The sequence below is a fragment of the Pseudomonas sp. GL_093 genome, from assembly GCF_057837605.1.
This window is the reverse complement of sequence record NZ_CM174448.1, coordinates 6677118-6902435: the sequence shown is the minus strand read 5'-3', so window position 1 is coordinate 6902435 and position 225318 is coordinate 6677118. Positions and strand designations below refer to the sequence as shown.

The following is a 225318-nucleotide window of genomic DNA, read 5'->3' as shown; positions in this document are numbered from 1 at the left end:
TCTGCAGTTGCTGGTCGACCGCACCAACTTCCGCGAAAACATCAAGATCGAAATCCTCAACGTCTCCAAGGACGACCTGCTGGACGACTTCGAAGATTCGCCGGAAGTGATGCAGTCGGGCCTGTACAAGCACATCTACACCGCTGAATACGGTCAGTTCGGTGGTCAGCCGGTTGGCGCGATCATCGCTAACTACTTCATGTCCCCAAGCTCGCCGGACGTGAAACTGATGCAGTACGTGTCCAGCGTTGCCTGCATGTCCCACGCGCCGTTCATTGCCGCGGCCGGCCCGAAATTCTTCGGCCTGGAAAGCTTCACCGGTCTGCCGGACCTGAAGGATCTGAAAGATCACTTCGAAGGCCCGCAATTCGCCAAATGGCAGAGCTTCCGCCAGTCGGAAGACTCCCGTTACGTTGGCCTGACCGTGCCGCGTTTCCTGCTGCGTAACCCGTACGATCCGGAAGAAAACCCGGTCAAATCGTTCGTGTACAAAGAAACCGTCGCCAACAGCCACGAGCACTACCTGTGGGGCAACACCGCCTACGCGTTCGGCACCAAGCTGACCGACAGCTTCGCCAAATTCCGCTGGTGCCCGAACATTATCGGCCCACAGAGCGGTGGCGCGGTTGAAGACCTGCCGTTGCACCATTTCGAAAGCATGGGCGAAATCGAAACCAAGATTCCTACCGAGGTTCTGGTTAGCGACCGTCGTGAATACGAACTGGCCGAGGAAGGCTTCATCTCCCTGACCATGCGCAAAGGCTCCGACAACGCGGCGTTCTTCTCCGCCAGCTCGGTGCAGAAGCCGAAGTTCTTCGGCATCAGCGCAGAAGGCAAGGCAGCAGAGCTGAACTACAAGCTCGGCACCCAACTGCCGTACATGATGATCGTCAACCGCCTGGCTCACTACTTGAAAGTGCTGCAGCGCGAGCAACTCGGTTCGTGGAAAGAGCGCACCGACCTCGAGCTGGAACTGAACAAGTGGATCCGCCAGTACGTGGCCGACCAGGAAAACCCAAGTGCCGAAGTCCGTGGCCGTCGTCCACTGCGCGCTGCCCAGATCATCGTCAGCGATGTTGAAGGCGAGCCTGGCTGGTACCGCGTCAGCCTGAACGTGCGCCCGCACTTCAAGTACATGGGTGCCGATTTCACCCTGTCGCTGGTTGGCAAGCTGGACAAAGAGTAAGCGGAGCTAACTCATGACTGGATACGGCAGCCTTTTCGAACGCCTGGGTGGCGACGCGGACAAACGCGTCGGCTGGAGCCGCGAGGTCTCCGCCATGGCGTCCGTGGCTGCCCATCTGGCCAAGATGCTCAGCACCCGTGCGGGCAGCGTGCAAACGCTGTCCGATTACGGGCTACCCGATCTCAATGACATGCGTCTGAGCCTGCACGACTCCCTGAGTCAGGCCCGTCTGGCCATCGAAAATTTCATCGAAGCCTACGAGCCACGCCTGAGCAATGTGCGTGTCATTTCCCTGCCGCGTGATCACGATCAGCTTCGCCTGTCCTTCAGCATCGAAGGCTTGCTGGAAGTTGATGGTTTCAAGCGTCAGGTCAGTTTCGCCGCGCGCCTGGATGGCAGCGGTCAAGTGAAGGTCAACTAAGGAGACTCCGATGTCCGGCAAACCCGCAGCCCGCGTATCCGACCCCACCGCTTGCCCGCTTCCCGGTCACGGCACCAACCCGATCGCCGCCGGTTCCGGCGACGTCTTCTTCGACGGCCTCGCGGCCGCCCGCCAAGGCGATGCCTCGGCGTGTGGTGGTGCGATGTCGGGCGGGTTGGCGACGACCGTTTTGATTAACGGTAAACCGGCGGCGACTGTGGATTCTGTCGGGACCCATGGCAACAAGGTTACGGCGGGTTCCGGGACGGTGATTATCGGGAATTCGCATTCGCCGGTGCCGTTTGTGGCGCCGTTGCCTCTGAACATTTTTGGGTTCGACGTTCGAGTTCAATTGATGGATCAAGCATCTGGAACGCCGCTCAAGAATGTCTCGTACATCGCCACGCTTGAAGATGGCACAGAGGTTCACGGTAAGACCGATGCGGCCGGATTTTCGAAAGCACTCGGCAAAAAAGCTCAATCACAAAACGTCCAGTTCTCGGTTAAACCGAACTGGCTGCTAAAAGGGGAGTGAGATGCCGCAAGCCGTCCAGGTGGCAACTGTTGCCACTACACCTGCCGCCGATGTTTCACCTATTCAGGTTTACTTGGCTGCGGATAACGACTTTCTCATTCCTTTGGTTTTCCCCCAATTCCAAATCCATGTACTGGATGACTATAAGGACACTTGGTTTGGTCAAAAAATCAAAATCGAGTTTCCCAAAGCTCCCTTGCTGGGGCATGCCGGTGTTTTGCTGATTAATGGCAAGACGGGTGAATCCAAATACTATGAGTACGGTCGATATAAAGGGCCCGGTCCGGCTGGGCGAGTACAAAAAGGTAGCATCCCCAACGTAAAAATTGTGGCCGGGCATATTACTGAATCATCATTGAAAAAAACACTTAGGCAGATCTCCATAGGTCACGGCCAATCAGGAAATATTAAAGGTGTCGTGCTGAGAGGAGCCGTTTATGCGAACGCTCTAGTATGGCTAGACGGAAAGTTCGCTGAAAACAGTGACAAGACTCGGAAAGCGTACGATCTAGGAAATCATAATTGCGTAACTTTCGCCGCGGAGTTGGCGGAGAGCGTGGGGTTTTCTGCTCCTTTTCGTTCTCGAACAGTGGCGCCAACTCTATACATGACACAGTTTCAATTGTCTGAAATTGACCTTGAATACAGTTTCGCCGATGACAAATTGGAAATAGACGAATGAAGACTCTGAAGAGACTGGCCATTTCACTCGCTATTATTTTTTTTCTGCTCGTAGTGGCGGTGTTTGCTCTGCTGGAGCGCGATGACGGAAAGGGGCCTGTATTGAAAGATCATCCAAATGCTTTTTGGAGCGGGGCGGAAGACGGTGGCTCTTTCTTTGAGATTACCAAATCGAGTCCACCAAACTACTACGTCGAAATACGCCATGAAAGCGGAGATATCTGGTCCAAAGGCTGGGTGACACATGTGAAAAAGGAAGGAGGACAGCTTTCTAACGAAGATTTTATGGGTTACGACGGAGGTGATGAAGTTTACTTGCAAGACGAAACTGCATTGAAGTTGAACCCCGTGTTGGTGAAGTAACATGACAGCATGTGCTTTCCTTGGTCTAACGAAAAAGGGGACTACCCCGAATATTCTTTATTTTTTAATGTCGGCTATTTTATTGCTTTTTTCGTTCACCGACCCCAAAAGCAAATGGACGGTTGGTTTCGGTTTTTTTGGCTCTTCAAAAACAATCGATATGTATGGCTATTTGTTTGTTTTTTGCACGACGCTTTATGTTCCGATGATGGTGTTCGCATTTTATTATTTGGTAAAGGCGATTGTGGCTTTTGTCAGATCAAAAAGTTTTCAGCGTGGGATGTCTCCTTTAGTTATTTCGGTTGTGGGTGTCGTTGCGCTTTATAGCTTCAATCACTGGGTGTTTAGTGAGATTTTTTAATGATGTGGCACAGGACTTCCAAAAAGTATGAGGCGAGTTTCCGGTCTGGCGGCCGCGCTCTACAGGACGTTTTATTCATGAGATTCAATACCAGGCAGGTAACCCGTGTCGTTTAACCACTACTACCAAAGCGAACTCACCGCACTTCGCCAGTTAGGTCGTCGATTCGCCGAGCGTAGCCCGGCGTTGGCGCCTTTCCTGGGTCAGGCCGGGCGGGATCCGGACGTGGAGCGGTTGCTGGAAGGCTTTGCGTTCCTGACCGGCCGCCTGCGCCAAAAGCTCGACGACGAGTTGCCGGAGCTCAGCCACTCGCTGATGCACCTGCTGTGGCCCAACTACATGCGCCCGCTGCCGGCATTCAGCATTTTGCAGTTCGATCCGTTGAAGCGATCGGGACCTGCGTTGATGGTCGAGCGCGACACGCCGGTCGAGAGTGTGCCGATCGATGACGTGCGTTGCCGTTTCCGTACCTGCTACCCGACCGAAGTTTTGCCGCTGGATCTGGCCGCGCTGAATTACTCGGTGAAGGGCGACGGTTCGCTGTTGAGCCTGCGTCTGGAGATGAGCGCTGACGGTCACCTCGGTGAACTGGAACTGAGCCGTCTGCGTCTGCACTTCGCCGGTGAGCGCTACATCAGCCAGATGCTTTACCTGAGCCTGTTGCGCAACCTGGAAGGCATCGAACTGATCCCGCTGGACGGCGCCGGCAAGCCCATCAACGGCGTCAACGGGACGCCAATGGCCTTCAAGATGCCCGGCGACCGTGTGCAACCGGTGGGTTTTGCCGAAGAAGAGGCGTTGATCCCGTATCCGCTGAACACCTTCCGTGGCTACCGCTACCTGCAGGAATATTTCGCCTTCCAGGACAAATTCCTGTTCGTCGATATCAACGGTCTGGACCTGCTCAAGGCCCTGCCGGAAGACACGCTCAAGCAGATGCGCGGGCTGGAATTGCGCTTCGACATTCGCAAGAGCGGCATCATGCGGATGCGTCCGACGCTGGACAACGTGAAGCTCTATTGCACGCCGATCGTCAACCTGTTCAAGCACGACGCACTGCCGATCCGCCTCGACGGCAAACAAGATGAATACCTGCTGCTGCCGGCCGAATACGACCTGGAAAACTGCGGTGTGTTCTCGGTGGAAACCGTGACCGGCTGGAAGCCCGGCGGCCTCGGTTATCAGGAGTACGTGCCGTTCGAATCGTTCGAGCACGACCCGAGTTTTGACGTGCCCAACAGCCGTCCGCACTACAGCATCCGTCAGCGTTCGTCCTCGTTGCACGACGGCCTCGACACGTATCTGAGCTTCGGCATTCGCCACACCGAAGCCCACGAAACCCTGTCTATCGAGCTGATGTGCACCAACCAGAACCTGCCGCGCAAGCTCAAGCTCGGCGACATCTGCATGGCCTGCGAAGAGACGCCGGAGTTCCTCAGTTTCCGCAACATCACCCCGGCCACGCCCAGTTATGCGCCGCCGCTGAACCGTGACTTCCTCTGGAAGCTGATCAGCAATATGTCGCTTAACTATCTGTCGCTGGCCGACGTCAATGCGTTGAAGGTGATTCTCGAAACCTACGACCTGCCGCGCTACTACGACCAGCACGCTGAAAAAGTCAGCAAGCGTCTGCTGGGCGGGCTCAAGTCGATCAAGCACCAACACGTCGACCGCTTGCACCGAGGGTTGCCGGTACGCGGGTTGCGCACCGAGCTGACCATCGACCCGGAAGGGTATATCGGCGAGGGCGACCTCTTCGTTTTCGCTTCGGTTCTTAACGAGTTTTTCGCGCTTTACGCCAGTCTCAATTCGTACCACGAGCTGCGGGTAAAAAGCACACAGGGAGAGGTGTACCAATGGACACCACGTATGGGCCTTCAGCCGCTTCTTTAAGCGGACTGACCCGAGGAATACGCGAGTACTCGCTGTTTCAGGCCGTGCTGCTGGTGGTTGACCGGCTGCGTGAGGCCCACCCGCACCTGAGCCAGGACGATTTGTACGATCAACTGGAATTCCAGGCCAACCCGAGCCTGGGTTTTCCCGGCAGTGACGTTGATCGCGTGGAGTTTTTCACCGAGCACGGCCACCTGCGCGCGCGCCTTCGTTTCAACCTGATCGGCCTGGTCGGTTCCGGTTCGCCACTGCCGGCGTTCTACGGCGAACAGGCCCTGGGCGATAGCGAAGACGGCAACCCGACCCGCAACTTTCTCGACCTGTTCCACCATCGCCTGCAACGGCTGATGCTGCCGATCTGGAAAAAATACCGCTACCGCGCAAGCTTCGAGAGCGGCGCGCTCGACCCGTTCTCTTCGCAATTGTTTGCGTTGATTGGCCTGGGTGGCGAAGAGATTCGCAAGGCCGGCGAACTGAACTGGAAACGCCTGCTGCCGTACCTCGGCTTGCTCAGCTTGCGGGCGCACTCGGCGGCGCTGATCGAAGCGGTGCTGCGTTACTACTTCAAGCACGCCGAACTGACTATCGAGCAGTGCATCGAGCGTCGTGTCGAAATCCTCGACGAGCAGCGCAATCGCTTGGGCCGCGCCAACAGCCTGCTCGGCGAAGACCTGGTGCTGGGCGAACACGTGCGCGATCGCAGCGGCAAATTCCGCATTCACATCCGCGAACTCGACTGGCAACGCTTCCATGAATTCCTGCCGATCGGTTTCGGCTACCAGCCGCTCTGCGCGCTGGTGCGGTTCACCCTGCGTGACCCGCTCGATTACGACATTCGCCTGGTGCTGCGCCAGGAAGAAATCCGCGAACTGCGCATCGGTGAGCAGAACGCCTGTCGCCTGGGATGGACCAGTTGGCTCGGCCGCGAAAAAGCGGACGGCGTGGTGACCCTGGGCAGCAAAATTCATTAAGGACAGATGACCAATGATCAACGTAGACCTGCAACAACTTATCCAGGCGCTGGACGCCGAAACCCGTCGTGACCTGGAAAGTTCAGCCGAACGCTGCGTCGCCCGTGGCGGCAGCAAGATCCTCGTCGAAGACTTGCTGCTGGGCTTGCTGGAGCGCCCGCAAGGCTTGCTCGCACGCGCGCTGCAAGACGCCGAAGTGGATGCCGGTGAGCTGAGCGCCGCGTTGCAATCGCGGGTCGAGCACAGCGCTTCGCGCAACCCGGTGTTCGCCCCGGAACTGGTGCAGTGGCTGCAAGACGCGTTGCTGGTGGCCAACCTTGAATTGGGCCAAAGCCAGGTCGAGCAAGCCGCGTTGATCCTCGCGCTGTTGCGCAACCCGATGCGCTACGCGGGCAGCCGCTACCAATCATTGCTGGCCAAACTGAACATCGAGCGTCTGAAAGAATTCGCCCTGTCGCAGAAAGAACAACCGGCCACCGGCAAACCTGCCGTGCCGGGCGAATCGCTGCTGCAGCGCTTCACCCACAACCTGACTCAACAGGCCCGCGACGGCAAACTCGACCCGGTGTTGTGCCGCGATGGCGCGATCCGGCAGATGGTCGACATCCTCGCCCGTCGCCGCAAGAACAACCCGATCGTGGTCGGTGAAGCCGGCGTCGGCAAAACCGCCATCGTCGAAGGCCTGGCCTCACGCATCGCCGCCGGTGAAGTGCCGCAAGTCTTGAAAGGCGTTGAGTTGCTGTCGCTGGACATGGGCCTGTTGCAGGCAGGCGCCAGCGTCAAAGGTGAATTCGAGCGTCGCCTCAAAGGCGTGATCGACGAAGTCAAAGCCTCGCCGAAACCAATCATCCTGTTCATCGACGAAGCTCACACGCTGATCGGCGCGGGCGGCAATGCCGGTGGCTCCGACGCGGCCAACCTGCTCAAGCCAGCATTGGCCCGTGGCGAGTTGCGCACCATCGCCGCCACCACTTGGGCGGAGTACAAGAAGTACTTCGAAAAAGACCCGGCGCTGGCCCGTCGTTTCCAGCCGGTGCAACTGCACGAACCGACCGTCAGCGAAGCGGTGACTATCCTGCGTGGCCTGGCTCAGGTTTACGAGAAGAGCCACGGTATCTACCTGCGCGATGACGCCGTAGTTGCGGCGGCTGAGTTGTCTGCTCGCTATCTCGCGGGTCGTCAGCTGCCGGACAAAGCCGTCGACGTACTCGACACTGCGTGCGCCCGCGTACGCATCAGCCTCGCCGCCGCGCCGGAAAGCCTCGAACGCTTGCGTGGCGAACTGGCTGAAGGCGGTCGTCAGCGTCAGGCCCTGCGCCGTGATGCCGAGGCCGGTCTGCTGATCGATCACGAAGCGCTGGACGCTTTGGAAGATCGCCTGGCCGAAGCCGAAGATGAAAGGGTCGCCCTCGAAGCGCTGTGGACCGAACAGAAGGAACTGGCCGAGCGCCTGCTGGACCTGCGTCAGCAACTGGCCAAGGCCCGCGAAGCTGCCGCCGTCGAGCCTACTGTCACGGTTGAAGAAGACGCCGAAGGCACCGTGATCGAAACGCTGCCGGTGGACGAAGCGCAAAGCGTTGAAACCCTGGAAGCCGCGCTCAACGAAACCCACAAAGCACTGACCGAGCTTCAGGTCAAAGAACGTCTGGTGAGCTTCGAAGTCTGCCCGCGTCTGGTGGCCGAAGTGATCAGCGCCTGGACCGGCGTGCCATTGGCCCAACTGGCCCGCGAGCACAACGCCAAGGTCGCGAGCTTCGCCACCGATTTGCGCACGCGCATCCGTGGTCAGGAACAAGCCGTTCACGCACTGGACCGCTCGATGCGCGCCACCGCTGCCGGCCTGAACAAACCCGATGCACCGGTCGGCGTGTTTCTGCTGGTCGGCCCGAGCGGCGTCGGCAAGACCGAAACCGCGCTGGCCCTGGCGGACTTGCTGTACGGCGGTGATCGTTTCATCACCACCATCAACATGTCCGAGTTCCAGGAGAAACACACCGTCTCGCGCCTGATCGGCGCGCCGCCGGGCTACGTCGGTTACGGCGAGGGCGGCATGCTCACCGAAGCCGTGCGCCAGAAGCCGTACTCGGTGGTGCTGCTCGACGAAGTCGAAAAGGCTGATCCGGACGTGCTGAACCTGTTCTACCAAATCTTCGACAAAGGCGTGGCCAACGATGGCGAAGGGCGCGAGATCGATTTTCGCAACACGCTGATCCTGATGACTTCGAACCTGGGCAGCGACCGCATCGCCGAGCTCTGTGAAAACGGCGCACGACCGTCGGCCGAAGTCCTTGAAGAAACCATCCGCCCGGTGCTGAGCAAACACTTCAAACCGGCGTTGCTGGCGCGCATGCGTGTGGTGCCTTACTACCCGGTCGGTGGCCCGGTGCTGCGCGAGCTGATCGAAATCAAACTCGGTCGTTTGGGCGAGCGCCTGAACCGTCGTCAGTTGGATTTCACTTACTCGCAAGACCTCGTCGATCACCTGGCCGAACGTTGCACCCAAAGCGACAGCGGCGCACGTCTGATCGACCATCTGCTGGACCTGCACGTGCTGCCGCTGGTGGCTGACCGCTTGCTCGATGCGATGGCCACGGGCGAAAGCCTCAAGCGTGTCCACGCGACGCTAGACGGCAACGCCAGCGTGACGTGCGAGTTCGCCTGAGGTGGGTGTGATGTTCACTCTAGTGCCGCAACCGCTGGTCTATGCCGAAGCCTTGCTGGCGCAGTTCGCCAGCCTGTCGCGCGCGGCGGACGGTGCTGCGCTGCTGGGTGACTTCGTGCGCGGGTTGGCCGAGCTCAGCGGTTGTGAGTTGACGCAGCTGTACCTGCTGGACGCGACTCACACGTGTCTGGGGATGAACGCCGAATGCCTCAACGGCATCCTGCAACCCCGGGAAGCGGCGAGCCTGCCGGCGGATTACAACGGTGAACAACTGCTGCAATTCGCCCTGTGCCAGAACCGCGTGGTGTGCCTCAGCGAGTTGAGCGGCAGCCTGCACGAAACCAGTTTCCTACCGCCTCAGGTCATGCCTTGGCAGTCGCTGTTGTGTGTGCCGCTGGTCAATCAGCAGAAAGCCGTCGAAGGCTTGCTGCTGTGCGCCAGTCGCCGGCATGTCGACCTGCAAGGCTTTGCCGATTCCCTCGGTCAACTCGGTTCGTTCGTGCTCGGCCAACTGCATTTGCTGCAACGTCTGCGTCAGCCAACCGGTGATGCACGACCGGCGAAGGTCAGCGTCCCGAGCGCCAGCGGTTACGGTTTGATCGGCAAGAGTTCGGCCATGCGCCAGACCTATTCGCTGATCAGCAAAGTCCTGCACAGCCCGTATACCGTGCTGTTGCGCGGCGAAACCGGCACCGGCAAGGAAGTGGTGGCGCGGGCGATTCACGATTGCGGCCCGCGCCGTTCCCAGGCGTTCATCGTGCAGAACTGCGCGGCGTTCCCCGAGAACCTGCTGGAAAGCGAATTGTTCGGCTATCGCAAAGGTGCCTTCACCGGTGCTGATCGCGACCGTGCCGGGCTGTTCGATGCAGCCAACGGCGGCACCTTGCTGCTCGATGAAATCGGCGACATGCCGTTGTCCCTGCAAGCCAAGTTGTTGCGGGTTCTGCAGGAAGGCGAGATCCGCCCGTTGGGCTCCAACGACACCCACAAGATCGACGTACGCATCATCGCCGCGACTCACCGGGATTTGTCGGTGCTGGTCAGCGAAGGCAAATTCCGCGAGGACTTGTACTACCGCCTCGCGCAATTCCCGATCGAGTTGCCGGCCCTGCGTCAGCGCGAAGGCGACATCCTCGACCTGGCCCGGCACTTCGCCGACAAGGCGTGCTCGTTCTTGCAACGGGACGCCGTGAGTTGGTCCGATGCGGCGCTGGATCACCTGTCCGGTTATGCCTTCCCCGGCAACGTGCGTGAACTCAAAGGCCTTGTCGAACGCGCGGTGCTGCTGTGCGAGGGCGGCGAGTTACTGGCCGAACATTTCTCTCTGCGCATGGAAGCCATGCCGGAAGACAGCAGCGGGCTGAACTTGCGCGAACGCCTGGAGCAGGTCGAACGCACTCTGTTGCTCGATTGCCTGCGCAAAAACGACGGCAACCAGACCCTCGCCGCCCGCGAACTCGGGCTGCCGCGCCGCACGCTGCTGTACCGCCTTGGGCGCCTGAATATCAATTTGGGTGATTTCGATGGGTAGGCAAACGACCGTCGATTTCACCTCATCCGCTTCTAACAGCGCCGCCCAAACGGGTCGGCGCTTTGTACTTTGTCTACCCCTGGAGACCCTCTGATGCCTGTTCGTCACTGGCAAGCCGTCCTGCTGACCCTCGTCGTTCTATGCGGCCTCGGCGGCTGTAGCGGCAATTACAAATACAACGACAACACCTATCGCCCATTGGGTGATCCGCAGGCGGTCAATCGCGGCAAGTGACCGCAAGGAGTATCACCATGGAACTGGTTTTCGAAATGCTCAACACCAAGCAGTTCGTGCCCACGGATTTGTGCCAGAAGACCTTCAAACAGGCCGGTGGCGTGATCGGTCGGGGCGAGGATTGCGACTGGATCATCCCGGACCGCAAGCGTCACCTGTCCAATCACCACGCGGTGATCAGCTACCGCGAAGGCACGTTTTTCCTGACCGATACCAGCAGCAACGGTATCCAGGACAGCGAAAGCGGCGCGCGCCTGCGCAAGGGCGAAGCGATGCGCATCGAGCACGGTAGTGTCTACGTGCTGGGTGACTTCGAGATCCGTGCGCGGCTGGTGCGCGACCCGGCGACCTTCGACGTCGAAGTAGGCCGTCCGCAAGCAGCGGGCAGCATCATTCCGGACGATGCGTTTCTCGATCTCGACCCGCTCAATGCCCTCGATCAGCAAGAGCGTGTGTACTCGGAAATCGACGAGCTGATCTCCCCGAGCACCACCCTCTCAGACACCCGTCAGCGCGCCGACTATGCGCGTATCGACATGGAAAGCCTGATGGTGCCGGAGCTGATCAACGCCCCGGCAGAGCCCGCCCCCGCGCCACCGCCCAAAGCGGTCGAGCGTCAGAGTGAAGGTTTCTGGGAGCATTTCGGTGCCGCGTTGGGCGTGGACCTCAAAGGCCTCGACCACGATGCTCGCGAAGCCCTGGCGTTGAACGCTGCACGCCTGCTCAAGCAAAGCGTTGGCGGTTTGCAGCAGAGCCTGCGCACCCGCAGCGAACTGAAAAACGAACTGCGTCTGGCCCAGACCACCGTGCAAGGCACCCAAAAGAACCCGCTGAAATTTGCCGTCGATGCCGGCGAAGCGTTGGGCATTTTGTTGCAGCCGAACAAGCCGGGTCAGTTGCCGCCCGAGCAAGCAATCTCCCGTGCGTTCCGCGATTTGCAGGCGCATCAGGTGGCCTTGCTGACCGCCAGCCGCGCCGCTGTTCGCGGCACGCTGGAACACTTCTCGCCACAGCAGTTGACCCTGCGTTTCGAGCGCGACAACAAGCCGTTGCTCGCCACCTCCGGCAGTCGCTGGAGAGCCTACGGTCGTTATCACCAGGCCCTGCGTCAGGACGATGACTGGAGCGAGCGCCTGCTGGCCCGCGACTTCGCTCAAGCCTACGAAGAACAGATCCGCCTGATTTCCACCCTTCACACCGACCACCAAGGATGATGCGCATGTCTCGCTGCTCGACCGCTTTTTTCAAGACGCTGACGGCATTCGCGGCCCTGGTGTTGCTGGCCGGCTGCTCGTCGCTGTCGCCGTATTCCCACGTCACCAAGCTCAACCTGAAGCTGACCGCCAGCGATCAGCTGAACCCGGACCTCAACGGGCGTCCGTCGCCGATCGTTGTGCGTCTGTTCGAGCTCAAGCATCCGGTGACGTTCGAGAACGCTGACTTCTTCAGCCTGTACGAGCGCGCCAAGGAATCCCTGGCCCCGGACCTGGTGGCCAGCGAAGAAATTGAACTGCGTCCAGGTGAAACCGTGGAGATGAAACTCAGCGTGGAGGAGGGCAGTCGCTACGTCGGCATCCTCGCCGCCTACCGCGATCTGCCGGAAACCAAATGGCGCTACACGGTGCAAGTCACCCCGGTGGAAGTCACCGACGCTGATCTGACCCTCGACCAGGCCGGTATTCGCAACAGCAACGAAACGCTCGCCAAGGCGGATGACTGATCATGAATTCCCATAAAGTGATTTGGCAGGAAGGCATGCTGCTGCGTCCGCAGCACTTCCAGCACAACGATCGCTACTACGACCACCAGATGAAGACCCGCACGCAGTTGCTGGGCAGCTACACCTGGGGCTTCCTGAACCTGGACATCGACTTGCAGTTCCTCAACATGGGCAAACTGGTGATCAGCCAGGCCTCGGGGATTCTGCCGGACGGCAGCCTGTTCGAACTCGGCGGCAACACCGAACCGCTGGCGCTCGACGTACCGCCGAACACCGGTAATACGCCGATCTACCTGGCGCTGCCACTGGTCACCGGCAACCACATCGAGTCGCGCCGACCGGAGCAATCCGACGTGCTGGCGCGCTACACCGCGTACGAAGCGGAAGTCGCCGACTCCAACGCCGGCGACGATTCCGCCAGCCAGGTCAGCTGTGGTCGCCCGGACTTCAAACTGTTGCTCGGCGAGCAGCAGAGCGACCAGGCCTACGTGAAACTGAAGATCTGTGAAGTGCTCGACACCACGCCCGACGGCGTGATCAGCCTCGACCCGGACTTCGTGCCGACCTACATTCAGGCGCACTCGTCCAGCTACCTGCTGTCGTGTCTGAAAGAAGTGATCAGCATGCTCGGCCACCGGGGCGACACCATCGCCGAGCGGATCCGCTCGAACGGCAAAGTCGGTGGCGCGGAAGTCGGCGACTTCATGATGCTGCAACTGATCAACCGCACCGAACTGCTGCTGCGTCACTACCTCGGCCTGGAGCAGGTTCACCCGGAAGAGTTGTACCGCACGCTGCTGACCATGCTCGGCGATCTGGCGACCTTCTCCAGCGACAGTAAACGCCCGCGTCTGGACAGCCGTTACCAGCACAGCGACCAGGGCGCGAGCTTCCGCAAACTGATGGAAGCGATTCGTCAGGTGCTGTCGATGGTGCTCGAACAGCACGCCATCGAACTGGTCCTGCAAGCGCGTCAGTACGGGATCATCGTCTCGCCGTTGCACGACCACAAACTGCTGGGCTCGGCCTCGTTCGTGCTCGCCGCCAGCGCCAACTGCGACTCCGAAGAACTGCGCCATCGCTTGCCGGCGCACCTCAAGGTCGGCCCGGTGGAGCGTATCCGCCAACTGGTCAACCTGCATCTGCCTGGGATCAAGGTCAAACCGTTGCCGGTGGCCCCGCGGCAGATCGCGTTCCACTCCAACAAAACCTATTTCATTCTCGAACTCAGTTCCGAAGACCTGGCACAACTCGAGCGCTCCGGCGGCTTCGCGTTCCACGTGTCCGGCGAATTCGCCGAGCTTGAACTGAAATTCTGGGCCATCAGGAACTGACCGACATGATCAAGGACATGGAACATACCCAGGACGATAAAACCGTCCTGCTCGACCGTCAGGGCCACGGCCCTGCTTCGAGCCCGCTGACAGATTTCGCCGCACCGCCGCGTTTTGAACAGCTCGAAGAACGGATGATCTACGCCGCGCGTTTGCGCCCGGCCGAAGCGTTCAACATCAGCCTCAATTCGCTGGTCGCAGCGGCGTCTGACTTGTTGTCGGAAGTGGTGCGACTCAAGCACAGCGACACCCGCGAAGACATGTACGCGCTCAACGAGCGGCTGACCGCCGGGCTGAAACTGTTTGAAGTGCGGGCGCTGCACAACGGCGCCGAAAGCAGCCAGGTGATGGCCGCCCGTTACGTGCTGTGCACCGTGGTCGACGAAGCCGTCGTGACCACGCCGTGGGGCAACGAAAGCGAGTGGTCGCAGATGAGCCTGCTCAGCAGCTTCCACAACGAAACCTTCGGCGGCGAGAAGTTTTTCCAGCTGCTGGATCGCCTGTCGAAAAACCCGGTCAAGCACCTGCCGATGCTGGAGCTGATGTACCTGTGCCTGTCGCTGGGCTTCGAAGGCAAGTACCGCGTGCAAGCCCGCGGCATGCTCGAGCTCGAAGGCATCCGCGACGCCTTGTATCGCCAGATTCGTCAGTTGCGCGGCGACGTGCCACGTGAGCTGTCGCCGCATTGGGAAGGCTTGAACGATCAGCGCCGCAGCCTGGTGCGCATCGTGCCGGCGTGGATGGTGGTGCTGTTTACCGTGGTTTGCCTGGTGGTGATGTATTCGGGCTTCGCCTGGGTACTGGGCGAGCAACGCGAAACCGTTCTGCAACCTTATCAGCAGCTAGATCCGGCCGCGGTCCAGCCGCAGTCGCAGCCGTAAACAGGGACGTGTGATGAAAAAGTTTTTCAAGAAAGTCGGCGCATTCTTGCGTCAGACCTGGGTCTGGACCTTGCTGCTGGTGCTGTTCGTCGCGCTGCTGGTGTGGTTCGTCGGGCCGCTGCTGGCGGTCAATGACTACAAGTTCTGGGAAGGTTCGACCTCCCGCCTGCTGACCATCAGTGTGCTGTTCCTGATCTGGGGCCTGACCATGGTCTTCGTCAGCTGGCGCGCTGGCGTACGCAAGAAAGCCATCGAAGACACCGAAGACGGCCAGGATCGTATCCGCCGTGAAGAGCTGATCGACGAAGAGCAGAAAGAGCTTCGCGTGCGCTTCAAGGATGCGTTGAAAACCCTGAAGACTTCGAGTCTCTATCGCGGTCGCAGCGAGCGCTGGCGCAGTGATTTGCCTTGGTACTTGCTGATCGGCCCTCAGGGCAGCGGCAAGACCAGCCTGCTGGACTTCTCGGGCCTTGAGTTTCCGATCAACAAGATCGACCGCAAACTGACCCGCGACACCCTCGGCACCCGTCATTGCGACTGGTATTTCGCCGACCACGGTGTGTTAATCGACACCGCTGGGCGTTACCTGACCCAGCCGGATGCCGAAGTCGATGGCAGCGCCTGGAGCACCTTGCTCGACCTGCTGCGCAAGCGTCGCCGTAACCGTCCGTTGAACGGCGTGCTGGTGACCATTCCGGTGGAAATGCTGCTGGGCAACACCGAGCAAGACCTCGACACCCTGGCTCGCCAGGTGCGTGCCCGTCTGCAAGACGTGCATCAGAAACTGCACGTCGATGTGCCGGTTTATCTGGTGCTGAGCAAGGCTGACAAGCTGCTCGGTTTCGACGAGTTCTTCGATCAACTGACCCGCGAAGAAAGCGATCAGGTGCTCGGCACCAGCTTCCGCAAAGAGCAGAGCGGCACCGACGTCGCCGTGCTGCGCGCCGAGTTCGAAGAACTGCTGCGTCGCCTGAACAGCCAAGTGATCATGCGCATGCACCAGGAGCGCGACACCCAGCGCCGTGGCCGCATTCTCGACTTCCCGCATCAACTGGGGCAGATCGGCGAGCGCCTGTGCCTGTTCGTCGACATGGCGTTCACCGGCAACCGCTACCAGCGTGTCAGCCAGTTGCGTGGTTTCTACCTGACCAGCGCACCGCACCTGACTCAAGAGATGGACCAGACCACCGCCGGCATCGGCGCCAATCTGGGGATGAACGCTGGCATGCTGCCGACTTTGCGCAGCGGTCGTTCGCGCTTCATTCACCATTTGCTGAGCCGCGTTATCTTCCCGGAAGCCGATCTGGCCGGTCTGGACAAGCGCGAACGCAGCCGTATCCATTGGGGCCAACGTGCCCTGTACGTGGGCGCTTTGGCGGCACTGGCACTGTTCGGCATGCTGTGGGCGGGCGGATTCTCGGCCAACTACGAGCGCCTGGAAAACCTGCGTAACCTGGCTCAAAACTGGACTCAACAGCGCTCGGTCCTGACCGCGCGTGATGATTCCATGGCAGTGCTCAAGACCCTCGACACCCGCTACGCGGCGACTCAGGTCTTCCCGAAAAAAGGTGACGTGTCGTACCACGAACGTGGCGGCCTGTACCAAGGCGAAGAGGTCAACCCGGTGGTCAAGGAGGCCTACGAGCGTGAGCTTGAAGCGCAACTGCTGCCGAAGGTTGCGACCCTGCTGGAAGGGCAGATCCGCGCCAACATGAAGGACCGCGAACGCTTGCTCAACAGCCTGCGTGCGTACCTGATGTTGAACATGAAAGACCGTCGCGACGGCCCGTGGCTCAAGGATTGGGTGGCCACCGAATGGTCCCAGCGTTACGCCGGCAACACTGCCGTGCAGAACGGTTTGAACACCCACTTCGAGCGTTTGCTCAAGCAGCCGTTTATCTACCCGCTGAACGATCAACTGGTGGCCCAGGCGCGTCAGGTGTTGCGCAGCGAGTCGCTGGCCAACGTGGTTTACCGGATGCTGCGCGAGCAGGCCCGCAACCTGCCCGAATATCGCCTCAGCCAACACTTGGGCCCACAAGGTGCGCTGTTTGTCGGCACCGAATACGTGATCCCGGGTTTCTACACCCAACAGGGTTATCAGCAGTACTTCTCGGTTCAGGGCTCTGCGCTGGTCACCGATATCCTGCGCGACAACTGGGTGCTGGGCGAAGGCTCGGGCATCAGCGGCATGGACTTGCGTCGCCTGATGGTCGAACTGGAGCAACTGTACTTCCGCGACTACGCCAACTTCTGGAGCGAAGCGGTTGGCCAGGTTGCACTGCCTCCAATCAGCGACTTCAGTGAGGGCGCCGAGCAACTGGCGGGCCTGACGTCCGCCAACTCCCCGGTGTTGCAACTGCTGGTGGAAGTACGCGAGAACACCCGTTTCCCGGTGATCGCCGACAGCGCTGATGCAGCTGCCGAGGCGGCGGACAAACTGGGCGAGAAGGGCGGCAAGCTCGGCAAACTCGCGGCGGCCGCGGCTGACAAAGCCGCAGACATGACCAAGAACCTGCCCGACACCGCGAAGAAATCCCTGCAACGCCGCTTCGAACCGCTGCACCGTTTGCTGGATGACAACAACGGCCCGGCCGCTGATTTGACCCCGGCCCTGACGGCGCTCAACGACCTGCAACTGCAACTGGCGAGCCTGGCGCGTGCCAGTGCGCCGGAACAGGCCGCGTTCGAAATGGCCAAGACCCGCATGAGCGGCCAGCGTGATGCGCTGAGCAACTTGCGCAATGCCTCCAACCGTCTGCCGCGTCCGGTCAGCGTGTGGTTCAACGTCCTGGCTGAAGACACCTGGCGTCTGGTGCTGAACGATTCCTACCAGTACCTGAACCAGCGTTATCAGACCGAGCTGTACAGCTTCTACGGCAAGGCGATCAACAAGCGTTACCCGTTCAGCGCCCACAGCACCAGCGACGTTGCGATCAGCGACTTCCGCGAGTTCTTCAAGGCGCAGGGCATCAACGATCGCTTCTTTGAAACCTACATGCGTCCGTTCGTGAGTGGCGATCCAGGCAACTACCGTCTGCGCAGCATCGACGGGCACAGCATGCCGATCTCCAAGGTCTACCTCGACCAGATGGCCGCGGCACAAGTGATTCGCCAGAGCTTCTTTTCGATCAACCCGGCCGAGCCACAAGTGCAGTTCAAACTGGAGCCGTACACCCTCGACCCGGCCGTCAGCCGTTCCGAGTTCAAGTTTGGCGACAAGACCATCGAATACCGCCACGGCCCGATCGTGCCGGTGTCGTTCAAATGGCCGACCGATGCTGAAGACGGTCGCACCAGCCTGGTCCTCGACAAAATGGCCGGCCGCCCGATTGGCATCGAGAAGAACACCGGCCCATGGTCGCTGTTCCGTCTGTTCGACTTGATGCAGACCGAGTACCTGAGCGGTCGCGATGTGCTGGTGCTCAAAGCTGACGTAGGCGGTCTGCGCGCCAACTACCTGCTTAGCAGCCAGCGCACACCGAACCCGTTCGACATGGGCGTGCTGCGTACCTTCCGTATGCCGGTGCAGCTCTGATGCTGGTTGCCAGTCCCTGGCGCAGCGCTGCGCGTACCGATCCTGGCAAGGTTCGGGCGCGCAACGAAGATGCTTTCCTGGACTGCCCACAGCAGGGGCTGTGGGTGGTCGCGGACGGCATGGGCGGTCATCAGGGTGGCGACATTGCCAGCCAGCTGATCGTCGCCAGCCTGGCGGAATTGCCGGTGCAGGACGACTTCGACGAACGACTCAAAGGCATCCGCCAGTGCCTGCACTGGCTTAACCGCCGCTTGGGTCAGGAGTTGACCGTCACGGCCGGGCGCCACGACAGCATCATGGGCAGCACCGTGGTGGCGCTGCTGGTGGAAGGTAATCGCGCGGCCTGCATCTGGGCTGGCGACAGCCGTTGCTACCTGTGGCGTGGCCAGCGGTTGTATCAGCTGTCCAAGGACCATTCGCTGCAACAGCAACTCATCGACGAGCAGAACATGAGCGTCGAGGACGCCCGTGCACATCCTTCCGCTCATGCCCTGACCCGTGCGGTCGGGGCAGCCGATGTGCTGACGCTGGACGTGCTCGAACTCGAGGTTTACCCCGGCGATACGTTTCTGTTGTGCAGCGACGGTTTGTACCAGGGGCTGAGCACCGATGCCTTGGGCAACGCCCTGAGCCTGACCGCGCCGCACGTTGCGTTGGAGCGTCTGTTCGACGGTGCTTTGCGAGGCTCGGCCCGGGACAATCTGACTGCCGTGGTGATCCGAAAATGACTCAACTCATGCCGCCGCTCGACGACCTGCTGGTGACCGACGAGGAAGCCAATAACCTGACTTACTTTGCGTTCGCCAAATCGCACAAAGCAGAGCCCGCACTGGCGCCAACTAAGGCTAGCGTTGGCGAAATGCCCGACGTGCTGGCAGGCCGTTACCGCATCGAGCGCCTGCTCGGTGCCGGTGGCATGGGCGCGGTTTACCGTGCACGGGACTTGCTGAGCGAACAGTTCGGCGATCCCGACCCTTACATCGCGCTGAAAATCCTCAGCGAAGAATTTGCCGAATCGCCGGACGCCAGTGCCTTGCTCTACAGCGAGTTCGCCCTGACCCGACGCCTGCGCCACGACAACGTGCTGCGATTGCACAGCTTTGAAGTGGACACCGATTGCCAGCGCGCCTTCATCACCATGGAACTCATGCGTGGGCTGACCCTGGACAAATTACTCTGCGAGCGGCCGCTGGGCCTGCCGTGGAAAGAACTGCGCGACATCGCGCTGCCGCTGCTCGACGCGCTGGCCTTCGCCCACGCTCGCGGCGTGCTGCACGGTGACATGAAACCGAGCAACGTCATGCTCAGCGAAGAAGGCGTGCGCCTGTTCGACTTCGGTCTGGGCCAGGCCGAGGAGGGCATCCTGCCCGGCCTGCCACACCTGAGCCGCAACCGCTTCAACGCCTGGACCCCCGGCTACGCCGCGCCCGAACTGCTCGAAGGCCAACCGCTGTCGGCCACTGCAGATGTCTACGGCGTGGCCTGCGTGCTCTACGAATTGGCCGGCGGCAAACACCCGTTCCGCCGCTTGCCCTCGACCGAAGCCCGCGACGGCCACCTCGAACGCGAGCTGCACGCCCCCAGGAATCTCCCGAAACACTGCTGGCCAGCCCTGCGAACGGCGCTGGCATTCAATGCGGCAGATCGAACGATCACAGCCGCCCAACTGCGTGACGCTATGGGCGCCACATCGACTTGGCTGCAACGTCTGCGACGTCGGGCGTAACGGATGACTACCGAACAGGGAGCAAACAATGTTTAACCCTTCCAACGAAACGCATTTCAGCCTGACCGTCGAAGACTACGTCGGCGACCTGCAAGTGCTGTCGTTCACCGGCACCGAAGGCATCAGCCAGCCGTATCGCTTCGACCTGGAACTGGTCAGCGAAAACCCCGATCTGGACCTGGAAAAGCTCCTGCACAAGCAGGCCTTTTTGGCGTTCGATCCGCAGGGCAGCGGCATCCACGGCCAGATCTACCGCGTAGCCCAAGGCGATGCCGGCAAACGCCTGACCCGCTACAAAATCTCCCTGGTGCCGCAACTGCAATACCTGCACCACCGCACCAACCAGCGCATCTACCAGCAGATGTCCGCACCGAAAATCATCGCGCTGATCCTCGACGAACACGGGATCAAGGGCAACGCCTACAAATTCCAGTTAAGCCAGCCCTGCCCGGATCGCGACTACTGCGTGCAGTACGACGAAACCGACCTGCATTTCGTCCAGCGCCTGTGCGAAGAAGAAGGCATTCACTACCACTTCCAGCACAGTTCCAAAGGTCATCTGTTGGTGTTCGGCGACGATCAGACCGTGTTCCCTAAACTCGGGCAGCCCACGGCGTATGTGCAAGGCAGCGGCATGGTCGCCGACGAGCCGGTAATCAAAGGCTTCAAACTGCGCCTGGAAACCCGCACCGGCCGCGTCACCCGCCGCGACTACGACTTCGAAAAACCGCGTCTGCAACTCGAATCCGCCTACAAACCCGAGGCGCAAAGCGATGAACCGGACCTCGAAGACTACGACTACCCCGGCCACTTCATCGACCGCGCACGCGGTAAATTCCTCAGCCAACGCGCCCTCGAACGCCACCGCGCCGACTACCGCCAGGCCGAAGGCAAAAGCGATCAGACCACCCTGGTCAGCGGCCACTTCCTGGAAATGTCCGACCACCCGCGCACCGAGTGGAACGACCTGTGGCTGCTCACCGAAATCTTCCACGAAGGCAAACAGCCGCAAGTCCTCGAAGAGTCGGTGACCAGCGACACCACCGACAACAAGGACGACTTCCACCAGGGCTACCGCAACCGCTTCCTCGCCACCCCGTGGGACGTGTTCTATCGCCCGGCGCTGGAACACCCGAAACCGCGTGTGCTCGGCAGCCAGACCGCCATGGTCACCGGGCCTAAAGGCGAAGAGATTCACTGCGACCAATACGGCCGAATCAAGGTGCAATTCCACTGGGACCGCGAAGGGTTGGCTGATGACAAAACCAGCTGCTGGATGCGTGTCTCTTCGAGTTGGGCCGGCGATCGTTATGGCGCCATTGTCATTCCACGGATTGGTATGGAAGTGCTCGTCACCTTTCTTGAAGGTGATCCCGATCAGCCGCTGGTGACCGGTTGCCTGTACCACAAGGAAAACCAGGTTCCTTACGACCTGCCGGCGAACAAAACCCGAACCGTGTTCAAAACCCTCAGCTCACCGGGGGGCGGTGGGTTTAATGAACTGCGGATTGAAGACAAGAAAGGCGCAGAGCAGATCTTCATTCATGCCCAGCGGGATTGGGATGAAAACATTGAGCATGATCAGAAGATTCGTGTGGGGAATGAGCGACACGACACCGTCGAGAAGAACACTTACACCGAGCTCAAAGCTGAAGAACATCGCACCACGATTGCGGATCGCAAGACAGAAGCGCGGCTGGATGACCACCTGACTATTGGGCAGAACCAGCATGTGAAGCTAGGGACTGCGCAGCTGACCAGTGTTGGGAAAGAGATTCATCTGAAGGCTGGGGACAAGATTGTCATCGAAGCCGGGATGGAGCTGACAGTAAAAGCAGGTGGCAGCTTCATCAAGCTCGATGCCGGCGGCATCACAGTTGTTGGGCCGGTGGTGAAAATTAATGCCGGTGGATCTGCTGGGAGCGGGACAGGGATTGGGATCAAACCGCCGGTGCTGCCGGGGGCTGCGGATGCGGATAAGGCGGGGAGTTTGATGGATCAGGCGTTATCCAATCCGATGAAGGAAACGCTCCCCGGACAGCTACGTCTGCGCATTGCGCCTTTGCCGAACATGCCCGGTTATGCCGATGAGCCCTATCAGCTCTATGCGGATGGCGCGCCGATCAGCAAAGGCTTCAGTGATGAGCAGGGCAACGTGGTGTTTCAGCACATTCCCGGTACCCGCAACTATGTCGTGGAAACCGTCAACGGCCATCGTTTCAGCATGGACATGAGTGAAGAGTCTACTGACCAGACACGTCACCGCACTGAACGGCTGGGGCGCGAAGGCTACCGTGATTTTCCTGAGGGCGCGGCGTCATTGGAATCCGCGAATATCGGCGATGTATTCCGCCAACTGTGGGCAGATCAAAGTGAGCCGAAGGCGTAAATGGAGTTACATGAATGACCTACCTCGATCAGAAATTATCGCTTTCGGTTGAAGAAAGCGCAGCGACCCTGAGTGCTGACTGGTTCGCGCACAAAAATAATCCGCTGAGCCCGCCACGCCCGGCGGGCAACATCGTCACCCCGCTGGTGTGTGGGGAGGAAGCGTTCGGCAAAGTGTATGAGTGCATACAGAAGGCCAAGCGCAGTATCGACCTCATCAGCTGGGGGTTTGACCCAGGTTTACGCCTCAATCGCGGCTCAGCCGACAGTCTTAGTCTCGGCGAATTGCTCAAGAAAAAGGCTAATCAGGGTGTGGAAGTCCGCGTACTGATCTGGAACAACCGACTGGCCCAGCTCGGGGAAAACTCGGTCATCGGTGAGGGCTGGAACGGATCCGGCGGAACGTCAATGGGCTCGGGCATGACTCAGGGCCAGCCTGCGGACACTAGCGGACGAGATGCCAAACGCCAGAAGCTCCTGCAAAAGCAGCAGGAAGAGCAGGCAAAGTTGGCCAAGCTTTCACCCAGCGACGAGAGTGGCAGACGCGCCGCGCGTGACAAGTTGATCAAGATCCAGATTGACCTGGATGCGCTGGACAGCGGCTACACCAAGGGCAGCGATTCGGGCGGAACAGTGCAAGACCCGAACGAACAGATCAACACGCGTGACTGGCACCGCTGGGTGCACAGCAGTGAGGCACGCAACATCGAATTTCGCACGCGCGACTTCAACTGGGCGGGCGAACTGACCTACGACGACCAAAACGGCTTGCGGGTCCATTACGGGCGTCTTGCCATTCTGTGGCGGTTGATGAAAAGCGAGTCCCCGGATGTGCCTTTTATTCAGATGCTTGCCCTCGGCCTGTTCCCCAGCCATCACCAGAAAACCCTGGTGATCGACTACATGGACCCGCAAACGGCCGAAGGCTTCGTCATGGGGCACAACCTGCAACGCAACTACTGGGACACCACCGAGCATGCCTTCGACGACCAGACCGGCAAGCGCGACCAAGGCTTCGGACCCTGGCAGGACCTCTCCCTGCATGTGCGTGGCCCGGTACTGTTCGACCTGAATCACAACTTTTGCAATGCCTGGGACAAGGGCACCCACTGGATAAAACGTGTCTTCAGCGGCACGTTGATCGACCAGCGAAAAGTGATCAAGCCATTGAGCCTCATCTGCAATGGCGGTGAACCTGCGCAAATCTGCAGAACCCAGCCAGAAGAAGGGCCGGAAACCACCATTCTCGAAGTGTATGAAAAGGCCCTGGGCAACGTGCACCAGTACGCCTACATCGAGAACCAGTATTTCCGCTACAAACCCTTGGCCGAACGCCTGAAAAAGACCGCGGCCGACTACACCGCCGCGGGCAAGCTTCAAGACCTGTACCTGTTTGTGGTGACCAACAACCCGGAAAGCGGGCATTTCTCAAGCACCACTCACGAGACGCTGGATACCCTCGGGCAGGGAGAGCTGATGCCCTTGGCTCACCGCGATCTCAAATACGACCAGCGCCAACTCGCCCTCCGCGAACGTGAATTGACGGCCCGCCCCAGCTCGCCTCAGCGCGATCGGGACCTGGCAGACGTGAAAGCGCAGATGGCCAAGGAGAACATCGACTCCAGCCGCGCCGATGACCTGATCGAAACGGACCCCAACAAGCACTACAAACAGGCCGCGGCGCGTGAGCTGGAGCCCGAACTGATCCCGCCGAAGGGGCTCAAAATCATCGTTGCCACTTTGGTCAGCTGCAAGGACAGTGGTGCCCCGATAGCCGCGAAAACCAGTGCAGAGCGGCAAACGGATAAGGCCATCGAAGAACACCTCGGCCCTGAACAGGGCACGGCGCAGTACAAGTCGATTTATGTGCACAGCAAATTGCTGCTGGTTGATGATCTGTTTTTCACCTTGGGCTCGGCCAATATCAACTTACGCAGCTTGCAGACCGACTCTGAATTGAACATCGCCATGCCTAGCCCGAAAACGACGCGGACTTGGAGAGAGCGGTTGTGGGCGATGCATTCGGGGGTGCCGGTAGTAACAAATTCCCCCTCGTCACAACAGAATATTATGAAAGACTACAATAACTGGGAGTCAGTTATTGATAAGAATTGGAAGAATCAGCAAAGCAATCTTCCGTTAGATGGAAACTTAGTCAGATTTTGGGATGTGGTGACGCCTTATGCTAAAGCTGTTGATTAACTATTTGCTGGTTGTATTTTTTTATCTATTTGGGGCTATTGCCATGGCTGATGAGTTTAAATGTGTTCATGAGAAAGATACGGCGCCACCTCTGGATCAGCAGGCGGACCAATGGTTTAAACAAGCTAGAGTCATAAGTAAAGAACGGTTGCCCGACTGGGCTGAAGTAGCCAGTCTATATCAACGATCGGTTGATAAAGACCATTGGAAAGCAATGCATAATTTGGCTGAGTTATATCTTAGGGGGGATGGTGTTAGTAAAGATACTAATAAGGCTATCGATATTTATATGAAAATGGTAAGCCTGAATGCCCCGCTGGGCTATTACGACATGAGTGTGATGACCCAACGAGGTGTAGGCGTTGTGCAGTCCGATAAAGATGCCATGTTGTTTCTGCTGAAAGCTGGCGATATGGGAAACCCATTGGCTCAGACTGTGTTGGGGAATACATATATTTATAAGCTGAAAAAAGTTAGTTTGGGTGCGGCTTATTTGCGCTGTGCAGCTCATCAAGATGATGCGAAGGCTAACTATGAGCTGGCTGAGTATTACGAAGTTACTGATAGGAACTATCCAGTCGCCATGCACTTCTACCAGCGTGCGGCTGCATTAGGATATCCGAAAGGTTTCTTGGCAATTGAAAATACTTTTAATTTTGGAAAGTTCGGATATAAGAAAGATGAAAGGCTAGCTAGCAATTACAGTGCGGTGTCTAGCAAACTTTATAGTAATCCCGAACTGTTATTTCCAAATCTCGCTAAAGATTATCCACTGCCGCCACACCCTGTTCAGGGCTATCACGGCGATAAAGATATCAATTGGAAACCTACTGGGCGTGATGACGATTATTAAAGCATGGCTGGCGGCAGGCTTATTATGTGCCAATGGACTTGTTCTGGCTGACGAATTCAAGTGTGTCCAAGAACAAGATACTGCCCCGCCTTTGAATCAACAGGCGGAGCAGCGGTTTCAACAGGGACGCTCTATCAGTAAAGAGCGCCCCGCAAACTGGACGGAAGTCGCTCGGTTCTATCAACAAGCGGTAGAAAAAAATCATTGGAAGTCCATGCACAATCTCGCCGAGCTTTATTTGCGCGGCGACGGGGTTGTCAAGGATACAAATAAAGCTATCGACCTATACATGGAAATGGTGAAGTTAAAGGTACCCTTGGGTTATTACGATATGAGTGTGATGACCCAGCGCGGCGTTGGGGTAGTGCAGTCTGAAAAAGACGCCATGATGTTTTTGCTTAAGGCTGGGGATATGGGGAGCCCGCTAGCACAGATCAGGCTGGGCACTATCTATATTTACGACCTTAAAAAATATCAACTAGGGGTGTCTTATTTGCGATGCGCAGCGCATCAAGATGATGCGAAGGCAAATTATGAATTAGCCGCATACTACAAAATAGTTGACAGAAATTACCCTGTTGCATTGCATTATTACCAACAGGCTGCTGCCCTAGGCGAGCGTAAAGGGGCTATGCAAATCGAAAGTGTATTTCGAGATGGGCTATTTTCTTATCAGAAAAATAAAAAAGTTGAAGATGCCTATTATGGAATATCAAGTCAGCTGTCTAATAATCCAGAGCTTCGTTTTCCAGATTTAGCGAAAAGTCACCCATTACCTCCCAACCCGGTTCAGGGTTATCACGGCGATAAAGATATAAACTGGAAACCTACTGGGCGTGATGACGATTATTAAAGCATGGCTGGCGGCAGGCTTATTATGTGCCAATGGACTTGTTCTGGCCGACGAATTTAAGTGTGTCCATGAACAAGATACTGCCCCGCCTTTGAATCAACAGGCGGAGCAGTGGTTTCAACAGGGACGCTCTATCAGTAAAGAGCGCCCTGCAAACTGGACGGAAGCCGCTCGGCTCTATCAGCAAGCGGCAGAAAAAAATCATTGGAAGGCCATGCACAATCTCGCTGAGCTTTATTTGCGTGGCGACGGGGTTGTCAAGTATAAAAATAGAGCTATCGACCTATATATGGAGATGGTGAGGTTACAGGTGCCCTTGGGTTATTACGATATGGGTGTGATGACCCAGCGAGGCGTTGGCGTTGTGCAGTCCGATAAGAATGCCATGCTCTTCCTGATCAAGGCGGCTGATCTAGGAAGTCCACAGGCACAAACAAGAATCGGATACATATATGTATATGATAAGAATAAAGATGCTACCGGCCTGAACTATATAAAGTGCGCCGCTAAACAAGGGTATGCCGATGCTAATTATAAGTTGGGTACGTACTATCAGGGAATAGATAAAAATTATCCGGTAGCCATGCACTATTATCAGCGCGCTGCTGCCTTAGGGGAGGATAAAGGAGCTATGGAAGTTAGGGATGTTTTTCAAGAGGGACTGAACGGTTATCCGAAGAATGCCAAATTAGCGAAAGTCTATGATGATATATCGAGTCGCTTCTACCGTGATTCTGACCTACGTTTACCTAATTTAGCAAAAGACTACCCACTCCCACCGCACCCTATTCAGGGCTATCACGCCGATAAAGACATCAACTGGAAACCCACGGGACGTGATGACGACTACTAGTCCTGCGACGAAATGAGAGACTCTGCGTCAGAAAAAAGCATCCCGCTCAAACTCGCGGTGCACAGGTTTTCGACTCAAGCATGTCCATGAAGGACTCGACGAATGAAGGAGCACTGTAATGCGTAAAACCTTGGGGATTTTGGCGGCTGTGTTGTTAGCCCTTTCGATATTCAGCGCAGTGCTGGGGCTGGGGGGGATCGCTGCCGGAGCGACTGGCAGCGGAAGCCTATCCAGTGGCCTTGATGTTGCCTTCACCGTGGCGTGGGTGCTGTTTGTCTTGAGCTTGTTAAGCGGCGTAGTCGCTATTTTTTGGCCGAAAGACAGTCGTCCGTAGAGCGGGGAAAGGATGGGTTTTCAGGCTGAACCCATCGCTCCCCCCTGTTTGCTATTTCGCGTTGGCGCGATGCTCCGCCGGATCCGGCGAATCAATATGGTCCAGCGCTCGCTCCACTAACAGATGCACACCGACTGCCATTCTGCTGAGTGCCAGTGCGACGGAGCGGCGTGAGCCTTCTACGCTGTCGGCCAGGTCGGCGGCGATGGCGCTGATGGACAGCAGGTCTTCCGAGGCGTTGGCCAGGAGGGTTTCGGTGTGGAGGTCGGGAGCGACGATGAAGAGGTCGCCATTGCGACGTTTAGGTCTTTTATCCGCAGGGGTGCCGAGGTGAAGATCTAGGGCGCGCTCGGCGGCTTCGTGGAGTTTTTTGGAATCGAAGGATTCGTAGGGGGATGTGTCTTCGTGTTCTGGAGGATTGGGTGTTGGCTTGATCATTGGTATGTCCCGATATGTGTTTTGGATGTGGCTGTGTCCTCTTCGCTTGCATTCGAATGAGGGTGGCAGCCGTGCGCAGGTGTGCAAGACCGGGCATATCGGACCCCGGCAGACCCCAAAGGGACCTCCCACGCACAGCCGCCATAAATCGTTTACAGCGAGCATGAAAACGCTCGATGTTCGGATTGGCGATTGTGCGGCGATATGTACCGGACTTGCACGTCCGTGTCACCGTTTTTGCGGTAACGAACAAAGACTATCGGTGAAACCTAAGGCTGCCTAGTTCACGAACAGCACCGCGTGTTGAAGGAAATATCCGATGGACTCGAGCGTAGAAAGATCAAAATATCCTCGCTTTTAAACAGTTGGTTTCGTCAATGACTTGGTAGTCATCAGCGTCAAAAAGACCTGCATCTTCTTCTAACGCAACCAGATAGTGGCGTTCTCGCTTGAAGCCGCTACACTGCGCCGGCCGTTCATTTTCCTTTTGAGGCTGTGCGCATGAAATTTCGTTTTCTTCTGTGGATGCTGGGGTTGTTGATGGGTAAGGCCAGTCGGACTAATCCTGCGTTTCAGCAGCAGTTGGGTGACAAGGAGCTTGTATTCCAATTACAGACCCTGGACGGGAACGTGGCGCGGCATTTCTTTGTGAAGGATCAGCGCATCACCAGTAAGTCCGGCGTGTATGCCGAGCCGGCGTTTGCCATTGCCTTTAAAGACGCGGCGTATGGCTTTGCCACGATGCAGGCGAAGAACAAGCAGCTGGCGTTTATGACGGGGATTCAGGACAAGTCGATTCAGATCAAGGGCAACCCGGCGCTGGTGATCTGGTTCCAGGGGTTGACCAAGTATTTGAAGCCTAGGAAGGCGAAGGCTACCGCTAAGGTTTGAGTGGGGCAGTTAGACTGAGGTGGATTCATCGCGAGCAGGCTCACTCCCACAGGGATTTAGGTGATCCCCTGTGGGAGCGAGCCTGCTCGCGATTGGTTTTAGGCCTGGGTGAATTGCGAAGCCAGTTCGCGCAGCAGCACTTCGGCTTCGAGGACTTTGCTGACGACGTCGTTGGCTTTGTCGCGAGTCAGGCCGACGCGTTCGAGCAGGGCGTCGGGGATGTCTTCATCCGGGCCGGAGCCGATGCCGCGACCGCGTAGCAGGCGCACGGCCAGGCAGACGAGATTGGGGTACTCGGCGTAATCGCCGTCGTAGCCCGGGTCGTGCTGGAAGCGCAGCGCGGTGGCCAGTTCTTCGGGCATGTCCCAGTAGCGCATCAGCCACGAGCCGATCTGTTCACGGCTGATGCCCAGCAAGTGTTGCTCGACGTAGCTGTGGCACAAGTGCGGGTTGACCTCCAGGTGGCGGCAGATCAGCGAGAAGTGCGGCGGAAACACGTGCGCCAGCAGCAAGTAGCCGAAGTTGTGCAGCAGGCCGGCGAGGTAGGTCAGGCCGGCTTCCGGGCGCTGGGCGCGGGGCATGGCGCGGGTCAGGCCTTCGATGACGGCGGCGGTGTAGATCGATTGCTGCCAGTACGGCGTGGTGTGTTGTGGGTGGTCTTTTGGCAGGCTCAGGGTTTTGCCCAGGGCCAGGCCCAGCGCCAGGTTGATCACCAGGTCGAAGCCCAGCACCCGCACGATGGCGTCTTCCACTGAACGAATCTTGCCCGGCGAGGCGTAGTACGGCGACGCCGCCCAGCTCACGACTTGTGCGGCCAGGGCCGGGTCGGTTTCGACGACGCCGGTGATGTCGTCGATGGTGGCGTTGGGGTCGACGCGCAGTTTGATGATTTTCTGCGCGGTCTCGGCCAGCGGCGGAATCTCGATGGTCTCTTCCAGGCGTTGCTGGATGCGCCGTGCGGTAAACGCTTGAACAGCCTGGGTGATTTCCTCGCGGTCATCGTGAGGGCGGTCGAGGTTCGGGCGAATGCTGATCAGCGCTTCGCCGAAGTTGGCGGCGCTGGCCTTGGTCAGCATGGTCTTGAAGTCTTCGCTGGTGATCTCCAGCAACACGCCCGGCTCGCCCGAGTTGATCAGCAACTTCGGCTCGCGCAGCAGGCTTTCTTCATACAGGCACGGTGAGCTGGTGAGCGCCGGCATGCCGGGCAGCAGGCTCAGGTTGTGTTTGCCGAGCATTTTTACCAGGCGTTCGGTGGACACGGCGGTGAGGCGGCGGCCGGTCAGTTCGGCGAGGCGATTGAGGTCCAGCAATTGGCTCTGCGGGAACAGCACCATGAGCGTGCCCACGGCGTCATCAAGCAGAACAGCCTGCACTTTGCGTGCGGCGTTCAGGCCGTGATGGTCGAGGACTTCTTCGTAGGCAATACCCAATTTGCCCAGCATCAGCCGAATAACCGACGGAGCGTGCGGGGTGGCGGGTGCGAGGGCAACTTCGGTCATGGTCTGTATCCGTTTTAAAACAATGGCAGGAGTATAACCAGCTTGCTCAGAACGGTGGTTCAGAAACTGCGACGGTGCTCACACTTGGCCGTATTGCTGCCCATGACGTAGCCAGCGGTCGAGCAGCGGGCTGACGTGATCCGGCCAGCGTTCCAGCAGCGCCTGGGCGGCGTCGCGCACGGCGGGCAGCAGATCGGCGTCGCGCATCAGGTCGGCGACCTTGAATTGCAGCAGGCCGGTCTGGCGCGTGCCGAGCATTTCGCCGGGGCCGCGCAGCTCAAGGTCTTTTTCGGCGATGACAAACCCGTCGTTGGTTTCGCGCATGATGCCCAAACGCTGGCGACCGATCTGTGACAGCGGTGGATGGTAGAGCAGCACGCAGTGGCTGGCGGCGCTGCCCCGACCCACTCGACCGCGCAACTGGTGCAATTGCGCAAGCCCGAGGCGTTCTGGGTTTTCGATGATCATCAGGCTGGCGTTCGGTACGTCGACGCCGACTTCAATCACCGTGGTGGCGACCAGCAGTTGCAGGTTGCCGGCCTTGAATTCGGCCATGACCGCGGCTTTCTCGACGGGCTTCATGCGGCCGTGGATCAGTCCGACCTTCAACTCGCCGAGGGCGGCGGTGAGGTCTTCGTAAGTGGTTTCGGCAGCCTGGCAGGTCAGCTCTTCCGACTCTTCAATCAGCGTGCACACCCAATAGGCCTGACGCCCTTCGGCACAGGCGCCGCGCACCCGCTCGATGACTTCGACGCGCCGGGTATCGGTGATCAGCACGGTGTTCACCGGGGTTCGGCCGGGCGGCAGTTCGTCGAGGATCGAGGTGTCGAGGTCGGCGTAGGCGCTCATGGCCAGCGTCCGGGGAATCGGTGTGGCGGTCATGATCAGCTGATGCGGACACATCCGCCCGCCGACACCTTTCTGCCGCAACGCCAGCCGTTGCTGCACGCCGAAGCGGTGCTGTTCGTCGATGATCGCCAGTGCGAGGTTTTTGAACTGCACTTCGTCCTGAAACAGCGCGTGGGTGCCGACCACCATCGGTGTGCCGTTGGCGATCTGCTCCAGTGCGGCCACGCGGTTCTTGCCTTTGAGCTTGCCGGCCAGCCACGCGACTTCAATGCCCAGCGGTTCGAGCCAGCGCTTGAAGGTGATGAAGTGCTGCTCGGCGAGGATTTCGGTGGGCGCCATCAGCGCGACTTGATATCCGGCCTCCAGCGCCTGCAACGCGGCGAGGGCGGCGACCACGGTTTTCCCCGCGCCGACGTCGCCCTGAATCAGCCGCAACATGGGCTCGTGCTGACTGAGGTCGTAGGCGATTTCGTTGCCGACCCGTTGCTGAGCACCGGTCGGAGTGAAACCGAGGTTGGCCAGATACTGGGCCGGCAGCTTGCTGGCTTTCGGCATCGCTGGCGCGCGCAGGGAACGCATGCTCTCGCGCAGGCGCTGCTGGGACAGTTGATGCGTCAGCAGTTCTTCAAAGGCCAGACGGTGCTGCGCCCAGTGATGACCGAGGGCGAGTTCGTCGACATCGGCATCGGCCGGCGGGTGGTGCAGGTAGCGGATTGCATCGGCCAGCGGCGCCAGTTGATAGTCCCGCGCCAGTTCGTTCGGCAGCCAATCGGGCAGGCTGGTGGGGCCGAGCATCGTCAGGGTTTGCATGCACAGTTGGCGCAGACGCTGTTGGGTCAGGCCTTCGGTGAGCGGGTAAACCGGGGTCAGGGTTTCATCCACCGGCGGCGGCTCGTCGCCGGTGATGGCGCGGTATTCCGGGTGATAGATCTCCAGCCCCGACGCGCCGGGCCGTGCTTCGCCGTAGCAGCGAATCCGCGTACCGCGTTTGAGGCCTTCTTTCTGGGCGTTGCTGAAATGGTAGAAACGCAGGCTGAGCCCGCCGGTGCCGTCCTGCAGGCGCACCACCAGGCTGCGGCGGCGGCCCATGACCACATCGGCGCCGCTGACGGTGCCTTCGATCACGGCATCTTGCCCGGGTCGCAAATGGCCGATCGGGACCACGCGAGTGCGGTCCTGATAGCGCAACGGCAGGTGAAAAAGCACGTCCTGGAGATTCTCCAGGCCGACCTTGGCCAATTTCTCGGCCATGGCTTCGCCGACACCCTTGAGTGCCGTCACCGACACTTGCGACAACTCGGTCATGGCAGCGACTTAGGCCGCAACCACCGGTGCCTGTGGCTTGGCCACCGAGCACAGGCGAATGGAGTCAGCGAGGATTTCAATCGCTTTCGGCCGCGGGAAGCTCGCGCGCCAGGCGATGGCCACGGTGCGGAACGGCACCGGAGGCGTCAGTGGACGCACTTCGATCACGCCGGGGGCGTAGTGATGGCTGTCGACCGCCGACAGCGGCAGGATCGAGATACCCAGGCCGGACGCAACCATGTGGCGGATGGTTTCCAGGGAGCTGGATTCCACCGTGGTGTGCTTGGCGCCGTCGTTGCCTTTGGCCAGGGTCGGGCAGGCTTCCAGCACTTGATCGCGGAAGCAGTGGCCTTCGCCGAGCAGCAGCAGGCTCTTGTCGTTGAGCAGGGCGGCGTCGATGGATTCTTTTTGGGTCCACGGGTGCTGGGCCGGCATCAGGACGTAGAACGGCTCGTCGTAGAGCTGGAGGGTCAACACGTCGGCTTCGTTGAACGGCAGGGCGATGATGATCGCGTCGAGCTCGCCGTTGCGCAGTTTGTCGCGCAGCACGTGGGTGAAGTTTTCTTCGATGTACAACGGCATCTGCGGGGCGACCCGGTGCAGTTGTGGAATCAGGTGCGGAAACAGGTACGGGCCGACGGTGTAGATGGCGCCGACTTTCAGCGGCGCGGTCAGTTGGTTCTTGCCGGCCTGGGCCAGTTCGCGGATGCCTTGGGCCTGCTCCAGGACTTTCTGCGCCTGGGCGACAATGCCTTCACCGACCGGGGTCAGGCGCACGGCACTCTTGCTGCGCTCGAAAATCAGCACACCGAGTTCGTCTTCAAGCTTTTTCACGCCCACCGACAGGGTCGGCTGGCTGACATGGCAACGCTCGGCCGCGTGGCCGAAGTGCTGCTCTTGGGCGAGGGTAACGATGTAGCGTAATTCTGTAAGAGTCATAGCAAGCGTCCATGAAGTTGCGGGCCAAGCATACCGGCTGCAATCGATAGACGCACGTTATCAGACTGAGTGCGTTGAGTGACACAGGGCAAAGCAGGTTTGCCGCTGGCGGATAGGCAAAAGGCACCTTTCGGTGCCTGATCGCGGTCTTTTCTGCTGGAAGAGATCCCTGTAGGAGTGAGCCTGCTCGCGATAGCGGTATCCCATTCACCGAAAAGGTTGAATGTGATGGCCTCATCGCGAGCAGGCTCACTCCTACAATGGTTCAGCGGCGCTTTAGCGCCGGCGTTTTTCCAGCGAGTAAACAAACGGTGCAACGATTTCGATGGCGCCATTGGTCAACATGTCAGCCGGTGGCTTTGGCAGCGGTTGGGCGCGGCGGATTATTTCCAGGGTGGCCCTGTCCAGATCGGCATTGCCGGAGCCGCCCACCAGTTCGAACGACAACACGTTACCTTCAGCATCCACCACGAAGCGCAGGCGGTTCATGCCTTCCTTGTTCCGCATCTGTGCACTGGCGTACTTTTTGTACTTGGCCAGGTGCGCAAGCAATTCGCCTTGCCAACTGGCCTTGGCGGCTTGTTGCGCGGCAGATGGCCCGGGTGCCGGTTGTGCGGATTTCTCCGTTGGCGCCTGAGTCGGTTGCGCGTCGCTCGGTTTTTCCTCGGACGGCTTCTCTTTAGGCGGTTCCGGCTTTTTCTCCACAGGCTTGGGCGGTTGAGGCTTGGGCTTGGGTTTGACCGGTTTCGGCACCGCAATCTCTGCCTTCGGTACTTCAGCCAGTTTCGGTATCGGCAGTTCTTCCACCGGGGCGGGTGGCTGTGGCGGCGTTATGACCTTCGGCGGTGCCGGCGGTGGCGGGGCCGGAACCGGCGCCAATTCGACCATCATCGCCTGTGGCGGCAGCTCGATCGGTGGGCGCGACGTCCAGTTTAGCGCCAGCGCAATGGCCAGCGCATGGACGCCCAGCACCACGGCCAGGCTCGCGCTGTAACGCGTCAGCTTTTGGCGCGTCGTGATCATTTCTTGACTGCCGTCTCGAGTCCGACCAGACCCACCTTCAGGTAACCGGCGGAACGCAGGTTGTCCATCACGCTCATCAGGTCGCCGTAATCCACGCCTTTATCGGCCTGGAAGAAGATCGTCGTGTCTTTCTTGCCTTTGGTCCTGGCGTCGAGGGTGGCGCCGAGTGCTTCGGCTTTCACTTCGTCTTCGCCGAGGAACAGGCGTTGGTCAGCCTTGACGCTGAGGAACACCGGTTTCTCCGGCCGCGGCGCCGGTTTGGCGCTGGAAGCGGGCAGGTCGACCTTGATGTCCACGGTGGCGAGCGGGGCCGCCACCATGAAGATGATCAACAGCACCAGCATCACGTCGATGAACGGCGTGACGTTGATTTCGTGGTTCTCGGCCAGATCGTCGTCTGCGCCTTCTTTCAAATGCAAGCCCATGGCTGATTACCCTACTTTGACCATGTGGGGTTGCGCGGAGCGCTCGGTGGTCGGCAGGTGATCGAGGTCACGGCTGACCAGCAGCAGGACTTCAGCCGAGGCATCGGATACTTGCGCCTTGTAACCGGCAATGGAGCGGGCAAATACGTTGTAGATCACTACGGCTGGAATCGCTGCAACCAAACCCAGTGCAGTCGCCAGCAGGGCTTCGGCGATGCCGGGAGCCACGACGGCGAGGTTGGTGGTCTGGGTTTTGGCGATGCCGATAAAGCTGTTCATGATGCCCCACACGGTGCCGAACAAACCTACGAACGGCGCAGTGGAACCGATGGTGGCGAGGACGCCGGTGCCGCTGCTCATGTTGCGACCGCAGGCTGCAACCAGACGCTCGAGGCGGAAGGCGACGCGTTCCTTGATGCCTTCTTTCTCGCGGCTGTTGACCGACAAGCGCATCTCTTCCAGGGCGTCATGCACCAGCAAATTGGCGAGGGTGCCTTGCTTGGTGGCTGTCACACTGGCTTCTTTAAGGGTGGTGGCTTTTTTCAGGTGGACGATTTCGGTGCGCAGTCGACGCTTGGCGCCCATCAGCTCGAAGCCTTTGGCGATCCAGATGGTCCAGGTGATGATCGAGGCGATGGCCAGACCGATCATCACGATTTTCACGATGATGTCGGCGTTCTGGTACATGCCCCACGGCGACAGGTCGTGGGCCATGCCGAGGGTGTTGTCGGCTTCGAGGACTTCCGGAACGTCTTCGGCGGTGGTGTCTACGGCTTGGGCCGGGTCGGTCGCAGCCGGGGTAACATGATCAGCTGGAGTTGGAGCTGGAGCAGCAGTGGCTGCCGGAGCGGCTGGCGCTTGTGCGTCAGCGAAAGCGGCGGTCGGCGCCAGCATCAGGCTGAGCAGCAGGGCGGCCACCGCGCTCCAGGCGCGAGGTCGTTTGGTTGGCGAAGCGGGGAATTGATTGCGTGTCATGCTGGCCGGACCTGAGAGAAAAAGACGGTAAATGTTCTTCCAGGCCTCGTGAGGCCGAGAACAAAAGTGGCAGGCATTATTGCAAGTAATTCTTGTTAACAAAAGTAATAGAGTATCTTTTTTTCCTTCATTGCTAGCCGCTCGTCCATTGCCAGCGCTAGTCTGTGCCTTTCTGATGGGAGTTTTCTGATGTCCGCGCCTTCTGTTTTGATCGCCGGCTGTGGTGATGTTGGTAGTCGTCTGGCCACGCAATTGTTGGCTGGCGGATGGGAGGTTCACGGCTTGCGGCGTGATGTCTCGCGTCTGCCAAAGGGCGTGATCGGCGTTGCCGGTGACTTGTTCAATGAAGACTGTCCAGCGACCTGGCCAGTCGGTGCGGTGGATTACCTGGTGTATTGCGCGGCTGCCACCGATCACGATGAAGCCGGTTATCGCGCCGCTTATGTGCAGGGCTTGCAGCATGTTCTGGAATGGCTGAACGACTACGGGCAGGTGCCAAATCGCCTGCTGTTTGTTTCCAGCAGCAGTGTCTATGGCCAGCAGGATGGCGAGTGGGTCGATGAGACTTCGCCGACCATTGCAACAGGCTATTCGGGTCGATTGATGCTAGAGGCGGAGCAAGTGGCGCTCGATAGCGGCATCCCGGCCAGCATCGTACGTTTGACCGGCATTTACGGCCCCGGTCGCGAAAGGCTGCTGACTCAGGTCCGCCGGGGGTATCGCGTGGCCGTCGATCCACCGTTGTACGGCAATCGTATTCACGCCGACGATGCTGCGGGGTTGATGGCGTGTCTGCTTGAAGCGGATCGTCGCGGCGTGGCGCTGGATGACGTCTACATCGGTGTGGATGATGCGCCTGCGCCACTGGCCGAAGTGGTGGGCTGGTTGCGTGAGTATCTGGGCGTAACCGAATGGGCCGAAGACGCGAGCGTGCGTCGCACTGGCAGTAAGCAATGCAGCAATGCTCGGGCGAAAGCCTTGGGCTGGACACCGAAGTACCCAAGCTATCGCGAAGGATACGCCGCGATTCTTGAAGGCCGCGGCTAACTTCCGGTCACCACAAACCAAATGTGGGAGCGAGCTTGCTCGCGATGGCGGCATAACAGTCAACGATGATGTTGAATGTTACGGCCTCATCGCGAGCAAGCTCGCTCCCACATTGGTTATGCGTTGGCCTTATGGCCGGGTTATTGCTTCTCGAGCAACCACTTGCGATCACCCGACGTGAACGATGGCATCTCGTCCGCCTGAGCGGTGTTCATGGTCTGGAAGATCTCCAGCTCTTTGCCCTTGCGCGCAAAGATCCAGGTATTGCCCTGGCCGTTGAGTTGCAGCCACATGTTGTCGTTGCCGCCGCTCATCGACGCGCAATCGCCCGCCAGACACAGGGCATAGCGATCCGCCCCCGGCAGGCCGGCAACCTGGCCGTCAGCCTGGAATTGCACGGTATTGCCTTCACCGGGACCGCTGACGACTTTCCAGCTGCCGCCCATGTAGGCCGAATACAGTGCGCGTTCGAAACTGGCACCCACCGGTGCGCCGTCCGGCACCGTAACCTGCGCGCGGTCGAAGACTTGCTCCGGCTCATTGTCGCTGGCGATTTGGCTCAGTTGCTTGCCGTCACGCTTCAGCTCACTGGCGGAGCTGCCATAAAAGTCGACCTTCCAGGCGCCGGACGCTTCGCCCAGCAACTTGCCGTCGACATTTTCAAAACCATTGGTGTAGCGGGCCTGGCCGGCCTTGGTGTTCACGTCCCATTCCAGGTTCGGACCATAGGCCTGGAGCGCTTCGCGCAGGGGGCCGCCTTTGGCTGCAGCATCGATCGCCACCTGATTGATCCAGGTGCCGCTGATGTCACGGTCGGCAGGGTTGCTGGCACAACCGCCCAAGAGTAGGGCGACCAGCGAGAGAGCTAGCGCATGGCGCATGGTGGAATCCTTTCAGAACCCTTTCTTTACAAGATCGGTCAGCGCAGCCCTTTAAAGGCTGCGCCGTACGCATTTACTCGATGACCAGAATGGCATCCATCTCAACCTGCGAACCCTTTGGCAGGGCCGCTACGCCGATGGCGGCGCGGGCAGGGTAAGGCTGGTCAAAGTACTTGCCCATGATCTCGTTGACCTTGGCGAAGTGGCTCAGGTCGGTGAGGAAGATGTTCAGTTTGACGATGTCCTTGAACGAACCGCCAGCGGCTTCAGCCACGGCTTTGAGGTTCTCGAACACCTGGACGGTCTGGGCTTCGAAGCCTTCAACCAGTTCCATGGTTTTTGGGTCCAGAGGAATCTGGCCCGACATGTAAACGGTGTTGCCAGCCTTGATCGCCTGGGAGTAAGTACCGATGGCGGCCGGGGCCTTGTCGCTGGTGATAACTGTTTTGGTCATGAATGACTCCTTGTAATGAGTGGCTTACGCACGCATGCGAGTGATGCGAATCACCCCGGTCAGGGCGCGCAGTTTCTTGATCACGCGAGCCAGGTGCACGCGGTCGTGCACGCTGACCACCAGTTGGACCACGCTGATGCGACCATCGCGTTCGTCCATGCTGATTTTTTCGATATTGCCGTCGGCCGCGTTGACGCTGCTGGCCAGCAGAGCAATCAGGCCGCGCTGGTGTTCCAGTTCGACGCGCAGCTCGACATTGAATTCGCCGGTGACATCCTTGGCCCACGAGAGCTGGATGCATTTTTCCGGGTTGTGGCGGATTTCGCTGATGTTGCGGCAATTGTCCAGGTGCACGACCATGCCTTTGCCCGCGGACAGGTGGCCGACAATCGGGTCACCCGGGATCGGCGTGCAGCACTTGGCGTAACTGAGTACCAGGCCCTCGGTGCCGCGAATCGCCAGCGGGCCTTCCGCGCTCGGCAGCTGTTCGCCTTCACCAAGCAGTCGGCGGGCGACCACATAAGCCATGCGATTGCCCAGGCCGATGTCTTCGAGCAGGTCTTCGATCAGTTCCAGGCGGTACTCGGTGAGCATCGCCTTGACGCGCTCGGCTGCGACTTTCTCCAGCGAGCTGTCGAAACCGTTGAGAACCTTGTTCAGCAGGCGTTCGCCGAGGCTGATGGATTCGGAGCGGCGTTGCAGTTTCAGCGCATGGCGGATGTGAGTCCGCGCCTTGCCGGTGACCACGAAGTTGAGCCACGCCGGATTCGGTCGTGCCCCGGGGGCGCTGACGATCTCGACCGTGGAGCCGCTTTGCAGCGGTTCGGACAGCGGTGCGAGACGACGATTGATCCGACAGGCAATGCAGCTGTTGCCCACGTCGGTGTGCACCGCGTAAGCGAAGTCGACCGCCGTGGAGCCTTTGGGCAGCTCCATGATCCGGCCTTTGGGCGTGAACACGTAGACCTCGTCCGGGAACAGGTCGATCTTCACGCTCTCGATGAACTCCAGCGAGTTGCCGGCCCGTTGCTGCATCTCCAGCACGCCTTTGACCCACTGGCGGGCGCGGGCATGAGTGCCTTTTGGCTGCTCGTCGCCGCTGGATTTGTACAGCCAATGGGCGGCGATGCCGTTGTTGGCCATCTCTTCCATTTCACGGGTGCGGATCTGAATCTCGATCGGAACACCGTGCATGCCGAACAATGTGGTGTGCAGCGACTGGTAGCCGTTGGCCTTGGGGATCGCGATGTAATCCTTGAAGCGACCTGGCAACGGTTTGTACAAATTATGCACAGCACCCAGCACGCGGTAGCAGGTATCGACCTTGTCGACGATGATCCGGAACGCATAGACGTCCATGATCTCGTTGAAGGCCCGACGCTTGCCGCGCATTTTCTTGTAGATGCCGTAGAGGTGTTTCTGACGGCCGCTGACTTCGCCCTGGATTTCGTCGATGGCCAGGCAGTGGCTGAGGGACTCTTCGATCTTGTTGACGATTTCCTTGCGATTACCCCGGGCGCGTTTGACCGCCTGGTTGATCCGTGCGGAACGCATCGGGTGCATCGCCTTGAAGCCGAGGTCTTCGAATTCTATGCGGATGGCGTGCATGCCCAGCCGGTTGGCGATGGGCGCATAGATTTCCAGGGTTTCCTTGGCGATCCGTCGGCGTTTTTCGCCGGACAAGACTTCCAGGGTCCGCATGTTGTGCAGGCGGTCAGCCAGTTTGACCAGGATCACGCGAATGTCGCGGGCCATGGCCATGGCCATTTTCTGGAAGTTTTCAGCCTGGGCTTCGGCCTTGGTCTCGAAGTTCATCTGGGTCAGTTTGCTGACCCCGTCGACCAGTTCGGCCACGGTTTCACCGAATTGCGCTTGCAGCGCTTCCTTGGCAATACCGGTGTCTTCGATCACGTCATGCAGCATCGCAGCCATCAGGCTCTGATGGTCCATGTGCATGTCGGCAAGAATATTCGCAACCGCGAGTGGGTGCGTGACGTACGCCTCGCCGCTACGGCGGCGTTGGCCGTCGTGGGCTTGTTCGGCGTAGAAGTACGCTCGGCGGACCAGGTTGACCTGGTCCTTGCCGAGGTAGGTCGATAAGCGATCGGCGAGGGCGTCTATGCTCGGCATGATAATTCCTGCCGTTCGCTGTGACCCCGCGCCGTGCTACGTCGACCAGGCATGGCTTAGACTGCCTCGTTGGACTCGTCCTCGAACGCTGCGAACAGCGGTTCGTCTTCGACGATTTCAGCGTTGGCGATGAACTCGTAGCTCATCAGGCCTTCAGCGATTTCACGCAAGGCTACAACGGTAGGCTTGTCGTTTTCCCACTGAACCAGTGGCTCTTTGCCGCCGGTGGCCAGTTGACGGGCACGCTTGGTAGACAGCATGACCAGCTCAAAGCGGTTTTCCACGTGGTTTAGGCAATCTTCAACGGTTACGCGGGCCATGGTATTCCTCGGAGCGAATGCAATATGCGCGCTGCCCGGTTGGGCGAGCGGACTCAACAGTTTAAAAAATCACCAGCGATTAGGGAAGCGCTGATTTTTTGACCAAGCCCTTCAACGCGCTGCAAGTGCCAATGTAAAGCCCTTGCAGCAGTTTTGGGAAGAGCTGTTTAGCCGAGCAATTCAGCCAAAAGTTTTCCGTTACGCTGCTGCTGACGTTTCTGATGCAGCTGATTGGCACGGAAAATTGCCTGCAAATCGCGCAGTGCGTGGGCGAAATCGTCGTTGATGATCAGGTAATCGTAGTCGACGTAGTGGCTCATTTCGCTGACGGCTTCGCGCATCCGGCCATCGATGATCTCGTCGCTGTCCTGGCCGCGATTGGTCAGGCGCTGGTGCAAGGCTTGCAGAGACGGCGGCAGAATGAAGATCGAACGCGCCTGGGGCATCAACTTGCGCACTTGCTCGGCGCCTTGCCAGTCGATTTCCAGAATCAGGTCGTGGCCTTCATCCAGGGTCTGCTGCAAATGGCTTTGCGAGGTCCCGTAGAGATTGCCGAACACTTCGGCGCGCTCGAGGAAATCCCCATGCTCGATCATCTTCACGAACTCGCTGCGTTCGACGAAGTGATAGTTCACGCCGTTCACTTCACCGGGGCGCATGGCGCGGGTGGTGTGGGAGACGGAGACGCGGATCTCCTGATCAGCGTCGGTCAGGGCCTTGACCAGGCTGCTCTTGCCCGCGCCCGAAGGTGCGGAAATGATGTACAGGGTGCCGGTGCTGTGGGTCATGTCAGGGTTGCCTTACTCAATATTCTGCACTTGTTCGCGCATCTGCTCGATCAACACTTTGAGGTTGACCGCCGCCTGGGTGCTGCGCGGGTCGAAGGCTTTGGAGCCCAGTGTGTTGGCTTCGCGGTTGAGCTCTTGCATCAGGAAGTCCAGGCGTCGACCGGCAGCGCCACCGGATTTGAGCACCCGGCGAACTTCGATGATGTGAGTGCTCAGGCGATCCAGTTCTTCGGCGACGTCGCTCTTTTGCGCGAGCATGACCATTTCCTGCTCCAACCGCTGCGGGTCCATCTCGGCCTTCATGTCGGCGAAGCGGTCGAGCACTTTCTGGCGCTGGGTGGCAAGCATCTGCGGGACCAGTTCACGCAGGGTCACCACATCTTCTTCAATAGAGGTCAGGCGATCATTGATCAACCGTGCCAGCTCCGCGCCTTCGCGCTCGCGGCCGGCCTTGAGTTCTTTCAGGCCTTCGTTGAACAGCGCCAGTGCTTCTGCATTCAAGGCTTGCGGGTCGGTCGCATCGCCCACCAGCACGCCGGGCCAGGCCAGGACTTCCAGCGGGTTCAGCGCGGCCGGATTTTTGATCAGGCCGGCGATGGTCTCGGCGGCGGCGACCAATTGCGCGGCGCGCTCGCGGTCCACTTGCAGTGGTTTGTCGGTATTTTCTTCGGTGAAGCGCAGGGTGCATTCGAGCTTGCCGCGCGAGATTCCCTGGCGCAGTGCTTCGCGGACCGCGCCTTCGAGGTCGCGAAAGGACTCAGGCAGGCGCAAATGCGGCTCCAGGTAGCGGCTGTTGACCGAGCGCAGTTCCCAGCTCAGGGTGCCTTGGGCGCCGGCTTTTTCGACGCGGGCAAAGGCGGTCATGCTGTGCACCATGGAGGTACCTCGCAATGCAGGTTCATACGTTACCAAAGGTTTCGCAGGCCTGATCTATATGAATTTAAGCCCAGAGGCAGCAAAGGCGCAGGATTGTAGCGCAGTGGGGCGAATGCGCCCAAACACACGGTGTGACAAAGGGCAGCAGGTCGTCGGCAAAGCGCTGTGCAGGGCCTTCAGTCGTCGGGGGATTTTTTAGAAGTGCCCACTCGTGGCCCTGCGGCTCTATAATGCTCCGCAGTTTTCCGTCCCCCGTACAGGTATTCCCTATGAAACGTCCAAGTGGTCGCGCTGCCGATCAGCTCCGCTCGATCCGCATTACCCGCAACTACACCAAACACGCCGAGGGATCTGTACTGGTCGAGTTCGGTGATACCAAAGTCATCTGCACCGTCAGCGTCGAAAACGGCGTGCCGCGTTTCCTCAAAGGTCAGGGCCAAGGCTGGTTGACCGCTGAATACGGCATGCTGCCGCGCGCCACTGGCGAGCGTAACCAGCGTGAAGCGAGCCGCGGCAAACAAGGCGGCCGCACCCTGGAGATCCAGCGTCTGATCGGTCGTTCCCTGCGCGCTTCGCTGGACATGTCCAAGCTGGGCGACGTCACCCTGTACGTCGACTGCGACGTGATCCAGGCTGACGGCGGCACCCGTACCGCGTCCATCACCGGCGCCATGGTTGCACTGGTCGATGCCTTGAAAGTGATCAAGAAGCGCGGCGGCCTGAAAGGCGGCGACCCGCTGAAGCAAATGATCGCTGCCGTATCGGTGGGCATGTACCAGGGTGAGCCGGTACTCGACCTTGACTACCTGGAAGACTCGGCCGCCGAGACTGACCTGAACGTAGTAATGACCAGCACTGGCGGCTTCATCGAAGTCCAGGGCACTGCCGAAGGCGCTCCGTTCCAGCCGGAAGAACTGAACGCTATGCTTGAGTTGGCGAAGAAAGGCATGTCCGAAATCTTCGAACTGCAAAAGGCTGCACTGGCCGACTGATCGGATCTGCTCCAACCAAGGAGGACGCCATGAGTGACGAGCAACAGCTACTTCCCACCCCGAGCAAAGAGGTTCGGCAGTGGGCAATGTTTTGTCACCTGTCCGCCTTGCTGGGGATCTGGGTTCCGTTCGGTACGCTGATCGGCCCGCTGATTCTCTGGCAGATGAAGCGCGAGATGGACCCGTTTGTTGATGCTCAAGGCAAGGAGGCGCTGAACTTTCAGATCACCGTCGCCATTGCCTCCGCCATCTGCTTGCTGCTGATGGTGGTGATCGTCGGGTTCTTCCTGTTCGGTCTGTTGGCGATCGGTGCGCTGGTGCTGACGATCATCGCCGGCGTGAAGGCCAATGAAGGGGTGCCTTACCGGTATCCATTCACCTGGCGGTTGATCAAATAACGACCAGCGCTGACTCTCCCCTGTGGGAGCGAGCCTGCTCGCGATTGCGGTCTGACATCCAGAGTTGATGTCGCCTGACACACCGCTATCGCGAGCAGGCTCACTCCTACAAAAAGCCAAGAATCAGCGCGCACAAAAAAGCCGACAGCGATGTCGGCTTTTTTGTGTGTGCGAAAAGACGCTTAGATGGTCAGCGTCCAGTCGTAGTCCACGATCAGCGGTGCGTGCTGCGAGAACCGTGGCTGACGTGGCAAGCGTGCGCTACGTACGAAGCGACGCAGGCCCGGAGTCAGCAACTGATAGTCGAAACGCCAACCGAGGTTGAGCATTTCAGCCTGTTCGTTATCCGGCCACCAGCTGTACTGGTCACCTTCACGGCTGACTTCACGCAGGGCATCGACATAGCCCATGTTGCCGACAATCTCGTCCATCCAGGCACGTTCAGGTGCCAGGAAGCCCGGGGATTGCTGGCTGTCACGCCAGTTCTTGATATCCAGCTTCTGTTGCGCCACGTACAGCGAGCCACAGTAAATGTACTCGCGACGTTTGCGTCGCTGTTTATCCAGATAACGGGCGAAATCGTCCATTAGCTTGAACTTCTGGTTCAAGTCTTCATCGCCGTTCTGCCCCGAAGGGAGCAGTAAGGTCGCGATGCTGACCTTGTCGAAATCTGCTTGCAGGTAGCGCCCGTAGCGGTCGGCCGTCTCGAAGCCGAGACCGCTGATGACTGCCTTCGGTTGCAGCCGCGAATACAAAGCCACGCCACCTTGGGCGGGAACTTCGGCTTCGCAGGCATAAAGGAAGTAGCCATCCAGTTGGAAAGCTGGATCGTCCAGTTCAAAGGCGGAGGCGCGGGTGTCCTGCAGGCAGATGACGTCGGCATTCTGTGCTTGCAGCCAACTGAGCAAACCTCGCTCCACTGCAGCCTGAATACCATTGACGTTCACACTGATGATCCGCATAAATGGCCCCAAAAATCGCGTGCGTGTATGATACACGGCGTCAACCTAATTAGCTAAATCCGTGGTATTTGGGGTTTTTTTCATGCAAGCGTATCAGCGCGATTTCATTCGTTTTGCCATCGATCGCGGCGTTTTGCGCTTCGGCGAGTTCACCCTGAAGTCCGGGCGCACCAGTCCTTACTTCTTTAATGCTGGCCTTTTCAACTCGGGGTCGGCCCTTGCGCAGCTGGGTCGTTTCTACGCGGCGGCCATCGTCGAGAGCGGTATTTCGTTCGACGTGTTGTTCGGTCCGGCCTACAAAGGCATCCCTTTGGCGGCGACCACCGCAGTGGCCCTGGCCGAACATCATGGCCGCGACCTGCCGTGGTGCTTCAACCGCAAGGAAGCCAAGGCTCACGGCGAAGGTGGCAGCCTGGTCGGCGCACCGTTGACCGGCGACGTGCTGATCATCGACGACGTGATCACCGCTGGCACTGCCATCCGTGAAGTGATGCAGATCATCGCTTCCCAGGACGGCGCCAAGGCTGCGGGCGTGCTCATCGCCCTGAACCGTCAGGAGCGTGGCAACGGCGAGTTGTCGGCCATCCAGGAAGTGGAGCGTGACTTCGGCATCCCGGTGATCAGCATTGTTTCGCTGAATCAGGTGCTCGAATTCCTGGCTGACGATCCACAGCTCAAGCAACACCTGCCGGCGGTTGAAGCCTACCGCGCGCAGTTCGGCGTCTAAAGAAAAGGCCCTGTGAGAACAGGGTCTTTTTTTGAGTGCTGGTATCAGGGTGGCTGTTACTCCCGTAGCCTTAAGGCGCGCAATAAGGCATCAATCTGCCCGAAAGCGTCCTGTTGCCACTGATCCGGTGTGCGATCTCCCAGGATTTGGCTGTCTTCGACGAAACGCCTTACTGAGGTCGGGCCGTAGCCCTCGGCGATATCAAACTTTTCGCAAATGAACTGAAAACCCTGTTCGCCACTTCCCGTTTCAAGTACTGGTCGACACTCTTCTGCAAGTGCTTCTATGCCTCCGGGATAATTGCGAACGCAGTAGTAGATGTCGTATGCGTCCTTCTGTTTATGCCTTCCGTTCAGGGCATATCCCTTCATCGCCAGTAGTGCGGGGACCGAACACACAGCGATCTCCACTCGATTTTTGCCGCCCGTAGGCATGGGGCCTTCAATTGCAACCATCTGATAGAAACGCATGGCCAAGTCAGCGCCGTCGGCGCGTTGAACTGCAAAGTCGTTGAGAATGGGTGGCTTGTTTTGGATGATTTCGGCGTCGCGCGGCATCAAGAAATCCACGATCACATCTATCGCAGCTCCACCGTCCTGCACGGGAACCTCGCGGACTAGTTGGAATCGCCGAAGTTCTCCTCTTTGCTCGTATCCATTGCCCATCAGTGCTTCGATCAATGTTGCGTACTCGCCATCACCGAGAGCCTCTGCGTTCAGGCTTAAATCGACATCAAGGGTACCAACATGTTGCATATCGTCATTCGCAAGCAGAAGCCACGGCACTGCTCCACCGATCACTGCAAACTTGCCTCTGAAGGAACCAAGAATTTGACCCATTTCGACTAATACCGCCTTCACTGCAGTCGTCGTTCTGTCGTCATAATCTGAAGCGGATTGGGGTTCTTGAGGTACTAACGGGGCCATGTCAATTTTTCCTGTCGTAGATACTCGGCAGCTTCCTTTCCTCGCTCTCCTGCTACCGATAGATCCAGATAGGTCTGAACTGGACTGGTGCATATGGCTCCCGGCGCGGCTTCAACGGTGTCCAGTAGAAGTCCTTCGTCCCTGGGTAAAGTGATCACTACGTTTTCTCCCTTTGATGTGGGAACCAACTGTAATGCTTTGACCAATTTCTCTAGACCTTGAATGTCCGCATAAAAGTAATTCGTGCTGACTCGAGCATAGGGCGCGAGCCATTGAGCGGCAGAAAATGAGGAAAAAAGCGCGTGTCCGTTGCTCCTTTCTCCGATAGCGTTCCGCGCCGCATTTTCCAATGCGCTGCCATGTAAGGTGGTATAGAACTTTTTACGGTCCCCTGATGGAAGCTCGTATGTTTCGACCCATGTATCCAAAAGGGCTTTAGGATCGGATAGACATACGCCCTCGTTTGTTGTTCTTGCCCATTCTCGATTCAGCAGCGCGGTGCGGACATTGCTGACTTGACCCAGACTCGCTCCGGAAGCTTCGGAAAGCTCCATCACCCGCCAGGCTCGGTCCGGTTCCCGAAGCATCATACGAATGATCTGAGCTGATTTTGGTTTGAAGAGAGACTTCAGCTCCCTGTTCTCCGAGGGCGGCCTGTCAGCGACTTGGTGGTCAATGAATACACCATCGAATGAAATCCAGGAATTGCCCTCCAGGTCCAGATATCCCACACCTTTTTCCCGACACGTTTGTCTGGCAGCGGGTGAAAGATAAGGTGCGACCACGATAGGCGTAGCCTTTGTGTTCCGCTCGTTCACGTAGTCGCGAAGCTGAAGTATGGCTACGTTTATGAATCTGGGCTGGCCACTTGCTTTCACCTCGCAGACCAGAGAGTGCGATTTCCCTGATGTGTTTACCTCGACAACGAAGTCGGGAGTCCAGGCTTTTGAAAGCGGGACAGATTTCAGGCTTTTAATCTCGAGGATCGGTATTTTACTCAGGAGGTTTCGCAGCGCGTCTCTTGAGTGCATTTCGAGCTCTTTCATTGATTTAACCCTTTTCAACGAATGCTGAAAATAGCCATTCTGGTGAAATCTGTCGATAATTTTCATCCAATATGACGATTTCAGCGAATGTTGAAAATAGGGTTAACAGTGAAATATGGAAAGCGGACGTGCTGTTAGCCCAGCTTCCGCCATTTATCGATAAGCCGCACAGCGAGCCATACATTGAGCAGCGCAAACACCAGCAACGCCAGGACGACGAACACATAAAGCGTGCGATCCACGTCAAAGTCCCAAAGATTCAGCGTGCTGCTGCCCATGATTCTCACAGCAGCAGGAAGGTTGACGTAAAACAGCGCCAGGAAGGCGCTGGTCAGGGGGAGGGCGCAGGCGAACAAAACGTTCGTTACCTTTTTTCGGCTACGTTTTCTGGCGAGCGGGCCAGATTGGCTTTCATCCAGCTCCAGTGCTTCATGCAGCCTCGGCCACGCCAGGTTGAACATGAAGGTGGTCAAGGTCAGCAGCAATCCACTGACCGCCACGATGTCACTGAACGGCATTGATCCCCAGCGTTGCGCAGAGCAGGTCGTGGGAATCCTCGCTGATCTCGAACTGCCCGGCGCTGCCTTTACGTTTTGTGATGGGTTTGAAGGTCGGTTCGTTCTGTGTGATCAGCATGTTCAGCTCATCACGAATGACGTCCGAACTGATCACCACCAGGTACACCGTCTGCGCATGTTCCGCAGACTCGATCACGGCTCGCATGCTGTGCTGCAGAATATCGTCCAGCTGATTGCGAAAGCGCGAAACCGTGTTTTTCAGCAGGGTTTTGCTTTGGCTCTGGGTCAGCTGAAAAATCGTCGATATCTGGGATTCGGTCGGCAATGTCTGCCCGAAGTAGCTTTGAATCAGATACAGCAAGCGGTCCTGTTTCGCTTCATCGGCCCGACTCGGCATGCCGCCTTCTACCAGCATTTTCAAGTATTCGGTCAGGCTCGCCTTGGCGATTCGCTGCAGGGCGTGGGCGATTTCGTGGTCGGAGATCCTCAAGGTCTTTTTGACCGGCTCCCTTTGCTCGAGGTCGAATACCTGGGCGTCGATCGTGAACGAGATCTGCATGGTTCAGACCCCCGTGATTACTTGGAAGGCTTGTTTGGATACGGATCTGCCACGGCGTCACCTTGGCCGGTCAGGATATTCCAGCCATTAAGTACGTGGGTGCTTGGTTTGAAGTCTGGACACGGCGGAAGCGAAGTCTTTGACTGATTGGTGTATTCGCGCCCGCAGTCTGCGCACTCGTAAGTGCCTGCTGAAACATCACTGCCGTAGGGAACGTGGTCTTTTTGCATGGGGAAGATCTCCTGTGGATACAGGGAAGATCCTATGCGGACTTGTGCTGGCTGGATGTCGGACGTTTCGCTTAATCAGGTCAGGCATTTCCTGCGCGCATAAAAAAGATCGCAGGCTTCGTCAGCTCCTACGGAATATTCGTACATCCATAGGTGCTGCTGAAGGCTGCGATCTTTTGCGTTCTTGAATCAGTGACGCTTGCGATTGCTGATCAAGGTACCCACACCGGTGTCGGTGAAGATTTCCAGAAGAATCGCATTTGGCACCCGGCCATCGATGATCAACGAGCTACCCACGCCACCTTGCACGGCTTCCAGCGCGCAACGGATCTTCGGCAGCATGCCGCCGTAGATGGTGCCGTCGGCGATCAAGTCGTCGACTTGTTGAGTGGTCAGGCCGGTCAGGACCGTGCCCGACTTGTCCATCAGGCCGGCGATGTTGGTCAGCAGCATCAGCTTTTCAGCTTTCAGTGCTTCGGCAACTTTACCGGCCACCAGGTCGGCGTTGATGTTGTATGACTCGCCGTTGGCGCCGACACCGATTGGCGCGATCACCGGGATGAAGTCACCTTTGACCAGCAGGTTCAGCAAGTCGGTGTTGATCCCGACCACTTCGCCCACCTGGCCGATGTCGATGATTTCCGGTTGGGTCATCTCTGGCGTCTGGCGGGTGACGGTGAGTTTCTTCGCACGAATCAGCTCGGCGTCTTTACCGGTCAGGCCGATGGCGCTGCCGCCATGACGGTTGATCAGGTTGACGATGTCCTTGTTCACCTGGCCGCCGAGGACCATTTCCACCACGTCCATGGTTTGCGCGTCAGTCACGCGCATGCCATCGATGAAATGGCTCTCGATCGACAGACGCTTGAGCAGGTCGCCGATTTGCGGGCCGCCGCCGTGAACCACCACCGGGTTGATGCCGACGGCTTTCATCAGCACGATGTCGCGGGCGAAGCCGGTTTTCAGCTCCTCGCTTTCCATCGCGTTGCCGCCGTATTTGATCACCAGCGTCTTGCCGACATAGCGGCGAATGTAAGGCAGCGCTTCGGACAGGACCTTGGCGGTGTTGGCGGCGGCTTCGCGTTCGAGGGTCATTCAGGGCTCCGGGTACTTCAGAAGATCAAAACGGTAATTGGAGATCAGGTGCAACACGCTTCAACTGGACTTTGAATACGTCCTTGATGCGCTGCAGTTCAGCCTCGTCATCGGCCTCGAAGCGCAACACCAGCACCGGTGTGGTGTTGGACGCGCGAACCAGGCCCCAGCCTTTGGCGTAGTCGACTCGCACGCCGTCAATGGTGGTCAGGTCGGCGCCTTCGCCCCACTTCGCGTCGTGCAGAGCATCAATGATGCTGAATTTGCTCTCTTCGGTCACATGGATATTGATTTCCGGCGTAGAAATATCGTTCGGGAAGGTCGCAAACAGCTCTTCCGCGTTGGATTTTTCTTTGCTGAGGATCTCCAGCAGACGAGCGGCGCTGTAAATGCCGTCGTCGAAACCGAACCAGCGCTCCTTGAAGAAGATGTGCCCACTCATTTCGCCGGCCAACAGGGCGCCGGTTTGTTTCATTTTCTTTTTGATCAACGAGTGACCGGTCTTCCACATTAGCGGACGGCCGCCGTATTCCTTGATCAGCGGCGTCAGGCGGCGGGTGCATTTGACGTCGAAGATGATCTCCGCGTCAGCGTTGCGCGCCAGCACGTCACGGGCGAACAGCATCAGCAGGCGGTCCGGGTAAACGATGCTGCCGGTGTTGGTCACCACGCCGACGCGGTCGCCGTCGCCGTCGAAAGCCAGGCCCAGGTCAGCGTTGGTTTCCTTGACCTTGGCGATCAGGTCCACGAGGTTTTCAGGCTTGCCCGGGTCCGGGTGGTGATTCGGGAAGTTGCCGTCGACGTCGCAGAACAGCGGGATGACTTCGCAGTTCAGGGCTTCGATCAGTTGCGGGGCAATCACGCCGGCCGCGCCGTTGCCGCAGTCGACCACGACTTTGAGGCGGCGAGCCAGTTTGATGTCCTGGACGATTTCGGTGTTGTAGCGGTCGAGGATCTCGACCTGGGTGATGCTGCCCTTGCCGCTGCTCAGGTTGTTGGTCTTGAGGCGTTCGTGCAGGGCCTGGATCTGTTCATTGGCCAAAGTGTCGCCAGCGATGACGATCTTGAAGCCGTTGTAGTTCGACGGGTTGTGGCTGCCGGTGAGCATCACGCCGGATTTGCCGGCCAAGACGTTGGCGGCGTAGTACAACGCAGGCGTTGGCACCAGGCCGACGTCGCTGACGTGGCAACCGCTGTCGGCGAGGCCTTTGATCAGTTGTTCGACCAGTTCTGGACCGGACAGGCGACCGTCACGGCCGACGGACACATTGGGTTCGTCCTGGGCCAGGCTCTGGGAGCCGATGGCGCGACCGAGCCAATAAGCGGTTTCAGCGTTCAAGAATTCCGGGACGGTGCCGCGAATATCGTAGGCGCGGAAGATGCTGTCGGGGAACTTGGGTGCGACTTGGGCTGGGGTGCTCATCTGTAGAAATGCTCCATCTCGAAAGTGGCTGGACCTGCCGCGAAGAACTCGTCGGCCGGCTCAAACTGAAGGGTATGACGGCGTTTTTCACTGAGAGTTCGTGGTGCGTAAAGGCCATGACCCCGACATCAGCGTGTAATGGAACCGCCAATACCTTGATTTTCAGTGATAAACCTTCCAGATGACGTCTGTGCAATTCAGTGCAAAACCTGTGGGAGCGAGCAATCGAGCGTCGACCGGCTGCTCCCACAAAGTCATCAATGGCTGCCGGAGTGGCCGAACCCGCCAGTGCCGCGCTGGGTTTCGACGAACTCTTCGACCATCTCGAAATGCGCTTGAACCACCGGTACCAGCACCAACTGGGCCAAACGTTCGCCAACGACCATGGTGAATTCGGTCTGGCCACGGTTCCAGCACGACACCATCAACGGTCCTTGATAATCGGAGTCGATCAGGCCGACCAGGTTGCCCAGCACGATGCCGTGCTTATGGCCCAGGCCGGAGCGCGGGAGAATCAGCGCTGCCAAACCCGGATCGCCAATGTAGACAGACAGGCCTGTCGGGATCAGCAGGGTTTCGCCCGGCTTGATGACGGTGTCTTTTTCCAGCATGGCGCGCAGGTCGAGGCCGGCGGAGCCTGGCGTGGCGTACTGCGGCAGCGGGAATTCGGTACCGATGCGAGGGTCGAGGATCTTGGCTTGCAAAGCGTGCATGTAAATTAAACCTGGTTCAGACGTTCGGCGATAAAAGTGATCAGCTGGCGAGCAATCTTGCTCTTGCTGGTCTGGGCGAAAAGTGTGGCGTGTAGCTGGCGGTCGATCACGCTGCAGGCGTTTTCTTCGCTGTTGAAGCCAATGCTCGGGTTGGCGACGTCGTTGGCGACGATCAAATCGAGGTTCTTGTCTTTCAACTTGCGGGCAGCGTAGTCGAGCAGGTGTTCGGTTTCGGCAGCGAAACCGACACTGAACGGACGGTCGGGGCGTGTGGCAATGGTGGCCAGGATGTCCGGGTTACGCACCATCTGTAGCAACAAGCCGTCGCCGTTCGTAGGGTCTTTCTTGAGTTTCTGTGGGGCGACGACTTCCGGGCGGTAATCCGCGACCGCTGCTGAGGCGATGAACAGGTCGCAAGGGATCGCGGCTTCACAAGCGGCGAGCATGTCGCGGGCACTGACCACGTCGATGCGCGTGACGCGATCCGGGGTTGGCAGGTGCACCGGGCCGGTGATCAGCGTTACGCGGGCGCCGGCTTCCACCGCGGCTTCGGCCAGGGCAAAGCCCATTTTTCCGGAGCTGTGGTTGGTGATGTAGCGCACCGGGTCGATGTTTTCCTGGGTCGGGCCGGCGGTGATCAGCACGTGTTTACCGGTCAGTGCCTGACGCTGGAAGCAGTCCGCCGCGAGCTGGGCGAGGTCGGTGGCTTCGAGCATGCGGCCCATGCCGACGTCGCCACAGGCCTGGCTGCCGGAGGCTGGGCCAAAGGTTTTCAGGCCACGGCTTTCGAGGGTTTGCAGGTTGGCCTGGGTCGCCGGGTCGCGCCACATGGCCTGGTTCATCGCCGGGGCAACGGCGACCACGGCGTCGGTGGCCAGCACCAGCGTGGTCAGCAGGTCGTCGGCAATGCCTTGGGCCAGGCGGGCAATGAGGTCCGCGGTGGCGGGAGCGATCAGCACCAGGTCGGCCCATTTGGCCAGTTCGATGTGGCCCATGGCGGCTTCGGCCGCGGGGTCCAGCAGGTCGAGGTGGACCGGGTGGCCGGATAAGGCCTGCATGGTTAACGGCGTGATGAACTCGCTGCCGCCACGGGTCATGACCACGCGCACTTCGGCGCCCTGGTCGATCAGTCGGCGAACCAGGTCGGCGCTCTTGTAGGCAGCAATGCCGCCGCCGACGCCCAGAACGATGCGTTTCCGATACAGCCGCTGCATAGGTCTGCCTTTCATTTCGTTGATGACTGCATGGCGATACCCCCTCCCCAGGAGTGAAATCGCCCGCAAAAAAGATGGGCTACGATATCACAGCGACCGCTACGGAACAGCGGCGCCCACAGACCAGGGAGGTGCTATGAGTATTCGTGATTGGCCGGCGGCGGAACGGCCGCGGGAGAGGTTGCTTGAGTTGGGCTCGGGGAGCCTTTCAGACGCCGAACTGCTGGCGATTTTTTTACGAACGGGCGTGTCGGGTAAAAGCGCGGTAGATCTGGCGCGACACCTGTTGAGTCAGTTTGGCAGCCTGCGCTCACTGCTCGAGGCCGATCAAGCAGCATTCAGCCGGCAGTTGGGGCTCGGGCCGGCGAAATTCGCTCAGTTGCAAGCAGTCCAGGAAATGAGCCGGCGGCATTTGGCCGAACGTGCGCGCCAAAAATCGGCGCTGGAAAATCCGCAGGCGGTTCGTGATTACCTGAAGTCAATGCTGCGCCATGAGCCTCACGAGGTGTTCGGCTGTCTGTTTTTGGATTCCAGGCATCAAGTGCTGACCTTTGAAGTGCTGTTTCGCGGCTCCATCGACAGCACCAGTGTCTATCCGAGACAAGTGGTTAAGCGCGCATTGGCCCACAACGCCGCAGCGTTGATCCTCTGCCATAACCATCCGTCGGGTAATACCAACCCCAGTCAAGCCGACCGAATGCTGACCAAGCGCCTGCAAGAGGCGCTGGACCTGATCGATGTGCGGGTGCTCGACCATTTCATCATCGGTGACGGCGATCCGCTGTCCATGGCTGAGTACGGGTGGATGTAGCTCTGGAGGGAGAATACAAACCCACTGTAGGAGCGAGCCTGCTCGCGATGGCGTCGTGTCAGTCACCTTGTCCGGTAACTGAAAGATTGCAATCGCGAGCAGGCTCACTCCTACAGGTTTTGTGTATGGCGGGTTATTTGAGGTTGACCTTCGAGTAATCCTGACGACCAAACGGGCTGACCGAGTAGCCCTCAACGTCCTTGCGCGTCAGCGCGAAGGCGGTCGGGTGGGCCAGCGGCAGCCACAGCGCCTGCTGCTGGATCTGTGCCTGGGCCTGTTCGTAGAGCTTGGTACGCACACCTTGCTCGCCGGTGGTCTTGCCGGCGCTGATCAGCTTGTCCAGGTCCTGGTTGCAGTAGCGGGCGAAGTTGGTGCCGGACTTGACCGCGGCGCAGGAAAACTGCGGCGTGAGGAAGTTGTCCGGGTCTCCGTTGTCGCCGGCCCAGCCCATGAACAACAGATCGTGTTCACCGGCCTTGGCGCGGCGAATCAGTTCGCCCCATTCGATCACCCGAATCTCGGCCTGAATGCCGATTTCCGCGAGGTCCGATTGCAGCATTTGAGCGCTGAGGCTCGGGTTCGGGTTGAGCAGACTGCCAGAAGGTCGGGTCCAGATGGTGGTCTGGAAACCGTCCTTGAGCCCGGCCTTCGCCATGAGTGCTTTGGCTTTTTCGATGTCATGCGGATAACCCGGCAGGCCTTTGGCATAGCTCCAGGTGTTCGGCGGGTATGGACCATTGGCAGGTTCGGCGGTGTCTTCGAACACGGCTTTGATGTAGCTGGCCTTGTCGAACGCGAGGTTGATCGCCTGGCGCACTTCAGGCTTGTCCAGCGGTGGATGCTGGCTGTTGATGCCGACGAACGCGGTCATGAAGGCGTCAGTCTTTTCCACTTTCAGGGTCGGTTCTTTCAGCGCTGCCTGTACGTCCAGAGGCTTGGGTGACAGGGCGATCTGGCACTCGTTGCGGCGCAATTTCTGCAAACGCACGTTGGCGTCAGGGGTAATGGCGAAAATCAGCGGATCCACTGAAGGCTTGCCGCGGAAGTAATCCGGGTTGGCCTTGTAGCGAATCGAGGCATCTTTCTGGAAGCGCGTGAAGATGAACGGCCCGCTGCCGATTGGCTGGCTATTGAGCTTCTCCGGGGTGCCGGCCTTCATCAGTTTGTCGGCATATTCGGCGGAGTAGATCGAGGCGAAACCCATGCTCAGCGTCGCGAGGAAGGTCGAGTCCGGGTGATCGAGGGTGAAGCGCACGGTGAGCGGGTCCAATGCGTCGATCTTCTTGATCAATGCTGGCAACTGCATCGACTGGGCGTGCGGGAAGCCGCTTTGGGCGACTTTGTGCCACGGGTTGGCCGGGTCGAGCATGCGGTCGAAGCTGAACTTCACGTCTTCGGCGGTCAGGTCACGCGTCGGACTGAAGTATTCGGTGCGGTGAAACTTCACCTGCGGGTGCAATTTGAAAACATAGGTCAGGCCGTCGGGCGTGACTTCCCAGCTGTCCGCGAGGCTGGCGACCACTTTGCCGCTGGCGGTATCGAAGTCCACCAGACGGTTCATCAGCACGTCGGCCGAGGCGTTGGTGGTGGTCAGCGAGTTGTACTGCACCACGTCGAACCCTTCCGGGCTTGCCTCTGTGCAGACGCTCAGAGCGGCGGCATGGGCCAATGGGCTCAGCAGAAGCGGGGCGAGCAACAGCGGTAGGGCAGCGAGGCGCATGGTCGGATTCCTTTACAGATCGAAGGCCCATCTGCAAGTGCAGTCTGGAAAAGGCTTACCCTAGTGGGCTCTTTTGTAAATGACTATCCCCTTTTTCATTTTAAGGGGACTATAGGCGATTGTTTTCGGTGAGTACCGGTTGAGCAAAACCCTGGATTGGCCTGTTGGCCGATTCTCTGCGACGAGCGGTCTTCATCGACGATAGCCTTTATCCAAGGCGCTCGGAGCCAGAAAAACGGGGTTTTTATTAAGTCTGTGCACACGGAATGTTGTTGCTCTCCAGTCTTTCTGGTATAAAGCAGCGCTCTTTTCTAGGGGCCCGGTTCCTTCACTGTAGGTGTAGCCGGTAAGACCTCTAAAGAAACGCGGCGCCTGGCGCCAAATGACTGAGAGATTAAGCGGCCAACCCATGCCGGGTTGGGCATGTGGTTTTAGAGGGCTGAGGCATGTCGAGAGTATGTCAAGTTACCGGTAAGGGTCCGGTGACTGGGAATAACATTTCCCACGCAAACAACAAAACCCGTCGTCGTTTCCTGCCGAACCTGCAGCATCACCGCTTCTGGGTTGAAGAAGAGAAACGTTTCGTGCGTCTGCGCGTATCTGCCAAAGGCATGCGTATCATCGACAAGCGTGGCATCACTGTCGTGCTGGCCGAAATCCGCAAAGCTGGCAAGATCTAAGGGAGCTAATCATGCGTGAATTGATTCGTTTGATTTCGAGCGCCGGTACTGGTCACTTCTACACTACCGACAAGAACAAGCGCACTACTCCGGACAAAATCGAGATCAAGAAATTTGATCCGGTTGTTCGCAAGCACGTGATCTACAAAGAAGGCAAAATCAAGTAATTGATTTTTCCCTCTTACGAAAAAGGCCCGTATCTCGCGATACGGGCCTTTTTTGTTGCCTGGGGTTTTGTGTTGCCCTTCAGGGCCTCATCGCGAGCAAGCTCGCTCCCACAGGTTTTGTGATCGGCACAGATCCCCTGTGGGAGCGAGCTTGCTCGCGATGAGGCCGGCTGGGACAACCCAAATCCTCAAGCCTTCTGTTCAAACGCCACATAGATCTTGCGGCAAGGCTCCAGCACTTCCCAGGTGCCCCTGAACCCCGCAGGAATCACGAAGCGGTCACCCGCGCGCAGGGTTTTGCTGTTGCCGTCGTTGTCGCGTAGTACCGAAACCCCTTGAACGATTTCGCAGTATTCATGTTCGGTGAAGTTCACCGTCCATTGCCCGACGTCGCCTTCCCATACGCCGGCGTTCAGCTGGCCGCACGGACTGTTGTAGTGGTTGTACACCGCTTGCTCGGGATCGCCCTTGAGGACTTTCGTCGGGTCTGGTCGATAGCGCTCGGGCGCGGTCGTGGCCTGGCTGAAGTCGACGACATCCTGGATATTCATTGTTGTAATTTCCCGTGATTGCCTGAAAAGCCCAAAGTCTATGTTTATTAAAATGAACACCGCAAGGCCGTTTGCCGACCTTGTGTCAAATATATTGAAACAACCCCGGCCACTGGTTTAGGGTGGCAGTTGCCTTGGGCCGAAAAAGCAGGCTGGCCGGGCAGAATTCCTGACAGCGCCCGCGAAGACCGTGGAGCGTTCGTATTCAATAAGAGGAGGACACTCGTATGACCACCCTGACTCGTGCCGATTGGGAACAACGGGCTCGCGATCTGAAGATCGAAGGCCGCGCCTACATCAATGGCGAATACACCGATGCTGTCTCCGCCGAGACCTTCGAGTGCATCAGCCCGGTCGATGGCCGTCTGCTGGGCAAGATTGCCAGCTGTGACGCCGCCGACGCCCAGCGCGCTGTTGAAAACGCCCGCGCCACCTTCAATTCCGGCGTCTGGTCGCGCCTGGCCCCGACCAAACGCAAAGCCACCATGATCCGTTTCGCCGGCCTGCTGAAACAGCACGCCGAAGAGCTGGCCCTGCTTGAAACCCTGGACATGGGCAAGCCAATCAGCGATTCCCTGTACATCGACGTTCCAGGCGCGGCGCAAGCCCTGAGCTGGAGCGGTGAGGCCATCGACAAGATCTACGACGAAGTGGCCGCGACTCCCCATGACCAGCTGGGTCTGGTGACCCGCGAACCGGTCGGCGTTGTCGGCGCCATCGTGCCGTGGAACTTCCCGCTGATGATGGCGTGCTGGAAACTCGGCCCGGCGCTGTCCACCGGTAACTCGGTGATCCTCAAGCCATCCGAAAAATCGCCGCTGACCGCCATCCGCATCGCTGCGCTGGCCGTTGAAGCCGGTATCCCGAAAGGCGTGTTGAACGTCCTGCCAGGTTACGGTCACACCGTCGGCAAGGCCCTGGCCCTGCACAACGATGTCGACACGCTGGTGTTCACCGGTTCGACCAAAATCGCCAAGCAACTGCTGATCTACTCCGGCGAATCGAACATGAAACGCGTCTGGCTCGAAGCCGGCGGTAAAAGCCCGAACATCGTGTTCGCCGATGCGCCGGACCTGCAAGCTGCCGCTGAATCGGCGGCCGGCGCCATCGCCTTCAACCAGGGCGAAGTCTGCACCGCTGGCTCGCGCCTGCTGGTGGAGCGTTCGATCAAGGATAAATTCCTGCCGCTGGTGATCGAGGCCCTGAAAACCTGGAAGCCGGGCAACCCGCTGGATCCGGCAACCAACGTCGGCGCGCTGGTGGATACCCAGCAGATGAACACCGTGCTGTCCTATATCGAATCCGGCCACACCGACGGCGCCAAACTGGTGGCGGGCGGCAAGCGCATTCTTCAGGAAACCGGTGGCACTTACGTTGAGCCGACGATTTTCGACGGCGTCAGCAATGCGATGAAAATCGCTCAGGAAGAAATCTTCGGCCCAGTGCTGTCGGTGATCACTTTCGATACCGCCGAAGAAGCCATTGCGATTGCCAACGACACCCCTTACGGCCTGGCCGCGGCGGTGTGGACCAAGGATATTTCCAAGGCCCACCTGACTGCCAAGGCACTGCGCGCTGGTAGCGTGTGGGTCAACCAGTATGACGGCGGCGACATGACGGCGCCGTTCGGTGGCTTCAAGCAGTCCGGCAACGGTCGCGACAAGTCGCTGCACGCGTTCGACAAGTACACCGAGCTGAAGGCGACCTGGATCAAGTTGTAAGCACCACACAACGAAGATCCCCTGTGGGAGCGAGCTTGCTCGCGATAGCGGTCTGACAGTCGACGTCAATGTTGAATGTGAAACTGCCATCGCGAGCAAGCTCGCTCCCACATTTGTTTTGTGTTGTCTGTGAAAAATAATATCCACAGGAGCGTGGGAAATGCGTTGGGCGACTTATTTCGCCGTGTTGGCGTCTGTCTTGAGTGTCGGCCTGGCGCTGGGCGTCAGCATGCCGTTGGTGTCGTTTCGCCTGGAAGGCTGGGGTTACGGCTCGTTCGCCATCGGTGTGATGGCAGCGATGCCCGCCATTGGCGTATTGCTGGGGGCAAAGATCTCCAGCCATCTGGCCGCGCGTCTGGGCACGGCCAATCTGATGCGTTTGTGTCTGTGGGCCGGGGCGTTGTCCATCGGTTTGCTGGCGCTGTTGCCAAGCTATCCGATCTGGCTGGTATTGCGGCTGATGATCGGGGTAATCCTGACCCTCGTCTTCATCCTTGGCGAAAGCTGGATCAACCAGCTTGTGGTTGAAGAGTGGCGCGGTCGATTGGTTGCGCTGTATGGCAGCAGTTATGCGCTGAGTCAGCTGGCCGGGCCGTTGCTGCTTGGCGTTGTGGGCACCGAACACGATTACGGGTTCTGGGTCGGCGTCGGTTTGCTGACGGCGGCACCGTTCCTGTTGCTGGGCCGCAGCGGCGCACCGGCCAGTGAAGCCAGCAGCGTGACCTTCAGCGACTTGCTGGGTTTCTGCCGTGGCCTGCCGGCGATTGCCTGGGCGGTGTCGCTGTTCGCTGCGTTCGAAGCGATGATCCTGACTTTGTTGCCGGTTTATTGCCTGCGTCAGGGCTTTACGACGGACATTGCGCTGGCGATGGTCAGCACGGTGGTGGTGGGTGATGCCTTGCTGCAATTGCCGATTGGCGCACTGGCTGATCGCTTGTCGCGACGTACGTTGTTCACCGGGTGTGCGGTGGTTCTGCTGATATCGAGCCTGGCCATCCCGTTGTTGATCGACACGTTGCTGATCTGGCCGTTGTGGGTGTTGTTCGGTGCCAGTGCCGGCGGCTTGTTCACCTTGTCACTGATCCTGATCGGCGAGCGTTATCGCGACGATGCGCTGGTGCGCGCCAATGCGCATATCGCGCAGCTGTGGGGTATCGGTTGCCTGATCGGACCGCTGGCGGCCGGTGCCGGCAGTCAGTGGATCAGCGGGCATGCGTTGCCGTTGCTGATGGCGGCCGGTGCGCTGGGGTTGGTGATTCTGCTGAGGCGCCAAGGCGCGTTTGGCGCGGTGGCGGAGCCGGCTTAAACCTGTGGGAGCGAGCTTGCTCGCGATGCGGCCTTAACATTCAATATTGATGTGGGCTGATACACCGCAATCGCGAGCAAGCTCGCTCCCACAGGGTTACAACATCCGCTCAAGGCCGACGGTGGTGCTCATCCACGCATTGAAGCGACGCCACCAAGTCCCCGGCTCCTTGGTCAGCGTGTGCATTTTGCCGTCGTCCTCGGTGACCCAGACGACCTGGCCATTTTCCAGTTTCGCCTGATAACTCAAGGGCGGCGCCATGCCTTGAAACGCCAGTTCACGCACGCGCGCGGCGAGTTCCGGGCTGTCCACCAGTACCCCGACTTCGGTATTCCACAGCACTGAGCGTGGGTCGAAGTTGAAAGATCCGATGAACGACTTCTGCTGGTCAAAGATCATCGCCTTGCTGTGCAGGCTGGAGTCGTAGCCGCGGTAGGACTTGCTGTAGAACAGATGGGGGCCGCTGCCGCCGCCTCCGGGCTGGCGACGCAATTCGAACAGCTGCACGCCATGCTCCAGCAGCGCCTTGCGATACGGCGCGTAACCGCCATGCACCGCCGGGACGTCAGTAGCTTCCAGTGAGTTGGTCAGCAGGCTTACCGACACCCCGGCATCGGCGCGCCCGGTCAGGTACACCAGCCCCGGTTGGCCGGGTACGAAGTAGGCCGAAATCATGATCAGCTCTTTGCTGACGCCATTGAGCTCGGGCGCCAACTGCGTGGTCAGCAGCAACTGGGGGTCGGGCTCACCGTCGGCCAGCACCTTGCTCGGTGCGTCCCACAGCGCCTGATTCCAGGCCCAGATCAACTCCCGACGCCAGATTGCCAGGCGCGGGTGAGTGCTGTAGGTCATCAACTGCTGGTAGAGCGCGTGATTCTGTTTGCGCGTTTCCTCAAGCGATTCTTCCAGTCGGGTCCGGGTGTTTTCCAGGTCCCTGGCCGTCGGTTTGCTCGAGAGGAACTCGTCGATCGGCTTGCTCAGCGCACTGTTCCAGTATTGGTCGAAACTGTGCCCCAGCTGTTCGGCGACCGGGCCGACGCTGAGCATGTCGATGTCAGTGAAATTCAGGTTGGGTTCGGCATCGAAGTACTCATCCCCCAGATTGCGTCCACCGACGATGGCCATGCTGTTGTCGGCCAGCCACAGCTTGTTGTGCATGCGCCGGTGTTGCTGCGACAGGTTGAGCAACCGTCCCACTGTTCGTGTCACGCCGGTGCTGCGACCCAAGTGCAATGGGTTGAACACACGGATCTGGATCTGCGGATGTGCCGCCAGCGTGGCGATGATCCGGTCCAGGCCATCGCTGGTGGTGTCGTCGAGCAGAATGCGCACGCGTACGCCGCGGTCGGCAGCCTTGAGCAGTTCATCCACCAGCATCCGTGTGCTGATGCCGTCATGCACGATGTAGTACTGCAAATCCAGGCTGCTTTGGGCGTTGCGGATCAGCTCGGCGCGGGCGGTGAAGGCTTCGGTGCTGTCGGAGAGCAGGCGAAAGCCGGATTGTCCCTGATGGGGGGCCGCCTGAGCCTGAATCGAGCGACCGAACGCCGAGTCGCTGGCGGGCAGCGCTTGGCTCGGTTCGCGCGGAACGTTGAGCGTCGCACAGCCGCCGAGGAACGAGGCGAGTAACAGAAGAGCGAGCAGGGGCTGTCTGACTCTCACGTGGGATCGTTCCGATTGGCGGCAGGTGTCGGCATATGGACGCTGGATTCCCGAGAAAGGTCAGTCGGTGAAGCAGTCGGTTTCCGCGAGCAGTTTGATCGCTGCGGCGCCGACCTTGCGCACCGCTTCTTCAATTTGCGGCGTTGGCTTGGCAGCGTAGTTCATCCGCAGGCAATTGCGGTACTTGCCCGAGGCGGAAAAGATACTGCCGACGGCAATCTGTACGCCTTGATCATGCAGCGCACGATTCAGTTTCAGGGTGTCGAAACCCTCCGGCAGCTCGACCCAGAGCATGAAGCTGCCCTGGGGGCGACTGGCTCGGGTACCGGCCGGAAAATAGCGGCTGACCCAATCGATCATCACGTCGCGATTGCGCTGGTATTGCGTACGCATCCTTCGCAAATGCGGCTCGAAGTGCCCCGCTTTGAGGAATTCGGCGATGGCAATCTGCGGCTGCGGCGCCGTGGAGCCGGTGCTGATGTATTTCATGTGCAGCACCCGTTCCAGATACCGTCCCGGCGCCACCCAGCCAATACGCAGCCCCGGCGCCAGGGTCTTGGAAAAGGAACTGCACAGCAGGACGCGGCCATCTTCGTCGAAGGATTTGATCGTGCGCGGGCGCGGGTAGGTGTAAGCCAGTTCGCCATACACATCATCCTCGATGATCGCTACGTCGAAACGCTGTGCGAGCGTCAATAACGCGCGTTTTCGTGACTCCGGCATGATGTAGCCCAGCGGGTTGTTGCAGTTGGGGGTCAACTGTATGGCCTTGATCGGCCATTGTTCCAAGGCCAGTTCGAGGGCATCGAGGCTGATCCCGGTGAGCGGGTCGGTAGGGATTTCCAGGGCTTTCATGCCCAGGCCCTTGAGGGTCTGCATGGCGCCGTGAAAGCTTGGCGAGTCCACGGCTACGATGTCGCCCGGCTCGCAGATGGCGCGGATGCTGGTGGACAGCGCTTCGTGGCAACCGGTAGTGATCACCAGGTCGTGGGCCGTCAATTGGCAACCTGAATCGAGCAGCAGACGGGCAATCTGTTCGCGCAGTTCGAGGGTGCCGTAGATGTTGTCGTAATACAGACCGGGCATGTCCTGCCGCCGGCTGATTCGCGCCAGGTTGCGCAGCAGCGGTTTCATGGTCGGCGTGGTGATGTCCGGCATGCCGCGACCCAGTTGCACCACATCCTTGCGTGGCACTGCGCGGATCAGTTCCAGCACTTGATCCCACTGGGAAATATCCACCGGACGCTGGGCCGGGCGTCCAATGGCCGGAAGCTCCGGCAGTTCGCGACCCACCGGTACGAAGTAACCCGACTTGGGTTTCGGTGTCGCCAACCCGCTGTCTTCCAGCACGCGATAGGCCTGCTGCACCGTGCTCAGGCTGACGCCGTGTTCAACACTCAACGCCCGCACTGACGGCAGCCGGTCACCGGGGCGATAGAAGCCCTGTTCGATCCGCGTGCCGAGTAGTTCGGCGAGGTTGACGTAAAGGGTCATGGCGCAGTCTCGGTGTGGGTGATTCGGTTAACCAGTACAGATGGGGCGGAAATATAGGATTCAGACGCTGAAACGCAAAATCTGTATGGAGTTAATACAGTCTCGTTGAATCTGTAATGCTTTTCGCCTCCCGCGCATCATGAAAGCTCTGGCTACCCAAGTAAACAGGAGCAATCAAAATGAACGGCTTGAGCGATGTGCGGCTGACGTTACACAGTCAGGAACTGGCGGCAGGGCAAATCAACGGCGCACGTGAGGCGGTCATGCGCAACGCACCGTCCGGCCTGGGTCGCTGGAGTCTGTTCTGGCATCGTCTGCACACGCGCAAGGCATTGCTGGAGCTCACGACTGAGCAGCTAAGGGATGTCGGGTTGAGTCGGGAGCAGGCGCGGGAGGAGGGGCTTAAACCCTTCTGGCGGATCTGACTTCTTTGGCGCCCTCAAGGCCCAATCGCGAGCAAGCTCGCTCCCACAGTTGATCTGTGTCGTTCACAAATCCCCTGTGGGAGCGAGCTTGCTCGCGATGGCGCCGGAACAGACACCAAAAACTGATCAGACCAACTCTTTAAGCCGATGCCACAACATCCCCAGCGCAAGCAGTGGCGAGCGCAAATGCCTGCCCCCCGGAAAGGTGATATGCGGCACCTTGGCAAACAGATCAAACCCGCCACCCTGCTGACCACTGATAGCTTCAGCCAACAACTTTCCCGCGAGGTGCGTGGCATTCACGCCATGACCGGAATAAGCCTGGGCGTAATACACATTCGGCTGATCCTTTAACCGCCCGATCTGCGGCAGGCGATTAGCGCCAATGCCGATCATCCCGCCCCATTGATAGTCGATCTTCACCCCGGCCAGTTGCGGGAAAACCTCCAGCATCTTCGGCAGCATGTACGCGGCGATGTCCTTCGGGTCGCGACCTGAATAATGGCAGGCGCCACCAAACAGCAAGCGTCGGTCCGCCGAGAGCCGGTAGTAATCCAGTGCCACCCGTTGATCACACACCGCCATGTTCTGCGGCAGCAGCGAGTGAGCCAGTTCTTCGCTCAAGGGCTCGGTGGCGATGATGTAGCTGCCGGCGGGCAGCACCTTGCCGCCGAGTTCGGGATTGAGTTCATTGAGGTAGGCGTTGCAGCCCAGCACCAGCGTCTTGGCGCGAACCGAGCCCTGGGCGGTATGGACCTTGACCTCGGGGCCATAATCGATGCGGGTGACCGCGGATTGTTCGAACAGCTTCACCCCCAACTGCTGGGCGGCTGCCGCTTCGCCCAGTGCCAGGTTCAGCGGGTGCAGATGCCCCGAGCCCATGTCGATCAAACCGCCGACGTAGCGGTCGGAACCCACGACAGAATGCATTTCACTGGCTTGCAGCAGACGGGTTTCGTAACGGTAACCGAGACTGCGCAGCTCTTCGGCGTCTTCGGCAAAACCTTCGAGGTCGCGAGGCTTGTTAGCGAGGTCGCAATAACCCCAGGTCAGGTCGCAAGGGATCTGAAAACGCTCGACGCGCTGTCGGACGATTTCCACCGCTTCCAGGCCCATGAGTTTCATCTGACGCACGCCGTCCGCACCGACCACGTTAGCGAACTGATCGAGGCCATGGCCGATGCCTCGAATCAACTGCCCGCCATTGCGTCCGCTGGCGCCCCAACCAATTTTGTGGGCTTCGAGCAGGATCACACTGAAGCCGCGTTCGGCCAGTTCGAGCGCCGTGTTCAACCCGGAGAATCCACCACCGACCACGCACACGTCAGCCACCAGGTCAGCTGTGAGCACCGGATGATCGGGCTGCGGCAGGCTGCTGGCGGCGTAGTAAGAAGCAGGGTGCTGGTGGTTCGGGGCCGGTTGCTGAGCACGGGCATTCATGTGCGTGTTCCTGATTCTTGTGTTTAGAAAATTTGACGGAGCATAAGCCGGACCTTCGGACACGGGCAACACTGGTCGGTTGGTGCTGTCTGGATCGGGGCTTTTACGTCAGAATCCCGCTCTATTCCGCTTTTGGTTACCGCTTCGATGAGCTGCAACAGTCAGAAAATTCGCACGCTTCGGCAGCAGATTCCCTCGTTCGAGTGCGTGCCCGGCTGCCATGACTGCTGTGGGCCGGTGACCACTTCACCAGAAGAAATGTCCCGCCTGCCGCGCAAGACCCGGGCCGAGCAGGACGCTGCGATGGATGAGCTCAATTGCGTTCACCTCGGACCCAACGGCTGCACCGTGTATGACGAGCGGCCGCTGATCTGTCGACTGTTCGGCACCACCAAGACCTTGCCATGCCCGAATGGGCGGGGGCCGGTGGAGCTGATTCATCCGCGGGTCGAGAAGCAGATTCACGAGTACATGGCTTCGACGCGGCAGGTCCTGGTCTAAGGGAAGACCGAGTCGCCTGCCTTCGCGAGCAGGCTCGCTCCCACAATGGATCTGTGTAAGACACAGATTTGTGGCCAGTGAAGATCACTGTGGGAGCGAGCCTGCTCGCGAAGGCGGCCGAACAGACGCCGCATACTTCAATCCGGAATCGGCAGGTTCAAGCTCTCTTTCACCTCTTCCATCACGATGTAGCTCTTGGATTCGCGCACATGCGGCAGTTTGAGCAGGATGTCGCCCAGCAGTTTGCGGTACGAGGCCATCTCGGAAATCCGCGCCTTCACCAGATAGTCGAAATCCCCTGACACCAAATGGCACTCCAGCACGTGGGGCAGTTTCAGCACCGCGCGTCGGAACTCTTCGAAAGTATCGCCGGATTTATAGTCGAGACTGATCTCGACGAACACCAGAAGACTGCCCTTGAGGTGCTGCGGATTCAGCCGGGCGTTGTAGCCCATGATGATCCCTTCGCGCTCCAGCCGCCGGACCCGCTCGGTACACGGCGTGGTCGAGAGCCCGACCTTTTCCCCCAGCTCGGTGAAGGAGATACGCCCGTCCGCTTGCAGGATCCGCAGGATGTTGCGGTCGATCTTGTCCAGCTCACGTTTGGTCTGAGTGTTGGTACGCATAGGGGATGCGCCTCCGTGAAAAGCGTTTTTGCCGAGAATTCTCGCCAAATATAGGCACTTATATAGTGAAAAGCACTGCCTAATCTTTTTTACACTGCGCACATCAATGCTCGACAACTACGAACGTCAGCGGCAAGCCGCGATGAGGGATATGAAAATGCGCGTTATGGTCTTGGGTAGCGGCGTCATCGGTACCACCAGTGCTTACTATCTGGCGCGTGCCGGGTTTGAAGTGGTGGTCGTGGACCGTCAGCCGGCCGCTGCCATGGAGACCAGTTTCGCCAACGCCGGGCAGGTTTCGCCGGGTTATGCCTCGCCGTGGGCTGCGCCGGGTGTTCCACTTAAAGCCATCAAGTGGCTGTTGCAGCGCCACGCACCGCTGGCGATCAAGGCCACCGCCGACATCGACCAGTACCTGTGGATGGCGCAGATGCTGCGCAACTGCACCGCCAGCCGTTATGCGGTGAACAAGGAGCGCATGGTCCGCCTGTCCGAGTACAGCCGTGACTGCCTCGACGAATTGCGCGCCGAAACCGGCATTGCCTACGAAGGCCGTAGCCTCGGTACTACGCAATTGTTCCGCACCCAGGCTCAACTCGACGGCGCCTGGAAAGACATCGCCGTGCTGAAAGAGTCCGGCGTGCCGTTCGAACTGCTCGATCGCGCCGGCATTGCCCGCGTTGAGCCGGCGCTGGCCAGCGTCACCAACATCCTCGCCGGTGCCCTGCGCCTGCCGAATGACCAGACTGGCGACTGCCAGATGTTCACCACCCGCCTGGTCGAAATGGCGACCAAACTGGGTGTGGAATTCCGCTTCGACCAGGACATTCAACGCCTCGACTACGCCGGCGACCGCGTCAATGGCGTATGGATCGACGGCAAGCTGGAAACCGCTGATCGCTACGTGCTGGCCTTGGGCAGCTACTCGCCGCAACTGCTCAAGCCGCTGGGCATCAAGGCGCCGGTGTATCCGCTCAAGGGTTATTCCTTGACTGTGCCGATCACCAATCCGGCGATGGCCCCGACTTCGACTATTCTCGACGAGACCTACAAGGTCGCGATCACCCGTTTCGACAACCGCATTCGCGTCGGTGGCATGGCTGAAATAGCCGGTTTTGACCTGTCGCTGAACCCGCGTCGGCGCGAAACCCTGGAGATGATCGTCAACGACCTCTATCCTCAGGGCGGCGATCTGGCCCAGGCGAGTTTCTGGACCGGTCTGCGTCCGACCACCCCGGACGGCACGCCGATCGTGGGTGCTACGCCGTTCAGTAATCTGTTTTTGAACACGGGTCACGGCACGCTTGGTTGGACCATGGCGTGCGGTTCCGGTCGCTTGCTGGCCGATCTGATGGCGAAGAAAACGCCGCAAATCAGCGCCGAAGGCCTCGATATTTCCCGTTATGGAAAAAAACTTCAGGAGTCTGCAAAACATGTCAATCCAGCGCCAGCTCACCAATGAGCGCATGAGCCAGATCGTAGTCCACAGCGGTACCGTGTATCTGGCAGGGCAGGTCGGCGACGATATGAACGCCGGGATTGAACAGCAGACCCGTGAAACGCTTGCCAACATCGAGCGTTTGCTGGATCTGGCCGGGACCGACAAGAGCCGTTTGCTGTCGGTGACGATTTACTTGAAAGACATTGATGCACACTTTGAAGGCATGAACGCGGTCTGGGACAAGTGGCTGCCAAAAGGCGTCGCACCGGCCCGTGCCACCGTTGAATCGAAGCTGTGCGAACCGGAAATCCTGGTTGAGCTGTCGGTTGTCGCCGCTCTGCCATAAGCCAGTCTGAAAAATCCCTCTCCCGGTGCTACTGGCGGTTCACGCCGTCAGCCAGCGCCGGTTTTTCTTCCCATGACCGCCTAGAAGTCTGCCGCCATGCGTCCAGCCCGTGCCCTGATCGATCTTCAAGCCCTGCGTCACAACTACCAAATCGCCCGTGAAGTCACGGGGGCCAAGGCCCTCGCGGTGATCAAGGCCGATGCCTACGGTCATGGCGCAGTGCGTTGTGCCCAAGCGCTGGAAGCCGAAGCAGATGGTTTCGCCGTGGCTTGTATCGAAGAAGCGTTGGAGCTGCGAGCCGCGGGTATTCGTGCGCCGGTGTTGTTGCTGGAAGGCTTTTTCGAGGCCGATGAGCTGTCGCTGATCGTCGAACATGATTTCTGGTGCGTGGTGCATTCGCTGTGGCAGCTCGAAGCGATCGAGAACGCTGCACTGAGCAAGCCGATCACGGTCTGGCTCAAGCTCGATTCGGGCATGCATCGGGTGGGCTTGCATCCAAAGGATTATCAGGCGGCCTATCAACGGCTGCTGGCCAGCGGCAAGGTGGCGAAGATTGTTCTGATGAGCCACTTCGCCCGGGCCGATGAGCTGCACAGTCAGGCCAGTGTCGAGCAAGTCGCGGTGTTCGAAGCGGCGCGTCAAGGTTTGTCCGCCGAAGTCAGCCTGCGCAACTCGCCGGCTGTGCTTGGCTGGCCGCAGATTCCAAGTGATTGGGTTCGCCCGGGCATCATGCTCTACGGTGCGACTCCGTTTGAAGAAGCCAACGCCGTGGCGTCCCGCCTGCAACCGGTGATGACCCTCGAATCGAAAGTGATTTGCGTGCGTGAACTGCCAGCCGGCGAGCCGATCGGTTACGGCGCCACATTCATCACTCAGAAACCGATGCGCGTGGGCGTGGTGGCCATGGGTTACGCCGACGGCTACCCACGTCAGGCGCCGACCGGTACGCCCGTGATGGTTGCCGGGCAGCGCAGCCAGTTGATTGGCCGGGTGTCGATGGACATGCTCTGCATCGACCTGACCGATGTGCCGCAAGCCGGCCTCGGTTCGACCGTTGAATTGTGGGGCAAAAACATTCTCGCCAGCGACGTGGCGGCGGCCGCGGGCACGATTCCTTACCAGATCTTCTGCAACCTGCGCCGGGTGCCGATGCTCTATTCCGGGGCTTAGGTCAAAGCGGCCTAACCGAAAGTCGCTTCACCGAACAGGATTCAGGTCCAAGTGTTGTAAATACTGAACGCTGTCGCCATGATAACGCTCAATATCCTTACAACCTGAATCCCTGGAGGCTCCAGCATTGGACGTCGGTGAACGACTGCAATCCATCCGTAAGCTCAAAGGTCTTTCCCAGCGTGAACTCGCCAAACGCGCGGGCGTCACCAACAGCACCATTTCGATGATCGAGAAGAACAGCGTCAGCCCCTCGATCAGTTCGCTGAGGAAAGTACTGGGCGGGATTCCCATGTCCATGGTCGAGTTCTTTTCCGAAGAGATCCTGCAGGAAAAACCGACTCAGATCGTCTACAAAGCCAACGAGCTGATCGATATTTCCGATGGCGCAGTGACCATGAAACTGGTCGGCAGGGCTCATCCGAGCCGGGCCATCGCGTTCCTCAACGAAATTTACCCGCCAGGCGCCGACACCGGTGACGAGATGCTCACCCATGAGGGCGAAGAAACCGGGATTTTGCTCGAAGGTCGACTTGAACTGGTGGTGGGGCTTGAAACTTTTGTGCTCGAAGCCGGCGACAGCTACTACTTTGAGAGTACTAAACCGCACCGTTTCCGTAATCCGTTCGATGCGCCAGCGCGACTAATCAGCGCAGCGACTCCAGCGAATTTCTAAGAAAAGAGGCGTCCCGCGAGCATTGCGCAGGTGCCCGAGTTGTTTTTCCGCCACGCATAAGACCCCTTCGACTTTAGGGTTGTTTCAGTGTGGCGGGCTTACCGTTATACTTGCGCCCGCCTGCGAACCGTGGCCGTGGGCGTGACTAGCCACCATTGAGGGTGAACGCGTGAATCTAATTATGAAAATGCTGGCCGTACCAGCAACCGTATTGGCCCTTTGGGCAGTCAGCGCACAAGCTGCGACCAACGACGATATTGCTAAACGCCTTGAGCCAGTCGGCCAGGTTTGCGTTCAGGGTAAAGAGTGCAAGGGGATGGAAGTCGCTGCTTCTGCTGGCGGCGGTGGTGGTGCCAAAACTCCTGACGAAGTGATTGCCAAACATTGCAACGCTTGCCACGGCACCGGCCTGTTGGGCGCGCCGAAAATTGGTGATGCCGCAGCCTGGGGCGAGCGCGCCAAGAAGGAAGGCGGTGTTGACGGTTTGCTGGCGAAAGCAATCTCCGGCCTCAATGCAATGCCTCCAAAAGGCACCTGCGCCGATTGCGCAGACGCCGAACTCAAAGGCGCCATCCAGAAGATGTCCGGCCTGAAATAAGCCTTCATCTTCATCAAAAAGCCGCTTTCGAGCGGTTTTTTTGTGCCTGCGATTTGCGGCTTTGACTGTTCATTGCAGCAAAGACCCGGCAAGCTCGGTCCAACCCCAATTCACGGAATGTAAGGGAGGATCAGATGGTGCAGCTGTGTTCTATCGAGCAAGCGGTCGATGAGGTCCTGGCACGGTTGCCGGCGCATATCCACATGGGCCTGCCCCTCGGTCTGGGCAAACCCAACCATTTCGTCAACGCGCTGTTTCAACGCATCGCGCAGTTGCCCGAGCGGCAGCTGACGATCTACACCGCCCTGTGCCTGGGCCGTCCTTCTTTGGGCGACGGTTTGCAAAAGCGTTTTCTAGAGCCCTTCATCGAGCGGGTTTTCGGCGACTATCCGGAACTGGATTTCCTGGCCGACCTGCATCGCGACAGCCTGCCGTCCAACATCCATGTTCAGCAGTTTTTCATGCAGCCCGGCAGCCTGCTCCACAGCGCACAGGCCCAGCAGGATTACATCAGCAGCAATTACAGCCACGCCGCTCGAGACATCAACGCCGCCGGGTTGAACCTGGTGGCGCAATTGGTGGCGAGCCACAGCGAACATCCCGACCGCCTGAGCCTGAGCTGCAACCCGGACATCACCCTCGACCTGTTCCCGATGATCGCGAAACGCCGGGCGGCGGGGGAGACGATCCTGCTGGTGGGCCAGGTGCACAACGATTTGCCGTACATGCCCGGCGACGCCGAAATCGGTATCGACACGTTCGACCTGCTGATCGACGAGAAGGACAGCACCACGCTGTTCTCCACACCGAACATGCCGGTGGGTTTCCAGGATCACTTCATCGGGCTGCATGCCAGCACGTTGGTGCGCGACGGCGGTACCTTGCAGATCGGCATCGGCGCCGTGGGCGACGCGCTGACTGCTGCGCTGCTGGCGCGGCAGGCCGACAATGACGGTTACAAGGCGTTGCTGACGGACGTGAATCTCAGCCAGTGGGCGCAACTCATCGACCGCGAAGGCGGCGTCGAACCTTTCGCCAAAGGCCTTTACGGTTGCAGTGAAATGTTCGTCAACGGCTTGCTGGTGCTGGCCGACGCCGGGATCGTGCGGCGCAAGGTCTATCCGGATGTGCCGACCCAGCAACAGGCGAATGCCGGCACGCTGGACGAAGCCGCGCAGACTGACGGCATCTCGGTGCATGGCGGTTTCTTCCTTGGGCCGCGCAGTTTCTATGAGCGCCTGAGCGAGCTGCCGCACAGCAAGCGGCTCGAGTTCAACATGACCCGCATCAGCTACATCAACGAGCTCTACGGACAGGAAGAACTCAAACGCTTGCAGCGCCTCGATGCGCGCTTCATCAACACCGCCTTCACAATGACCCTGCTTGGCGCAGCCGTATCGGATCAGCTCGAAGACGGGCGAGTACTCAGCGGTGTCGGCGGGCAATACAACTTCGTTGCGCAAGGACATGCACTGGAAGGCGCGCGTTCGGTGTTGCTCCTGCGCAGCTGGCGCGAGTCGGGCGGTGAGGTCAGTTCGAACATCGTCTGGGAGTACGGCCATTGCACGATCCCGCGACATCTGCGAGACATTGTGGTCACCGAGTACGGCATCGCCGATCTGCGGGGCAAGACCGATGCGGCGGTGATCGAGGCGTTGCTGAACATCAGCGACTCACGTTTCCAGCCGGGGTTGATCGAACAGGCTCAGGCGGTCGGCAAGTTACCGAAGAGTTTCCGTATTGATCCACGGTTCGCCGACAACAGTCCGCAGCGCTTGCAGGCCATCCAGGCGCGGCATCCGCAGTTGTTTCCGGAGTATCCGTTGGGCTGTGATTTCACCGCCGAGGAGAAGGATCTGCTGCGGGCGCTGAACTGGTTGAAGAGCAAGTTCAAGCTCACGGAGATTCTGGAACTGGGCAAGGCCGCGCTGGATGCGCCAGAACCTTCATCGTTTCCCGAACATCTGGAACGAATGCAGCTGACCAACCCGGAAGGGCTGAAAGAGGACTTGTTTCAGCGGTTGCTGCTCACCGGCCTCAAAGCCACCACGCAGTAACAGCCAGCCGAAAACAACTGTAGGAGTGAGCCTGCTCGCGATTGCGGTGTATCAGCCAACGAAAATGTCGACTGATACACCGCAATCGCGAGCAGGCTCACTCCTACAGGGGGGGTTGCGGTGTGGCGTTATTCGATGAAGGTTACGACGCCGCCAGCCAGCGACTGAACGCGAGCCAGGGATTCAACGCGATAACCCTGGGCATCCAGTTCCGCACGGCCGCCCTGGAACGACTTCTCGATCACGATACCCAGGCCCGCGACGGTGGCGCCGGCCTGTTTGATGATCGAGATCAGCGCTTGCGACGCCTTACCGTTGGCCAAAAAGTCATCGATGATCAGCACGCGGTCGCTGCTGGTCAGGTGGCGCGGGGAGATCGCCACGGTGCTTTCGGTCTGTTTGGTGAACGAGTAAACGGTCGCCGACAGCAGGTTTTCGGTCAGGGTCAGGGACTGATGCTTGCGCGCAAAAATCACCGGCACGCCGAGGTTCAGACCGGTCATGATCGCCGGCGCGATGCCCGAGGCTTCGATGGTGACGATCTTGGTGATGCCCGAATCCTTGAACAGCGTGGCGAATTCGTCGCCGATCAGCTTCATCAGGGCCGGGTCGATCTGGTGGTTCAGAAAGGCGTCGACTTTCAGGACCTGGTCGGAAAGCACGATGCCTTCTTCGCGAATTTTCTTGTGCAGTGCTTCCATGAAGCTTTCCTCTTCGGGCGGCTTGTGCGCCTAAGGCTGGTTAAAAAGTAGTCGATTCTAGCGCTTTAACATCGCGCGTATATCCGCCAATGCGGTATTGCCGCGAACAGCTTTGACTTCAACGGGTGTGTCGTCGGTGCCTTCCCAGGCCAGGTCGTCCGGCGGCAGTTCATCAAGAAAGCGGCTCGGCGCGCAGTCGATGATCTCGCCGTATTGCTTACGCTTGGCGGCGAAGGTGAAGGCCAGGGTCTGACGCGCCCGGGTAATTCCGACGTAGGCCAGCCGACGTTCTTCTTCGATGGTGTCGGCTTCGATACTGGAGCGGTGCGGGAGGATTTCCTCTTCCATGCCCATGATGAACACGTAAGGGAATTCCAGGCCCTTGGAGGCGTGCAGGGTCATCATCTGCACACCTTCGGCACCGTCTTCCTCTTCCTGCTGACGCTCCAGCATGTCGCGCAGGACGAGTTTGCCGATGGCGTCTTCGACGGTCATCTCGCCTTCTTCGTCTTTTTCGAGGGTGTTCTTCAACGCCTCGATCAGGAACCAGACGTTACCCATGCGGTAATCGGCGGCCTTGTCACTGGAACTGTTGGTGCGCAGCCAGTTCTCGTAGTCGATGTCCATGACCATGCTGCGCAGCGCCGAGATCGGGTCTTCGCCGGCGCACTGCTCGCGGACCTTGTCCATGAAGCGCTTGAAGCGCGACAGTCGATCGGTGAAGCGCGTATCCAGATGCTCGCCCAGACCGATTTCGTCGGTGGCGGCGTACATCGAGATTTTGCGTTCGGTGGCGTAGTTGCCGAGCTTTTCCAGCGTGGTCGAACCGATCTCCCGGCGTGGGACGTTGATCACCCGCAGGAAGGCGTTGTCGTCGTCCGGGTTCACGATCAGGCGGAAGTAGGCCATCAGGTCTTTCACTTCCTGACGTCCGAAAAAGCTGTTGCCGCCGGACAGGCGATACGGAATCTGGTGGTGTTGCAGCTTCAGCTCGATCAGCTTGGCCTGGTAGTTACCGCGATACAGGATTGCAAAATCGCTGTAGGGCCGATCCGTGCGCAAGTGCAGGGTCAGCAGTTCCACGGCCACGCGTTCGGCTTCGGCGTCTTCGTTGCGACAACGGATCACGCGGATCTCGTCGCCATGACCCATCTCGCTCCACAGCTGCTTTTCGAATTCGTGCGGGTTGTTCGAGATCAGCACGTTGGCGCAACGCAGGATGCGGCTGGTGGAGCGATAGTTTTGCTCCAGCATCACCACTTTCAGGGACGGGTAATCGTCCTTGAGCAGCATCAGGTTTTCCGGCCGGGCGCCGCGCCAGGCGTAGATCGACTGATCGTCATCGCCCACCACGGTGAACTGGTTGCGTATGCCGATCAGCAGCTTCACCAGCAAATACTGGCTGGCGTTGGTGTCCTGGTATTCGTCCACCAGCAGGTAGCGGACTTTGTTCTGCCATTTTTCGAGGATGTCGGCGTGTTCCTGGAACAGCTTCACCGGCAGCAGGATCAGGTCGTCGAAGTCCACCGCGTTGAACGCCTTGAGCGTGCGCTGATAGTGGGTGTAGACGATGGCGGCGGTCTGTTCCTTGGGGTTGCGCGCGTTTTCCAGGGCTTCGGGCGGCAGGATCAGGTCGTTTTTCCACGAGCCGATCATGTTCTTGATCTCGTCGACGCCGTCGTCGCCCGAGTATTCCTTCTGCATGATGTCGGTCATCAAGGCTTTGACATCGGTTTCGTCGAAGATCGAGAAACCCGGCTTGTAGCCCAACCGCACGTGTTCCTTGCGGATGATGTTCAGGCCCAGATTGTGGAAGGTGCAGACGGTCAGGCCGCGGCCTTCGCCGCCCTTGAGCAGGGTGCCGACCCGTTCCTTCATCTCGCGCGCGGCCTTGTTGGTAAAGGTCATCGCGACGATGTACTGGGCGCGAATGCCGCAGTTCTGGATCAGATGCGCAATTTTGCGCGTGATCACGCTGGTCTTGCCGGAGCCTGCACCGGCGAGCACCAATAGAGGGCCGCCGACGTAGTTCACGGCTTCTTGCTGCCGGGGATTGAGTCGGGACATACGGAATCAGGGAGTCGTTTGCGAAATGGGCCGGCATTTTAACAGGCTCAGCGAATTGTGCTGCTCTCTCCGACTTGTGACGCAGCACGCTATCTATATTTGCCGGTTTTGATACTTTCACGCAGGATGCGCGGTGAGTTTGCGTCTAATGTTCGTAATTCCGGATACAAAGCCGCGTTTGTTAACCGGTGTCATTTGGTCATTGGTTATCGGCGCTGCATAATGCCGCCGCCTACATCTTTGCAGAGTCTAGGGAGCTAGCTTGTCTACGCCTGTCGAACCCTTGCGTTTGCTGCTACTGGCCGAAGAGCCAGCGTGGGCAGCGTTGTTGCGCGAGTGTCTGGCTCCGATGGGGAGCTCGACCGTGCTGATCAGCGCGCCGAGCTGGGAGTCGGTCAGCAGTCTGTTCGATGACAACCGCAGCGCGGTGTTGTTGACGATTCCAGCGCTTCAACCTCTACCTGGCCGTTGCAGCCTGCCGACGGTATTGCTGCTCGAACATGAGCCGCTGTCGCCGCCCGATGGTGTGAGTGACTGGCTGGTACGCGATCACCTCGATCCCGGCATGTTGCGCCGGTGCCTGCGGCATGTGCGCGAGCGGGGCGTGCTGGAAAACACCCTGCAGCGCCTGGCCGAGCAAGACCCGCTGACCGGCATCGCCAATCGCCAGGGTTTCCAGACCTTGCTGGCGGCACGCCTGGCGGAAAACGACGGCCGCGGCCTGGCCCTCGGTCACCTCGACCTCGATAACTTCCGTCACGCCAACGATGCCCTCGGCCACCAGGCCGGTGACCGGTTGATCCTGCAAGTGGTCGCGCGGCTGAAAAGCCAGCTTGAGGCCGGTGATCAACTGGCGCGACTGGGCAGTGATGAGTTCGCCCTGCTGATTGACACCCGCCGCGCGCCTCAGCGCGCCGAATGGATGGCCGAGCGCATTACCGAAGCGTTGGCCGAGCCTTACTGGGTCGACGGCGAAAGCCTGTTGATCGGTTCCAGCCTGGGCATCGCCCACGCCCGGGCCCAGGCCGGTGCCGACCCGCTGATGTGGCACGCACACATCGCCATGCAACAAGCCAAGAGCACGCAGGGCTGTACCTTCCACATCTTCAACGAACGCATCAATCGCAATGCCCGCAGCATGGCCGATCTCGAAAGCGAGCTGCGCCGGGCGTTGCGCCGGGATGAACTGGAACTGCATTACCAGCCACGCCTGAACCTTGAGGACGGGCAGATCGTCGGCCTCGAAGCCTTGGTACGCTGGCGTCATGGCGAGCGCGGCTTGTTGCCACCGAGCGAATTCGTGCCGCTGGCCGAGCAAAGCGGCTTGATTGTGCCACTCGGTTACTGGGTGATTTCCCGCGCCCTGCGTGACATGCAAGCGTTGCGCGAACGGGGTTTGCCGGCGTTGCACATGGCGATCAACCTGTCGTTCCGGCAGTTTCAGGACAGCCAGTTGCTTTCGACACTGAGTCGTTTGATTGCCGAGCGCGGCGTCGAAGCGCAATGGCTGGAGTTCGAGCTGACTGAAACCGCGGTGATGCGCCGCAGCGATCTGGTGAAACAGACCATGGATGCGTTGGGGCGTCTGGGTGTGCGCTTCTCCCTCGACGACTTCGGCACCGGTTTCTCTTCGTTTGTGCACCTCAACAGCCTGCCGATTACCTTGCTGAAGATTGATAAGAGCTTTGTCGGCGGCATGGAACAGCGCGAAGAGAATCGAAAACTGGTGCACGCGATGATCAATCTGGCGCACAACCTCAATCTTGAAGTGGTCGCCGAAGGCGTAGAAACGCCGGAGCAACTGGATCTGTTGCGCGGGTTTGGCTGCGATCAGGTGCAGGGATATTTGATCAGCAAGCCGTTGCCGTTGGCGGAGCTGGTTGAGTATTTGACCTTCGGCAGCAATCAGCAGCCCGCACTGGAAGTCGTGAGTTAACGCCGAACCAATGTGGGAGCGAGCTTGCTCGCGATAGCGGTGTGTCAGTCGACATCAATGTTAACTGACACACCCTCATCGCGAGCAAGCTCGCTCCCACAAGGGATCTCAGTCAGGCTGGGCGACCGGGAAACTATTCTGCGGCGCAGGCTCCTGCCGAATCATCCGCTTCATCTTCCACTCAAACGCCCACGTCAAACTCACCGCGGCGCACGCCAGCCCCAGCGCCAACCCCCACCAGACACCCGTCGGCCCCCAATTCAAATGGAAGGCCATCCACCAGGCGGCAGGCGCGCCAATCAGCCAATAACATCCCAACCCCACCAGGAACGTGGTCTTGGCATCCTTGAGCCCGCGAATGCAGCCCATGGCGATGGTTTGCGTGCCGTCGAACAGCTCGAACCACGCGGCGACCGCCAACAGGCTCACGGCCAGGTTGATGACGTCGCGAAACGCCGGGTCGTTGTGGTCCAGGAACAAACCGATCAACTGATTCGGCAGCAACCAGAAGACCATGGCGAAGGCAAGCATCGCCGCCGCGCCAAAAGCGATGCCGACCCGTCCGGCCAGCCGTGCATTCAGCAGCTGCCCGGCGCCGTAGTGCTGCCCGATGCGCATGGTGATCGCATAGGAAATCCCCGCCGGAACCATGAACGCCACCGAGACGATTTGCAGGGCAATCTGGTGTGCGCCCATTTGCGTACTGCCCATGGTGCCCATGCACAGCGCGGCGAACGCAAACAGTCCGACTTCCACCGCGTAGGTGCCACCAATCGGCAGGCCCAGGCGCCACAGTTCCTTGAGGTATTGACGGTTAGGTCGCGACAAGCCCTGACGCAAGGGATAAGCGTCGTAGGCCGGATGCCGACGGATGTGCCAGGCCAGCGCCAGCGCCATGCAGTTGGCGACAACAGCGGTAACCAGCCCGATGCCCATCAACCCCAGTTTCGGCAGACCGAACATGCCGGTAATCAAGGCGTAATTGAGCAGGAAGTTGGCCACGGTGCCACCGAGGCTGATGACCATCACCGGCGTCGCGCGGCCGATGGCACTGGTGAAGCCGCGCAAGGCCATGAAACTCAGGTAGCCGGGCAGGGCGAACGGCAGGATCAGCAGGAACTGCCCGGCTGCGTGGACGTTGGTTTCGGTCTGGCCGAACAGCAGCAACACCGGTTTGAGGTTCCACAGCAGCAGCCCGGCCACCAACGCCATCAACCACGCCAGCCATAACCCCGCCTGGGTCAGCCTGGTGGCGCCGACGATGTCGCCGGCACCCTGACGAATAGCCACGAGGGTGCCGACCGCGGCGATCACGCCAATGCAAAAAATCGACACGAACGAGTATGTCGCTGCGCCCAGGCCGCCACCGGCCAGCGCCTCTGGACTCAGGCGCGCCATCATCAAGGTGTCGGTGAGGACCATCAGCATGTGCGCCAACTGCGAGGCAATCAACGGCCCCGCCAGCCGCAGGATGGCCCAGAGTTCGGTACGTGCTGGATGCTGCATGGTCATCACGCTCGATAATTAAAGAGGGACAGGAAAGCGTCGATTCTCGGCGCTCTACGGGGTTTGCACAAAGGGATAAAAAGGATGGGTTGCATGATTCAAACTCATGCTGGAGAGTTTCTGCTAGGGTGGCCGAATCCCGCTATAGGAGCTTTCCGAATGTCCCGTCGTCTTCCTCCCTTGTATGCCCTGCGCGCATTCGAAGCGGCGGCGCGGCACAGTTCGTTTACCCGTGCGGCCGAAGAATTATCGATCACCCAAAGCGCGGTCAGTCGGCACATTCGTACACTCGAAGAGCATTTTGCCTGCCGGCTGTTTCACCGCAGTGGGCGCAATCTGCAATTGACCGAGTCGGCGCGGTTGATCCTGCCCGGCATTCGCGAAGGCTTCACCGCCCTGGAGCGGGCCTGCAATACCTTGCGTGCCGAAGATGACATCCTGCGCATGAAAGCGCCGTCGACCCTGACCATGCGCTGGCTGCTGGCTCGGCTCAGCCGCTTTCGGCACCTGCAACCAGGCAATGAGGTGCAATTGACCAGCGCCTGGATGGACGTCGACTCGGTGGACTTCAACCATGAACCATTCGACTGTGCCGTCATCCTCAGCAACGGGCATTTCCCGCCGGACTGGGAGGCGAGTTTCCTGTTCCCGGAAGAACTGATTCCAGTCGGTGCACCGAATCTTCTGCAGGATCAACCGTGGGATGTCGCACGGCTGGCCAATGCCGAACTGCTGCACCCGACACCGGATCGGCGCGACTGGCGCAGTTGGCTGGAACGCATGGGGCTGGCGGATCAGGTGTCGCTCAAGGGCGGGCAGGTGTTCGACACGCTGGAGCTGGGCATGATCGCCGCCGCCCGAGGTTATGGCGTGTCCATGGGCGATCTGCTGATGGTGGCGGAAGATGTGGCTCAGGGACGTCTGAGTCTGCCGTGGCCGACGGCCGTCGCCAGCGGTGAGAAATATTACCTGGTCTGGCCGAAAACCCGCCCCGGTGGTGAACGTTTGCGCAGGCTCAGCGACTTCCTGCAAAGCGAAGCCCGCGCAATGGAATTGCCCGACGTTCAACACTTGGGCTGAATCGATAGAGCCGCCGCAATGGCGGCCTTGAGCCATATCCCGGTTAATTACTCAAGTATTCAGATTTTCCGCCGAAAATGCAGGTGGAACCTTCGTGCAGGTTCGACGTAATTCCCATTAGAAATTTTGCTGAGCGTGCGTCGTGATCAGGATGATCCGGTCGCTCGGCCAGGAGCTGTCATGTCTCAACCTCGTGCCCGGATCGCCTCACAGCTTGGTCTTGCGCTTGCCGTGATACTGGCGATTGTCATCAGCGGCAGTACCGTGTTCGCCCTGCGTTCGCTGGACACCGCCAACCTCGCCACCCGCGAAGAGCACCTGGCCAGTGAAGCCCGGTTGCTGGCCGATCAGTTGAGTACCTTTCACGGCACGTTGCGTGAAAGCACCCAGCGCCTGAGCGGCTTGTTCGAGAAGCGCTTCAGCGCCGGTTTGAGCGTGCACCCGGATGAACCGGTGGCGGTAGCGGGCGCGCAGACGCCGGGGCTGCACCTGGGTAGCGAAGTGTTGAACAACAATTTCAAGGAAGTGGACGAGTTCAAGCAAATGACCGCCGGCGTTGCGACGGTGTTTGTGCGCAGCGGCGAAGACTTCATCCGGGTCAGCACGTCCCTGAGCAAACAGGACGGCAGCCGGGCCATCGGTACGCTGCTCGATCACGCGAACCCGGCCTATGCCCGCTTGATGGCGGGGCAGGCCTACGTCGGTCGCGCCTTGTTGTTCGAACGCTCCTACATGACTCAGTACACCCCCGTACGTGACAGCGGCGGTAAGGTGATTGCCGTGCTGTTCGTAGGATTTGATTACACCGACGCGCAGAACGCGCAGTTCGCCAACCTCAAGCGCTTCCGTATCGGCCAGACCGGTTCCCTGGCGCTGCTGGATGAACAGAGCAAATGGCTGGTGCCGATCGCGGGCGTACAAGCGCTGGATCAGGCGACTCCGACCATCGTTGGCTTGGCGAAAACGCCGGGCAAGGGCGAGTTCTGGAGCGACAAGTCCGAAGATTTCTACAGCATTGCCGTACCGTTTGAAGGCGGCCCATGGTCGGTCGTGGCGAGCATGCCGAAAACCGAAATCCGTGCCGTGACCTGGAGTGTCGGCATTCAATTGGCGATTGGCAGTCTGCTGGCGATGTTGATCGCTGTGGCGGCGGCGGTCTGGTTGCTGCGCAGCAAACTGGCGCCGCTGGGTGATCTGGTGCGTCAGGCCGAAGCTTTGGGCGCCGGTGATTTGAGCGTGCGTCTGAACGTATCGAGCAACGACGAGATCGGTCAGCTGGCTCGCGCGTTCAACCAGATGAGCCAAGCGCTGTCGACCATGGTCGAGCACATCCGCAAGGCCTCGCAAGAGGTCAACAGCCGCGCCCAGGCCCTGTCCGGTCTGTCCGGTGGCGCCTATGAAGGGATGGAGCAGCAGTCGGGCGAAATCACCAGCATGGCCGGCGCCGTGGAAGAGTTCAGCGCAACATCCCTGAACATTGCCGACAACATGGGCAGCACTCAGCGTCTGGCCCAGGAAAACGCACAGCAAACCCAGATCGGTCGAACGTCGATGGACGAAGCGTCCTCGTCTCTGGAGCAAATCGCTGGCGCGCTGAACAGCACGGCGACGGTGATCAATACCTTGGGTCAGCGCTCCCAGGAAATCGGTGGCATTGTCGGTGTGATTACCTCGATTGCCGATCAAACCAACCTGCTGGCGCTCAACGCCGCCATCGAAGCCGCTCGTGCCGGTGAGCAGGGGCGTGGTTTTGCCGTGGTAGCCGATGAGGTTCGCAACCTGGCTTCGCGTACCCGCCAGGCGACAGATGAAATTTCCGGAATGATTCAAAGCATCCAGCAGGAAACCGGCAACGCCATCAGCACCATGGAGCAGGGCAACGTATTGATGCAGGAAGGCCTGGCGCGCAACGCCAATGTCGCCAGTGCCCTGGCACGGATCGATGAGCAAAGCCGTTCTGCCGGTCAGCAATTCGCGGCGATCACCACCGCGACTCAGGAGCAGAGCAGTACCGCCACCTTGCTCAGCAGCAACCTGCAAAGCATTGCCCTGGCGAACAGTGAGCAGCGTGAGGTGGTGTCGAACCTTGCGGTGACGGCCAAAGAGCTGGAGAAGCTCGCGGCGGACTTGCGCCAAGAGGTTGACCGGTTTCGTTGAGGCGCCGCTGAAATAGCTATCGCGAGCAGGCTCACTCCTACAGTTGATCTTTGGTGTTCACAAGTTCTGTGTTCACAACAAATCCAGTGTAGGAGTGAGCCTGCTCGCGATGGGGTCACCTCAATTTAGGATAGGCCCACAGCTAGTTGCACTTGGCATTGCTGGACACTTCCTTGGTCGCCTGTTTCAACTGGCTACCCAGCTCAGCCGCATTGGTGCTGTTGTAAACCCGGCCACCGGTGTTTTCGGCGATGCAGCGCGACGGGCCACCGGCGCCGATTTTCACCACGTTGACCCGCAGGCGCGGTTGTTCCCTGGCGATTCGGCGGGACACGGCGCAGGCGTCTTTATCGCAACCGTCCTCGCCGTCGACGAACATCACGATCACTGCATCGTTATTGCGCCCGTCGACCTTGCTGGCGGCGTAGGCCAGGCTGTCGGCCAGTGGTGTGCCATCGTTGGGAACCAGACCGCGAATCCCGTTGATCAGCCGCGGGCGGTCGCCAAACTTGAACACGCCCTGGTCCGGTGTTCTTTCGCAACCGGCGAAGGTGATCAGGCGCGTGTCGATCTTCGGGTCCAGCCCATTGATCATGCCGGCCAGCGAGTCCTTGGCGACGTCCATGCGGCTGGGCTTGGCGAAGATCTGCATGGTGCGGTTCGGGTCCAGGTACTTGTTCATCTCATTGCCGAAGAACCAGTCCTCATCGGATTTCACCGACTTGATGTTCAAGTCCATCGAGCCCGAGGTGTCGAGTACCACCACAAATTGCGGGGGCACGGCATCAGGCGCTTTTTTACGGCACGCGTAGTTGTCCAGCGTCGGGGCTGGAGGTGGCGGCGGTGGCGGTGGCGGCGCGGCCACGACCGGTTTTGGTGGTGGGACGGGCTTGGGTGGCGGCACTGGTTTTGGTTCGGGCACCGGTTCTGGTTCCGGAACAGGTTCCGGTTCCACAGCAGGCTCGGGAACTGGCTCGGGAACAGGCTCAACCGGTTTCTCGACGGGCGTCACCACTGGCGCTACCGGCGCTACAGGCGGAACCACAACAACCGGTTCACGGTGCAGGAACCACCAGAGCCACAGCGCCAGAAGCAGCAACAGCAGCGCAAGCAAGGCCGCCGCGATCCACCAGCCACGGCGCGACGGCGGAACAACCGGCACCACTGGAACCACCGGCGGCACGATCGGTTTGGGCGGACGCAGGTTCCAGCGCACCACCAAAGGCTCCCCGTTGAGGCTGTAGAGTTTGTCCAGCTCCGGCGTGCCGAGCAGGCTGCGCAGGTCTTGCGCTTCCGTCGGTTGACCGCGTTTTTGCAGTTCGTCCGCCAGCTGTCCGAGGGACGTCTGACGCACTTCATAGGTTTCCAGCAAACGTCGTTGCGCGTCCTCGTTGAGGTCGGCGTAGGGCGTGGGTTGGCCACCCAGTTCGGTCCACCATTCCAGTACGTCGCCGCTGCCCATCCGCGGGATGGCAAACAGGCTGGCGACGGTCGGCGGAAAGTGTTTCTGGATGAGGGCGACTTTGGCTTGCAGCGCACTCATCCCCTCCGGTGTGGCTTGCGCATCCCTGATGACCCGCTGCATGACGACGATTCCTGAAAAAGTGCAGGCCTCCATCGGGAGGCCAGCGGGGTGAAAAGTTACTCTTCGTAGCCGAGGCTGAATTGCAGCTGATTGACCTTCTTCTGCAATGCCTTCAGCTCTTCCTGCTTGGCCGCCAGCGTCGCTGGCGTTGACTTGGCCGTTGGCGCTTTTGAAGCCTTGAGCTGCTGCTCGAGACCGGCAATCTGCTTCTGCACACCGCTTTCGTTGCCACGCCGAGCCTTGAGCGAGCTTAGCAACTGGCTCAACGACTGATTCAACGCCGCCTGGGCTTTCTGCTGGCTGGCCAGGTCGGTTTTGGTGCTGAGCTGCTGGGCCTGAATGTTCTCGTACACCTGACGGAACATTGCGTTTTGCTGACGGGACTCGCTCAGGGCCAGTTCCTTCTGCTTGACCTGATCGCTGTAACCACCGGAGTAGTCGCAGTTCATTTTGGTCAGCATGCTGCTGTCGCGATTGGTCGCATCGCATTCGCCCGGCTTGGTCGCACAACCGCTCAAGGCCAGGACGGCGGAGAGGACCGCCAGTTGTCGTAGCGTCATGTGCTTAGCCCAAGGTGATTGCGGAGCGTTGGCTGTACAGACCGTCGACTTCCTTCTGCAGGGCAGCGACTTTCTGGTTCATTTTCATAATGTTCTTGTCCACTTGCTTGATCTCGGCGCCGGCGGCGCCTTGTGCACGCTCGGCGTCTGCCACTTTGGTGTACTCGGTGACTTTGATGCGCATGTTGCCGAGGTCTTTACGCAGGCGCGCGATGTTCGAATCGATCTCGGCGATTTGCTCCTGGGCCTGGGACTTGTCGACTTTCTTGTTGGCAATGTCCTTTTTGATCCGGGCGATTTTTGCCTGATCATCATTGATCACTTGCTGAGCGGTCGCGGTACGGGCGATCACGTTCTGGGTGTCTTGTTCGACGTCGCTGTTCATTTTAGCCAAGCGGGTGGAGGTGTCGGCGTATTCGCTGCGACGCTGATCCAGGTAGTAGTTCGCACCCATGGCCACGCCGCACGCGGTAATACCGGCGGCGACGGCGCACACGGCTTTGTTGTTGCTGTTGGACAGCGCGCAAGCGAGGATGCCGACACCTGCGCCCATGGCGCAGGCCTGATAGCCGGACTTGCTGAAGAACTCTGCGTCTTGACCTTGGGTCAGGCGCGGGTCGGTCCCGTCGCTGTCGCCGAGCATGGAGCTACCGGTGTTGGCGCAACCGGTCAGCAGCAGGCTGCCGGCGAGTACGAAAGCGATCTGTAGCTTGAAGCGAGTCCAAAGGCTGCGCGACATGGTGAAACTCCTCGGTGACGGTGTTGACATGTTGTTATTGAGTAACGGTTTTGCAGCTGTTCAGCCAGGCTTCAGTGTCGATTTTCTGCTTTTGCAGGAACGCCTTTTGATTGGCCCAGTGGGTGCGCAAGTAAGGTTTGAGGTCTTGCAGCTGTTTGTTGCGGGTGATGATTTCTTCCATTACCGGGACCTGCGTTTCAAGCAATGGCTGGCCGTACAAGGTCGCCGATTCCACCAGGCTGCTGGCGTAGTAACGGCTGAGTTTGTGCAGGCGATCCTTCTGCTCGTCGAGCTTGCCTTTGCGCATGTCGCAACTGGCGTCTTTGTCCGCGCTTTCGCAGTTAAGCTTGTAGTTCTTTTGCAGGAAGTCCAAGTACTGGCCGTCGTCTAGCATCTTGGTGCACAAGAATGCGCCCAGATTGAGGCTGGCGCGAATCGCCTGGTCGCGGGTTTCTTCCTGCTGCTGGTTGCTGGCGCGCAGTTGGTTTTCCAAGGCCTGAAGCTTTTCCTTGAGCGCTTTGTCTTCGACGCCCGAGGCCAGGCTGTTCAGGGATTGCACGGTGCCTTTGTCGGCGGATTCGGTTTCCTTGCTGCCGGTGCCGAGTTTCTTCCAGCTGCTTTCGATGCTGGCGACCCGTTCGCGAGAGGTGAGGGTCGGTGAGACCATGACCAGGCGCAGGCCGGTGGTTTTGTTTTTCACCTGACCGTCAGCGTTGTAATACGGCTCTTCCTTACGCAACGCAGTTCGCAGGTCGGCCTGAGCGGTCAAGTAGTTGCCGCCACGCACGACGTAGCCGCCGGCCTGGCCGTGCTGGCGGTCGAGTTTGTTCAGGCGAAACGGCTCGAACATCATTTCGTCGACGTTGCCGAGCATGTCATGCAGACCCAGCGGATTGGGCTTCTGCAGACCGGACAACTGCACTTTGCCGTTGGACGATTGCGCCCCGGCGAACCACTCGTAGGCATTGATGCCGTCCGGCATCGGGTAGTGCGTGTCGCGAAACTCTGCAGCACCGACTTCCAGCCCGCCGCGTGCGGCGAATTCCCACTCGACTTCAGTCGGCAGGCGCAGGAAGCCCTGTGCGCCGTCCTCCTTGGGCAACTTGTCGGCGGCGTTTTTGCGCAGCCACAGGTTGTACTTGTCGGCGGCTTCGATGGCTTGCACCCAACTCACCGCCGTTTGCGGTATGCGCATTTTGGTGGCGGCGGTGGGGCAGGTTGCTTCGGTCAGCGCAGCGTATTGCAACTGACTCATTTCGTACTTGGCCATCAGGTAGTAGCGGGATTTGTCGTTCTTCGCACCCGTGAAACTGCCGGCGATGAACGTCGGTCGGGTCTGTTCGACGTAGCCGTATTCCGCGCCGTCCTGACCGATGTTGATCGGGTAATCGTCGAGCGGGCCGGCCACCGGAATGAACACCTTGCGAAATACCATGGAGCCTTCGCAGGGCATCGGCAGCACCACGTCGGCGGCGTCCGGCATCGGGTTGTAAAACTTCTCTTCCCAGCCCGCCGCCGAGGCGTCGAGCACATAGCCGAGGCTCAGGGGCAACAGCAAGCCAAAACGTTTATAGCTCACGCAGACTCTCCGCAGGTTGGATGTTGATGGCTCGCAGGGCGCCGATCACGGCCACCAGTGCAGCGACCAGAAAGGTCAGGAGCAGGGCGGCGAGGCCATGCCAGACAGTGATGTGGCAAACGAAGGTGCCGGTGGCCTGACTGCTGCCGAGCAAGTAGTCGAACAAATGGCTGCCGACGGCATAAAACCCCAGCCCGCCGATGTAACCGGCAAGGCTCAATACCAGCGCCTGCAAGACCACGAAACCGCCGACGGCCCGGCGCTTGAAACCCAGCAGACGCAGGACCGCGAGGCTTTTGCGTTTGCGGTCGATGTTGGCCAGGAACGCGCCGACCATCGACGCCACGCAGCCGATCAGCGCCGCCACGGCGATCACGCCGAAGATCAGCCCCAGCACATGGTTGATGGCTTTGACGTTATCGATATCGGCCAGCCGGCTCGACGTTTCGATGTGTTGTTCATTGAGCCAGTGCTCCAGCGGCGCGACTTGATCGATGTCGCGCGCATACACGCGGGCGCGGGCATACAGCGGTTGCAGATTGCCCAGAGGCTTGCCGGTGATAACGCCAAACGCACTGACCTGATAACCGTCGCGAAAGCGCTCCAGATCCAGCAACAGCGGCGGGGCGACAAACCCGGCAGCGCGGCCGAAGCGGGCGCCGTCGAGCACCGCCAGCACCGTCAGCGTCATCTCGCCGCGTTCATTGACACCTTCCAGACGGCGCAAGGCCCGCAGCTGCACGCTGTCGCCGGCCTTGGCCTGCAAGCGTTGCGCTGCGCTGGCGCTGAGGATCACTTGATTGCCGACCGGGGTAAGCGACGCCAGGTCCAGTTGTGGGTCGCCCGGCTCGGTGGCGATGATTTCTGCACCTTCGACAAACCGTTGCATGCCGATCAGCAGGTCTGCCTGAGTATTCAGCGAGCGCGTCTGGCCGAGGGCAAAACCGGTTTCGGGGCGCAGGCGCAAACGCTCGATCCAGGCACTGTCGTAGTTGCCGTTGCTGAGCATCTTCACTTCAAGGTTGCGCGGGTCGCGCAGCAGTTCGTCCTGCAACTGACTGACCACCCCGTGCTTGAGCCCGAACAGCAGCAGCAACGGCGCGATCACCGCCACCAGGGAGGCGGCGATGCACAGCGAGACCTTGCGGTCGTGCCACAGGTCTTGCAGCGCCAGTGAGCCCAGCAGGCGCAAGCGATCAGTCCATCGGTTCAAACAGTGTCTCTCCCTGGCGGCTGATAGCGCCGAGGCGCGGCAAGCCGAAATCCTTCAGCAGGGCCCAGTCATGGGACACGACGAGCGCACTCAGGCCCATGTTCGACACCAGGCTCAGCAGCAACTCGAACAAACGCCGGGCGCTGTGAGGGTCGAGCGCGGCGGTCGGCTCGTCGGCCAACAGCAGCAGCGGTTCATGGGCAATGGCGCGCACACAGGCAACGCGCTGGCGTTCGCCGATCGACAAGGCCTGAGGTTGTTTATCCAGCAACCCTTGCAGGCGTAACACGTCAACGGCGTGGTCGATGTGCTCGCTCTTCACCGACATCCCGAGCAAGCGGCGCGGCAGGCTGATGTTGTCGCGCACGCTCAGAAACGGCAGCAAGCCGCCACTCTGCAAAATGAAGCCCAAATGCCGGGAGCGCACCGCCGCCAAGGCTGGCTGGTCATCGCTGGCAAGCAGTTGGGCGATGTCCTGATCGTGGGTTGCGCCCAGCCGAAAGCGCTCGAGTTCCACCGGCGCGAGCAACAGGCCGATGGCTTCGAGCAAGGTGCTTTTGCCGCTGCCGCTCTCGCCGGTGATGGCGAGGATTTCTCCGGCACCGACCTGCAAATGCGGCAGGCGCACGTGATGGGCCAGCGCGCCTTCACCACGGCGCACCAGCAAGTTCTTGATATCGAGCATCAGCGTCTCGTTAAGGCATCATTTCGAGTGGCACGGGGTACACGTTGTCCCGTGCATCGCTGTCCTTGGCTAAAGCAACCCAGCGGTCGACGTCAGCGTTGTAACGTTGGTAGTGCCGCAGCTTGGTATTGAGCGTGCGGATGAATTTCTCCTGCGCCAGGCCATCCCAGCTTTTCCAGGTTTCTTCGTCCAGGTTCAATACTTCGCTCTGATACGGCAGGTCTTCGAGGTACTCGCCGAGCACACCCATGTCCGCCAGTTTGGCGTTGCTGTTCTGCTTGAGCTGATTCGGGTCGGCGCCCATGGTCGCAGCGACCGAACGCAGGCGATCGAACATTTCCGTCGGCGAAATCAGGCCTTCGTTGGCGGCGTCGAGGATCTGCTTCATCACGTCGCTCAAGTCACTGAGCTGGGATTTGGTCAGCAGCACCCGTACATCGGTGGTCGGGATGTTCTGCTTGATCAGGTCGCGGTCGGTGATCCACGCCTTGAACACCGGCGGGGCCTTGCTGTTGGTCTTCTCGCCGAGATAGGCGAGTTGCATGGCGTGGCCGATCAGCGCCGCGTCTTCGAGCATTTTCTTCTCGGCCGGGTCCTGCTTGGCGTTCGCCGCACTGCCGATGGCGTCTTCACCCATGTAGGCGGCTTTCACCTGAGAGGTGATCGCGGCGGCCAGTGCGTCGACCTTGCGCCCGAATTCATGAATATCGCCAGCGTTCACCGGGTAGTACAGCGAGGTGTTGGTGCCCGGGTAGGTCGACAGGTTCTGGTACTGCGCCTCGGCCTTGGCGTGGTCCTTGGCCCCGGCCGGGGTTTTCAAGTGCAGGGTGTAAATCGCCACGCCCGGGTTGGCGGCTTCCATACGCACCTGCGCGGCGCTCAAGCCGGTCTTCGACAATTTGTCGTCACCTTCGATGGCGCCCGCGTCAGTGATCAGTACCACGTAGCGCGCGCCGAACTGGCTCCAGTCGACCTTGTCGATGCTGTCCATGACGCCGGCAAAGGCGTCCTCATCGAAGCTGCTGCTCGACACGGTGGCCTGTTTGAGGTCGGCGATCTTGGCGAAAAAGTCGGCGCTGTCTTTCACCTTGGTAGGGTCGGCGTACATCTTGGTGGTGTATTCCAGCCCCGGCACCGCCTGGGTGTTGGAGCGGAAAGCCACGAGGCCGAACTTGACCTGCTTGCCGAGGTTCTGCGCTTCGATCCGCTGATAAACCTTGCGGATCGCCTCGCGGGTGCGGTCGATGTACGGGTCCATCGATATCGTCGAGTCGATGACAAACACCACCGCCGCACTGAATTCCTTCAGTTGGTTGGACGTTTTGTCCTCGGCTGCCTTGCCGCCGGCAGCGCTGTTCGCAGCACCGCCCTTGGCATTCTTGTCATCCGGTTTGCTGACCGACGCGACGTTGAGCAGGCGCGTGCGGAAACCGCTTTCGGTCATGACTTCTTCGCCACTGAGCACCGGCAGCAGGTAGAACTGCTTTTGCAGGTCGACGAAGTATTCAGGTTCTTCAGCCAGTACGCCCGGTGCTTGTTGGCCCTTTTTCAGCGTGGCCCGCAGCGGCGCGACTTTGCTGACCGGGTCCGGCGCATCGAGGATGCCTTCGACGGTGGCGCGGTCCTTGAAGAATAGCAACCGGTCGCGGTTGGCCGGGTTGGTGAAGGCAAGTGTCAGCTGCATCTTCCAGTCGGTGGTGCAGCTGGCAGGCAGCCAGCCAATGGTTTTGCCGTAACTGTCGGGGCCGACTTTCAGCCACTCGGCGTTTGCCGCTTGAGCGCGTTCGTACACATAGAAACGGCTGAAGACCGGTTGCGCATCGCCTGCTGCACCGCCCGCTGTCGGGCTGATCTTGCAGCCCGGCGTGGTCAGCACGCGTTGGAACAGGGTCTTTTTACCGGCCTGGATCAGCGGTTTGTCATCGGCCTGGGACAACGGGCTAATGCACAGCGCCAACAGGGCGGCGCCGCTCAACAGGAATCGACTCAGGGGAGAGCGCATCACTTCTGCAACTCCTCGAAACGCTGCTTGGCTTCGGCGTTGTTCGGGTCCTGGGTGAGGATCGTTTCGTACCAATAGGCGGCGGTGGCGTTGTCCGCGACCGGGAAGCATTCGCTGGCTTTCAGGTATTTAGGGTCGTATTCGCGGGCATAAGCGTTGGCGATCAGCGCGTCACCGGCCTGGGCACGGTTGGCGTACAAGCGCTGGGCGACACCGCAGTGTTTGCCGGCCTTGGCCTGGTTGATGATCTCCAGCAACTTGGCACTGTCGGGCGCAGCCTTGATGCAGGTCTGGACGAAGGTCAATTCGGGCAGGCTGTTCATGCTCTCGAGGGTGCAGGCTTGTGCGTCAGCGCCGGCAGGCGCTGTGGCCACCGGGGCAGGCGCCGGGATGCGTTTGTAGAACCAGAATCCGCCGCCCGCTGCCAGCAGCAACAAGACGACAATCAACAGGCCGATCAGGCCTTTGTTGCTTTTCTTCACCGGTGCGGGAGGCGGCGTGTAGTCGCGCTCGGTGAGTACCGACTCCAATTCCACTTCGGGCTCGGCGGTGGACAGGACCAGTTCAGGCAGCTCCGGGATCTCCGGGATTTCCGGTGCCGGTGCACTCGGCGCCGTCAGATCGGCGCCGCCGTAGGTCGAGCGCGTCTGGCCGCCGGCGGTAGACGGCAGCACGCCAACGCCGGGCCGAACCACGCCTTTGTCTGCATGCCCTTGGCTCTGTTCGCGTAGTTCAATCTGGAATTGCGAGTTGGCGCCGCCTTCCAGCAGCGGGTCGACCACGTCCGGGCCGACCTGCGCTTCCAGGCCTTCGCCGCTGGCCGTGACGTTGAAACGCGAGACCTTGAACCAGAATGGATTGTTGCTCCAGGCCTTGTGGTCCTGGAGGTAAAAACCGTCCTGGTTACGCTGAATGGAAAACTCCAGCTGTTCCTCGCTACCCTGCCATTTCTTCACAGTGAGGCGGGCCTGGCCAGGCACATTGGGCTCTAACGCGAGCAGGTCGACACGAATTGGCATTGCTTATCTCGCTGTGAAGGCTGTGAGCACTTGGCCCAGCCGTTCGTTCTGTTCAGGGGTGATTTCGCGCCCGGCACCATGGCCGGCGTTGTCCTGCGTGATGTAGGCCAGGCCCGAGAGCCAGTCGCCGAGATACCGCTGCGCCTGATTCGCCGGTTGCGCCGGCAGCACGGGCACTTGTCCGGGACTGATGTCGGTGTAGAACGAGAACAGCGGCGCCTTGGTTCCGGCGCGACTGTTCGGACGCTCGCTCACCGGCTTCTGCAGGTAGCCGAACCAGGACACGAAATCGCGCAGCACCCGTTGCACTTCCAGGACCTGGCGCTCGACCAATTGATCGCGCCGCGCGCCACTTTGTGCACGTTTGAGGACTGCGCGGCTCAGTTGCCCCGGCAAGTCCTGGCGATAGCCGGCGGTGATCAATTCGTCGACCACCGCTTCCAGCAATGCTTTTTCCAACCCCAGGAGGTTGAGCAGGCTTTGGCGGGTGGTCAGTTCACGCAGGTGCGCGATCCAGGCCTTGAACGCCGCTTTGGCGAAACGGTGCTCGTTGCTTTGCAGTTCGGGCGCCGGGGTGCCGGTGTTGCTGCTGACCGGCGTGTCAGGGCTCGTGTCGTCACCAAAATCGAAATCGAAACCGGCGTCGTTGCCATACAGGCTCTGGCTCGGTGTCGGGGCGACCGGTTCATCGTTCGCGGTCGGCTCGTCATCCGTTTCGTACACGCCACTGAGGTACAGATCGCGGACCTCTTCGCTCGGCATGTCGAGTTGATCGATCAGCTCGCCGAGCACTGCCGGGCGACGGCCCAGGCCGGTCAGAATCATCTGTGCCTGGGCTTTCTTGGCGGCAGCGGCACCGTCGCCGTCGGCGTGGTACCAGGTACTCAGACCATGAGTGGTCAGGCCTTCGAGGCATTCGCTCAATTGCTCGCGGATGCGCTGCAATTTGAATTCGATATTGGCCACGCCTTTGAAACTGCCGCTGAAGTGGCTGATGCCACCGTCATCGTTGCGCAGCATTTCTTTCCAGGCGTTGGCAGGATCGTGGATGTGTTTGCACACCAGGTCGTTGCCGGCAAAGCTTGTACCCAAGGCGTCGACTCGCTCCTGGTAGCTGGCATTGAGACCGGTTTCCGCACCGGTCGCGTCTTGCTCGATGAACGCCGCGTCCATGCGTGGTTTGCGCACCAGGAAGGTATTTTGGAACGGCGTGCCGGCCCAGTCGCTCATCCAGCTCAGGCTGCCGAAGCGCTCCAGCATGGTCAGCTTGACCATGCCGTTCCAGCTCTCATCGTACTGATCAGGCGTCAGGCTCAGGGAGTTGGTGATGCGCAGGTCGAGCATGGTCAGCGCCCAGATCAGACCGGTGTCGCGCTTGCTGCGAGCGGCCGAGTCGGCGCCTTGGGTCTTTTCGATCCAGCGGGTCAGCACCGGGCCTACGTCGTTGACGTCGCTCTGCTTGGTTGAACCGGTGCAGACCACCAGCGCGTTCATTTCCTGGTTATCGGTGTAGCGTTCGAACAGGTAGGCGACCTTGCCACGCAGGATCAGCTGCGAAACGGAGTTGTCCTTGGTGGCGGATTGCGGGTCGTTGGAATCGGCGATCTCGTGCAGTTTCTTGCGCCCGCGATAACCGGGGAAGTCCAGCAAGTCGACTTGATTGACGATGTCGTCCGCCGGGGCTTCGATCAGGCCGAAGGTCATCTCGGCAGTCAGTGCCGCCAGTTGCGCAACCGGAATGCCCTGACTGTTTTGCAGGCGTCCGTCGACCTGGGGCCGCACGTCGATCGGCAAGTCCAGCGGGCTGCCGAAGCGCTCGAGGATGTCGACGTTCATGATGCTGTCGCGCTGGCTGTAGGTGTCGTTTTCGAAACTCACCAAGGCATGCAGTGGGGCGAACACGGTCTCGGGCAGGCCCAGCTTGTGCAGCGCGCCGGCCAGCTGCTGATACACGCGTGTCAGCTCGCTTTGCTCACCCCACAGGATTGAAAACAGCTCGGCCCGTTCCTGGAAATTCAGCCGTGGTGCCAGTTGCAACGCCGTGGGCCAATACAGGTGTTCGAGTTTCTTCACCGAATTGCGGAAGTTGTCCCGCAGGTAATCCCACAGCGACACCAAATCGTCGGCGTTGACGCCCGGTTGCAGCGGCCCGGTTTCCCGACCTTCGAACGGTTTGAGCACGCGCTGGATGCGTTCTTCGTCGATCTCGTAGGAAATGCGCTCAAGGTCGAAATCCTTGAACCAGGAGTTGGCGAGAATCTTCGCCAGCTCGATTTCCTTGAACAGGGTCAGCTCGACCGGGAACTGCGGATCCTGGCTCTGCGTGGCGTGGCGGCTGAAGCGCGTCACCAGGCCGGTGGCTTCCTTGCCGCCACCCACCGGGTTGATGTGCTTGATGAAGTCCAGGCGCTGGCCACCGAAGTCGGTTTCCAGTTTGCCGTTCTGACCCGCAGCGAGGGCTGAAATCAGGTAGGACTTGCCGGCCTGGGACAAGCCGAAAAAGCCGATGGTCATTGGCGTGCAGGCCACGCGACCGAGGCTTTGAGCCAGGTTGCGGGCACGGTGCAGGCGGATGTTCAGGTTGTCGGCTTCGCTGTCCAGGCGCGGCGCGTTGCCGCGCGTCTGGCCAATCCAGTCCAGCGCCTGACCGGCACCTTTATAAACAGCGGCCCAACTGGCAGAGAGCTGAGTTTGATCGGGGGTCAGATCATTCATTTGCGTTTCACACTTCCACTGTCGAGCCAGTACTTGGTCTCGCTCAGGCCGGCGTCGAGCATGGTGTTGAGTTCCAGCTCGAGGTCGCTGCGCGGGTTGAAGTTGACGTTGTTACTGTTGGATTCGATGTCGCGAACCGAGAGGCGGTCGCTGACCAGATCCTGCTTGCGTGTGTACTTGTCCGCCGGTTTGACCTCGAACCGCACCTTGAGCAGCGGCGCGCTGCCGTTTTCACCGATCGCCCGGGAAAACTTCTCCCGACCGGCCTTGGTGAACCGCAAGGTATAAAGCGGCGAGGCGGCCCAGCGGTCGGCGGCCAACTGACGGAAACCGAGGCGCAGATCGCCGCGCATTTCCAGCTGTGGCGTGTCGGCGGCATCGCCAACGCCGATTTCCGGCAGCTTGATTTTGTAGTCTTCGGACTGGATGTCGCGGTACAGCACGTCGGCATCCTTGATCACGTTGTTCAGGTCGATGACGCCGATGTGCTTGACGGTCGAATACGGCTTGAGCGCCGACGCACGGAAGTAGAAGTTCGGCACGCTGTGGTTGGCGCACAACAGGCAGAGCATGGCGCCCACCGACGCGGTGCTTTTCGGGTCGTCGATCCGGCCGTTCTTGTGGAACGGGTACCAGCCGCCAGTGCGGTAGTTTTGCAGCGCCAGAATGCGCCCCGGTGGCAGCGGCAGCACCTTGCGAATGAACGCCTGGATGCCGGGCAAGCGCGAAGGGCGGCCGGTCAGCAGCAGAACGTCGCACGGGTAATGCGCGACCACTTCACACAGCGCACCGAGAATCTTGGTGATGTTGATCTGGTCGTTGAGGAACGCGGCGTGGAGCTTCTGCAGGTCGAAACTGATCGGCGCGTCATACAGGTCGAAACCGCTCTGACCGCCGACATCGCGGCGCACGGCGGCGTTGACGTAGTCGAGCACGGTCTGGCTGATCGCGTTGTCACCGAGCAATTGGCGGTAGCTTTGCGGGGTGACTTCTTGCGGCACTTGCGGATCGTAATGCTCATACGCCTTGAGCAGCGCCAGACCCAGCGGTGCGAACACTTGCAGGTTCAATTGCTGGCGCAGGATCATGTCCTGGGCGCTGACCGACTCATCGCCGCACAACCGAGACATCAGCGAATCCGGGGCTTTCACGCCGGCGTTCTGCAAGGCTTTTTCGAAGCTCGGCAGGATGAAGTCCTGAATCACGTCCAGCAGGATGTCATCGCCAGCCACTTTGAAGCCATCGCGAAAACGCTGCTCGGGCACGATGTGCACGTTGCTGCCGCTGCCGGTGTTGCCGGCACGGTCGAGGCGATAGTCAGTGATCACCAGGTCCGTGGTACCGCCACCGATGTCGATGGTCGCCAGGGTGATGCGTTCGCGGTCGGTCTTGTCTGGCCGGGCGATGGTGTCGAAAAACTCTTCCGGGTGACCGGCGAAATTCTCGTTGACCTCGGTGTACAGGTACACCAACTGGCCACAGGAGGCTTCGTCCCATTCCACGCGGATGCTCGGGATCGGCGTACGCGGGCTGACGGCCTGATCCTGATGTGGGTCTTCCTCGCCGGCGTGCCAGCCGAGGCTCTTCCACACCAGGCCGATGGCTTGCAACATGCGTTCGTTGAGAATGCTGCGCTCGGCCTGCGGCATGCCCGGCGGCACGGTCAGGGTGATGCTGTTGAGCTGGCGCGGCACGCGGGTGTGACCCTGGCGTGAACGCTGGGCCGGGCTGTTGATTTGCGACAGCGCCTGGGCCAGTACTTCAGCGAGCATGAAAGTCATCAGCGAGCTGCGCGAATAACGCGGCATGAACACCGGCAGACGATCATCTTCTTCGAGGCTGTAAAGCGCTTCGCCGGTTTCATTGATCAGGTGCGAAAACGGCGCGGCGGTGGCGTACGGCTCGCTGTCGGTCTTGATGTACGAGCAGTTGAAACGCCAGCCGTGGCCGTAAGCGTTTTCGTCCCACAGATAACGTTTCGGGCTGGACAGGCCAGTGGACCCTTCGGTGCCGCGACGACGGCTGGCCAGACGGCTGGCCTCATTGCCGACGCGGGCAATCGTCGCCCATTGGAACGCATCGTGCCGGCCGCTCTTGACCGAGCAGTGGTCCTTGCCGAAATACGCCTGGGCGAATTCCACACGGCTTTCGAACGGCAGGTTGTAAGTGTGTTCGGGGGTGATCAGGTCGCGCAGTTCCAGCACGTAGTTCTGTTTCAACCCGGAACCGGCCTGACCGTGGTTTTCGATCAGGATGCCGCAGGTGCGCGAGTTGCCGACGTCCAGCACCAGGTCCACCGGAATCGGTTTGACCAGGCCATTGCTGTCGTTGGCGACTACTTTCAGCTCGGGGATTTCAACTTTCGCCCGGGCTGTCGACTGCTGGGCGGCAGACGGCTTGCTCAACAGACTGAGCAAGTTGAGGTAGTGCGCCAAGTGATAGTTGGCGCGGATGTCGGTGTCCAGCTCTGCGCGCGAGCGGTGGGCATTGCCCTCGTTGAACACTTCCAGCAGCCACTCGTTGACCCACGGCTGCGCCAGGAACCAGCGGGTTTCGCTGGCCTTCGTCGCCAGTTTGAAGGACACGCCGGAGCTGATGTCTTCTTCATTTGGCGCCAGGTACGCGGTGCCGTCACGCTTGGGCATGACGCGGCTGTCGAAGGCCATCGTCAGTCGGTGGGTGTTGCCGTCGATGTCGGGTGTCGCCAGTTTGACCAGGCGCATGCGCGACCAGTTGGTCGGACCTTCATCGAAGCGGTGCGGCGGCATGAAGCGGAAAAACGGGGTCGGCAGCCAGATACCGTCAAGCAGCTCGAGGCTGCTTTTCATGTCGACGCTGAACGCAGGTTTGGCTTTCTCGACCTTTTCCGGTTCAGGTTCGTAGAAAAAGAAGTCTTTCTCTTCGTTGTACGACAGGCGGCAGATCAGCCCGCTGATCATCGGCGCGAATTCGCCCGCCGGTTCCTTGCGGGGATCCAGGCGCAGGGCGAAATCCATGAACTGGATGCCGGTGTCGCTGACCAGCGTGACGGTGTCTTCGAATTGGGTGACTTCAGGCAACATGTCGGGTTATTCCGTTTTTATTCGGCCACGTGCCGCATGGACATGGGGAATTGTTCTTTTCCGTAACCGCCGGTGCAGTCTGCGACTGTGGTCGCCCCTTTGCGGCAGTTGACCTTGGGCATGTCGTAAGTGCTGCCGTCGGCGCACACGGCCTGACCCTGACTGTCGATGGCCAGGCTGCCACCCTTCATAGTAGCGCTCACCGGCCCGCTGCATTGGGTGCCGTCGGCCTGGTGTACGGTGACTTCGCCCTTACCGTCCTTGAGCTGGTATTCCAGACGCAGGGGTTTGCCGGTTCGGCGATCCTGAATACCGGCACCGGCGCGGAACTGACCGTCGAGGAACTTGGCGGCACCGTCGGCGGCGTCTGGCGGAATGCTCAGGGGCGGGCCGGGTTTTGCGGCGGCGGATTTTTCTGCTTCGGGCGATGTGACATCCGGCGGCGCGGTTTTGTTTTCGGGTGGCGCGGTTGGGGATTCGGTGGCTGGGTCTGCTGCCGGGTCTTTGGCCGGGTCTTGGGTCACGCCGGCGGGCGCTGCGTCAGCCTCGTTGCCCTCGACGGCCGGCGCTTCCACGCCATTCGCTCCGGTCACAGCGGTGCCGGTTCCCGTGGTAGAGCCTACAACGGTGCCCGTCACCGGAACGCCATTCAACGTCGTGACATTGCCAGTCAGTTTCGGCTCTTCCAGTTGTTTTTCCACCGGCACGATGCCCTCAGGCAACAGATCGACCGCCACCAACGGAATCGGAACGCAACCACGCAGACCCAGCAACAGCCACAAAAGCAGCAGCAGGAACGGCAGCAGCAACAGCCACCACCAGCGACGCCACCACGGACGAGCAACCACTGGCACGACGGGCGCAACTACAGGCGCGGCTTCGACCACAGGGGGCAGCGTAAACGCGGGCGGAACCTGATAGAGGCAGTGCAGGGGATCGCGATTGCCGGTACCGGCATGCTCGAAACCCCAAAAGGTCAGCACCGGTTTGCCTTGCACCAGGTACACGAAGTTTTCGTCGGGGAAATGAATCACGCGCTTGAGCAGCTTGCCGAACACAGCTTTGTCGCCTTGCTGCTGTTCGCCGGATTCAGTGCCCAGGAAACGCTGGCTCAATTCCTCGAGTGCGGTCTTCAGCGCTTCAAGTTGACGGCGGGCAGGGGCGCGTTCTTCTTCGGTCGCGCTGCTCCACGGGATCACATCGCCGTCGAGGCCGCTGTACCAGTCGATCTGGTTACCGAGCTCATCGCTTTGAGGGATGGCCAGGTGATCGACCATTTCAGGATTCTTGCGGCGAATGGCTTCGCGCAATTGCAGGGCCGCCCGGTAGACCGGTTGACCTGTTTCGCCCAGGGCAGTGAATGACCCGCTCTTACCGCTGCGTAATAGTGCCCCGCGCATTCAAACTCCATATGTTCTGTTGCGCAAAAATGACAGACAAAGATGCCTGTTCTTGCTCCTGCAATTAGCGGGCGACCTTAATGTCATAATGATGTCGCCGTCAATCAGCCGGAGGTCCAAAACCGTATGAGACTAGCGTAAGCGTGCGGAGGTTGCATGGGGTCAATTTAAATTCGCTTGGGATGGCTCGGGTGTACGCTTTTTAAGCTTGCTGAATCGTTTCATCAGCGCTATAAAAATTACACAACTCCAAGAAAGGCTTACCCATGAATCCGCTCAAACTCATTGTTGCCTTTGGCGCGCTGTCCGCTGCTTCCCATGCCATGGCCTGGGATTACGTCCTGCTCGACAGCGACAAAGCTTCCCAAAACTGGCAGATCACCAGCCAACAACTGGGGGTAAAAACCGGCAAACCCTTCTCCGTGACCCTGCGCACCTTGCACGGCGGTCGGCAAGAGGGCGTCAGCATCGTCGACATCGATAACGGCACGATGAAACTCTCGGTAGTCCCCACCCGCGGGATGAACGTCCTGCAGGCGTCGGTCGGCAATGTGCGCATGGGCTGGGATTCGCCGGTCAAGGACGTGGTCAATCCGTCCTTCATCGAACTCAACGGTCGCGGCGGGTTGGGCTGGCTTGAGGGTTTTAACGAGCTGGTCGCCCGCTGCGGCTACGAGTGGGTTGGTCACCCCGGCATGGATAACGGTGAACTGCTGACCCTCCATGGCCGTGCCGCCAACATCCCGGCCAGCAAAGTCACTTTGCACATCGATGAAAAAGCGCCTTACGCCATCAGCCTGCGTGGCGAACTGAACGAGCAGGCGTTCAAGAAAGTCGACTTCTCCGTCGCGACCGAACTGGTCACCGAGCCCGGCAGCGTAGCGTTTGCCCTCAACGACACCCTGACCAACAACGGCGATTATCCGAAGGAATACCAGGCGCTGTACCACAGCAACTTCAGCACCCCATTCCTGGAACAAGGCGCACGTTTTGTTGCACCGGTGAAACAGGTCTCGCCGTTCAATGACAAGGCAAAAGGGGATCTGCCGGACTGGCAAACCTACCGCGCGCCGACCAAGGACTATGACGAGACGGTCTACAACGTTGTGCCTTATGGCGATGCCAAGGGTGACACGTTGACCGTGCTGCATAACAAGGCGGGGAGCCTTGGGGTTTCGGTGGGTTTCAATACTCAGCAGTTGCCGGTGTTTTCCTTGTGGAAAAACACGGACACACAAGGGCAGGGCTATGTCACGGGTCTTGAGCCAGGAACGAGTTTTTCTTACAACCGCCGGTATCAGCGGCCACTGAATCTGGTGCCGACGATTGGAGCTAAAGAACAGAAGGAGTTTCAGATCAGGTACAGCTTGCTCGCTGATAAAGGGGCTGTGGATAAGGCGTTGAAGACGGTGAGTGATATTCAAGGTGGGCGGGAAACTGAGGTTCGGCAGGCGCCGTTGGTGGATCTCACCAAGGAGTAAACCGATCAATTGGCGCTCGGCCGATACTGCAGCGCTTCCTCCAGATGTTCACGGCTGATGCCATCGACTTGCTCAAGGTCCGCCAGGGTGCGCGCCACTTTGAGCAGTCGATGGGCTGACCTCAGCGACAAAGTCAGTCGTTCACACGCAGTTTCCAGCCAGGTTTCGTCGACTGTGGATAAGTTGCAGTGGCGGCGCAGGCCTGGCAGATCGAGAAAGGCGTTGGCGCAGCCTTGGCGTTTGTGTTGCCGCTCTCGTGCATCGGCGACCAGAACAGCCGCAGTGGCCGTGTCGTCGCCGGGTTTCAATGCAGGATTCAACGCCGTGGCTTCCCGAGCGACGGTCAGGTGCAGGTCGATCCGATCCAGCAGCGGTCCCGACAGCTTGTTGCGGTAGCGTTGGACCATGTCAGGTGTACAACTGCATTTGCCGCTGGGTTCGCCAAGATACCCACAGGGGCACGGGTTCATCGCCGCCACTAATTGAAAGCGAGCCGGAAATCTCACGCGATCCTTGGCACGGGAAATCACGATGTGACCGGATTCTAAGGGCTCCCTTAAGACTTCCAACACCTTGCGATCGAATTCCGGAAGTTCGTCGAGGAACAGCACTCCATGGTGGGCGAGAGTTATTTCGCCGGGTTGCGGTTTCGAACCACCGCCCACCAACGCGGGGCCCGAGGCGGAGTGGTGGGGCTGGCGGAATGGTCTTTGCGGCCAGTGGCTCAAGGGCACGCAACTGGTGACGGATTGAATGGCTGCGACTTCCAGCGCCTCGTTTTCGGCCAAAGGAGGAAGCAGCCCCGGCAAACGACTCGCCAACAGCGTTTTCCCGGTCCCGGGTGGTCCGCTGAACAGAAGGTTATGAGCGCCCGCCGCCGCAATCAGCAATGCGCGTTTGGCCGAAAGTTGTCCCTGCACTTCATTCAAGTCCGGATAGGGTTTGCTGGCGTAGAGCAAGCCATTGGAAACGTAGGGCTCGACCGGCGTATGTCCATTGAAGTGTGCAACGGCTTCCAGCAGGTGATCCACGGCAAACACCTTCAACCCGGACGCCAGGCACGCCTCCTCGGCGTTCGCCCGCGGCACCATCAACGAGCGTCCGGCCTTGCGTGCAGCCAGCGCCGCCGGCAACACGCCTCTCACAGCACGTACCGCGCCTGACAACGCCAACTCTCCCAGGCATTCAATGTCATCCAGCGTCAACGTCGGCACCTGCACGCTGGCGGACAGAATCCCCAGCGCAATCGCCAGATCAAACCGTCCGCCATCCTTAGGTAAGTCCGCAGGCGCGAGATTCAGCGTGATGCGCCGCGCCGGAAATTGCAGGCCTGAATTGATGATCGCGCTGCGTACCCGGTCCTTGCTTTCCTTCACCGCCGCTTCGGGCAAACCGACCATGGTCAGCGATGGCAACCCGTTGGCCAAATGGACTTCGACGGTAACGGCGGGCGCATCCACGCCAATCTGGGCACGGCTGTGAACGATGGAGAGAGACATGGTCGTTCCTTGAGCTGACAGAGAACCGCTTCCTGCGGTTTTTTGAAGAGTAGTCGGGTCGCGTGACGGCACAGGCACCAAACTTTCGCAGGATGTTGCGAGTGTCTTTCTGGTAGGTGGAGCGTAAGCGAGTGTGGAGTACCGACGTAACCAGTCGCGGGATGAGGTTTTTGTAGGACGTTGCCTGGAACAATGAAGGACGTCGGCGAAATCTAAATTGAAGGCGAAAAAAAACCGCCTTGAGGAGGCGGTTTTTTATTTGCAGGCTTCGGTGAGGCCGAAGCCCGTGCTTCCTCAACAGATACACCCACGATGGGAAGCCTATTCAAATTTGATCATCCGGGCAAGCGTCAATAATGATCTGCTGATGACCGGCGTTAACAACAGCAAGGAACTGGAAAGAGTATTTGCCACTTCATGATTTGATACAACTCGTTAGAATATTTGGAAGGTTAGTATTGAAAGAACTGCGATAGCATTCGCCGCGATGAGGCTCGATGAGTGGGTGATTCGCGAAGTGTGGCCGGGGGCGTAAAGATTTTCATGTTCCTCGACACGGTGTGAGAATCGTGCCGGTGCTAGTTTTGAGGAGCCCACACCCGGCCGCCTCAACACATACACCCACATGTATGCCCCAAGGTGCGCGTACGCCGGAAAGCGCACTGGAGGTTTGGCCTCACGCAAGGAGGGCCAAAGTATGTCTAAGTTTCTTAAACATATGTGGAGCCTCGTTAGAAACGCGCTATGGGCTTTTCGCCTGTACGAGTTTCTGCGGGACCGCTGGAATGATCCGCTGTAAGGATTGACCCGGCGGAAACCGCCCCGGTTTCGGCTGGGGCGGTTTTTTGATCTGTACGAAATTTAAGAACTCCGCGTTTAGAGTAGGCACCGCTGCTCAACGCTGAATATTCATTATCGGGGCAGGAGGCAAGGGGGCGTAATGACTAAGAATGGTATGCGCCCGGTGCACCCTGGCGAGATCCTCAAAGAGGAATACCTGGAGCCTCTGAGCCTTACGGCTGCTGCTCTGGCCAGAGCGTTGCGCGTTTCGACACCCACGGTGAACGACATCGTGCTTCAGCGTCGGGGCGTCAGTGCTGATATGGCTCTCAGGCTTTCTATTTGTCTGGATACGACCCCTGAATTTTGGTTGAACTTGCAATCGACTTACGATTTGCGCAAAGCCGAGATTGAACGAGGGGCTGCGATCCGGGATCAGGTTGAGCGTCTTTCGCACTGCGCCTGATCCTCTGCTCCTGAACGAACCCCACGTTACAAGCGTGGGGTTTTTTTGTCGTTCAGATTGCCAGGAGTATTCGGGAAGCACGCTTCCACCACGGTGCATTGACTGCACGCTGTGGCCGTTCACCCTCTGGAAGCATGTGCGGAACATCCTGCAACCGAATCCACGGCTGGTCGTTCCAGTGCAGCAAACTCAATGACATCTCTGGCCAGTTCAGCAGGCTCAGTATTGGGCGTTCGGTTGAGGTGGGTTGTTGGGCGTCTCTGAGGGCTGGGACGACGTCGTGGGTTAGCCATTCGCGCAGCGCCCGGTATTCGGGGCAGTAGTGGTAGACGAGTAGGGCGTAGACGCCGGACTCGCTGATTAGCAGGGTGTTTTCGATGGTGCCGTGGATGAGCATTCGTAAAGTTTGGTGTTGGTCGGGATCGAGTTTTCGGACGGCGCGTTCGTCGAGGTAGAGGCGTAGCAGGCGGCCGAGGTCACGGGCGCTGAACCAGGGTTGGTTTTCTATTAGAAGGGCGTGGAGGTGGAGTTTGTGGCGAGTGAAGATGTGTGGAGTCAGATAGTTTTCGTCCATGGTGCAGTACCCAAATTCGCTTGATAGATGACTGCCACTTATCGTCGCCAAACAATAAGGGTGGCAGCTGCGTGCGGGTTGGCGAACCGGCCAAGCGAATACCGGCAGACCCGAAGGTCTCCCACACACAGCCGCCATATAACGAATCGAGGGAAATACCCGATATCGAATGAGGTTGCGTGCATAGCTTGGTTCCAGGTCGCCAAACCTAGTGCTGAACATTCAGCAGAAGGTGAGCTTAGGAACCGGGGCTGTGCGGCGCAATCGGACGGCGGTGGTTTTGTTGTAGGAAGGTGCTTGGAATTTTGAGCGCTAAAAGATCAAAAGATCGCAGCCTTCGGCAGCTCCTACAGTTGAATCTGAAGGTCGTTCCGACCTTATCGCGAGCAGGCTCGCTCCCACAGTGGATTGGGTTTCACCGTGGGATCTGCGGTGTTACTCGACTGGTGGATTCAGCTTCGCTTCAAGTTCCGCCACTTTCGCCTCAAGACTCTCCAACCGTGCCCGGGTCCGTGCCAGCACGACCATCTGGCTATCAAACTCTTCCCGGCTCACAAGATCCAGCTTGCTGAAGCCGCTCTGCAACAGAGCCTTGAACTGGCTTTCGATTTCGCTTTTCGGCAGTGGGGTGTCGCCGCTGAAGAGGCGGGAGGCGGTGCCGCTCAGGGCATCGAGGAAGTCTTTGGGCGCGAGCATGGGAAATGTCCTGTCAACAATGGCGGGCAGTGTATCACGCAGTGTCTATAGTCAATCTCGCCGTCAGGGGTGCACGCTTTTCGCGCATGGTGACGGGCGGCCGCGCACTGTTGTTGTGCGTATCCGTCGGACCATTTGCGCGAAGCCGCTTGCGGCAGCGGCCAAAGGCTTGAAATCAGTGGGTTTTGGCGAGATGGCAAGCTTTCTGCTTAGTCGGTAGTGACCCATGCACTGATGCAGTCGCTGTGACGAATGCAGTGCGCCAAGCGGAACGGGGGAAGTGTTTCGTGCGGAGTGGTTAGCAGGCGTCGGACGGGCAGGTAAGGCCGACGATGCGTTACAAAGCCAGGCACTGCGCTTAGACTTGAGTCGGGTTTGTTTTCCTGGGGCAAGTCCACCAATTCGGGAGAGAGTTTTCATGAAGCTAGTCACTGCCATCATCAAGCCGTTCAAACTGGACGACGTACGCGAGTCGCTGTCCGAGATCGGCGTGCAGGGCATTACCGTTACTGAAGTCAAAGGCTTCGGTCGGCAGAAGGGTCACACCGAGCTGTACCGCGGCGCGGAGTACGTGGTCGATTTCCTGCCAAAGGTGAAGATCGATGTCGCCATTGACGACAAGGATCTTGACCGGGTTATCGAGGCGATAACCAAGGCTGCCAATACCGGCAAGATCGGTGACGGCAAGATCTTCGTGGTCAATCTGGAACAGGCGATTCGCATCCGTACCGGCGAAACCGATACCGACGCAATCTAAGCCGCCACAAACCCAACGCCCCAGGAGAAAACAATATGACTCTGCGTAAATTCGCAGGGCTAGGAGCCCTGTTGTCCCTCGTAATGCCCAGCCTGGCTATGGCGGCAGACGAAGTGGCGGCCCCAGTCCTTAATTCCGGCGACACTGCCTGGATGATGACCTCGACAGCCCTCGTGCTGTTCATGACCATTCCCGGCCTCGCGCTGTTCTACGGCGGCATGGTTCGCTCCAAAAACATTCTTTCCGTGATGATGCAGTGCTTCGCCATTACCGGTCTGATCAGCATCCTGTGGGTCATTTATGGCTACAGCATCGCGTTCGACACCACGGGCATGGAACAGGGCGTCATCAACTTCAACTCGTTCTTCGGTGGCATGGGCAAGGCGTTCCTCGCCGGTGTCACGCCAGCGAGCCTGACCGGCCCTGCGGCGCTGTTCCCTGAAGCGGTGTTTGTCACCTTCCAGATGACGTTCGCCATCATCACCCCTGCGCTGATCGTCGGTGCCTTCGCCGAGCGGATGAAGTTCTCCGCCATGCTGATCTTCATGGGCGTCTGGTTCACCCTGGTTTATGCACCGATCGCGCACATGGTCTGGTCCGGTAACGGCGGCCTGTTGTGGGACTGGGGCGTGCTGGACTTCGCTGGCGGCACCGTGGTGCACATCAACGCCGGTGTGGCCGGTCTGATTGCCTGCCTGGTACTGGGCAAGCGCAAAGGTTTCCCGACCACCCCGATGGCGCCGCACAACCTCGGTTACACCCTGATGGGCGCCGCGATGCTGTGGGTAGGCTGGTTCGGCTTCAACGCCGGTTCCGCCGCTGCGGCCAACGGCACTGCCGGTATGGCGATGCTGGTGACCCAGATCGCAACCGCCGCCGCTGCACTGGGCTGGATGTTCGCCGAGTGGATCACTCACGGCAAACCAAGTGCCCTGGGTATCGCTTCGGGTGTTGTGGCCGGTCTGGTTGCAATCACCCCAGCCGCTGGCACCGTGGGCCCGATGGGCGCTCTGGTCATCGGTCTGGCAGCCGGCGTGGTGTGCTTCTTCTGCGCCACCACCCTGAAACGCAAACTCGGCTATGACGACTCCCTGGACGCCTTCGGTGTGCACGGTATCGGCGGTATCCTCGGCGCGATCCTGACCGGTGTCTTCGCTGCACCGTCGCTGGGTGGCTTCGGCACCGTGACCGACATCGCCGCACAAGTCTGGATTCAGTGCAAAGGCGTGGGCTTCACGGTGATCTACACCGCGATCGTCACCTTCATCATCCTCAAGGTGCTGGACGCTGTCATGGGTCTGCGTATCACGGAAGAAGAAGAGGCCGTCGGCATCGATCTGGCACTCCACAACGAACGCGGCTACAACTTGTAAGTACGCGCACAAAAAAAACTTGCCCGGCTTGCCGGGCATTTTTTTGTCTGGAGTTTGTCAGTGAAGGAACTGCTGAAAGGTTTTTTCGTACACGTTTAGTGGCGTTTACGACGGGCGTTTTTCTGCGGCCAATGGCTTACATGATAGAAGGAATATTAGGGCCTTTGTTTTTTCCCAGAGCGCGCTAGAATGCGCCCCGAACGTGCGGAGAACTGTATGTGGCAACAGACTCTGATTACCCTGCGGGCGAGGCCCCGGGGCTTTCATCTGGTAACGGACGAGTTACTCGCCGGCCTGCCTGAACTCAAGGCATGTCGGGTCGGTCTGTTGCATTTGTGGCTGCAGCATACCTCGGCGTCGTTGACCATCAACGAGAACGCCGATCCGGCGGTACGTCGCGACTTCGAACGATTTTTCAATCGTCTGATCCCACAAGGAACAGACGGCTATGAGCATAACGACGAAGGCCTGGACGACCTCCCGGCGCACTTCAAGGCCAGCGTACTTGGCTGTCAGCTCAGTTTGCCGATTTCGGCAGGCCGACTGGCGCTGGGGACCTGGCAAGGCGTTTATCTGGGCGAGCACCGTGATTTTGGCGGTGCCCGTAAAGTCCTCGCCACCGTGCACGGTGAAGAGGCATAAACCGCTGGTTACCAGCGGTTGTAGAATTTTTTCCGGCGGCCTTCGACAGACGGCGAAGCTGGGCTATAACTAATCTGCTTTTCGCAAGTCATGAGGTAGAACATGAGCGACGATGATCTGGAAAACGACGACCTCGAAGTAGGCGACGACGACGAAACCGAAGAAGGTCTGGAAACAGCAGCGGAAGACGTTGCTGACGACGATGGCGGTGAAGCGCCCGTTCCGACCGCCAAAGGCAAAGCCAAGGCAGCGGTATCGGTCGATGAGCTGCCGAGCGTCGAAGCGAAAAACAAGGAGCGTGATGCTCTGGCGCGGGCCATGGAAGAGTTCCTGGCCAAGGGCGGCAAGGTGCAGGAAGTGGAGGCCAATGTGGTCGCCGATCCGCCCAAGAAGCCTGACAACAAGTACGGCAGCCGGCCTATCTGAGCCTGCTACTTGCTTGCTGAAAAAGCCCGCCGTCGCTGCGGGCTTTTTCATGGGTGAAACAAAATTCTTGAGCTCGACACAATCCCCTGTGGGAGCGAGCCTGCTCGCGAAGAGGCCGGCACATTCAAAATCTATGTCGGCTGACCCACCGCTTTCGCGAGCAGGCTCGCTCCCACAGGGGTTGGATGTGAATGCAAGGTCAGTGTTGGGCGTTCCAGAGGGCCAACAACGCCGGCAACTCGCTCAAGCTGCGAATTTCGGCATCCGGTGCCTTCTCGGCTTCCCAAACCTTGCCCGCCGGGTTAAACCAGATCGCCCGCAATCCCGCCTGCTGGGCGCCTGCAATGTCGTCACCCGGATGATCGCCGATATGCACGGCCGTCTCGGCCGTCGCACCACCACGCTGCAACGCCTCATGAAACAGTCGCGCATCCGGCTTGCCGATGCCGATGTCTTCCGCGCACAAGGCAAACTTGAAGTAATCCGCCAGCCCTAACCGACGCACATCGGCGTTGCCATTGGTGACCACGCCGAGGGCGTAGTGATTGGCCAGCGTCTCCAGGGTCGGTTGCACCTCCGGGAAGATTTCCAGCTGATGCCGCGCATGCAGAAACACTTCAAAACTCTGATCGGCCAGGTCTGAGGCCTGATCCTGGTCGTAACCGGCCTCTTCCAGTGCGTGGAACAAGACTCGGCGGCGCAGGGCGCTGATGCGGTGCTTGAGGCCCGGCTCACTGCTCAGGATCCGTTCGCGAATCGCCCACAAATGCTCCACCGGCACTGCGCCCAGATTCGGTGCATGCTCGGTCAGCCATTCACGCAATACGGCTTCGGCGCTGACGATCACCGGGGCGGTATCCCACAGGGTGTCGTCGAGGTCGAAGGTGATTAATTGAATTCTCATGACTCATCGCCTTTGATGCGTTTGGCCCGTGGATGGGCGCTGTCGTAAACCGTCGCCAGGTGCTGGAAGTCCAGGTGGGTGTAGATCTGGGTGGTTTTGATGTCCGAGTGGCCGAGCAACTCCTGAACCGCCCGCAAATCCTGGGACGACTCCAGCAAATGGCTGGCGAAGGAGTGCCGCAGCATGTGCGGGTGCAGGTTCTGTCCCAGCTCGCGCTCGCCAGCGGCCTTGACCCGCACCTGAATCGCCCGTGGGCCGAGGCGCCGGCCTTGCTGGCTGACAAACACCGCGTCGTCCGCAGGGTTGGTCATGGCCCGCAGCGGCAGCCACAACTCCAGTGCTTCTCGAGCTTTTTTGCCGACCGGCAGCAATCGCGTCTTGCTGCCCTTGCCGAGCACTTGGACCATACCGTCAGCAAGATCCAACTGATCAAGGTTGAGCCCGGTCAGTTCGGAGAGGCGCAGGCCGGAGGAATAGAACAGCTCCAGAATCGCCTGATCCCGGCGTGCCAGAAAATCATCCTCCACCGCGCCCTCAAACAGTTGCAGCGCGCGATCGGTGTCGAGGGTTTTTGGCAGCCGTCGTTCGCCCTTGGGCGGCGCCAGGCCGTTGGCCGGGTCGTGGTCGCAGAGGCCTTCGCGGTTCAGATAGTGATAGAGCCCGCGCACCGCTGACAGCAGCCGCGCCAGGCTGCGCGACGATTGGCCCTGTGAGTGCAGGCGAGCGATCAGGCTGCGCAGACGCTGGATGTCCAGGGCCGCCCAACTGCTGATGTTCTGTTTGACGCACCAGCCCAACACTTTGTCGAGGTCGCGGCGGTAGGCGTACAGCGTGTGAGGCGACACCTGCCGCTCACTGCGCAGGTGTTCGCAGTAAGCGTCCAGTTGCCGTTCCATCATCAGCGTACCGAGCGCAGGGAGGTGTTGACCCGTGGCAGCACGCGACCCATGACTTCGGCGATGTAGCTGAGGAACAGCGTGCCCACCGAACTCTTGTAGTGCTGCGGGTCACGGCTGGCGATGGCCAGGACGCCGTGGATGCCTTGGTAGCTGATGGCGACAACGGCGGTGGAGCCGATCTGTTTGCGCTGTTCTTCGCCAAACAGGAAGTCCAGTTCGTGTTCACGCAGGCTGCCGCTGACGCTTTTGTCTTCCGAGAGCAAGCCGCCGATGGCTGTTTGCGCGTCGGCATGCGTGACCCAGCGGCCGACCGGCATCGGGTTGTCACCCAGCAGAATCAGGCTGACGAAGGGCACCTGGAAGTCCTGGCGCAGACTGTCTTCGACACTGATCACCACGTCTTCCAGGCTGGTGGCGTCCATCAGCGCGAGAATCAGGCGGCGGGTCTTGTCGAAGAGGCGGTCGTTGTCGCGAGCCACGTCCATCAAGTGCGACAGGCGATGACGCAACTCGATATTGCGGTCGCGCAGGATGCTCATCTGGCGTTCGACCAGCGAAATGGTGTCGCCGCGCTGGTGCGGAATGCGCAAGGTTGCGAGCAGTTCTTCATGTTCGACGAAGAAATCCGGATGAGCCTCCAGGTACGCGGCAATCGCCGCCGCCTCAAGGCTTTCGGAAGGGGATTCGTCGGGCTGTAGGGCGGGAACCTGGGGCTTATCTTTCATGGATTCGACTCTCTCAAAGACGCACTTGTCCTTCATAAACGCGTACTGCCGGGCCGGTCATCATGACCGGTTGGCCAGGGCCTGCCCATTCAATGGACAGACGCCCGCCGGGCAGGTCGATCAAAAGCGGCGAATCCATCCACCCCTGGCTGATCGCGGCCACTGCGGCAGCGCAGGCGCCGGTTCCGCAAGCCTGGGTTTCCCCGGTCCCGCGTTCCCAGACGCGCAGCTGCGCGCGGCTCCGGTCGATGACCTGGAGAAAACCGACATTGACTCGCGCCGGGAAGCGCGGATGGTTTTCGATTTTCGGCCCCAGTTCATGCACCGGTGCATTATTGATGTCGCTGACCCGCAGCACGGCATGGGGGTTGCCCATGGACACGGCGGCCAGGTCGACCAGGGTGCCGTCGACGTCAACCTGATAGCTCGTGGCCTGCTCCGGTGCTTCAAATGGAATCTCGGCCGGCACCAGGCGCGGTGCGCCCATGTTGACACCGATCTGCCCGTCGCTGCGGATATCCAGTTCGATGATGCCGCTTTTGGTCTCGACGCGGATCTGCCGCTTCGCGGTCAGGCGCTTGTCGAGCACGAAGCGAGCGAAGCAGCGCGCACCGTTGCCGCACTGTTCCACTTCGGAGCCGTCGGCGTTGAAGATCCGGTAGCGGAAATCCACGTCCGGGTTGCTGGGCGCTTCGACGATCAGCAACTGGTCGAAACCGATACCCGTATGCCGATCGCCCCATTGCTTGGCGTGTTTGGGCAGGATGTGCGCATGCTGGCTGACCAGGTCAAGGACCATGAAGTCATTGCCCAGGCCGTGCATCTTGGTAAAACGCAGCAGCATGGGTTTACTCCGGCAGCAGGCTTTCGCCAGCAAACAACTCGGCTACCGTCTCACGGCGACGCACTTCAAATGCCTGATCACCGTCCACCAACACTTCAGCGGCACGGCCGCGGGTGTTGTAGTTGGAACTCATGACAAACCCGTAGGCGCCGGCCGAATGCACGGCCAGCAGGTCGCCTTCTTCCAGGGCCAACTCACGATCCTTGGCCAGGAAGTCGCCGGTCTCGCAGATCGGCCCGACGATGTCGTAGGCGCGAGCTGCGGTAGTGCGCGGGCGCACGGCGGTGACGTCCATCCAGGCCTGGTACAGCGCCGGGCGGATCAGGTCATTCATGGCCGCATCGACGATGGCGAAGTCTTTGTGTTCGGTGTGCTTGAGGTACTCGACCTGGGTCAGCAGCACGCCGGCGTTGGCGACGATGAAGCGGCCCGGCTCGAACACCAGCGCCAGGTCACGACCGTCGAGACGCTCGCGCACGGCTTTGATGTAGTCGGCAGCCAATGGCGGCTCTTCATCGCGATAACGCACGCCCAGACCACCACCGAGATCGATGTGGCGCAGGTAAATGCCGCAATCGCCGAGGCGGTCGACCAAGCCCAGCAGGCGGTCGAGGGCGTCGATGAAGGGTGGCAGGGTGGTCAGTTGCGAACCGATGTGGCAATCGACACCGACCACTTCCAGGTTTGGCAGTTGGGCGGCGCGGATGTACACGTCTTCGGCGTCAGCGATGGCGATGCCGAACTTGTTCTCTTTAAGACCGGTGGAAATGTACGGGTGGGTGCCAGCGTCGACATCCGGGTTCACGCGCAGCGAGATCGGCGCGCGAACGCCCAGCTCGGCGGCGACCACTTGCAGGCGTTCCAGCTCATCGGTGGATTCGACGTTGAAGCAATGCACGCCGACTTCCAGGGCGCGACGCATGTCGTCACGGGTCTTGCCGACACCGGAGAAGACGATCTTGTCGGCGCTGCCGCCAGCGGCCAGTACGCGTTCCAGCTCGCCACGGGAGACGATGTCGAAACCGGCGCCCAAACGCGCCAGGACATTCAGAACACCCAGGTTGGAGTTGGCCTTGACCGCAAAGCAGACCAGGTGCGGCATGCCGGCCAGCGCATCGGCGTAAGCCAGGTACTGGGCTTCGATGTGCGCACGGGAGTAGACATAGGTCGGTGTGCCAAAGCGTTCGGCGATGGCGGACAGGGCAACACCTTCCGCGAACAGCTCGCCGTCACGGTAGTTAAAAGCGTCCATGGCGTTCCCTTATTGGTAGACGTCGTGCTTGTGTGCTTTCGACGGAGTTTGCTGTGACGACTTGGCCTGCTCGGCAGGATCCTGGCTATCGTCAGGCAGGTACAGCGGGCCTTTTTGACCACAGGCCGATAATAAGCTGACAAAAGCGACGAGCGAAGCGAGCGCAGCAAGGGAAGAGATCAGGCGCTTCATGGCGAAATCCTTGAAAATGCATTAATTGCGCCGGAGTATACCGGCCACCCGGCAGCTTGCCTATGCGACGGGGCTCCCGTCCGGCGGGGCTTCGCACGATGCCGGTAAGTTATGTGCAATCCATTGTGGGAGCGGGCTTGCTCGCGAATGCGGTGGTTCAGTCAACAAACATGTTGGATGTGCTGGCCCCTTCGCGAGCAAGCCCGCTCCCACAGGTACAGCGCTGAACGTATCGAAATCGACGCTTGATCGTTATCCTTTGCAATCACCGGGGCTCGCCCGTATCTTGCGGCGCTTGAGCGTGAGTAGACACTTTTTGAGGTTCCCGCAATGAGTTTGACTGAAGCCCGTTTCCACGACCTGGTCGATGCCACCCAGCAGACGCTGGAAGATATTTTTGACGAGTGTGACCTGGATATCGATCTGGAGAGCTCGGCCGGTGTGCTCACCGTCAAGTTCGAAAACGGCAGCCAGTTGATTTTCAGCCGTCAGGAACCGCTGCGGCAGCTGTGGCTGGCGGCCGTGTCCGGCGGGTTCCACTTCGATTACGACGAAGAAAGCGAGCGCTGGATGTGCGACAAGAGCGAAGAACAGCTGGGCGAAATGCTTGAGCGCATCGTCAAGCAGCAAGCTGACGCCGAGCTCGATTTCGAAGGTCTGTGAAATCGTGACCCAGCCTGCGCCCGTTCGTCCGCCCAAACCGCTCTACAGCAATGTCAGCCCTGCGGTGGCTTCGCCGTGCAGCGGTGTGTGTCGGCTGGATGAGCAGAAGGTCTGCCTTGGGTGTTTTCGCCATGTCGAAGACATCCGCGAATGGCGCTCGGCCGATGACGATCGGCGGCGGGTTATCTGCGCCCAGGCTGCACAGCGCAAACAGGTCGGCGGGGCCTGACTTGTATATTTATTAAGCTGTGATAGTGTCGAGAAACGCCTCAACCCATCGAGGCTCGTGAAAACCCCGCCTTTTTCTGGCGGGGTTTTGCTTTTTCTGTGCAGAAGAAAGGAGTCTGCCCAAATCATGACCGCACCTTCAATCACCCTTACCCGTCTGGACGTGCAACGTCTGGAGCGCCTGATCGACAGCCTGGATGACACGCTGCCGGGCGTTATCGCGCTGCAAACCGAACTGGACCGCGCCGATACCCTGGTCGGTCACGATGAAGTGCCCGCCGATGTCGTGACCATGAATTCCCGTGTGCATTGCCGCGAAGAAGGCAGCGGCAAGGACTATCACCTGACGCTGGTTTATCCGAAGGATGCCAATGCCGACGAAGGCAAGATTTCCATTCTGGCGCCAGTGGGCAGCGCGCTGCTCGGCCTGAAGGTTGGTCAGCACATCGACTGGCCGGCTCCGGGCGGCAAGACGCTCAAACTGACGCTGCTGGAAGTCGAATCGCAGCCGGCCGAGGGCGGCCACTTTCCGGAATGAACCCCTCAGACCTGCTCGAGCGCCTCGTTCAATGCGCGCTCCAGGTCAGCCTTGTAGCGCAAATACAAAATGCTGGAACCCTGACCATCACCGAGCAGGCCCGACAGGTCCAGGTCGGTGATGTAGCAGCGATAGCGTTCGGTTTCACGGCGCTGCTCGACGATTTCCCGGGCGACCACGCTAAACAATCGGTCGCCATGTTCCAGCTCTGAAAACTCCCGCTGATTGCAGTACAACGTGACCTGCACCTGTCCCGGTGCGGCTTTGCCGACAATTGCCTGCACATCGTAGAACGGTTTGTTGACCGGGGTTTGCGGCGCTGGTCGAGCTTCGACCCGACGCGCCCGTACAGGGCCGGATGGCAGCAGTTGGTAATACAAGGTGTCCAGGCTCAGCGGCTGGGCGACGTCCATCGGCAGCAAGGCGTCGCGCCGGTACTGGATCGATTGCAGGAAACGTTGCAGCGGCACCAGCAGGCTTTGCTCATCGTGGTAGGGCAAGCGCTGCTGCCATAAGGCATTGAATTCATCCAGCACGTACAGATCGGCGTGGTATTCGTTGATCCGGTAGAACACCTGAATGCAATCGGGCTGGCCCATCGGCAGGACCAGCGCCAGATCGTGGTCTTCCAATGCCATCGGGTCCAGGTGCAGTGGGCTGTAGCTTGCCCGCTCTTCACCCAGGTAATCGACCAGCGCCGGCAGCGTGGCGAGGGCGACATGATTGACCTGGCCGGGCACCAGCTCCAGCACGTGGTAGTGCTGCTGGACCTGAATCAGGTAGCGATGATTGAGTTTGCTCAACAGCAGGTTCTGCGCGGTGTCGAGGATCTCTTCGACCCGCCGGGCAATAAACTGTGCGCGGTTGTGGCAGAAGCACCGAACCCGCAACGTGGGTTGTTGTAGCCCGCCGGGCAGGTTGTTGAGGTAATCGCGCACGCAGTCGAGCAGCGCGTGAGGGCCGTCGAAGCGGTTGACCAGCACTTCGTTCCAACTATTGAGCGTGACCTGATCCAGGGTCAGCACCAGGTTTTCCCGGACGCCGGCGTAACTGAGGGAATCGGTGCGCTCGGTGGTCATCAGGATGTTCAGGTCGCGGTGGTGCTTGAGTGGATCGACGCCGACGTTCACCAGGATCAGCACTTCGCTCGGCACACTGGCGCGCAGTAACGGCTCTTCGGCGACAGTCGTCAGCGGCAGGACGATGCTCTGTTGCAGGCTGCCGAGCAGGTTGAACAGCTCGAACTCGCTCAGGTCGCTGCTGCCGGGGTGCAAGGCCAGGCGAGTGCTGCTGTCGATCACGCCGTTGCGGTGACACCAGGTCAGCAGTTCCAGCAATTGGCGGCTGCGCTTGATCGGTGCGAAATGCTCCCATTCGAGGGCCGTCAGGCTGCCGTTGTACAAACCCCACTGAGTTTGACCCGATTCTTTTTTGTTCGGCGCATGCACCAGCGTGAGGGTGTCTTCGGCCAGGTCCGGGGCGATGCCAGGGTTGATGAACTCGACCTTGTCGGCCTTGCGCTCGAAGGCCGCGTACAGCCGTCGACCCAGCACGTTGAGGTCGCGCTTGTTGATCAGGCTGACGGTCTGTTCGTTGCGGGCGAACTGGGTCAGGAAGCGGTAGCTGTAATTGAGCTCGTTGACCAAGGCCCTGCGTTCAGAGCCGACCTGACGGACTTTCCACTGGCTGCGGCTATCGAGCAGGGCCAGTTGACGATGATCCCACTGCCATTCGTGGGCCAGGCGTTTGAGCAACGAACGCTGCCAGCTCTGAGTGCGACTGTTGCTGCCGGTGAGTTTGCGATTGACCTTCAGATACAACGCCCGGCGTACCAGCTCCAGGCGTTCCGGCTCGCCACGGGCGGTCAGGTATTCCTCGATGCGTCGGTAGACCACGACGTACGGGTCCAGCTCATCAAGGTCGAGCCGATTGGCAAACACCGCTTGCTTGAAGCGCAGGCTCAGGCAATGAACCTTGGGGTGTTCGCTGGCATAGACCTCGGTCAGCAGCAGTTTGAGGACCGATTTGTACGGCGACTCGATGCCCTTGAACAACTGCCATAGCCCGGCGCCGATAAATTCGCCCGGCGGGATATAGGCCAGATGCCCCAGGTCCAGGGTTTCGTCGGCACGGATGAAGCGCTTGGACATCAGCGTGTGGGTGTAACGGTCGTAGCTCGCTTCTTCATAGACCGGCACCAGCCACCAGATGGGCGTGCGTCCGGCCAGCCAGATCGCGGTGCGATAAAACTCGTCCAGCAGCAGATAGTGCTGGGTGGTGCCGCAGTCTTCCGAACTCAATTGCGTATCACGTTCGCCGCGTACGAAACGGGTCGGGTCGATCAGGAAGAAATGCGCCTCGGCGCCCTGGCTGGCGGCCCAGACTTCGAGGAGCTGGCATTTTTTGCGCAGTTCAGTGAGCTCGCTTTCGCTCAAGTCCGGCCCATGACAGACCCACACGTCCATGTCGCTCTGGTCGGCCTGGGCGAGGGTGCCGAGGCTGCCCATCAAGAACAGGCCGTGAATCGGTCGTGGCGGATTGCTGCCATGGCGGGGCTTATAGGAAAACGAACGGGTCAGGCGTTGGGCTTCGGCGAGGGTGTTGGCGTCGGGTTCGTAATTCGACAGCCCGGCCGGCGTGCTACCCGAAACGTACCCCGGCAACAGCGGATGATTGACGTGGAAAAACAGCGGCAACAGGGTCAGCACCGCTTGCTGGCGGGTCGACAACCCTTCCATGGCGCGGGCCATACGGCCTTCGTTGAGCTTCAGAAACCGTGCGCGCAACTGGCTGAGCACCTTGCGGTCGATTCCCTCGTCCAGATCGGGGCGGATTTCATGGGTGCGGGTCATGTCAGCTCAAACCGGCTCGCGGGGCTCAGACGTGGGTGTCTGCGGATGAGGGCAGTTTAGCGCCTCGGCTCCAGGACTTTTAAGCTGATTTTGTTTTTTCTGGCGTCAGATTTTTATCGCGGGGTGACGGCAGGTAACAGAGTGAGCCCGCGGAAATCCCGTAGCAGGGGTTTCCGTGGGCGCTACGGTAATGCTCAGGCAGTTTCCCGGACGTTGAGAATGGTCAGAACGGTTTGCACATTTTGCGCTGCATCACGACCCAGGCTGGTCAGATAACCGCCATCGGGCTGAGTGATCAGTTCTTTGTCGAACAGGCGTTGGGCGGCGGCAATGGCTTTCGGGGCAGCGGTCTGATGAATTTTCAAACCTTCCTGGGAACTGTCCAGGTTGAAGAGTGCGAGGATTTCCAGTTCGGCAACCAACTCAGGGGTAAGCGACATAAGGACTCCAGACTTTCTAGGAATTGGACGACAGCGTCCCTAAGGTGATCCCACTCGGGCGGCATGTCCAGTGCTCGCAACAGGGTTTTTTCACCTTGGGAAGCATTCCCCGGTGGGTGGTGCGGCAGCGGGGTGGATACAGTGTAGTCAGGGTCTGAGAAACGGTTGTCTGAAATGAAAAAGATCGCAACCTTCGACAGGTGCGATCTTTGATTTTATTTCTTTTCCGGCGGCAACTCTGGCAATGCACGCAACGCAGCTTCGTACCATTCGGTGTTGAACGCGCGGTCTTCTTCGAGGATCGCGTCGATTTCCACCGCCAGAACGTGGGCCATCAGATTGAGGATTTCTTCTCGCTCGTAACCCACCAATGTCAGCTTGTTGAAGGTGGCCTTGGCGGCAGGCGGGTTGTCGCTTTCGATCTGGTTTTCGATGGCTTCGACCAGGGTGTTTTCGGCGAACTCTTCTTCGTCGATGTCGTCGTTGTTGATGCCGGGGGTTGGCTCGCTCATGGCAGGCTCCTCAAGTTAAGGCGGCCAGTTTACCTGCATTCAGCGCTGTGATGCTGCTGGCAAGAAACGTCGCGGCGTTCTATAAAAGGCACCTGCCAACCCCGCACGGCCTGGAGGCTATGTGATGCTCAAGCTTTATGGATTCTCCGTCAGCAACTACTACAACATGGTCAAGCTGGCGCTGCTCGAGAAGGGACTGCCGTTTGAAGAGGTACTGTTTTACCCGGGGCCGAGCCCCGAGGCATTAGCCATCAGCCCGCGTGGGAAGATACCGGTGCTGGGCGTCGAACAGGGTTTCATCAACGAAACCAGTGTGATTCTCGAGTACCTCGAACAAAGCCAGAAGGGCACGCCGCTGTTGCCGAGCGATCCCTTTGAGCGGTCGCAGGTCCTGGCGCTGGCCAAGGAAATCGAGCTGTACATCGAATTGCCGGGGCGAGCCTGCTACGGCGAAGCATTTTTCGGCATGACGGTGCCGGATGCGATCAAGGACAAGACCAAAGCCGAGTTGCTGCTGGGGTTTGCCTCACTGGGCAGGCACGGCAAGTTCGCCCCTTATGTGGCAGGTGACAGCCTGAGCATTGCGGATTTGTATTTCCTCTACAGCGTGCCGCTGGCCTGTGCGGTGGCGCAGAAGCTGTTTGACCTGGATTTGCTGGCCGAGATGCCGGCGGCCAAGGCGCTGCTGGAGCGTCTGGGGCAAAATCCGAATGTGCAGCGGATTGCGGTGGACAAGGATGCGGCAATGCCAGCATTTTTGGCGATGGTTGCCGGCAAGAAGTAGGTTTTTAGTGTTCTGAAGTCAGCCATCCTCGGAACGCCGCCCGGAGCAAGCTCGCTCCCACAAGGATCACGTTGAACCTGTGGGAGCGAGTTTGCTAGCGATGAACGATGACGCGGTGTTCAGTGGTAACTTGGGTAGTTCGATTTCAAGCCTTCGGCACATCCATTCTGTAACCCGCCCCCGGCGCTCCTTCATGCAACGCCGCCTGAATGTCCGCATACAAGGCGTTCGCCTCAGCGGTAGTGATTGATCGCGAACAATCACGCAGCACCACGCGTAGAAGCACATTCTCCTGGCCCGGTAGCAACCCGAGGCGTTCAATTGCCTGCGCGGGTAAATCCGAGAACTCCCAACGCCCCTTGACCTGCATCTCCTCGATCCAGTCAGAGCAGTCTCCAGCCGCCTGCAGCATCCTTTCGGTCAATACTTCTTCGCTCAGCCCCGGCGTTACCGCCAACGAAATGTCACGAGCAATGGACGGCAGGCGAGATACCGTCGTCCATGGATTCAGATCATGCATCTGCGTCTGCACCCGAACGTTCTGATCGCGCAGCAAGCGAATATCCGGGATGCCTTTGCGCAACATGGTCAGGCGATCCAGCCCCATCCCGAGTGCCAGCCCTCCATGATGCAGCGGATCAATCTTTAAGCGCTCCAACAAAGACCTCGCAATACGACCGCACTCCAGCACTTCAACCGGAGCACCGTCATTCAACATATTCACTTCGATTCCGCCCTCCGTGTAGTGATGCGGACTGTCGCTGTAGACCCAAGGCATCTCTGGAACGGCGGACTTGAGGATATCGCCGACCAGACGCAACAGATGTTCATGCGTTGCCAGTTCCAGATCACCCAGCACCCAAATATCCATTTGATGAGGTTCCGCGCAATGCCAACGATCTCTACTGTCACGACGGAAAGTAATACCTGGCGCGGCCAGCAAGATCGTTTGCCCCGGTTGCCGCACCTGAGCCGCACGCTGAAGCGCTGCCGGAATCTGGCTGGTGGTTTGTGTTCGCAACAGTGAGCACTCATCGACCCATCGGGTGTGTTCACTCCCGAGCGTGACCTCTGCCGGGTCATAACCGAGCAAACCGTAATTTTCTTCAGCGGACACAATCCGCGGCCCCGTCTGTAACTGTGCTTTAGGCCAGCCTTTTTCAGCGAGTCCTTGGAGGACTTCATTTAGCAGCAGCCGGACGGCGTGATCGGGATCGTTTGTTTCGGTTAGATCAACCAGTAATAGGGCCTGATGGACAGACGTATCTGACAGGTATTTCTTCGATGCGTGCACTATATGATCCTCAATCTACAGTTGAATATTGAGCCAAAAAACCAAGCCCATAAATAAACCTAACGACACAAGATCATCTGCAACAACCAAAAAATTGAAAATATCAAACTTTCAGAGCAGGACTACAGATGCGCCTTACACAAATAACTGCATCAAACTCTCTGAGAGCCTTGGTAGATAAATTGATTCTAAAAAACGCCTAACAAACCATTTAACACATCAAAAAATTCTGTATTAATTAGCCCGCTCCCAAGCAGTTCAGGGAGCTAAATCTAAAAAATGAAAAAGGATGATCAGATGAAAAATGAAAAGCTCGTCAAAGAAAAGCTTAACCGGATCACTTCTGGGCCGGATAATTTTGGGTGGGCACCGTTGGCTTGGGCTCACACTGAAGAGTAAGTGATACCAGTGCGCGGTAAGTATTCTTGCTGCGCATTGGAAAAACAAGGAGGGTTTTATGTCGCCAACGAATATTATATCGACACTCTTCGGTCATGAGGAATTATCAATTGTTGCGGATTCAGAGGACTTCCTCAGAGAATGTGTGCTCTTGGGATTCAATACGGCCAATATTTTTGAGCTAGAGAAATTACCAAAAAACAGTATTGTTTTTTCTTTTAGCAATGACGCCGCAAAAATGACGTTTGACCTGGCAAAAAACACAAAAAGCAAGAAAAGCGTTTTCTGCGCAACTCAAGTGTTCGAGCCCACGGTAGCTGCTGCGCTCTATAGCCTAAAGCTTTTGCTGAGTAGCAATTTTGAACATGCCCTATGCACACAGCGATCCGTGTTAAACATGCTCAACTCACATGATTCATTTTTTCTTTCTGGTAACGACGCCGACGCGCAGGTCTCAATTTTTCCGCACGCCCAGCCTTACGCATTACTTGCAGAGGACGTGTCTTACGATTTTGTTCAGTCAGTAGCGGAGTTTTTTGAAGTTCACTACGCACACATGAATCCAGAAGAGCCCTGCCCGTTTTCTTTTACCGGAACATTAAAAGTCGAGGGAATATTGACTGTGCTTAGAAAACCTAATCCGATATTGCCAGAGGGTTTGAAAGCCTCACTTAAATGGCTGAGTGATCGAATATCTGAGGAAGGTGCGCTCTTGTCAATTAAAGACAACACCATCACTTCACTAAAAATAAAAAGCGAGGAGCACATAAAGCTTCTGGATCTTGCGGCTGGTTCTCGTGGACTTAAGCTGACGGAGTTCGCCATCGGGGTAAACGAGTCTATCGCGTCAAGTATTGATTACAAAATCAACTCGCAAATGAATGAAGGCATCAGTGGGGTTCATTTAGCTATTGGTGATGGGTCTTCCGGTTATCACATAGACTTCCTTAGTCCATCCGTGAGCGTAAGTCCGATACACTAGTTAATGGAGTAGCAACCCGTAAATGTTCATAGCTGCTGTTCTATATCCCCTGTGGCAACAACGCCTGTGCATGCAGCTTCTATGGCGCGTCGCAGAATACATTGCTATCGCGGGCAAGTCGGATCCGACTTGCCCGCGAAGCTTTTAACGGCTGGCGAGCAATGCCTGGCCGCGAGCCACAGCCTTCTTGACCTGGGCCGGTGCAGTCCCGCCGATATGGTCACGGGCATTCACCGAGCCTTCCAGGGTCAGCACGGCAAACACGTCCTGATCGATCTGGTCGCTGAACTTGCGCAGCTCTTCCAGGCTCATTTCCGCCAGGTCTTTACCGCTTTCCACGCCGTACTTCACGGCATGGCCAACGATTTCGTGGCAGTCACGGAACGGCAGACCGCGGCGAACCAGGTAGTCGGCCAGGTCGGTGGCGGTGGAGAAGCCACGCAGGGCTGCTTCACGCATCATCGCGTGCTTGGGTTTGATCGCCGGGATCATGTCGGCAAAGGCCCGCAGCGAGTCGCGCAATGTGTCGGCGGCGTCGAACAGCGGCTCTTTATCTTCCTGGTTGTCCTTGTTGTAGGCCAGTGGCTGGCCTTTCATCAGGGTCAGCAGGCCCATCAGCGCGCCGAATACGCGGCCGGTCTTGCCACGCACCAGCTCCGGAACGTCCGGGTTTTTCTTTTGCGGCATGATCGAGCTGCCGGTGCAGAAACGGTCCGGCAGATCGATGAACTGGAACTGCGCGCTGGTCCACAGCACCAGCTCTTCGGAGAAGCGCGACAGGTGCATCATCGCGATGCTCGCGGCCGAGCAGAACTCGATGGCGAAGTCACGATCGGACACGTTGTCCAGTGAGTTGCCGCCCACGGCGTCGAAGCCCAACAGTTGGGCGGTGAATTCGCGGTCGATCGGGTAGGTGGTGCCCGCCAGTGCGGCGCTGCCCAGCGGCATGCGGTTGGTACGTTTGCGGCAGTCGACCAGGCGCTCGTAGTCGCGGCTGAGCATTTCGAACCAGGCCAGCATGTGATGCCCGAAGGTCACCGGCTGCGCGGTTTGCAGGTGAGTGAAGCCCGGCATGATGCTGCCGGCTTCGCGCTCGGCCTGCTCCAGCAAGCCTTGTTGCAGGCGGGTTATTTCGCTCAGGATCAGGTCGATCTCGTCACGCAGCCACAGGCGGATGTCGGTGGCGACCTGGTCGTTACGGCTGCGGCCGGTGTGCAGCTTTTTACCGGTGACGCCGATGCGGTCGGTCAGACGCGCCTCGATGTTCATGTGCACGTCTTCGAGGTCGATGCGCCAGTCGAACTGGCCGGCCTCGATTTCACCCTGGATGGTCTTCAGGCCATCGGTGATGCTGTCGCGCTCGGCATCGGTCAACACGCCGACCTTGGCCAGCATCGTGGCGTGAGCGATCGAGCCCATGATGTCGTGGCGATACAGGCGCTGGTCGAAAGTGACGGAGGCGGTGAAGCGGGCGACGAAGGCGTCGACGGGTTCACTGAAGCGGCCGCCCCAGGACTGATTGGTCTTGTCAGTGCTCATGAATTCGCTCGTGTCGGCTGAAGAAAGATGGCGTAGAAAGCTGTCGCGGATAATAACAGGGTTGCCAATCCTGTCGCTGACACTGGTCGATACGTTTTTTTCTCAGGCGGCGGTCCATACTCGAGTCAATGCCGAGGGGATTTGCGCAACGATATTTTTCAATTGAGCAATATCGTGCCGGCAACCGTCTACAGTTGGACAGTAGGATCAGCGCACTTCCAGACGCTGCAGCTGACTATAAGAAGAGGGGGTGTTCATATTGTGTATCAACAAACCCTACGGCGATGCCTCGCCAACGCGGGCCTGGGCCGCCAAACGCACGACAGATGAAAATTTAGCCGTCGGACGGGCGGCACTTTTTGGCCCTCGCGCTAGTCTTAGCGTGGATCGCGGTGACGGACGTCACTTCACCTGTCTACGCTATCCTTGTGCGAGACTCACGCAGGAATCCAGCGCAATATGAATGTCCTGATCGTTGATGACGAACCCCTTGCCCGCGAGCGCCTGAGCCGAATGGTTGGCGAACTCGAGGGATACAGTGTCCTGGAGCCTAGCGCCACGAACGGCGATGAGGCGTTGGCACTGATCGACAGCCACAAACCGGATATCGTGCTGCTCGATATCGGCATGCCAGGCCTCGATGGCCTGCAAGTGGCTGCACGATTGTGCGAACGCGAAACCCCGCCCGCCGTGGTGTTTTGCACCGGGCCCGATGAATTTGCCGTGGAAGCCCTGCAGGCCAGCGCCGTGGGCTATCTGGTGAAGCCTGTGCGAACTGAACATTTACATGACGCATTGAAAAAAGCCGAGCGACCCAATCGTGTCCAGCTCGCTGCCTTGACCCGCCCCGCCGCCGAAAGTGGCAGCGGCCCGCGCAGCCACATCAGCGCCCGTACCCGTAAAGGTATCGAACTGATCCCGTTGGGTCAGGTGGTCTACTTCATTGCGGATCACAAATACGTGACCTTGCGCCACGAAGGCGGCGAAGTGCTGCTGGATGAGCCACTCAAGGCCCTTGAAGATGAATTTGGCGACCGTTTCGTGCGAATCCACCGCAACGCGCTGGTCGCCCGCGAACGCATCGAACGTCTGCAGCGCACGCCTCTGGGGCATTTTCAGCTGTTCCTCAAAGGCTTGAACGGCGACGCCCTGATCGTCAGCCGACGGCATGTGGCCGGCGTGCGCAAGATGATGCAACAGCTTTAATCCGCCATTTACGGGCGGGTTTCATCCCGATTGCTGGACGTCTGAGGCCAGGGAGGCCACGCGTTTTCTGATACAAGTCAAAGTGGATTTGGCTGAGCTGTTATTATCCGCCGTATCTATTCAGTACGGATTGATCCATGTCCTCTCGCGAAATCCGCATCGCCACCCGTAAAAGTGCACTCGCCCTGTGGCAGGCCGAATACGTCAAAGCCCGTCTGGAAGAGGCCCATCCGGGTCTGCTCGTGACGTTGGTGCCCATGGTCAGTCGCGGTGACAAATTGCTCGACTCGCCACTGTCGAAAATCGGCGGCAAGGGCCTGTTCGTCAAAGAACTGGAAACCGCGCTGCTGGAAAACGAAGCCGACATCGCCGTGCACTCGATGAAAGACGTGCCGATGGACTTTCCTGAAGGCCTCGGCCTGTTTTGCATCTGCGAGCGAGAAGACCCGCGTGATGCCTTCGTTTCCAATACCTACGCCAGCCTGGACGAATTGCCGCAAGGCAGCATCGTCGGCACCTCCAGCCTGCGCCGTCAGGCCCAGTTGCTGACCCGTCGTCCGGACCTGGAAATTCGCTTCCTGCGCGGCAACGTCAACACGCGCCTGGCCAAGCTCGATGCCGGCGAATACGACGCCATTATCCTCGCCGCCGCCGGCCTGATTCGTCTCGGCTTTGAAGATCGCATCACCTCGGCCATCAGCGTCGACGACAGTCTGCCGGCCGGTGGCCAAGGCGCGGTGGGTATCGAATGCCGCAGCGTCGACAGCGAAATTCACGCGCTGTTGGCACCGCTGCATCACCAGGACACTGCGATCCGCGTGACCGCCGAACGTGCTCTCAACAAACATCTGAATGGTGGCTGCCAAGTGCCGATCGCCTGCTATGCCGTGCTTGAAGGCGAGCAGATCTGGTTGCGTGGTCTTGTCGGTGATCCGAACGGCGGTCTGCTGCTCAGCGCCGAGGCTCGTGCGCCACGCAGCGACGCCGAAGCCCTGGGCGTGCAAGTGGCTGAAGACCTGCTGAGTCAAGGCGCCAACGACATTCTGAAAGCAGTCTACGGCGAGGCAGGTCACGAGTGACGGGCTGGCGCCTGCTGCTGACGCGTCCCGCGGATGAGTCGGCGGCGCTGAGCAGTCTTTTGGCTGAAAAGGGGATTTTCAGCAGCAGTTTGCCGCTTTTGGAGATCGAGCCGATTCCTGTCTCTGACACAATGCGCGAGGTGATTCAGCGACTGGATCGCTTTTGCGCAGTGATCGTGGTCAGCAAGCCTGCCGCCAGAATTGCTGTGGAACTGCTCGACCGGTATCGGCCGCAACCCCCTCGTTTGAAGTGGTTCAGCGTGGGCGCAGCCACCGCGCAGATCCTCGAGGATCGCGGGTTGGACATCAGCTTCCCGGTGGATGGCGATGACAGCGAAGCCTTGCTTGAACTTCCTCAGTTGCGCGAGGCAATCGCGCGGCCCGGTCCACGTGTGCTGATCATGCGCGGGGAGGGCGGGCGCGAGTTGCTGGCTGAGCGTTTGCGCGAGCTTGGTGCTAGTGTCGAGTATCTGGAGTTGTACCGCCGCGACCTGCCGCAGTACCCGCCGGCAGCGCTGCCTGACCGGATCGAAGCGGAACGCTTGAACGGGCTGGTGGTCAGCAGTGGACAGGGTTTTGAGCACCTGCATCAATTGGCCGGCGATGCCTGGCCGCAATTGGCGCGGTTGCCGTTGTTTGTTCCAAGCCCCCGGGTCGCCGAGCTGGCACGTGCCGCCGGGGCTCAAACAGTTGTGGATTGTCGTGGCGCCAGTGCCGCGGCTTTGCTGACGGCGTTACGGGAGCATCCCGGACCCGTTCTCTAATGCAAAGGATGGATACGTGAGCGAAACAGCCTTGCCTAAAGATGACGTCAAGCCAGTGCTCGATGCACCGGTTGAAGCACCGGTTGAAACCGGGCCACCTGCCGCAGTGCAGCGCCGAGGCAATGGGCTGGCAATCGTCGCGCTATTGCTGGGCGCCGCCGGTGTCGCCGTGGGCGGCTGGGGAGTCTGGCAGGTGCGTCACCTGCAAGCCAATACTCAACAGCAGTTGAGTCAGGTCCAGGCATTGGGCGATCAGGCGCAGGACCTGAAGCTCAATGAACAACGCCTGACTGCCCGCCTGGAACAAATGCCTGCCGCCGCCGAGCTCGACGCGCGCAGTCGTTTGGTTACTCAACTTCAAGGCGATCAGCAACGCTTGAATCAACGTCTGGAAACGGTTCTCGGCGCCAGTCGCAAGGATTGGCGTCTGGCCGAGGCCGAGCACTTGCTGCGTCTGGCCAGCCTGCGTCTTTCCGCGTTGCAGGACATCAGCAGTGCCCAGGCTTTGGTGCAGGGCGCCGATGAAATTCTGCGCGAACAGAACGACCCGGGCTCTTTTGCCGCTCGCGAGCAAGTGGCCAAAACGCTGGTGGCATTGCGTAGCACCCAACAGCCGGATCGCACCGGTCTGTTCCTGCGACTGGGTGCGCTACGCGATCAGGTGATCAGCCTCACCGAGCTGGCACCTGAGTACAAGGACCGTGGCGAATCCCTGTTGGGTCTCACCGCCGATGGCGACGGCGCCAGTCGCTGGGCGCAATGGTGGGATCAGGTCTCGCGCTACATCCGCATCGACTTCAATGCCGACAAGAATGTGCGTCCGTTGCTGGCCGGGCAGAGCCTGAGCCAGGTGCGCCTGGCCCTGAGCCTGGCGCTGGAGCAGGCGCAATGGGCCGCGCTCAATGGCCAGTCCGCGGTTTATACCCAGGCGCTTGCCGAGGCGCGGGACGTGCTCAAGGGCAACTTCAACCCGGACAACCCTCAGAGCAAAGTGATGCTTGAGCAGGTTGGCGAGTTGAGCAAGCAACCGGTCACCGTCGTCACGCCAGACCTGACCGGCACGCTGAGTGCGGTTCAGGGGTATCTGGAGCGGCGTAATGTCAACGCCGAGGACTCGATCAAACCGATGGCCAAACCTGCTGCGGACACCGCTCAGGAGGCGACGCCATGAAACGCCTCTATGTGATCGTGTTCCTGGTGATCGCTGCGGCTGCCGCGCTCGGTCTGGCGATTGCCGAGCATTCCGGTTACGTGCTGATCGCCTACAAAAGCTTTCGCTATGAGTCGAGCCTGTGGGCAACCCTGGCGTTGGTCGCCGTGCTCTGGCTGGTGTTCTGGGGCATCAAGGCGTTGATCGAATTGGTGACGACCTCCAGCGGCGTGGTCAATCCCTGGTCGCGGCGCAATCGCAGTCGCCGGGTGCAGGTGGCGATTGAACACGGTCAGCTGGATCTGGCCGAAGGTCGCTGGGCCAGTGCGCAGCGCCATCTGCATCGGGCTGCGGAAGCCGAGCGCCAGCCGTTGCTTTACTACCTCGGCGCTGCCCGGGCCGCGAACGAACAAGGTCATTACGAGGAAAGCGACAACCTGCTGGAACGCGCTCTTGAGCGACAACCCCAGGCAGAGCTGGCGATTGCCCTCAGCCACGCTCAATTACAGACTGACCGCGGCGATACCGAAGGCGCCCTGGTGACCCTGCAAGCCATGCACGAGCGTCATCCTCATAACGTCCAGACCTTGCGCCAGTTGCAGCGCTTGCACCAACAGCGGGGCGACTGGTCGGCGGTGATTCGTCTGCTGCCGGAGCTGCGCAAGGACAAGGCCCTGCCACCGGCCGAGCTGGCCGAACTGGAACGCCGGGCCTGGGGTGAGAACCTGTCCCTGGCGGCGCATCAGGAAGAAGACGGGACGGTCGGCTTGCAATCGCTTAATCGCGCCTGGCAGCAGCTGACCTCAGCGCAGCGTCAAGAGCCGCAACTGGTGCTCGCTTATGCCGAACAACTTCGGCAGCTGGGTGCTCAGGTCGAGGCCGAAGAGATCCTGCGAACGGCGCTCAAGCGCAACTACGACAGTCATCTGGCGCGCCTCTACGGACTCGTTCGCGGCAGCGATCCGGCACGTCAACTGCACACCGCCGAGAGTTGGCTCAAGGAGCATCCGGCCGACCCAAGCCTGTTGCTGACTTTGGGGCGCTTGTGTCTGCAAAGCAGCCTTTGGGGCAAGGCCCGGGACTATCTGGAGAGCAGCCTGCGAGTGCAGCGCAACCCGGAAGCCTGCGCGGAACTGGCGCGGCTGCTGGCGCAGCTGGGCGACACAGAACGCAGCAATCAGCTGTTCCAGGAGGGCTTGGTCTTGTTGGACGAGCGCTTGCTGGCGGCACCGTTGCCGGTTCCTGTTCACGCTTGAAGAGTGGACGACGGGTCGTTCGAAGGAGCGATCCGGTCGCCTGCAAACTGCCGGAATTTTACCTTTGTAGTCCGTCAATGGCTGAGTCCTACAGAGGACTACACCTAATCCTCTCGTTCCTGTCGGGATTTCCCTACACTTCTGTTGAAGTGTCCCCGCTGGCCTGCCTTGAAAGGCTGCAGCGCTTTCCTCTACCGTAACCGCCTGTCTCTACTGTTACGGAAATGCCATGTCTTTGGCCTGCTCACGCTCCTTGTTTTTCATGGCTTTCATTGCAGGTGCCCTGGCCCTGGGCGTGTCCTATTACCTGGAATATGCGGTCGGCCTCAAGCCTTGCGGGTTGTGCCTGTTGCAGCGCTTTTGCCTCGCGTTGCTCACAGGCATCTGTCTGGCGGCTTCGGTGCATGGGCCGGGCCGCTTCGGGTCTTTCCTGTATTGGATGCTCGGGCTGTTTTGCAGTCTGGCGGGTACGGTCACGGCGTGGCGGCAGGTATTGCTGCAGAGCGATCCCATGCATCAGCTGTTGACGTGCTCGCCCAATCTGGCAGTTCAGTACGAGGATATGCCTTGGTTGTGTCAGGCCACGCAGATGTTTAAAGGGGAGGCCGAGTGCGCGGAGATTTCCTGGACACTGTTCGACCTGAGTATTCCTGAATGGAGTCTGCTGTTCTTCATGGCAATGACAATTCTGGGAATTTATCAGCTGCTGCGCGTTGTCTGGAAAGCCTGTCTGCGACCGCTCAGCGGCGGTTCGTCGCACCGGGCGCTGGCGGGTGATTAAACACTTGTATGAACTTTATCTCCTGCGTACCTTGAAGCCATTGTCGCGCGGGCATAATCTGGCCCGCACGTGTCATTGGAATTATGTTGCTCGAATGACGCTCTGCCTGGCCGATACTTGACCTTCAAGTGTGGCGACGGGTGTAGGGCAGCATGACCCACAAGGGAAGAGAGATCACCATGCTCGAAAGTTGTCAGAATGCTCAGGAACGTTGGGGTGGAGTGCATCTGCTGATCGATCGCTGGTTGCAGGAGCGTCACGAACTGGTTCGGGCCTATGATGCTCTCGGCGCCAAGCCTGAGGCGCTGGGTGAGAACCGCAAGCCGTTGCAGGAATTCTGCGGCGTGCTGGTCGATTACGTGTCTGCCGGGCACTTCGAGATCTACGAACAGCTGACCGGCGAAGCCAAAGCGTTTGGTGATACTCGCGGGCTTGAGTTGGCCGAGACCATCTACCCTCGTATCGATGTCATCACCGAGAAGCTGCTAGCGTTCAATGACCTGTGTGATGCAGGTCAATGCGTGGCAGAGAAATTCAAAGAGCTGGGTGGCCTGTTGCACGAACGCTTCGAACTGGAAGACTGCCTGATCGAAGTGCTGCACACCGCTCACAAGGAAGAGGATTCGGTTCAGGCTTGAACCTCCTTCCTGCAAGACCTCCAAAAACGGTGCGCTATGCGCGCCGTTTTTCGTTTGTGCGCCAGGCATGGCGCGTTGCGCGTAAGCGCAACCAGCTTGGCTGTGGTAGCCACGCTGGTGACTTGGAGGTGAAAGTCCTCTACACCCCCGGCAAGGGGAAGTGTTAGCCAGAGGCAAGGGTGTCGCGGGCGACTGCGAATCTGAAGGAAGCCCGAGGCAAAATGCTGGCCTGACGAACAGGAAGCGGATTAGGCGGCGCAGCGGGGTAAGGGGGCAAACTTCCTCAAAGCCCAATACTTGCACGGAACGCTGCGACGTAGATCCGACAGGCATAAGCAGGAAGGTCGCGCGAATTACCCTGGGAGATCTGTGCGTTTGCCACTGTGCTACCGAGCGTCGAGAGGCGACGGGATGAGCGTGCAGAAGTCAGCCGAGGCCGTAGTAAGTGACGAATAACTCTGTCACCAAGGGCCGAACAGGTTATGCCGCCAGTAGGCGTCAGAGTCTCGTCGAATGTCGAAAAAGCAGAAATTTCTCCGCAAGAGAACTGTGACCCCAAGCCCCGGACAGAATCCGCGGGTGACGGCTGGCAGTGCGCAGGCATTGGCGGCGTCTGTGACGTGGACGAACGCGGAGCCGGACACGCTGATGGCGCGGGTGCTTGCACCCGCCAACCTCAGACGTGCGTATCAGCGCGTGGTCAGCAACAAGGGCGCACCGGGTGCCGATGGCATGACGGTCGACGACTTGGCGGACTACGTGAAACAGTATTGGCCGACCCTCAAGGCTCGGTTGTTGGCCGGTGAATATCACCCGCAAGGTGTACGCGCCGTCGACATTCCCAAACCCAAAGGTGGAACCCGTCAGTTGGGCATTCCCAACGTCGTGGATCGCCTGATCCAACAAGCTCTGCTGCAACAGCTCACGCCGCTCTTCGATCCGCTGTTCTCGGACTACAGCTACGGCTTCCGTCCGGGGAGAAGCGCTCACCAAGCCCTCGAAACCGCTCGCGACCATGTGGCAGCGGGTCACCGCTGGTGTGTGGAACTCGATCTCGAGAAGTTCTTTGATCGGGTCAATCACGATGTCCTGATGGCTTGCGTGGCGCGTCAAATCGAAGACAAGCGGGTGCTCAGACTGATCCGTCGCTATCTCGAAGCGGGAACGATGTCAGGCGGACTCGTCAGCCGACGGCAAGAAGGGACGCCGCAAGGCGGCCCGCTCTCGCCGTTGCTGTCGAATATCCTGCTCAACGAACTCGACCGCGAACTGGAGCGGCGGGGTCATCGCTTCGTGCGCTATGCCGACGACGCGAATATTTATGTGCGCAGTCGTCGCGCGGGTGAACGAGTGATGGTCAGTGTTGAGCGTTTCCTGACCCAGCGTCTGAAACTGACGCTCAACCGGGAAAAGAGCCGTGTGGTACGGCCTTGGGTCTGTGATTATCTGGGTTATGGGATGAGCTGGCATCAACAGCCGAGGCTAAGAGTGGCGGCGATGAGCCTGGGGCGCTTGCGCGACCGAGTCAGAGACCTGCTGCGCGGAGCGCGGGGTTGCAAGATGGCAACCGTCATCGTGCGATTAAACCCCGTGCTGCGGGGTTGGGCAGGCTATTTCAAGCTAAGTCAGAGCAAGCGGCCACTTGAGGAGTTGGATGGCTGGGTGCGTCGTAAGCTGCGCTGTGCCGTATGGCGTCAATGGAAACGGCCCTCAACAAGGGCTCGGAACTTGATACGTCTGGGGCTCAGCAGGCACCGCGCCTGCATATCCGCGTTCAACGGTCGTGGTCCATGGTGGAGCTCAGGAGCTGCACATTTGAATCACGCGCTACCGAAGAAGCTGTGGGATCGGCTTGGACTGGTCTCAATACTGGATACGATAACTCGGCTTAATCGCATAACTTGAACCGCCGTATACGGATCCGTACGTACGGTGGTGTGAGAGGACGGCGGCTGTGAAGCCGCCTCCTACTCGATCCGGTATTCAGCTGGTGGCACCGCGCAATTCAACTTCGAATACCAGCGGTGTGAACGGCGCAATCAGGTCGCCGGCACCCTCGGCGCCATAGGCTTCGGCCGATGGAATCACCAAGCGCCATTTCGCACCGACCGGCATTTGCTGCAACGCACTGCGCCATCCGCTGATCACGCTGTCGAGACTGAACCACTGCGGCTGACTGTTCTGATCGAACACCGTGCCGTCGGGAAGGCGACCGATATACAGCACCTGGACTTTGCCGTTGGGGCCAGCTTTGGCACCCGTGCCTGGCGCCAACTCCGTTAGCAATATTCCATCGGCCAGTTCACGAACGCCCGGTCTGGCTTTTTCCTTGGCGAGAAAAGCCTGCTCTTTTTCGAGGGCGATTTCACTTTGCGGCGTGCTCGGCTGCAAGGCGACCTGGGCTTCGTGCTCGGCAAGAATTTGTTCGATCTGCTCATCTTTCAGCGCCAGGGGTTTGCCTTGATAAGCTTGTTGCAAGCCTTCGATCAGCGCCTGAAGTTGCAGATCGGGAACCTCCTGGCGCAGGCGTTCGCCGAGGCTTGCGCCCAGACTGTAAGAGAGATCATGAGTGTCATTTTCTTTGGTTTTTTCGGCGGCCTGGGCCACGGAAAAAAACACGCACAGTGATAAAAAAAGGTAGCGCGACATGGGCACTCTCCGACCTGAGATGCGGGGGATTATGCCAGTGTGAATGTGCTCTACGGTGAACTGGTTTTGCGCAGGCGCAGAAGAATTTCAATCCGTTGCAACGTAGCGCTTTGGATACTGTCAACATGCCCTAGCGGCGGTAGCTGCAGAGGTCTAGTATGAGCCGCACCCACGTCAGCCAGGAGGTAAACCATGTCGGCCACCAAGAAGCCAGTAAATACTCCGTTGCACTTACTCCAACAACTCTCGGGCAGCTTGCTCGAGCATCTGGAAAACGCTTGTTCCCAAGCCTTGGCTGATGCTGAAAAACTGCTCGCCAAACTGGAAAAGCAACGCGGAAAAGCGCAAGAAAAACTGCACAAGTCCCGTACCAAATTGCAGGACGCTGCGGCGGCCGGCAAGGCCAAGGCACAAGCCAAAGCCAAGGGCGCGGTGAAGGAGCTTGAGGACTTGCTCGATGCCCTCAAGGATCGTCAATCCGAAACTCGCAGCTACATTCTGCAACTCAAGCGCGATGCTCAAGAAAGCCTGAAACTGGCCCAGGGCGTCGGTCGTGTACAAGAGGCTGTCGGCAAGGCGTTGTCCCTGCGTTCGGCCAAGCCTGCTGCGGCTCCTGCCAAGAAAGCCGCTGCCAAACCGGCTGCTGCAAAAGCACCGGTCAAGTCTGCTGCCAAACCGGCCGCCAAAGCACCGGTGAAAGCCGCAGCAAAACCTGCCGCTAAACCTGCGGCAAAAAAACCAGTCGCTGCTAGCGCTGCAAAACCGGCTGCAAAAACAGCCGCCGCCAAACCTGCCGCCAAGCCAGCCGCTGCCAAAACAGCTGCCGCTAAACCGGCTGCAAGAACCGCTGCTGCCAAACCGGCGGTGGCGAGAACTGCAGCGGCTAAACCAGCAGCCAAACCGGCCGCAAAACCAGTGGCTAGAACTGCCGCTGCGAAACCTGCTGCCAAGCCTGCCGCGAAATCAGTCGCGACTAAAACTGCCGCCAAGCCAGCTGCAAAACCAGCTGTAAAAGCTGTAGCCAAACCGGCTGCCAAAACTGCTGCTGCAAAACCTGCTGCAGCGAAACCAGCAGCCAAACCTGCCGCTGCCAAACCGGCTGCAAAACCAGCCGCCAAGCCAGCTGCAAAACCAGCAGTGAAAAAACCGGTTGCCGCCAAGCCGGCCGCCGCGCCAGTTGCCAGGCCAGCCAACCCGGCTCCGGCAGCAACGTCTGCTTTAGCAGCAGCCACCTCGACAGCCACGCCAGCGCCAACGCCGGCCGCCGCATCGATCGCAGCAACCACCCCAACCAGCGCTTCTTAAGTGCTGCTTACCGCGACGCGCAGCTGATGCAGCGCGTCGCGGTCCAGGTGGACGGCGCCTGCCGTTACACCTTCCAGCCAGGCCGATAGATCGGTCGCCTCACCCTGCGGCCAACTCAGTGCCGATCGTTCCAGTCGCACCAACAGATGTCGCTCGGCTTCCAGTTCGAGTGCCTTCACTTGCTCGCGCAACGCATTCAGTTCGCCATCGTCGGCGGCAACGACTTTCCAATTCACCCGCAAGGCTCGCAGCGGGCGCACCACGTCTGCGTCCCACGGCTCGGCCACGCTACGCAGTTGCTGCAATCGGTGTTCGTTACAGGCGACGCCACGTTCTGCCAGCCACAGCCCGCAGAGCAGCAAGCACACATTGATACCCGACGACTGCAATTTCAGGCAGGCGGGTTCAACGCCGGGACGGGCGTAAGTACTAAGGGAAAAGCTCCACAGGTCAGAGGACATAGTGCTACTCGCGCCAGTTGCGAGCGAAGCTGGTAGACTCCGCCGCCATTATGATTCGACTTCAGAACCTGACTTTACAGCGTGGCCCTCAACGTCTGCTAGAAGACGCCGAGCTGACCCTGCACGCCGGCCACAAAGCCGGCCTCATCGGTGCCAACGGCGCCGGCAAATCGAGCCTGTTCGCCTTGCTTCTGGGTGACCTGCACCCGGATTCGGGTGATTGCTTCCTGCCGGCGGACTGGCGCATCGCCCACATGCGCCAGGAGATCGACACCCTCGATCGGGTGGCGGTCGACTATGTGCTCGATGGCGACCTGCGCCTGCGCGAGGTGCAACGCGACCTCGCCGCAGCCGAAGCGGCCCATGACGGTACCGCTCAGGCCCGCCTGCACTCGGAACTCGACAGCGCCGACGGTTACACCGCCGACGCCCGGGCCCGAAAGCTGCTGGCCGGCCTTGGGTTCACCAATGAACAGATGGATCGCCAGGTAGGAGATTTCTCTGGTGGTTGGCGGATGCGTCTGAACCTGGCGCAGGCTTTGATGTGCCCCTCGGACTTGTTGTTGCTCGACGAACCGACCAACCACTTGGACCTCGACGCCATCATCTGGCTCGAAGAATGGCTCAAAAGCTATCCCGGCACCTTGATGCTGATTTCTCACGACCGGGACTTCCTCGATGCCGTGGTCGATCATGTGGCTCACGTCGATCAGCGCAAGATCACCCTGTATCGCGGTGGCTACAGCGCCTTCGAACGCGCCCGTGCCGAACGTCTGGCCCAGCAACAACAAGCCTACGAGAAGCAGCAGGCGCAACGTGCGCACATGGAAAGCTACATTGCCCGCTTCAAGGCCCAGGCCACCAAGGCCCGTCAGGCCCAGAGCCGGATCAAGGCGCTGGAGCGGATGGAAGAGCTGTCCGCCGCCCACGTCGATTCGCCATTCGATTTCGTTTTCCGCGAATCAGTAAAAATCTCCAGCCCGTTGATTGACCTCTCCGACGCCCGACTGGGTTACGGCGAGCGGGCCGTGCTGGAGAAGGTCAAGCTGCAACTGACCCCCGGTGCGCGGATCGGTTTGCTGGGCCCGAACGGTGCCGGCAAATCGACCCTGATCAAAAACCTTGCCGGTGAACTCGAGCCGTTGTCCGGCCGCCTGACCCGTGGCGAGAACACCGTCGTCGGCTACTTCGCCCAGCATCAACTGGACTCGCTCGACTCCAAGGCCAGCCCGTTGCTGCACATGCAGCGCCTGGCGCCGACCGAGCGCGAGCAGACCCTGCGCGACTTCCTCGGTGGTTTCGACTTCCGCGGTGCGCGGATCGATGAGCCGGTGCTGAACTTCTCCGGTGGCGAAAAGGCCCGCCTGGCGCTGGCGTTGATCGCCTGGGGCCGGCCGAACCTGTTGCTGCTCGACGAACCGACCAACCACCTGGACCTGGAAATGCGCCTGGCGCTGACCATGGCCCTTCAGGAATTCAGCGGCGCGGTACTGGTGGTCTCCCACGATCGTCATTTGCTCAAAAGCACCACCGACAATTTCTATCTGGTGGCGGACGGCAAGGTCGAGGAATTCGACGGCGACCTGGAAGACTACACCCGTTGGCTGGTGGACTACCGCCAGCGCAACGCCCCGGTCAACAATACGCCGGTCAATCCGGACAAGACCGACAAGAAGGCCCAGCGCCAGGCGGCGGCCGCGTTGCGTCAGCAACTGGCGCCGCACAAGCGCGAGGCTGACAAGCTCGAAGCCGAACTGGGCAAACTGCACGAGAAACTGGCGAAGATCGATACCAGCCTCGGCGACAGCGACATTTACGAGCCGGCGCGCAAGAACGATTTGCGTGATCTGCTGGCCGAACAGGCCAAGCTGAAGGTCCGTGAAGCTGAGCTGGAAGAAGCCTGGATGGAAGCGCTGGAACTGCTTGAAAGCATGCAGGCGGAGCTGGAGGCGCTGTCCTGATGGAAGCCTTCACGCTGCCGCTGCCGGCTGTGTGGGGCGAGCCAATCTGGTTCGTCGTGCAAATCCTGCTGATCCTGTTGGCGGGTTACTTCGCTCAACGCTTCGTCGCTAAATGCCTGACTCGCCTGGGTGAGCGCTACCCGTTTCCACCACAGCTGCTGATGCCGCTGCGCGGTGGTCTGCGCTGGCTGATCATGGGCAGCGCGCTGATCTTCGTGCTGGAACGCCTCGGGGTGTCGGCGACGGTGCTCTGGACCGCGTTGTCCGGGTTTGTCGCGGTAGCGGCCGTGGCGTTCTTCGCCATGTGGAGCGTGCTCTCGAATCTGTTGTGCGCAATCCTGATCTTCACCGTCGGCCCGTTCCGCCTCGGCGACGTGGTCGAGTTGGTGGACACCACCGACAAGCCCGGCGTCAAAGGCCGGGTCGTTGCGATCAATCTGCTCTATACCACGCTGATCGAAGCTGAAGAACTCGGTACCGGCAGCGCCATGGTGCAAGTGCCCAACAGCCTGTTCTTCCAGCGCTCGGTTCGACGCTGGCGCGGCAGCGATGTATTCCCTTCCAACGGTTTCGAAAAGTAAGCCTTCTGTTGCCTGATAGACCGCTTTCGCGAGCAAGCCCGCTCCCACAGTAGATCCGTGGCGCTCACAAATTCCATGTGGGAGCGAGCCTGCTCGCGAAAGGGCCCTCCAGCTGTAAACGCTGGTCGGCTTCAACTCGGTCCTGCAAAAAAATCGGTAGTCATCGGCCCAAAGCCGCATTAGCTTAGATGTCTGTCACGAGTCTGAGTCGAGGTGTGCGATGGTGCTTCAAACATGGCTGGCGTTTTTTGCCGCCTGCTGGGTGATCAGTCTGTCGCCCGGTGCCGGCGCCATTGCGTCGATGTCCAGCGGTCTGCGATACGGTTTCTGGCGCGGTTATTGGAACGCCCTGGGCCTGCAACTGGGCCTGGCGCTACAGATTGCGATTGTCGCCGCGGGTGTCGGTGCAATCCTCGCGGCTTCGGCCACTGCTTTCCATGCGATCAAATGGTTTGGCGTGGCTTATCTGGTTTACCTGGCGGTCAAGCAATGGCGCGCGCTGCCCCATGACATGAGCGACGATGCGGCCGTCCGGCAAATCGGCAAGCCGATGGCGCTGGTGTTCCGGGGTTTCCTGGTGAACGTCAGCAACCCCAAGGCGTTGGTGTTCATGCTCGCGGTGCTGCCGCAATTCATTGATCCGCATGCACCGCTGGTGGCGCAGTACCTGATCCTCGGTGTGACCATGATCTGCGTCGACCTGATCGTCATGGCCGGTTACACCGGGCTTGCATCGAAGGTGTTGCGGATGTTGCGCACGCCCAAGCAGCAGAGACGCATGAATCGCACGTTTGCCGGGCTGTTCATCGGTGCAGCGGCGTTCATGGCGACATTGCGTAAAGCCGTGGTTTAAACACACTCAGGTGCAAAAAAGGCGACCCTCGAGGTCGCCTTTTTCATGTCCGGACCCGCACAGAACCAGCAGCACATGCGAACAAAGCTTGAGTGAAAGTCATTGGAAGTGAACAATGTGTTACTTCGTATTACCAATTGAGATTCATTCATGACTGCCCCGTCCCGTTTCCTGGCCTGGCTGATGTTGCCGTTGTTTGCCCTGTGCAGTTTCAACCTGCTGGCCGACACCGTGGAAGGCGCGCCGCAAGCGCTGCATTTGCTCGATTACATCGGTGCGGATTACCCGGAAACGGTGCAAGCGGGCAAGGTCATTAATGAGTCCGAATACCAACAGCAGCTGGACTCCATCAAGGCGCTGCAAGGCTTGATCGCCGCGATGCCGGCCAAACCGGAAAAAGCCGGGCTGGATCAGGGCGTCAGCACGCTGCGCAACGCGATCACTGCGCGTCAGGACGGCGCGGACGTCGGCCGTCAGGCACGGCAACTCGGCGCCAAACTGGCGGTGACCTATGAAGTCAGCCAGGCGCCGATCATTACGCCGGATCCGACCCGTGGTGCGCCGTTGTACGCTCAGCATTGTTCGGTGTGCCACGGCGACGCGGGTGCCGGGGATGGCCCGGCGGGTGTTGGTCTGATACCGCCACCGTCCAATCTGCGTGATGCGGCGCGGTTGGATCACCTGAGCCTCTACGCGATCTACAGCACCTTGGGCCTCGGTGTCGAAGGCACCGACATGCCGGCCTTCGCCGATCAGCTGGACGATCGTCAGCGGTGGGACCTGGCGACCTACATCGCCAGCTTCAGCGCCGATCCGGCTGCTGCAAAATCCGAAAAGACCTACAACATCGCCGACCTGGCCCGTCAGACTCCCGCAGAAGTGCAGGTTGCCGAGGGGCCGCAAGCGGCGGCGACCTTCCGTGCGCAGCGAGCGCAACCGCTGCAGGTCAAGCGTGGCCCGGCACAATTGCTCGACTACACCGCCGCAACGCTGGACAAGAGCATCGCCGCTTACCGTGCCGGTGATCACGATCAGGCTTATGACCTGTCGGTGGCGGCTTATCTGGAGGGTTTCGAACTGGTCGAAAGTTCTCTGGATAACGTCGATGCCAACGTGCGTAAAGACACTGAAAAATCGCTGATGGCTTACCGTCAGTCGTTGCAGGACGGTTTGCCGGTGGCCCAGGTTCAGGAACGACTGGATGCGGCCAAGACCAAGTTGAAGACGTCTGCCGGTCTGCTGGGCAGCGATGGCTTGAGTTGGTCCCTGAGCTACATCTCCGGTTTGTTGATTCTGTTGCGCGAAGGCCTGGAAGCGATTCTGGTGCTCGCGGCGATTCTCGCGTTCCTGCGCAATACTGGCCAGCAATCGGCGGTGCGCAGCGTCAACGTCGGCTGGGGGCTGGCGCTGCTGGCCGGTCTCGGGACCTGGGCGCTGGCGGCGTACGTGATCGATGTCAGCGGTTCGCAGCGCGAATTGCTGGAAGGTGCGACGGCGTTGTTTGCCGCCGTCATGGTGCTTTGGCTCGGCGTGTGGATGCACGACCGTCGTCATGCGGCGGCCTGGCAGGATTACATCAAGAGCAGCCTGGTGGGCGGCGGTGGGCGTTTCGGGTTTGCGACGCTGGCGTTCTTCTCGGTGTATCGCGAGCTGTTTGAAGTGATTCTGTTCTACGAGACCTTGTGGCTGCAGGCAGGTCCGGCAGGCCATAACGCGGTACTGGCGGGTGGTGCGACGGCGTTGGTGTTGTTGGTGGGTCTGGCTTGGGTGATTCTGCGTGGCTCGGCGAAGCTGCCGCTGTCGCTGTTTTTCAGTATCAACGCCGGTCTGTTGTGCGCGTTGTCGGTGGTGTTTGCCGGGCATGGCGTGAAGGCGTTGCAGGAAGCCGGGATTTTCGGCATCCGGCCGGTGCCGTTCTTTGACTTCGACTGGCTGGGGATCCACGCTGATGCGTATTCGCTGAGTGCGCAGGCGGTGGCGATTATCGCGATCATCGTGCTGTATAGCCGTAGTCGGCTGGCTGAGAAGCGGCGGGTGCCGGTTTCCTGATCCGAGTGATCCTCAAGAGGTAAAAACATGCGTGTCTGGATCGATGCCGACGCCTGCCCCCGGGCGGCCAAGGATCTGGTGGTGAAGTTCGCCCTCAAGCGCCAGTTCGAAGTGGTGCTGGTGGCCGGACAGCCGCAGATCAAACCGGGTTTGGCCCTGGTGAAGTTGATCGTGGTGCCAAGTGGTCCGGATGCCGCCGACGACTACCTGGTGGAATACGCGGTCCCCGGCGAATTGGTGATCTGCAGCGATGTGCCGCTGGCCGACCGACTGGTGAAAAAGGGCGTTGCGGCGCTGGATCCACGGGGCAAAGAGTTCGATGCGCAGAACATGGGCGATCGGTTGGCGGTGCGTAACCTGTTCACCGATTTGCGTGAACAGGGGCAGATGAGCGGCGGGCCAGCGCCGTTTGGCGAGCGCGAGAAGCAGGCGTTTGCCAATGCACTGGACCGGATCCTCACGCGGCTATCGCGCAAGACTTAAGCATGACGGTGATCCCTGTGGGAGCGAGCCTGCTCGCGATGGGGTCGGCACATTCAACATTGATGTCGACGGTTAGACCGCTATCGCGAGCAGGATCGCTCCCATACTGAACAGTGTCAGGCGTCGTTTTCGTGGGTCAGTTCCAGAACGCGGTCGACCAGTTTGTTGATGCCTGACGCCGCTTCGCTGATCGATTGCGCCAGCATGTACGCCGGGGTGCTGACCAGTTTGCGTGCTTTGTCTTCAACGATGTCAGTTACCGCGCAGTCGGCGTGTGTAGCGCCCATCTTGTTCATGGCGGCGGCAGTATCGGCGTCGTTGCCGATGGTGCAGGTCACGCCCGGTCCATAGATCTTCGCTGCGAGCGCCGGCGAGATGCAGATCAGCCCGACTGGTTTGCCGGCCTCGGCAAAGGCTTCAGCCAACGCCAGGACTTCCGGTTGCACGGTGCAGCCGGCGCCTTCGACGGCGAAGTTCGACAGGTTCTTGGCCGCCCCGAAACCACCCGGAACAATCAGCGCATCGAAGTCTTCCACGTCCGCTTCGCGGATATCCTTGATGTTGCCTCGAGCGATCCGCGCCGACTCCACCAGTACGTTGCGCGACTCGGGCATTTCTTCGCCGGTCAGGTGATTGATCACATGCAACTGCGCGATGTTCGGTGCGAAACACTGCACCTGCGCCCCCCGCTGGTCCAGACGCAGCAGGGTGATCACGCTTTCGTGGATCTCGGCGCCGTCGTACACGCCACAGCCGGATAGGATCACTGCAATTTTTTTGCTCATGGGCTTTTCTCCAGATTCATGGCGTTAAATGTCCACTAATTTGTCACTCGTTGCCATAGGGATAATTCGCGGCTACACCTAGGATCTGTCCTCAAGATTCCGATCAGGGCGCGTCATGGACTTCATTCTGTATGCAGTGCCGTTTTTCTTTGTGCTGATTGCCGTCGAACTGCTGGCCGACCGTTGGCGCGGAGTGAGCAATTATCGTGTGGCTGACGCGATCAACAGCATGAGCACCGGCGTGCTGTCGACCACCACCGGCCTGTTGACCAAAGGCGTCGGCCTGGTGACGTATGCGTTTGCCCTCAAGCACCTGGCGCTGTTCGAACTCTCGGCCGACAGCGTTTGGGTCTGGGTTTTCGCCTTTGTCCTCTACGACTTCTGCTACTACTGGCTGCATCGCATGGGCCATGAACGCAACATCCTCTGGGCGGCGCACTCGGTGCATCACCAGAGCGAGGACTACAACCTTTCCACGGCATTGCGCCAGACCAGTACCGGCTTCCTGTTGAGCTGGATTTTCTATCTGCCGATGGCCGTGCTCGGCGTGCCGCTGCTGGTGTTCATCAGCGTCGCCTCGCTGAACTTGCTGTACCAATTCTGGGTGCATACCAAACACATTCCCAAGCTCGGCTGGTTCGAGTGGTTCTTCGTCACGCCGTCCAATCATCGGGCTCACCATGCACAGAACGCTCTCTACATGGATCGCAACTACGGCGGGGTGTTCATTATTTGGGACCGTCTATTCGGCTCGTTCCAGGAAGAAGACGACAACGAACCGGTGATTTTCGGCGTGACCACGCCGCTGGCGAGCTGGAATCCTTTGTGGGCGAACGTGCAGTTCTACGCGCAGCTGTGGGATGACGCACGGCGTGCACAAAGCAAATGGGACAAGCTGCGCATCTGGTTCATGCGCACCGGTTGGCGGCCGGCGGACGTGGCGGCCAAGTACCCGATGAACAAGCCAGACCTGAGTCAGTTCCGTAAATTCGAGGTGCCGCTGGACGGGCGTCAGCAGCTTTACGTCGTGTTGCAGTTCTGCGTCTACATCGCGCTGGGCAGCTACTTGATGAACCTGGAGCGGAGTTTGCCAACCGCCGCGCTGGTGCTCGGCTGGAGTGCCGTGGCGCTGGGTTTGTTTACGTTGGGCGTGGCCCTGGAGAATCGCCCGTGGGCGCTGAAGCTGGAGCTGCTGCGCCTGGCGTCGAATGTGCCGCTGGTGTGGCTGGCACCGGTCGTTGGGCTGTGGCCGGCCAGCGCGGCAGGCTGGGTCGGCCTGCTGAGTTACAGCCTGCTCAGTGGTATCGGTCTCTACTGTTGCAGAAACCGTTTCACTCGACTGGCGTCTTAGTCTCGACAGATTTGGCCCGTTCGGCCTGCTCGTCGGCGTAGATCTTCTTCGCCAGGCGGGCATTCTTGAAGCGCCGGCGCAACCACAGGCAAAAGCCCAGGATCAGCAGGGCGCCGAGCACCCACAGCTCGTACTTCTTGACGCTGCCGAGCAGGCCTTCGAGCACCGCGCCGAAGTGATACGCGGCGGCAGCCAGCGCGGCGGCCCAGATCGCGGCACCAATCCCGTTGAGCAGCAGATAACGTCCTGGCGGATAGCCCGACAGGCCGATCGCCACCGGCATCACCGTGCGCAGGCCATAGACAAACCGGAAGCTCAGCACCCAGATGTCCGGGTGCTTGCGGATATGTTCCAGCGCCCGATCGCCCATCATCTGCCAGCGCGGTTTGCGCGCCAGCAACTTGCGGCCGTGCTTGCGCCCCAGGAAATACCACAGCTGATCGCCGGCATAGCTGCCGAGGAACGCCACGATCATGACCACTTTGAGGTCCATGTATCCACGGAACGCGAGGAAGCCTGCGAGCACCAGAATGGTTTCGCCTTCGAAAAACGTGCCGAGAAAGAGGGCGAAGTAGCCGAATTCCTGAAGAAATTGTTGGAGCATTGTCTGGATGCTGGCGAAATGAACGCGCAGCCTAACCCTTCGGGAACATTCATGAAAGTGTCCAAATGTGTCTCGACGTGAACATTTCCTACAAGGACAATGGAATGCGACTACCTGTCACAGGGGTGCACACAACTGTAATACCTTCGTCATAATGGCCGCTTATAACTGTCACGCTCGCCCGCCAGCGCGGGCTCAGGAGTCTGCCGTGAGCTTTACCCCCGCCAACCGTTTGTTTCCAGCAACCCGCCTGCGTCGCAATCGCCGTGATGATTTCTCGCGTCGACTGGTCCGTGAAAATGTTCTGACCGTCGACGATCTGATCCTGCCGGTGTTCGTGCTGGACGGTGAAAACCGTCGCGAAGCGGTGGCGTCGATGCCAGGCGTCGAGCGCCTGACCATCGATCTGTTGCTTGAAGAAGCGGCCAAGTGGGTCGAGCTGGGGATTCCGGCGCTGGCACTGTTCCCGGTGACGCCGCCGGAGCTCAAGTCTCTGGACGCCGCTGAAGCCTGGAACCCGAACGGGATTGCCCAGCGCGCCACCCGTGCGTTGCGTGCGCAATTCCCTGAACTGGGTGTGATCACTGACGTCGCCCTGGACCCGTTCACTACCCACGGCCAGGACGGTATCCTCGACGAAGAAGGCTACGTGCAGAACGACATCACCGTCGACGCACTGGTCAAGCAGGCGCTGTCCCACGCCGAAGCCGGCGCTCAGGTGGTGGCCCCGTCAGACATGATGGACGGTCGCATCCAGGCGATCCGCGAAGCGCTGGAACTGGCCGATCACGTCAACGTGCGGATCATGGCCTACTCGGCGAAGTACGCCAGCGCCTATTACGGCCCGTTCCGCGATGCAGTCGGTTCGGCGCTGAACCTGGGCAAGGCCAACAAGGCCTCCTATCAGATGGACCCGGCCAACAGCAACGAAGCCCTGCACGAAGTGGCGGCGGACTTGTCAGAAGGCGCGGACATGGTCATGGTCAAGCCAGGCATGCCGTATCTGGACATCCTCTACCGGGTCAAAGAAGAATTTAAAGTGCCGACCTTTGTTTATCAGGTCAGCGGTGAATATGCCATGCACATGGCGGCGATCCAGAATGGCTGGTTGAGCGAAGGGGTTATCCTCGAATCCCTGACCGCTTTTAAACGTGCAGGCGCTGATGGCATCCTGACTTACTTTGCCGTCCGTGCTGCTCAATTGTTACGAGAGCAAAAATAGCCCTCCCAGGAACATTCGATGAATACCGAAGTACTCACTGAAGTTGCCGTAAAAGATGCTCAACCTGTGGTGGAGCAAATCGCCGAAACCCCGCCGGAACTGGAGCCTGCTCCTCCCGCGGCGGTGGCCGAGCCCGCAATAGCGGCGCCGGCGATTGCCATTCCCGGCCTGGATGACAGCAGCCTGTACATCCATCGCGAGCTCTCGCAACTGCAGTTCAACATCCGCGTGCTGGAGCAGGCGCTGGATGAGTCCTACCCGTTGCTGGAGCGGCTGAAGTTTCTGCTGATCTTCTCCAGCAACCTGGACGAGTTCTTCGAGATTCGTGTGGCCGGCCTGAAGAAGCAGATCACCTTCGCCCGTGAACAGGCCGGCGCCGATGGCCTGCAACCGCACCAGGCCCTGGCCCGTATCAGCGAACTGGTGCACGGTCACGTCGACCGCCAGTACGCGATCCTCAACGACATCCTGTTGCCGGAACTGGAAAAGCATCAGGTCCGCTTCATCCGCCGGCGTCACTGGACCACCAAGATCAAAACCTGGGTGCGCCGCTATTTCCGCGACGAGATCGCGCCGATCATTACCCCGATCGGCCTCGATCCGACGCACCCGTTCCCGTTGCTGGTGAACAAGAGCCTGAACTTCATCGTCGAGCTCGAAGGTATCGATGCCTTCGGCCGCGATTCCGGTCTGGCGATCATCCCGGCGCCACGTCTGCTGCCGCGGGTCATCAAGTTGCCGGAAGAAGTGGGCGGCTCGGGCGACAACTACGTGTTCCTGTCGTCGATGATCCACGCGCACGCCGATGACCTGTTCCAGGGCATGAAGGTCAAGGGCTGCTACCAGTTCCGTCTGACCCGAAACGCCGACCTCGCCGTCGACACCGAAGATGTAGAAGACCTGGCCCGCGCCCTGCGCGGCGAGTTGTTCTCCCGTCGCTACGGTGACGCGGTGCGCCTGGAAGTCGCCGATACGTGCCCGAAACACCTGTCCGACTACTTGCTCAAGCAGTTCAACCTGCACGAGACCGAGCTGTATCAGGTCAACGGGCCGGTCAACCTGACCCGCCTGTTCAGCATCACCGGTCTGGACAGTCAGCGAGCGCTGCAATACACGCCGTTCACCCCGCAGATCCCGAAACTGCTGCAAAACAGCGAGAACATTTTCAGCGTGATCAGCAAGCAGGACATCCTGCTGCTGCACCCGTTCGAGTCCTTCACTCCGGTAGTCGACCTGCTGCGCCAGGCTGCCAAGGACCCGCATGTATTGGCGGTCCGTCAGACCCTGTACCGCTCCGGTGCCAACTCCGAAATCGTCGATGCGCTGGTCGATGCGGCGCGTAACGGCAAGGAAGTCACTGCGGTGATCGAGTTGCGTGCGCGGTTCGACGAAGAGTCCAACCTGCAACTGGCCAGCCGTCTGCAAGCGGCCGGTGCGGTGGTGATTTACGGCGTGGTCGGCTTCAAGACCCACGCCAAGATGATGCTGATCTTGCGTCGCGAGGCTGGCGAGATTGTCCGTTACGCCCACTTGGGGACCGGCAACTACCACGCGGCCAACGCCCGCCTGTACACCGACTACAGCTTGCTGACCTCGGATGACGCCTTGTGCGAAGACGTTGGCAAACTGTTCAGTCAGCTGATCGGCATGGGTAAAACCTTGCGCATGAAGAAGCTGCTGCACGCGCCGTTCACGCTGAAGAAGGGCATGCTCGACATGATTGCCCGCGAAACCCAGTTCGCCCTCGACGGCAAACCGGCGCACATCATCGCCAAGTTCAACTCGCTGACCGATCCGAAAATCATTCGCGCGCTGTACAAGGCCAGTCAGTCCGGGGTGCGTATTGATCTGGTGGTGCGCGGCATGTGCTGCCTGCGACCGGGCATCGCCGGGGTTTCGCACAACATCCACGTGCGCTCGATCATCGGGCGCTTCCTGGAGCACACCCGGGTCTTCTACTTCCTCAATGGCGGCGAAGAGCAGATGTTCCTGTCCAGCGCCGACTGGATGGAGCGCAACCTCGACAAGCGCGTCGAGACTTGCTTCCCGGTCGAGGGCAAGAAGCTGATCTTGCGGGTCAAGAAAGAGCTGGAACTTTATCTCACCGATAACACCCACAGCTGGAGCCTGCAGGCGGACGGCCGTTACATCCGCAACACGCCGACCGGCAACCAGAACCCGCGCAGCGCGCAGGCAACACTGCTGGAACGATTGGGTAGCCCGATTCTGGCCGTTCGTTAACGCGCAAAACCTGTGGGAGCGAGCCTGCTCGCGAAGAGGCCATCACATTCGACATCAATGTTGAATGTTCAGCCGCCATCGCGAGCAGGCTCGCTCCCACATGGGACCTGCGTCGTCTGCCGAATCGTGGACATAAAAAAGGCCTTCCGAAGAAGGCCTTTTTCAATTTCAGCGAACGTTAAGCACAAAGCCGACGCGGGTCAGCCATTCCGCCTCCAGGCCGAAGTCGGCCTGGGTCAGCTGGTTTTCGTCCAGCCAGTTTTCCGGGAACAACACATCCAGGCTGTCGCCATTGGCCTGCAGCACGACCTGAGGCATTTCCTGGGTGCCGCGGATGTGATGGAACAGAATCGCAAAGCGCAGCAGCACGCACAGGCGAATCAGCTTGATGCCTTCATCGCCGAAGTCGGCAAACTTGTCCCGGGGGATATTGCGTCGGTGGCCACGCACCAGTAGCGCGAGCATCAGTTGGTCTTCGCGGGAGAACCCGGCCAGGTCCGAGTGCTCGATCAGGTAGGCGCCATGCTTGTGGTAGTGATAGTGGGCGATGTCCAGGCCCACTTCATGGACCTTGGCGGCCCAGCCCAGCAGTTCACGCCAGACACCGTCATCCAGATCCCAATCTTCGGCGACTTGATCGAAGGCATGCAACGCCTTGCGCTCAACCCGCGCCGCTTGTTCCAGATCGACGTGATAACGCTCCATCAACGAGCTGAGGGTGCGCTCACGGACGTCTTCGTGATGATGACGGCCCAACAGGTCATAGAGCACGCCTTCGCGCAGGGCGCCTTCACAGTGGTCCATGCGTTGCAGTTCGAGTGCGTCGAAGATCGCTTCGAGAATCGCCAGGCCGGCAGGGAAGATCGCCCGGCGGTCAGGCTTGATGCCTTCGAAGTCGATCTTCTCGATGTCGCCAAGTTTGATCAGCTTGCGCTTGAGCCAGGCCAGGCCTTGGGCGTTGACTTCGCCCGTGCCATGACCGCCGGCCTTCAGCGCCAGGCCGATGGCGCGGATGGTGCCCGAGGAGCCGATGGCTTCATCCCAGGTCAGACGGTGCAGGGCGTGTTCGATGCTCATGATCTCCAGCCGCGCCGCGGTGTACGCCTGGGCGTAGCGGGCCGGGGTGATCTTGCCGTCCTTGAAATAACGCTGGGTGTAGCTGACGCAGCCCATTTGCAGGCTTTCGCGCAGCAGCGGTTCGAAGCGCTGGCCGATGATGAATTCGGTACTGCCGCCGCCGATGTCGGCCACCAGGCGTTTGCCCGGGGTGTCGGCGAGGGTGTGGGAAACGCCGAGGTAGATCAGGCGCGCTTCTTCACGGCCGGAGATGACTTCCACCGGGTGGCCGAGAATTTCTTCAGCGCGGCGGATAAATTCGCCACGGTTACGGGCTTCACGCAAGGCGTTGGTGCCGACGATCCGCACGGCGCCGGTCGGCATACCGCTGATCAGTTGGGCGAAACGCTTCAGGCAATCGAGCCCGCGTTGCATGGATTCTTCACTGAGCTGACGCTCATCGTCGATGCCGGCCGCCAGCTGAACCTTCTCCCCGAGTCGTTCGAGAATACGGATTTCGCCGTTCTGGGCCTTGGCCACGACCATGTGAAAGCTGTTGGAGCCCAGATCGATTGCGGCGATCAGGGACAGATTCTTGGCTTGGGATTGCGGCATGGTCAGGGGGTCTCGGTCGATAACCTCGACATCGTGCCACGATCAAACGCTGCCGCCAACGCGCAGTGTTCAAAGCCTTGATCCTGCGCAGTAATGCCGGTGACCGCTGCGCGGTCAATCGCGAGCAGGCTCGCTCCCACAGTGGTTCTGCGTCGTCCACGAAACCCTTGTGGGAGCGAGCCTGCTCGCGAAGACGGACTCACAGGCGCTGAAGAACCTTCAGCCCGCCACCTCAACCGTCCCGATAAAATTCGCCAGCTCCGCCGTTTGCGGATTCACGAACAACACCTTCGGATCCCCAACCTCATGCACCTTGCCCTGATGCATGAACACCAACTTATCCCCAACCTCCCGGGCAAAACGCATTTCATGGGTGACCATAATCAACGTCATCCCTTCCTTGGCCAGTTGCCGGACCACGCTCAGCACTTCATTGACCAGTTCCGGGTCCAGCGCCGAGGTAATCTCATCGCACAGCAAGACCTTCGGCGACATCGCCAGCGCCCGGGCAATCGCCACCCGTTGTTGCTGCCCTCCAGACAACCGATCCGGGAAGGCATCGAATTTCTCCCCCAACCCGACTCGTTCCAGCATCTCCCGCGCCAGTTCGGCCGCTTTGGCTTTCGGCACTTTCTGCACCACTTGCGGCGCGAGCATCACGTTCTCGCCGACCGTCAGGTGCGGGAACAGGTTGAACTGCTGAAACACCATCCCGACTTTCTGTCGCAAGCTGCGCAGATCGGCACGGGCGGCGTCGAGGTATTCGCCGTCGACTTCAATCACGCCGTCGTTGATCGATTCCAGGCCATTAAGGGTGCGCAACAAGGTGGATTTGCCCGAGCCGCTGCGGCCGATGATCGCCACGACCTGGCCTTCCTCGACACTCAGGTCGATGCCTTTGAGTACATGGTGGTCGCCGTAATATTTATGCAGGGCCGAGATTCTAAGCAGAGGCATGCAGTCTCCTTTCCAGGTAGCGGGCACTGAGGGACAAGGGGTAGCAGAGCAGGAAGTAACCGAGGGCCACGAGGCCGTAGACCATGAACGGTTCGAAGGTTGCGTTGGCGAGCATGCCGCCGGTCTTGGTCAGTTCGGTGAAGCCGATGATCGAGGTGACGGCGGTGCCTTTGACCACTTGCACCGAGAAACCCACGGTCGGTGCCACGGCGATCCGCAGGGCTTGCGGCAGGATCACGTAACGCAGTTGCTCCAGCGGGTTCAGCGCCAGGCTCGACGAGGCCTCCCACTGGCCGTTGGGGATCGATTCGACGCAACCGCGCCAGATCTCCGCCAGGTAAGCGCTGGTGAACAGCGTCAGGGCAATCGCCGCGGCCATCCACGGCGAAATCTCCACCCCGGCCAACGCTACGCCGAAGAACACTAGAAACAGCTGCATCAACAGCGGCGTGCCTTGGAACAATTCGATGTAGGTGCGGGCGAAGCTGCGCGGCAGGGATTTTTTCGAGATGCGCATGACCATGATCAGCAAGCCGATCAGTCCACCACCGATAAACGCCACCAGCGACAGCGCCAGGGTCCATTGCAGGCCGGTGAGCAGGTTGCGTACGACGTCCCAGAAGGTGAAATCGCTCATTGGCTGCTCCGGGCTATGTAGCGGCGACCAATCCAGTTCAGCAATTGGCGGATCATTAGCGCCATGCACAGGTAGACCAGCGTGGTCAGGGCGTAGGTTTCAAAGGCGCGGAAGTTGCGCGACTGAATGAAGTTGGCGGCGAAGCTCAGCTCTTCGGTGGCGATCTGCGAGCAGACTGCCGAACCCAACATCACGATGATGATCTGGCTGCTCAATGCCGGCCAAACCTTGCCCAGCGCCGGCAGCAGCACCACGTGGCGAAAGGCTTCGAAACGGGTCATCGCCAACGCGGCGGCGGCTTCCAGCTGTCCTCGAGGGATTGCTTGAATGCCGGCGCGGATGATCTCGGTGGAATAGGCGCCGAGGTTGATCACCATCGCCAGCACCGCGGCCTGCCATTCCGAAATCTGCACACCCAGTGACGGCAGGCCGAAGAAGATGAAAAACAACTGCACCAGAAACGGCGTGTTGCGGATCAACTCGACATAGACCCCAAAAATGCCGGCGAACGGGCGGATGTTCCACGCCCGCACCAGCGCCCCGACGATGCCCAAGCCCACCCCGAGCACCGCGCCGATGGCCGTCAGTTCAAGGGTGAACAGCGCACCGCGCAGCAGCAGGTCGGTGTTTTGCACCACCGGTATGAAATCGAACTGATAAGCCATGTTCAGTCTCCGCAACGACGATCAGAGATCGGCCGGCAGCGGCTCTTTGAGCCAGGTCCGGGAGTTCTTCTCCAGCGCGCCGTCAGTCCTGGCGGTGGCGAGGATCTGGTTGACCTTGTCCAGCAACGCCGGCTCGTTTTTGTTCACGCCGACGTAGACCGGCGAATCCTTGAGCTTCACTTTCAGCGCCGGAATGCGTTTCGGGTTGCGCTCGCTGATGGTCACCATCACCACGTTGCCGCTGGCGATCAGGTCGACTTGCCCGGCGAGGTAAGCGGCGATGGTCGAGTTGTTGTCTTCGAAGCGCTTGATGGTCACGCCTTCGGGCGCGACTTTGGTCAGTTCGATGTCTTCGATGGCGCCACGGGTGACGCTGATGGTTTTGCCCTTGAGGTCGTCCAGGCTTTTGATGCTGGCGTCTGGCGGACCGAATACGGCGAGGTAGAACGGCGCGTAGGCACGGGAGAAGTCGATGACTTTCTCGCGCTCGGGGTTCTTGCCGAGGCTGGAGATCACCAGATCGACCTTGCCGGTGGTCAGGAACGGAATGCGGTTGGTGCTGTTGACCGGCGTCAGCTCGAGTTTGACCTTGAGTTGGTCGGCCAGCAGCTTGGCGGTGTCGATATCGAGGCCGCGCGGTTTCATGTCCGGGCCGACCGAGCCGAAGGGCGGGAAGTCCTGAGGCACGGCAACCTTGAGGATGCCGCGCTTGACCACATCCTCCAGACCGTCGGCGTGGGCGGGCGCCTGGCTCAGCATCAGGCTGGCAAACAGGGCGGCGAGGAGGGCGCTGTAACGCTGGGTCATGGCAAATCTCCGAATCGGCGAGAAGTGAATTCTGCGGATCGACAGAGCATGGGCCGTGCCAATATCGGGTTTTTGGGGTGTAAGGCCACGGTTTTGCTGGTGTTGCTCGGTCTTACTGGTCTGAACAGTTGATCGGCGTTTCGCACCCCGATAGCGCATCCATGAAAATCTCCGAACCCCCATGGGGCACGACTTGCCGGGCGTTGCGAATAGCTTTACAACTAACCGCTCATTGGCCTGGTTCGTCTGGAAAACCATGAACTCGATCTCCCGCGCCGTACCTGAAGTGGCGCTGCAAGCCATCCGTAAACTGATCACCGAACAGGGCTTCGGGCCTGGGGATGCCTTGCCCTCGCAACGGGACCTGGCGGTGCAATTGGGGGTCAGTCGGGCGTCGCTGCGCGAAGCGTTGTCGTCATTGAGTGCGTTGGGGGTGATCAGCATCCAGCCGGGCAAAGGCGTGTTCGTGCAGTCACCGGTTGATTTGCCGCGAGGTGATGCGGGGCTGAGTTGGCCGTTCGCGGCCCAGGCCTCGCCGCTGGACATCTTCCAGTTGCGCTATGCCCTGGAAGGCTTTGCCGCCGGTTTGGCGGCGGTGACCCTGAGTACTCACGAGCTCGATGCACTGGAAGATAACGTCGCCGCCATGCGCATCGAATTGAAGGCCGGCGACTTCGAGGCCGCGGCGCGACTGGATTTCGAGTTTCACCGGCGCATCCTGCTGGCGAGCGGCAATCAGGCGATGCTGAGCATCCTGACGGCCAGCGCCGACATTTTTCTAGAGAGCCAGAAACTACCGTTCATCCGGGCGGAGCGGGCCATGGAAACCTGGCAGGAACACCGCAAAATCCTCCGTGCACTGGCCCGGCGGGCGTCCGGCGCGGCACAGAAAGCCATGCAGGAGCATGTACGCAATGCAGCACTGCGCACCGGAATTGCCTTCGTCGCTCCCGCCACCTCGTGACTTGGGCTATACCCAAACTCATGCGGCACCATAGCGAGACTCAATCATCTGCACCTTCCTGAACGAGGGAAGGGCAGCTATGATGGGCCACGTTTTTTTGCTTACAACCTGGAGACTTCCATGAGCAGCGATCTTATTAAACACGTCACCGACGCTAGCTTCGACGTCGACGTCCTCAAGGCCGAAGGCGCTGTACTGGTCGACTACTGGGCTGAATGGTGCGGCCCTTGCAAAATGATCGCTCCTGTTCTGGACGAAATTGCTGAAACCTACAAAGGCAAGCTGACCGTTGCCAAACTGAACATCGACGAAAACCAGGAAACCCCGGCCAAGCACGGCGTGCGTGGTATCCCGACTCTGATGCTGTTCAAGAACGGCAACGTTGAAGCGACCAAGGTCGGCGCACTGTCGAAGTCGCAACTGGCTGCTTTCCTCGACGCCAACATCTAAGCGTCGTTTAAAGTGTCATCAAAAAGGCCCCGCACATTGCGGGGCCTTTTCGTTATTGAGGGCTAGACGCTCCGAAACTCAGGTGGTACATTCGGCCCCGCACTGGTTTCTCCACTGCCCCCTGCTAGCCGTCGCCGACGCACTCCTTTTCGAATAAGTACGCGATCCTGTCGCCTTCTCTGCGGCGCGGCCTCATTAAGCCAAAAGCTTAATTTCCCCCCCTCCATAAATGATTACGTCATTCCTATATGAATCTGACTGAACTCAAGCAAAAGCCGATTACCGAACTGCTCGAATTGGCCGAACAGATGGGCATAGAAAATATGGCCCGTTCGCGCAAGCAGGACGTGATTTTCTCCCTGCTCAAAAAGCACGCTAAAAGCGGCGAGGAAATCTCCGGTGATGGCGTGCTGGAGATTCTCCAGGACGGCTTCGGCTTCCTTCGCTCCGCTGACGCTTCCTATCTCGCCGGCCCAGACGATATCTACGTCTCGCCGAGTCAGATCCGTCGCTTCAACTTGCGCACCGGTGACACTATCGTTGGCAAGATCCGTCCTCCAAAGGAAGGCGAGCGTTATTTCGCGCTGCTCAAGGTCGACACGATCAACTACGATCGTCCCGAGAACGCGAAAAACAAGATTCTCTTCGAGAACCTGACCCCGCTGTTCCCGACCGTGCGCATGAAGATGGAAGCCGGCAACGGTTCCACCGAAGACTTGACCGGTCGTGTCATCGACCTGTGCGCCCCGATCGGCAAAGGCCAGCGCGGTCTGATCGTTGCACCGCCGAAAGCCGGTAAAACGATCATGCTGCAGAACATTGCAGCCAACATCGCGCGTAACAATCCTGAAGTTCACCTGATCGTATTGCTGATCGACGAACGTCCGGAAGAAGTAACCGAAATGCAGCGCACCGTGCGCGGCGAAGTGGTTGCCTCGACGTTCGATGAGCCGCCAACCCGCCACGTGCAGGTTGCCGAAATGGTGATCGAGAAGGCCAAGCGCCTGGTCGAACACAAGAAGGACGTGGTGATCCTGCTCGACTCCATCACCCGTCTGGCTCGCGCCTACAACACCGTGATCCCGAGCTCCGGCAAAGTACTCACCGGTGGTGTCGATGCCCACGCCCTGGAGAAACCGAAACGTTTCTTCGGCGCCGCGCGGAACATCGAAGAAGGCGGTTCGCTGACCATCATCGCCACCGCGCTGGTTGAAACCGGCTCGAAGATGGACGAAGTGATCTACGAGGAATTCAAAGGCACGGGCAACATGGAACTGCCGCTGGATCGTCGTATCGCTGAAAAACGCGTCTTCCCGGCCATCAACATCAACCGTTCCGGCACCCGCCGCGAAGAGTTGTTGACAGCCGACGACGAGCTGCAACGCATGTGGATCCTTCGCAAGCTGCTGCACCCGATGGACGAAATCGCTGCCATCGAGTTCCTGGTCGACAAGTTGAAAACGACCAAGACCAACGATGAGTTCTTCCTGTCGATGAAACGCAAGTAAGTCGAACGGGCCAAAAAGCCGGGGAAACCCGGCTTTTTGCTATCTGATTTTTGATCAACCGGCAGTTCGTGGTTCTGAATAGAGGGGTTCGGCGCTAAACTGCCACCCCCGAACGGCACGGCCAACACGAGGCTCACGCATGCAGTATCGCGACTTGCGCGACTTTATCAGCGGTCTGGAAAAGCGCGGCGAACTCAAGCGCATCCAGGTTCCGGTGTCCCCAGTGCTCGAAATGACCGAGGTCTGCGACCGCACCCTGCGTGCCAAAGGTCCGGCCCTGCTTTTCGAAAAGCCCACGGGTTATGACATCCCGGTGCTCGGCAACCTGTTCGGCACCCCTGAGCGCGTGGCGCTGGGCATGGGCGCAGAAGCGGTCAGCGAATTGCGCGAGATCGGCAAGCTGCTGGCGTTCCTCAAGGAACCCGAGCCGCCGAAAGGCCTGAAAGATGCCTGGTCCAAGCTGCCGATCTTCCGCAAGATCATCGCCATGGCACCGAAAGTCGTCAAAGACGCGGTGTGCCAGGAAGTGGTCATCGAAGGCGACGACGTCGACCTCGCGATGCTGCCGGTGCAGACCTGCTGGCCGGGCGACGTCGGCCCGCTGATCACCTGGGGCCTGACCGTCACCAAAGGTCCGAACAAGGACCGCCAGAACCTCGGTATCTACCGTCAGCAAGTGATTGGCCGCAACAAGGTCATCATGCGCTGGCTGAGTCACCGTGGCGGCGCGCTGGATTACCGCGAGTGGTGCGAGAAGCATCCTGGCCAGCCGTTCCCGGTGTCCGTGGCGCTGGGTGCTGACCCGGCGACCATTCTTGGCGCTGTAACGCCTGTGCCGGACAGCCTTTCCGAATATGCTTTCGCTGGCCTGCTGCGCGGCAACCGCACCGAGCTGGTGAAGTGCCGCGGCAACGACTTGCAGGTCCCGGCGACCGCCGAGATCATCCTGGAAGGCGTGATCCATCCGGGCGAAATGGCCGATGAAGGCCCGTACGGCGACCACACCGGCTACTACAACGAAGTCGACAGCTTCCCGGTGTTCACCGTCGAGCGCATCACCCACCGCATCAAACCGATCTACCACAGCACCTACACCGGCCGTCCGCCGGATGAGCCGGCGATTCTTGGCGTGGCGCTGAACGAAGTGTTCGTGCCGATCCTGCAGAAGCAGTTCCCGGAGATCACCGACTTCTACCTGCCGCCCGAAGGCTGCTCGTACCGCATGGCCATCGTGACCATGAAGAAGTCGTATCCCGGCCATGCCAAGCGGGTAATGCTGGGTGTCTGGTCGTTTTTGCGACAGTTCATGTACACCAAGTTCGTTATCGTCACTGATGACGACATCAACGCACGCGACTGGAACGACGTGATCTGGGCCATCACCACGCGCATGGACCCCAAGCGCGACACGGTGATGATCGACAACACGCCGATCGATTACCTGGACTTCGCCTCGCCGGTTTCCGGCCTGGGTTCGAAGATGGGGCTCGATGCCACGCATAAATGGCCGGGCGAAACCACTCGCGAGTGGGGCCGGGTGATCGTCAAGGACGAAGCCGTTACCCAGCGGATCGATGCCATCTGGAATCAGTTAGGAATAGATTGATGCGTGTAACCTTGCAGCCCTCCGGAGCAGTGCTAAAGATTCTGCCCGGCGAGCGGATTCTCGATGGCGCGCGGCGTCTGGGCTATGAATGCCCGCAAAGCTGTCGAAACGGCAATTGCCATGTGTGCGCCGCATTGCTGGTGGAAGGGCGGGTCGAACAGGAAGGCGGTGTGCGCGACCATGGCGAGTTCTACACTTGCATTGCAGAGCCGCTGGAAGACTGCATCGTGCTGTGGGATGGCGTGCTCGCGCTGGGAGAATTGCCGGTGCGCAGCTTGTCGTGTCAGGTCATTGAATGCAGGGACGTCGGCGGCGATACCTGGCGTGTGCGTCTGCGAGCGCCGGCGGGCAAGCCACCGCGTTATCACGCCGGGCAGTACTTGATGATCGAGCGCGAGAACGGTGAGAAATCCGCGTTCTCCCTGGCCTCGGCACCGCATGGCGGGCGTGATCTGGAAATCCATGTGCTGGCGCGCGAAAGCAGTGCGCTGAGCCTGATCGACCAGTTGCAACGCAACCCGATGGTGCGGATCGAAATGCCATTCGGCGACACCCATCTGGCGGAACTGCCGGACGGTCCTCTGGTGCTGATTGCCGCAGGCACCGGCATGGGCCAGATCCATAGCCTGATCGAACATTGCCGCGCCAAGGGCTTCAAACATCCGGTGCATCTGTATTGGGGTGTGCGTCGTCCTGAAGATTTTTATGCCATCGAACATTGGGATGAATGGCTGAAACTGCCCAATCTATTCCTGCATAAAGTCGTCAGCGATCAATGCGGCTGGCAGGGGCGCTGCGGGATGCTGCATGAGGCGGTGTGTGAGGACTTCCCAGATCTGAAACCCTTGCATGTCTACGCCAGCGGCTCTCCGGCCATGGTCTACGGCACGCTGGATGCTTTGGTCGAAGCGGGGATGGACGCTCATCAAATGCGCGCAGATGTGTTTGCGTACGCGCCGCGATCGTAGGTGGGCGAACCGTTCTAGAAGCGCACCCCGGTCGTCACCATGACGGCATTGAAGCCGAGCAACACCAGCTCGGCTGCCAACGGTCCGTAGTGTGCACCGACTGAAGGAATGATCACCGGCGCGACGCCGAAGTGATTCAGGGGGATCTTGTCCTTAGACTTGCCGCTGTAACCTTGTAGCAAACCACCGCTCAGTTTGAAGTACACGGGATAGTCGGTGCTCTCGTAGCGTTTGCCCGCGTACGCATAAAATGAACGCTGGCTGAACGAGTTGCGAAAAGTTGCGCCACCAAACAACCAGCCGGACGCTTGCTCACGCTCAAGGCCGATGAGGTCCTGATTGTTATTGTGGTCGGAGTCGTAGGAGTAGTGTTTGGTATAGACGCTGGTCTGCAAATACCAGGAGCCCGTGTCTTTCTCGGAGGTATCTTCTGCCCGCGACTGCTGCGCCATAAGCACCAGCAGTAATCCGTAAATCCATGGTTTTTTCATTGCTCAGGCCTGTAAGGCAGTTTGGCTTGCGCCTGTGGGTGGCCGTTATACGCGATACATACTGCAACGGACAGGCGGGAAAACTGAAGGATGTGTAGGAAGTTTCTCCTGCTTGGGCTTTATCCTGGACGCGCTAATGCTTATGTTTATTTCGTTCTGGTATTTAAGAATTTTTCTAAATGATATTAGGGTATATGGGCAGGCCTACAGCTTCGGCATTTGATTGCTTATGGCTGCGCCGGCAGGTCGACCGTCTCTTAGCACTTTTCGTTTTAGTATTACTGCTATATGTTCTATGACGTGAATGTTGCTTATATTTTGTAATGATTGCAGGGCCGAAATTCCATCGCCATGAGCGCCATTGAATCTGCTTTTTTGAATCTGGCTTACCCTCCGCAGCTCGATCTGGGGCCGCAGCTCACGCACGAACAATTGCTCAGCTCAATGCAGTCGACGATGGCGCGCCACAAGGGCGGGCCGGTGTGGCTGTTCGCTTACGGTTCGCTGATCTGGCGTCCTGAATGTGCAGCGGTGGAGCGAGTGCGTGGTCGTGTGCATGGCTACCATCGCGGTTTGTATTTGTGGTCCCACGAACATCGCGGCACACCCGAAGTGCCTGGGCTGGTATTCGGCCTGGATCGCGGTGGTTCTTGCAGCGGCTTCGCCTATCGCTTGCCTGAAGAACAACTTGAAGCCTCCCTTTACGCACTTTGGCAGCGCGAAATGCCATTCCCGTCCTATCGTCCACACTGGCTCAACTGCCGTCTTGAAGACGGAAGTCAGGTTCAGGCGTTGGGGTTTGTATTGGAGCGGCATCTGCCCAGCTATGCGGGCAACTTGCCGGATCACGTGCTGAGCCACGTGTTCGAAAACGCTTGCGGGCGTTACGGCACTACTCGCGATTATGTCGAGCAGACCGCCCACGCCCTGCGTAGCCACGCCATGCCAGACCGGAATCTGGAGGCGCGGCTCAAGCGCTGCAAATCAAAGGCCGATCAGGCGATTGCTTCGCGGCTCTGACTGGCGACGTTTTTGTGGCCCAGCGTGGGCGCGAGGAACGCCATCGCCAGCAGGCAGGCAACGACCAACAGAATGAAACCGCCATCCCAGCCGAAATAGTCCACGGTGTAACCCATCAAAGCACTGGCCGCGACGGAACCACCCAGATAGCCGAACAGACCGGTAAAGCCTGCGGCAGTACCGGCGGCTTTCTTCGGTACCAACTCCAGCGCCTGCAAGCCGACCAGCATCACCGGGCCGTAGATCAGGAAGCCGATGGCGAACAGCGAAATCATGTCGATCATCGGGTTGCCCGGCGGATTCAGCCAGTACACGATCGTCGCAACGGTCACCAACGCCATGAACACCATGCCGGTCAGGCCACGGTTGCCACGGAAGATTTTGTCCGACATCCAGCCGCACAACAACGTGCCCGGAATACCGGCCCACTCGTACAGGAAGTAAGCCCACGACGTCTTGTCGAAATCGAAGTGCTTGACCTCTTTGAGGTAGGTCGGCGCCCAGTCGAGGATGCCGTAGCGCAGCAGGTAGACGAAGACGTTGGCCAGGGCGATGAACCAGAGCATTTTGTTGCGCAGCACGTATTTGACGAAGATGTCCTTGGCGCTGAATTCCTCTTCGTGGCTGGCGTCGTAACCGTCCGGGTAATCGTTTTTGTATTTCTCGATCGGCGGTAGGCCGGTCGATTGCGGTGTATCACGCATCACAATGAAGGCAAACACGGCGACCAGAAGCGCCACGGCCGCGGGTACGTAGAACTTGCTGTGCCAGTCGTTGAACCAGCCCATGCCGAGAATCGCCAGAGGGCCGATCAAACCGCCGCCCACGTTGTGTGCGGTGTTCCACACCGACACCACCTGGCCGCGTTCTTTCTGCGACCACCAATGCACCATGGTCCGTCCGCTCGGCGGCCAGCCCATGCCTTGCGCCCAGCCGTTGATGAACAACAGGATGAACATCATGGTCACGCTGGACGTTGCCCAAGGTGCGAAACCGAACACGAACATGACCCCGGCGGAAACTACCAGGCCAAAGGGCAGGAAGTAACGCGGGTTGGAGCGGTCGGACACGATGCCCATCAAAAACTTGGACAGACCGTAGGCGATTGCAATCGCCGACATGGCCACGCCCAGTTGACCCTTTGTGTAGCCTTGGGCAATCAGGTCCGGGAACGCCAGGGTGAAGTTCTTGCGCAGCAGGTAGTAACCCGCATACCCAATGAATATCCCGGCGAAGATCTGCCAGCGAAGGCGTTTGTACGTGTCATCAATTTTTTCGTCAGGCAATGGAGCCTGATGTGCGGCAGGACGAAAGAAAGCAAACATTCAAGAGCTCCAGATTTCTTGTTTTGACTGCGGATGCGAATGTTACAGTTTCGTTACCGAAAATAGCACCGGTTCGCATCGGCCAAATAGCGGAAATGCTGGAGATTGCATGTTCTTTTATGAACATGTCGCTCAGGTGTAAATGTAGGGCGTTGTGGGAATGGCGGAACCGGGTCGCAGGGCTGCGTCCCGGTTTGGGTCAAGCAGTTCAGGTAAACAATCAGCGAACTTGAACCACCACTTTCCCAACCGCTTTGCGCTGGCCAAGATCATTGATTGCCTGCGCCGCATTGCTCAGTGGATACACTTGCGACACCAACGGCTTCAACTTGCCCTCGGCAAACCAGCCAAACAATTGCTGGAAGTTTGCCGCGTTGTCTTGAGGCTGGCGCTGGGCAAACGAGCCCCAGAACACGCCGACCACGGCTGCGCCTTTCAGCAGCGCCAGGTTCACTGGCAATTCCGGAATGCGACCGCTGGCAAAACCCACCACCAGCAGGCGTCCGTTCCAGGCAATGGCGCGGATGGCCTGATCGAACAGATCGCCGCCCACCGGATCGTAGATCACGTCGGCGCCCTGACCATCGGTCAGGCGCTTGATTTCGTCCTTGAGACTGGTTTCGCTGTAGTTGATCAGCTCATCGGCGCCGGCAGCCTTGGCCACGGCGAGTTTTTCGGCGCTGCTGGCGGCGGCGATCACGCGGGCGCCCATGGCTTTGCCGATTTCCACGGCGGCCAGACCGACACCGCCGGAAGCGCCGAGTACCAGCAAGGTTTCACCCGGTTGCAGATTGCCCCGTTGCTTGAGCGCGTGCATCGAAGTGCCGTAGGTCATGCTGAACGCGGCGGCGGTGTTGAAGTCCATCGATGGCGGGATGGGCAGCACGTTGTAGCCCGGCACCGCGACTTGTTCGGCGAAACTGCCCCAACCGGTCAGCGCCATGACCCGGTCGCCGACCTTGAGGTGGCTGACCTTTTCGCCCACCGCGCTGACCACGCCAGCCGCTTCGCCGCCCGGGGAAAACGGGAAGGGCGGTTTGAACTGATATTTGCCCTCGATGATCAGCGTGTCCGGGAAATTCACCCCGGCGGCGTGCACGTCCAGCAGGATTTCATTCTTCTTCGCGACAGGACTGGCGACGTCTTCCAGCACCAGCGATTCGGCAGGGCCGAAGGCTTTGCACAGCACGGCTTTCATCAGGGCTATTCCTTTGGGAGTGATGGCCGATAAGTGTAGGTGTGTGAGTCGATGGGTCAACGAGCATGCCCGGCCCTGATAGTCAGCCATAAGCTTGTGCTTGAGCGGCGGGTCGTTATGCTAGGCCGCAAACCGGATAAGGAGCGAATTGTGAAAGCGTGGATCATGTTGTTGCTGGCCCTGTCTCTGCCTGTGGCAGCGATGGCCGAAGAAGCCAAAGAAGGTGCAGCTCCGAAGGTCAATTACATCACCCTGAGCCCGCCGTTCGTGGGCAACTACGGGTTGGACGGGACGCCGAAGCTCAAGGTCTACAAGGCCGATGTGGCATTGCGAGTGACCGGTGATGAGGCGACCAAACTGGTGAAAGCCAATGAGCCGTTGATTCGTAATCAACTGGTGGCGCTGTTTGCCCAGCAGACCACTGAAGCGATGAACAACGTCGAGGCCAAGGAAAAGCTGCGTCAGGAAGCCCTGAAGCAGACCCAGCAAATCATGAGCGACGAAACCGGTAGCCCGGTGGTTGAGGATCTGTTGTTCAACAACCTCATTATCCAATAAGACTTTTGTTGTCCTGACCGGCCTCATCACGAGCAAGCTCGCTCCCACAATTGATCTGCATTCACTGAAGATCCCCTGTGGGAGCGAGCTTGCTCGCGATGGCATTCTTTCAGGCAACAAATCAATCAAGGCCTTAATGCAATCACCGCCGCCCACTGCTCGGCCGTCACCGGCATCACCGACAATCGCGAGCCTTTCTGCACCAGCGGCATCTCGGCCAGCGCGGTCTGCTGTTTCAGGTAATCCAGCTTAAGCACGTTGGGAAACGTCTCGACGTGCGCGACATCGATCGCGCTCCAGGCGTTTTTCTCTGCCGTGGCTTTCGGATCGTAGTAATGACTCTCCGGCTCCAGCGCCGTCGGGTCCGGATACGCGGCTTCGACGATCTTTCCGATACCGGCGATCCCCGGTTCGGGGCAGCTGGAGTGATAGAAGAAAAACTCGTCGCCCACGGCCATGGCCCGCAGAAAATTACGCGCCTGGTAGTTGCGAACCCCGTCCCAGCGCGCCTTGCCAAGCGCCTCCAGGCCCTTGATCGAGAGCTCGTCGGGCTCGGATTTCATCAGCCAATAAGCCATGGTTTTTGCTCCTTGCGAGGTGAGTGGGCAAGTTGTCGGGGAATTTTATGACAAACCGACGGTCGGTTGACGCCAGCGTTTGCGTGTCGGTTCACGTTGCCGCAAAATGCCGGCCTTCTAAGCTTGACGCTGCTGCACGGCCTACACCTACAACGGAAACCGCTGCTGTCATCGTGTTGATGTGCCTTTGGGGGGCAATCGATGAAACGCAAACCGGATTTACTATGGATTTTGGTTATTTTGTTCGGCCTCGGCGTCGTGACCACCGGCTATGCCCAAAGCCTGTGGAGCAACAAGACCGACGCTCCGATCGAAATCGCGCAGCAACAACAGCCGTCGGCTTTCAAACGCTGAACCTGTCTTCGGACGCCGCTGATTCCAGTGGCGTCTAGCCGGCGAAATACCACGCCTTGTCTGTCACCGTTCCCTGTAACGGCACATCCCAGCTCGCTTGAGCCAATCGTTCGACCTTCTGACATTCATGGGCCAGCCCCAATAGCGTCGGCTTGCGCCAGTTTTTACGTCGCGCCAGGTACGCCAGGCTTCGATCATAGAAACCACCGCCCATGCCCAGGCGTCCACCGACATCGTCAAATCCCACCAATGGCAACAGGACGAGATCGAGCGCCCAGACTTTGCGTTGTCGGGCGAGGTTGTGCCGGGGTTCGAGAATACGAAAGCGGTTGGGTTTGAGTTTTTCGCCGGGGCGAATTCGCTGGAACACCATTTTGGTTCGTGGCCAGGCGCTGAGCACCGGCAGATAAGTCGCCTTGCCCCGACGTTGAGCGGCACGCAGCAAAACCCGCGGATCGATTTCACCGTCGGTAGGCAGATACAGAGAGATATGTTTTGCGCGGCGAAACAGCGGTTGCTGGGCCAATTGCTTGTACAGCCCGCGAGCGGCCTGGCGTTGCTGACTGGGAGTCAGTGCGCGGCGGGCCTTGCGCAGCATGCGTCGAAGTTGCGGGCGGGGCAGCAGCGCAGGTTCGGTCATGGATTCGGGCTTCGGCAGTGCGAGTACATAAAGCGTACCCGTAAAAAAGCCGATGCCGGTATTTAAACCGGCATCGGACTGGAATCAGGCTCCCCGGATGTACCGCTGTCGACTTAGCCCTTGAACCCGAAAGTTCAAGGTGGAAGATGCAGTAGGCTTTAAGGCTTTCCGTCTAGCGGACATGCACACCAGCCCAACGTGCAACCTCCAGGGTATAGCAAATCGGCTCAGGGACATCGCCAACTGGCAAGCACCCCAGGGAGTGATGCGAGTATACCCCAAGCGGTTTCGCGTTTCAGCCCTTGGTGACGTCCGGATCGGTTGCGAGCACCAGATCGACACGATCCAGCAGGTCGCGAACCTGCTCGCGGGTCGAGCCGCTGGCCTGTACATCCGGGCGTTCTTCCTTGTGCAGAAGATCGTGAGTGATGTTCAGGGCGGCCATCACGGCGATGCGATCGGCGCCGATGACTTTGCCGCTGCTGCGGATTTCGCGCATTTTGCCGTCCAGGTAACGGGCGGCGCTCACCAGATTGCTGCGCTCTTCCTGGGGGCAGATGATCGAATATTCTTTATCGAGGATCTGCACGGTAACGCTATTGCTTGAACTCATGAGTCTTGCTCCAGGGCCTTGAGGCGCGAAATCATTGATTCGACCTTACGCCGGGCGATTTCGTTCTTTTCAATGAGGTGAGCGCGTTCCTCGCGCCAGGTCTTTTCCTGAGCTAATAGGAGTCCGTTTTGACTCTTTAGTTGCTCGACGCGGCTAATTAGCAGCTCAAGTCTGGCCATCAGCGCTTGCAGGTCGGTGTCTTCCATTGTTTCCACTGAATTGTGTCTGATGAGTGGCAGGGTCTGCACCCTGGCTGGCGGACAGCCTTTAATAGTCTTGGCGAGTCTGTCGATGTAGGATACAAGGCCTTCATTCTAGACATAGCGCCGTCTGGCGCCTAGCTGCCCATGCCCATTCAGAATTCCCCGTACCAAGCCTTCGCCAAACTGCTGACTTCCAGCGGTCATAATGTCTCGCCTGCCGAACTGCATGGCCTGCTGCTCGGCCGCAGTTGCGCCGGTGCCGGCTTCAATGCAGAAGAATGGTTGATCGATGCCGCCGAGCTGCTCGAAAGCGAGCCGCAAGATAATGTCCGCAACGCCTTGATCGGCTTGCAGGAGATGGTCAAGGGCGAGCTCACCGGCGACGACGTGACCGTCGTTCTGCTGCTGCCGACCGATGACGAGCCACTGGCCGACCGCGCCGCCGCACTGGGCCAATGGTGCCAGGGCTTCCTCAGCGGTTTCGGCCTGAACTGCCGTGACAGCAGCATGCTGAGCACCGAGGCCACTGAAGTACTCCAGGACCTGGCGGCTATTTCACAAGTGCAAGACGCCCTGGAAGAGTCCGACGACGGCGAAAGCGATTACATGGAAGTGATGGAGTACCTGCGCGTCGCGCCGCTGCTGCTGTTCACCGAAAACAAAAAGCCGGACGCGCCGGCTGCCGCCAAACCGTCGTTGCATTAATCGCGTGCCAGGGAAAGCCATCTGCCCATGATTCATATCCCGAAATCGGAATACAGCCGTCGCCGCAAGGCCTTGATGGCGCAGATGGAACCCAACAGCATCGCCATCCTGCCCGCCGCCGCCGTTGCGATCCGCAACCGCGACGTCGAGCATGTCTACCGTCAAGACAGCGACTTCCAGTACCTCAGCGGTTTTCCCGAGCCTCAGGCGGTCATCGTTTTGATGCCCGGGCGTTTACATGGCGAATACATACTGTTCTGCCGTGAACGCAATGCCGAACGGGAGTTGTGGGACGGCCTGCGCGCCGGGCAGGAAGGCGCGATTCGCGACTTTGGCGCCGACGACGCCTTCCCCATCACCGACATCGACGACATTTTGCCGGGCCTGATCGAAGGTCGCGACCGGGTGTATTCGGCCATGGGCAGCAACCCGGAATTCGACCGGCACCTGATGGACTGGATTAACGTGATCCGCTCTAAAGCGCACCTCGGCGCCCAGCCGCCGAACGAATTCGTTGCCCTGGATCATCTGCTTCACGACATGCGCCTGTATAAATCGGCGGCAGAAGTGAAAGTGATGCGCGAAGCCGCACGGATTTCCGCCCAGGCGCACATTCGCGCGATGCAGGCCTGCCGGGCCGGGTTGCATGAGTTCAGCCTCGAAGCCGAGCTCGACTACGAGTTCCGCAAGGGCGGGGCGAAAATGCCCGCGTACGGTTCGATCGTCGCCGCTGGGCGCAACAGCTGCATCCTGCATTACCAGCAGAATGACGCGGTGCTCAAGGACGGCGACCTGGTGCTGATCGATGCTGGTTGCGAGATCGACTGCTACGCCAGCGACATCACCCGCACCTGGCCGGTCAACGGTAAGTATTCAGCGGAACAGAAGGCGATCTACGAGTTGGTACTGGCGTCGCAAGAAGCTGCGTTTGCGGAAATCGCCCCGGACAAACACTGGAATCAGGCCCACGAAGCCACGGTCCGGGTGATTACCACCGGGTTGGTGAAGTTGGGCCTGTTGCAGGGCGACGTCGACGAGTTGATCGCCAGCGAAGCCTATAAAGCGTTTTACATGCACCGCGCCGGCCACTGGCTGGGTATGGATGTGCATGATGTCGGCGAATACAAGGTCGGCGGCGAATGGCGCGTGCTGGAAGTCGGCATGGCGCTGACCGTGGAACCGGGTATCTACATTGCCCCGGGCAACCAGAACGTGGCGAAGAAATGGCGCGGCATTGGCGTGCGCATCGAGGACGACGTAGTGGTCACCAAAACCGGCTGTGAAATCCTGACCAAAGGCGTACCGAAAACGGTCGCCGAGATCGAGGCCTTGATGGCCGCCGCGCGGACACAAGCGGCATGAGTCGAGTCAATCTGGCAATCATCGGTGGTGGCTTGGTCGGCGCCAGCCTGGCGTTGGCACTGCAGGCCGGAGCCAAGGCTCGTGGCTGGAAGATCGTGCTGATCGAACCGTTCGCTCCCGGCGATACTTATCAACCGAGCTACGACGCCCGTTCTTCGGCGTTGTCCTACGGCGCCAAGCAGATTTATCAACGGTTGGGCGTGTGGCAGGAAATCTCCCGCCGCGCCGAGCCGATCAAGCAAATTCATGTGTCCGACCGTGGACGCTTCTCCACCGCGCGATTGTCGGCAATGGAAGAGGGCGTTCCGGCGCTGGGCTATGTGGTGGAAAACGCCTGGCTCGGCCAATGCCTTTGGCAGGGGCTGGACAAGGACGTGATCAGCTGGCGTTGCCCGGCGGAAGTCACGCGCATGGAGCCGCTGGTCGATGGCTATCGCCTGACCCTCAACGACGAAACCACTCTGGAATGCGATCTTGCGGTACTCGCCGATGGCGGCCGTTCCGGTCTGCGCGAGCAACTGGGGATCGGCATCAAAAAGCGCCCGTACAACCAGAGCGCGTTGATTGCCAACATCACACCGAGTGAAGCGCACAACGGCATGGCCTTCGAGCGTTTCACCGATGACGGGCCGATGGCCTTGTTGCCGTTGCCGGAAAACCGCTGCGCACTGGTCTGGACCCGATTGGGAATGGACGCGCAACGGCTGGCGGCCCTCGATGAAAAGAGCTTCCTCAGCGAGTTGCAAGGCGTGTTCGGTTATCGCCTCGGCACTTTGAAGCAGGTTGGCGCGCGGCATTTGTACCCGCTGACATTGATCGAGGCCGAAGAGCAGGTGCGTCCGCATCTGGCGATTCTCGGCAATGCTGCCCACAGCCTGCACCCGATTGCAGGGCAAGGTTTCAACTTGTCCTTGCGTGATGCTCAAGCGTTGGCCGATGCGTTGTTGACCAGCGAAACATCTCCCGGAGACTTTGCGACCTTGCAGGCTTACCGCGAGCGTCAGCGTCTGGATCAGAACCTGACCGTGGGCTTCTCCGATCAGGTCACCCGTTTGTTCGGCAGCACTCAGCCGTTGGTTTCCCTGGGCCGCAACATCGGTCTGCTCGGGCTGGACCTGTTGCCACCGGCCAAACGCTGGTTCGCGCGACAGGCCATGGGTTTGGGTACGCGTCCCGATGCTTGAGTGGCGGTCGGAAAATTCCTTTATAGGCGGCTCAAGCCGCAAGCGAGACAGGCTTAAAGCATGGAAATGCGCGCAGATCTGCTGATTGTCGGGGCCGGAATGGTCGGCAGCGCCCTGGCGCTGGCGTTGCAAGACAGCGGGCTGGAAGTCCTGCTGCTGGACGGCAGCCCCCTGAGCGTCAAACCCTTCGATGCCCAGGCTTCGTTCGAACCGCGAGTGAGCGCCTTATCGACTGCCAGCCAGCGGATTCTTGAACGTCTGGGCGTCTGGGACGGCATCGCCAATCGGCGCAGCAGCCCTTACACCGACATGCACGTTTGGGACGGCAGCGGCACCGGGCAGATTCATTTCTCGGCGGCCAGTGTGCATGCCGACGTGCTGGGGCATATCGTCGAGAACCGCGTGGTTCAAGACGCCTTGCTCGACCGTTTGCACGACTGCGACCTCGGAATGCTGGCCAATGCGCGTCTGGAACAGATGCGTCGCTCCGGCGACGACTGGCTGCTGACCCTGGCCGATGGCCGCACCTTGCGTGCACCTTTGGTGATCGCAGCGGATGGCGCTAATTCCGCTGTTCGGCGTCTGACCGGCATGGCCACGCGCGAGTGGGACTACATGCACCACGCGATTGTCACCAGCGTGCGCAGCGCCAAACCTCATCAACTGACCGCGTGGCAGCGCTTCACCGATAACGGTCCATTGGCGTTTCTGCCGCTGGAGCGTGACGGTCAGCAGGATTGGTGTTCGATCGTCTGGTCGACCACGCCGAGCGAAGCCGAACGCCTGATGGCGCTGGACGACGAAGGTTTCTGTAAAGAGCTGGAGCGGGCCTTCGAAGGTCGACTCGGCACAGTGCACCGCGCCGACCCGCGTCTGTGCGTACCGCTGCGGCAGCGTCATGCCAAGCGTTATGTGGCTGAAGGTTTGGCGTTGATCGGCGATGCGGCGCACACCATTCACCCACTGGCCGGGCAGGGCGTGAACCTTGGTTTTCTCGATGCCGCCGTGCTGGCGGAAGTGCTGTTGCAAGCGGCCGCGCGTGGCGAGCGCTTGGCGGATGTGAAAGTGCTCAGCCGTTACGAACGTCGGCGCATGCCTCACAACCTGGCGTTGATGGCGGCGATGGAGGGTTTCGAGCGTCTGTTCCAGGCTGATCCATTGCCGGTGCGCTGGTTGCGCAATGCCGGGTTGAAGATGGTCGACCAGATGCCCGAGGCCAAGGCGCTATTCGTGCGTGAAGCGCTGGGATTGATCGGGGATTTGCCGGCACTCGCTAAGGCCTGAAGTTTTCTGCGTGGCTGATGGCCCCATCGCGAGCAAGCTCGCTCCCACATTGGTTTTGTGAACACTGACGATCCCCTGTGGGAGCGAGCTTGCTCGCGATGAGGCCGGTACATTCACCGCAAATTTCCAGCGGTGCAACATCTGGTAACTCCTCCGCAAACTGTTCGATTGAGAAGCTAAATGTGAGTCCATATCATTTGGCTTCAATTTTTCAATCGAGAGATCGCTCCCATGCTGGTACCGAAGCGTCTACTGACCGCACTCGCCCTGACCCTGATTGGCAGCACCGCAGCCCAGGCCGCTGACGAGGTGGTGGTTTACTCCTCGCGTATCGACGAGCTGATCAAGCCGGTCTTCGATGCCTACACCGCGAAAACCGGCGTGCAGGTGAAATTCATCACCGACAAGGAAGCGCCGCTGATGCAGCGGATCAAGGCCGAGGGCGAGAATGCCACCGCTGACCTTCTGCTGACTGTCGACGCCGGCAACCTCTGGCAGGCCGAGCAAATGGGCATCCTGCAACCGTTCACTTCCAAGCTGATCGACGCCAACATCCCGCTGCAATACCGCTCATCCACCCATGCCTGGACTGGCCTGAGCCTGCGGGCGCGGACCATCGCTTACTCCACCGATCGGGTGAAACCCGGTGAGTTGACCACCTACGAAGGTCTGGCCGACAAAAACTGGGAAGGCCGCCTGTGCCTGCGCACAGCGAAAAAGGTCTACAACCAGTCCCTGACCGCCACCATGATCGAAGTCCATGGCGCCGACAAAACCGAGAAGATTCTCAAGGGCTGGGTGAGTAACCTGTCCACCGACGTGTTCTCGGATGACATCGCGGTGCTGGAAGCCATTAACGCGGGTCAATGCGACGTCGGCATCGTCAACACGTATTACTACGGTCGTCTGCACAAGCAGAAGCCTGATCTGGCGGTGAAGCTGTTCTGGCCGAACCAGGGCGACCGTGGCGTGCACGTGAACCTGTCGGGCATCGGCCTGACCAAACATGCTCCGCACCCGGAAGCGGCCAAGGCTTTGGTGGAATGGATGACCACGCCTGAAGCACAGAAGATCTTTGCTGACGTGAACCAGGAATTCCCGGCCAACCCTGCCGTTCAGCCTTCTGCAGAAGTGGCGAGCTGGGGCAAGTTTGTCGCCGATACCTTGCCTGTGGAAATTGCCGGTAAGCGTCAGGCTGAAGCGATTCGGATGATGGATCGGGCGGGTTGGAACTGACTCCACCGCTGATCGTTCCCACGTCGAGGCGTCGAACCGTCTGCGTGGGAATGCATCCCCCGACGCTCCGGGTCGAAGCGTGACGCAGAGCGTCACAAGATGTGTGCCCACGCAGAGCGTGGGCACAATCATTTCTATTGATCCACACCCCTGAGACTTTTCCTTGGCCCACCCCGCCCAACGCCGCTGGTACCCCCTGGTCTTCGCCATCGCTGCGCTGGTCCTGCTGCCACTGAGCGTTTTGCTGTTGTCATGGCAAACCATCGATCATCAAATCTGGTCCCACCTCTGGGATACCCAGATGCCGCGCCTGTTGGGCAACACCCTGACCCTGGTGCTCGGCGTCGGTATCGGCGTGACGCTCTTGGGTGTGAGCCTCGCCTGGCTCACCAGCCTCTGCGAATTCCCTGGTCGGCGTTGGCTGGACTGGGCGCTGATGCTGCCTTTTGCGATTCCGGCTTATGTACTGGCATTCGTCTTCGTCGGCCTGTTGGATTTCGCCGGCCCCGTGCAAACCCTGTTGCGCGAATGGTTCGGCACGGGTTTGAGGTTGCCGCGCGTGCGCTCCACCGGCGGCGTGATTCTGGTCCTGGTGCTGGTCTTTTACCCCTACGTTTACCTGTTGGCGCGAACCGCGTTCCTGGCGCAGGGCAAAGGCCTGATGGAAGCGGCGCGCGTCCTGGGGCAATCCCCGTGGCAAGCGTTCTGGCGAGTTGCGCTGCCCATGGCGCGCCCGGCCATCGGCGCTGGCGTGGCGCTGGCGCTGATGGAAACCCTGGCGGATTTCGGTGCGGTGTCGGTGTTCAATTTCGACACGTTCACGACCGCCATCTACAAAACCTGGTACGGATTTTTTAGCCTCTCCACCGCCGCGCAACTGGCCAGCCTGTTGCTGCTGGTGGTGATGGTCGTGCTGTACGGCGAGCGTCGTGCTCGCGGGGCCAACCGGGCGAGTAACGAACGACCTCGGGTCAAGGCGCTGTATCACCTGCGCGGTTTCAAGGCGTTGGCGGCCATGAGTTGGTGCGGTCTGGTGTTCGCCTGCGCTTTCGTCATTCCAGTGCTTCAACTGGCGGTGTGGTTCTGGCAGCGCGGGCGCTTCGACCTGGATGAGCGTTACGCAGGGCTGATCGTTCATACGTTGTACCTGGGCGGCATTGCGGCGCTGATCACTGTCAGTATTGCTTTAGTGCTGGTGTTTGCCCGACGTCTGGCCCCGACCCGAGCGATCCGCTCCGGCATCAGCCTGGCCAACCTCGGCTACGCCTTGCCGGGTTCGGTGCTGGCGGTGTCGATCATGCTGGCGTTCAGTTACCTGGATCGCGAACTGGTGATCCCGTTATCGGGTTGGCTGGGCGGCGCCGGCAAGCCATTGTTGCTGGGCAGCCTGTCGGCGTTGTTGCTGGCCTATCTGGTGCGTTTCATCGCGGTGGCTTATGGGCCGCTGGAAAGTAGTCTGGCGCGAATACGGCCATCTTTGCCCGAAGCGGCACGTAGCCTTGGCGTCAGTGGGCCACGACTGTTTTTCAAAGTGTATCTGCCGTTATTACTGCCAGGAACGTTGAGCGCTGCGTTGCTGGTGTTCGTCGATGTGCTCAAGGAAATGCCCGCGACCCTTCTAATGCGCCCGTTTGGCTGGGATACGCTGGCGGTGCGCATCTTCGAAATGACCAGCGAAGGCGAGTGGGCGAGGGCCTCGTTGCCGGCCCTGACCCTGGTTTTGGTCGGCCTGCTACCGGTCATCGGATTGATTCGACGTTCAGCGCATCGAAACGCCTAGGTGCCAGTCCTACACCTTGAGGCTACAATGCGCCGCATTCGGTGCGGTCCGTCCTACAGACCAGGTAGCTGAAATCGGCTGAAAGCCTTTTGTTTCAAGGCTTTCACCCCGTGCAGCACCGGCCCGCACCTTCGCCACGCCCGGAAGGAGAAACCCATGGGACAGCGCACGCCTCTGTATGACCTTCATCTCGCCCTCGGCGCGAAGATGGTCGATTTTGGCGGTTGGGATATGCCTTTGCATTACGGCTCGCAGGTCGAGGAACACCATCAGGTGCGTCGCGATTGCGGGGTTTTCGATGTATCCCACATGACCGTGATCGATGTCAGCGGCCCTCAGGCCAAGGCCTGGCTCCAGCATTTGCTGGCCAATGACGTCGAACGTCTGCACAGCCCTGGCCGTGCCTTGTACAGCACCATGCTCAACGAGCGCGGCGGCATCGTCGACGACATGATCGTCTACCGTCTCGACGAAGGTTATCGGCTGGTGGTCAATGCCTCCACCCGTAATCAGGACCTCGCCTGGATGCAGGCTCACCTCGATGGTTTCAAGGTGCGGCTCAACGAGCGCTCCGAGCTGGCGATGCTGGCTATTCAAGGCCCCCAGGCCCGGCACAAAATCTCCGAACTGGTGACCCAGTCCCGCGGCAACCTGATTCAGATGCTCAAGCCCTTCGAAGGCCAGGCCGATGGTGACTGGTTCATCGCGCGCACGGGTTACACCGGCGAAGATGGCCTGGAAATCGTTCTGCCGGCCAATCAAGCGCCAGGATTCTTCAACGATCTGGTGGGCGCGGGCATCTCGCCGATCGGCCTCGGTGCGCGCGATACTCTGCGGGTCGAAGCCGGCATGAACCTTTACGGCCAGGACATTCACCAAGACGTTTCACCACTGGCCTCCAACATGGCCTGGAGCATTGCGTGGGAACCGGCCACTCGCCAGTTCATCGGTCGCAGCGCTCTTGAAGCCGAGCGGGCGGCTGGCGTGCAGCACAAACTGGTCGGTCTGGTCCTTGAGGAGCGTGGGGTTTTGCGCGCTCATCAAGTGGTCCGCATCGCCAATGTTGGCGAAGGGGAGATCACCAGTGGTAGTTTCTCTCCTACGCTTAGCAAGTCGATAGCACTGGCGCGCGTGCCGATGGCAACAGCCGACCGCGCAGAAGTGGAAATCCGTGGCAAGTGGTACCCGGTCCGAGTGGTCAAACCGACCTTCGTACGCCATGGCAAAACCTTGATCTAACCTTTTCTGGCGGGCAACGACCGCTGACAATTCTCTTGAGGACACAGAACATGAGCGATATTCCTGCCGACCTGCGTTTTGCCGAAAGTCACGAGTGGGCCCGTCTCGAAGCCGATGGCACCGTCACTGTGGGCATCAGCGATCACGCTCAGGAAGCCTTGGGCGACGTGGTGTTCGTTGAGCTGACTGAAGTCGGAACAGTCTTCGCTGCCGGTGATCAATCCGGTGTGGTGGAGTCGGTTAAAGCCGCTTCGGACATCTACTCCCCGGTTGCCGGTGAAGTGATTGCCATCAACGAAGAACTGAGCGCTAACCCTGAGTTGCTCAACTCCGACCCGTACGGTGCCTGGATCTTCAAGCTCAAGCCAAGCAACGCTGGCGATCTGGACAAGCTGCTCGACGCGGCAGGCTACAAGGCCGCCATCGGCGAATAATCTTCGTCTTGCGAAATCCATGTGGGAGCGAGCCTGCTCGCTCCCACAGGTTCTATGGATTTAGTACGGACTTCACCGCTGCCACCGAACGCTCGACATCCGCTTTAGTCATGGTGGTAAACATCGGCAGCGAAACAATCAGGCGACCGACCCGTTCGGCCACCGGAAACATCCCTTCCTTGAACCCGCGCTCGCGGTAAAGGCTCAGCAGGTGAATCGGCGGATAGTGATAGCCGATACCGACGCCCAATGCCTGCATCTGCTCCATGAAGGTAGCCCGTGCCGGTTGGCCATCCCTGCGCTCAGGCAGCACCAGCTGAAACAAATGCCAATTGCTGTTCTCGAAATCCGCCGGGGGCAGTTGAGCCCCATACAACGCTTCGAAATCCTCGCCAAAACAAGCGAAATAATGCTTGGCCAGTTCACGGCGATGAGCAGTGATTGATTCGATGTGAGCAAATTGCCCCAGACCAATGGCCGCTGCAACGTCGGTCATGTTGAACTTTCCGCCCAGCACATCAACGTCCAGTCCATCGAAGCCGCTGCGGGTGACGCCCTGTAAACGGTACTTTTGCGCCAGTCGAACTTCCTCGGCATTGTTCAATACCAGGCAACCGCCCTCTGACGAGGTGACGTTTTTGTTCGCCTGGAAACTGAAGGACACGAAATCGCCGGTCGAGCCAATGCGCTGGCCGTTCCAGCTCGAACCCAAGGCTTGCGCGGCGTCTTCGACAATCCGTAATCCGTGTTTTTTGGCGATCGCATACAACCGGCTCATGTCCACTGGCAAACCGGCGAGGTACACCGGAATGATCGCTTTGGTGCGCGGGGTGATTGCCGCTTCCAGCTGATCCAGGTCGATGTTGCGGGTGATCGGGTCAATGTCGGCAAACACCGGCGTGGCGCCGACTTCCAGAATAACGTTGGCGGTGGCCACCCAGGAAATCGGCGTGGTGATCACTTCATCGCCCGGTCCGACCCCGGCAAGGCGTAAGGCGATTTCCATGGTGCAGGTGCCGGAATTGAAAGTGAGCACCGGGCGCCCGCCAAAAAACTCCGAGAGTTGTTGTTCAAAGGCCTGGACCTTGGGGCCGCTGGTAATCCAGCCCGAGCGCAATACGTCGCCAACAGCGGCAATCGTCGCTTCGTCGATGGTGGGTTTGGAGAAAGGCAGGAAAGGCAGTTGATTCATGAGTTCAGAAATCCGATCGGCGGATATTAGGCGTGCGCCGAGCATGATGATCCGGATTGGTCGACGGCGCCACGCCATCCGCTCGGGTATCGACTGCTATGCTGGTTTGACCGTGTTGCATCGACGTTGAGCGCCAGTCAAGAGAGAGCCCGTCATGTCCCAGTTGCCGTCCTTGAGCCAGTTACGCGACCCCAATGCCTTCCTTCGCCGCCACCTCGGGCCCGATGCCGCCGAGCAACAGGCGATGCTCGACAGCCTCGGCCTCGGCAGCCGGGTCGAGTTGATCGAGCAGACGGTGCCGCCGGGAATCCGCCTGAACAGGCCGCTCGACCTGCCACCCGCGCTCGACGAAGAAGCCGCGCTGGCCAAACTGCGCGGTTACGCCGAGCAAAACCAGGTCTGGACCAGCCTGATCGGCATGGGCTACCACGGTACCCTCACGCCCACCGTCATTGTGCGCAACGTGCTGGAAAATCCCGGTTGGTACACCGCGTACACACCGTATCAACCAGAGATCGCCCAAGGCCGGCTCGAAGCGCTGCTGAACTTCCAGCAATTGACCATCGACCTCACGGGCCTGGAGCTGGCCAATGCCTCGCTGCTGGACGAAGCCACGGCGGCGGCGGAAGCCATGGCACTGGCCAAGCGTGTCGCCAAGTCCAGAAGCAATCTGTTCTTCGTCGACGAAAACTGTCACCCGCAGACCATTTCCGTGGTGCAGACCCGAGCAGAAGGGTTCGGCTTCGAGCTGATCATCGACACTGTGGATAACTTGAAGCAGCACCAGGTGTTCGGCGCGCTCCTGCAATATCCCGATACCCACGGCGAAATCCGCGATCTTCGTCCGTTGATCGATCATCTGCATGCGCAGCAAGCCTTGGCGTGTGTCGCAACCGATCTGCTGAGTCTGCTGTTACTGACGCCGCCGGGGGAGTTGGGCGCCGACGTGGTGTTCGGTTCATCCCAGCGTTTCGGCGTGCCCATGGGATACGGCGGCCCTCACGCGGCGTTTTTTGCCAGTCGCGATGAGTACAAACGGGCGATTCCCGGGCGGATCATCGGCGTGTCGAAAGATGCTCGCGGCAACGTCGCTTTACGCATGGCCCTGCAAACCCGCGAGCAACATATCCGCCGGGAGAAAGCCAACTCGAACATTTGCACCGCTCAGGTGCTGCTGGCCAACATTGCCAGTTTCTATGCGGTCTACCACGGTCCGGAAGGGCTCAAACGCATTGCCCAACGCGTCCATCGGCTGACCGGCATCCTCGCCGCTGGCCTGGAGCGCCACGGCATCACCCGCCTCAACACACACTTTTTCGACACGCTGACGCTGGAGGTCGGTGGTACTCAGACGGCAATCATCGAAAGCGCCCAGGCCGCGCAGATCAACTTGCGCATCCTCGGGCGCGGGCAGTTGGGTCTGAGCCTCGACGAAACCTCTGACGAATCCACCGTCGCGAAGTTGTTTGATGTGTTCCTCGGTGCCGATCATGGGCTTAACGTCGATGAACTGGACGCTGAAACCCTTGCTTCCGGCATTCCCGCAGGTCTGCTGCGTACCTCGCCTTATCTGCGCCACCCGGTGTTCAGCGCCCATCACAGCGAAACCGAGATGCTGCGCTACCTCAAGCAACTGGAGAACAAGGACCTGGCGCTCAACCAGTCGATGATCCCGCTGGGCTCCTGCACCATGAAACTCAATGCCACCAGCGAGATGATCCCGATCACGTGGCCGCAGTTCGCCAACCTGCACCCGTTTGTGCCGAAAGAGCAGGCGGTCGGTTATTCGCTGATGATCGAAGAACTGGAGCGTTGGCTCTGCGCGATTACCGGTTTCGACGCGATCTGCATGCAACCCAACTCCGGCGCCCAAGGCGAGTACGCTGGGTTGCTGGCGATCCGCAAATATCACGAGAGCCGCCATCAGGGCGCGCGGGATATTTGCCTGATCCCGTCCTCGGCCCACGGCACCAACCCGGCGTCGGCACAAATGGCCGGAATGCGGGTGGTGATCGTCGAGTGCGACGAGGCTGGCAACGTTGATCTGGATGACCTCAAAGGCAAAGCCGCAGAGGCCGGAGACAAACTCGCCTGCCTGATGGCGACGTATCCTTCGACCCACGGCGTGTACGAAGAAGGCATCAGCGAAATCTGCGAAGTTATCCACAGCCACGGCGGCCAGGTGTACATGGATGGCGCCAACCTCAACGCTCAGGTCGGACTGGCGCGCCCGGCGGACATTGGCGCCGACGTGTCCCACATGAACCTGCACAAGACTTTCTGCATTCCCCATGGGGGCGGCGGGCCGGGCATGGGGCCGATTGGTGTGCGGGCGCATCTGGCGCCATTCGTGGCCAATCACCCGGTGGTGCCGATCGACGGGCCATTGGCGCAGAACGGTGCAGTCAGCGCAGCGCCCTGGGGCAGCGCGAGCATCCTGCCGATCAGCTGGATGTACATTGCGATGATGGGGCCGCAATTGGCGGATGCCAGTGAGGTGGCGATCCTCGCCGCAAATTACCTGGCGCAGCACTTGTCCGGGGCGTTTCCGGTGCTTTACACCGGGCGCAACGAGCGGGTGGCGCACGAATGCATTCTTGACCTGCGGCCACTCAAGGCGCTGACCGGGATCAGCGAGGAGGATGTCGCCAAGCGGCTGATGGACTATGGCTTCCATGCGCCGACCATGTCGTTTCCGGTGCCGGGGACGTTGATGGTGGAACCGACCGAAAGTGAATCGAAGGCGGAGCTGGACCGGTTTATCGGGGCGATGCTGAGTATTCGTGCGGAAATCACCGAGGTGCAAAACGGCAACTGGCCGGCCGATGACAACCCACTGAAACGTTCACCGCATACCCTGGCGGATATCACCGGGGTTTGGGAGCGGCCCTACAGCATCGAGCAGGCAGTGACGCCGGATGCTCATACCAAGGCGCATAAGTACTGGCCGGTGGTGAACCGGGTGGACAATGTCTACGGTGACCGCAATCTGTTTTGCGCATGTGTCCCGGTAGACGATTACCGCTAATCTGCAGCGCGACACAAATCCAATGTGGGAGCGAGCCTGCTCGCGATAGCGGTGTGACAGTCATGGAGGATTTCGACTGATCCACCGCTATCGCGAGCAGGCTCGCTCCCACAGGGTTTTGCAGCGGGCATAAAAAATGCCGCTCATGGGAGCGGCATTTTTGTTCAGCAGTAAATCTTATTCCGAAGCCACGGCATTCTTCGCCAGGATCGCGTTCGCCAGTTCCATGTCCGTGGCCTGCAGGCCAGGGTTGTCGGCGCGGACTTTCTGCATCGCGGCCTCCAGGTATGGACCGCGAATGCCGCCGTCACTGGCGACAAAGCTGCCAGCATCGTCCTGAGCGGCAACGATCAGCTTGTGATCCTTGAAGGTCAGGTAGGTCGAACCGGTGGTCGCACCGGATGAGATGACGTTACGCCAAAAGCTATCGGCCATCGCCGAACCGACAGGAAGGGACAACAAGGCGATGGTAGCGACAGCAAGTTTGAGACGCATATTGGGTGACTCCACTGGGTTAACTACGGCGTTTGATTGCCAATCCCCCAATCGAGTTCCATGACGGCCGCGCCTACTTTTGTTCGCTCTGCGGCGTTACTCGCAGCACCTCCTCAATCGTCGTCAAACCCGCTGCGACTTTTTGCGCTCCTGACAATCGCAAACTGCGCATGCCTTCCTTGAACGCCTGACGCCGCACCGCCAGCAAATCGGTGTCGGGGTTGATCAGCGCTTTGACGCCGTCCGTCAGCTGCATGATTTCGTAGACCCCGGCGCGGCCGCGGTAACCGGTATCGCGGCATTCAAGGCAACCGATGGCGCGATGTGCGTTGTTCGGCAACGGTGCCTGCCAAGGTCGGGTCAAGGTTTGCCAGTCTTCTTCACCCAGGGTCAGCGGTGCCTTGCAATGCGGGCACAAGGTGCGGACCAGGCGCTGGGCCATGACGCCGAGCACCGTGGCTTTGATCAGGTAATGCGGCACGCCCAGCTCCAGCAAGCGGCTGATCGCGCTCGGCGCATCGTTGGTGTGCAGCGTCGACAGCACCAAGTGGCCAGTGAGCGCAGCCTGGATCGCCATTTCAGCGGTTTCCAGATCGCGGATCTCACCGATCATGATGATGTCCGGATCCTGTCGCATCAGCGCGCGCACACCGGCGGCGAAGGTCAGGTCGATGTTGTGCTGGACCTGCATCTGGTTGAACGCCGGCTCGACCATTTCGATCGGGTCTTCGATGGTGCAGAGGTTGACCTCCGGCGTCGCCAGTTTTTTCAGGGTGGTGTACAGCGTGGTGGTCTTGCCGGAACCGGTCGGGCCGGTGACCAGAATGATGCCGTTGGGCTGGGTCGTCATGTCCTGCCAGCGGCGCAGATCGTCGGCGGAGAAGCCCAGCTGATCGAAATCCTTGAGCAGTACTTCCGGGTCGAAGATCCGCATGACCATTTTTTCGCCGAATGCGGTCGGCAATGTCGACAGTCGCAGCTCGACTTCGCCACCGTCCGGGGTTTTGGTCTTGACCCGGCCGTCCTGGGGTTTGCGCTTTTCCGCGACGTTCATCCGCCCGAGGCTTTTCAGGCGGCTGACGATGGCCATGGTCACTTGCGGCGGGAATTGATAGACGTTGTGGAGCACGCCGTCGATGCGAAAGCGCACCGTGCCTTGTTCGCGCCGGGGTTCGATGTGGATATCGCTGGCGCGCTGCTGGAACGCGTACTGGAACAACCAGTCGACGATGTTGACGATGTGCGCGTCGTTGGCGTCCGGTTCCTGGTCGCTGGCGCCGAGGTTGAGCAACTGTTCGAAATTGCCCAGCGTGTTCATCTGCTGATCGGCATTGGTCGCGCCGCTGACCGATTTGGCCAGGCGGAAAAACTCCACACTGAAACGCTGGATGTCGACCGGGTTGGCCACCACACGCTTGATCGGCAGTTTCAGCACGTGGGTCAGGTCGGCTTCCCAGCCGGTGACGTAGGGCTGGGCGCTGGCCACGGTGACTGCGTCGCGGTCGATAGACACCGCAAGAATCTTGTGGCGCTGGGCGAAGGCGTAGGACATCAGCGGCGTAATCGCCGCCACGTTGATTTTCAGCGGGTCGATACGCAGATAAGGCTGGCCGGCCTGCTGTGACAGCCAAAGCGTCAGGCTTTCCAGGTCGAGGTGTTTGCCGGGACGGCTGAGATCGTCCAGAAGTTGGCTGGCGATGAATTCCAGCGGGTGCATCTGGCCATTGGCAGCGTGACGGCGTCGAGCATTGAGCGCGTGTTCGGCCGAGTCCTGACTGATGAAACCTTGGGCGACCAGTTCACGCAGCAAATCATTGAGATCCAGCCAGCGGTCCTGAATGGCAAGTTGAACGGACATGCGGGCTCCTCATGAACAACAGTTCGCAAAGGATAGTCGCGGAGCCGCAGACCGTTGGGCCACTACGCGACGAAGCCGTGTCGAGTTTTTTCAGCCCGCCGCCTGAGCCGGTTCATCCCACGCGCAATCAGCCGCTTGCAGCTCAACCGAACAGACGCTGATCAGGTTACGTAATTTTTCCGCGATCACCTGGGCGCGGTGCCAGCTCAGGCCGTCCATCACGATGTCGATAGACAGCAGATCGTCCATCCGCTGCACGTTGACCTGTTGCGGCGTCAGAAACTGCAAGGCGAACAGGTTGAGCACCCGGCACAGCAGATCCGGTTCGGCCTCGGCCAGCATTTGATAGTGAACGCGGCAGTGGGCGTTGCTGACGTTCCAGACATCGGCGCGGGTGTGCGGGGTGTTGACGGCTTCTAGATGCGGCATGGTTGGTCTCCAAAATCACTGGAGGAATTTTTACATTCGGTGCCGGGCATTTCTTATCTATGATTGGGCTTATTGGCGATTGTTTGAATTGCTTGATTCGGTAAGTTATCAATCAAAGGTTTTTTTATGCACAGCGAGCTGGATGGCTACGACCGCAAGATTCTCGCGTTGCTGCAAGAGGACGCTTCACTTTCCAGTGCGCAGATTGCGGAACAGGTGGGGTTGTCGCAGTCGCCATGCTGGCGGCGGATACAGCGGATGAAGGAGGAGGGGATCATTCGCGGGCAGGTAACCTTGCTCGACCGGAAGAAAATTGGTCTGAACACGCAGATCTTCGCCGAGATCAAACTCAACGCTCACGGGCGTTCGAACTTCACCGAATTCACCGAGGCGATTCGCGGCTTTCCCGAAGTGCTGGAATGTTATGTGCTGATGGGGTCGGTGGATTTCTTGCTGCGGATTGTGACGGCGGACATTGAGGCGTATGAGCGGTTTTTCTTCGAGAAGCTGTCGATGGTGCCGGGGATTCAGGAGGTGAACTCGATCGTGGCGTTGTCGGAAATCAAGTCCACGACGAGTTTGCCGGTCTGAGGTTTTGCGGTGAAGGGGCTGGCCTCATCGCGAGCAAGCTCGCTCCCACATTAGACCGAGTCCATTCAGACAACTCGGTTAACTGTGGGAGCGAGCTTGCTCCGGGCGGCGTTCCGGCGATGACGGTTTTACATACGCAGCAGCATCTTCCACGCACGATTCTGATACACCGCAATCGCCTGCTGCTTGCGCGCATCCAGCGATTCATCGGTGATCGGCTCGTTCGCCAATTGAGCAAGCTGTTTCAGCTCACCGTACAGGCGATCCATTTCCGGGATGTCCAGTACGCTGCGGGCATGGTGCAGCCAAGCCTGGATGCGCTCGATGCGCGGCAGTTGTTCGGCGAGATCTTCCGGCTGTTGCTGATAACGCTGCAGTTGCAGGGAAGTCGCCTCCTCGCCCAACAAGCGCGGCAACCAGCTGCCCAATTGCGCAGCGCCCTGGCGATTGCCACGGACGTTGCGATCGGCAGCCCAGGTGCGGGCCAGCAACCAGCGCGAAGTGTTCAGCGAGAACAGGCCCCAACGCGGGTCTTCCAGTTCTTCGAGGAACTGCTCCGGCGCGGCTTTGCGCACGTCTTCGTCGTCGACACCGGCTTGCACCAGCGGACGCCAGTCTTCGAGCAAGGCATCCAGCGCGACGCGCAGATCGTGCGTCGACTGACGTGGCGCGGCTTGACCCAGGCTGCTCAGCAGCGCGCGCAATTCAGCCAGGTTTTCGACCCAGTCCTGCAACAGGCGCCAGTGACCGTTGAAACGATACTGCTCGGCCAGGCGCTGGCTGCTGCTCAGCAAGTGCCAACTCAGCGCGGCGAAAGCGTCGTCCAGCGGGGTTTCAGCGCTGATCTGCGGCGCCGGCAGGCTCAACGAATAGCTGTTGGCGTCGTACAAGCGATAACCACGCTCGGCCTTGCTGATGTCACACGGCATCAGGGCCAGGGTCGCGGCCAGTTCGGCGGCCAGTTCCAGCAGAGCGGCCGGCTCGCCTTCGCGCAGTTCAAGTTCCAGCTCGCAGATTTCTTCTTTCTGCTTGCCGACCACCACGTGGCCGAGGTCCAGCGCGGCTTCGATAACCACTTTGGTCTTGCCACGGCCCCAAGCGATTTCAGCGCGTTCGCGGACGAAATCGGTGGTGAAAATCGCCTTCAGGGTTTTCTTGTCCAGCTCGGCCAATTCTTCCGGCCAGCATTCGCCGTCGAGTTTTTTCACGTCGAGCTTGGCTTTGGGCAGGTTCCAGTCGTATTCGTTACGCACGGACAGACCGGCAACGCTCTGGCCGCGGGTCTTGAGGGTCTGAATCACTTCTTCGCCGTCGCGGCGCAGGCGCAGGGCAACCTTGGCGCGGGCCAGGTCGCGCTCAGGCGTGTCGAAGTACTGGTTCATCAACTCACGGCGTTCCCAGCCACTTTTGTTGCGTTTTTTCAGGAGCGGGTGCTCGCGCAGGGCCGCGAGAGTTTCTCGGCTGACGCGGAGTTTGATTTCGGTTTCTTTCTGCATGGCCGGAAAATCCAGGATCGGGAGCGCAGCCGGGGGGAATGTGTGGCTGCCAAGGTCGTGCAGTGTACAGCACTGACCTGAGATAGGGCCGCGGCGGTTTATTCCTGTCGCCGGATGGTTCTATGATGGAGTTCAAATCGGGAGTTGGGAGTCAGCGATGCCTTTGCCATCCATGAAAGATCAGTTCGCTGCGCTGATCGCTGCGCCATCCGTCAGCTGTACGCAGGCCAGCCTCGATCAAACCAACCGTCCGGTGATTGATTTGCTGGCGACGTGGCTCGGCGATCTGGGTTTTACCTGCGACATCCAGCAGGTCAGCCCCGGCAAATTCAACCTGCTGGCCAGTTTCGGTTCCGGCCCCGGTGGCCTGGTGCTGGCCGGTCACAGTGACACCGTGCCGTTCGATGGCGCGCTGTGGCAGACCGATCCGCTGAAGCTGACCGAAGTCGACGGTCGCTGGGTGGGTCTGGGCAGTTGCGACATGAAGGGCTTTTTCGCGCTGGCCATCGAAGCCGTCATACCGCTGCTCGATCAGCCGTTCAAGCAACCGCTGCTGATCCTCGCCACCTGCGATGAAGAAAGCTCGATGTCCGGCGCTCGCGCTCTGGCCGAAGCCGGGCGTCCGTTGGGTCGTGCGGCGGTGATCGGCGAGCCGACCGGGCTGAAGCCGATCCGCATGCACAAAGGCATCATGATGGAGCGCATCGACATCCTGGGTCAGAGCGGCCACTCCTCGGATCCGCGCCTCGGCCACAGTGCCCTCGAAGCCATGCACGATGCCATCGGTGAGCTGCGTGGTTTGCGGTTGGCGTGGCAGCGTGAATTCCGTAATCCACAGTTCAGCGTGCCGACGCCGACCCTGAATTTCGGCTGTATCCATGGCGGCGATAACCCCAACCGCATTTGCGGCCAGTGTTCGCTGGAGTTTGATCTGCGCCCATTGCCAGGCATGGACCCCAATGCCCTGCGCGCGGAGATTCTGCAGAAGCTCAAGCCCATTGCCGAGTGGCATCAGGTGAAGATCGATTACGCGCCGCTGTTCCCCGAAGTGCCGCCGTTCGAGCAGGCCGAGGATGCAGAATTGGTCCGGGTCGCTGAAAAGCTCACCGGCCATCGTGCCGAAGCAGTGGCGTTCGGCACCGAAGCGCCTTATCTTCAGCGTCTTGGCTGCGAAACCCTGGTGCTCGGCCCTGGCGACATCGCCTGTGCGCACCAACCGGGGGAATACCTCGAAATGTCACGTTTGCAGCCTACGGTGCATCTATTACGTCAACTGATTGAACATTACTGCCTGACACCGGCGCTTCTCGTATAAATCGCCCGTGTCCCAACCCGTATTCATGAGGAGAGCGCGCGTGTCGCCAAGCCTGTTCCGACGATAACCATCAGCCCGCTGTGCGTTTTACTGTTTCGCCCATTTTTTGGCTGCTATTTATTACAGGCCCAGGTTCATGCCCGAATACGTTAATTGGCTTCGTCACGCTTCGCCTTACATCAACGCCCACCGTGATTGCACCTTCGTCGTCATGCTGCCCGGCGACGGCGTGGAGCACCCGAACTTCGGCAATATCGTCCACGACATGGTGCTGTTGCACAGCCTGGGCGTGCGATTGGTGCTGGTTCACGGTTCCCGTCCGCAAATTGAAACCCGCCTCGCTGCGCGCGGCCTGACCCCGCATTACCACCACGGGATGCGCATCACCGATGCCGCGACGCTGGAGTGTGTGATCGATGCGGTGGGCCAGCTGCGCATCGCCATCGAAGCGCGGCTGTCGATGGACATGGCTTCATCGCCGATGCAGGGCTCGCGTCTGCGGGTGGCCAGCGGCAACCTGGTGACGGCGCGGCCGATCGGCGTGCTCGAAGGCGTCGACTATCACCACACCGGCGAAGTGCGTCGGGTCGACCGCAAGGGCATCAATCGCCTGCTGGATGAGCGTTCCATCGTGCTGTTGTCGCCACTGGGTTACTCGCCTACCGGTGAGATTTTCAACCTCGCCTGCGAAGACGTCGCCACCCGCGCCGCCATCGATCTGGGGGCGGACAAGCTGCTGTTGTTCGGCGCCGACCTGGGTTTGATCGATGAAAACGGTCGCCTGGTTCGTGAGTTGCGTCCGCAACAAGTGCCGGCGCATCTGCAGCGTCTGGGCAGCAACTATCAGGCAGAGCTGCTGGATGCGGCCGCCGAGGCCTGTCGCGGCGGTGTGGCGCGCAGTCATATCGTCAGCTACGCCGAAAACGGTGCGCTGCTGACCGAACTGTTCACCCGAGACGGTGGCGGTACGCTGGTGGCCCAGGAGCAATTCGAGATTGTGCGTGAAGCGGCGATCGAAGACGTCGGTGGTTTGCTGGATTTGATCAGCCCGCTGGAAGAGCAGGGTATTCTGGTGCGGCGTTCCCGCGAGGTGCTGGAGCGTGAGATCGAGCAGTTCAGTGTGGTCGAGCGCGAAGGCATGATCATCGCGTGTGCGGCGCTGTATCAGATTGCTGATTCGGATGCGGGGGAGTTGGCGTGTCTGGCGGTGAACCCGGAGTATCGCCATGGCGGTCGTGGTGATGAACTGCTGGAGCGCATCGAAACCCGCGCCCGGGCGCAGGGGCTGAAAACCTTGTTCGTACTGACGACCCGGACCGCTCACTGGTTTCGCGAGCGTGGGTTTGTGCCGAGCAGCGTAGAGCGCCTGCCATCGGCGCGGGCGTCGCTGTACAACTATCAGCGTAATTCGAAGATCTTCGAAAAAACCCTCTGACTTGATCGTTCCCACGCTCTGCGTGGGAATGCCTCAACGGACGCTCCGCGTTCGGCTTTTGATGGGACGCAGAGCGTCCCGGGCTGCATTCCCACGCAGAGCGTGGGAACGATCATTAATCCTGCACAAACTTCGCGCTGACATACGGCGAATAATCCGGCAGCACCGTTTCAACCTTCCCTTGCTCCTTCAAGAACTTCGCCGTCTCGCCAATCGCCTTCGCCGTGCCGCCGTCCAGCAGCGCGGTGGTCTGTTGGGCTTTAGCATCCGGGAACGTGGAACCGGCCAGCAACTCCGGCACATCGACGGCATTGGCACCGGTCAGTTTGGCGATTTTTTGCACCGGTACCGAGTCAGCGGTCCAGCTGTCTTTATGTGCGGCATAGTCGGCGAACGAGTCCAGCGTGACCTTGGCGAATTTGGCCACAACCTCTGGGTGCTTCTCGGCGTAATCCTTGCGCGCGACCCAGACCTCGAAGGTCGGTGCACCCCATTGGCCGACCTGTGCCGCGTCGGTCAAGGTCTTGCCGGTCTTGCGAATTTCCCCCAGCGCGGGTGACCAGACAAACGCACCGTCGATGTCACCACGCTTCCAGGCTGCCGCGATTTCCGCCGGTTGCAAATTCACCACTTTGACTTTCGAGGCATCCAGGCCCCAGTGCTTTAACGCACCCAGCAAACTGTAGTGGGAGGTTGAAACGAAGGGTGTGGCGATGGTCTTGCCGATCAGATCTTCCGGTTTATCAATGCCGCTGCCGTTGCGCACCACGAGTGCTTCAGCGGCGTTGATCTGGGCGGAAACAATGAACGCAACGATCGGCAGATTGCGCGAAGCAGCGGCTGCCAGCGGGCTTGAGCCGAGGTTGCCAATCTGCACATCGCCGGAAGCAATGGCCGTAACCACTTCCGGGCCGCTATTGAAACGACGCCAGTCAATTTTCTGGCCTATGGTTTTCTCGTACAGTCCGTCTGCCTGGGGGACTTTGCTGGGGTCGATGCCGGTTTGATAACCGATCGTGAGGTTCGCCGCGTGAGCGCTAAAAGATATTATTAGCGATACACAAACTGTAACAATTGAACCGGATAGTGCGCGTTTGGTGGTCATGGCGCTGCCTTTCGATAGGGATTGATCGTGAGTTGCATCAAAGCTAATCGATCTAAAAAAAGGCTAACAAATACCCTTTAGGAATTAGCTTATGAGCCGGTGCCGCGTCCCGGTTCAATGGGAAAGTGCAGAGCTAAATTCCTAAACGGTATGAAAAAGAATTGGGTGATTCTTTTTGGGCTTATGGCCCGGCAAGGAATGAATTTACTGGGGATTAGACTATGGTCGTAGACACACAAAGTTACGATTGACTTGTGAGTCACGGTCTGGCGCTAATCGCGCATCTTAGGATCCCGGGCATACGACCCAGGGCCAGGAACACAAGAATTAGAAACGATAGGAGTGAAACAATGAACAAGTCCACCTTGGCTCTGGGTGTAGCCGTGGCCGTCGGGGTTTTGGCGCAGCAGGCAGGCGCCGCGGGTTTCCTGGAAGACAGCAAGGCTTCCGTCAGTTCCCGCACCATGTATTACAACAACGATAACCGCGAGCGCGGCGGCTCGGATCAGAGAGAGACCGCTGAAGGCCTCAAGTTCGATTATCTGTCCGGTTTCACCCAAGGTACTGTCGGCTTCGGTATCGACGCCCAAGCCCTCGTCGGTATCCATCTGGACGGCGGCAAAGGTCACCACCCAGCCAACAACAACACGTTCTTCCCAAGCGACAGCGATGGTTCGGCTGTGGACGAGTGGAGCCGCGCGGCGGCCAACGTCAAGGCACGCTTCTCGAAGACCGAAGCCCACCTGGGTGGCGCTTTGCAACCGAACATGCCGATTCTGGTAGCGAACGACAGCCGCCTGCTGCCACAGACCTTTGACGGTGGCACCATCACCTCGAAGGAAATCGACAACGTGACCCTCAACGCGGGTCAGTTGGAACACTCGGCGGGTCGTGCCTCTTCAAACTCCACCGGCCTGGCCGTGGCTGGTGGTACTCAGGACAGCAATCAGTTCCGTTACGCCGGTGCTGACTGGAAGGTCACCAAAGACCTGACCCTGCAGTACTACCACTCGAATCTGAAGGATTACTACAAACAGGACTTCCTTGGCCTGATTCACGTTTTCCCGATCGACGCCAACCAGTCCTTCAAGACAGACTTGCGCTATTTTGACAGCAGCTCCGTTGGTAAGAACGGCGACGCCGGCTATCGCTTCAATAACAACAACGGTTTTGCCAGGACTCCGGGCGAGGTCGATAACAAGACCTGGAGCGCCATGTTCACCTACACCCTGGGTGGCAACGCCTTCCTGCTCGGTCACCAGCGCGTCAACGATGACGGCGGTTTCGTCTACCTGAACCAGGGCAACGTTGTGGATGGCAATGGTCATCCGGAAGCGAACGGAGGCGCGAGCTTCTACCTGTTCACCGACTCCATGATCAATGGTTTCGTCCGTGCCGGTGAAAACACCACCTTCGGTCAGTACTCCTATGACTTCGCTGCGCTGGGTGTGCCGGGCCTGAAAACCTCGATTGCCTACCTGCACGGCGATAACATCAAAGCCACGAACGGCAGTGGCCCTGATTCGTCCGAGTGGGAACGCGACATGCGGATCGACTACACCATCCAGCAGGGCTCCCTCAAAGGTTTCGGTGTGACGTTGCGTAACGGCGTCTACCGTGGCAGTGAAGTCTCCAACAACCCCGATGTTGACCAGACCCGTCTGATCTTCAACTACACCTACAGCTTCTTGTAATAGCCATCAGAAAAAGCCTCGCCCGCCGGCGAGGTTTTTTTTTGTGTTTTTTCAATATTCCAAATAGAGCTTATATAGTAATTTTTTATTCTTTTTAGCTTTTAAGCCAATCGCCTAAAGTGAGTGGCTTATGAGCCGATACCTTGTGTCCCGACTCAGAGTAATAGCGCGTAGCTATATGCCTGAATGGCATGAAAAATGATGAAATAATTCTTTTTGTGTTTATCATGCGGGCCAAAATCACAGGGTCAGGCCATCGCCGTAGTCACACGGTCTGGCACTAACCGAGCATTTCAGGATCCAGGGCATTCGACCCAGGACCTCAAAAATTAGAAACGATAGGAGCGAAGCAAATGAACAAGTCCACCTTGGCCCTGGCTGTGGCCGTAGGGGTTTTGGCGCAGCAAGCAGGCGCCGCCGGTTTCATCGAAGACAGCAAAGCTACTTTGGGGCTGCGTAACTTCTACATCAATAACGATAACCGTGACAGTGCTGCTGGCACTCCTGCCAACAAGGCCAACGGTGTTCAGAGCAAAAACGAAGAATGGGGTCAAGGCTTCGACCTGCGCTTCATCTCTGGCTACACCCAAGGTACCGTTGGCTTCGGTATCGACGCTATCGGCCTGTTGGGCGTGCGTCTGGATACGGGCGGCGGCACTAACGGCGCCACTTCGACTTCTTACGGCGGCACTGTTTTTCCAAGCAAGTCCAACGGCGAAGCGGTTGATAACTTCTCCAGCCTGGGCCTGACTGCCAAAGCCAAGATCTCCCAGACCGAACTGAAGTTGGGCACTCTGCAGCCAAAACTGCCGGTTATCGTGACCAACGATGGCCGTCTGCTGCCGCAAACCTTCCAGGGCGGCCAGATCACCTCGAACGAGATCAAGGACCTGACAGTGGTCGGTGGTCAGATCGAGCACGCCAAAGGTCGTAACTCCAGCAACAACGAAGAGTTGTCGATTGCCGGTGCGAACTCTCCCACCGCTACTGGCCGTGACAGCAACAAGTTCATCTACGGCGGTGGTGACTACAAAATCACCAAAGACCTGACTGCCCAGTACTACTACGGCAACCTGGAAGATTTCTACAAGCAACACTTCCTGGGTCTGGTTCACAACTGGGCCATCGGCCCGGGCGTGTTGAAGTCTGACTTGCGTTACTTCAACAGCTCCGATGACGGTGCCAACGGTCACGACTCGGCTTACTTCAGCTCCGGTAACTACCAAGGCTTCAAAGCGGGTAAAGGCAAGGTCGACAACAACTTGTACAGCGGCCTGTTCCTGTACTCCGTTGCCGGTCACACTTTCGGTGGTGGTTATCAGGTCAGCAATGGCAGCAGCGATTTTCCTTGGCTGAACCAGGGTGATGGCTCGTCGGCTTACATCATTACCGACTCGCAGATTGCCAAGTTCGCCCGTGCCGGCGAACGTACCTGGCAAGCTCGCTACTCGTATGACTTCGCCAAGGTTGGTCTGCCAGGCGCTACTGCGGGCATCGTTTACCTGCGCGGTGACAACATCGACACCATCAGCAGCACCAGCACCGCAGTGGCCGGCTCCGGCCGCTCCGAGTGGGAGCGCGACCTGACCCTGGCGTACGTAGTCCAGGAAGGCGCACTGAAAAACCTGGGCTTCACGTGGAAAAACGCCATGTGGCGCAACGACGTCCCAGGCCAACGCGACCAGGACGAAAACCGTCTGATCGTCAGCTACTCGATCCCGCTGTTGTAATAGCACTCGCGTAACTGAAATAAAAAGCCCCGCCCGGCATCTCGCCGGGCGGGGCTTTTGCGTTTTCAAGTCAGGCTCACCCCCGTAAACCCTCCTCGAAATTTCCCTCTTTGTGCAGCAACTCAAGGCCTTCTCGAACCTTGTGGGCGATGGTCGTCCCGATCGTCGCCGAGGTCCAGTGAACACATTTTTAATATTCACTTACGATCTAAACAAATCGATATTTATTCTTTTTAATGAATAAGAAATGCAGGCACAGTTGACCTCAACAAGCACTCACCAGGAGCAGCACCATGAGCCTCAGACTGGGCGATATCGCCCCCGACTTTGAACAGGATTCCAGCGCCGGCACCCTCCGTTTCCACGAATGGCTGGGCGATAGCTGGGGCGTGCTGTTTTCCCATCCGGCAGACTTCACCCCGGTGTGCACCACCGAGTTGGGCTTCACTGCCAAGCTCAAGGACGAGTTTGCCCAGCGTGGTGTGAAAGCCATTGCCCTGTCCGTGGACCCGGTGGACTCGCACCACAAGTGGATCGAAGACATCAACGAAACCCAGAACACCCTCGTCAACTTCCCGATTCTTGCCGACGCCGACCGCAAGGTCTCGGACCTCTACGACCTGATCCATCCCAATGCCAACGACACCCTGACCGTGCGTTCGCTGTTCGTGATCGACCCGAACAAAAAGGTTCGGCTGACCATCACCTACCCGGCGAGCACCGGCCGTAACTTCCATGAAATTCTGCGCGTGATCGACTCGCTGCAACTCACCGACAACTACAAGGTGGCCACCCCGGCCAACTGGCAGGACGGTGATGAAGTGGTGATCGTGCCGTCGCTCAAGGACGAAGACGAAATCAACAAACGCTTTCCCAAGGGCTATCGCGCGGTGAAGCCGTACCTGCGTCTGACGCCACAGCCGAATCGTTGAAGGACGATCACCACAAAGCAGGGGGATTTCAGGCCGTTTTTACGGCCTGTTTTTTTGCCCGGAAAAAGCCATTTCACATAGAACCATAAAGAATAACCAAATGAATAAATATGATTTATGGATATAACAATCACCTGTTAAGGTCAATTCCATCAAAGCGAGATCGCAAACCGCGAATCGCCAACACCGTTCAAGGAATCGTCTGAATGCTGGTTGTCTCACTCGGTGGAAGTCCCAGCCAACGCTCCCGTTCCGGGGTGCTGCTGGAGCGCTCCCAACGCTGGTTGCAGGAGCAAGGTGTGGAAGTGGTGAGTTACCAGGTGCGGGACTTCCCGGCCGAAGACTTGCTGCATGCACGCTTCGACAGCCCGAAGGTGATCGACCTGCTGCAACAGATTGAAAACGCCGATGGCCTGCTGATCGCCACGCCGGTCTACAAAGCGTCGTTCTCCGGCGCATTGAAAACTGTGTTGGACCTGCTGCCCGAGCGTGCCCTGGCCCACAAGGTGGTGTTGCCAATGGCCACTGGCGGCAGCATCGCTCACATGTTGGCGGTGGATTACGCGCTCAAGCCGGTGTTGTCGGCGTTGAAAGCCCAGGAAATGCTTCACGGGATTTTCGCCGTAGACAGCCAGATCGCTTACGGCGAAGGCAGCGTCCAGGCGCAGTTGGCACCGGAGCTGGAAGAAAGACTGAATGAATCACTGGAACTGTTTTTCAGCGCCATGGCGCGACGGCCCAAGCCGATCGATCCGAATCTGTTGAATGAACGTTTGTTGAGTGCTCGCTGGAGCATTTAAGCCAGCACTTAAACCACACCTGAACTTGAAGTACTCACCTTACTCAGCCGCCAACGGCCAAGCAGGTGCAGCCAAAACCCAACAGCAAATAGGAGAGCGCTATGCGCACTGTCATTTTGCGTCGTGGTCTGGTCGCTCTGTTTGCTGCGGCTGTGTCCTTCGGCGTTATTTCTCAAGCACAAGCCGAGACGTTGCGAATCGGCTATCAAAAATACGGCACTTTGGTGCTGCTCAAAGCCAAAGGCACACTCGAAAAACGCCTCGCCGCTCAAGGCGTGGACGTGCAATGGACTGAATTCCCCGGCGGCCCGCAACTGCTCGAAGGCCTGAACGTCGGCTCCATCGACTTCGGCGTTACGGGTGAAACTCCACCGGTATTCGCTCAAGCAGCCGGCGCCGATCTGCTCTACGTCGCCTACGAACCACCAGCGCCGCACAGCGAAGCGATCCTGGTGCCGAAGGACTCGGCGATCAAATCGGTGCAGGACCTCAAGGGCAAGAAAGTCGTCCTGAACAAAGGCTCCAACGTTCACTACCTGCTGGTCCGCGCATTGGAAGATGCCGGCCTCAAATACACCGACATCCAGACCGTATTCCTGCCGCCGGCCGATGCCCGCGCTGCGTTCGAACGTGGCAGCGTCGATGCCTGGGTGATCTGGGACCCGTACCAGGCTGCTGCCGAACAGCAACTGCAAGCACGCACCCTGCGTGATGGCCAAGGCATCGTCGACAACCATCAGTTCTACCTCGCGACCAAGCCATACGCGCAGAAAAATCCTGAGGTGATCAAGACCCTGGTGGAAGAAGTGCGCGCCGTCGGCGAATGGTCCAAGGCCAATCCTGAAGACGTGACCAAACAAGTTTCGCCACTGATTGGCCTGCCAGCGGACATCACCCTGACCTCGATGAAACGCCAGGGCTACGGTGCGCTGTTCCTGACCCCTGAAGTGGTCGCCGCGCAACAGAAAATCGCCGACACCTTCTATCAGCTCAAGCTGATTCCAAAGCAGCTGAGCATCAAAGACGTGATCTGGACGCCTCCGGCGGCCGTTGCCAAAGCTCAGTAATTCGAATCCCTAAGGAGACCACTCCATGAGCCTCAATATCTTCTGGTTCCTGCCTACCCACGGCGACGGCCATTACCTTGGCACCGCCGAAGGCGCTCGCGCCGTCGACCACGGTTATCTGCAACAAGTTGCGCAAGCGGCGGATCGTCTGGGCTTCGGCGGGGTGCTGATTCCCACCGGGCGCTCTTGCGAAGACTCGTGGCTGGTGGCTGCGTCGCTGATCCCGGTGACCCAGCGTTTGAAATTCCTTGTCGCCCTGCGCCCCGGGATCATTTCCCCGACGGTGGCCGCGCGTCAGGCCGCGACGCTGGATCGCCTGTCCGGCGGTCGTGCGTTGTTCAACCTGGTAACCGGCGGTGATCCGGAAGAATTGGCCGGCGACGGTTTGTTCCTGACTCACGAAGAGCGCTACCAGGCCTCGGTGGAATTCACCCGCATCTGGCGCCGCGTGCTGGAAGGCGAAACCGTCGATTACGACGGTCAGCACATCAGCGTGAAGGGCGCGAAGTTGCTTTATCCGCCGATCCAGCAACCGCGTCCGCCGCTGTACTTCGGCGGTTCTTCGGAAGCGGCGCAAGACCTTGCGGCAGAACAGGTCGAAATGGTCCTGACCTGGGGCGAACCGCCGGCCGCTGTTGCCGAGAAGATCGAACAAGTACGCGCCAAAGCCGCGAAGCTTGGGCGCACCGTGCGCTTCGGGATTCGTTTGCATGTGATCGTTCGTGAAACCAATGACGAAGCCTGGCAAGCGGCGGATCGGCTGATCTCTCATCTGGACGACGACACCATCGCTCGCGCCCAGGCTTCTCTGGCGCGCTTCGACTCGGTGGGCCAGCAACGCATGGCCGCATTGCACGGCGGCAGCCGTGACAACCTGGAAGTCAGCCCCAACCTGTGGGCCGGCGTCGGTCTGGTGCGCGGCGGTGCCGGTACAGCATTAGTGGGCGACGGTCCGACCGTGGCTGCTCGCGTGAAGGAATACGCGGACCTGGGCATCGACACGTTCATCTTCTCCGGTTACCCACACCTGGAAGAGTCTTACCGCGTCGCCGAATTGCTGTTCCCGCACCTGGACATCGAACGTCCGGAGTTGCCGAAAAGCGCCGGTTACGTCAGCCCGTTTGGTGAGATGGTCGCCAACGACATCCTCCCCAAAGCCGCGTCGCAGAGCTGAGGCGTGCCATGAAGAAAATTATCCACAGCCTCGCGCCCTGGGCGTTACCGGTGTTGCTGCTGGCGGTGTGGCAGTTGTCGGTGTCGGCGGGCTGGTTGTCGACACGGATTCTGCCGGCGCCAATCGCGGTCATCGAAGCCGGCGTCAGCCTGGTGCGCAGCGGTGAAATCTGGACTCACCTGGCGATCAGCGGCTGGCGTGCAGCGCTGGGCTTCGCCATCGGCGGCAGCATCGGTCTGACCTTGGGCTTCATCACCGGCCTGTCGAAATGGGGCGAACGCCTGCTCGACAGTTCGGTGCAGATGATCCGCAACGTGCCGCACCTGGCGCTGATTCCACTGGTGATCCTGTGGTTCGGCATCGACGAGTCGGCGAAGATTTTCCTGGTGGCGTTGGGCACGTTGTTCCCGATCTACCTCAACACCTATCACGGCATCCGCAACGTCGATCCGGCGTTGGTGGAAATGTCCCGCAGTTATGGCTTGTCCGGTTTCAGCCTGTTCCGTCAGGTGATTCTGCCGGGGGCGCTGCCTTCGATTCTGGTTGGCGTGCGGTTTGCGCTGGGCTTCATGTGGCTGACGTTGATCGTCGCGGAAACCATTTCCGCCAGCTCCGGCATTGGCTACCTGGCAATGAATGCCCGGGAGTTCTTGCAGACCGACGTGGTGGTACTGGCGATTCTCTTGTACGCGGTGCTCGGCAAACTCGCCGACCTCGCGGCCCGTGGACTTGAACGCGTGTGGTTGCGCTGGCACCCGGCCTATCAGGTTGTTAAAGGAGGTGCGGCATGACGGCTCAACAACCTCCGCGCCTGCTGCGCGGGATTCCGCTGGCAGTGCGCAAGCTGCAAAAAACCTTTGGCTCGCGGCAAGTGCTGCGTGAGATCGATCTGCACATCCCGGCCGGTCAGTTTGTCGCCGTGGTCGGTCGGAGCGGTTGCGGCAAAAGTACCTTGCTGCGCTTGCTCGCCGGTCTCGACAAACCCACGGGAGGTGAATTGCTCGCGGGCTCCGCGCCGCTCAGTGAGGCGCGGGAAGACACCCGATTGATGTTCCAGGAAGCACGCCTGCTGCCATGGAAAAAGGTCATCGACAACGTCGGTCTCGGGCTCAAGGGCAACTGGCGTCCGCAAGCGCTGGAAGCGTTGGAGTCGGTCGGTCTGGCCGACCGCGCCAATGAATGGCCGGCCGCCTTGTCCGGTGGCCAGAAGCAACGTGTGGCCCTGGCCCGCGCGCTGATCCATCAACCACGTTTGCTGTTGCTGGACGAACCGCTGGGCGCGCTGGACGCACTGACCCGAATTGAAATGCAGCAGCTGATCGAACGGCTCTGGCAGAAGCACGGTTTCACCGTGTTGCTGGTTACCCACGATGTCAGTGAAGCGGTGGCGATTGCCGATCGGGTGATCCTGATTGAAGAGGGCGAAGTCGGCCTCGACCTGCACGTTGAGCTGCCGCGCCCTCGGGTTCGTGGCTCCCATCGGCTGGCGGCGCTGGAAACCGAAGTCCTCAATCGCGTACTGGCGTTGCCCGGCGAACCGCCGGCACCGGAACCTGTTTCACCATTGCCCACGCAATTGCGTTGGGCCCAATAACTCAAGCCTTATCCAACGACAGGAATCAACATCATGACGATCAAAGCCATCAACGTTCGTAACCAGTTCAAAGGCTCCATCAAGGAAATCGTACTCGGCGACGTGCTGTCCGAAATCGACGTACAGACCGCTTCCGGCATCGTCACCTCGGTGATCACCACTCGCTCGGTGAAAGAACTGGAACTGGTGGTCGGCAGCGAAGTGATCGCATTTGTGAAATCCACCGAGGTGTCGATCGCCAAGTTGTAACTCAGTCAGTGAGATCGGCGGCGCGGCCTTCGCGAGCAGGCTCACTCCTACAGGGATTTCTGTCGTACACAAATCCTGTGTTCGCTGAAGATCAACTGTAGGAGTGAGCCTGCTCGCGATGGGGCCAGCGAAACCCGCGAAAATCAGGCAGGTATCACGCGCTTGTGTAAATAGGGTGGCAAATACAACCCCAAATAAGCATCAAACACCCGCATCCCTTCCTCAGCCATGCGCGGCGTGATCTGTCCGTGTTGTTGCACCGAGCGCGCATAGACGCGATCGCCGAGCTCCATGGCCAGGGCAAACACATCAACGTCCGTCGGCAGTCTCGGCAACTCGAAGTGGTGATCGAAGAGTTTGTGCATCAGGTCGCCGAGTTCGATGTCGTGCTGACGGTCGGCCTGGGTAACTTCAGTCAGCCCGTGCTGGGCAAGAATGAGCTGGCGGGCGGCGGCGTCTTCGCTGTAGATCGCGAGCATGCGTTGTTCCACCAGTCGCGACAGATCGCGCCAGCCGTTGAGGGCGTCATGGTCGATGGGTGCTTGCAGGCAGGCACGGAACGCAGCATGGACATCGGCCGTCAGGGCTTCGAGCAGCGCCGGGACGCTGGCAAAGAAGTGGTAGACGGAGGAGGGCGGGATCTCCGCGCGTTCGGCGACGCTATAGATCGACAGACTGGCCACGCCCTCGGCAGCCAGCAGCGTGCGGGCGGCATCGAGTATTGAATCGATCCGGGCCTGGCTGCGAGCGCGGGGTTTGCGTGGGGTGGCGAGTCGGGTCATTGGTGTCTCCTGCGGGGCAGCGGGCATTGTACGAGGCGAGTTGTGTGTTGTCTTCCCGGCCGCCTTCGCGAGCAGGCTCGCTCCCACAGTTGATCTTCAGTGAGCATAAATTCTGTGTGCACAGAAATCCCCCTGTGGGAGCGAGCCTGCTCGCGATGAATCCAACTCGGTTAACTTTATGAACACATAAAAAAACGCCGCAAGCTGTGAGGCCGGCGGCGTTGTTTTTACTGCAACCACTTACACGGTATGCAGGTACCAGTTGTACTCGAGGTCGGAGATGGAGTGTTCGAACTCCTCCAGCTCGCTCTCTTTACACGCGACGAAGATATCGATGTATTTCGGATCGATGTACTTGGCCATGACTTCGCTGTCGTCCAGCTCGCGCAATGCATCGCGCAAGTTGTTCGGCAGGCTTTGCTCGTTCTGCTCGTAGGAGTTGCCTTCCACGGGTGCGCCCGGCTCGATCTTGTTGGTCAGGCCGTGGTGCACGCCTGCCAGGACCGAAGCCATCAGCAGGTACGGGTTGGCATCGGCACCGGCAACGCGGTGTTCCAGGCGGACCGCGTCGGCGGAACCGGTTGGCACACGCACCGCAACAGTACGGTTGTCCAGACCCCAGCACGGTGCATTCGGCACGTAGAACTGTGCGCCGAAACGACGGTAGGAGTTGACGTTCGGGCAGAGGAAAGCCATCTGCGCCGGTAGGGTCTCGAGCACACCGCCGATCGCGTGACGCAGTGCGGCGTTCTGCTCGGGATCCTCACTGGCAAAAATGTTTTTGCCATCTTTATCAAGAATCGAGATGTGGACATGCAGACCGTTGCCCGCCTGGCCCGGGTAAGGCTTGGCCATGAAGGTGGTGTCCATTTCATGGTCGTAGGCGATGTTTTTGATCAGACGCTTGAGCAGGACCGCGTAGTCGCAGGCCTTGATCGGGTCGGCAACGTGGTGCAGGTTCACTTCGAACTGCGCCGGGGCACTTTCCTTGACGATTGCGTCGGCAGGGATGCCTTGCTCTTTCGCACCTTCCAGAATGTCCTGGAGGCAGTCGACGTATTCGTCGAGGTCGTCGATCAGGTAAACCTGTGTCGAATGCGGGCGTTTGCCGGAGATTGGCGAGCGAGGCGGTTGTGGGCGACCGTTCACGTTCTCCTGGTCGATCAGGTAGAACTCCAGTTCGAACGCGGCGCAGATGGTCAGACCCATCTCGTCGAACTTGGCAACAACTTGACGCAGTACTTCACGGGGATCCGCGAAGAAAGGTTCACCTTCAAGTTCGTGCATGGTCATTAACAGTTGCGCGGTAGGGCGCTTCTGCCAAGGCTCGTTGCACAGGGTGTCAGGGATTGGATAGCAGATTCGGTCAGCATCGCCGATGTCCAGACCCAGGCCGGTGCTTTCCACCGTCGAGCCATTGATATCCAGAGCAAATAGAGAGGCCGGCAGGTTGATGCCTTTCTCGTAAACCTTGTGGAGGCTGGTGCGTTCAATGCGCTTGCCGCGCACCACACCATTCATATCCGCAATCAGAAGGTCAACGTACAGAACCTCAGGATGTTCCTTAAGGAACGCGTTCGCTTCGTTAAGCTGAACGGCACGCGGGGGTACCGACATGATGCAACACCTTTGTTGTTAAAAATATCAATCATTGATCTCTTCGGATTCCAGTCAACCCGAACGGCATGCCGAAGTCAAGCGAGGCCTTTTTTGCCCTAAAAAAGCACCCTTGGGGCTTTTTTGAGGCACTTTGGGGCGTTTTTATGCCTTTGAACGATTTAGCGCCTGCGGGCTTGAGCGGGCCGTGTTGTATTTTTTACGGGGGTGTTGTGTAAAAAAATGAACAAGGCTAAGCTCGATTCAAACCCATAACACCAATAATACCGGGGTGCTTCATGTCTCGCCTGCCGTTAATCGGCGTCACCGCCTGCTCTAAGCAGATCGGTCTGCATGCTTATCACATCAGTGGCGACAAGTACGTCCGCGCCGTGGCCTCAGCGGCCAAGGGGCTGCCGGTGATTCTTCCGTCCCTGGCCGATTTGCTGGCACCGTCCGATATTCTGGACGGTCTGGATGGCATCCTCTTTACAGGCTCTCCTTCCAATATAGAACCGTTTCACTATAGCGGCCCAGCCAGCGCGCCGGGCACTGCTCATGATTCTGCACGCGATGCCACCACTCTCCCGTTGATCCGCGCCGCCGTCGAGGCCGGCATTCCCGTACTCGGTATTTGCCGCGGCTTCCAGGAAATGAATGTGGCGTTCGGCGGTAGCCTGCATCAAAAAGTCCACGAAGCCGGTCCATTCATGGATCACCGTGAAGACGATAGCCTACCGCTTGAAGGACAGTATGCGCCAAGTCACCCGGTGCACATTCAACCGGGTGGTGTGCTCGCAGGCCTGGGCCTGGCGAGCGAGATACAGGTCAATTCGATTCATGGTCAGGGCGTTGAACGTCTGGCGCCGGGCCTTTGCGTCGAGGCCTTGGCTCCTGACGGGTTGATCGAGGCAGTCTCGGTCCCGCAGGGCAAGGGTTTTGCTTTGGGAGTGCAATGGCATCCCGAATGGCAGGTAAGCTCAAACCCGGATTACCTTGCGATCTTCCAGGCATTTGGCGATGCCTGCCGTAAGCGCGCATTACAACGCGACGCCGATGCGTTAAACAACGCCTGACTTATAAGAGTCAGGAAACCAAGCCTAAGAGGCATTTATGAGTAACAACCTCGACCAGCTCACCGATTGGTTGAAAGACCACAAGATCACAGAAGTCGAATGCATGATCGCCGACTTGACCGGGATCACCCGGGGCAAGATCTCGCCGACCAACAAGTTCATTGCCGAGAAAGGCATGCGCCTGCCCGAGAGCGTTCTGTTGCAGACCGTGACCGGCGACTATGTCGAAGACGACATCTATTACGAACTGCTCGACCCGGCCGACATCGACATGATCTGCCGCCCCGACCAGAACGCGGTATTCCTGGTGCCCTGGGCCATCGAGCCCACCGCTCAGGTGATCCACGACACCTACGACAAGCAAGGCAACCCGATCGAGCTGTCGCCGCGCAACGTGCTCAAAAAGGTGCTGAAACTCTATTCCGACAAGGGCTGGCAGCCGATCGTGGCGCCAGAAATGGAGTTCTACCTGACCAAGCGCTGCGAAGACCCGGACTTCCCGCTGCAACCGCCGATTGGCCGTTCCGGTCGCCCGGAAACCGGTCGCCAGTCCTTCTCGATTGAAGCGGCAAACGAATTCGATCCGCTGTTCGAAGACGTCTACGACTGGTGCGAATTGCAGGAACTGGACCTCGACACGCTGATCCACGAGGACGGCACGGCGCAGATGGAAATCAACTTCCGTCACGGCGATGCCCTGTCCCTGGCCGACCAGATACTGGTGTTCAAACGGACCATGCGCGAAGCCGCGCTCAAGCACAACGTGGCGGCGACGTTCATGGCCAAGCCGATGACCGGCGAGCCGGGCAGTGCGATGCACTTGCACCAGAGCATCATCGACATCGAGACCGGCAAGAACGTCTTCTCCAATGAAGACGGGACCATGAGCCAGTTGTTCCTGAATCACATCGGTGGTTTGCAGAAACTGATCCCCGAGCTGTTGCCGCTGTTCGCGCCTAACGTGAACTCGTTCCGCCGCTTCCTGCCGGACACCTCGGCACCGGTGAACGTGGAGTGGGGCGAAGAGAACCGCACCGTGGGCCTGCGGGTTCCGGATGCCGGGCCGCAAAACCGTCGGGTGGAAAACCGCCTGCCGGGCGCCGACGCCAACCCGTACCTGGCGATTGCCGCGAGCCTGCTCTGCGGTTACATCGGCATGGTCGAAGGCTTGAACCCGAGTGCGCCGGTGGTGGGCCGTGGCTATGAACGCCGCAACCTGCGCCTGCCACTGACCATCGAAGACGCGCTGGAACGCATGGAACACAGCGCGACTATCGAGAAATACCTGGGCAAGAAATTCATCACTGGCTACGTCGCGGTCAAGCGGGCCGAGCATGAAAACTTCAAGCGCGTGATCAGTTCGTGGGAGCGGGAATTCCTGCTCTTCGCCGTCTGATACGCCGGGCGCCGCTGATGTTGGCGGCGCTCTCACTGAAAATCTTAGGAGAATTCGCATGACCAGCAACAACCCGCAAACCCGTGAATGGCAAACCCTGAGCAACGATCACCACCTGGCCCCGTTCAGCGACTTCAAGCAGCTGAAAGAGAAAGGCCCGCGGATCATCACCAGCGCCAAGGGCGTTTACCTCTGGGACAGCGAAGGCAACAAGATCCTCGACGGCATGGCCGGCCTGTGGTGCGTGGCGATCGGCTACGGTCGCGATGAACTGGCCGATGCCGCCAGCAAACAAATGCGCGAACTGCCTTACTACAACCTGTTCTTCCAGACGGCTCACCCGCCGGTGCTGGAACTGGCCAAGGCCATCTCCGACATCGCGCCACAAGGCATGAACCACGTGTTCTTCACCGGTTCCGGCTCCGAAGGCAACGACACCATGCTGCGTATGGTTCGTCACTACTGGGCGATCAAGGGCCAGCCGAAGAAGAAAGTCATCATCAGCCGCAAGAACGGTTATCACGGTTCCACCGTGGCCGGCGCGAGCCTGGGTGGCATGACGTACATGCACGAACAAGGCGACTTGCCGATCCCGGGCATCGTCCACATCGCGCAGCCGTACTGGTTCGCTGAAGGCGGCGAGATGACACCGGAAGAGTTCGGTATCTGGGCGGCCAATCAGCTGGAAGAGAAGATTCTGGAAGTCGGCGTGGACAACGTCGGTGCCTTTATTGCCGAGCCGATCCAGGGTGCCGGTGGCGTGATCATTCCGCCAGACACCTACTGGCCGCGCATCAAGGAAATCCTCGCCAAGTACGACATCCTGTTCGTGGCTGACGAAGTGATCTGTGGTTTCGGTCGTACCGGTGAGTGGTTCGGTAGCGATTTCTACGACCTCAAACCCGACATGATGACCATCGCCAAAGGCCTGACCTCCGGCTACATCCCTATGGGTGGCCTGATCGTGCGTGACGAAGTGGTTGCGGTGCTCAACGAAGGTGGCGATTTCAACCACGGTTTCACCTATTCCGGGCACCCGGTGGCCGCTGCGGTGGCATTGGAGAACATCCGCATCTTGCGCGAAGAAAAAATTATCGAGCGCGTTCATGCAGAAACGGCACCCTATTTGCAAAAGCGTCTACGGGAACTGAACGATCACCCGTTGGTGGGAGAAGTGCGTGGAGTGGGTCTGCTGGGGGCGATCGAGCTGGTGCAGGACAAGGCCACTCGCAAGCGTTACGAAGGCAAGGGCGCTGGCATGATCTGCCGCACGTTCTGCTTCGAAAACGGCCTGATCATGCGCGCCGTCGGCGACACCATGATCATTGCTCCGCCACTGGTGATTACACCGGCTGAAATCGATGAGTTGGTGACCAAGGCACGCAAGTGTCTGGACCTGACCCTGAGTGCATTGCAGGGCTAAGTGCTAGGCTCTGGGCGGGGTGCGAAGTTCGCATTTCGCTCAGCGCAAACAAAGGATGGGGCTTTCCTTGAAAGCCTGCCTTGGATCTTGCCAGACTACCGGTTGTTTCAGATGCCCAGGAAAGGCCGCTGAACACGTGGTTAAAAAGAAAAATTGGAGCATTACCCATGAAGGCATTAGGTATGAAGATAGCTGGCAAGACCCTCCTCGCCATGTCCCTGATGGGCGTGATGGCGGGCGCCGTTCAGGCGGACGATAAAGTTCTTCACGTGTACAACTGGTCCGATTACATCGCACCGGACACCATCGCGAACTTTGAGAAAGAGTCCGGGATCAAGGTGGTGTACGACGTTTTTGATAGCAACGAAACCCTGGAAGCGAAGTTGCTGGCAGGCAAGTCCGGCTACGACATCGTCGTACCGTCGAACAACTTCCTGGCCAAGCAGATCAAGGCCGGCGTTTACCAGAAGCTGGACAAGTCCAAGCTGCCTAACTGGAAAAACCTGAACCCTGACCTGCTTAAAGCAGTATCGGTGAGCGACCCGGGCAACGAACACGCCTTCCCTTACATGTGGGGTTCGATCGGTATCGGCTTCAACGCCGAGAAGGTCAAGGCTGCACTGGGTGCCGACGCACCGACCAACTCCTGGGACCTGATCTTCAAGCCTGAAAACGCCGCCAAACTGAAGTCGTGCGGTATCAGCCTGCTGGATTCGCCAACCGAGATGATTCCGGCGGCGTTGCACTACCTGGGCCTGCCAACCGACAGCCAGAAGAAAGAAGACATCGACAAGGCCGAAGCCCTGCTGCTGAAAGTCCGTCCTTCGATTGCCTACTTCCACTCGTCCAAGTACATCTCCGACCTGGCCAACGGCAACATCTGCGTAGCCGTGGGTTACTCGGGTGACGTCTACCAGGCCAAGTCTCGCGCAGCTGAAGCCGGTGACAAGGTCAAAGTCAGCTACAACATTCCGAAAGAAGGTGCAGGCAGCTTCTACGACATGGTCGCCATCCCTAAAGATGCCGAAAACGTCGAAGGCGCCTACAAGTTCATGACTTACCTGCAGAAGCCGGAAGTCATGGCTGCAATCACCAACGCCGTGCGCTTCCCGAACGGTAACGCGGCCGCCACCCCGTTGGTTGATAAAGACATCACCGCTGACCCGGGCATCTACCCGCCGGCGGACGTGCAGGCCAAGTTGTACGCGATTGCCGACTTGCCGGCCGCGACCCAGCGGATCCTGACTCGCAGCTGGACCAAGATCAAATCGGGTAAATAAGTAAAACCCTGTAGCAGCTGCCGCAGGCTGCGTTGAGGTCCGAAGGACCTCCGCTTTTCGACAGCACAACGGCTTCGCAGTTGAACGCAGCCTGCGGCAGCTGCTACAGGGATCTTCATAAAGTTTGCTGGAACGGTTTTTCGAGGGTAAGTTGCGCGCCGGTTTTGTTGCCAGGCCGCCATGGCTGTCATGTAACACGGGGCAACTTGGGCCCAACTAATTTTAGAGGACCTCCACGTGCCATTTTTTTCTTTGTTGCGCAATGCACTGCTGGTCGGCGCCGGACTGACGCTTGCCGTTAGTGTCCAGGCCGCTGGCACTGTGCATATTTATAACTGGTCGGACTACATCGGTTCGACGACCCTGGCAGACTTCCAGAAAGAAACCGGCATCAAACCGGTGTATGACGTCTTCGACTCTAACGAAACCCTGGAAGGCAAGTTGCTGGCCGGGCGTACCGGTTATGACGTGGTCGTGCCGTCCAACCACTTCCTTGGCAAGCAGATCAAGGCGGGCGCTTTCCAGAAGCTCGACAAGTCGAAACTGACCAACTATGCCAACCTCGACCCGGTGCTGCTCAAGCGCCTGGAGCAAAACGATCCGGGTAACCAGTACGCCGTGCCGTATCTGTGGGGCACTAACGGCATCGGTTACAACGTCGGCAAGGTCAAGGCTGTGCTGGGCCTCGACAAGATCGATTCCTGGGATGTGGTGTTCGAGCCGGAAAACATCAAGAAACTGCACAGCTGCGGCGTGGCGTTCCTCGACTCCGCCGATGAAATGATGCCCACGGTCCTTAACTACATGGGCCTGAACGCCAACAGCACCAACCCCGAAGACTATAAAAAGGCCGAAGCCAAGTTGCTGGCGGTGCGGCCTTACGTAACCTATTTCCACTCGTCCAAATACATCGCGGACCTGGCCAACGGCGATATATGCGTGGCGATCGGTTTTTCCGGCGACATGTTCCAGGCCAAGGCCCGCGCGGCTGAAGCCGGTAAAGGCATGAACATCGCCTACTCGATTCCGAAAGAGGGCGGCGCGCTCTGGTTCGACATGCTGGCGATCCCCAAGGATGCGGCCAACGTCAAGGACGCCCATGCCTTCATCAACTATTTGCTGAAACCTGAGGTGATCGCCCAGGTCAGTGATTACGTGGGTTACGCCAACCCTAACCCAGGGTCGGACAAGCTGATGGAACAGTCCATTCGCACCGACGAATCGGTTTATCCACCACAAGCCGTCCTCGACAAGACTTACGTGTCTATCGAGTTACCACCAAACATTCAACGTTTGATGACCCGCAGCTGGACCAAGGTCAAGTCGGGTAAATAGCTACAAGGCTCAAACTATCCAAGGTTGGCTCACCTTGAGCGAACTGCACTCTTTTTTTCTGGGAGTTTCGTAAATGGCAGTTGCCTCCGGCGCCTATAAGAAAGCCCTCGAGGGCGACCAATCACCTAAACAGGTGTTGGTCAAAATCGACCGGGTCACGAAGAAGTTCGACGAGACGATTGCCGTGGACGATGTGTCCCTGGAAATCAAGAAAGGCGAGATTTTCGCCCTGCTCGGCGGTTCGGGATCGGGCAAATCCACGTTGCTGCGCATGCTCGCAGGCTTCGAACGGCCCACGGAGGGGCGCATTTTCCTCGACGGCGTAGACATCACCGACATGCCGCCGTACGAGCGGCCGATCAACATGATGTTTCAGTCCTACGCCTTGTTCCCGCACATGACCGTGGCGCAGAACATTGCCTTCGGTCTCAAACAGGACAAGATCCCCGCCGCTGAAGTCGATGCGCGCGTGGCCGACATGCTCAAGCTTGTACAGATGAGCCAGTACGCCAAACGCAAGCCGCATCAGTTGTCCGGTGGTCAGCGTCAGCGTGTGGCCCTGGCGCGTTCGTTGGCCAAGCGTCCGAAGCTGTTGCTGCTCGACGAGCCGATGGGTGCTCTGGACAAGAAGCTGCGCTCGCAAATGCAGCTTGAGCTTGTCGAGATCATCGAGCGGGTCGGCGTAACCTGCGTCATGGTGACCCACGACCAGGAAGAGGCCATGACCATGGCCGAGCGCATCGCGATCATGCACCTGGGCTGGATCGCCCAGATCGGCAGCCCGATCGACATCTACGAAACCCCGACCAGCCGCCTGGTCTGCGAGTTCATCGGCAACGTCAACATCTTCGACGGCGAAGTGATCGACGACGCTGAAGGTCACGCGACCATCACCTGCAAGGACCTGGACCGCCAGATTTACGTGGGCCACGGCATCAGCACGTCGGTGCAGGACAAATCCGTGACCTACGCGATCCGTCCGGAAAAACTGCTGGTGACGCCGACCATGCCGACCTGCGAATACAACTGGTCCAGCGGCAAGGTGCACGACATCGCCTACCTCGGCGGCCACTCGGTGTTCTACGTCGAACTGCCGAGCGGCAAGATTGTCCAGTCTTTCGTCGCCAACGCCGAGCGCCGCGGCCAGCGCCCAACCTGGGGTGATCAGGTGTACGTGTATTGGGAAGACGACAGCGGCGTGGTACTTCGCTCATGAACATGCGCAAATTCAAACGTCGACTCAGTCGAATAATTCCCGGTGGCCGCCAGTTGGTCATCGGGGTTCCGTTCATCTGGCTGTTCATGTTCTTCATGTTGCCGTTCTTCATCGTTCTGAAGATCAGCTTCGCCGAAGCCGACGTGGCCATTCCGCCGTACACCGAGATCTACAGCTACCTCGACCAAAAAGTGCAGTTGCTGCTTAACCTGAGCAACTACGCGATGCTGGCCGGCGACGAGTTGTACATTGCCGCTTACCTCGGCTCGTTGAAGATGGCGCTGATCAGCACCGTCCTCTGTTTGCTGATCGGCTACCCGATGGCCTACGCCATTGCCAGTGCCCGCAAAGAGCTGCAAACGGTACTCGTGCTGCTGATCATGATGCCGACCTGGACCGCGATCCTGATCCGCGTTTATGCGTGGATGGGCATCCTCAGCAACAACGGTCTGCTCAATGGTTTCCTGATGAGCATGGGCTGGATCAACGAGCCGCTGCAGATCCTCAACACCAACCTCGCGGTGTACATCGGCGTTGTTTATTCGTACCTGCCGTTCATGATCCTGCCGCTCTACGCCAACCTGGTGAAGCACGACAACAGCCTGCTGGAGGCTGCATCGGACTTGGGTTCGAGCACCTTCAACAGCTTCTGGAAGATCACCATTCCGCTGTCCAAGAACGGCATCGTCGCGGGCTGCATGCTGGTGTTCATTCCAGTGGTGGGCGAGTTCGTGATCCCGGAACTGCTCGGCGGTCCGGAAACCCTGATGATCGGTAAAGTGCTCTGGCAAGAGTTCTTCAACAACCGTGACTGGCCGGTGGCGTCTGCCCTGGCGGTGGTGATGCTGGCGATCCTGATTGTGCCGATCATCCTGTTCAACCGCAGTCAGGCCAAAGAAATGGAGGGTAAAGAATGAAGCGCTTCCGTTTCTCAAGCTTGATGCTGGTGCTGGGTTTGCTGTTCATCTACGCGCCGATGCTGATCCTGGTGATCTACTCGTTCAACGCCTCCAAACTGGTGACGGTGTGGGGCGGCTGGTCGATCAAGTGGTACGTCGGCTTGATGGACAACACCCAACTGATGGGCTCGGTGGTGCGCTCGCTGGAAATCGCCTGCTACACGGCGGTGGCGGCGGTGGCGCTGGGTACATTGGCCGCGTTCGTCCTGACCCGTATCACCCGCTTCAAAGGTCGCACGCTGTTCGGCGGCCTGGTTACCGCGCCGCTGGTGATGCCTGAAGTGATCACCGGTCTGTCGCTGTTGCTGCTGTTCGTGGCGATGGCGCAGATGATCGGTTGGCCGCAGGAACGCGGCATCATCACCATCTGGATCGCTCACACCACGTTCTGTGCGGCGTATGTGGCGGTGGTGGTCTCGGCGCGCTTGCGTGAGCTGGACTTGTCCATCGAAGAAGCGGCCATGGACCTCGGTGCGCGGCCGTGGAAGGTGTTCTTCCTGATCACCATCCCGATGATCGCGCCATCGTTGGGGGCCGGCGGCATGATGTCGTTTGCCCTGTCGCTGGATGACCTGGTGTTGGCGAGCTTCGTGTCCGGTCCGGGTTCGACGACCCTGCCGATGGAAGTGTTCTCGGCGGTACGTCTGGGCGTGAAACCCGAGATCAACGCTGTGGCCAGTCTGATTCTGCTGGCGGTATCGCTGATGACCTTCCTGGTCTGGTTCTTCAGCCGTCGCGCCGAAGAAAGTCGCAAACGTGCGATTCAGCAGGCGATCGAAGAAGGCGCTGCCGACTCCTGGAAACAACCGGACGTGCGTCGCGCCCAGGCGCCAGAAGCGGCTTGAAGTAATGCCGGGTTGACCACAACAGTGTGGCCAACCCAGATCCAATGTGGGAGCGAGCTTGCTCGCGATGAGGGCGTAACATTCAACGAAAATGTTGAATGACAGTCCGCTATCGCGAGCAAGCTCGCTCCCACATTTTGCTTATGCCACCCAAGGTGATTTGCGGATGATCTCGACGAAGTTCATCGGCTTGAAACCCGGCTCGCTGTCGACCAGCACATCCGCGTTTACGGTGCCGAAAGTGGTGTCCGGCTTGTGTTTGAAGCCATTGGCGAACGCACACAGGATGCATTCCTTGAACCCTTCACCACGCGGGTGGGCATGCACCACTTCTTCGCGTTGCGCGCTGGGGAACGCTGCGTAATCAATGCCCAGCACATCCATTTCGACACCAGCGGTGACCAGCGCCACGTTAGGCCGCAGGTGTTGCGGCACGCCCGGTGTGGTGTGCAGCGCAATCGACAACCACACTTGCTCGATATCGTCGTCGGACAAGCCGTAGGGCTTGAGGAACGCTTTGGCAGCGTTGGCACTATCGACTTCGAAGCGCTCGTCGTCAGTGCGATGACCTTCCACCAGACCCAAGTCATGGAACATCGCGCCGACGTACAACAGTTCGGGGTTGTAGGCCAGTTGCTTGCGTTCACCGCTCAAGGCACCGAACAGAAACACCCGGCGCGAGTGGTGGTACAACAGGTCTGATTCGACGTCACGAATGTATTCTGTGGTGGCCTTGGCCAACGCGCTGTCGGGGATTTTGATACCGGCGATGGTGCTGCTCATGGTGCTGTCCTCGTGGGGAACGCCGTGGCGGCGCTGATGGGTTCAGTCTGTCCGCCCCTCCGAAACCGGACAATCGATCCATGGCTGCGATCCCGGCCAATGAGCATGCATATCGCGCCAACCTCGCTTGTTGGGCGCGGATTGGCTAGGGTTGAATCCAGGTTGCACGCATGCCCTGTAGCAGCTGCCGAGCCCGCGAGGCTGCGTTCGGCTGCGCAGCAGTCGTGAAATCAGGCACTGCGGTCTTTCAGGTGAATCGCGTGCGCAGGGTTTACGACTGCTTCGCAGCCGAACGCAGCCTCGCGGGCTCGGCAGCTGCTACAGATCGTGTGGTGGCCGACTTTCATTTCAATACCTGGAAGGCGAATCTTGCCATGAGTAGAACCGTTGCCATCGTGGTGTTCGCAGGCGTTCAGTCCCTGGACGTCACCGGTCCCATGGATGTGTTTTGCGAAGCCAATCGTTTCCTTGAGCCGGCAGATCACTATCGACTGGAGGTGATCGGCGTCGAGCGCGGGGTGATGGCGTGTTCCAACGGTTTGTCACTCAATGCCCATCGGCACTTCACCGAAGCGCTGGAGGCCTATGACTTGCTGCTGGTGGCCGGTGGGCCGCAGTTGCCGTTCATGGATTTCGGTGCGGCATTCGATGCCTGGCTGCGCGATGCCTGCGCGCAGGCGCAACGCTTTGGTTCGATCTGCAACGGCGCGTTCATGCTCGCCCGGGCCGGATTGCTGGAAGGGCGAACGGTGACCACCCACTGGGGCGACGCCACGGCATTGGCGCAGTTGTGCCCGTCGACTCAGGTCGAGGCGGATCGCCTTTACGTGGAGGACGGCGAGCTCTACACCTCGGCGGGTGTCACGGCGGGGATTGATCTGTCGCTGTACTTGCTGGCCAGGGATCACGGGCCGGAAGTCGCATTGAGCGTGGCAAAGCGGCTGGTGGTGTTCACTCAGCGCTCGGGCGGGCAGTCTCAATTCAGCCCATTCCTCACGCCACACGCCGAGCCCACTTCGGCCGTGGCGTTGGTGCAGCTCTACGTGTTGGCCAACCTGACGGGTGATCTGGCAATTGCCGACCTGGCCAACGCCGCCAACATGAGCGCACGCAACTTTTCCCGGGTGTTTGCCAAAGAGGCGAAAGTCACCCCGGCGGAATTCGTCGAGCGGGCCAGGGTGGATGCGGCGCGGGTGCTGCTTGAAAGCACCCACTCGCCGCTGAAGACCGTGGCCTATCAGTGCGGATTTCGCGATGCCCAGCACATGCGCAGTGTGTTCAACCGCAGGCTGGGGGTGACGCCGCAGCAGTTCAGGCTGAACTTTGCGGCGATGGTTTGAGCTGGGATTTTTGTCGTCTGTCAGGACCTCATCGCGAGCAAGCTCGCTCCCACATTGAACCGTGTCTGTCTGGACAACTCGGTCAACTGTGGGAGCGAGCTTGCTCGCGAAGACGGCCGCCTAGGCAACAAAAATCTATTGAACCGCACGCGCCGGCAACAGCTTCAACGTGCTGCGGGTGTTGGCCGTGACTTCTTCGTCGTTGAGATGCGCCTGGTAGTAGATCCCTTCGATATACGCCTCAGCCTGGTCGTCATAGTGGCTGTCGAACGGCACGCCGCTCTGGCCGACCGGGTTGACGGTCAGGCTGTGGGTCGGGTCGGCGAAGTCGATCAAGCGGCGGGTCGACGGACCATAAGTCACTGGCCAAGGCGCCGGACCGATTTTCGCAGAGAGGTTGTTCGGTACTTCGTGAGTACCGGGTGCCGCGAACGGGCCGACATTGAAGATACGGTCCAGCGGCTTTTGCTGCCCCAGCGGATGGCCATGCGTCAGCGTGTGCGCCTTGCCCCACTGCCATTGCGCGAAATCGGCGCCGAGGGTGGTTTTGAGATGAGCAATGCTCGCCTGCCAGGCCACCTTGACTGTATCGGCGCGGGTTTCCTTGCCGAGGGTGTTGCGGTTGTCCCACCACGGTGAATCGGCCGTCGCGGCCAGGCGAGGCAGTGCGGCATCAATCACCCGGGTCGACAGCAACGTCTCGAAGAAATCATTGCCCAGTTCATCGTGCATCGTCGCGTCAGCCAGGTTGAACAGGAACTGGTTGAACAGCGTGGCACTGGTGGAGTCGAGCGGGTAGTCGCCTTTCCATTGGGCCAGTTGCTCAACCAGTTTGAGTTCGGCGGGATCGCTCACCACCTCACGCAGTACCGGCAACAACGGCGCCAACAGGCGCGGGCCGTAAGCGGTGGTGGTGCCCAGTTGCAGCTTCTGGCTGGCGTCCAGATCCCACTTGATGGTTTTGTCGCTGAGCTGGCGATTGAGCTGCTGACCTCGATCGGCCAGGTTGTAGTAACCGGGAATCTCCATGCCGGTCGGCGACACGGGCTGGAAGTTGGCCGAGACGATGTAGCCGCGTGCCGGATTCTCTTCCTGTGGGTTGGCGCTGAACGGGTAGAAACCTTCCTTGTCCGCGTCGGCGGTGCTGCCGTCGAGAATGAACCCCGGACGCACACCCGCCGGACGTTTTGGCAGTTGTGCCGCTGCCCACCAGCCGATGTCGCCCTTGGCGTTGGCCCAGACGATGTTCAGGCCCGGCGCCTGAACCTTTGCGGAGGCACTGCGCGCCTTGGCCAGGGTGTCGGCGCGGTTGAGCTGGTAGAAGCCCTCAAGGATCGGATTCTGGCTTTCGAGAAAACCCCACCACATGGCGATTGGCGTTTTGCCGACGCCGTTGCCCAGCGCATCGTTGACGATCGGCCCGTGCGGCGACTGGCGCAGCACCAGTGTCACCGGTGCCTGGCCCTTGACCGCGATCTGCTGTTCGCTGGTCACCATGTCCACCCACTTGCCGCGATACCAGACCTGATTGGGATTGTCCGGATTGACCTTTTCGGCAATCAGATCGAGGTCGTCGTTCTGGAACATGGTGATGCTCCAGCCGAAGTCGCGGTTCATCCCGAGGGAGGCGAACGGCATCAATGCCTGATAGTGGCCGTAGAGCTCAAAACCCGGCGCCGAGAGCTGCGCTTCATACCACACCGACGGCGCGGAAAAACGGATATGCGGGTCACCGGCCAACAGCGGTTTACCACTTTTGGTCCGACTGCCGGAGACGGCCCAGGCGTTGCTGCCCTCGAACTGCGGTAAGCCGTTGTCGGCCAGTGCCTGTTCGCTGAGTCGGGCGAGGGCGTTGAGGTCTTTCCAGTCGGTACTGGCGAGGGGCGGCAAGGCACCGCTGCGGTTTTTCGCCAGCACGCCCTTGGGCTGCCAGTCGAGATCGAAGACGTTCAGGTAGTTGGCGCCCAACTGATCGCGCACGTAGGTCAGCAACGGTTCGGTGCGAAACGCTGCGGCAAAACTGTAGGCCATGTAACCGGTGATGCTGATGGTGTCCAGAGCGGTGAACGGGCGCTTGGGGATGCCCAGTACATCAAACTCCGCAGGTTTTGGATGACTGTCCTGATACTGGTTGATGCCATCCAGATAGGCTTGCATGGCGATAAAGGCCGGCGACTGTTTGTCCATGTTCGCCAGGTAGGTGTCGGCGCGTTCGCGAATGCGCAGGCTGCGCATCAGCTTGTCGGTGTCGAGCAGTTTCGGGCCCAGTACCTCGGCCAGCTCGCCGCGGGCGAGGCGACGCAGGACTTCCATCTGAAACAGCCGGTCCTGGGCGTGCACGTACCCGAGGGCGCGGTACAGGTCGGTTTCGTTCTCGGCGCGGATGTGCGGGATGCCGCGCTCGTCGTAGCGCACGGTGACCGAACCTTGCAGGTGTTGCAGCTCCACCATTCCCTGGCGTGACGGCTGCTTGCTGTAGACGTACCAACCTGCACCTGCGGCGAGCGCAACAATCAGCAGGGCGAGAACGGTCAGGCTACGTTTCATGGTGATTCCTTGTTGTTATCAGTGGCTGCAGTTCCCTGGCGCCACTGTTTAACACGGCTTGCCGACATGGCCATCGCACTTAGGAGGGATTCGCGTCTCCTGTCAGCCTTACTTCACTGCGTCGACAGGCCACGGGCAGTAACAACCCACGGCCAGTGTGTGCGTGGCATTCACCGCGCGGCCTTCGCTCAACGCTTGCAGAATCGGTTCAATAAAGCTGTTGTTCGAATTGCAGGTCAGGCCTTCGCTGTACGGGCCGAAATACGCCAGTTTGCCGCTGCGATCCCAGATCGCCACGGCCGGGCTGGCGGGGATCTGTTCGGAGCCTGGCAGGACGGCGATGCTTTTCAGGTTGCTTAAGGTGCTCGGTAACTGCCCGTGGCTGCCCGGCTTTTGTACCGCATAAAACTCCACGCCTTGCGGTGCATAGTGCTCTACCAGTTCGCTCAGGTGTTGTTGGTTACCGACGTTGCACGGGCAGGCCGGGTCCCAGAAGTGCACGAGGCGGATGGCTCCGGGGCCGGCGAGATTGTCGGGCAGGCGCAGCGGGTCGCCGGAGAACACCGCGGTGTGCTCGCTGAACGCTCGCAGGTAGCGCCCCTCAAACCAGTCGTAAGCAGCCCACAGCACGCCGGCACACACGAGGGCGAGCAGGCTGGCAAGCAGTGTGGCGCGGTAGGGCGAGCGCATGGATTTCAGTCCTCGAAGGTGCGCTAGCTTGCCATGCTTGCCCCAACAGATGAATATCGCAGGCCTATAAAGTCCGTTTCGCGTTCTGGAATTGCTCATGTCTGCCACTTTCGACTCCGATCATCTGCGTGCCAGCCTGCGGCCGCTGGCCGACTGGCAGCCGCTGTCGGTAGAAGCGCTGGCTTACCAGCGTTTCTACGGGCTGGATTTTGCGGGGCGTAACGTGCGCAGTGGCCTTGGGCGTTTCGCGGTCGATGGTTATGAAGTGGTCAGCCAGGTCTGGTGGCCCGAGCGGGCGAAGGCGACGCTGTTTTTGTTCCATGGTTTTTACGATCACACCGGGCTTTACCGGCATGTAATCGAGTGGGCGCTGGATCAGGATTTTGCGGTGATTGCCTGCGACCTGCCGGGACACGGGTTGTCCAGTGGCGAACGGGCCAGCATCAAGGATTTCACTGAGTATCAGGACACGCTGCAAGGGTTGTTCACCGAAGCACAATCCCTCGATCTACCGCAGCCGTGGCACCTGTGCGGGCAAAGCACTGGCGGCGCGATCGTGATCGATCATGTGCTCAATCAGGGCGCCAGCAGTCCGGCCCAGGGCCAGGTCATTCTGCTGTCGCCGTTGGTGAGGCCGCGGGCCTGGGGCTGGTCGCAACTCAGCTATTACCTGCTCAAGCCTTTCGTCAAAGCCATCGCCCGGCGCTTCAGCGAGAACTCCAACGACCCGGATTTTCTGCCCTTCCTGCAAGCCGATCCGTTGCAGCCGCTCCGTTTGCCGACCGCCTGGGTCGGTGCGCTGGCGCGCTGGATCAAACGCATTGAAGCCGCACCGTACAGCATGCGGCGACCGCTGATTGTGCAGGGGCAGGCGGACATGACCGTGGATTGGGAGCATAACCTTGAAGTATTACGGGGCAAGTTCGATCGGCCGCAGGTGTTGATGTTGCCTGAGGCGCGGCATCACCTGGCGAATGAGACGCTGGCGTTGCGACGGGAGTATTTCGGGTTTTTGACGAAGCGGATCAAGGGGCGGAATCTTTAGCGGCTGTCATGGCCCCATCGCGAGCAAGCTCGCTCCCACAGTAGTTCGCGCTGGTTTGAACGACTCGGTCACCTGTGGGAGCGAGCTTGCTCGCGATGGCGATCTATCAGGCACCGAAGATTATTGGGTGAGGCTCGGCGTATCCTGCCCCACCGCCAGCCCCGCGCGAATCGCCGCCAACGCTGCCTGGTAATAAGCCTTGCCCTCGGTGGACTCGGCGAAGGTCGCAAACTCTTCCAGTTCTTCATCCGACAGGTCGCGATAGACATACAACAGCGTGTTGTTCAGGTCGCTGCCGATCTGGTCCATCAAGCGCTGACGCTGACCGTTCAACATGCCTTGAGCCTGACCACCGCCGAGCAAGCCGGGGATCATCGAACTGAGGCTGTCAGCCGCGACACCGGCAATCGCCAGGCTGACTTCAGCACCAGCCTCGCGAGCGGGCAGGGCCTGGGCCAGATGGCCGATGATCAGCATGCGGCTGTCGCTGGCCTGGATCTTGGGTAAACCCTTGGCGTTTTTTGCCAGCTGATCGCGACGGGTCGCGAGCAATTCGGCGGCCACGATTTTCTTGCCCAAGGGTGACTGAAAGAACGTCAGCGCGGGTTTCGGGTCGGCGAGGGTCTTGCGTAATTGCGCTTCGGCGCGCTGGTCGACGGCCTGGGGGGCAAAGCGCTGATTGCTGTTATTCACCAGCGCCTGGAACACTGCCGGCGGCAGGCTGTTCTGGTACCGCTGCTGAGCGGCCGAAAGAGCGTCGTTGAAATGCGCGCGTTGTTCTGGCCAACCGGCGACCTTGTACAACTGGTCGTGGCCGTCTGCCCACGCGGGCAATACACAGAACATCAACAGTGAAAAAAGCAAACGGCGCATAGGGACTCCTGTCAGCAGGCGACTATTCTCCGTGTGGCATTCGTCCTTGTCGAGAATTCGTATCAACCCGCTGCGCGGCTCTGTCGGATTTTCAGGCACAGGAATACTATGCGCGGCATGCGAATACCCTCTGATCACCCGCTGCTGTTACGTATCGTCGATGACCTGGCCGAACACGGCTGGTCGCAGCAGAATATTTTCCTTCCTCTGGGTCTGACCCGGGAACTGGCGGCTGAGTGCCGCAAACGTGCTGCCGAGGGCGAATTGGCCCCGGCTGCCGTGGGACGCGGGTCGACATCCGAGATTCGCGAGGGGATTCGCGGCGACCATATCCAGTGGATCGAGCCCGGCCAGGCGTTGGCGTGCGACAGCTATCTGGATTTGATGGACAGCTTGCGCGAGGCGATGAATCGCGGTTTGTTTCTGGGCCTGGAAGATTTCGAAAGCCATTTCGCGCTGTACCCGCCCGGCGCGTTCTACCTCAAGCATGTCGACCGTTTTCGCGACGACGACCGGCGCATGGTGTCGGCGGTGGTCTATCTCAATGACGCCTGGCTGCCAGAGCACGGCGGCCAGTTGCGCATGTACCTGGATGAAAGCGTCGAACATGAAGTGGTGCCCACCGGCGGATGCCTGGTGGTGTTCCTGTCGGGTGAAGTACCCCACGAAGTCCTGCCCGCGACCCGGGATCGCCTGTCGTTGACCGGCTGGTTCCGGCGGCGTGGCAACGAGCCGTTCTGACCATGCAGAAAATTCTGGTAAGCCGCTGTCTGCTGGGCCACCGCGTACGTTATGACGGCGGGGCCAGTGGGCCGTTCGATCAGCTTCAGCAGTGGCTTGATGAAGGTCGGGTGGTGCCGTTGTGTCCAGAAGTTGCCGGTGGCTTGCCGACGCCACGGGCAGCGGCAGAGATTCCGGGCGGGCAGGGTGGTGAAGTGCTTGATGGCCACACCTCAGTGATCACCACCGAGGGCGAGGACGTCAGCGCCGAGTTTCTCTCGGGGGCTTATCAGGCGTTGGAACTGGTGCAAAAGCACGGCATCCGCATTGCCGTGCTCAAGGCCAACAGCCCGTCTTGCGGGAATCTGTTGACGTATGACGGGACGTTCAGTGGTGTGAAGGTGAGTGGCGAGGGAGTGACGGCGGCGTTGCTCAGGCGCCATGGCGTTCAGGTTTTCAGTGAGCTGGAGTTGCCGCAAGTCACGGTGGCTTTGAATTCTCTGGACTGATTCAAGAGCGACCCCTCACCCCAGCCCTCTCCCCAGAGGGGAGAGGGGGAAAGGGAGCCGATCTTCATGCTTTTCAAAACCTGAGTTCGACTCGGTTTCTCAGGTCGATGTAGCTCTAAGAACACCTCGGTCAGTCCCCTCGCCCCCTGGGGAGAGGGTTAGGGTGAGGGGCTGGATCTAAAGAACGACAAAATTCTTAAGGCTTGGGCGCCACACTCGTATCCGCCCCCAACCACTTCTGTTCCAGTGCCTCCAATCGCCCATCCGCCTTGATCCGCTGCAATGCATTCTCCAGGCTGGCATGAAACGCCGGGTTACCCTTCTGAAACGGAATCGCCAGGCTAACCGGCGAGCTGTCTTTTGGCTTCTCTTCAGTCAACGACTGCACCAGCAGAATCGAACGAGGCTCTTCCTTCTGCGCGATCAATTGCGCGTTGGTGTGAATGTAAGGTTCGCTGAAGTCGAAACGATCCTTGAGGTCCGGGGTCACTGCTATGTGGTTGATGGCGATGTCGTATTTACCGCTTTCGACACCGTTCAACAGGTCGTCGGAATCGGTAACGACGAAGTCGGCCCGCACATCCAGCTCGTTGGCCAGCAGTTGACCCAACTCGACTTCGAAGCCCGAAAGTTGGCCATCGTCCTTGAAATTGAAGGGCGGTGTATTAGCCTCAAGGGCAATACGCAATTCGCCACGGTCGTTTACATCGTCAATCATTTCGGCATGAGCCAAAGGGCTCAGAAGGGGTAGCAGGCAGATCAGGCCAGGCAGAAAACGCATGGTCACTCCTTTGAATTCATTATCGCGATGCTCTGGTTCAGGCTCGCTTTGCTATGGTTGTCGTGTGCCTTCGACAACGAATGGCCGTGAAGTTGTCATGGCCACACGGATTTTACGGAAAAACTGGAGAAGAGAATGAAAACCTTTATGTCACGAGCAGCATTGGCTGGCCTGTTGATGGGGGCTTCGATGCTGGCAACGGCTGCTACCCCGGCTCCCAAAGGTGCAGAAGTGTCCATCGTTTCTCCTGCGGATGGAGCCACGGTTCCGCAAACCGTCGTCGTCAAGTTCGCTGTCGAGAACATTGCGCTGGCGCCAGCGGGCGATGTCACCAAGAACACCGGCCATCACCACTTGCTGATCGATGTCGATCAACTGCCGGCCGCCGGTGCGCCGATCCCCAACGATGCCAATCACCTGCATTTCGGCAAGGCGCAGACCCAGGCTGAAGTAAAGCTGACGCCGGGTAAACACACCTTGCAGCTGGAACTGGGCGATAGCGGCCACATGCCGTTCGATCCGCCGATCGTGTCGGAGAAAATCACCGTCAACGTTAAGTAACCTGCTCGGAATAAAGAACCGCGCCCATGAAAAAGGAGCCCCCAAGGGCTCCTTTTTTGTCACTCAAGTTGCTATCAGAACAACACGCGGCAACGAATGGTGCCGTTGATGTGCTGCAGCTTCTCTTGGGCAATTTCCGAGTAATCGGCGTCGACGTCGATCACGACGTAGCCGACTTTCTCGTTGGTCTGCAGGAACTGACCGGAAATGTTGATACCGTTTTCGGCGAAGACCTTGTTGATCTCGCTCATCACACCCGGAATGTTCTCGTGGATGTGCAGCAGACGGTGCTTGCCAGGGTGAGCCGGCAGGGCCACTTCCGGGAAGTTCACCGACGATACCGAGGTACCGTTGTCGCTGTACTTGACCAGTTTTTCAGCCACTTCCAGACCGATGTTGGCTTGCGCTTCAGCGGTGGAGCCGCCGATGTGCGGGGTCAGGATCACGTTGTCCAGGCCACGCAGCGGGCTTTCGAACTCTTCTTCGTTGGAGCGAGGCTCTACCGGGAATACGTCGATGGCCGCGCCGATCAGGTGCTTGTCCTTGATCGCGTCCGCCAGCGCTTGCAGTTCAACTACAGTGCCGCGAGCCGCGTTGATCAGGATGCCGCCCTTCTTGATCGCACGGATTTCTTTCTCGCCGATCATCCACTGGGTCGCAGCGGTTTCCGGAACGTGCAGGGTGACGATGTCGGACATGCCCAGCAGCTCGGTCAGGTTACCGACCTGAGTCGCGTTGCCCAATGGCAGCTTGGTCACGGTGTCGTAGAAGTACACCTGCATGCCCAGGCCTTCAGCCAGGACCGACAGTTGAGTGCCGATCGAGCCGTAACCGACGATGCCGAGCTTCTTGCCACGGATTTCGAAGGAGTTGGCCGCGCTCTTGATCCAGCCGCCACGGTGGCAGGAAGCGTTCTTCTCAGGGATGCCGCGCAGCAACAGGATCGCTTCGGCCAGCACCAGCTCGGCAACGGAGCGAGTGTTGGAGTACGGAGCGTTGAACACTGCGATGCCGCGTTCGCGGGCAGCATTAAGGTCAACCTGGTTGGTGCCGATGCAGAAACAGCCGACAGCGACCAGTTTCTTCGCGTGATCGAAGATCTCTTCGGTCAGTTGAGTGCGCGAGCGAATGCCGATGAAGTGCGCATCAGCGATCTTTTCCTTCAGCTGGGCTTCCGGCAGAGAACCTGTGAGGTACTCGATGCTGGTGTAGCCCGCCGACTTGAGGACGTCGACAGCCGATTGGTGGACGCCTTCGAGAAGAAGGAACTTGATCTTGCTCTTATCGAGAGAAGTCTTGCTCATCTGCGTAAACCTGTATCCCGGAGAAAAATGGCAGGAAATGGTCAACAGATGCTGACCCGGACGGCAAGAAGGCCGTCGCCACAGAATAGCCGTTGGGCACTATCCTGCGGGGTCGGTATGCTAGCATATGCACCCCGCTAAACACTCATTCCTGCGACGTGAAGCGTTCTCAGGATGACCATGAATTGTTCGAGAGTTCTGTCGATGACCAATCCTGCCCTGATTGAAGAGCTGAAGACCCTGGTTGAGCCTGGCAAGGTGCTGACCGATGCCGACTCCCTGAATGCTTACGGTAAGGATTGGACCAAGCATTTCGCCCCGGCCCCGACCGCCATCGTGTTCCCCAAGACCACCGAGCAAGTCCAGGCCATTGTCCGTTGGGCCAATGAGCACAACATTGCGCTGGTACCGTCCGGCGGTCGCACCGGGCTGTCCGCCGCTGCCGTGGCTGCCAATGGCGAAGTCGTTGTGTCCTTCGACTACATGAACCAGATCCTTGACGTGAACATGACCGACCGCACCGCGGTCTGCCAGCCGGGCGTGGTCACCGAACACTTGCAGAACGTCGCCGAAGAAAAAGGCCTGTACTACCCGGTGGACTTTGCTTCGGCAGGTTCCAGCCAAATTGGCGGCAATATCGGCACCAATGCCGGCGGGATCAAGGTGATTCGCTACGGCATGACCCGTAATTGGGTGGCCGGCATGAAAGTCGTCACCGGCAAGGGCGATTTGCTGGAATTGAACAAAGACCTGATCAAGAACGCCACCGGTTACGACCTGCGTCAGCTGTTTATTGGCGCTGAAGGCACCCTTGGCTTCGTGGTCGAAGCGACCATGCGTCTGGACCGTGCCCCGAAAAACCTCACCGCGATGGTCCTCGGCACTACCGATTTCGACTCGATCATGCCGGTACTGCACGCGTTCCAGAGCAAACTCGACCTGACCGCCTTCGAATTTTTCTCCGATAAAGCCTTGGCCAAGGTCATGGGCCGGGGCGACGTACCCGCGCCATTCGAAACAGATTGCCCGTTCTACGCGCTGCTGGAATTCGAAGCGACCACCGAAGAAGTGGCCAACCACGCCCTGGAAACCTTCGAGCACTGCGTCGAGCAGGGCTGGGTGCTGGACGGCGTGATGAGTCAGAGCGAAACCCAGCTGCAGAACCTCTGGAAGCTGCGCGAATACATCTCCGAGACCATTTCCCACTGGACGCCGTACAAGAACGACATTTCGGTCACTGTGTCGAAAGTCCCGGCGTTCCTGAAGGAAATCGACGCGATCGTCGGCGAACACTACCCGGATTTCGAAATCGTCTGGTTCGGCCACATCGGCGACGGCAACCTGCACTTGAACATCCTCAAGCCAGAAAACCTGAGCAAGGATGAGTTCTTCGCCAAGTGCGCGACCGTCAACAAGTGGGTGTTCGAAACCGTTGAGAAGTACAACGGCTCGATTTCCGCCGAACATGGCGTGGGCATGACCAAGCGTGACTACTTGACCTACAGCCGCTCGCCGGTTGAGATCGAGTACATGAAAGCGGTCAAAGCGGTGTTCGATCCGAACGGCATCATGAACCCGGGCAAAATTTTCGCTGTTTGACTTTTGAATTTAAGCGCTACGGAACAGGAGTCGGTCAATGAGCTATCAGCACCAGTATGTCGACGGTACGCGTATTCACTTCCCGTTGGGGAAAGTGGTGTGCATCGGCCGTAACTACGCCGAACACGCCAAGGAACTGGACAACCCGGTGCCTACAGAACCGCTGCTGTTCATTAAGCCGGGCAGTTGCGTAGTGCCGCTGGAAGGTGGTTTCAGCATTCCGACCGAACGTGGCTCGGTGCATTACGAAGCGGAAATCGCGGTGTTGATCGGCAAGCCTTTGTCGACCAAGCCGAGCCGTGAAGAAGTGCTCGATGCTATCTCCGGTTTCGCTCCGGCCCTGGACCTGACCCTGCGCGACAAGCAGGCCGAGCTGAAAGCCAAGGGCCTGCCGTGGGAAATCGCCAAGTCCTTCGACGGTGCGGCGGTGATTGCGCCATTCGTGTCCGGCAGCACGTTCGCTGACCTGACCGACATCGGCATCCGCCTGACCATCAACGGCGAAGTGCGCCAGGATGGCAACAGCAGCGCGATGCTCAACCCGATCGTGCCGATGATCCAGCACATGGCCGGCTGCTTCTCGCTGCAGGCCGGTGACGTGATCCTGACGGGGACGCCGGTTGGCGTTGGCCCGCTGAATGTCGGTGACGAACTGGTGATTGAATTGCCAGGCGCCAGCAGCTTCACCAGCAGCGTCCGCTAGTCGCAACACCGCAAAAAAACTGTGGGAGCGAGCCTGCTCGCGATAGCGGTCTGTCATTCAACATCATTGTTGGATGTACTGGCCTCATCGCGAGCAGGCTCGCTCCCACATTGGTTTTTGTGCTCGGCCGCAGAAGGGCTTTCCCGCCATTTCCCGTTTTTTTCACATCTTGTCCGGATAATTCCGGGACTTGCGGCGTCTTAGCCGGTCCCAATTGTGCTATTACCCTTAGCCTGAATTTCTGGAACGCATCCCTCGATGGTCACCCAACCACTGCCCAAGCTTAAAACTGCCCGCCGCTCGCGCTTTGTCATGCGTTGGTATTCCTGGCTTTTGCTGGTGGCAGCCATCGCGTACGGCGTTGCGTTTGCCATGCATTGGGATGACCGTGGCGTGCTCTGGTTGCGCGAGCGTTTCGAAAGCCCCGCCGAACGTCAGGCCAGTGTCTGGCTACCGGATTACCGGGCAGTGATCGACGCCAAGCTGCTGCCGGGCATGGAAAAGGACGAAGCGTCGGACCTGGCTTACGATCCTCAGTCAAAAACCCTGTTCTCGGTGATGGGCAAGAACCCGTTCCTCGTCGAGCTGACCCTGCAGGGCGACGTGCTGCGCAAGATGCCGCTGGTGGGCTGGAGCAACCCGGAAGGGGTGACCGTGATGGGCAATGGTCTACTGGCCATTGTCGATGAGCGCGAACACATGCTCTCCATCGTCAAGGTCGATGCCGATACCCGCGAGCTGAACATCGCCGACTTCCCGAAATACGACCTCGGCCCTTCGAAAGATCAGAACAAGGCCTTCGAAGCCATCGTCTGGGATTCGCGCAATCAGCAAATCCTGCTGGGTGAAGAGCGTCCGCCAGCACTGTTTAGCTGGAAAAGCGATGGCAGCCAGATCCTGAAGGGCGACAAGCAAAAACTCACCAGTGATGAACTGGACATACGCAACCTCTCGGCGCTGGCCATCGACCCGCGCACTGGCCATACCCTGGTGCTGTCTGCCGATTCCCACTTGCTGCTGGAGCTGGACGAGAAGGGCGAGCAGGTCAGCTTCATGACCTTGCTGGGCGGCTTCAATGGTTTGAAGAAGACCATTCCTCGCGCCGAAGGCGTGACGATGGACGAGGCGGGTACGCTGTACATGGTGAGCGAGCCGAACCTGTTTTATCGCTTCGAAAAACAGAAATAAGGCCTGAATGCGTCGACTTGCCCGTCCCAAACCCCTGATTCTGATCCTGTCGGTCATAGCGTTGATCGCGCTGGTTGCGGCTGGCCAGTACCTGCGCCTGTTCGAGCGCGCCTGGTTCAATCTGTACACGCTTTGGCAGCCAACAAACGGTCAGTCCATCGCTCTGGATCAGTACCAGGTAGCGGTCGAGGCGCGAGTCATTGTTGGGCTGGACGACGATGTCTCGGCGCTGACCTTCGATCCGGTGCGCAAAAGCCTGTTCACCGTCACCAACAAAAACTCGGAGCTGATCGAACTGTCGCTGGACGGCCAGATTGTTCGACGCATTGCGCTGGTCGGGTTTGGCTATCCGGAAGCCGTGGAATTCATCAGCGCCGACACTTACGTGATCGCTGACGAGCGTCAGCAACGGCTGATCAAGATTCATCTGGAGAACGACACAACGTTCCTCGACGCAGCGGATGCCGAGCAGATGACCCTTGGCGTGCACATGAGCGGCAACAAGGGCTTCGAAGGCCTGGCTTACGACTCGGTGGGCAAGCGGTTGTTTGTCGCCAAGGAACGCGACCCGATGCTGATCTACGAAGTGCACGGCTTTCCGCATTACAACCCGGAAAAATCCTACGCGGTGCACGTAGTGAACAACCCCAAGCGCGATGCCGGGATGTTCGTGCGAGACCTGTCCAGCCTGCAATACGACGAGCGCAGCGGCCATCTGTTGGCGTTGTCGGATGAGTCGCGGCTGATTCTGGAACTCGATGTGGACGGGCGACCGCTGAGCACCCTGTCACTGAACAAGGGGCGTCAGGGGTTGCAGAAGACGGTGCCACAAGCGGAAGGGATCGCCATGGATGACGACGGTACGATGTACCTGGTGAGCGAGCCGAACCTGTTCTACGTCTTCAAAAAACCAGCACAACCCTAACAGGCACCACAAAACAACTGTGGGAGCGAGCCTGCTCGCGATATCGGTTTGTCATTCAACATCTCTGTCGACTGACATGGCCTCATCGTCGGAACGCCGCCCGGAGCAAGCTCGCTCCCACAGGGGAATCAATTCCAATCACAAATCCGTGTTGGGCTTACTGGGCGCGCAGGGTTTTCACGCCTTCGCTGGTGCCCAGCAGCAGCAAATCCGCCGGACGTGCCGCGAACAAACCGTTGGTGACCACGCCGACGATGGCGTTGATTTGCGTCTCCAGCTCCACCGGGTTGGTGATCTGCATGTTGAACACGTCGAGGATGATGTTGCCGTTATCGGTCAGCACGCCTTCACGGTAAACCGGGTCGCCGCCAAGCTTCACCAGTTCGCGGGCCACGTGGCTGCGGGCCATCGGGATCACTTCCACCGGCAGCGGGAACGCGCCGAGTACCGGTACCAGTTTGCTGGCGTCGGCGATGCAGATGAAGGTCTTGGCCACGGCCGCCACAATCTTCTCGCGGGTCAGGGCTGCGCCGCCGCCCTTGATCAGGTTCAGGTGCTCGTCGCTTTCATCGGCGCCGTCGACGTAGAACTCCAGGTCGCTGACAGTGTTCAGCTCATACACCGGAATGCCGTGGCCCTTGAGGCGGGCAGCGGTGGCTTCGGAACTGGCGACCGCGCCGTCGAACGCGCCTTTGTGCTTGGCCAGTGCATCGATGAAGCAGTTGGCGGTGGAGCCGGTGCCGACCCCGACGATGCTCTTGTCGTCGAGTTTCGGAAGGATGAAGTCGACGGCGGCCTGAGCCACTGCCTGTTTGAGTTGATCCTGGGTCATGCGGGCTCCGAAGCGGGCAAGGGGAGAACGGAAAGGTCGGCATTATAGCCCCATGCCGGGCTAAAACCTCTTGATTCGTGTGGTCGCTTAGGCAAAAGCCGGGTTAGACTCCTTGGCCCTGCCCAACCCGCTCAGTGATGCTTTCCGATGCTCGAACAGTACGTCAAAAAGATCCTCACCTCGCGCGTTTATGACGTTGCCGTAGAAACCCCATTGCAGACTGCCCGCCAGCTCTCCGAGCGGCTGGGCAACAATATTTGGCTCAAGCGCGAAGACTTGCAGCCGGTGTTCTCGTTCAAGATTCGCGGTGCCTACAACAAGCTCACGCAGCTTTCCGATGAAGAGCGCGCTCGCGGTGTCGTCACTGCGTCGGCGGGCAACCACGCGCAAGGCCTGGCCCTGGCGGCGAAGGTGTTGGGCGTGAAAGCGACCATCGTGATGCCCAAGACCACCCCGGAAATCAAAGTCGAAGGCGTGCGTTCCCGTGGCGGCAAAGTGGTGCTGCACGGGGATTCGTTCCCGGAAGCCCTGGCTTACTCGCTGAAACTGGTCGACGAAAAAGGCTACGTCTACATCCACCCTTACGACGATCCCCACACCATTGCCGGGCAGGGCACGGTGGCGATGGAGATTCTGCGCCAGCACCCTGGCCGTCTGGACGCGATCTTCGTCCCGGTGGGCGGTGGCGGATTGATCGCCGGGATCGCGGCGTACGTGAAGTACTTGCGACCTGAAATCAAAATCATCGGCGTCGAGCCGGACGATTCCAATTGCCTGCAAGCCGCCATGGCCGCTGGCGAGCGTGTGATCCTGCCGACCGTGGGCCTCTTCGCCGATGGCGTCGCAGTAGCGCAGATTGGTCAGCACACCTTCGATATCTGCAAAGACTATGTCGATGAAGTGATCACCGTCAGCACCGATGAAATCTGCGCGGCGATCAAGGACATCTACGACGATACCCGCTCGATCACTGAGCCTGCCGGCGCCTTGGGCGTGGCCGGGATCAAGAAATACGTCGAGCAACGTGGTGTCACCGGTCACACCTTTGTAGCCATCGACTCCGGCGCCAACGTCAACTTCGACCGCCTACGCCACGTCGCCGAGCGCGCCGAACTGGGCGAGGGCCGTGAAGCCATCATTGCCGTGACCATCCCCGAGAAACCGGGCAGCTTCAAGGCGTTCTGTGAAGCCATCGGCAAGCGCCAGATCACCGAATTCAACTACCGCTACAACACTGGCAGCGAGGCGCACATCTTTGTTGGCGTGCAGACGCACCCGGAAAACGATCCGCGCAGTGCGCTGCTGGCCAGTCTGACGGGACAAGGTTTCCCGGTGCTCGACCTGACCGACAATGAGTTGGCCAAGTTGCACATCCGCCACATGGTCGGCGGCCGTGCGGCTCATGTGGTTGATGAAGTGATTCTGCGCTTCGAATTCCCGGAGCGTCCGGGTGCGCTGTTCAACTTCCTCAACAAGCTCGGCGGGCGCTGGAACATCTCGATGTTCCACTACCGCAACCATGGCGCAGCGGATGGTCGTGTGGTCGCGGGGCTGCAAGTGCCTCACGATGAACGTCATCTGGTGCCCGCAGCGCTGGAAGAAATCGGCTACCCGTATTGGGACGAAAGCGACAACCCGGCCTATCAGCTGTTTCTCGGCTGAGCGGCTACGCTGATGGCCAGGCCATAAGGAAATCGAACAATGGAAACGTTAACCGCCCTGAAAGTCGCTCATATGGTGGCGACGGTGTTGCTGCTGGTCAGCGCACTGGGACTGGCGATCTGGGTCTGGCGTACACGCAGTAACGGTGATGCAACGGCTCACGCGCGCACATTACAACGCCCGCGGGTGTTTATCTGGCTGGTGATGGGACTGGCGCTGCTGAGCATGCCGTTTACCGGCTGGTGGATGGTGCATCTGGTGGGCTGGCCGCTGGGGCAGACCTGGTTGCTGGCTTCCAGTGTGCTTTACACCATCGCGGCGTTGGGCTGGTTCTGGTTGCTGGTGCGGCTGAATCGGCTGCGTAAGGCTCCGGCAGCGGGTAATGGGAAATTCACCTTTGCCTTGGCGTTGTTCAGTTTTGTCTGCTTTATCGCTATTGCCGGGTTGATGGGTGCCAAGCCTGTTTAAGACTTGAAACCGAGTTGACCCAATCGCGAGCAAGCTCGCTCCCACAGGGATTTTCGGTGAACACAGATTTTGTGAACACCAGAGAAACCTGTGGGAGCGAGCTTGCTCGCGATGGCGATGTCAGTCGCGCAGAGTAATCACCGGCCAGCCACGCTTCTCGGCTTCAGCGCGTAGATTCGGGTCCGGATCGACAGCGATCGGATGCGTCACTCGCTCCAGCAGCGGAAAATCATTCATCGAGTCGCTGTAGAAATAGCTGCCCTCCAACGAATACCCGGTTTCTTCCAGCCAACGATTCAACCGCGTCACCTTGCCTTCACGGAAGCACGGGACGTCGGTGCTGCGCCCGGTGTAGCGGCCATCAACCATTTCACATTCCGTGGCGATCAGGGTTTCGACGCCCAGGCGCTGGGCAATCGGCCCGGTAACAAAACGGTTGGTGGCGGTGATGATCACCAGTTTGTCACCCGCCTCGCGGTGCTTGGCCAGCAGTTCGAGACCCTTGGGCAACACGATCGGCTCAATGCAATCGCGCATG

209 protein-coding genes, 1 other RNA gene and 3 pseudogenes (2 of these 213 running past the window's edge) are annotated in these 225318 nt (G+C 59.4%); 123 read left to right on the top strand and 90 right to left on the bottom strand.

What is annotated here, in order from left to right:
- The 24 genes from tssC to AC3IUE_RS31800 form a co-directional block, all read left to right on the top strand.
- Positions 1-1186, top strand: partial view of a type VI secretion system contractile sheath large subunit gene (gene tssC / locus AC3IUE_RS31915; protein ID WP_046053879.1) — the 3' portion only. The gene continues 290 nt to the left of window position 1, outside the view; 1186 of the gene's 1476 nt are visible here — the last part of the coding sequence; its start codon lies off the left edge, out of view; it ends in the stop codon at positions 1184-1186.
- Positions 1187-1199: 13 nt separating this feature from the next.
- Entirely contained in the window at positions 1200-1607 is a 408-nt protein-coding gene (gene tssE, locus AC3IUE_RS31910) for a type VI secretion system baseplate subunit TssE (protein ID WP_008150080.1), read from the top strand.
- A gap of 10 nt (positions 1608-1617) precedes the next feature.
- Positions 1618-2142, top strand: a complete 525-nt coding sequence (locus AC3IUE_RS31905) for a PAAR domain-containing protein (protein ID WP_489264690.1) — start codon at positions 1618-1620, stop codon at positions 2140-2142.
- A 1-nt stretch (position 2143) separates the two neighbouring features.
- Complete coding sequence (locus AC3IUE_RS31900; RefSeq protein WP_134420961.1) at positions 2144-2824, top strand: DUF6695 family protein; 681 nt, start codon at positions 2144-2146, stop codon at positions 2822-2824.
- Complete coding sequence (locus AC3IUE_RS31895; protein WP_489264687.1) at positions 2821-3186, top strand: hypothetical protein; 366 nt, start codon at positions 2821-2823, stop codon at positions 3184-3186. Before AC3IUE_RS31900 ends, AC3IUE_RS31895 begins: the two co-directional genes overlap by 4 nt.
- A 1-nt stretch (position 3187) precedes the next feature.
- Complete coding sequence (locus AC3IUE_RS31890; RefSeq protein ID WP_489264685.1) at positions 3188-3547, top strand: hypothetical protein; 360 nt, start codon at positions 3188-3190, stop codon at positions 3545-3547.
- A gap of 105 nt (positions 3548-3652) precedes the next feature.
- On the top strand, positions 3653-5440 hold the full coding sequence (gene tssF, locus AC3IUE_RS31885) for a type VI secretion system baseplate subunit TssF (protein WP_489264683.1): 1788 nt from the start codon (positions 3653-3655) through the stop codon (positions 5438-5440).
- On the top strand, positions 5404-6411 hold the full coding sequence (tssG, locus tag AC3IUE_RS31880; RefSeq protein ID WP_489264681.1) for a type VI secretion system baseplate subunit TssG: 1008 nt from the start codon (positions 5404-5406) through the stop codon (positions 6409-6411). The genes tssF and tssG overlap by 37 nt, the downstream gene beginning before the upstream one ends.
- A gap of 13 nt (positions 6412-6424) precedes the next feature.
- Positions 6425-9073 carry a type VI secretion system ATPase TssH gene (gene tssH, locus AC3IUE_RS31875; protein WP_489264679.1) on the top strand — a complete coding sequence of 883 codons (2649 nt, stop codon included), beginning with the start codon at positions 6425-6427 and terminating at the stop codon, positions 9071-9073.
- 10 nt (positions 9074-9083) lie between these two features.
- A complete protein-coding gene (locus AC3IUE_RS31870) occupies positions 9084-10604 on the top strand; it encodes a sigma-54 interaction domain-containing protein (RefSeq protein ID WP_489264677.1) in 1521 nt (506 codons plus the stop codon).
- A gap of 93 nt (positions 10605-10697) precedes the next feature.
- Positions 10698-10838: a hypothetical protein gene (locus AC3IUE_RS31865; RefSeq protein WP_007894589.1), complete on the top strand. Its 141-nt coding sequence runs from the start codon at positions 10698-10700 to the stop codon at positions 10836-10838.
- Between the two features lie 17 nt (positions 10839-10855).
- Positions 10856-12052, top strand: coding sequence for a type VI secretion system-associated FHA domain protein TagH (tagH, locus tag AC3IUE_RS31860; RefSeq protein ID WP_489264674.1), 1197 nt, complete (start codon positions 10856-10858; stop codon positions 12050-12052).
- A gap of 5 nt (positions 12053-12057) precedes the next feature.
- Positions 12058-12558 (top strand): type VI secretion system lipoprotein TssJ, encoded by a 501-nt coding sequence (gene tssJ, locus AC3IUE_RS31855; protein ID WP_008150089.1) that lies wholly within the window; start codon positions 12058-12060, stop codon positions 12556-12558.
- Between the two features lie 2 nt (positions 12559-12560).
- On the top strand, positions 12561-13892 hold the full coding sequence (gene tssK, locus AC3IUE_RS31850; protein WP_046045022.1) for a type VI secretion system baseplate subunit TssK: 1332 nt from the start codon (positions 12561-12563) through the stop codon (positions 13890-13892).
- Positions 13893-13897: 5 nt separating this feature from the next.
- On the top strand, positions 13898-14773 hold the full coding sequence (gene icmH / locus AC3IUE_RS31845) for a type IVB secretion system protein IcmH/DotU (RefSeq protein WP_046045023.1): 876 nt from the start codon (positions 13898-13900) through the stop codon (positions 14771-14773).
- A 13-nt stretch (positions 14774-14786) separates the two neighbouring features.
- Positions 14787-18311: a type VI secretion system membrane subunit TssM gene (tssM, locus tag AC3IUE_RS31840; RefSeq protein ID WP_489264671.1), complete on the top strand. Its 3525-nt coding sequence runs from the start codon at positions 14787-14789 to the stop codon at positions 18309-18311.
- Entirely contained in the window at positions 18311-19039 is a 729-nt protein-coding gene (locus AC3IUE_RS31835) for a PP2C family protein-serine/threonine phosphatase (RefSeq protein ID WP_309675623.1), read from the top strand. Before tssM ends, AC3IUE_RS31835 begins: the two co-directional genes overlap by 1 nt.
- Positions 19036-20037 (top strand): serine/threonine-protein kinase, encoded by a 1002-nt coding sequence (locus AC3IUE_RS31830; RefSeq protein ID WP_489264668.1) that lies wholly within the window; start codon positions 19036-19038, stop codon positions 20035-20037. Before AC3IUE_RS31835 ends, AC3IUE_RS31830 begins: the two co-directional genes overlap by 4 nt.
- A gap of 28 nt (positions 20038-20065) precedes the next feature.
- Entirely contained in the window at positions 20066-22426 is a 2361-nt protein-coding gene (locus AC3IUE_RS31825) for a type VI secretion system Vgr family protein (protein ID WP_489264666.1), read from the top strand.
- Positions 22427-22440: 14 nt separating this feature from the next.
- Complete coding sequence (locus AC3IUE_RS31820; protein ID WP_489264664.1) at positions 22441-24627, top strand: phospholipase D-like domain-containing protein; 2187 nt, start codon at positions 22441-22443, stop codon at positions 24625-24627.
- A complete protein-coding gene (locus tag AC3IUE_RS31815) occupies positions 24608-25480 on the top strand; it encodes a tetratricopeptide repeat protein (protein WP_489264662.1) in 873 nt (290 codons plus the stop codon). The genes AC3IUE_RS31820 and AC3IUE_RS31815 overlap by 20 nt, the downstream gene beginning before the upstream one ends.
- Complete coding sequence (locus AC3IUE_RS31810; protein WP_489269003.1) at positions 25467-26333, top strand: tetratricopeptide repeat protein; 867 nt, start codon at positions 25467-25469, stop codon at positions 26331-26333. The genes AC3IUE_RS31815 and AC3IUE_RS31810 overlap by 14 nt, the downstream gene beginning before the upstream one ends.
- Complete coding sequence (locus AC3IUE_RS31805; protein ID WP_489269001.1) at positions 26320-27186, top strand: tetratricopeptide repeat protein; 867 nt, start codon at positions 26320-26322, stop codon at positions 27184-27186. Before AC3IUE_RS31810 ends, AC3IUE_RS31805 begins: the two co-directional genes overlap by 14 nt.
- A 118-nt stretch (positions 27187-27304) precedes the next feature.
- Entirely contained in the window at positions 27305-27520 is a 216-nt protein-coding gene (locus AC3IUE_RS31800; protein ID WP_218536580.1) for a DUF1328 domain-containing protein, read from the top strand.
- Positions 27521-27571: 51 nt separating this feature from the next.
- Here the strand turns inward: AC3IUE_RS31800 and AC3IUE_RS31795 are convergent, their stop codons facing one another.
- Positions 27572-27958, bottom strand: coding sequence for a DUF6124 family protein (locus AC3IUE_RS31795; RefSeq protein WP_489264660.1), 387 nt, complete (start codon positions 27956-27958; stop codon positions 27572-27574).
- Positions 27959-28459: 501 nt separating this feature from the next.
- On the opposite strand from AC3IUE_RS31795, the gene AC3IUE_RS31790 reads away from it, so the two are divergent.
- Positions 28460-28849: a helicase gene (locus AC3IUE_RS31790; protein WP_489264658.1), complete on the top strand. Its 390-nt coding sequence runs from the start codon at positions 28460-28462 to the stop codon at positions 28847-28849.
- A gap of 98 nt (positions 28850-28947) precedes the next feature.
- Here AC3IUE_RS31790 and AC3IUE_RS31785 read toward each other — a convergent pair whose 3' ends face one another.
- From AC3IUE_RS31785 to exbB, 6 genes are all read right to left on the bottom strand, one after another.
- Positions 28948-30348, bottom strand: a complete 1401-nt coding sequence (locus AC3IUE_RS31785) for an aminoacyl-tRNA deacylase and HDOD domain-containing protein (protein WP_489264656.1) — start codon at positions 30346-30348, stop codon at positions 28948-28950.
- 78 nt (positions 30349-30426) lie between these two features.
- A complete protein-coding gene (gene recG, locus AC3IUE_RS31780; protein WP_489264654.1) occupies positions 30427-32502 on the bottom strand; it encodes an ATP-dependent DNA helicase RecG in 2076 nt (691 codons plus the stop codon).
- 9 nt (positions 32503-32511) lie between these two features.
- Complete coding sequence (locus AC3IUE_RS31775; protein ID WP_008150125.1) at positions 32512-33441, bottom strand: hydrogen peroxide-inducible genes activator; 930 nt, start codon at positions 33439-33441, stop codon at positions 32512-32514.
- A 276-nt stretch (positions 33442-33717) separates the two neighbouring features.
- Positions 33718-34464: an energy transducer TonB family protein gene (locus tag AC3IUE_RS31770; protein WP_489264652.1), complete on the bottom strand. Its 747-nt coding sequence runs from the start codon at positions 34462-34464 to the stop codon at positions 33718-33720.
- On the bottom strand, positions 34461-34889 hold the full coding sequence (exbD, locus tag AC3IUE_RS31765) for a TonB system transport protein ExbD (protein WP_008150131.1): 429 nt from the start codon (positions 34887-34889) through the stop codon (positions 34461-34463). Before exbD ends, AC3IUE_RS31770 begins: the two co-directional genes overlap by 4 nt.
- Before the next feature lie 6 nt (positions 34890-34895).
- Positions 34896-35864, bottom strand: coding sequence for a tonB-system energizer ExbB (gene exbB, locus AC3IUE_RS31760; protein WP_462000226.1), 969 nt, complete (start codon positions 35862-35864; stop codon positions 34896-34898).
- 189 nt (positions 35865-36053) lie between these two features.
- Between exbB and AC3IUE_RS31755 the strand changes: the two genes are divergently transcribed.
- Positions 36054-36911, top strand: coding sequence for an SDR family oxidoreductase (locus AC3IUE_RS31755; protein WP_489264649.1), 858 nt, complete (start codon positions 36054-36056; stop codon positions 36909-36911).
- 140 nt (positions 36912-37051) lie between these two features.
- Here the strand turns inward: AC3IUE_RS31755 and AC3IUE_RS31750 are convergent, their stop codons facing one another.
- The 6 genes from AC3IUE_RS31750 to AC3IUE_RS31725 all read right to left on the bottom strand — a co-directional run bounded on the left by AC3IUE_RS31750 (position 37052) and on the right by AC3IUE_RS31725 (position 42360).
- The gene (locus AC3IUE_RS31750) at positions 37052-37792 is read right to left on the bottom strand and encodes a hypothetical protein (protein ID WP_489264648.1); all 741 of its coding nucleotides are present in this window, start codon (positions 37790-37792) and stop codon (positions 37052-37054) included.
- Between the two features lie 73 nt (positions 37793-37865).
- Positions 37866-38246 (bottom strand): RidA family protein, encoded by a 381-nt coding sequence (locus tag AC3IUE_RS31745; protein ID WP_003229509.1) that lies wholly within the window; start codon positions 38244-38246, stop codon positions 37866-37868.
- Between the two features lie 24 nt (positions 38247-38270).
- Positions 38271-40376, bottom strand: a complete 2106-nt coding sequence (spoT, locus tag AC3IUE_RS31740; protein ID WP_008150141.1) for a bifunctional GTP diphosphokinase/guanosine-3',5'-bis pyrophosphate 3'-pyrophosphohydrolase — start codon at positions 40374-40376, stop codon at positions 38271-38273.
- Between the two features lie 56 nt (positions 40377-40432).
- Positions 40433-40696 carry a DNA-directed RNA polymerase subunit omega gene (rpoZ, locus tag AC3IUE_RS31735; protein ID WP_007894670.1) on the bottom strand — a complete coding sequence of 88 codons (264 nt, stop codon included), beginning with the start codon at positions 40694-40696 and terminating at the stop codon, positions 40433-40435.
- Between the two features lie 167 nt (positions 40697-40863).
- Positions 40864-41484, bottom strand: a complete 621-nt coding sequence (gene gmk, locus AC3IUE_RS31730) for a guanylate kinase (RefSeq protein ID WP_033059345.1) — start codon at positions 41482-41484, stop codon at positions 40864-40866.
- A 12-nt stretch (positions 41485-41496) separates the two neighbouring features.
- Positions 41497-42360, bottom strand: coding sequence for a YicC/YloC family endoribonuclease (locus AC3IUE_RS31725; RefSeq protein ID WP_008150145.1), 864 nt, complete (start codon positions 42358-42360; stop codon positions 41497-41499).
- Between the two features lie 269 nt (positions 42361-42629).
- Here AC3IUE_RS31725 and rph point away from each other — a divergent pair, with 269 nt between their 5' ends.
- Positions 42630-43352 carry a ribonuclease PH gene (rph, locus tag AC3IUE_RS31720; protein ID WP_046045041.1) on the top strand — a complete coding sequence of 241 codons (723 nt, stop codon included), beginning with the start codon at positions 42630-42632 and terminating at the stop codon, positions 43350-43352.
- A gap of 29 nt (positions 43353-43381) precedes the next feature.
- Positions 43382-43750, top strand: coding sequence for a DUF4870 domain-containing protein (locus AC3IUE_RS31715; protein WP_429511573.1), 369 nt, complete (start codon positions 43382-43384; stop codon positions 43748-43750).
- Between the two features lie 182 nt (positions 43751-43932).
- Here AC3IUE_RS31715 and crc read toward each other — a convergent pair whose 3' ends face one another.
- The gene (crc, locus tag AC3IUE_RS31710) at positions 43933-44712 is read right to left on the bottom strand and encodes a catabolite repression control protein Crc (protein ID WP_007934608.1); all 780 of its coding nucleotides are present in this window, start codon (positions 44710-44712) and stop codon (positions 43933-43935) included.
- An 82-nt stretch (positions 44713-44794) separates the two neighbouring features.
- On the opposite strand from crc, the gene pyrE reads away from it, so the two are divergent.
- A complete protein-coding gene (gene pyrE / locus AC3IUE_RS31705) occupies positions 44795-45439 on the top strand; it encodes an orotate phosphoribosyltransferase (RefSeq protein WP_007894680.1) in 645 nt (214 codons plus the stop codon).
- Positions 45440-45495: 56 nt separating this feature from the next.
- On the opposite strand, the gene AC3IUE_RS31700 is transcribed toward pyrE, so the two are convergent.
- From AC3IUE_RS31700 to coaBC, 9 genes and pseudogenes are all read right to left on the bottom strand, one after another.
- The gene (locus AC3IUE_RS31700; protein WP_489264643.1) at positions 45496-46365 is read right to left on the bottom strand and encodes a hypothetical protein; all 870 of its coding nucleotides are present in this window, start codon (positions 46363-46365) and stop codon (positions 45496-45498) included.
- Positions 46353-47477 (bottom strand): type IV toxin-antitoxin system AbiEi family antitoxin, encoded by a 1125-nt coding sequence (locus AC3IUE_RS31695; RefSeq protein WP_489264642.1) that lies wholly within the window; start codon positions 47475-47477, stop codon positions 46353-46355. Before AC3IUE_RS31695 ends, AC3IUE_RS31700 begins: the two co-directional genes overlap by 13 nt.
- A 68-nt stretch (positions 47478-47545) precedes the next feature.
- Entirely contained in the window at positions 47546-47929 is a 384-nt protein-coding gene (locus AC3IUE_RS31690) for a hypothetical protein (protein WP_489264641.1), read from the bottom strand.
- The gene (locus AC3IUE_RS31685) at positions 47916-48488 is read right to left on the bottom strand and encodes a hypothetical protein (protein WP_056738674.1); all 573 of its coding nucleotides are present in this window, start codon (positions 48486-48488) and stop codon (positions 47916-47918) included. Before AC3IUE_RS31685 ends, AC3IUE_RS31690 begins: the two co-directional genes overlap by 14 nt.
- A gap of 17 nt (positions 48489-48505) precedes the next feature.
- Positions 48506-48718 (bottom strand): hypothetical protein, encoded by a 213-nt coding sequence (locus AC3IUE_RS31680; protein ID WP_080932508.1) that lies wholly within the window; start codon positions 48716-48718, stop codon positions 48506-48508.
- Positions 48719-48907: 189 nt separating this feature from the next.
- Positions 48908-49813 carry an acetylglutamate kinase gene (gene argB, locus AC3IUE_RS31675; protein WP_008007602.1) on the bottom strand — a complete coding sequence of 302 codons (906 nt, stop codon included), beginning with the start codon at positions 49811-49813 and terminating at the stop codon, positions 48908-48910.
- A gap of 25 nt (positions 49814-49838) precedes the next feature.
- Positions 49839-51215: pseudogene (locus tag AC3IUE_RS31670) on the bottom strand (phosphomannomutase/phosphoglucomutase); the annotation flags it as partial.
- A gap of 278 nt (positions 51216-51493) precedes the next feature.
- Positions 51494-51949 (bottom strand): dUTP diphosphatase, encoded by a 456-nt coding sequence (dut, locus tag AC3IUE_RS31665; RefSeq protein WP_056738676.1) that lies wholly within the window; start codon positions 51947-51949, stop codon positions 51494-51496.
- A 5-nt stretch (positions 51950-51954) separates the two neighbouring features.
- The gene (coaBC, locus tag AC3IUE_RS31660; protein ID WP_056738678.1) at positions 51955-53163 is read right to left on the bottom strand and encodes a bifunctional phosphopantothenoylcysteine decarboxylase/phosphopantothenate--cysteine ligase CoaBC; all 1209 of its coding nucleotides are present in this window, start codon (positions 53161-53163) and stop codon (positions 51955-51957) included.
- 136 nt (positions 53164-53299) lie between these two features.
- On the opposite strand from coaBC, the gene radC reads away from it, so the two are divergent.
- Positions 53300-53974 carry a RadC family protein gene (radC, locus tag AC3IUE_RS31655; RefSeq protein ID WP_056738679.1) on the top strand — a complete coding sequence of 225 codons (675 nt, stop codon included), beginning with the start codon at positions 53300-53302 and terminating at the stop codon, positions 53972-53974.
- A gap of 133 nt (positions 53975-54107) precedes the next feature.
- On the opposite strand, the gene AC3IUE_RS31650 is transcribed toward radC, so the two are convergent.
- Complete coding sequence (locus tag AC3IUE_RS31650; protein ID WP_489264640.1) at positions 54108-55694, bottom strand: ABC transporter substrate-binding protein; 1587 nt, start codon at positions 55692-55694, stop codon at positions 54108-54110.
- 446 nt (positions 55695-56140) lie between these two features.
- On the opposite strand from AC3IUE_RS31650, the gene rpmB reads away from it, so the two are divergent.
- Positions 56141-56374: a 50S ribosomal protein L28 gene (rpmB, locus tag AC3IUE_RS31645; protein WP_007894701.1), complete on the top strand. Its 234-nt coding sequence runs from the start codon at positions 56141-56143 to the stop codon at positions 56372-56374.
- A gap of 11 nt (positions 56375-56385) precedes the next feature.
- Positions 56386-56541, top strand: a complete 156-nt coding sequence (rpmG, locus tag AC3IUE_RS31640) for a 50S ribosomal protein L33 (RefSeq protein WP_007894709.1) — start codon at positions 56386-56388, stop codon at positions 56539-56541.
- 188 nt (positions 56542-56729) lie between these two features.
- On the opposite strand, the gene AC3IUE_RS31635 is transcribed toward rpmG, so the two are convergent.
- Positions 56730-57092, bottom strand: coding sequence for a cupin domain-containing protein (locus tag AC3IUE_RS31635; RefSeq protein WP_046045049.1), 363 nt, complete (start codon positions 57090-57092; stop codon positions 56730-56732).
- A gap of 227 nt (positions 57093-57319) precedes the next feature.
- Here AC3IUE_RS31635 and AC3IUE_RS31630 point away from each other — a divergent pair, with 227 nt between their 5' ends.
- On the top strand, positions 57320-58813 hold the full coding sequence (locus AC3IUE_RS31630; protein WP_008150178.1) for an aldehyde dehydrogenase: 1494 nt from the start codon (positions 57320-57322) through the stop codon (positions 58811-58813).
- Between the two features lie 160 nt (positions 58814-58973).
- Positions 58974-60119, top strand: coding sequence for an MFS transporter (locus AC3IUE_RS31625; protein WP_489264639.1), 1146 nt, complete (start codon positions 58974-58976; stop codon positions 60117-60119).
- A gap of 96 nt (positions 60120-60215) precedes the next feature.
- Here the strand turns inward: AC3IUE_RS31625 and AC3IUE_RS31620 are convergent, their stop codons facing one another.
- Together AC3IUE_RS31620 and AC3IUE_RS31615 are read right to left on the bottom strand one after the other, a co-directional pair.
- Complete coding sequence (locus tag AC3IUE_RS31620) at positions 60216-61781, bottom strand: phospholipase D family protein (protein ID WP_489264638.1); 1566 nt, start codon at positions 61779-61781, stop codon at positions 60216-60218.
- 60 nt (positions 61782-61841) lie between these two features.
- Complete coding sequence (locus tag AC3IUE_RS31615; protein WP_489264637.1) at positions 61842-63275, bottom strand: aminotransferase-like domain-containing protein; 1434 nt, start codon at positions 63273-63275, stop codon at positions 61842-61844.
- Between the two features lie 179 nt (positions 63276-63454).
- Between AC3IUE_RS31615 and AC3IUE_RS31610 the strand changes: the two genes are divergently transcribed.
- Positions 63455-63700 (top strand): DUF1127 domain-containing protein, encoded by a 246-nt coding sequence (locus AC3IUE_RS31610; RefSeq protein WP_489264636.1) that lies wholly within the window; start codon positions 63455-63457, stop codon positions 63698-63700.
- Positions 63701-63826: 126 nt separating this feature from the next.
- On the opposite strand, the gene AC3IUE_RS31605 is transcribed toward AC3IUE_RS31610, so the two are convergent.
- Positions 63827-65140 carry an NAD(P)/FAD-dependent oxidoreductase gene (locus AC3IUE_RS31605; protein WP_489264635.1) on the bottom strand — a complete coding sequence of 438 codons (1314 nt, stop codon included), beginning with the start codon at positions 65138-65140 and terminating at the stop codon, positions 63827-63829.
- Positions 65141-65287: 147 nt separating this feature from the next.
- Between AC3IUE_RS31605 and AC3IUE_RS31600 the strand changes: the two genes are divergently transcribed.
- Positions 65288-65641 (top strand): YkgJ family cysteine cluster protein, encoded by a 354-nt coding sequence (locus AC3IUE_RS31600; protein ID WP_007947437.1) that lies wholly within the window; start codon positions 65288-65290, stop codon positions 65639-65641.
- A gap of 137 nt (positions 65642-65778) precedes the next feature.
- Here AC3IUE_RS31600 and AC3IUE_RS31595 read toward each other — a convergent pair whose 3' ends face one another.
- Complete coding sequence (locus AC3IUE_RS31595; RefSeq protein ID WP_003206849.1) at positions 65779-66267, bottom strand: Lrp/AsnC ligand binding domain-containing protein; 489 nt, start codon at positions 66265-66267, stop codon at positions 65779-65781.
- Positions 66268-66424: 157 nt separating this feature from the next.
- Here AC3IUE_RS31595 and dadA point away from each other — a divergent pair, with 157 nt between their 5' ends.
- The 6 genes from dadA (at position 66425) to AC3IUE_RS31565 (ending at position 72555) form a co-directional block, all read left to right on the top strand.
- Entirely contained in the window at positions 66425-67729 is a 1305-nt protein-coding gene (dadA, locus tag AC3IUE_RS31590) for a D-amino acid dehydrogenase (protein WP_489264634.1), read from the top strand.
- On the top strand, positions 67701-68054 hold the full coding sequence (locus AC3IUE_RS31585) for a RidA family protein (RefSeq protein ID WP_008150191.1): 354 nt from the start codon (positions 67701-67703) through the stop codon (positions 68052-68054). The genes dadA and AC3IUE_RS31585 overlap by 29 nt, the downstream gene beginning before the upstream one ends.
- Positions 68055-68150: 96 nt before the next feature.
- Positions 68151-69224 carry an alanine racemase gene (alr, locus tag AC3IUE_RS31580; protein WP_489264633.1) on the top strand — a complete coding sequence of 358 codons (1074 nt, stop codon included), beginning with the start codon at positions 68151-68153 and terminating at the stop codon, positions 69222-69224.
- Positions 69225-69351: 127 nt separating this feature from the next.
- Positions 69352-69900: a cupin domain-containing protein gene (locus tag AC3IUE_RS31575; RefSeq protein ID WP_008150195.1), complete on the top strand. Its 549-nt coding sequence runs from the start codon at positions 69352-69354 to the stop codon at positions 69898-69900.
- Between the two features lie 181 nt (positions 69901-70081).
- Positions 70082-70498, top strand: a complete 417-nt coding sequence (locus AC3IUE_RS31570; RefSeq protein WP_033053381.1) for a c-type cytochrome — start codon at positions 70082-70084, stop codon at positions 70496-70498.
- A 134-nt stretch (positions 70499-70632) separates the two neighbouring features.
- Positions 70633-72555: an acetyl-CoA hydrolase/transferase C-terminal domain-containing protein gene (locus AC3IUE_RS31565; protein ID WP_489264632.1), complete on the top strand. Its 1923-nt coding sequence runs from the start codon at positions 70633-70635 to the stop codon at positions 72553-72555.
- 128 nt (positions 72556-72683) lie between these two features.
- On the opposite strand, the gene AC3IUE_RS31560 is transcribed toward AC3IUE_RS31565, so the two are convergent.
- The gene (locus AC3IUE_RS31560; RefSeq protein WP_020799401.1) at positions 72684-73256 is read right to left on the bottom strand and encodes a xanthine phosphoribosyltransferase; all 573 of its coding nucleotides are present in this window, start codon (positions 73254-73256) and stop codon (positions 72684-72686) included.
- Between the two features lie 57 nt (positions 73257-73313).
- Entirely contained in the window at positions 73314-75323 is a 2010-nt protein-coding gene (rep, locus tag AC3IUE_RS31555; RefSeq protein WP_056738697.1) for a DNA helicase Rep, read from the bottom strand.
- 262 nt (positions 75324-75585) lie between these two features.
- Between rep and AC3IUE_RS31550 the strand changes: the two genes are divergently transcribed.
- Positions 75586-77259 (top strand): putative bifunctional diguanylate cyclase/phosphodiesterase, encoded by a 1674-nt coding sequence (locus tag AC3IUE_RS31550; RefSeq protein WP_489264631.1) that lies wholly within the window; start codon positions 75586-75588, stop codon positions 77257-77259.
- A 108-nt stretch (positions 77260-77367) separates the two neighbouring features.
- Here the strand turns inward: AC3IUE_RS31550 and AC3IUE_RS31545 are convergent, their stop codons facing one another.
- Entirely contained in the window at positions 77368-78765 is a 1398-nt protein-coding gene (locus AC3IUE_RS31545) for a NorM family multidrug efflux MATE transporter (RefSeq protein WP_489264630.1), read from the bottom strand.
- A 159-nt stretch (positions 78766-78924) separates the two neighbouring features.
- Between AC3IUE_RS31545 and AC3IUE_RS31540 the strand changes: the two genes are divergently transcribed.
- Positions 78925-79845, top strand: a complete 921-nt coding sequence (locus tag AC3IUE_RS31540) for a LysR substrate-binding domain-containing protein (RefSeq protein WP_056738702.1) — start codon at positions 78925-78927, stop codon at positions 79843-79845.
- Positions 79846-80025: 180 nt separating this feature from the next.
- On the top strand, positions 80026-82002 hold the full coding sequence (locus tag AC3IUE_RS31535) for a methyl-accepting chemotaxis protein (RefSeq protein WP_489264629.1): 1977 nt from the start codon (positions 80026-80028) through the stop codon (positions 82000-82002).
- A gap of 142 nt (positions 82003-82144) precedes the next feature.
- On the opposite strand, the gene AC3IUE_RS31530 is transcribed toward AC3IUE_RS31535, so the two are convergent.
- From AC3IUE_RS31530 to AC3IUE_RS31480, 11 genes are read right to left on the bottom strand one after another with little or no spacing between them, the layout of a single operon-like run.
- A complete protein-coding gene (locus AC3IUE_RS31530) occupies positions 82145-83587 on the bottom strand; it encodes a vWA domain-containing protein (RefSeq protein WP_489264628.1) in 1443 nt (480 codons plus the stop codon).
- 56 nt (positions 83588-83643) lie between these two features.
- The gene (locus tag AC3IUE_RS31525) at positions 83644-84147 is read right to left on the bottom strand and encodes a hypothetical protein (RefSeq protein ID WP_056738707.1); all 504 of its coding nucleotides are present in this window, start codon (positions 84145-84147) and stop codon (positions 83644-83646) included.
- Between the two features lie 4 nt (positions 84148-84151).
- Positions 84152-84886 carry a hypothetical protein gene (locus AC3IUE_RS31520; RefSeq protein ID WP_462000208.1) on the bottom strand — a complete coding sequence of 245 codons (735 nt, stop codon included), beginning with the start codon at positions 84884-84886 and terminating at the stop codon, positions 84152-84154.
- Between the two features lie 34 nt (positions 84887-84920).
- On the bottom strand, positions 84921-86465 hold the full coding sequence (locus AC3IUE_RS31515) for an SUMF1/EgtB/PvdO family nonheme iron enzyme (protein ID WP_489264627.1): 1545 nt from the start codon (positions 86463-86465) through the stop codon (positions 84921-84923).
- Positions 86455-87678, bottom strand: coding sequence for an ABC transporter permease (locus AC3IUE_RS31510; RefSeq protein ID WP_489264626.1), 1224 nt, complete (start codon positions 87676-87678; stop codon positions 86455-86457). The genes AC3IUE_RS31515 and AC3IUE_RS31510 overlap by 11 nt, the downstream gene beginning before the upstream one ends.
- Positions 87662-88363, bottom strand: a complete 702-nt coding sequence (locus tag AC3IUE_RS31505) for an ABC transporter ATP-binding protein (RefSeq protein ID WP_095126942.1) — start codon at positions 88361-88363, stop codon at positions 87662-87664. The genes AC3IUE_RS31510 and AC3IUE_RS31505 overlap by 17 nt, the downstream gene beginning before the upstream one ends.
- A gap of 10 nt (positions 88364-88373) precedes the next feature.
- On the bottom strand, positions 88374-90365 hold the full coding sequence (locus AC3IUE_RS31500; RefSeq protein ID WP_489264625.1) for a vWA domain-containing protein: 1992 nt from the start codon (positions 90363-90365) through the stop codon (positions 88374-88376).
- Positions 90365-91384 carry a hypothetical protein gene (locus tag AC3IUE_RS31495; protein WP_489264624.1) on the bottom strand — a complete coding sequence of 340 codons (1020 nt, stop codon included), beginning with the start codon at positions 91382-91384 and terminating at the stop codon, positions 90365-90367. Before AC3IUE_RS31495 ends, AC3IUE_RS31500 begins: the two co-directional genes overlap by 1 nt.
- A gap of 3 nt (positions 91385-91387) precedes the next feature.
- Positions 91388-94099, bottom strand: coding sequence for a putative virulence factor (locus AC3IUE_RS31490; RefSeq protein WP_489264623.1), 2712 nt, complete (start codon positions 94097-94099; stop codon positions 91388-91390).
- Positions 94096-97161 (bottom strand): virulence factor SrfB, encoded by a 3066-nt coding sequence (locus AC3IUE_RS31485; RefSeq protein ID WP_056738720.1) that lies wholly within the window; start codon positions 97159-97161, stop codon positions 94096-94098. The genes AC3IUE_RS31490 and AC3IUE_RS31485 overlap by 4 nt, the downstream gene beginning before the upstream one ends.
- Before the next feature lie 17 nt (positions 97162-97178).
- On the bottom strand, positions 97179-98561 hold the full coding sequence (locus AC3IUE_RS31480; protein WP_489264622.1) for an SrfA family protein: 1383 nt from the start codon (positions 98559-98561) through the stop codon (positions 97179-97181).
- A gap of 266 nt (positions 98562-98827) precedes the next feature.
- Between AC3IUE_RS31480 and AC3IUE_RS31475 the strand changes: the two genes are divergently transcribed.
- The gene (locus AC3IUE_RS31475; protein WP_489264621.1) at positions 98828-100042 is read left to right on the top strand and encodes an aldose 1-epimerase family protein; all 1215 of its coding nucleotides are present in this window, start codon (positions 98828-98830) and stop codon (positions 100040-100042) included.
- Between the two features lie 5 nt (positions 100043-100047).
- Here AC3IUE_RS31475 and AC3IUE_RS31470 read toward each other — a convergent pair whose 3' ends face one another.
- The gene (locus AC3IUE_RS31470; protein ID WP_489264620.1) at positions 100048-101541 is read right to left on the bottom strand and encodes a YifB family Mg chelatase-like AAA ATPase; all 1494 of its coding nucleotides are present in this window, start codon (positions 101539-101541) and stop codon (positions 100048-100050) included.
- Positions 101542-101758: 217 nt separating this feature from the next.
- Here AC3IUE_RS31470 and AC3IUE_RS31465 point away from each other — a divergent pair, with 217 nt between their 5' ends.
- On the top strand, positions 101759-101962 hold the full coding sequence (locus AC3IUE_RS31465; RefSeq protein ID WP_489264619.1) for a hypothetical protein: 204 nt from the start codon (positions 101759-101761) through the stop codon (positions 101960-101962).
- Between the two features lie 519 nt (positions 101963-102481).
- Complete coding sequence (locus AC3IUE_RS31460) at positions 102482-102787, top strand: HigA family addiction module antitoxin (RefSeq protein WP_046045076.1); 306 nt, start codon at positions 102482-102484, stop codon at positions 102785-102787.
- A gap of 52 nt (positions 102788-102839) precedes the next feature.
- Here the strand turns inward: AC3IUE_RS31460 and AC3IUE_RS31455 are convergent, their stop codons facing one another.
- Together AC3IUE_RS31455 and AC3IUE_RS31450 are read right to left on the bottom strand one after the other, a co-directional pair.
- Positions 102840-103361, bottom strand: coding sequence for a BRO-N domain-containing protein (locus AC3IUE_RS31455; protein WP_489264618.1), 522 nt, complete (start codon positions 103359-103361; stop codon positions 102840-102842).
- Positions 103362-103796: 435 nt separating this feature from the next.
- Positions 103797-104057, bottom strand: coding sequence for an accessory factor UbiK family protein (locus AC3IUE_RS31450; RefSeq protein ID WP_283182164.1), 261 nt, complete (start codon positions 104055-104057; stop codon positions 103797-103799).
- Positions 104058-104475: 418 nt separating this feature from the next.
- Here AC3IUE_RS31450 and glnK point away from each other — a divergent pair, with 418 nt between their 5' ends.
- From glnK to sutA, 4 genes are all read left to right on the top strand, one after another.
- Positions 104476-104814: a P-II family nitrogen regulator gene (gene glnK, locus AC3IUE_RS31445; protein ID WP_002555808.1), complete on the top strand. Its 339-nt coding sequence runs from the start codon at positions 104476-104478 to the stop codon at positions 104812-104814.
- A 35-nt stretch (positions 104815-104849) separates the two neighbouring features.
- On the top strand, positions 104850-106187 hold the full coding sequence (locus tag AC3IUE_RS31440) for an ammonium transporter (protein ID WP_056738728.1): 1338 nt from the start codon (positions 104850-104852) through the stop codon (positions 106185-106187).
- A 216-nt stretch (positions 106188-106403) separates the two neighbouring features.
- Positions 106404-106829, top strand: a complete 426-nt coding sequence (locus AC3IUE_RS31435; protein ID WP_008030499.1) for a secondary thiamine-phosphate synthase enzyme YjbQ — start codon at positions 106404-106406, stop codon at positions 106827-106829.
- Positions 106830-106931: 102 nt separating this feature from the next.
- The gene (gene sutA / locus AC3IUE_RS31430; RefSeq protein WP_046045079.1) at positions 106932-107255 is read left to right on the top strand and encodes a transcriptional regulator SutA; all 324 of its coding nucleotides are present in this window, start codon (positions 106932-106934) and stop codon (positions 107253-107255) included.
- 199 nt (positions 107256-107454) lie between these two features.
- Here the strand turns inward: sutA and AC3IUE_RS31425 are convergent, their stop codons facing one another.
- The 6 genes from AC3IUE_RS31425 to lptM are packed head-to-tail and all read right to left on the bottom strand — an operon-like array spanning position 107455 to position 112071.
- Entirely contained in the window at positions 107455-108159 is a 705-nt protein-coding gene (locus tag AC3IUE_RS31425) for an HAD family hydrolase (protein ID WP_046045080.1), read from the bottom strand.
- Positions 108156-109055, bottom strand: a complete 900-nt coding sequence (gene xerC / locus AC3IUE_RS31420; protein ID WP_489268999.1) for a tyrosine recombinase XerC — start codon at positions 109053-109055, stop codon at positions 108156-108158. Before xerC ends, AC3IUE_RS31425 begins: the two co-directional genes overlap by 4 nt.
- A 2-nt stretch (positions 109056-109057) precedes the next feature.
- A complete protein-coding gene (locus tag AC3IUE_RS31415; protein ID WP_046045082.1) occupies positions 109058-109783 on the bottom strand; it encodes a DUF484 family protein in 726 nt (241 codons plus the stop codon).
- A 13-nt stretch (positions 109784-109796) separates the two neighbouring features.
- Positions 109797-110627, bottom strand: coding sequence for a diaminopimelate epimerase (gene dapF, locus AC3IUE_RS31410; protein WP_046045083.1), 831 nt, complete (start codon positions 110625-110627; stop codon positions 109797-109799).
- Between the two features lie 4 nt (positions 110628-110631).
- Complete coding sequence (lysA, locus tag AC3IUE_RS31405; RefSeq protein WP_046045084.1) at positions 110632-111879, bottom strand: diaminopimelate decarboxylase; 1248 nt, start codon at positions 111877-111879, stop codon at positions 110632-110634.
- Between the two features lie 9 nt (positions 111880-111888).
- Entirely contained in the window at positions 111889-112071 is a 183-nt protein-coding gene (gene lptM / locus AC3IUE_RS31400) for an LPS translocon maturation chaperone LptM (RefSeq protein ID WP_056738734.1), read from the bottom strand.
- Positions 112072-112401: 330 nt separating this feature from the next.
- Between lptM and cyaY the strand changes: the two genes are divergently transcribed.
- The 3 genes from cyaY to rnk all read left to right on the top strand — a co-directional run bounded on the left by cyaY (position 112402) and on the right by rnk (position 113500).
- Positions 112402-112734, top strand: coding sequence for an iron donor protein CyaY (cyaY, locus tag AC3IUE_RS31395; RefSeq protein ID WP_046045086.1), 333 nt, complete (start codon positions 112402-112404; stop codon positions 112732-112734).
- Between the two features lie 4 nt (positions 112735-112738).
- On the top strand, positions 112739-112963 hold the full coding sequence (locus AC3IUE_RS31390; RefSeq protein WP_082555745.1) for a DUF1289 domain-containing protein: 225 nt from the start codon (positions 112739-112741) through the stop codon (positions 112961-112963).
- 126 nt (positions 112964-113089) lie between these two features.
- Entirely contained in the window at positions 113090-113500 is a 411-nt protein-coding gene (gene rnk / locus AC3IUE_RS31385) for a nucleoside diphosphate kinase regulator (RefSeq protein WP_046045088.1), read from the top strand.
- Positions 113501-113505: 5 nt separating this feature from the next.
- On the opposite strand, the gene AC3IUE_RS31380 is transcribed toward rnk, so the two are convergent.
- The 3 genes from AC3IUE_RS31380 to AC3IUE_RS31370 all read right to left on the bottom strand — a co-directional run bounded on the left by AC3IUE_RS31380 (position 113506) and on the right by AC3IUE_RS31370 (position 117304).
- Positions 113506-116352, bottom strand: a complete 2847-nt coding sequence (locus AC3IUE_RS31380) for a class I adenylate cyclase (RefSeq protein WP_489264617.1) — start codon at positions 116350-116352, stop codon at positions 113506-113508.
- Positions 116353-116546: 194 nt separating this feature from the next.
- The gene (locus tag AC3IUE_RS31375; protein WP_008150272.1) at positions 116547-116792 is read right to left on the bottom strand and encodes a TIGR02647 family protein; all 246 of its coding nucleotides are present in this window, start codon (positions 116790-116792) and stop codon (positions 116547-116549) included.
- Between the two features lie 215 nt (positions 116793-117007).
- Positions 117008-117304: a hypothetical protein gene (locus tag AC3IUE_RS31370; RefSeq protein WP_046045090.1), complete on the bottom strand. Its 297-nt coding sequence runs from the start codon at positions 117302-117304 to the stop codon at positions 117008-117010.
- A gap of 124 nt (positions 117305-117428) precedes the next feature.
- Between AC3IUE_RS31370 and AC3IUE_RS31365 the strand changes: the two genes are divergently transcribed.
- Positions 117429-118088, top strand: coding sequence for a glutathione S-transferase family protein (locus AC3IUE_RS31365; protein WP_489264616.1), 660 nt, complete (start codon positions 117429-117431; stop codon positions 118086-118088).
- 145 nt (positions 118089-118233) lie between these two features.
- Here the strand turns inward: AC3IUE_RS31365 and srmL are convergent, their stop codons facing one another.
- Positions 118234-119382, bottom strand: a complete 1149-nt coding sequence (srmL, locus tag AC3IUE_RS31360) for a PheS-related mystery ligase SrmL (protein ID WP_489264615.1) — start codon at positions 119380-119382, stop codon at positions 118234-118236.
- Between the two features lie 457 nt (positions 119383-119839).
- Here srmL and AC3IUE_RS31355 point away from each other — a divergent pair, with 457 nt between their 5' ends.
- A complete protein-coding gene (locus AC3IUE_RS31355) occupies positions 119840-120763 on the top strand; it encodes a CgnE/CgnB domain-containing protein (protein ID WP_489264614.1) in 924 nt (307 codons plus the stop codon).
- Between the two features lie 144 nt (positions 120764-120907).
- Here AC3IUE_RS31355 and argH read toward each other — a convergent pair whose 3' ends face one another.
- Complete coding sequence (gene argH, locus AC3IUE_RS31350; RefSeq protein WP_046045092.1) at positions 120908-122302, bottom strand: argininosuccinate lyase; 1395 nt, start codon at positions 122300-122302, stop codon at positions 120908-120910.
- A gap of 143 nt (positions 122303-122445) precedes the next feature.
- On the opposite strand from argH, the pseudogene AC3IUE_RS31345 reads away from it, so the two are divergent.
- The 9 genes and pseudogenes from AC3IUE_RS31345 to ltrA form a co-directional block, all read left to right on the top strand.
- A pseudogene (locus AC3IUE_RS31345) lies at positions 122446-122765 on the top strand (sensor histidine kinase); the annotation flags it as partial.
- Positions 122762-123508: a LytR/AlgR family response regulator transcription factor gene (locus AC3IUE_RS31340; RefSeq protein ID WP_008150278.1), complete on the top strand. Its 747-nt coding sequence runs from the start codon at positions 122762-122764 to the stop codon at positions 123506-123508. The pseudogene AC3IUE_RS31345 and the gene AC3IUE_RS31340, both read left to right, overlap by 4 nt.
- Positions 123509-123645: 137 nt before the next feature.
- Positions 123646-124587: a hydroxymethylbilane synthase gene (gene hemC / locus AC3IUE_RS31335; RefSeq protein WP_056738742.1), complete on the top strand. Its 942-nt coding sequence runs from the start codon at positions 123646-123648 to the stop codon at positions 124585-124587.
- Complete coding sequence (locus AC3IUE_RS31330) at positions 124584-125351, top strand: uroporphyrinogen-III synthase (RefSeq protein ID WP_489264613.1); 768 nt, start codon at positions 124584-124586, stop codon at positions 125349-125351. Before hemC ends, AC3IUE_RS31330 begins: the two co-directional genes overlap by 4 nt.
- 16 nt (positions 125352-125367) lie before the next feature.
- Positions 125368-126522 (top strand): uroporphyrinogen-III C-methyltransferase, encoded by a 1155-nt coding sequence (locus AC3IUE_RS31325; protein ID WP_489264612.1) that lies wholly within the window; start codon positions 125368-125370, stop codon positions 126520-126522.
- On the top strand, positions 126519-127757 hold the full coding sequence (locus tag AC3IUE_RS31320) for a heme biosynthesis protein HemY (RefSeq protein WP_489264611.1): 1239 nt from the start codon (positions 126519-126521) through the stop codon (positions 127755-127757). Before AC3IUE_RS31325 ends, AC3IUE_RS31320 begins: the two co-directional genes overlap by 4 nt.
- A 229-nt stretch (positions 127758-127986) precedes the next feature.
- Positions 127987-128538: a disulfide bond formation protein B gene (locus AC3IUE_RS31315; RefSeq protein WP_056738750.1), complete on the top strand. Its 552-nt coding sequence runs from the start codon at positions 127987-127989 to the stop codon at positions 128536-128538.
- A 179-nt stretch (positions 128539-128717) separates the two neighbouring features.
- Entirely contained in the window at positions 128718-129176 is a 459-nt protein-coding gene (locus AC3IUE_RS31310) for an Rsd/AlgQ family anti-sigma factor (RefSeq protein ID WP_046045098.1), read from the top strand.
- 482 nt (positions 129177-129658) lie between these two features.
- Positions 129659-131081: pseudogene (ltrA, locus tag AC3IUE_RS31305) on the top strand (group II intron reverse transcriptase/maturase).
- 78 nt (positions 131082-131159) lie between these two features.
- On the opposite strand, the gene AC3IUE_RS31300 reads toward ltrA, so the two are convergent.
- Complete coding sequence (locus tag AC3IUE_RS31300; protein WP_489264610.1) at positions 131160-131825, bottom strand: FKBP-type peptidyl-prolyl cis-trans isomerase; 666 nt, start codon at positions 131823-131825, stop codon at positions 131160-131162.
- Positions 131826-132017: 192 nt separating this feature from the next.
- Between AC3IUE_RS31300 and AC3IUE_RS31295 the strand changes: the two genes are divergently transcribed.
- The gene (locus AC3IUE_RS31295) at positions 132018-133130 is read left to right on the top strand and encodes an AlgP family protein (RefSeq protein WP_489264609.1); all 1113 of its coding nucleotides are present in this window, start codon (positions 132018-132020) and stop codon (positions 133128-133130) included.
- On the opposite strand, the gene AC3IUE_RS31290 is transcribed toward AC3IUE_RS31295, so the two are convergent.
- Positions 133127-133591, bottom strand: a complete 465-nt coding sequence (locus tag AC3IUE_RS31290; RefSeq protein WP_056738757.1) for a TIGR02444 family protein — start codon at positions 133589-133591, stop codon at positions 133127-133129. The two genes, AC3IUE_RS31295 and AC3IUE_RS31290, sit on opposite strands and share 4 nt — an antisense overlap.
- A gap of 50 nt (positions 133592-133641) precedes the next feature.
- On the opposite strand from AC3IUE_RS31290, the gene AC3IUE_RS31285 reads away from it, so the two are divergent.
- From AC3IUE_RS31285 to AC3IUE_RS31265, 5 genes are all read left to right on the top strand, one after another.
- Entirely contained in the window at positions 133642-135552 is a 1911-nt protein-coding gene (locus AC3IUE_RS31285; protein ID WP_489264608.1) for an ATP-binding cassette domain-containing protein, read from the top strand.
- Positions 135552-136133, top strand: a complete 582-nt coding sequence (locus AC3IUE_RS31280; protein ID WP_056738763.1) for a mechanosensitive ion channel family protein — start codon at positions 135552-135554, stop codon at positions 136131-136133. The genes AC3IUE_RS31285 and AC3IUE_RS31280 overlap by 1 nt, the downstream gene beginning before the upstream one ends.
- A gap of 220 nt (positions 136134-136353) precedes the next feature.
- The gene (locus tag AC3IUE_RS31275) at positions 136354-136986 is read left to right on the top strand and encodes a LysE family transporter (protein ID WP_489264607.1); all 633 of its coding nucleotides are present in this window, start codon (positions 136354-136356) and stop codon (positions 136984-136986) included.
- Positions 136987-137136: 150 nt separating this feature from the next.
- The gene (locus tag AC3IUE_RS31270) at positions 137137-139035 is read left to right on the top strand and encodes an FTR1 family protein (protein WP_489264606.1); all 1899 of its coding nucleotides are present in this window, start codon (positions 137137-137139) and stop codon (positions 139033-139035) included.
- A gap of 27 nt (positions 139036-139062) precedes the next feature.
- A complete protein-coding gene (locus AC3IUE_RS31265) occupies positions 139063-139518 on the top strand; it encodes a YaiI/YqxD family protein (protein WP_462039432.1) in 456 nt (151 codons plus the stop codon).
- 116 nt (positions 139519-139634) lie between these two features.
- Here the strand turns inward: AC3IUE_RS31265 and elbB are convergent, their stop codons facing one another.
- The gene (elbB, locus tag AC3IUE_RS31260) at positions 139635-140303 is read right to left on the bottom strand and encodes an isoprenoid biosynthesis glyoxalase ElbB (protein ID WP_033060653.1); all 669 of its coding nucleotides are present in this window, start codon (positions 140301-140303) and stop codon (positions 139635-139637) included.
- Positions 140304-140418: 115 nt separating this feature from the next.
- Here elbB and AC3IUE_RS31255 point away from each other — a divergent pair, with 115 nt between their 5' ends.
- On the top strand, positions 140419-141654 hold the full coding sequence (locus AC3IUE_RS31255; RefSeq protein ID WP_489264605.1) for a sterol desaturase family protein: 1236 nt from the start codon (positions 140419-140421) through the stop codon (positions 141652-141654).
- Here AC3IUE_RS31255 and AC3IUE_RS31250 read toward each other — a convergent pair.
- On the bottom strand, positions 141635-142258 hold the full coding sequence (locus AC3IUE_RS31250; protein ID WP_489264604.1) for a DedA family protein: 624 nt from the start codon (positions 142256-142258) through the stop codon (positions 141635-141637). The two genes, AC3IUE_RS31255 and AC3IUE_RS31250, sit on opposite strands and share 20 nt — an antisense overlap.
- Before the next feature lie 208 nt (positions 142259-142466).
- On the opposite strand from AC3IUE_RS31250, the gene hemB reads away from it, so the two are divergent.
- Entirely contained in the window at positions 142467-143480 is a 1014-nt protein-coding gene (gene hemB / locus AC3IUE_RS31245) for a porphobilinogen synthase (protein WP_008150323.1), read from the top strand.
- A gap of 18 nt (positions 143481-143498) precedes the next feature.
- A complete protein-coding gene (gene ppk1, locus AC3IUE_RS31240) occupies positions 143499-145721 on the top strand; it encodes a polyphosphate kinase 1 (protein ID WP_462000179.1) in 2223 nt (740 codons plus the stop codon).
- Between the two features lie 168 nt (positions 145722-145889).
- Here ppk1 and ppx read toward each other — a convergent pair whose 3' ends face one another.
- The 5 genes from ppx to AC3IUE_RS31215 all read right to left on the bottom strand — a co-directional run bounded on the left by ppx (position 145890) and on the right by AC3IUE_RS31215 (position 150458).
- Positions 145890-147392, bottom strand: a complete 1503-nt coding sequence (ppx, locus tag AC3IUE_RS31235; RefSeq protein ID WP_056738773.1) for an exopolyphosphatase — start codon at positions 147390-147392, stop codon at positions 145890-145892.
- Positions 147393-147611: 219 nt separating this feature from the next.
- Positions 147612-148349, bottom strand: coding sequence for an amino acid ABC transporter ATP-binding protein (locus AC3IUE_RS31230; RefSeq protein WP_489264603.1), 738 nt, complete (start codon positions 148347-148349; stop codon positions 147612-147614).
- On the bottom strand, positions 148336-148986 hold the full coding sequence (locus tag AC3IUE_RS31225) for an amino acid ABC transporter permease (protein WP_033060645.1): 651 nt from the start codon (positions 148984-148986) through the stop codon (positions 148336-148338). The genes AC3IUE_RS31230 and AC3IUE_RS31225 overlap by 14 nt, the downstream gene beginning before the upstream one ends.
- Positions 148983-149651: an amino acid ABC transporter permease gene (locus AC3IUE_RS31220; protein ID WP_046045116.1), complete on the bottom strand. Its 669-nt coding sequence runs from the start codon at positions 149649-149651 to the stop codon at positions 148983-148985. Before AC3IUE_RS31220 ends, AC3IUE_RS31225 begins: the two co-directional genes overlap by 4 nt.
- A 21-nt stretch (positions 149652-149672) precedes the next feature.
- Positions 149673-150458 (bottom strand): transporter substrate-binding domain-containing protein, encoded by a 786-nt coding sequence (locus AC3IUE_RS31215; RefSeq protein ID WP_489264602.1) that lies wholly within the window; start codon positions 150456-150458, stop codon positions 149673-149675.
- 256 nt (positions 150459-150714) lie between these two features.
- Here AC3IUE_RS31215 and AC3IUE_RS31210 point away from each other — a divergent pair, with 256 nt between their 5' ends.
- The 5 genes from AC3IUE_RS31210 (at position 150715) to AC3IUE_RS31190 (ending at position 155954) form a co-directional block, all read left to right on the top strand.
- The gene (locus tag AC3IUE_RS31210; protein WP_056738781.1) at positions 150715-151422 is read left to right on the top strand and encodes a FadR/GntR family transcriptional regulator; all 708 of its coding nucleotides are present in this window, start codon (positions 150715-150717) and stop codon (positions 151420-151422) included.
- A 120-nt stretch (positions 151423-151542) separates the two neighbouring features.
- Entirely contained in the window at positions 151543-151872 is a 330-nt protein-coding gene (gene trxA, locus AC3IUE_RS31205) for a thioredoxin TrxA (RefSeq protein ID WP_008150340.1), read from the top strand.
- A 248-nt stretch (positions 151873-152120) separates the two neighbouring features.
- Entirely contained in the window at positions 152121-153380 is a 1260-nt protein-coding gene (gene rho, locus AC3IUE_RS31200; protein ID WP_007942421.1) for a transcription termination factor Rho, read from the top strand.
- A gap of 139 nt (positions 153381-153519) precedes the next feature.
- Positions 153520-154986 (top strand): 4-hydroxy-3-polyprenylbenzoate decarboxylase, encoded by a 1467-nt coding sequence (gene ubiD, locus AC3IUE_RS31195; protein ID WP_056738783.1) that lies wholly within the window; start codon positions 153520-153522, stop codon positions 154984-154986.
- A complete protein-coding gene (locus tag AC3IUE_RS31190) occupies positions 154986-155954 on the top strand; it encodes a CDP-6-deoxy-delta-3,4-glucoseen reductase (RefSeq protein WP_489264601.1) in 969 nt (322 codons plus the stop codon). Before ubiD ends, AC3IUE_RS31190 begins: the two co-directional genes overlap by 1 nt.
- A gap of 14 nt (positions 155955-155968) precedes the next feature.
- On the opposite strand, the gene AC3IUE_RS31185 is transcribed toward AC3IUE_RS31190, so the two are convergent.
- On the bottom strand, positions 155969-156445 hold the full coding sequence (locus tag AC3IUE_RS31185) for a sn-glycerol-3-phosphate transporter (protein WP_462000175.1): 477 nt from the start codon (positions 156443-156445) through the stop codon (positions 155969-155971).
- A 351-nt stretch (positions 156446-156796) separates the two neighbouring features.
- Here AC3IUE_RS31185 and AC3IUE_RS31180 point away from each other — a divergent pair, with 351 nt between their 5' ends.
- On the top strand, positions 156797-157465 hold the full coding sequence (locus AC3IUE_RS31180; RefSeq protein WP_046045120.1) for a gamma-glutamylcyclotransferase: 669 nt from the start codon (positions 156797-156799) through the stop codon (positions 157463-157465).
- Here AC3IUE_RS31180 and glpT read toward each other — a convergent pair.
- Together glpT and AC3IUE_RS31170 are read right to left on the bottom strand one after the other, a co-directional pair.
- Positions 157441-158790 (bottom strand): glycerol-3-phosphate transporter, encoded by a 1350-nt coding sequence (gene glpT, locus AC3IUE_RS31175; protein ID WP_056738787.1) that lies wholly within the window; start codon positions 158788-158790, stop codon positions 157441-157443. The genes AC3IUE_RS31180 and glpT overlap by 25 nt on opposite strands.
- A gap of 220 nt (positions 158791-159010) precedes the next feature.
- Complete coding sequence (locus AC3IUE_RS31170; RefSeq protein WP_007899393.1) at positions 159011-159988, bottom strand: NADPH:quinone oxidoreductase family protein; 978 nt, start codon at positions 159986-159988, stop codon at positions 159011-159013.
- A 150-nt stretch (positions 159989-160138) separates the two neighbouring features.
- On the opposite strand from AC3IUE_RS31170, the gene AC3IUE_RS31165 reads away from it, so the two are divergent.
- Complete coding sequence (locus tag AC3IUE_RS31165; protein ID WP_033053388.1) at positions 160139-160546, top strand: flagellar basal body-associated protein FliL; 408 nt, start codon at positions 160139-160141, stop codon at positions 160544-160546.
- A gap of 125 nt (positions 160547-160671) precedes the next feature.
- On the opposite strand, the gene AC3IUE_RS31160 is transcribed toward AC3IUE_RS31165, so the two are convergent.
- Positions 160672-161124, bottom strand: coding sequence for an EVE domain-containing protein (locus AC3IUE_RS31160; protein WP_489264600.1), 453 nt, complete (start codon positions 161122-161124; stop codon positions 160672-160674).
- A gap of 201 nt (positions 161125-161325) precedes the next feature.
- Between AC3IUE_RS31160 and AC3IUE_RS31155 the strand changes: the two genes are divergently transcribed.
- The gene (locus AC3IUE_RS31155) at positions 161326-161478 is read left to right on the top strand and encodes a hypothetical protein (protein WP_008024268.1); all 153 of its coding nucleotides are present in this window, start codon (positions 161326-161328) and stop codon (positions 161476-161478) included.
- A 34-nt stretch (positions 161479-161512) separates the two neighbouring features.
- Here AC3IUE_RS31155 and AC3IUE_RS31150 read toward each other — a convergent pair whose 3' ends face one another.
- From AC3IUE_RS31150 to AC3IUE_RS31135, 4 genes are all read right to left on the bottom strand, one after another.
- Positions 161513-162118 carry a 5-formyltetrahydrofolate cyclo-ligase gene (locus AC3IUE_RS31150; protein ID WP_046045124.1) on the bottom strand — a complete coding sequence of 202 codons (606 nt, stop codon included), beginning with the start codon at positions 162116-162118 and terminating at the stop codon, positions 161513-161515.
- A gap of 86 nt (positions 162119-162204) precedes the next feature.
- A non-coding RNA gene (ssrS, locus tag AC3IUE_RS31145) (6S RNA) lies at positions 162205-162383 on the bottom strand.
- A gap of 30 nt (positions 162384-162413) precedes the next feature.
- A complete protein-coding gene (locus AC3IUE_RS31140; protein ID WP_007942435.1) occupies positions 162414-162731 on the bottom strand; it encodes a cell division protein ZapA in 318 nt (105 codons plus the stop codon).
- On the bottom strand, positions 162728-162937 hold the full coding sequence (locus tag AC3IUE_RS31135; RefSeq protein WP_007942437.1) for a TIGR02449 family protein: 210 nt from the start codon (positions 162935-162937) through the stop codon (positions 162728-162730). The genes AC3IUE_RS31140 and AC3IUE_RS31135 overlap by 4 nt, the downstream gene beginning before the upstream one ends.
- A gap of 141 nt (positions 162938-163078) precedes the next feature.
- On the opposite strand from AC3IUE_RS31135, the gene AC3IUE_RS31130 reads away from it, so the two are divergent.
- The 8 genes from AC3IUE_RS31130 (at position 163079) to gcvH (ending at position 172158) form a co-directional block, all read left to right on the top strand.
- Entirely contained in the window at positions 163079-163639 is a 561-nt protein-coding gene (locus AC3IUE_RS31130) for a YecA/YgfB family protein (protein WP_056738790.1), read from the top strand.
- 27 nt (positions 163640-163666) lie between these two features.
- Positions 163667-165001 carry a Xaa-Pro aminopeptidase gene (gene pepP, locus AC3IUE_RS31125; protein WP_046045126.1) on the top strand — a complete coding sequence of 445 codons (1335 nt, stop codon included), beginning with the start codon at positions 163667-163669 and terminating at the stop codon, positions 164999-165001.
- The gene (gene ubiH / locus AC3IUE_RS31120; RefSeq protein ID WP_489264599.1) at positions 164998-166185 is read left to right on the top strand and encodes a 2-octaprenyl-6-methoxyphenyl hydroxylase; all 1188 of its coding nucleotides are present in this window, start codon (positions 164998-165000) and stop codon (positions 166183-166185) included. Before pepP ends, ubiH begins: the two co-directional genes overlap by 4 nt.
- Positions 166186-166251: 66 nt before the next feature.
- Positions 166252-167469 (top strand): 2-octaprenyl-3-methyl-6-methoxy-1,4-benzoquinol hydroxylase, encoded by a 1218-nt coding sequence (locus AC3IUE_RS31115; RefSeq protein ID WP_489268997.1) that lies wholly within the window; start codon positions 166252-166254, stop codon positions 167467-167469.
- A 231-nt stretch (positions 167470-167700) separates the two neighbouring features.
- Positions 167701-168705, top strand: coding sequence for an extracellular solute-binding protein (locus AC3IUE_RS31110; protein ID WP_489264598.1), 1005 nt, complete (start codon positions 167701-167703; stop codon positions 168703-168705).
- A gap of 163 nt (positions 168706-168868) precedes the next feature.
- Entirely contained in the window at positions 168869-170485 is a 1617-nt protein-coding gene (locus tag AC3IUE_RS31105; protein WP_489264597.1) for an ABC transporter permease, read from the top strand.
- A gap of 156 nt (positions 170486-170641) precedes the next feature.
- Complete coding sequence (gene gcvT, locus AC3IUE_RS31100; protein ID WP_056738801.1) at positions 170642-171724, top strand: glycine cleavage system aminomethyltransferase GcvT; 1083 nt, start codon at positions 170642-170644, stop codon at positions 171722-171724.
- Between the two features lie 50 nt (positions 171725-171774).
- On the top strand, positions 171775-172158 hold the full coding sequence (gcvH, locus tag AC3IUE_RS31095) for a glycine cleavage system protein GcvH (protein ID WP_033060614.1): 384 nt from the start codon (positions 171775-171777) through the stop codon (positions 172156-172158).
- A gap of 52 nt (positions 172159-172210) precedes the next feature.
- On the opposite strand, the gene AC3IUE_RS31090 is transcribed toward gcvH, so the two are convergent.
- Positions 172211-173350, bottom strand: a complete 1140-nt coding sequence (locus AC3IUE_RS31090; protein ID WP_489264596.1) for a DegT/DnrJ/EryC1/StrS family aminotransferase — start codon at positions 173348-173350, stop codon at positions 172211-172213.
- 154 nt (positions 173351-173504) lie between these two features.
- Between AC3IUE_RS31090 and gcvP the strand changes: the two genes are divergently transcribed.
- The gene (gene gcvP / locus AC3IUE_RS31085; RefSeq protein ID WP_489264595.1) at positions 173505-176378 is read left to right on the top strand and encodes an aminomethyl-transferring glycine dehydrogenase; all 2874 of its coding nucleotides are present in this window, start codon (positions 173505-173507) and stop codon (positions 176376-176378) included.
- Positions 176379-176555: 177 nt separating this feature from the next.
- Here gcvP and AC3IUE_RS31080 read toward each other — a convergent pair whose 3' ends face one another.
- The 3 genes from AC3IUE_RS31080 to AC3IUE_RS31070 form a co-directional block, all read right to left on the bottom strand.
- The gene (locus AC3IUE_RS31080) at positions 176556-176873 is read right to left on the bottom strand and encodes a DUF2388 domain-containing protein (RefSeq protein WP_010466645.1); all 318 of its coding nucleotides are present in this window, start codon (positions 176871-176873) and stop codon (positions 176556-176558) included.
- 73 nt (positions 176874-176946) lie between these two features.
- Positions 176947-178731, bottom strand: coding sequence for a type IV pilus assembly ATPase TfpB (gene tfpB, locus AC3IUE_RS31075; RefSeq protein ID WP_056738807.1), 1785 nt, complete (start codon positions 178729-178731; stop codon positions 176947-176949).
- A 90-nt stretch (positions 178732-178821) separates the two neighbouring features.
- Positions 178822-179160, bottom strand: a complete 339-nt coding sequence (locus AC3IUE_RS31070; protein ID WP_462000162.1) for a hypothetical protein — start codon at positions 179158-179160, stop codon at positions 178822-178824.
- Between the two features lie 126 nt (positions 179161-179286).
- On the opposite strand from AC3IUE_RS31070, the gene AC3IUE_RS31065 reads away from it, so the two are divergent.
- Complete coding sequence (locus AC3IUE_RS31065; protein ID WP_046045137.1) at positions 179287-179751, top strand: Lrp/AsnC family transcriptional regulator; 465 nt, start codon at positions 179287-179289, stop codon at positions 179749-179751.
- A 128-nt stretch (positions 179752-179879) separates the two neighbouring features.
- Here AC3IUE_RS31065 and AC3IUE_RS31060 read toward each other — a convergent pair whose 3' ends face one another.
- Positions 179880-181247 (bottom strand): CYTH domain-containing protein, encoded by a 1368-nt coding sequence (locus tag AC3IUE_RS31060; protein WP_046045138.1) that lies wholly within the window; start codon positions 181245-181247, stop codon positions 179880-179882.
- A 157-nt stretch (positions 181248-181404) separates the two neighbouring features.
- Between AC3IUE_RS31060 and argE the strand changes: the two genes are divergently transcribed.
- Together argE and argA are read left to right on the top strand one after the other, a co-directional pair.
- The gene (gene argE / locus AC3IUE_RS31055; RefSeq protein WP_489264594.1) at positions 181405-182562 is read left to right on the top strand and encodes an acetylornithine deacetylase; all 1158 of its coding nucleotides are present in this window, start codon (positions 181405-181407) and stop codon (positions 182560-182562) included.
- Positions 182563-182698: 136 nt separating this feature from the next.
- Positions 182699-183997, top strand: coding sequence for an amino-acid N-acetyltransferase (gene argA / locus AC3IUE_RS31050; protein WP_489264593.1), 1299 nt, complete (start codon positions 182699-182701; stop codon positions 183995-183997).
- Between the two features lie 115 nt (positions 183998-184112).
- Here the strand turns inward: argA and tauA are convergent, their stop codons facing one another.
- Positions 184113-185102 carry a taurine ABC transporter substrate-binding protein gene (gene tauA, locus AC3IUE_RS31045; protein ID WP_056738816.1) on the bottom strand — a complete coding sequence of 330 codons (990 nt, stop codon included), beginning with the start codon at positions 185100-185102 and terminating at the stop codon, positions 184113-184115.
- Positions 185103-185452: 350 nt separating this feature from the next.
- Between tauA and AC3IUE_RS31040 the strand changes: the two genes are divergently transcribed.
- The 9 genes from AC3IUE_RS31040 to AC3IUE_RS31000 all read left to right on the top strand — a co-directional run bounded on the left by AC3IUE_RS31040 (position 185453) and on the right by AC3IUE_RS31000 (position 194342).
- Positions 185453-186796: an OprD family porin gene (locus AC3IUE_RS31040; RefSeq protein ID WP_489264592.1), complete on the top strand. Its 1344-nt coding sequence runs from the start codon at positions 185453-185455 to the stop codon at positions 186794-186796.
- A 353-nt stretch (positions 186797-187149) separates the two neighbouring features.
- Positions 187150-188526, top strand: coding sequence for an OprD family porin (locus AC3IUE_RS31035; protein WP_462000159.1), 1377 nt, complete (start codon positions 187150-187152; stop codon positions 188524-188526).
- Positions 188527-188819: 293 nt separating this feature from the next.
- Complete coding sequence (locus AC3IUE_RS31030) at positions 188820-189458, top strand: peroxiredoxin (protein ID WP_046053759.1); 639 nt, start codon at positions 188820-188822, stop codon at positions 189456-189458.
- Between the two features lie 206 nt (positions 189459-189664).
- On the top strand, positions 189665-190258 hold the full coding sequence (gene ssuE, locus AC3IUE_RS31025; protein WP_008150435.1) for an NADPH-dependent FMN reductase: 594 nt from the start codon (positions 189665-189667) through the stop codon (positions 190256-190258).
- 101 nt (positions 190259-190359) lie between these two features.
- Entirely contained in the window at positions 190360-191325 is a 966-nt protein-coding gene (locus AC3IUE_RS31020) for a sulfonate ABC transporter substrate-binding protein (protein WP_489264591.1), read from the top strand.
- Positions 191326-191350: 25 nt separating this feature from the next.
- Positions 191351-192499, top strand: coding sequence for an FMNH2-dependent alkanesulfonate monooxygenase (ssuD, locus tag AC3IUE_RS31015; protein ID WP_150657605.1), 1149 nt, complete (start codon positions 191351-191353; stop codon positions 192497-192499).
- 8 nt (positions 192500-192507) lie between these two features.
- Positions 192508-193290 (top strand): aliphatic sulfonate ABC transporter permease SsuC, encoded by a 783-nt coding sequence (gene ssuC / locus AC3IUE_RS31010; protein ID WP_046045148.1) that lies wholly within the window; start codon positions 192508-192510, stop codon positions 193288-193290.
- Complete coding sequence (gene ssuB, locus AC3IUE_RS31005) at positions 193287-194093, top strand: aliphatic sulfonates ABC transporter ATP-binding protein (RefSeq protein WP_123368564.1); 807 nt, start codon at positions 193287-193289, stop codon at positions 194091-194093. The genes ssuC and ssuB overlap by 4 nt, the downstream gene beginning before the upstream one ends.
- Before the next feature lie 33 nt (positions 194094-194126).
- The gene (locus AC3IUE_RS31000; protein ID WP_003229256.1) at positions 194127-194342 is read left to right on the top strand and encodes a TOBE domain-containing protein; all 216 of its coding nucleotides are present in this window, start codon (positions 194127-194129) and stop codon (positions 194340-194342) included.
- Positions 194343-194485: 143 nt separating this feature from the next.
- Here the strand turns inward: AC3IUE_RS31000 and AC3IUE_RS30995 are convergent, their stop codons facing one another.
- Positions 194486-195124: a TetR/AcrR family transcriptional regulator gene (locus tag AC3IUE_RS30995; RefSeq protein ID WP_489264590.1), complete on the bottom strand. Its 639-nt coding sequence runs from the start codon at positions 195122-195124 to the stop codon at positions 194486-194488.
- 240 nt (positions 195125-195364) lie between these two features.
- The gene (locus AC3IUE_RS30990) at positions 195365-196741 is read right to left on the bottom strand and encodes a glutamine synthetase family protein (RefSeq protein WP_008150449.1); all 1377 of its coding nucleotides are present in this window, start codon (positions 196739-196741) and stop codon (positions 195365-195367) included.
- Between the two features lie 278 nt (positions 196742-197019).
- Between AC3IUE_RS30990 and AC3IUE_RS30985 the strand changes: the two genes are divergently transcribed.
- The 8 genes from AC3IUE_RS30985 to AC3IUE_RS30950 all read left to right on the top strand — a co-directional run bounded on the left by AC3IUE_RS30985 (position 197020) and on the right by AC3IUE_RS30950 (position 206250).
- On the top strand, positions 197020-197796 hold the full coding sequence (locus AC3IUE_RS30985; protein ID WP_046045151.1) for a gamma-glutamyl-gamma-aminobutyrate hydrolase family protein: 777 nt from the start codon (positions 197020-197022) through the stop codon (positions 197794-197796).
- 37 nt (positions 197797-197833) lie between these two features.
- A complete protein-coding gene (locus AC3IUE_RS30980) occupies positions 197834-199192 on the top strand; it encodes a glutamine synthetase family protein (RefSeq protein ID WP_489264589.1) in 1359 nt (452 codons plus the stop codon).
- 58 nt (positions 199193-199250) lie between these two features.
- Positions 199251-200615, top strand: a complete 1365-nt coding sequence (locus AC3IUE_RS30975; protein WP_489264588.1) for an aspartate aminotransferase family protein — start codon at positions 199251-199253, stop codon at positions 200613-200615.
- 182 nt (positions 200616-200797) lie between these two features.
- On the top strand, positions 200798-201895 hold the full coding sequence (locus tag AC3IUE_RS30970) for a polyamine ABC transporter substrate-binding protein (protein ID WP_046045154.1): 1098 nt from the start codon (positions 200798-200800) through the stop codon (positions 201893-201895).
- Positions 201896-202132: 237 nt separating this feature from the next.
- Positions 202133-203230: a polyamine ABC transporter substrate-binding protein gene (locus AC3IUE_RS30965; RefSeq protein WP_489264587.1), complete on the top strand. Its 1098-nt coding sequence runs from the start codon at positions 202133-202135 to the stop codon at positions 203228-203230.
- A 73-nt stretch (positions 203231-203303) separates the two neighbouring features.
- Complete coding sequence (locus AC3IUE_RS30960) at positions 203304-204446, top strand: ABC transporter ATP-binding protein (RefSeq protein WP_046045156.1); 1143 nt, start codon at positions 203304-203306, stop codon at positions 204444-204446.
- 35 nt (positions 204447-204481) lie between these two features.
- A complete protein-coding gene (locus AC3IUE_RS30955; RefSeq protein ID WP_185752679.1) occupies positions 204482-205363 on the top strand; it encodes an ABC transporter permease subunit in 882 nt (293 codons plus the stop codon).
- Positions 205360-206250 carry an ABC transporter permease subunit gene (locus AC3IUE_RS30950; RefSeq protein ID WP_046045158.1) on the top strand — a complete coding sequence of 297 codons (891 nt, stop codon included), beginning with the start codon at positions 205360-205362 and terminating at the stop codon, positions 206248-206250. The genes AC3IUE_RS30955 and AC3IUE_RS30950 overlap by 4 nt, the downstream gene beginning before the upstream one ends.
- A 141-nt stretch (positions 206251-206391) precedes the next feature.
- Here the strand turns inward: AC3IUE_RS30950 and AC3IUE_RS30945 are convergent, their stop codons facing one another.
- Positions 206392-207033 carry an HD domain-containing protein gene (locus tag AC3IUE_RS30945; protein ID WP_046045159.1) on the bottom strand — a complete coding sequence of 214 codons (642 nt, stop codon included), beginning with the start codon at positions 207031-207033 and terminating at the stop codon, positions 206392-206394.
- 374 nt (positions 207034-207407) lie between these two features.
- Here AC3IUE_RS30945 and AC3IUE_RS30940 point away from each other — a divergent pair, with 374 nt between their 5' ends.
- Positions 207408-208373: a GlxA family transcriptional regulator gene (locus AC3IUE_RS30940; protein ID WP_489264586.1), complete on the top strand. Its 966-nt coding sequence runs from the start codon at positions 207408-207410 to the stop codon at positions 208371-208373.
- A gap of 135 nt (positions 208374-208508) precedes the next feature.
- Here AC3IUE_RS30940 and AC3IUE_RS30935 read toward each other — a convergent pair whose 3' ends face one another.
- Positions 208509-210920, bottom strand: coding sequence for a penicillin acylase family protein (locus AC3IUE_RS30935; RefSeq protein WP_489264585.1), 2412 nt, complete (start codon positions 210918-210920; stop codon positions 208509-208511).
- Between the two features lie 108 nt (positions 210921-211028).
- Positions 211029-211610: a DUF6436 domain-containing protein gene (locus tag AC3IUE_RS30930; RefSeq protein ID WP_489264584.1), complete on the bottom strand. Its 582-nt coding sequence runs from the start codon at positions 211608-211610 to the stop codon at positions 211029-211031.
- A gap of 97 nt (positions 211611-211707) precedes the next feature.
- On the opposite strand from AC3IUE_RS30930, the gene bipL reads away from it, so the two are divergent.
- Positions 211708-212655: a phospholipase BipL gene (gene bipL, locus AC3IUE_RS30925; RefSeq protein WP_489264583.1), complete on the top strand. Its 948-nt coding sequence runs from the start codon at positions 211708-211710 to the stop codon at positions 212653-212655.
- 120 nt (positions 212656-212775) lie between these two features.
- Here bipL and AC3IUE_RS30920 read toward each other — a convergent pair whose 3' ends face one another.
- Positions 212776-213528 (bottom strand): DUF2059 domain-containing protein, encoded by a 753-nt coding sequence (locus AC3IUE_RS30920; RefSeq protein ID WP_095127028.1) that lies wholly within the window; start codon positions 213526-213528, stop codon positions 212776-212778.
- Positions 213529-213636: 108 nt separating this feature from the next.
- Here AC3IUE_RS30920 and AC3IUE_RS30915 point away from each other — a divergent pair, with 108 nt between their 5' ends.
- Positions 213637-214269: a 2OG-Fe(II) oxygenase gene (locus AC3IUE_RS30915; RefSeq protein ID WP_462000150.1), complete on the top strand. Its 633-nt coding sequence runs from the start codon at positions 213637-213639 to the stop codon at positions 214267-214269.
- A 2-nt stretch (positions 214270-214271) separates the two neighbouring features.
- The gene (locus AC3IUE_RS30910) at positions 214272-214757 is read left to right on the top strand and encodes a 2-thiouracil desulfurase family protein (RefSeq protein WP_489264582.1); all 486 of its coding nucleotides are present in this window, start codon (positions 214272-214274) and stop codon (positions 214755-214757) included.
- A gap of 196 nt (positions 214758-214953) precedes the next feature.
- Here the strand turns inward: AC3IUE_RS30910 and AC3IUE_RS30905 are convergent, their stop codons facing one another.
- Entirely contained in the window at positions 214954-215538 is a 585-nt protein-coding gene (locus tag AC3IUE_RS30905) for a transporter substrate-binding domain-containing protein (RefSeq protein ID WP_489264581.1), read from the bottom strand.
- Positions 215539-215673: 135 nt separating this feature from the next.
- On the opposite strand from AC3IUE_RS30905, the gene AC3IUE_RS30900 reads away from it, so the two are divergent.
- Positions 215674-216099 (top strand): DUF4399 domain-containing protein, encoded by a 426-nt coding sequence (locus tag AC3IUE_RS30900; protein ID WP_056738851.1) that lies wholly within the window; start codon positions 215674-215676, stop codon positions 216097-216099.
- Positions 216100-216173: 74 nt separating this feature from the next.
- On the opposite strand, the gene serA is transcribed toward AC3IUE_RS30900, so the two are convergent.
- Positions 216174-217403 (bottom strand): phosphoglycerate dehydrogenase, encoded by a 1230-nt coding sequence (gene serA, locus AC3IUE_RS30895; protein WP_056738853.1) that lies wholly within the window; start codon positions 217401-217403, stop codon positions 216174-216176.
- A gap of 204 nt (positions 217404-217607) precedes the next feature.
- Between serA and AC3IUE_RS30890 the strand changes: the two genes are divergently transcribed.
- The 4 genes from AC3IUE_RS30890 to AC3IUE_RS30875 all read left to right on the top strand — a co-directional run bounded on the left by AC3IUE_RS30890 (position 217608) and on the right by AC3IUE_RS30875 (position 221818).
- A complete protein-coding gene (locus AC3IUE_RS30890) occupies positions 217608-219002 on the top strand; it encodes an FAD-binding oxidoreductase (RefSeq protein ID WP_150659043.1) in 1395 nt (464 codons plus the stop codon).
- Between the two features lie 37 nt (positions 219003-219039).
- The gene (locus AC3IUE_RS30885; RefSeq protein WP_046053735.1) at positions 219040-219705 is read left to right on the top strand and encodes a fumarylacetoacetate hydrolase family protein; all 666 of its coding nucleotides are present in this window, start codon (positions 219040-219042) and stop codon (positions 219703-219705) included.
- A gap of 258 nt (positions 219706-219963) precedes the next feature.
- Positions 219964-220893 (top strand): SdiA-regulated domain-containing protein, encoded by a 930-nt coding sequence (locus tag AC3IUE_RS30880; RefSeq protein WP_489264580.1) that lies wholly within the window; start codon positions 219964-219966, stop codon positions 220891-220893.
- 7 nt (positions 220894-220900) lie between these two features.
- On the top strand, positions 220901-221818 hold the full coding sequence (locus tag AC3IUE_RS30875; protein WP_489264579.1) for an SdiA-regulated domain-containing protein: 918 nt from the start codon (positions 220901-220903) through the stop codon (positions 221816-221818).
- A gap of 157 nt (positions 221819-221975) precedes the next feature.
- Here AC3IUE_RS30875 and rpiA read toward each other — a convergent pair whose 3' ends face one another.
- On the bottom strand, positions 221976-222650 hold the full coding sequence (gene rpiA / locus AC3IUE_RS30870) for a ribose-5-phosphate isomerase RpiA (RefSeq protein WP_111448403.1): 675 nt from the start codon (positions 222648-222650) through the stop codon (positions 221976-221978).
- Between the two features lie 147 nt (positions 222651-222797).
- Between rpiA and ilvA the strand changes: the two genes are divergently transcribed.
- Both ilvA and AC3IUE_RS30860 read left to right on the top strand, forming a co-directional pair.
- A complete protein-coding gene (ilvA, locus tag AC3IUE_RS30865; RefSeq protein ID WP_056738863.1) occupies positions 222798-224312 on the top strand; it encodes a threonine ammonia-lyase, biosynthetic in 1515 nt (504 codons plus the stop codon).
- A 39-nt stretch (positions 224313-224351) separates the two neighbouring features.
- The gene (locus AC3IUE_RS30860) at positions 224352-224780 is read left to right on the top strand and encodes a DUF2269 domain-containing protein (RefSeq protein WP_489264578.1); all 429 of its coding nucleotides are present in this window, start codon (positions 224352-224354) and stop codon (positions 224778-224780) included.
- Between the two features lie 120 nt (positions 224781-224900).
- Here the strand turns inward: AC3IUE_RS30860 and AC3IUE_RS30855 are convergent, their stop codons facing one another.
- Positions 224901-225318, bottom strand: the 3' portion of a protein-coding gene (locus AC3IUE_RS30855; RefSeq protein ID WP_489264577.1) for a histidinol-phosphatase. 239 nt of this gene lie beyond the right edge of the window; only the last 418 of its 657 coding nucleotides appear in the window; its start codon lies off the right edge, out of view; it ends in the stop codon at positions 224901-224903.

What these genes read in the sequence shown, in the direction of transcription:
- tssE (WP_008150080.1), top strand. Translation starts at nt 1,200, where the DNA reads ATGACTGGATACGGCAGCCTTTTCGAACGCCTGGGTGGCGACGCGGAC.
- AC3IUE_RS31905 (WP_489264690.1), top strand. Translation starts at nt 1,618, where the DNA reads ATGTCCGGCAAACCCGCAGCCCGCGTATCCGACCCCACCGCTTGCCCG.
- AC3IUE_RS31900 (WP_134420961.1), top strand. Translation starts at nt 2,144, where the DNA reads ATGCCGCAAGCCGTCCAGGTGGCAACTGTTGCCACTACACCTGCCGCC.
- AC3IUE_RS31895 (WP_489264687.1), top strand. Translation starts at nt 2,821, where the DNA reads ATGAAGACTCTGAAGAGACTGGCCATTTCACTCGCTATTATTTTTTTT.
- AC3IUE_RS31890 (WP_489264685.1), top strand. Translation starts at nt 3,188, where the DNA reads ATGACAGCATGTGCTTTCCTTGGTCTAACGAAAAAGGGGACTACCCCG.
- tssG (WP_489264681.1), top strand. Translation starts at nt 5,404, where the DNA reads ATGGACACCACGTATGGGCCTTCAGCCGCTTCTTTAAGCGGACTGACC.
- tssH (WP_489264679.1), top strand. Translation starts at nt 6,425, where the DNA reads ATGATCAACGTAGACCTGCAACAACTTATCCAGGCGCTGGACGCCGAA.
- AC3IUE_RS31870 (WP_489264677.1), top strand. Translation starts at nt 9,084, where the DNA reads ATGTTCACTCTAGTGCCGCAACCGCTGGTCTATGCCGAAGCCTTGCTG.
- AC3IUE_RS31865 (WP_007894589.1), top strand. Translation starts at nt 10,698, where the DNA reads ATGCCTGTTCGTCACTGGCAAGCCGTCCTGCTGACCCTCGTCGTTCTA.
- tagH (WP_489264674.1), top strand. Translation starts at nt 10,856, where the DNA reads ATGGAACTGGTTTTCGAAATGCTCAACACCAAGCAGTTCGTGCCCACG.
- tssJ (WP_008150089.1), top strand. Translation starts at nt 12,058, where the DNA reads ATGTCTCGCTGCTCGACCGCTTTTTTCAAGACGCTGACGGCATTCGCG.
- tssK (WP_046045022.1), top strand. Translation starts at nt 12,561, where the DNA reads ATGAATTCCCATAAAGTGATTTGGCAGGAAGGCATGCTGCTGCGTCCG.
- icmH (WP_046045023.1), top strand. Translation starts at nt 13,898, where the DNA reads ATGATCAAGGACATGGAACATACCCAGGACGATAAAACCGTCCTGCTC.
- tssM (WP_489264671.1), top strand. Translation starts at nt 14,787, where the DNA reads ATGAAAAAGTTTTTCAAGAAAGTCGGCGCATTCTTGCGTCAGACCTGG.
- AC3IUE_RS31835 (WP_309675623.1), top strand. Translation starts at nt 18,311, where the DNA reads ATGCTGGTTGCCAGTCCCTGGCGCAGCGCTGCGCGTACCGATCCTGGC.
- AC3IUE_RS31830 (WP_489264668.1), top strand. Translation starts at nt 19,036, where the DNA reads ATGACTCAACTCATGCCGCCGCTCGACGACCTGCTGGTGACCGACGAG.
- AC3IUE_RS31825 (WP_489264666.1), top strand. Translation starts at nt 20,066, where the DNA reads ATGTTTAACCCTTCCAACGAAACGCATTTCAGCCTGACCGTCGAAGAC.
- AC3IUE_RS31820 (WP_489264664.1), top strand. Translation starts at nt 22,441, where the DNA reads ATGACCTACCTCGATCAGAAATTATCGCTTTCGGTTGAAGAAAGCGCA.
- AC3IUE_RS31815 (WP_489264662.1), top strand. Translation starts at nt 24,608, where the DNA reads ATGCTAAAGCTGTTGATTAACTATTTGCTGGTTGTATTTTTTTATCTA.
- AC3IUE_RS31810 (WP_489269003.1), top strand. Translation starts at nt 25,467, where the DNA reads ATGACGATTATTAAAGCATGGCTGGCGGCAGGCTTATTATGTGCCAAT.
- AC3IUE_RS31805 (WP_489269001.1), top strand. Translation starts at nt 26,320, where the DNA reads ATGACGATTATTAAAGCATGGCTGGCGGCAGGCTTATTATGTGCCAAT.
- AC3IUE_RS31800 (WP_218536580.1), top strand. Translation starts at nt 27,305, where the DNA reads ATGCGTAAAACCTTGGGGATTTTGGCGGCTGTGTTGTTAGCCCTTTCG.
- AC3IUE_RS31795 (WP_489264660.1), bottom strand. Translation starts at nt 27,958, where the DNA reads ATGATCAAGCCAACACCCAATCCTCCAGAACACGAAGACACATCCCCC.
- AC3IUE_RS31790 (WP_489264658.1), top strand. Translation starts at nt 28,460, where the DNA reads ATGAAATTTCGTTTTCTTCTGTGGATGCTGGGGTTGTTGATGGGTAAG.
- AC3IUE_RS31785 (WP_489264656.1), bottom strand. Translation starts at nt 30,348, where the DNA reads ATGACCGAAGTTGCCCTCGCACCCGCCACCCCGCACGCTCCGTCGGTT.
- recG (WP_489264654.1), bottom strand. Translation starts at nt 32,502, where the DNA reads ATGACCGAGTTGTCGCAAGTGTCGGTGACGGCACTCAAGGGTGTCGGC.
- AC3IUE_RS31775 (WP_008150125.1), bottom strand. Translation starts at nt 33,441, where the DNA reads ATGACTCTTACAGAATTACGCTACATCGTTACCCTCGCCCAAGAGCAG.
- AC3IUE_RS31770 (WP_489264652.1), bottom strand. Translation starts at nt 34,464, where the DNA reads ATGATCACGACGCGCCAAAAGCTGACGCGTTACAGCGCGAGCCTGGCC.
- exbD (WP_008150131.1), bottom strand. Translation starts at nt 34,889, where the DNA reads ATGGGCTTGCATTTGAAAGAAGGCGCAGACGACGATCTGGCCGAGAAC.
- exbB (WP_462000226.1), bottom strand. Translation starts at nt 35,864, where the DNA reads ATGACACGCAATCAATTCCCCGCTTCGCCAACCAAACGACCTCGCGCC.
- AC3IUE_RS31755 (WP_489264649.1), top strand. Translation starts at nt 36,054, where the DNA reads ATGTCCGCGCCTTCTGTTTTGATCGCCGGCTGTGGTGATGTTGGTAGT.
- AC3IUE_RS31750 (WP_489264648.1), bottom strand. Translation starts at nt 37,792, where the DNA reads ATGCGCCATGCGCTAGCTCTCTCGCTGGTCGCCCTACTCTTGGGCGGT.
- AC3IUE_RS31745 (WP_003229509.1), bottom strand. Translation starts at nt 38,246, where the DNA reads ATGACCAAAACAGTTATCACCAGCGACAAGGCCCCGGCCGCCATCGGT.
- spoT (WP_008150141.1), bottom strand. Translation starts at nt 40,376, where the DNA reads ATGCCGAGCATAGACGCCCTCGCCGATCGCTTATCGACCTACCTCGGC.
- rpoZ (WP_007894670.1), bottom strand. Translation starts at nt 40,696, where the DNA reads ATGGCCCGCGTAACCGTTGAAGATTGCCTAAACCACGTGGAAAACCGC.
- gmk (WP_033059345.1), bottom strand. Translation starts at nt 41,484, where the DNA reads ATGACCCACAGCACCGGCACCCTGTACATCATTTCCGCACCTTCGGGC.
- AC3IUE_RS31725 (WP_008150145.1), bottom strand. Translation starts at nt 42,360, where the DNA reads ATGGTGCACAGCATGACCGCCTTTGCCCGCGTCGAAAAAGCCGGCGCC.
- rph (WP_046045041.1), top strand. Translation starts at nt 42,630, where the DNA reads ATGAAACGTCCAAGTGGTCGCGCTGCCGATCAGCTCCGCTCGATCCGC.
- AC3IUE_RS31715 (WP_429511573.1), top strand. Translation starts at nt 43,382, where the DNA reads ATGAGTGACGAGCAACAGCTACTTCCCACCCCGAGCAAAGAGGTTCGG.
- crc (WP_007934608.1), bottom strand. Translation starts at nt 44,712, where the DNA reads ATGCGGATCATCAGTGTGAACGTCAATGGTATTCAGGCTGCAGTGGAG.
- pyrE (WP_007894680.1), top strand. Translation starts at nt 44,795, where the DNA reads ATGCAAGCGTATCAGCGCGATTTCATTCGTTTTGCCATCGATCGCGGC.
- AC3IUE_RS31700 (WP_489264643.1), bottom strand. Translation starts at nt 46,365, where the DNA reads ATGGCCCCGTTAGTACCTCAAGAACCCCAATCCGCTTCAGATTATGAC.
- AC3IUE_RS31695 (WP_489264642.1), bottom strand. Translation starts at nt 47,477, where the DNA reads ATGAAAATTATCGACAGATTTCACCAGAATGGCTATTTTCAGCATTCG.
- AC3IUE_RS31690 (WP_489264641.1), bottom strand. Translation starts at nt 47,929, where the DNA reads ATGCCGTTCAGTGACATCGTGGCGGTCAGTGGATTGCTGCTGACCTTG.
- AC3IUE_RS31685 (WP_056738674.1), bottom strand. Translation starts at nt 48,488, where the DNA reads ATGCAGATCTCGTTCACGATCGACGCCCAGGTATTCGACCTCGAGCAA.
- AC3IUE_RS31680 (WP_080932508.1), bottom strand. Translation starts at nt 48,718, where the DNA reads ATGCAAAAAGACCACGTTCCCTACGGCAGTGATGTTTCAGCAGGCACT.
- argB (WP_008007602.1), bottom strand. Translation starts at nt 49,813, where the DNA reads ATGACCCTCGAACGCGAAGCCGCCGCCAACACCGCCAAGGTCCTGTCC.
- dut (WP_056738676.1), bottom strand. Translation starts at nt 51,949, where the DNA reads ATGCACGCTTTGCAAGCCAAGATCCTCGACCCTCGCATCGGTACCGAA.
- coaBC (WP_056738678.1), bottom strand. Translation starts at nt 53,163, where the DNA reads ATGCAGCGGCTGTATCGGAAACGCATCGTTCTGGGCGTCGGCGGCGGC.
- radC (WP_056738679.1), top strand. Translation starts at nt 53,300, where the DNA reads ATGAGTATTCGTGATTGGCCGGCGGCGGAACGGCCGCGGGAGAGGTTG.
- AC3IUE_RS31650 (WP_489264640.1), bottom strand. Translation starts at nt 55,694, where the DNA reads ATGCGCCTCGCTGCCCTACCGCTGTTGCTCGCCCCGCTTCTGCTGAGC.
- rpmB (WP_007894701.1), top strand. Translation starts at nt 56,141, where the DNA reads ATGTCGAGAGTATGTCAAGTTACCGGTAAGGGTCCGGTGACTGGGAAT.
- rpmG (WP_007894709.1), top strand. Translation starts at nt 56,386, where the DNA reads ATGCGTGAATTGATTCGTTTGATTTCGAGCGCCGGTACTGGTCACTTC.
- AC3IUE_RS31635 (WP_046045049.1), bottom strand. Translation starts at nt 57,092, where the DNA reads ATGAATATCCAGGATGTCGTCGACTTCAGCCAGGCCACGACCGCGCCC.
- AC3IUE_RS31630 (WP_008150178.1), top strand. Translation starts at nt 57,320, where the DNA reads ATGACCACCCTGACTCGTGCCGATTGGGAACAACGGGCTCGCGATCTG.
- AC3IUE_RS31625 (WP_489264639.1), top strand. Translation starts at nt 58,974, where the DNA reads ATGCGTTGGGCGACTTATTTCGCCGTGTTGGCGTCTGTCTTGAGTGTC.
- AC3IUE_RS31615 (WP_489264637.1), bottom strand. Translation starts at nt 63,275, where the DNA reads ATGACCCTTTACGTCAACCTCGCCGAACTACTCGGCACGCGGATCGAA.
- AC3IUE_RS31610 (WP_489264636.1), top strand. Translation starts at nt 63,455, where the DNA reads ATGAACGGCTTGAGCGATGTGCGGCTGACGTTACACAGTCAGGAACTG.
- AC3IUE_RS31605 (WP_489264635.1), bottom strand. Translation starts at nt 65,140, where the DNA reads ATGAATGCCCGTGCTCAGCAACCGGCCCCGAACCACCAGCACCCTGCT.
- AC3IUE_RS31600 (WP_007947437.1), top strand. Translation starts at nt 65,288, where the DNA reads ATGAGCTGCAACAGTCAGAAAATTCGCACGCTTCGGCAGCAGATTCCC.
- AC3IUE_RS31595 (WP_003206849.1), bottom strand. Translation starts at nt 66,267, where the DNA reads ATGCGTACCAACACTCAGACCAAACGTGAGCTGGACAAGATCGACCGC.
- dadA (WP_489264634.1), top strand. Translation starts at nt 66,425, where the DNA reads ATGCGCGTTATGGTCTTGGGTAGCGGCGTCATCGGTACCACCAGTGCT.
- AC3IUE_RS31585 (WP_008150191.1), top strand. Translation starts at nt 67,701, where the DNA reads ATGTCAATCCAGCGCCAGCTCACCAATGAGCGCATGAGCCAGATCGTA.
- alr (WP_489264633.1), top strand. Translation starts at nt 68,151, where the DNA reads ATGCGTCCAGCCCGTGCCCTGATCGATCTTCAAGCCCTGCGTCACAAC.
- AC3IUE_RS31570 (WP_033053381.1), top strand. Translation starts at nt 70,082, where the DNA reads ATGAAAATGCTGGCCGTACCAGCAACCGTATTGGCCCTTTGGGCAGTC.
- AC3IUE_RS31565 (WP_489264632.1), top strand. Translation starts at nt 70,633, where the DNA reads ATGGTGCAGCTGTGTTCTATCGAGCAAGCGGTCGATGAGGTCCTGGCA.
- AC3IUE_RS31560 (WP_020799401.1), bottom strand. Translation starts at nt 73,256, where the DNA reads ATGGAAGCACTGCACAAGAAAATTCGCGAAGAAGGCATCGTGCTTTCC.
- rep (WP_056738697.1), bottom strand. Translation starts at nt 75,323, where the DNA reads ATGTCCCGACTCAATCCCCGGCAGCAAGAAGCCGTGAACTACGTCGGC.
- AC3IUE_RS31545 (WP_489264630.1), bottom strand. Translation starts at nt 78,765, where the DNA reads ATGCAGCATCCAGCACGTACCGAACTCTGGGCCATCCTGCGGCTGGCG.
- AC3IUE_RS31540 (WP_056738702.1), top strand. Translation starts at nt 78,925, where the DNA reads ATGTCCCGTCGTCTTCCTCCCTTGTATGCCCTGCGCGCATTCGAAGCG.
- AC3IUE_RS31535 (WP_489264629.1), top strand. Translation starts at nt 80,026, where the DNA reads ATGTCTCAACCTCGTGCCCGGATCGCCTCACAGCTTGGTCTTGCGCTT.
- AC3IUE_RS31530 (WP_489264628.1), bottom strand. Translation starts at nt 83,587, where the DNA reads ATGCAGCGGGTCATCAGGGATGCGCAAGCCACACCGGAGGGGATGAGT.
- AC3IUE_RS31525 (WP_056738707.1), bottom strand. Translation starts at nt 84,147, where the DNA reads ATGACGCTACGACAACTGGCGGTCCTCTCCGCCGTCCTGGCCTTGAGC.
- AC3IUE_RS31520 (WP_462000208.1), bottom strand. Translation starts at nt 84,886, where the DNA reads ATGTCGCGCAGCCTTTGGACTCGCTTCAAGCTACAGATCGCTTTCGTA.
- AC3IUE_RS31505 (WP_095126942.1), bottom strand. Translation starts at nt 88,363, where the DNA reads ATGCTCGATATCAAGAACTTGCTGGTGCGCCGTGGTGAAGGCGCGCTG.
- AC3IUE_RS31500 (WP_489264625.1), bottom strand. Translation starts at nt 90,365, where the DNA reads ATGCGCTCTCCCCTGAGTCGATTCCTGTTGAGCGGCGCCGCCCTGTTG.
- AC3IUE_RS31495 (WP_489264624.1), bottom strand. Translation starts at nt 91,384, where the DNA reads ATGCCAATTCGTGTCGACCTGCTCGCGTTAGAGCCCAATGTGCCTGGC.
- AC3IUE_RS31490 (WP_489264623.1), bottom strand. Translation starts at nt 94,099, where the DNA reads ATGAATGATCTGACCCCCGATCAAACTCAGCTCTCTGCCAGTTGGGCC.
- AC3IUE_RS31485 (WP_056738720.1), bottom strand. Translation starts at nt 97,161, where the DNA reads ATGTTGCCTGAAGTCACCCAATTCGAAGACACCGTCACGCTGGTCAGC.
- AC3IUE_RS31480 (WP_489264622.1), bottom strand. Translation starts at nt 98,561, where the DNA reads ATGCGCGGGGCACTATTACGCAGCGGTAAGAGCGGGTCATTCACTGCC.
- AC3IUE_RS31475 (WP_489264621.1), top strand. Translation starts at nt 98,828, where the DNA reads ATGAATCCGCTCAAACTCATTGTTGCCTTTGGCGCGCTGTCCGCTGCT.
- AC3IUE_RS31470 (WP_489264620.1), bottom strand. Translation starts at nt 101,541, where the DNA reads ATGTCTCTCTCCATCGTTCACAGCCGTGCCCAGATTGGCGTGGATGCG.
- AC3IUE_RS31460 (WP_046045076.1), top strand. Translation starts at nt 102,482, where the DNA reads ATGACTAAGAATGGTATGCGCCCGGTGCACCCTGGCGAGATCCTCAAA.
- AC3IUE_RS31455 (WP_489264618.1), bottom strand. Translation starts at nt 103,361, where the DNA reads ATGGACGAAAACTATCTGACTCCACACATCTTCACTCGCCACAAACTC.
- AC3IUE_RS31450 (WP_283182164.1), bottom strand. Translation starts at nt 104,057, where the DNA reads ATGCTCGCGCCCAAAGACTTCCTCGATGCCCTGAGCGGCACCGCCTCC.
- glnK (WP_002555808.1), top strand. Translation starts at nt 104,476, where the DNA reads ATGAAGCTAGTCACTGCCATCATCAAGCCGTTCAAACTGGACGACGTA.
- AC3IUE_RS31440 (WP_056738728.1), top strand. Translation starts at nt 104,850, where the DNA reads ATGACTCTGCGTAAATTCGCAGGGCTAGGAGCCCTGTTGTCCCTCGTA.
- AC3IUE_RS31435 (WP_008030499.1), top strand. Translation starts at nt 106,404, where the DNA reads ATGTGGCAACAGACTCTGATTACCCTGCGGGCGAGGCCCCGGGGCTTT.
- sutA (WP_046045079.1), top strand. Translation starts at nt 106,932, where the DNA reads ATGAGCGACGATGATCTGGAAAACGACGACCTCGAAGTAGGCGACGAC.
- AC3IUE_RS31425 (WP_046045080.1), bottom strand. Translation starts at nt 108,159, where the DNA reads ATGAGAATTCAATTAATCACCTTCGACCTCGACGACACCCTGTGGGAT.
- xerC (WP_489268999.1), bottom strand. Translation starts at nt 109,055, where the DNA reads ATGGAACGGCAACTGGACGCTTACTGCGAACACCTGCGCAGTGAGCGG.
- AC3IUE_RS31415 (WP_046045082.1), bottom strand. Translation starts at nt 109,783, where the DNA reads ATGAAAGATAAGCCCCAGGTTCCCGCCCTACAGCCCGACGAATCCCCT.
- dapF (WP_046045083.1), bottom strand. Translation starts at nt 110,627, where the DNA reads ATGCTGCTGCGTTTTACCAAGATGCACGGCCTGGGCAATGACTTCATG.
- lysA (WP_046045084.1), bottom strand. Translation starts at nt 111,879, where the DNA reads ATGGACGCTTTTAACTACCGTGACGGCGAGCTGTTCGCGGAAGGTGTT.
- lptM (WP_056738734.1), bottom strand. Translation starts at nt 112,071, where the DNA reads ATGAAGCGCCTGATCTCTTCCCTTGCTGCGCTCGCTTCGCTCGTCGCT.
- cyaY (WP_046045086.1), top strand. Translation starts at nt 112,402, where the DNA reads ATGAGTTTGACTGAAGCCCGTTTCCACGACCTGGTCGATGCCACCCAG.
- rnk (WP_046045088.1), top strand. Translation starts at nt 113,090, where the DNA reads ATGACCGCACCTTCAATCACCCTTACCCGTCTGGACGTGCAACGTCTG.
- AC3IUE_RS31380 (WP_489264617.1), bottom strand. Translation starts at nt 116,352, where the DNA reads ATGACCCGCACCCATGAAATCCGCCCCGATCTGGACGAGGGAATCGAC.
- AC3IUE_RS31375 (WP_008150272.1), bottom strand. Translation starts at nt 116,792, where the DNA reads ATGTCGCTTACCCCTGAGTTGGTTGCCGAACTGGAAATCCTCGCACTC.
- AC3IUE_RS31370 (WP_046045090.1), bottom strand. Translation starts at nt 117,304, where the DNA reads ATGAGCGAGCCAACCCCCGGCATCAACAACGACGACATCGACGAAGAA.
- AC3IUE_RS31365 (WP_489264616.1), top strand. Translation starts at nt 117,429, where the DNA reads ATGCTCAAGCTTTATGGATTCTCCGTCAGCAACTACTACAACATGGTC.
- AC3IUE_RS31355 (WP_489264614.1), top strand. Translation starts at nt 119,840, where the DNA reads ATGTCGCCAACGAATATTATATCGACACTCTTCGGTCATGAGGAATTA.
- argH (WP_046045092.1), bottom strand. Translation starts at nt 122,302, where the DNA reads ATGAGCACTGACAAGACCAATCAGTCCTGGGGCGGCCGCTTCAGTGAA.
- AC3IUE_RS31340 (WP_008150278.1), top strand. Translation starts at nt 122,762, where the DNA reads ATGAATGTCCTGATCGTTGATGACGAACCCCTTGCCCGCGAGCGCCTG.
- hemC (WP_056738742.1), top strand. Translation starts at nt 123,646, where the DNA reads ATGTCCTCTCGCGAAATCCGCATCGCCACCCGTAAAAGTGCACTCGCC.
- AC3IUE_RS31320 (WP_489264611.1), top strand. Translation starts at nt 126,519, where the DNA reads ATGAAACGCCTCTATGTGATCGTGTTCCTGGTGATCGCTGCGGCTGCC.
- AC3IUE_RS31315 (WP_056738750.1), top strand. Translation starts at nt 127,987, where the DNA reads ATGTCTTTGGCCTGCTCACGCTCCTTGTTTTTCATGGCTTTCATTGCA.
- AC3IUE_RS31310 (WP_046045098.1), top strand. Translation starts at nt 128,718, where the DNA reads ATGCTCGAAAGTTGTCAGAATGCTCAGGAACGTTGGGGTGGAGTGCAT.
- AC3IUE_RS31300 (WP_489264610.1), bottom strand. Translation starts at nt 131,825, where the DNA reads ATGTCGCGCTACCTTTTTTTATCACTGTGCGTGTTTTTTTCCGTGGCC.
- AC3IUE_RS31295 (WP_489264609.1), top strand. Translation starts at nt 132,018, where the DNA reads ATGTCGGCCACCAAGAAGCCAGTAAATACTCCGTTGCACTTACTCCAA.
- AC3IUE_RS31290 (WP_056738757.1), bottom strand. Translation starts at nt 133,591, where the DNA reads ATGTCCTCTGACCTGTGGAGCTTTTCCCTTAGTACTTACGCCCGTCCC.
- AC3IUE_RS31285 (WP_489264608.1), top strand. Translation starts at nt 133,642, where the DNA reads ATGATTCGACTTCAGAACCTGACTTTACAGCGTGGCCCTCAACGTCTG.
- AC3IUE_RS31280 (WP_056738763.1), top strand. Translation starts at nt 135,552, where the DNA reads ATGGAAGCCTTCACGCTGCCGCTGCCGGCTGTGTGGGGCGAGCCAATC.
- AC3IUE_RS31275 (WP_489264607.1), top strand. Translation starts at nt 136,354, where the DNA reads ATGGTGCTTCAAACATGGCTGGCGTTTTTTGCCGCCTGCTGGGTGATC.
- AC3IUE_RS31270 (WP_489264606.1), top strand. Translation starts at nt 137,137, where the DNA reads ATGACTGCCCCGTCCCGTTTCCTGGCCTGGCTGATGTTGCCGTTGTTT.
- AC3IUE_RS31265 (WP_462039432.1), top strand. Translation starts at nt 139,063, where the DNA reads ATGCGTGTCTGGATCGATGCCGACGCCTGCCCCCGGGCGGCCAAGGAT.
- elbB (WP_033060653.1), bottom strand. Translation starts at nt 140,303, where the DNA reads ATGAGCAAAAAAATTGCAGTGATCCTATCCGGCTGTGGCGTGTACGAC.
- AC3IUE_RS31255 (WP_489264605.1), top strand. Translation starts at nt 140,419, where the DNA reads ATGGACTTCATTCTGTATGCAGTGCCGTTTTTCTTTGTGCTGATTGCC.
- AC3IUE_RS31250 (WP_489264604.1), bottom strand. Translation starts at nt 142,258, where the DNA reads ATGCTCCAACAATTTCTTCAGGAATTCGGCTACTTCGCCCTCTTTCTC.
- ppk1 (WP_462000179.1), top strand. Translation starts at nt 143,499, where the DNA reads ATGAATACCGAAGTACTCACTGAAGTTGCCGTAAAAGATGCTCAACCT.
- ppx (WP_056738773.1), bottom strand. Translation starts at nt 147,392, where the DNA reads ATGCCGCAATCCCAAGCCAAGAATCTGTCCCTGATCGCCGCAATCGAT.
- AC3IUE_RS31230 (WP_489264603.1), bottom strand. Translation starts at nt 148,349, where the DNA reads ATGCCTCTGCTTAGAATCTCGGCCCTGCATAAATATTACGGCGACCAC.
- AC3IUE_RS31225 (WP_033060645.1), bottom strand. Translation starts at nt 148,986, where the DNA reads ATGAGCGATTTCACCTTCTGGGACGTCGTACGCAACCTGCTCACCGGC.
- AC3IUE_RS31220 (WP_046045116.1), bottom strand. Translation starts at nt 149,651, where the DNA reads ATGGCTTATCAGTTCGATTTCATACCGGTGGTGCAAAACACCGACCTG.
- AC3IUE_RS31215 (WP_489264602.1), bottom strand. Translation starts at nt 150,458, where the DNA reads ATGACCCAGCGTTACAGCGCCCTCCTCGCCGCCCTGTTTGCCAGCCTG.
- AC3IUE_RS31210 (WP_056738781.1), top strand. Translation starts at nt 150,715, where the DNA reads ATGAACTCGATCTCCCGCGCCGTACCTGAAGTGGCGCTGCAAGCCATC.
- trxA (WP_008150340.1), top strand. Translation starts at nt 151,543, where the DNA reads ATGAGCAGCGATCTTATTAAACACGTCACCGACGCTAGCTTCGACGTC.
- rho (WP_007942421.1), top strand. Translation starts at nt 152,121, where the DNA reads ATGAATCTGACTGAACTCAAGCAAAAGCCGATTACCGAACTGCTCGAA.
- ubiD (WP_056738783.1), top strand. Translation starts at nt 153,520, where the DNA reads ATGCAGTATCGCGACTTGCGCGACTTTATCAGCGGTCTGGAAAAGCGC.
- AC3IUE_RS31190 (WP_489264601.1), top strand. Translation starts at nt 154,986, where the DNA reads ATGCGTGTAACCTTGCAGCCCTCCGGAGCAGTGCTAAAGATTCTGCCC.
- AC3IUE_RS31185 (WP_462000175.1), bottom strand. Translation starts at nt 156,445, where the DNA reads ATGAAAAAACCATGGATTTACGGATTACTGCTGGTGCTTATGGCGCAG.
- AC3IUE_RS31180 (WP_046045120.1), top strand. Translation starts at nt 156,797, where the DNA reads ATGAGCGCCATTGAATCTGCTTTTTTGAATCTGGCTTACCCTCCGCAG.
- glpT (WP_056738787.1), bottom strand. Translation starts at nt 158,790, where the DNA reads ATGTTTGCTTTCTTTCGTCCTGCCGCACATCAGGCTCCATTGCCTGAC.
- AC3IUE_RS31170 (WP_007899393.1), bottom strand. Translation starts at nt 159,988, where the DNA reads ATGAAAGCCGTGCTGTGCAAAGCCTTCGGCCCTGCCGAATCGCTGGTG.
- AC3IUE_RS31160 (WP_489264600.1), bottom strand. Translation starts at nt 161,124, where the DNA reads ATGGCTTATTGGCTGATGAAATCCGAGCCCGACGAGCTCTCGATCAAG.
- AC3IUE_RS31155 (WP_008024268.1), top strand. Translation starts at nt 161,326, where the DNA reads ATGAAACGCAAACCGGATTTACTATGGATTTTGGTTATTTTGTTCGGC.
- AC3IUE_RS31150 (WP_046045124.1), bottom strand. Translation starts at nt 162,118, where the DNA reads ATGACCGAACCTGCGCTGCTGCCCCGCCCGCAACTTCGACGCATGCTG.
- AC3IUE_RS31140 (WP_007942435.1), bottom strand. Translation starts at nt 162,731, where the DNA reads ATGAGTTCAAGCAATAGCGTTACCGTGCAGATCCTCGATAAAGAATAT.
- AC3IUE_RS31135 (WP_007942437.1), bottom strand. Translation starts at nt 162,937, where the DNA reads ATGGAAGACACCGACCTGCAAGCGCTGATGGCCAGACTTGAGCTGCTA.
- AC3IUE_RS31130 (WP_056738790.1), top strand. Translation starts at nt 163,079, where the DNA reads ATGCCCATTCAGAATTCCCCGTACCAAGCCTTCGCCAAACTGCTGACT.
- pepP (WP_046045126.1), top strand. Translation starts at nt 163,667, where the DNA reads ATGATTCATATCCCGAAATCGGAATACAGCCGTCGCCGCAAGGCCTTG.
- ubiH (WP_489264599.1), top strand. Translation starts at nt 164,998, where the DNA reads ATGAGTCGAGTCAATCTGGCAATCATCGGTGGTGGCTTGGTCGGCGCC.
- AC3IUE_RS31115 (WP_489268997.1), top strand. Translation starts at nt 166,252, where the DNA reads ATGCGCGCAGATCTGCTGATTGTCGGGGCCGGAATGGTCGGCAGCGCC.
- AC3IUE_RS31110 (WP_489264598.1), top strand. Translation starts at nt 167,701, where the DNA reads ATGCTGGTACCGAAGCGTCTACTGACCGCACTCGCCCTGACCCTGATT.
- gcvT (WP_056738801.1), top strand. Translation starts at nt 170,642, where the DNA reads ATGGGACAGCGCACGCCTCTGTATGACCTTCATCTCGCCCTCGGCGCG.
- gcvH (WP_033060614.1), top strand. Translation starts at nt 171,775, where the DNA reads ATGAGCGATATTCCTGCCGACCTGCGTTTTGCCGAAAGTCACGAGTGG.
- AC3IUE_RS31090 (WP_489264596.1), bottom strand. Translation starts at nt 173,350, where the DNA reads ATGAATCAACTGCCTTTCCTGCCTTTCTCCAAACCCACCATCGACGAA.
- gcvP (WP_489264595.1), top strand. Translation starts at nt 173,505, where the DNA reads ATGTCCCAGTTGCCGTCCTTGAGCCAGTTACGCGACCCCAATGCCTTC.
- AC3IUE_RS31080 (WP_010466645.1), bottom strand. Translation starts at nt 176,873, where the DNA reads ATGCGTCTCAAACTTGCTGTCGCTACCATCGCCTTGTTGTCCCTTCCT.
- tfpB (WP_056738807.1), bottom strand. Translation starts at nt 178,731, where the DNA reads ATGTCCGTTCAACTTGCCATTCAGGACCGCTGGCTGGATCTCAATGAT.
- AC3IUE_RS31070 (WP_462000162.1), bottom strand. Translation starts at nt 179,160, where the DNA reads ATGCCGCATCTAGAAGCCGTCAACACCCCGCACACCCGCGCCGATGTC.
- AC3IUE_RS31065 (WP_046045137.1), top strand. Translation starts at nt 179,287, where the DNA reads ATGCACAGCGAGCTGGATGGCTACGACCGCAAGATTCTCGCGTTGCTG.
- AC3IUE_RS31060 (WP_046045138.1), bottom strand. Translation starts at nt 181,247, where the DNA reads ATGCAGAAAGAAACCGAAATCAAACTCCGCGTCAGCCGAGAAACTCTC.
- argE (WP_489264594.1), top strand. Translation starts at nt 181,405, where the DNA reads ATGCCTTTGCCATCCATGAAAGATCAGTTCGCTGCGCTGATCGCTGCG.
- argA (WP_489264593.1), top strand. Translation starts at nt 182,699, where the DNA reads ATGCCCGAATACGTTAATTGGCTTCGTCACGCTTCGCCTTACATCAAC.
- tauA (WP_056738816.1), bottom strand. Translation starts at nt 185,102, where the DNA reads ATGACCACCAAACGCGCACTATCCGGTTCAATTGTTACAGTTTGTGTA.
- AC3IUE_RS31040 (WP_489264592.1), top strand. Translation starts at nt 185,453, where the DNA reads ATGAACAAGTCCACCTTGGCTCTGGGTGTAGCCGTGGCCGTCGGGGTT.
- AC3IUE_RS31035 (WP_462000159.1), top strand. Translation starts at nt 187,150, where the DNA reads ATGAACAAGTCCACCTTGGCCCTGGCTGTGGCCGTAGGGGTTTTGGCG.
- AC3IUE_RS31030 (WP_046053759.1), top strand. Translation starts at nt 188,820, where the DNA reads ATGAGCCTCAGACTGGGCGATATCGCCCCCGACTTTGAACAGGATTCC.
- ssuE (WP_008150435.1), top strand. Translation starts at nt 189,665, where the DNA reads ATGCTGGTTGTCTCACTCGGTGGAAGTCCCAGCCAACGCTCCCGTTCC.
- AC3IUE_RS31020 (WP_489264591.1), top strand. Translation starts at nt 190,360, where the DNA reads ATGCGCACTGTCATTTTGCGTCGTGGTCTGGTCGCTCTGTTTGCTGCG.
- ssuD (WP_150657605.1), top strand. Translation starts at nt 191,351, where the DNA reads ATGAGCCTCAATATCTTCTGGTTCCTGCCTACCCACGGCGACGGCCAT.
- ssuC (WP_046045148.1), top strand. Translation starts at nt 192,508, where the DNA reads ATGAAGAAAATTATCCACAGCCTCGCGCCCTGGGCGTTACCGGTGTTG.
- ssuB (WP_123368564.1), top strand. Translation starts at nt 193,287, where the DNA reads ATGACGGCTCAACAACCTCCGCGCCTGCTGCGCGGGATTCCGCTGGCA.
- AC3IUE_RS31000 (WP_003229256.1), top strand. Translation starts at nt 194,127, where the DNA reads ATGACGATCAAAGCCATCAACGTTCGTAACCAGTTCAAAGGCTCCATC.
- AC3IUE_RS30995 (WP_489264590.1), bottom strand. Translation starts at nt 195,124, where the DNA reads ATGACCCGACTCGCCACCCCACGCAAACCCCGCGCTCGCAGCCAGGCC.
- AC3IUE_RS30990 (WP_008150449.1), bottom strand. Translation starts at nt 196,741, where the DNA reads ATGTCGGTACCCCCGCGTGCCGTTCAGCTTAACGAAGCGAACGCGTTC.
- AC3IUE_RS30985 (WP_046045151.1), top strand. Translation starts at nt 197,020, where the DNA reads ATGTCTCGCCTGCCGTTAATCGGCGTCACCGCCTGCTCTAAGCAGATC.
- AC3IUE_RS30980 (WP_489264589.1), top strand. Translation starts at nt 197,834, where the DNA reads ATGAGTAACAACCTCGACCAGCTCACCGATTGGTTGAAAGACCACAAG.
- AC3IUE_RS30975 (WP_489264588.1), top strand. Translation starts at nt 199,251, where the DNA reads ATGACCAGCAACAACCCGCAAACCCGTGAATGGCAAACCCTGAGCAAC.
- AC3IUE_RS30970 (WP_046045154.1), top strand. Translation starts at nt 200,798, where the DNA reads ATGAAGATAGCTGGCAAGACCCTCCTCGCCATGTCCCTGATGGGCGTG.
- AC3IUE_RS30960 (WP_046045156.1), top strand. Translation starts at nt 203,304, where the DNA reads ATGGCAGTTGCCTCCGGCGCCTATAAGAAAGCCCTCGAGGGCGACCAA.
- AC3IUE_RS30950 (WP_046045158.1), top strand. Translation starts at nt 205,360, where the DNA reads ATGAAGCGCTTCCGTTTCTCAAGCTTGATGCTGGTGCTGGGTTTGCTG.
- AC3IUE_RS30945 (WP_046045159.1), bottom strand. Translation starts at nt 207,033, where the DNA reads ATGAGCAGCACCATCGCCGGTATCAAAATCCCCGACAGCGCGTTGGCC.
- AC3IUE_RS30940 (WP_489264586.1), top strand. Translation starts at nt 207,408, where the DNA reads ATGAGTAGAACCGTTGCCATCGTGGTGTTCGCAGGCGTTCAGTCCCTG.
- AC3IUE_RS30935 (WP_489264585.1), bottom strand. Translation starts at nt 210,920, where the DNA reads ATGAAACGTAGCCTGACCGTTCTCGCCCTGCTGATTGTTGCGCTCGCC.
- AC3IUE_RS30930 (WP_489264584.1), bottom strand. Translation starts at nt 211,610, where the DNA reads ATGCGCTCGCCCTACCGCGCCACACTGCTTGCCAGCCTGCTCGCCCTC.
- bipL (WP_489264583.1), top strand. Translation starts at nt 211,708, where the DNA reads ATGTCTGCCACTTTCGACTCCGATCATCTGCGTGCCAGCCTGCGGCCG.
- AC3IUE_RS30920 (WP_095127028.1), bottom strand. Translation starts at nt 213,528, where the DNA reads ATGCGCCGTTTGCTTTTTTCACTGTTGATGTTCTGTGTATTGCCCGCG.
- AC3IUE_RS30915 (WP_462000150.1), top strand. Translation starts at nt 213,637, where the DNA reads ATGCGCGGCATGCGAATACCCTCTGATCACCCGCTGCTGTTACGTATC.
- AC3IUE_RS30910 (WP_489264582.1), top strand. Translation starts at nt 214,272, where the DNA reads ATGCAGAAAATTCTGGTAAGCCGCTGTCTGCTGGGCCACCGCGTACGT.
- AC3IUE_RS30905 (WP_489264581.1), bottom strand. Translation starts at nt 215,538, where the DNA reads ATGCGTTTTCTGCCTGGCCTGATCTGCCTGCTACCCCTTCTGAGCCCT.
- AC3IUE_RS30900 (WP_056738851.1), top strand. Translation starts at nt 215,674, where the DNA reads ATGAAAACCTTTATGTCACGAGCAGCATTGGCTGGCCTGTTGATGGGG.
- serA (WP_056738853.1), bottom strand. Translation starts at nt 217,403, where the DNA reads ATGAGCAAGACTTCTCTCGATAAGAGCAAGATCAAGTTCCTTCTTCTC.
- AC3IUE_RS30890 (WP_150659043.1), top strand. Translation starts at nt 217,608, where the DNA reads ATGACCAATCCTGCCCTGATTGAAGAGCTGAAGACCCTGGTTGAGCCT.
- AC3IUE_RS30885 (WP_046053735.1), top strand. Translation starts at nt 219,040, where the DNA reads ATGAGCTATCAGCACCAGTATGTCGACGGTACGCGTATTCACTTCCCG.
- AC3IUE_RS30880 (WP_489264580.1), top strand. Translation starts at nt 219,964, where the DNA reads ATGGTCACCCAACCACTGCCCAAGCTTAAAACTGCCCGCCGCTCGCGC.
- AC3IUE_RS30875 (WP_489264579.1), top strand. Translation starts at nt 220,901, where the DNA reads ATGCGTCGACTTGCCCGTCCCAAACCCCTGATTCTGATCCTGTCGGTC.
- rpiA (WP_111448403.1), bottom strand. Translation starts at nt 222,650, where the DNA reads ATGACCCAGGATCAACTCAAACAGGCAGTGGCTCAGGCCGCCGTCGAC.
- ilvA (WP_056738863.1), top strand. Translation starts at nt 222,798, where the DNA reads ATGCTCGAACAGTACGTCAAAAAGATCCTCACCTCGCGCGTTTATGAC.
- AC3IUE_RS30860 (WP_489264578.1), top strand. Translation starts at nt 224,352, where the DNA reads ATGGAAACGTTAACCGCCCTGAAAGTCGCTCATATGGTGGCGACGGTG.